The sequence below is a fragment of the Novosphingobium sp. NDB2Meth1 genome, from assembly GCF_900117425.1.
Lineage (GTDB): Bacteria > Pseudomonadota > Alphaproteobacteria > Sphingomonadales > Sphingomonadaceae > Novosphingobium.
Map to the genome: position 1 here is coordinate 169,133 of NZ_FPEH01000016.1, position 222,727 is coordinate 391,859.

Sequence of the window (222,727 nt, forward strand, 5' to 3'; positions counted from 1 at the left end):
CGCCCGCGTGGAGCTGGGTCATGATCACTTCGGCGGCGGAAACGCCTTCCTCGGCATGGATGCCGGTCGGGATGCCGCGCCCGTTGTCCTCGACCGAAACCGAGCCATCGGGGTTGAGTTCGATCAGCACCAGATCGCAGTGCCCGGCCAGCGCCTCGTCGATCGCGTTGTCCGAAACCTCGAACACCATGTGGTGCAGGCCCGAGCCGTCGTCGGTATCGCCGATGTACATGCCGGGGCGTTTGCGCACCGCGTCGAGCCCGCGCAGGACCTTGATGGAATCAGCGCCATATTCGTTGGCGTTCGGGGTGTTTTCGTTCGTGCTGGCCATCCTTGGGACATAGGCATTCGAGGGCCATTTCCCAAGCGAATCCGGTCTGTTTTGCACAAGGGAAAGCCCCATTTCATAGGCCGCACCGCGGGGGGCTGGCACCGGCGGCACAATCATGCTGAAACACGCGCCACAAGCCTCAGAACAAAGGACTAATCGCCCCATGCGCAAGCTGCTGACCGGCGCCCTTGCCGCCTCCATGCTGACCTCGCCACTTATGGTTTCCGGGGCGCTCGCCGCGCCAGCCGCGAAAGTCGATCCCTATGGCGGAGAAGCCGAGTTCCGTGAGCTCTACAAGGAGCTCGTCGAGACCAACACCACGCTCTCGTCCGGCAGCTGCACCCTTGCGGCAGAGCGCATGGCGGCGCGGCTCAAGACCGCAGGCTTTACCGATGACCAGCTGACCATCTTCGCGACGCCCGAGAAGCCCAGGGAAGGCGGCCTCGTCGCCGTCATGCCGGGAACGAACAGCGCCACATCGAAGACCGAGAAGCCGATCCTCCTCCTCGCCCACCTCGACGTCGTCGAGGCCAAGCGCGAGGACTGGGTGCGCGATCCCTTCACGCTGATCGAGGAGAACGGCTACCTCTATGCTCGCGGCACCAGCGACGACAAGGCGATGGCCGCGACCTGGGTCGATACGCTGATCCGCTTCAAGCAGGAGGGTTTCAAGCCCAAGCGCACGCTCAAGCTCGCACTCACCTGCGGCGAGGAGACGACCTACGCCTTCAACGGCGCCGAATGGCTGGCCAAGAACAAGCGCGATCTGATCGATGCGGCCTTCGCGCTCAACGAAGGCGGCGGCGGGCGCACCGATGGCAAGGGCGTGTCCGAAGGCGGCAAGCTGGTCGTCGAAACGATCCAGGTCGGCGAAAAGGGTGTGCAGAACTACCGCCTCGAAACGCGCAACCCCGGTGGCCACAGCTCGATCCCGGTGCGCGAGAACGCGATCTATGAACTCGCCGCCGCGCTGGTGAAACTGCAGAACTACGATTTCAAGCTCGAGCTTTCGGACACGACCCGCGCCTACTTTGCCAAGGCCGGGGCCGCGCGCAGCGACGAGATGGGCAAGGCGATGCAGGCCATCGCTGCGAACCCGGCGGACAGCACGGCCGAGGCCGTGCTCAACAAGGACCGCACGTTCCACTCGATGCTGCGCACCACTTGCGTCGCCACGCTGCTCGATGGCGGCCATGCCAACAACGCGCTGCCGCAGCGCGCCGGGGCCAACGTCAACTGCCGCATCTTCCCCGGCCACTCGGTGGAGGAAGTGCAGCAGGAACTGCAGGCCGTGGTTGCCGATGCCGGCGTGACGGTCACTCCGGTCCCGCCGCTGCGACCGCTTGCCAAGACGCCGCCGCTCGATCCTGCGATCATCGGCCCGATGGAAAAGCTCGCCGCCAAGTATTTCCCGGGCGTACCGCTGGTGCCGACGATGTCGACCGGCGCGACGGATGGCATCTTCCTCGCCGCTGTCGGCATCCCGACGTACGGGGTGCCCGGCGGCTGGGGCAATCCGGACGGCAACGGCGTCCACGGCCTGAACGAGCGGGTCGAGATCAAGGCGCTGATGACTGGCCGGGCCTATCTCTATGAACTCGTGAAGGCCTACACCAAGTAAGTCACACGTTTGTAATCATTCGCTTTAACGGAAATCATCCACATCCTGTCCACAGGTCCATACACCTGTGGACAGGATAACATTCCTCCCCTTGACGCATGAGTCGCGGCTGTGTTCTTTTCCGGCCATGCGTCACGAAGCGGTCATCCGCGTACCCCAAATCGCACCCGGCAGGCGCCACGCGCCCGTTCCGGGCGGGACCATCGGCGCATTCTTGCGAAAGGGCCGAACGGGAGCATGCTTCATAGGGCGCTGATCGAGCGGGCGGCGGATGCCAGGCCCCATAGCGGAAGTCCCCATGCGGAGGGGGCCGCCTTCCTCGGGCATGATCGCCATCTCTCGAATTGCCCGGCGCTTGTGCTCAACGCCGATTACACTCCGCTGAGCTATTATCCCTTGAGCCTCTGGCCGTGGCAGACCGCGATCAAGGCCGTCTTCCTCGAGCGGGTCGACATCATCGCGACCTACGACCGCGAGGTCCACAGCGCTTCGCTCGACATGAAGATCCCCTCGGTCATCGCGCTGCGCCAGTATGTGAAGCCGAGCGAGTTCCCTGCCTTCACGCGCTTCAACCTGTTCCTGCGCGACAAGTTCCAGTGCCAGTATTGCGGCTGCCCGGACCATCTGACCTTCGATCACGTCGTGCCGCGCCGCCTCGGCGGGCGCACCACGTGGGAAAACGTCGTCGCCGCCTGCGCGCCGTGCAACATGCGCAAAGGCGGCCGCACCCCGGCCCAGGCCGCGATGCGCCTGATCACCGAACCGATCCGGCCGACCTCGTGGCACCTGCAAGAGCGCGGCCGCCTGTTCCCGCCGGGCCACTTGCACGAAAGCTGGCGCGACTGGCTCTACTGGGACGTCGAACTCGAAGGCTGAGCTGCTTTCGCGAGCAGGCTGGCGCCCTTCATGAACAGCAGCATGGCAAGGCCGCCAATGCTCGCCGCCAGCAGCATCGGCATGCCCGGCAGGTTCACCACCGCGTTCGGCCCTGAAAAGCGCGCCAGGGTCTGGGTATAGAGCGGCGGCCCGATGATCGCCGCGATCGATCCGATGGCTTGCGTCGCGCCCTGCAGCTCCCCTTGGCTCCGCGCATCGACCGCGCGGCTGTTGAGCGCCGCGATCGAAGGCTGCACCAGCCCTTGCGCCGCGCCGATGGTGATGCCGAGGTAGACCTGCCAGGTCCGCGTCGCGAGGGTGTAGATCACCGCCGAAGCCGCCATACCCGCCACGCCCAGCATCACTGTCCGCCGCTCGCCCAGCCGCGCCAGCACCTGCTTCAGCGCGAAGCCCTGCACGACCGCGCTGGTTATCCCGACCATCGCCAACGCGAGGCCCACGTCCCACGCCGAATAGCCATAAGCCGCAATCGCGAAGTACGACCACACCGCCGGATAGACGATGTGCGCCAGCTGCCATGTGGCAAGCGCCGCCACGAACCACAGCACCGTCGCGCTCTGCCGCCGCAGCGCCTGCAGCGAGGCCAGCGCATTGGCGCGGCGCCAGTCGAACGGGCGGCGGTTCTCGGGCGCCAACGATTCCGTCAGGAACATCAGGCCGAACAGGAAGTTGCCCAGCGCCAGCGTGGCGGCGGCAGCAAAGGGCAGCCGCTGGTCGAACGAGCCGAGGATCCCGCCCAGCGCCGGCCCCACGACGAAGCCGATCCCGAACGCCATGCCCATGAACCCGAACCGCGCCGCACGCTGCTCCGGCGGCGTCACGTCGGCGATATAGGCATAGGCCGCCGAATAGCTCGCCCCCGCCGCACCCGCGACGAGCCGCCCGAGAATGAGCCACGAGAACGTCGGCGCCAGCGCCTGCAGCGCGTAATCGAGCGCCATCGCGAGAACGGACGCCAGCATCACTGGCCGCCGTCCGAACCGGTCCGAAAGATTGCCGATCACCGGCGCAAACACGAACTGCGTCACCGCATAGCCCGCACCCAGCCACCCGGCGTATTCCGCCGCGACCGTGATCGGCACATGCGCCAGATGCATGATCAGGCCCGGCAGCACCGGCATCGCGATGCCGAAGCTCAGCATGTCGATCAGCACGATGGCGAACACGAAACTGATCGAAGCCCGGTTCGCCACGTGGTTCTGCCCCTCTATGCCGCGCTCAGCCGCGCGTCAGCGCCGCCTCGCACTCGCTCATCAGCTCGCCCATGATCGTAGCGACGGGCTCCTCCTTCGTCACCATGCCGACCGATTGCCCGGCCATCAGCGAGCCGTGCTCGACATCGCCGTCGATCACCGCGCGGCGCAGCGCACCCGCCCAGAAGTGCTCGATCTCGAGCTGCGCGGCGGCCATGTCGACCGCGCCCTGATCAAGCAGGTTCGCCACTTCGCGCTGCTTGGCGATGAATTCGTCGCTGCCCTTGTTGCGCAGCGCCCGGACCGGGATCACCGGCAGGCGCGGATCGATCTGCACACTGGCCACCGCATCGCGCGCATTGGCGCGGAAAAACGCGGCCTTGAACGCCGGGTGCGCGATGGATTCGCTCGCGCAGGCAAAGCGCGTGCCCAGCTGCACCCCGCTCGCGCCCATCTCGAGGTAGCTCGCGATCATCTCGCCCCGGCCGATCCCGCCCGCCACGAACACGATGTGGTCTTCGGCGAGCGAAGGCAGGAACTCCTGCGCCAGCACCGAAGTCGAGACCGGCCCGATATGCCCGCCCGCTTCCGAACCCTCGATCACCAGCGCGTCGGCGCCAGAGCGGAACAGCTTCTTTGCCAGCGCCAGCGTCGGCGCGAAGACGATCACCTTGGCGCCGAAGGCCTTGATCGCCTCCACGCTGCCCTTGGGCGGAATGCCGCCTGCCAGCACGACATGGCCGACCTTGTGGTCCGCACAGACCTGGATCAGGTCGAACAGCCGCGGGTGCATCGTGATCAGGTTCACGCCGAAGGGCTTGCCCGTCAGCGCCGCCGTCGCGGTGATCTCGGCATCGAGCAGCTCGGGCGTCATTGCCCCGCAGGCAATCACGCCGAAGCCGCCGGCATTGCTGATCGCGGCAACCAGATTGCGCTCCGAAACCCAGCTCATGGCGCCGCACAGGATCGCATGGTCGGTGCCCAGAAACGCCGCGCCGCGGCGCATCAGGGCATCGGTCTTGGGAGTAGAGCTCATTCGCACACAATCCTGATCAAAATTCCGGCGGGCTTTAGTGACGCTTCGTGGCGGCAAAAAGGCGGGATCGGGAACTTGTGATCGCCAATTCCGATTTCTGAGCGCAAGTATCCTCGTTTCACCGATGACCATACAGCGCGTAGAAAGGTGGCGTCAGGTAGTGTCCCCTTCGCCTGAAGTGTCCGAGAGCCAAGGCTTCAAGCCCGGCCCCGGGTCGCAACCCGCCTATCGTGCCCCGCGAGGGTGCCGGTAGGCGGGTCTTTCAACACGCTCGGTTTGGCTTCAGGCCGCGTCCAGCCCGTAAGCCGTGTGCAGCACGCGCACCGCGAGCTCGACTTCGTCCGAATCGATCAGCACCGAAACCTTGATCTCGCTGGTCGAAATCGCCTGGATATTGATCCCCCGGTCGGCCAGCGCCTTGAACATCGTCGAGGCGACCCCCGCGTGGCTGCGCATGCCCACGCCGACCACCGAGACCTTGGCCACCTTGCTGTCGGCGATCATACGGTAGTAGCCGATCTTGTCCTTGCGCTCTTCGAGCAGCGCCTGCGTGCGGGCGAGGTCCGCCTGCGGGCAGGTGAAGGTCACGTCGGTCTCGCCCTTGTCCTTGGCGATGTTCTGGATGATCATGTCGACGTTGATGTTCGCCTCGGCGAGCGGGCCGAAGATCGCCGCCACCGCACCGGGACGGTCTGCGACGCGGGTCAGCGTCACCTTGGCCTCGTTCTTGTCGGCGGCAATGCCGGTGATCAGCTGGCGTTCCATGTCGGTTCCTTCAAGTTCTTCGTCGCTGACAATCATCGTACCGGGGATGCTGTCCGCCGGCGGGGCGCTTTCGTCGATGAACGAGGAGAGCACCTGCACGCGCACCCCTTCCTTCATCGCGAGGCTGACCGAGCGCGTCTGCAGCACCTTCGAGCCGACCGAGGCGAGCTCGAGCATTTCCTCGTAGGTCACGTATTTCAGCTTGCGAGCCTTCGCCACGATGCGCGGATCGGTGGTGTAGACCCCGTCGACATCGGTGTAGATGTCGCAGCGATCGGCCTGCACCGCTGCCGCCACCGCGACCGCCGAGGTATCCGAACCGCCGCGGCCCAGCGTCGTCACGCGGCCATCGTGGTCCATGCCCTGAAAGCCCGGGATCACCGCGATCTCGCCCGCCGCCATCGAGGCGAGCAGTGCGTCGGACTCGATATCCTCGATCCGCGCGGCGGCATGGGCATCGTCGGTGCGCACCGGCAGCTGCCAGCCGAGCCACGAGCGCGCCTTGCAGCCCAGCGCCTGCAGATGCAGCGCCAGCAGCCCCGAGGTCACCTGCTCGCCCGCTGCCACGACCACGTCGTACTCGGCGCGGTCATAGAGCGCGTTGGCCTCCCGGCAGAAGTTCACCAGCCGGTCGGTCTCGCCCGCCATGGCGGAGACGACGACGGCGACTTCATGCCCCGCTTCCTGCTGGCGCTTGACGATCCCGGCCACGCGGCGGATGCGCTCGGTCCCGGCCATCGAAGTGCCGCCGAATTTCATCACGATCCGGGCCACGTCATCTCCCCCAGCAGGATTGCAACACGTTCCCACACGGCCCCTCGACCCTGCGGACGCGGCGCTTTAAAGTCGCTCCATGAGCAATGCAACCGGCACAGCAACGATCAGGCCCGAAGAAGCCGCCCATTTCGGCAGGCTGGCGGCCGAATGGTGGGACCCCAAGGGCAGCTCGGCCATGCTGCACAAGCTCAACCCGGTGCGGCTCGCCTTCCTGCGCGAGGCCATCGATTCGCACTTCGGCAGCGATCCGAAGACGCTGCGCCCCCTCGCGGGAAAGGTCGCCCTCGATGTCGGCTGCGGCGCCGGGCTGTTGGCGGAACCCCTCGCTCGCATGGGCGCAGGCGTGACGGCGGTCGATGCGGCGGAAGAAAACATCACGGCGGCCAAGGCCCATGCCGCAGCGGGCGGGCTCGCCATCGACTACCGCCACGGCGAACTGGCCGCGCTCGGCCTCGGTCAATTCGATCTCGTCACCTCGATGGAAGTGATCGAGCACGTGGCGGACAAGGCCGCCTTCATCGCCGGGCTGGTGGCACGCGTGGCGGAGGACGGCCTCCTCGTCCTCTCCACCCCCAACCGCACCACCGCCTCGCGCCTGCTGCTCGTCGGCGCGGCGGAAGGCTTCGGCATGGTGCCCAAGGGCACGCACCACTGGGAGGATTTCATCACGCCGCTGGAACTGAGCGACCTTCTGGCAGACGCCGGTTTCGCGATGGGCAATCCCAAGGGCATCTCGTGGAGCCCGCTGAAAGGCCTCCACCTCTCGGACGATCTGGCGCTGAACTATATCGTTACCGCCAAGCGCGCCTGAGCCTCACTCCGCAGGCAGAAACCGCTCCACCAGCTCGCGCGCCAGCCGCGCCGGGCGCAGTGTGGCGGCATCGAGGCAGCACCAGCTGGATTTCACTTCCGCCAGCACGTCCTCGCCGCGCTTCAGGACCGTCTCGTAAAACGCCCGCGCGCCGTGGACCCGCTCGAGGATCACATGCGCGATCACCTGATCGTTGAGGAACGTCGGCCGCCGATAAGTGATGTTGTGATTGGTCGCGACCCAGACGAGGTCCGCCACCGCCTGCGCCGGCGCGAACGCCTTCCAGTGCCCGACCACCGCATCCTGCACCCACTTGAGGTAGGAGGCGTTGTTGACGTGCCCCATGAAGTCGATGTCCGCCGGATCGACGGTGATGGCGTAGGCGAAGGGCTGGGCTGTATTCACACCGATGTAGATAACACATCCCGCGCCATCCTGAACAGGCCGGTGATGTGTCTTTTCGTGTCAGTTCAACCCAGAATGGAACTCCATTCGGCCTCCTTGAACCCCACCAGCAAGCCGCCGGGATGCTCGACAATCGGCCGTTTGATCACCGAGGTATTGGCCGCCAGCACCGCCGGCGCCCCCTCTCCCGCCAGCGCCGCCTGATCCGCTTCGGAAAGCTTGCGGAAGGTGGTCCCGGCGCGGTTGACCACCTTGTCCCGCCCGGCGGCGGCGATCCACGCCGCGATCTTCACCGGGTCCGCGCCCTGCTTCTTGTAGTCATGGAAGGTGTAGGCGATCCCGCGCGCATCCAGCCAGAGCCGCGCCTTCTTCACCGTGTCGCAGTTTGCAATTCCAAACATGGTTAACGTCATTCAAAGCTCCTGCGAAGAATGCCCAATGATCAATGGTATTTCGCCGCCGCAGAAGGCCTAACGACATAACCTGAGGATGTGCGAACTAGATCTTCATCAAGCGGAATACCACCATCGGGCGTAATGGGTAGCGACGCCGTGTCAGGCCACGCCGCCTTGATGAGAGGCATCAGCCGTTCCCTGAAACGCGCTGCCTTACCTGCGTCTTGCCCTGCGGAAAATGTCAGCCAGACGCGCCCGATGTGAGTTTTGAAGTCCATCGCAGAAGCCACAACCTCCTGATCGTCCGGGCCGCGCCAGACTGCCGCGTTCATCGTGATTGGCGAGACCTCCGAAAGAGCGCGTAGTTCATCGTCCGTTGCGACATCGAGATGGAAGCCAGCCGCCTTCGCCTGATTGCTCAAAATCCCAAGAAACCGAGCTTTGTCAGAGTTGGTCGGCAGCGGAACCTCATAGGCTGCGACTGTCTTTGCCCATTGAGGCTGTTCGGCACTCCCGCACCCCGCACAAATCAGCGATAGCGCAATGAGCAGCTTGGTAGCCCTCATTCGGCGTGACTCCCGTCTGCAACCCTTCCAACCCGCTCGCAGTTCGGAATGCCGTAGAGCGTGATGGTCATGCCTTGGTCCTCGAAAAGCGGTGCACCCGGTTCGGCGTCCCCGCAAACAGCGTATAATCCTCGTAGTACGCCTCGCGGCCCCTGGCCTGCATCTCGGCATGTTCGGCCACGCGCCGCCACGCCAGCGCCGCTGCTTCGTCCACCCATTCGCTGATCGCCACGACTTCGCCATCCTCGGCGGTGTAGCTCTTGAACGAGAGGTAGCCGGGCTGCTCCTTGGCCAGCTGCCACATGGCATCAGCGTCGGCGTGATACGCCGCCGCATCGATATCGGCGCGCTTGCGGTTGCGGAACACGACGAGGAACATGGCGAAGCTCGCGTTTGGCCCTTCGACAAGCTCAGGGCGAGCGGGGTAGGGTTTGGCGCGAAATAACCGCTCGTGCTGAGCTTGTCGAAGCACCTTTCACGCGCAAACGTGACATTTGCGGAAAATTGCGCGAAGGCGCTGCCCCATGAGCTTCAACACCTTCGGCCACGCATTCCGCTTCACCACCTGGGGTGAAAGCCACGGACCCGCGCTCGGCGCGGTCGTCGATGGCTGCCCGCCGGGCCTCGCGCTCGATGAAAGCCTGATCCAACCCTTCCTCGATGCCCGCCGCCCTGGCCAGTCGCGCTTCACCACGCAGCGGCAGGAGCCCGATCAGGTGCGCATCCTCTCGGGCGTGTTCGAGGGCAAGACGACCGGCACGCCGATCAGCCTGATGATCGAGAACGTCGACCAGCGCTCGAAGGACTACGGCGACGTGGCCAAGGCCTATCGCCCCGGCCACGCCGACTATGCCTACGACGCCAAGTACGGCTTTCGCGACTATCGCGGCGGCGGGCGTTCCTCGGCCCGCGAAACCGCCGCGCGCGTGGCGGCAGGGGCCGTCGCACGGCTCGTCATCCCCGAAGTCACCGTCCTCGGCTGGGTCAGCGCGATCGGCGGCGATGCGATCGATCCTGCAAACTTCGACGCGGCCGAGATCAGCCGCAACCCGTTCTTCTGCCCGGACGCCAGGGCCGCCGCGCGCTGGGAAGCTTTGGTGGACAATGCCCGCAAGGCCGGCTCCTCGCTCGGCGCCGTCGTCGAATGCACCGCCACCGGCGTCCCCGCCGGCTGGGGGGCGCCGCTCTACGCCAAGCTCGATGCCGAACTCGCCCACGCGATGATGGGCATCAACGCGGTCAAGGGCGTCGAGATCGGCGACGGGTTCGCCGCCGCCGCCAACACCGGCGAAGGCAATGCCGATCCGATGCGGCCCGGTGAAGAAGCGCCGGAATTCCTCGCCAACCACGCCGGCGGCATCGCGGGCGGGATTTCCACCGGCCAGCCCGTCCACGTCCGCGTCGCCTTCAAGCCGACCTCGTCGATCCTTACGCCGGTGCCCACGATCACGCGCGAAGGCGAGGCGACCGAGCTTTTCACCAAGGGCCGCCACGATCCGTGTGTCGGCATTCGCGGCGTGCCGGTGGTCGAGGCGATGATGGCGCTCGTGCTGGCCGACCAGAAGCTGCTGCACCGCGCGCAGTGTGGGGGCTGACCCCTTGAACGCGTCATCCCCGCCTGCGCGGGAATGACGAGGGGTTTGGGCTGGCGCGCCGCTTGCCTAAACGACCAGCCCCGCTAGTCTCCCGCCCCAAACCAACCGGGGAGCCGAAAACTTGGGCAAGCGCCTGACCCTTTACATCGTGATCGCCATGCTGGCCGGTATCGGCGTGGGCTACGCGCTCAATGCCGCCTACCCCGCGGGCAGCAAGGTCCTCGCCGACACCGCCGACGTGCTCAAGCTGCTGCCCGAGGTGTTCCTCCACCTCATCAAGATGATCCTTGCCCCGCTCATCCTGGCCACGCTGGTCACCGGCATCGCCAGCATGGGCGACAGTTCGGCATTGGGCCGGATCGGCGGGCGGGCGCTCGCGTGGTTCATCACCGCCAGCCTGATCTCGATCAGCCTCGGGCTCGTGCTGGTCAATCTGTTCCAGCCCGGGGTCGGCCTCAACATCACTTCCGCCGCGCCGGTCAGCGATCTCGCCACGGCAGACTTCACGCTGCGCCACTTCGTGCTCGAAGTCTTCCCGACCAGCGCGCTCGATGCGATGGCCAAGAACAACGTCCTGCAGATCCTCGTCTTCTCGGTCTTCGCCGGGGTCGGGCTGTCCGCCATGGGCGAGGAAGGCGCGCCGCTGGTGCGCGGGGCAGAAGCGCTGGCCACGCTGATGCTCACCATCACGGACTACGTGATGCGCTTTGCCCCCTTCGCCGTGTTCGGCGCGCTCGCCTCGGTGATCGCGACGCGCGGGGTGGGCATCCTCGTCACCTACGGCGTGTTCGTCGGCGAGTTCTATCTCGCGCTGCTGCTGCTGTGGCTCATCCTGCTGGGCCTCGGCGGCCTGTTCCTCGGCAAGCGGGTGGTCCTGCTCGCGCGCTATATCCGCGAACCGCTGCTGCTCGCCTTCTCCACCGCGAGCAGCGAAAGCGCGCTGCCCAAGCTGTTCGAGCAGCTCGACCGGTTCGGCGTGCCGCGCCGGATCTCCGGCTTCGTGCTGCCGCTGGGCTACAGCTTCAACCTCGATGGCTCGATGATCTACACCAGCTTCGCCACGGTGTTCATCGCGCAGGCCTACAACATCCCGCTCTCCGCCGGGCAGCAGATTGCCATGCTGCTCGTGCTGATGATCACTTCGAAGGGTATCGCCGGAGTGCCGCGCGCCAGTCTTGTGGTGATCGCGGCGACCCTCACCCAGTTCGGCCTCCCGGTCGAAGGCGTGGCCTTGCTGCTGGGCGTCGACACCTTCCTCGACATGGGCCGCAGCGCGACCAACGTTGTCGGCAACGCGGTGGCGACTTCGGTCATCACCAAGTGGGAAGGCATGCTGCAAGTGCCGATGGACCCCGACGCGCCCGAGGCCATGCCCCCGCACGACACGCCCGAGCATGGCCGCAAGGGGCTGCACCTCGATCCGGAGGCTTGAGGCCTACTTCTTCCCTTCCTTCGCCAGCTTTACCGGCTGGAACATGCCCAGCCCGCACGATCCCAGCGGCCCGGTCGGCCCGCCGCCATTGCGGAACACGGTGATGATATCTACGTTGCACAGCTGCGCGAGCGAAGTCGCATAGGAGAACGACCGCTCGAAGCCGAGGTTGCTGCAACGGTTGGGCAGCGTATTGCGATACCAGGTATCGCCGCCCGTGCGGAAATCGATGGTCCAGTCGTCGCGCACCCGGCTTTCCCGGATCGAGGTGATCGGAATGCAGGTCACTGCCTTGCCGGTCGGCGTCGCGGCCGGGATATCGGCGGCATGACCGGCAGCGGCCCACTTCGCACCCGAGCCGGGCGCGCAGGCGCCGAGCGACAGGGCAGCAGCGGACATCGTCAGGACGGCGGCGATCCTCAGGGCCTTTGGCTTCAAAGCACTCACGGCTTTTTCTCCTTGCTCGCCCGCTTCTCTCTCCCCTGAGTCGCGGGTTTCGCCCCCTTCTCCAGAATCTTCCCCTTGTAGCCGCAAAGGTCAACCACCTCGCAGCGCCAGCACTCCGGCGCCCTAGCCTTGCACACATAGCGCCCGTGCAGGATCATCCAGTGGTGCGAGCCGACGCGGAAGGGCTGCGGCACTTTCTTCTCGAGGCCCTTCTCGACTGCCAGCGGCGTTTTGCCCTTGGCAATGCCGGTGCGGTTGCTCACGCGGAAGATATGCGTGTCGACCGCAAAGGTCTCCGCCCCGAACGCGCAGTTGAGCACGACATTGGCCGTCTTGCGCCCCACCCCCGGCAGCGCGGTGAGCAAGTCGCGGTCCGCGGGGACTTCCCCGCCATGCTCGCGCACGAGGATCTCGGCCATGGCCATCACGTTCTTGGCCTTGCTGTTGAACAGCCCGATCGTCTTGATGTGCTGCTTGAGGCCTTCCTCGCCGAGGTCGAGCATGTCCTGCGGCGTCTTCACCTTGGCGAACAGCGCCCGCGTCGCCTTGTTGACGCCGACGTCGGTCGCCTGCGCCGACAGCGTCACCGCCACCAGCAGCTGATAGACATTGCCGTATTCGAGCTCGGTCTCCGGCGAGGGATTGGCCTCCGCCAGCCGCCGGAAGAACTCGAAGATCGCTTGCCTGTTCACAGACCTAGAACCTCGGGCATGCTGTAGCGCCCCGGCTCCTTGCCCAGCAGCCACAGCGCCGCCCGCACCGCTCCCTTCGCAAAGATCGCGCGGTTCTCGGCAAGATGCGAAAGCGCAATCCGCTCGTTGTCGGCAAGGAAATGGACGGTGTGATCCCCTGCCACAGTGCCGCCGCGCAGGGCGGAAAAGCCGATGGTGCCCCGCTTCCGCGCCCCGGTCACCCCATCGCGCCCCGACACCCGTTCCTCCGCCAGCCGCACGCCCCGGCCCGCAGCCGCCGCCTCGCCCAGCAGCAGCGCGGTGCCCGAAGGCGCATCGACTTTCATGCGGTGGTGCGTCTCGACGATCTCGATGTCCCAGTCCTCGCCCAGCCGCGAGGCGGCCTCGCGCACCAGATGCGCGAGCAGCGTAACGCCGAGCGAGGTATTGCCCGTCTGCAGAACCGGAATGCTCACCGCCGCCGCATCGACCAACCAGTGGTGCCGCTCCTCAAGACCCGTCGTGCCGACCACCACGGGTATGCCCGCATGGATCGCCGCATCGAGATTATACTCCAGCGCCGCCGGGGCGGAAAAATCGACCAGCACGTCGGATGCCTTGGCCAGCGCCAGCGGATCACCGCCCTGATCGATCCCGCCCGAGACGTCGTGTCCCGCCGCCGTGATCGCCTCGCTTAGCGCCTGACCCATCCGCCCGGCGCTGCCGATAATGCCCACTCTAGTCATTGATCACCTCGTGTCCGGCGTGCTTCATGGCCGCGATGAGCACATACCGCAACATCGTCATCCTGACAGGCGCCGGCGTCTCCGCCGAAAGCGGGATCGATACCTTCCGCTCGGCTGGGGGCCTGTGGGAACAGCACCGCGTCGAGGACGTCGCCACCCCCGAAGGCTTCGCCCGCGATCCGAACCTCGTGCTGCGCTTCTACGACATGCGCCGCGCCGCGATCCAGACCAAGGAGCCCAATGCCGCACATGTGGCTCTCGGCAAGCTAGAGCGCGAATGGCCGAAGCGCGTGCCCGGCGGCAGCGTCACGCTCGTCACCCAGAACGTCGACGACCTTCACGAACGCGGCGGATCGCTCTCGGTCATCCACATGCATGGCGAACATCTCACCGTCTGGTGCACGAACTGCGACAGCCGCCACCGCTGGACCGGCCCGCTGATCGACCGCCCGCCCTGCCCCGCCTGCAGCGCACCCTATCTGCGGCCCGATGTCGTGTGGTTCGGCGAAGTCCCTTACCGGATGGACGAGATCTTCGCGGCGCTCTCCGAAGCAGACCTCTTCGTCTCGATCGGCACCTCCGGCGCGGTCTATCCCGCTGCCGGTTTCGTGCGCACCGCGCGCGAGATCGGCGCCGAAACGCTCGAGCTCAATCTCGAGCGCTCGCAAGGCTCGCAATGGTTCCACGAAACCCGCCTCGGCCCCGCCAGCGAGATCGTCCCGGCTTGGGTGGAGGAACTGCTAGGCCACTGACCCGCAGGCGCGGCACTCCGGGTCCTTGGCAATCCGCATCGTGCGCAGCGCCGGCTTCAGCCCATCGAGCACATGGACCTGCCCCCACTGCGGATCGCCCAAGGTCGAAACGCCCTCCAGCAGGACCCGCATCGCCGCCATCGCGCCAAACGCGCCCACCATGCCGACCATCGCGCCCAGCACGCCGGTATCGGCGCAGGTATCGCAATCCTCGGCATCGAAGGCGTCACCGACAAAGCAGCGGTAGCAGGCATGGCCCTCGCGGTGCCCGGCAAAGCTCGCCACCTGGCCCTGGAACCGCCCCAGCGCCGCACTCGTCAGCGGAATCCCCGCCGCGACGCAGGCATCCGAAACCGCCAGCCGCGTCGCGAAGTTGTCGCTGCCATCGAGCACGACATCCGCTCCCGCGATCAGGTCCGCCGCATTGCCGCGCGTCAGGCGCAGCACATGCGCCGTGCCCTGCAGCGCCGGGTCGAACGCACGCAGCCAATTCGCCGCAGCCTCCGCCTTGGGCCGACCGATGTCGTCCGTGCCGAAAATCGTCTGCCGCTGGAGGTTGGAAGCCTCGACCACATCGTCGTCGATCAGCGTCAGCCGCCCGATCCCGGCCCCCGCCAGATACTGCAAGGCGGGACTACCGATACCGCCCATGCCGATCAGCAGGACATGGCTCTGCACCAGTTTCGCCTGCCCCGCGCCGCCCACTTCGGGGAGGACGATATGGCGGGCGAAGCGGTCGAGACGATCGGGAGTCATGGGAGGGGAGTTAGGGAGGAAGGAAGAGAAATGCGAGGGCTATTGCCCTCGCGCTCCCGGGAATTGGTGCAGTATCCATAGATAGCGCACTATCCGCGAAGCGGCTTCATCCTCCGGCTTCGCCGGGGTGCGCTACGCAGCCGCCTGGCACCGATGACGGGGTGCGCGAGGGGTATGCCCCTCGCATCCACCCCTTCTTCCTCAGTCCTCCAGCTGCCGCAGCAGCGTCCGCACATCGCCGTCCATATCGGCATCGCGCGTGCGCAGTTCCTCGATCAGGCGCACAGCGTGGATCACGGTCGAGTGATCGCGCCCGCCGAACTTGCGGCCGATCTCGGGGTACGAACGGGGGGTCAGCACCTTGGCAAGGTACATCGCCACCTGCCGAGGCCGGACGACCGCGCGGGCGCGGCGTTTGCTTGCCATTTCGGTGCGGTCGACGCGGTAGAACTGGCAGACCATGCGCTGGATCTCGTCGATCGTGATCCGGCGGCGGTTGGCGGAGAGGATGTCGGTGAGCTGTTCCTCGGCCAGTTGCAGCGAGACCGGCTGACCGGTCAGCTGGGCATAGGCGATCAGCTTGTTGAGCCCGCCGACAAGCTCACGCACGTTGCGATTGATGGTACGCGCGAGGAACTCGATCACGTCCGCCGGGACTTGCGTGCTGGTGAAGCGCGCAAGGCGGTGTTCAAGGATCTTGCGGCGAAGGTCGATGTCCGCCGGCTGGATATCCGCGACAAGGCCCATCGAGAGGCGCGATAGCAGGCGCTGTTCCACACCGTCGAGCGCTTGCGGCGCGCGGTCGGCGGCGACGACGAGGCGCTTGCCCGCGCTCATCAGCGCGTCGATCGTGTGGAGGAATTCCTCCTGCGTCGAAGCCTTGCCGATGATGAACTGGATGTCGTCGACGAGCAGCAGGTCGAACCCGCGCAGCCGCGCCTTGAATTCCAGCATCTCGTTCGAGCGCATGGCCTGCACGAACTCGATCATGAAGCGCTCGGCCGAGCAGTAGAAGATACGCGCGCCCGGGCGGGCGGCGGCATAGGCATGGCCGATGGCATGGAGCAAGTGCGTCTTGCCCTGGCCCGTCGCGCCCTTGAGGTAGAGCGGCGAGAACTGCGGCGTCTCCAGCGCGGCCATGCGCTGCGCGGCATTGACCGCGAGCACGTTCGCCGAACCGGAAACGAATTCCGCGAAGGTCAGCGAGGGGTCGAGCCCGGTCACTGCCGCATCGGCGCTGAGCGGCACGGCCGGCTGGCGCGCCGCAGTGGGCAGAGGACCGGTATCGTTCGCAGGCATGCCGCCCATGCGCAGCTCGGGCATGGCGCGGCGGCGCGGATGCACGGTGATGCGCACCTGGCGCACTTCCGAACGCGCGATCTTCCACGCCAGCGAGAGCCGGTCGGCAAAGCGGTCGGCCACCCAGTTGGCGGAGAACTCGGTCGGCAGGAACAAGTCCAGCGTGCCGGTTTCCTTGCAGAACGTGCCGACCTGAATCGGCTTGATCCACTGGCTGTGCAGCTGCGGGCCAAGATCCTTCTTGAGGCCTTGGCTGATATCGGCCCAATCTGCGGCGAGATCGAGCGCTTCCTGGTCCTCGATCATCGCGCTGTCCCGTCCTCGTCTGCCCGGCGCGGCGTCAGCCGTCTGGGCCGCGGCGCCCCGTCCGCCGCTGCCATAGTCATCCATCTTCACGCTTCGCTGCCCTCACCCAGAAAGCCTGCTTCAGCACCCCCTGCCGCAGGCAAAAATCTACCCTCGCCGGGAAAGCACCCCTGCTCCCGGCCATGAAACTTGCGATTGTCGTGACCCCGGATAGGCTACAGACCTGCTGAGGCAGGGCCCGCGTCGCACCGGGAGAAACATGTCTATTGGCGATCACGAGGGATTCGCAAGCACCGAACCGCAAAAAAACTGAAATAAAGAATCTTGACTGCCTAAACGTGGCGGAAATCAATCAAGGTGCTGAATTTGTTGGATTTTGCTTCAGACTGCCCGCGAATCGGCAGAAAACTGCGACTCATGCGTGACAGAGCCGAGGTCAAAGATGACGGCGCGGCTTGTAACGGGGGTGAAACAAAACGCGGCCGGTGTCGGGGACACCAGCCGCGTTCCGTGTTTGTACGTAGTGCAGGCCCTTCAAGGCCTTACCCGAAGCGAATCAGAGCGAGGCGACTCGCTTCGACAGGCGCGACATCTTGCGCGCCACGGTGTTCTTGTGGAGCACACCGCGCGCCACGCCGCGCGCCAGCTCGGGCTGAGCGGCATGCAGCGCTTCGGCAGCCGCCGCCTTGTCACCACCGGCGATCGCCGCTTCGACCTTCTTCACGAAGGTACGGATGCGGGAGAGGCGGTTGCCGTTGATCTCGGCACGGTTGGCATTGCGACGGATGCGCTTACGGGCTTGCGGCGTATTGGCCATGACTGTCCTGTTTCAAGAGCCGGAACCGCATGATACGCGGGCGGCGAATAAACCTGAGGGCCCGGCAAAGTCCTGTCAGACTCTGTCGGAAAGCGCGCCCCTTAGCTAGGGCATGCCGAATCGTCAACCGATGAGTGGTGAGCGCACTCACCTCAGCCGCGTGAACTTCACCGGCAACCCGTCGCGCGGCTTGGGGATCGGCCAGGGCTGCCACGCTGGCGCGTAGCCCGGTTCGACTTCGACCCGATAGCGCGTGAGGATGTGGTGCACCAGCAACTTGGTCTGCATCGTCGCGAAATGAAGGCCGAGGCACATATGCGCCCCGCCGCCGTACGGGATCCACGCATACTTGTGCCGCGCTGCCACGGCCTCGGGCGTGAAGCGCATGGGATCGAACCGCTCGGGCTCGGGCCAGAGCGCCGGATCGGCGTGGACCGCCGAGGCGCTGACATCGACATCGGTGCCGGCGGGAATGCGAAAGCCCCGGAAGGTGAAGTCCTTCAGCGCGCGGCGCGGCGTGGAAGGCACCGGCGGCATGATCCGCAGGGCTTCCTTCATCGCCATCTCGGTCAGTTCCAGCTTGCCCAGCGCATCGAACGCCAGCGGCACGCCGTCGCCCCCCGCCGCCGCGCGGGCTTCGGCGCGCAGCTTGTCCTGCCAGTCCTGATTCTTCGCGAGGTGCCAGATCAGCGTGGTGAACGAACTCGTGATCGTGTCGTGCGCGGCCATCATCAGGAAGATCATGTGATCGACCACGACGTCCTCGGGCAGCAAGTCGCCGTCTCCGTCCTCCCGCCGCGCCAACGCGAATTGGCTGAACATGTCCTGCCCGGGATTGGCGCGCCGCTCGCGCAGGAGCCCGGTGAAGTACTCCACCATCAGCTTGCGCCCGGCATAGCCCCGGCCCATCGCGGTGAACGGCAGCGGCCGCCGGATCGGCGCGACGGCGGCCTGCACCATGTCGACAAAGGCCTTGTTGAGCGTATCCGCTTCCGGCCCGAACGGCAGACCGAGGAAACTGGTCGCCGCGGTCTGCAAGGTGAGCGCCTTGATCGCCGGATAGAACTTGCGCTCCCCTTCGCCCCAGGCTTCCACGCCCGCCGCGATATCGGCATTGAGCAGGTCGCAGTAATGCCGCATCGGCTCGGGCTTGAACGCGATAGACAGCGCCTTGCGGTCCGCCCGGTGCGCGGCGAAGTCCATCAGCATCAGCCCGCGCGGGAACAGCAGGTTGAGCACCGGGCCCCAGCCCTGCTCGGAACTGAAGATCTTGTCGCGGTCGAACAGCACGAGCTCGTTCGCATCGGGCCCGATCAGCACGACCTGCCGCCGCCCGAAGCCGCGCGTGCGATAGACGTCGCCATGCTTTGCGCGCATCCGTTTCCCAAAGCCGATGGGGTCGGCGAGGAGCATGAACGTGGTGCCGACCAGCGGCCAGCCGTCCTCGCCGGGGATCGAATCAAGCTCGCGCTCGTCCTTAAGGCGGATCCAGTGCGGATTGCCGCGTTCGGACTGCGCGTCATGCGGACGAATGGACCGCGATTGCGGTGCTGCGAGGCTTGCCACGGCTCTGCTCCTGCGAGTGCGATTAACCGGGCGGTTAATGACACACTTGTCAGTTAAGTCAAATCCAGCCGGCAAGTTCCCGGCGCACCAAAGCTTCGAGCATGTCCATGCCGGTCTCGGTGGCGTTGAGGCAGGTCAGCGCCGCGAAATGCGTGCCGCCCGCCGCCTCGAAGTCCTCGCGGCCCCGGATGCCCAGTTCCTCGATGGTTTCGAGGCAATCGGACGAGAATCCGGGTGCGGCGACGACCATGCGGCGAATGCCGTTGGTGGCCTGCACCTTGATCACGTCATCCGTCGCGGGCTCCAGCCACTTGGCGCGGCCGAAGCGCGACTGGAAGCTGGTGGCGAGCTTCAGCTCCGGGTGCGACGTGGCAAATGCCTCGCCCAGCAGGCGCGCGGTCTTCTGGCAGTGGCAGTGATAGGGATCGCCAAGGCGCAATGTCCGCTCGGGCATGCCGTGGAAGCTCAGCACCAGCAGTTCCGGCGCAAAATCGAGCGCTGCGATCTGGGCGGAGAGACTCTGGTGCAACGCGGTGATCATCAACGGATCGTCGAAATAGGGCGGCAGGGTGCGCAGTGCCGGAAGGCGGCGGCGATCCTTGATCCAGTCTGCCACGGCATCAAGCGCACTTGCGGTCGTCGCACCCGAGTACTGCGGATAAAGCGGCGCCACGAGAATGCGCTCACAGCCGTCGGCGAGGAGCTTGTCGAGCTCTGCCGCCATCGCCGGCTTCTGATAGCGCATCGCGTGGCGGACGATCGCGGCCTCGCCCAGCCGGGCCTGCAGCGCGCGCGCCTGCGCGGCGGTGTGGAAGGCAAGCGGCGATCCCTCGTCGGTCCAGACCTGGCTATAGGCGTGGGCGGATTTGCGGGGCCGGGTGCGCAGCACGAGCCCGCGCAGGATCGGCTGCCAGAAGATCTGCGGGATCTCCACGACGCGGCGGTCGGAGAGGAACTCGGCAAGATAGCGGCGCACCGCGCCTTCATCGGGCGCGTCGGGCGTGCCGAGGTTGACCAGCAGCACTCCGATCTTGCCGGTCAGAATCCGGGGATGGTCGGCAGGTTGGTCCATGGCGCTGATCAGAGGCCTTCAGAAAGCAGGGGGAGACGGCGAAAGCGCAGTCCTGTGGCAGAAAACAGCGCGTTGGCAATGGCAGGCGCGACAGCTGTGGTCGCCAGCTCGCCGGGATCGAACGGTTGCTCGTCCGACTCGGCAAACGCAATATCAACCTTGGGGCAATCGGCAAGCAGCGGCAGGCCCAATTGTGCAAGGCGGCCCGCCGTGGGCAGACCAGCAGCATAGGCCGTGCTGCCGCCGATGGCTTGCGCGAGCGCGAACAGCATCCCGCCTTCGACCTGCTGGCGCGCGATGTCGACATTCACGATGCGGCCGATGTCGAGCAGCGCGGTCAACTGGTCGACCCGGATCGCGCCTTCCTCCTGCCGCGCCGTCGCCACCACGGCAATGAAGCCGCTGCGGGGGCCCTCGGGCGCGGCGAGGTCCATGCGGTGGCAGGCGATGCCCTGCCCGGACGCATCCGCCCCGCCGCCCCACATCGCCATGCGCGCCGCCCCGACAAGGCAGGCAGCAAGGCGCGGCTGTCCGGTGAGCATGCCGATGCGGTAGGAAAGCGGCTCGGCCCCGCCGAAATGCGCGCACTCGTCTATGAAGCTCTCGGTGAAGAACGCGCTGTAGGCATGCGCATTGCCGCGATAGCGCGCCGTGGGCAGCGGCAGATAGACGGGCACGTGGTCCACCGCGCGTTCGGGGATCGCATAGAGCGGCATTGCCCCTTCGCAGGCGAGCGGATCGGCGCGATCCTTGGCGGCCGCCTGCGCGTCCATGGCGTCCGCACCATCCAGCAGCCGCGCGCCGGCCTCGATAGCCGTGGCAGGCAGCGCCATGCGCGTGCGCAAGCCGAGCAGCTGGCGCTTGTCCGGGCCGATCGAGGCGGAGAGCAGTGCGGAGACCGGCGTGCGAGGGTAGCCTGCCAGCGCCTCCTCCCAACGGCTCCACATCAGTTGCACCGGGCGGCCCAGCGCCTTGGCGATCTCCACCGCCTCGACCGCGATCCGCGCATCGAGCCGCGCATCGAAGCTGCCGCCAGCGTGCATCGGATAGACCACCACGTTGCGCCGCGAGACGCCCGCCGCCCTGGCCGCCTGCCGCCGCACCAGTTCGGGTGCCTGTGTCGCAAGCCACAACTCGAGCTTGCCCCCGCTGAGCCGCGCGGTCGCGGTCGCGGTTTCCAGCGGGGCATGGAGCGCGGGCTCGATATCATAACGCGCGGTGAGGCTGGGCTTGGCGAGCAGCGGGTCAGGATCGCCTTCCGCCATCAAGCGGGTTGCCGCGCCCTTGCGCAGCGCGGTGTCGATCCGCGCATCGAGCGCGGACGAATCCGCGATCCGCCCCGCCGCATGGAAGCGCGGCTCCATCGCCAGCACCGCCTTGTGTGCGGCATGCCAGGTCTTCGCAGCCGCCGCGACCCAGCGCTTCGACTGGACAACGCCGACCAAGCCGGGAACTGCCTCCGCCGCCTTGCGGTCGAAGCTGGAAAGCACGGTATCGCCCTGCGGTCCGTGGACAATCGCGGCGTGAACCATGCCCGGAACGCGCACATCGCCCGCATAGACGAAGCTGCCATCGGCCTTGGCGGGCAAGTCGAGCCGAGGGTAGCGCGGCCTTGCGCCCTCGGGAAACTGGCCGGGGCGCTCCCTCGGCGGTTCGGCGCGCAGGGCGGGTGGCTCCGGCGGATCGTACGTCACTGCCTCCGGGATGAGCGCGGCGAATGCGAGGCGCTGCTTGCCGTTCACCACGTAATGCCCGGCGGTATCGAGCGTTTCCCAGCCGACATTCCACTGCGCCGCCGCCGCCTGCATCAACATCGCCCGCAGGCCCGCCGCCGCCGCACGCAAGGGCGCCTCGAACGCGGCGAGCGCGGTCCCTTCGGCGGTGATCATCATCGGCTCGCGCTCGGCATGGGTGCGGGCGAGCCAGTCGTCGGGCGTATCGGCCAGCGCGGGCAGGAAGCGCGGCTGCCAGCGCGACTGCCACAGCGGCGCCCAGCGCGCGGCGAGCACCGGATCGCCGTAGATCGGGCTCGGCGGCGTCGGCTCCACCCCGACGCGCTTCCAGTCCGCGCCGAGTTCGACCGCGACGACCTGTGCCAGCAGCGTCGAGATGCCCTGCCCCATCTCGCACACCGGGACGGCGACACTGATCGCGCCATCCTTGGCGAGGCGGATGAAGCTGTCGAACACATGTTCGTCCGGTCCGGCGACGAGCGCGCTGGCATAGCGGCGCGGCGAGAGCGCGAAAGCGACGAGCAGCGCACCCGCGCCCCCCGCGCCGATCAGCAGCCCGCGCCGGGTCAGCCTCATCCCTTCTGCGCGTCCAGCCAGTCGAGCACGCGCTGGGCAATGCCGGCAAAGATCGCCGCTTCGGGGCCGTTCCCGGCGGCAGGCGGCTCACCCGCATCGCTCGACTGGCGGATTGCGAGATTGAGCGGCACGCGGCCGAGGAAGGGCAGACCCATCGTCTTGGCTGCGGCTTCCGCGCCGCCCTGGCCGAACGGATCGCTGCTTTCGCCGCAATGCGGGCAGACGTAGCCCGACATGTTCTCGACCATGCCGATCAGCGGCACGTCGCCCTGCTCGAACAGGCGGATCGCGCGCGCGGCATCCATCAGCGCAAGGTCCTGCGGGGTCGAGACGATCACCGCGCCCGCCGGCTTGTGCTTCTGGAGCATGGTCAGCTGCACGTCGCCCGTGCCCGGCGGCAAGTCGACGACGAGGATCTCGGCATCGCCCCAATGCGCATCGATCAGCTGGCCGAGCGCATTGCCCGCCATCGGCCCGCGCCACGCGATCGCCTGCCCGGGCTGCACGAGGTGGCCCATCGAGAGCATCGGCACGCCCCACGGGCTTTGCACCGGGTGGATCTTCTGGTTCTCCGCCTCGGGCTTGCGGCCTTCGGTCGCCAGCAGGCGCGGCTGCGAGGGGCCGTAGATATCGGCATCGACCAGCCCGACCTTGCGGCCCAGCTTCGCCATCGCGACGGCGAGGTTGGCGGACAGCGTCGACTTGCCGACGCCGCCCTTGCCCGATCCCACCGCGACAATCCGCCGCGTGACTTTCTCGGCCGTCATCCCCACGCGCACTTCGGCGGCGCCGGCAGCGCGCGCCGCTTCCTTCACCTTGGCCTCAAGCGCATCGCGGCCAGCGCGGTCCAGCCCGCTCACTTCGAGGATGATCGAGGCCGTCTCGCCATCCGCCTTCACCGTCTGCATGCGCGCGCCTGCGGCCATGCGGACGGCCTGTTCCAACGCTGTCTGATCGAGGCTCAATGCCGCTGTCCCGTTCTTGCCCTGTCGGTCGTCCCCTAGAGTCTTTTCCACTCTCGTGGAAGGCGGCACCTGCCCGCTGTGCTTCCGTGGAACGGACGCACATTTCAACCGGCGAATTTTCCCAGTGAGACACTGTTTTTAACCGCAGAGCGTACCTATAGTCCCCTCCATGATTTCTTTCGGTGGACGAATGTCGCGGATCGGTCTGGCCATGGCCGGCAAGAAGAGCCCCTGGGGCGCTGGTGATACGGGGAGCGGAGAGCCTTCAGGCGAACCGGCGGGCGACGGCGGCGATTCCGCGCCCGACAGCACCCCGCCGCCTCCACGCGGCAATGGCCCGCGCAATCCGTGGCTGCCGCCCTCCTCGGGCGACGGGCGCCGCGGGCAGACCCTCGAAGACCTGTTCAAGCGCCGCGCCGGTGGCGGGGGCGGCGGCAATGGCCCCGGCTTCCGCTTGCCCCAGCGCCCCGGTGGCGGCTCGTGGGTGCCGGTTGCGATCGGTCTTGTCGTGCTGCTCTGGCTTGGCGCGACGATGGTCCACCGCGTGTCACCGCAGGAAAAGGGCATCGTCAGCACATTCGGTGCCTATAGCCATACCATCGATTCGGGCGTCTCGCTGACATTGCCCTGGCCGATCCAGTCCGTGACGGTGGAAGACGTCACCTCGATCCGCCGCGATTCCATCCCCGAAGGCGATGGCGAGCGACTGATGCTCACGGGCGACCAGAACCTCGTCGACCTCACCTATCTTGTCCGCTGGAACATCAAGGACCTCAAGCTCTACACCTTCCAGCTCGCGCAGCCGGCGGAGACCGTGAAGGAAGTGGCAGAGGCCGCGATGCGCCAGTCGATTGCCGAAGTGACGCTGAACGACGCGATGGGTTCGGGCCGCGCCGCGATCGAGGCCAATGTGCGCGAGCGGATGCAGCGCGTGCTCGACGCCTATCGCTCGGGCGTGAAGATCCAGGGTGTCGAGATCAAGAAGACCGACCCGCCGGCCAAGGTCGTCGATGCCTTCAAGGAAGTGCTCGCCGCCCAGCAGGACGCGCAGAGCGATATCAACCGCGCCGAAGCCTATGCGCAGCAGATCACCCAGCGCGCGCAGGGTGAGGCGACCGCGTTCGACAAGGTCTACGAGCAGTACAAGCTCGCCCCCGAAGTGACTCGGCGGCGCATGTATTACGACACGATGGAGCGCGTGCTGAGCAAGACCGACAAGGTGATCGTCGAAACGCCGGGGGTCATGTCCTACCTGCCGCTGCCGGGGATCAGGCAGACACCCCCGCCGGCCGATACGACCGTGAACGGGGCCAATGGTGGGGAGCGCCGCTGAGATGGAACAGACCCTGATCCGCCTGTGGCAGGAACAGAAGGCCGCGCTGATTGCGGTCGTCGTCGCCCTCGTCGTGCTGGTGAGCTGCGTCACCGTGGTCGGCGAGCAGGAGCAGGCGGTGATCGTCCGGCTGGGCGAGCCCAACCGCGTCGTCAACCGCTTCCGCCCCAATGCCGATTTCGGCCAGACGGGCGCGGGCATCGTTCTGCGCATCCCCTTCATCGAGCAGGTTGTCCGCATCGACAAGCGCGTGCTCGATGTGCAGATGGACCGCCAGCAGGTGACTTCGGCAGACCAGCGCCGCCTCGAAGTCGATGCCTACGCGCGCTTCCGCGTGATCGATCCGGTCAAGATGTACGAGACCGCCGGGACCGTGGACAAGGTGGCCGAACAGCTCCAGCCGATCCTCAACTCGGTGCTGCGTCAGGAACTGGGCAAGCGCACCTTCGGCTCGCTGCTGACGGCGGACCGCGGGCAGGCGATGGTCAACATCCGCAAGGGGCTCGACAAGGAAGCGCGCGAATATGGCGCGCAAGTGATCGACGTGCGGATCAAGCGGGCGGACCTGCCCGACGGTGCACCGCTCGATTCCGCGTTTACCCGCATGGCCACCGCGCGCCAGCAGGAAGCCGCGACAATCCGCGCCGAGGGCCAGAAGAACGCGCAGATCATCCAGGCGACGGCGGAAGCAACTGCCGCCAAGGTCTATGCGGAGAGCTTCGGCAAGGACCCGGAGTTCTACGACTTCTACCGCGCGATGAAGAGCTACGACTATACCTTCTCGCAGAAGGACAACAGCACCTCGATCGTGCTGTCGCCCGACAACGCTTATCTGCGCCAGTTCAAGGGCGGGAAGTAACCGCACCGGACGCTGGCCGAATATGTTATTCAATCCCGGTTCAGGCGCCGCCATGTGAAAGCTGGGCACGCGGAATCGGGACGGGGACCTGATGCGCGGGCTCCCGCGCACCGCCGCTGAAATGAAGAGGAATTGCCACGTGCGATACGCTTATGGAGTGACTACGGCGCTGCTCCTCGCCGGTAGCGCGCTGACCCTGACGACGGGCTTCCCGGCGGGAGCCCAGGTGGCGCAGAACGAGCCTACCCAGATGCAATCGGTCGTCCCGCGCGGCGGCGCCCCGGCCAGCTTTGCCGACCTTACCCAGCAGCTCCAGCCGGCGGTGGTCAACATCTCGACCCGCCAGCGCGTGAAGGTGCAGAACAACAATCCCTTCGCCGGAACGCCTTTCGGCGACCTGTTCGGCGGCGGTCAGGGCGGCCAGCCGCAGACGCGCGAGGCGCAGTCGCTGGGTTCGGGCTTCCTCGTCTCGGCCGACGGCTATGTCGTGACCAACAATCACGTGATCACCGCCGAAGGGCAGGGCGAGATCGAATCGATCACCGTCACCATGACCGACGGTACCGACTATCCCGCCAAGCTCGTCGGCCGCGATGCCGCCTCGGACCTCGCGGTGCTCAAGATCACCGGACCCAAGCCCTTCCCGTTCGTGAAGTTCGGCGATTCGCGCCACGCCCGCGTGGGTGACTGGATCATCGCCATCGGCAATCCGTTCGGCCTCGGCGGCACGGTGACCAGCGGGATCATCTCGGCGGTCTATCGCAACACCGGCTCGGGCTCGGCCTATGACCGCTACCTGCAGACCGACGCGTCGATCAACCGGGGCAACTCGGGCGGCCCGATGTTCGACATGCAGGGCAACGTGATCGGCATAAACAACGCGATCTTCTCGCCCACCGGCGGCAGCGTCGGCATCGGCTTCGCTATCCCCGCCGAGATCGCCGCCCCCATCGTCGAGAAACTGCGCACCGGTCAGGCGATCGAGCGCGGCTACCTCGGCGTGCGCATCCAGCAGCTGTCCGACGATCTCGCCGCCAGCCTCGGGCTTGCCAAGAACCGCGGCGAGTTCATCCAGTCGGTCGAGCCCGGGCAGGGCGCCGCCAAGGCCGGGATGCAGCCGGGCGACGTGGTCGTGCGCGTCGACGGCAAGGACGTGACGCCGGACCAGACGCTGTCGTTCATCGTCGCCAACACCACGCCCGGCAAGCGCATCCCGATCGATCTTATCCGCAACGGCCAGCGCCTCACGGTGCAAGCCATCGTCGGCAAGCGGCCGAGCGAGGAAGAGCTTGCCCAGCAGACCTTCGATCCCGATGCCCAGCAGGGCGGCGACGACGACGGCTTCGGCGGCAAGGCCAAGCCGAGCAAGCCCGCCGGTCCGGTCGTCCAGCAGGCGCTCGGCATCGCGGCGATCCCGCTGACGCCGCAGATCGCCCGCCAGCTCGGCGCGAGCGAGGACACCAAGGGCGTGGTCATCACCGCTGTCGACGATTCGGCGGACGCGGCGGCCAAGGGCCTCCAGCGCGGCGACATCGTGCTGTCTGCCAACTACAAGCCGGTGGCCAGTGCCGCCGACCTCGAAGCGATCGTGCGGCAGGCCAAGGCCGAGAACCGCGAGGCGGTACTGCTGCGCATCCAGCGTCGCGGCCAGCCGGCGCTCTATCTGCCGATCCGCATCCGCTGATCGTTCTGCAAGATCAGGAAAGGGGCTGGCGGACGCGGGTTCGCCAGCCCTTTTCGTTTGTGCTCAGCCGGTCGGCCATTGCGACAGGATCGTCGCCGCATCGAAATAGTCGCGCCAGTAGGTGATCTTGCCGTCCTGCACTTCGAAGACGCCGGTCACCGGCAGCTCGACCCATTTTTCTGCCAGCCGGTGCCGGTCAAGCCGTTCGAGTATCACTGTAGAACCGGCAGCGAGTTCACGCAGGATAACGAACTGGTTCTCCAGCGTCGGCGCAAAGAACGGTTCCAACACCGCCCGGATCCCGGCGGGGCCGGAGACGGTGCCGATCGGCGGCGGGTTCGTGTACTCGCAGGTATCCGCCGCATATTGCAGCGCTGTGTCGTAATCGAGCGGCTCCATCGCCTTCATGAAGGCCTTGACGGTTTCGAGTGGGGTCATCGGTCCTCTCCCTGTGTCCTGCGCGCCGCAGGAGGGAGAATGGACCGGCTCCCGAATGCTGCCAATTACCTCAGGCGTTATTGCGGCAAGTAAATCGCCGGTTCCGCAGGCAGGGGAAGCGCCCGGAACAGCGCCTCGCTCTCGGCATCGGCGGGGAACAGCGTCTCGATCCGGAGCTCGTCTGTGGTGACGTCCTGCGCGGTGCCGAACGTGGCGATCACTGCGAAGAGCGCGATGCGCTGATCGCCCAGCGCCAGCTTGAAGGGAGCGACCGGCAGCAGGGCGCTGTCCAGCGCCGACCACAGGATCTCGGGCCCCTGGAACGGCGCGAGCTCGTCGAGCACCGCCTGCATGTCCGCCCCGCCCAGCTCATGCGCCTCGCGCGTCGCGCGTTGCCAGAGCAGCGGGCCGACTGCAGGCCAGTTCGTGATCAGCGGGCGAATGCCCTGCGGGTGAAAGAACAGGCGCATCATGTTGCGCTCGCCGCCGCTGTCGGGTCCGCTCACGCGCTCCCAGATATCGGCGCCGAGCATGGCGGTCAGCGCCTCGAACGGCCGGTTGGCGATCAGCACGTTCCACGCCCGGTCGAGCGCCAGCGCGGGATAGGGCTCGTGCGCCGAAAGCATCATCTGCACCGCGCCCATGACCTGCGCCATCTGCGGATCATCAAGCGTGCGCGTGCGGTAGAGCGGCGCGAACCCCGCCGCCGTCAGCCACAAGTTGCGCTCGCGCAGCGGGACTTCGAGCGCCTCGCTCAGCTGCAGGATCATCGCGCGGCTGGGATTGGCCCGCGCGGATTCAAGAAAGCTGATGTGGCGCTGCGAAACGCCCGAGGTCAGCGCAAGGTCCAGCTGAGACCAGCGTCGCTTCTGCCGCCATTCGCGCAGGAGGCGCGGGAATCCGTCGGTGTGCATGTCCATGGCTGGAATGTCGCAGGCAGAAGCCGGTGCATCAATAACCTGTGAGGTAATTGATCGGCCGCAGCCATCTCTGCCACCAAGCCAACCAACAACGAGGAGAGCACCTGCATGAGCCCCTTCTGGCAAGCCTGGTTTCAGTTCTGGCTGGTTTCGATGGTCCTGTTCGCACTGGTTGTCGCAGGCGGCGCTCTGCCCGCGACAGACGCACCGCTGCGCATCGGCATGGCGCTCACCAGCATGGGACCGCCCGCCGACCTCACGCCTGCCGGCCGGTTCATGATCGGCATCCTCGGCGGCGTGTTTCTCGGCTGGATGGTGATGTTCGGGCTGGTCATGCGTCAGGCGATCGCGATGGGGCGCGCAGGCCAACCGCTGTGGCGCGCCGCCACCATCGGCATGCTGGCGTGGTATGCGCTCGACAGCGCGCTGTCCGTCGCGACCGGCTTCGGGCTCAACCTCGTGCCCAACACACTGGCGCTGGGTATGTTCCTCGTCGGCATCGCGGGGAGCAAGGTGCTCGCCCGCGACGCCTGACGGGGATCAGTTCGGCTTTGGCGTGGCCGCAGGCTTCGGCCGGGGCCGCGCCGGATCAGACTGCCTGCCGGTGGCGCGATTGAGGAAATCGTCGCCCGCTGCCGGAGGACCGTCCGGCACGGCAACGCCCTGCTCGCCGCCCGGCACGACCGCATCCCCGGATGGCGCCCGGTTCTGCGCGCCCGGTTCGATGATATTGCCATCGGGATCGGCAAAGAAATAGCCATCCGGATTGGCCTGCATCACCTCGTCATCGGGTTCCAGCTGCCACAGCGGCAGCTTGAGATCGGTGTCGAACTTCTCGGGCGGGCGCTTGGCGGTGGCGATCTTCATATAGGCGGCGAAAGCGCGCGCCGGTGCGGTGCCGCCCTGCAGGCCGGGCACCGGATGCGCATCATCGCGGCCCATCCACACACCGGTGGTGATCCCGCTCGAGAAGCCGAGGAACCAGCCGTCCTTGTTCGAACTGGTCGTGCCGGTCTTGCCAGCGACCGGCCGTCCGATCTGGGCGGCGCGCCCGGTGCCGATGCTCACGGCGGATTGCAGGAGGTCGGTGATCCCGGCCGCGACGAAGTTCGGCACCAGCTGCTGGGCCGGATCGGGCCGGTGGCTGTAGAGCACTTCGCCTTCGGTGGAGGTGATCTTGCGGATACCATAGGGCGTCACCGCCGTGCCCTTGGCCTGCACCGCCGCAAACGCGCGCACCATGTCGATCACGCGCACGTCGGATGTTCCAAGCACCATCGAAGGCAGCGTATTGATCGGCGTGGTAATGCCGAAACGACGCGCCATCTGCGCGACCGCAGCGAATGTCACTTCGTTGCCGAGCTGCGCCGCCACGGTGTTCTTCGAATAGGCAAAGGCGCTGCGCACATCGATTTCGCCAGCGTAGGTCCCGCCCGAATTGCGCGGGCTCCAGCCGTCGATGGTGACGGGTTCGTCCTTGACCTTGGCGTCCGGCGTGTACCCCGCTTCAAGCGCGGCGAGATAGACGAACAGCTTCCACGCCGACCCCGGCTGGCGCACCGCATTGACCGCGCGGTTGTAGTTCGAGGTGACGTAGTCGGTGCCGCCGACCATTGCGAGCACGGCCCCGTCGCGGTCGAGGCTGACCAGCGCCCCTTGCGCGCCCTTGGGCACATTGGCCTGGATCGCGTCGGTCGCGGCGCGCTGCGCGTTGGGATCGAGCGTGGTCCACACCTCGATCGGCTGGTCGTTGTCGGGCAGCAGCAGATCGAGCTGCGGCAGCACCCAGTCGGTAAAATAGCGCGCCGAGTTCTGGCCCTGCTCGTCGGCCAGCTTGACCGTCTTGAAGTCGGTCGCGGCGGCTTCGGCGGGGGTGATTTTCCCGGCTTCCTGCATAGTCTGGACGACGACCTTGGCGCGGTCGACCGCTGCCGCGGCGTCGGCGGTTGGCGAATAGTGCGACGGCGCCTTGACGAGGCCAGCGATGATCGCGGCTTCGGCAAGGCTCAGCTGCTCTCCCGAATGCCCGAAGAACTTGCGCGCGGCGGAATCGACGCCGTAGGCGCCGCCGCCGAAATAGACCTTGTTGAGATAGAGCTCGAGCACCTGGTCCTTGGTGAACTTCTGCTCGATCGCCATCGCCAGCAGCGCCTCGCGGATCTTGCGATCGAAGGTGCGGCTGTTGTTGAGGAAGATGTTGCGCGCCAGCTGCTGCGTGATCGTCGAGCCGCCCTGCTTCCAGTGCCCGGTCTGGATGCGCACCATCACCGAGCGGACGATGCCGATGGGATCGACGCCCCAGTGATCGCGGAAGCGCCGGTCCTCGACCGAGATCATCGCGTCCTTGAGCGTCTGCGGAATGCGTTCGTAGGGCACCCAGCGGCCATAGCTCGGCCCCAGGGTGACGATCTCGGACCCGTCGCTGGCGCGGACCACGATGGTCTGCCCGGTCTGGGTTGATTTCATCCGCTCATAGCTCGGCAGCGAGCGCTCGGTCACGAACACCGCCACGGCCAGCGAGATGGCAGCGAGCAGGAACACTGCCCCGCCCCATACAGCAAGGCGGCGCAGCCAGCGGGCGATGAACGAAGGTTCCTGCGGATCGCGTTGCCGCCGCGAGGACGAACGCTCCGAACCGGAACGGTTGGGGAAATCCCGTCTGGCCATCAGCTTTGCATCAGCTCCCTCATGCGGCGCGCGCGGTTCCCCTGCCGGGCGCGCCTCTTCGCGGCGCCTGATGCATAGGCGATTCCGAACACAGGGTTAACCCGCGCGATACGAATGCATCGGGGACAAACCTCAGGCCGGCTTTGTCGTCAGTCTTCCGGCGTGAACTCGAGCGCGGCGCTGTTCATGCAATAGCGCAGGCCGGTCGGCCCGGGGCCATCGGGGAAGACGTGGCCGAGGTGCCCATCACAGCGCGCGCAGCGCACTTCGGTGCGGATCATGCCGTGGCTGGTATCACGGTGCTCGTCGACTGCGTCAGGCTCGACCGGCGCGGTGAAGCTAGGCCAGCCGGAGCCGCTGTCATACTTGGTCGCGCTTTCGAACAGCGGCGCGCCGCAGCCGGCGCAGTGGTACTGCCCGGTCAGCTTGTTCTTCTCGTACTTGCCGGTGAACGCCCGCTCGGTGCCGCCCTGGCGCAGGACCTGGTATTGCTCGGGCGAGAGCCGCGCGCGCCATTCGGCATCGGTCAGGTTCATCTTGTCGGGCATGGGGATATCCTCTGGATCGGGTTCGGCCGCAGCCGCGAATATGGGAAAGCCTCATGCGCCCTGCAAGCGGGCCTCAGTGCAGATGTTCGACGAGCAGCACCGTGCCATCGGCGCCCGTCACGCGCATCCGCGTGCCCGGCTGCGCATCGGGCCCGCGCGCGAGCCATTCGGTATCGCCGTGGCGCACTCGCCCGTTGCCGCCTTCGATCACATGAGTCACGACCACGCTCTGGCCGACGATCTGACCCCCGCGATCATTGAGCATCGGATCGGCGCTCTGCACCGGATGGCGCTGCACCCAGCGCCGCGCCGCCGCCAGCGCCAAGGCGCAGAGCACGACGAACAGCATGATCTCGGCCTCGAGCCCGATCGGCACGGTGGCGGCGACCAGCCCCGTCAGCAACGCGGCGGCGGCGAGCCAGATCAGGAAATAGCCCGGCGCGACGATCTCGGCGATGGCGAGCGCCACGCCCAGCGCCATCCAGCCCCAATGAAGCCCGAAAAGCTGCATCACTTCGGCCATGGCCTCAGCCCTGCACCGGCGGGGGCGGAGGCGGCGTCGGCACCACACGCGGGACGCGGGGGCCAGCGGGCGGCGGCGGCGGTCCGCCGGGCTTGCCCACGGCGTCGCTGATCAGATCGCCGATCCCTCCCAGCGCGCCGACCAGCTGCGTCGCCTCGATCGGGAAGAGGATGGTCTTGGCGTTGGGCGAGGTGGCGAACTCCTTCACTGCCTCGACGTATTTCTGCGCGACGAAGTAGTTGAGCGCCTGCGTGCCCGAAGCGGCGATGGCTTCCGAGACGACCGTCGTCGCCCGCGCTTCCGCCTCCGCCGCACGTTCGCGCGCCTCGGCATCGCGGAACGCGGCCTCGCGGCGGCCTTCGGCTTCGAGGATCTGCGCCTGCTTCTCGCCCTCGGCGCGCAGGATTTCCGAGGCGCGCGAGCCTTCGGCCTCAAGGATCTGCGCGCGCTTCTCGCGCTCGGCCTTCATCTGGCGGGCCATGGCGTTGGAGATATCGGCGGGCGGGCGGATATCCTTGATCTCGACGCGGGTGATCTTGACGCCCCACGGCGAGGTCGCGTGATCGACCACCGAAAGCAGCCGCGCGTTGATCTCGTCGCGCTTCGACAGCGTCTCGTCGAGGTCCATCGAGCCCATCACCGTGCGCAGGTTCGTCGTCGTCAGCTGCATGATCGCGACATAGAGATTGGAGACCTCGTAGGCCGCCTTGCCCGCGTCGAGCACCTGGAAGAACACCACCGCATCGACGCCGACCATCGCGTTGTCGCGCGTGATGATCTCCTGGCCCGGAATATCGAGCACCTGCTCCATCATGTTGACCTTGTGCCCGACGCGGTCGATGAACGGCACGATGAAATGCAGGCCCGGCTGTGCAGCAAGCGCATATCGCCCCAGCCGCTCGATCGTATAGACATGGCCCTGCCGGACGACGCGGATCCCCGTCGCCAGATAAATGACCGCGAGCCCCACGATCAGGATCAGCACCGCTTCCACGCCCAGCCCTCCCAAAGCCAATCCGCGCCGCGCAACCTACCGCAATCGCAGCGCTTTAGTAGTGCGATTTCGCGTCCGGCGCGGCGAGATCGTAGCAATGCGCGATGTCGTAGTTGTTAACGCCATCGGGGCGGCTTGCGGCTTCCGCGCGCATGGCATCGCGGGCGGCCTCGACCGCCGCATCGGCCTGATCCCCGGTCTTGCCCGCCGCAATCCGGGCATCGCGGGCGCGTGTGGTGAGCACTTGGGCGAGGGTCTGCAAATCGCGAGCGGCGGCGCTGTCCGGCCCCTTGGCGCGCTCCTCCTCCCACGCCAGCGTCAGGATCGCCGCGCATTGCGCAAGGTCCGGCGTCTGCAGCGGCGGCACGGCGGCGTCGAGTCGGGCAAGGCAGGGCTTCACTTCGGCAGCCAGCTCCTTGTCCGGGTCTGCCGCCGCGCGGCGCTGCATGCCCGCCACTTCGGCGACGAGGAGATCGCGCACCGCGGTCTGCGTCATCCCGCCCTGCTCGACCGCACGCGCGCCGACATCGGCAAAGAAACGCTTGCCGCGCACGGCCATCGGCGGGAGGGCCAACGCGGCGGCACTTCCGCGCGCCTGCTCGGAAGCGGCAATGGCGAAGGCGGCGGCGCAGTGCAAGTCTGCCTTCAGCGCGGCATCGGGCGCGGCAGGCGCCTGCGGTGCGGCCGCGAGCGGGGACGTGACCAGCGCAAGGATCAGCGCGGCGGCGGACAGGAAACGCAGCATCGGCAGCAGCATAGGCGCGGCCCGCAGGCGCGTCAGCCACAAAAAAACGGCTGCGGGCAGTCCAGGGGAACTGTTCCGCAGCCGTGTCAGGGGCGCGCTTTCAGGGTGTGGGTGGAAGGCGCGCGCTGAAGAGACGTGGGATCGGGTTGGCTCAGGCCTTGGGCGTGTTGCAGCGAGCCATGTCTTCGGCCGCGAGTTCGCCCTTCGGCGTGGCGAACTTGCTGATGGTGCCGACCTTGGCGGCGAGCTTGGTGCACACCACGACCGGACGGGCGGTGTCCTGGCCAGCCGAGCAGGTGTCGCCCGCGCAGTTCCACAGCACATCGCCCAGCATCAGCTTGGCGGGCTTGGCGACCGGCGCGGCGAGCGTCACCGAATAATAGGAATTGGCATCGGCCGCGCGGACCGGCGTGGCGGTGACCGCGAAGCTCGCGGCGGTGCCGACGAGCGCGAGCACGGCCGGAATGAGCTGGCGAACGGCGCTGTTGCGGATGGCGATCATGATACTTCCCCTTGCGTTCTTGTCTGACAACATGTGCCCGGAAACTGCGGGGTTGGCGGTCCGGTCAGCTGCCGTCTGGCACTGCCCCGGACCGCCGGGTGGAGAGGATGCGATTTCCGTTGCGAATCGATACCTACTTTATTAGGTTTCGAGTTGCAACTAGAAACTTACATTGCCCTGCAGATTGAGGTATGTCACAAAGCGTCATGGGAAAACTTCGCGAAGCCCTCGCCGATCTCGCCGCTTGCGGCCTACCCTGCGCTCTGGAAGCGATGGGGGAACGATGGTCGTTCATGATCCTGAGGGCCGCCTTCAACGGCGTGTGCCACTTCGAGGAGTTCCTCGACGCCCTTGGCATCGCGCGCAACATCCTGTCAAACCGCCTTTCGCGGTTGGTCGAGGCGGGAATCCTCAAGCGCGAACACTGCGCCGATGATCGCCGCCGCATCGAGTACCGACTGACACCCAAGGGCATGGACCTGCTCCCCGCGATGCTGGCGCTGCGCCAGTGGGGCGAGAAGTGGGAAATGAATGTCCCCGCGAACCCGGTGCTGTGCGATTGCCGCGACGGGATGCCGATCCTTCCGATCACCATCCGCGCGCACGATGATCGCGTGCTCGAGGGTGCGGACCTGATGTGGCGCGAGTGGTCGGATATCGAAGCTGAAAAGGGCAGCACCGCGGCCCATCTGCGCGCCGCCAAGTAAGGTCTTCCAGAAAAGGCGGGCCGCCGCCTGATCGGTCCCCGGGGGCAGAGAGTGTCGATCGGGCAGCGACCCTAGAGGTCGGCAGCGGCAGGGACTGGATGGCCGGCTGCGTCACACCTTTCGGTATTCCTTCGGCTCAGCGTGCGGCGACCTTGACGGCGCCGCTGGTCACGCCCCGAGCGGCCATGGCGCGCTGTGCGGACTGGACCGCGTTGCGATAGCAGCGGCGCGATTCCATCGCTTCGCTGAGCGGGTGCGGGCCGTAGCTGGCATCGCAGACCGCCGCAGCGGCGTGGCGCAGGCGAGCGTCGAGTTTCGACTGGCCATCGGCCGTCGAGAGATCGAGGTCCGCATACTGGACCATCCGCTGCTGCACGACGAGGTCGGGATTGGCCGCAGTCTGAGCCAAAGCAGGCTGGGCAGCAAACACCAGGCCGACGAGGCCAGTTGCGATCAGGGCGTTCTTGAACATGGCAGTTTCCTTCAGCTCGGGTTGCAGATTTTCGTGTCGAGCGGTGGCTGGCTGGCCGGTCCATCTGGGGAACCGCGCCACCGCCGCATGCCTATTCTGCTAAGTGATTCTGGTGAGGTCTGCGCGGCAGGCTCGACCGGGCCGCCCATCTTGCCGACAAACCGCCAGCCCGCCCGACCAACGACTGATGCGGCTCCACGAGCGACAGGCAAGCCGCCGGGCGGCGTGACAGCGGGCGCCCACAACCCTATCCTTGATGGTGCATGGCGATTCTGATCATCTTCCTGCTCGGCGTCGGAAACTTTGCGCTGCACCGGGCGATCATGGAGTCGGGCCATCCCCTGCTTGATCAGTTGCCGTGGTTCTATCACGCGCTGAGCAGCCGCTTGTCGCTCGTCGTGGAGTTCCTGATGCTCGTGGCTGGACTGCTGCTCGCTTCCGAAGGAATTGCGTGGGGGGCGCTGGGCTATCTCGCCTACAGCCTGCTCAACGCGATTTCGGCTTGGCTAATCCTCTCCGGACGGGTGTAAAGCGCGCCGCATGATCCGCCTGTTCCACATCAGCGATGTCCACTTCGGGCTTGAAGACAAGGCCGCGCTGGAGTGGGTGGCGGATTGCGTTGCGCGTGAGCGACCCGACGCGGTCGCCATCACCGGCGATCTCACCATGCGCGCGCGACACCGCGAGTTTGCCGCTGCGGCAGAGTGGATCCGGCGGCTCGGCGTGCCGGTGACGGTCGAGGTGGGCAATCACGACTTGCCTTATTTCAACCTCGCCGAACGCTTCCTCGATCCCTACCGCCGCTACCGCTGGCTACAGGGGGCGGTGAACCACGGCATCGCCTTGCCCGGCTTCGCGATCGTGCCGCTCAAGACCACGGCGCGCGCGCAGTTGCGGCTGAACTGGTCGAAGGGGCGGGTCGGACCGAGCAGCCTTGCCGCATGCCTCGCGGCCATTGATGCTCTTCCGCCCGGAATCCGCGCGCTCGTCGCCTGCCATCACCCGCTGGTGGAGACCGGCACGCGCGGCAAGGCGCTGACGCGTGGTGGCACCCGCGCGCTCGCGGCACTGGCCCAGCGCCGCGTGCTGGCGGTGCTGTCCGGCCATGTCCACGATGCCTTCGATATCCAGCACCCGACCGAGCATGGCCCGGTGCGCATGATCGGCGCCGGCACCCTCTCGCAGCGCCTGCGCGCGACTCCCGCTGGCTTCAACGAGCTGATCATCGACGATAGCGGTCTGCGTGTACGGCTGCGTCACAAGGCGGAAGACGATTTCGCGTCCTAGATTTATAATTAAAGTTATAGATTTTTTGATATCCAATTTGATTGGATTGCAACCGCGACTCTTCATCGCCAACCGCCGAAGATTTTACTTCCGCAGTCCGGTAGCACTGAAAAACAGAATTTTTTGCGGCCACAGACATATTTGGGCATTAACCTCTGATATGGCTGCAAGTCCAACCTTGTAATGTTTATCTTACGTCCAAGAGAGCCGCTGCCTGCAGCGGATTGGCTCCGCCAACCCCTACAGACCGGAAAGCGCCATGGAACAATCCATCCACTATGGACGTATATGAGTCCCTATAGTTCGAATGGGGAATGGCCCATGCATCAGACCGGGAATCCGGTTGCCGCGCTAATGCCGCTGGAGGCGCTCTTGTCCACTATCGCCTCCCCTTCCGATGATCGGCACCTCATGCACGCCATCCCCGGCCAAATCCGCTATCTTTCGATGAACGATCTGCACCGCGATGCGCGGGATGCGTGGCTGCTCGGCGCATTTCCCACGCTGGAGCAGCATACCTTCGTCGATCTTGAAACCCGGTTCCTCTCGATTGCCGAGCAGGACTACGAAACCCTGATCATCGGCGGCAACGACCCGGTGCGCGCGGCGCGCTTCCTGCGCATCAACCGACCCATTCTTGCCCGCAAGGTGAAGGTCGCGCTGATGCATGGCAGTCTCGCCAGCAAGCGCGCCAAGGCGCTGAACGCAGGCTTCGACGACGTGTTCGACAGCGCGCGGATGAGCCCCGAAGAAGCCGCCGCCCGTTGCGCCGCGATCCTTTCACGCTACCGCGCCGCAGCGAATCAGGCCCGGGCCGAGCAGGAACTGGCCAGTTCGCTCGAGCGCATTGCGCACCTGCATCTGCTCGGGAAGCGCGAGCGGCAATTGCTCACGCTGCTCGCCACCCGCCTGGGCGAGCCGGTGTCGCACTACAAGCTGCGCACCGAACTGAGCAACGGCAACGACGAGATGTCGTACAATTATCTCAAGGTGCTCGCCTCGAACCTTCGGGCCAAGCTCAAGTCGCCCTATGTCCTCGTGCCAGGCGGACAAGGTTCGTACAAGATCACGAGCCTGTAGAACGCCTTGGCAGGAATAATGCCGGGGAGTTATTGACTTCCCGGCACATTCCACCCATATCAATTGTGCTAACGTCGCCTGCGACGGATTTTCCCGCACCGGATCCGTGTTCCGGGCCGAATTTTCCCCTCTCACGCCACCAGCACCGGTTGCACTGTCTGCAGCCGCGTATCCTGCATTTGTGAAAGGGGTCCCGATGCCCGAATTCAGTATCCGTTCCGCCATCGCTCCCGCCCGCCGCAAGGCGGATTGAGCCATGGCCAAGGAAGACCTCATCACCCTCGACGGCCAGATCGACGAGATCCTGCCCGACGGCCGCTTTGGCGTGATGCTCGAAAACGAGCATCGCATCATCGCCTACACCGCGGGCAAGATGCGCAAGTTCCGCATCCGCTCGATCGTGGGGGACCGCGTGAAGGTGGAAATGACGCCTTACGACCTGTCCAAGGGCCGCATCGTCTTCCGCGAGAAAGTCGCCGGCGGCGGCGCTGGTGGAGCCATGCGCAAGCGGCGCTGACGCCGCGCGCTCCGGCGCCACCATTACGACATCAGACCGTCACAACCAGCGCGCAGACTGAGTCTGCCGCGTGAGGGTCGCTGTTCCCGAAATCGGCGCAATGACCGCGCCAAGGATTGCCATGACACCGAATGTGAACACCCCCTACTCTGCCTCGATCAGCCACATCCCGCTGTCTGGCCACCGCCTGTCTCCCGCGAATCGCAGTCAGGTGCCAGCCCGCCGGACTTCGCCGGTCCTGACCGCGCAGGAACTGCGGCAGCTCGTCCAGCAAATGGTCGACTGATCCAAACACACGCCAGACATGAAAAAGGCCCCTTCGGCCGCGCCAAACTGCGCGGCCGAAGGGGCCTTTTCTGATTCCGGCCCGAGCGCTTACTTGGCGGCTTCGCTCGCTTCCGCGCTGGCATCGGCAGCCGGTGCGCCGGCATCAGCCGCGGGTGCGGCAGCCGCAGCCTCGGCAGCGGGAAGCGGCAGGTTGCTGCCCTGGGCGTTGAGGTACAGGATCACATCGGCGCGCTGCATCGGATCGCTGATGCCCGCAAACGACATCTTGGTTCCGGTGGCGAACTTGGCGGGCGAGGTCAGCCATTCATCAAGGCTGGCGAAGTCCCAATTGCCGCCCTTGGCCTTGAGCGCATCGGAATAGGCAAAACCGGGATGCGCTGCCTTGGCTGCACCGACCACGCCCCACAGGTTCGGGCCAATGCCGTTTGCACCGCCTTGCGCGGCCACGTGGCAGGCCTTGCACTTGGCGAAGATCGCTTCGCCCTTGGCCACTTCGGCCTTGGCCATGCGCATGCCGATCGGTTCAGCCGCCGCGGCGCCTTCGCCGCCTTCAGCCTCGACGCCCTCGATCGTGTAGCCCATCTTTTCCGGACGGTTTTCCTTGTCGGCCAGGAAGTAGTGGCCCGAAAGGCTCGAAAGCCCCAGCGCAACGATGCCGCCGAACAAGGTCCAACCGGCAATGGTATTGAAACGATCGTCCATTCCGAGCCCCATATGGAGTGTGCGCGGACCCGCGTGCCCGCACGAAATTTCGCCGCCGCTCTAGTCACGCCCCCGCGCCCGCGCAAGAGTGATTGCAATAGGTTGACCGATTAGAAACGCTTAGACGCATTGGCTTTGCCACTGCGAAAGCGCCTTGCCCGTCTTGGTCCGGGGGCTTAAGCGCCTCGGTCCATGGCCAGTTACCCCGCCCCCGCCGCCCGCCTCGTTGCCGAAATGACCGAGGCCGCTGCCGCCGATCCGGCGCGCGCGGTCGCCTTTCAGGGCGCACCCGGCGCGAATTCGCACCGCGCCGCACTCGAAGCGCTGCCGCATTGCCTGCCGCTGCCGTGCTTCTCGTTCGAGGATGCGCTGGAAGCGGTGAAGGATGGCCGCGCGGGGCAGGCAATCATCCCCATCGAAAACTCGCAGCACGGCCGCGTGGCGGATATCCACTTCCTGCTGCCCGAAAGCGGCCTGTCGATCGTCGGCGAGCACTTCATGGCGATCCATGCCTGTCTGATGGGCCTCGGCACCGGACCCTTCACCAGCGCCTACAGCCACCCGCAGGCACTCGGCCAATCACGCCATTATCTGCGCGAGCGGGGCATCGTGCCGATGTCCTATGCCGACACCGCCGGCGCCGCCGCCTATGTCGCCGAACTGGGTGATCCCGCCGCCGCCGCCCTCGCGCCGCGCATCGCTGCCGAACTCTATGGCCTCACCCTCGTCGAGGAAAACGTCGAGGACGCGCACGACAACATGACGCGCTTCGTGACATTGGCGCGCGAGCCGCTTGAACTCAGGACGATCACCGGCCCCGCGATCACCACCTTCATCTTCGAAGTGCGCAACATTCCCGCCGCGCTCTACAAGGCGCTCGGCGGCTTTGCGACCAACGGGGTCAACATGACCAAGCTGGAGAGCTATCAGCGCGGCGCGAGCTTTGCCGCGACGGCCTTCTTTGCCGATATCGTCGGCGCTCCCGGGGAACCGGCGGTCGACCGCGCGCTGGAGGAGCTCACCTTCTTCGCCAAGGACCTGCGCATCCTCGGCACCTATCCGCTGGAACGCGCGCGGGGCTGACCTCTCGGGCACCAAACCGGCGCGATAATCGCTTGCTCCCGGCGGGCAGGGCATGCGACCACTTGCCACGTGGCAGGAGCACCGGGACCGGACAGCGCCAGTGCAGGCGAACAGGCCTGGGAAGCGGCGCGCGCGATGCGCGAGATCCAGTATACGCCGCTGCCGCCCTACAATCCCCCCAAGGCAGACCCACCCGAATGGCTGAAGGCCCTCTTCCGCTTTCTGGCGCGCCTGTTCGAACCGCTGGGCAAGTGGCTTGGCACAGGCTGGAGCGCGGTCGAGATTCTGCTGGCCCTGCTGGCCGTGGCGGGCGCGGCGTGGATCGCCTGGACACTGTTCCAGCGCTGGCGTCTCGCCCGCGCGATGGCAGCCCCTGCTCCATCGGCGCCGGTGATCGACCGGGCCGCGGCGCTTGCCCTGCTCGAAGATGCCGATGCGCTTGCCGCAGAGGGGCGGTTTGACGAGGCAGTCCACCTCCTGCTCCAGCGCAGTGTCCACCACATCGCGGCCGCGCAGCCCGATTGGCTTTCCCCTTCGAGCACCGCGCGCGAGATTGGCCTGATCCCCGACCTTCCGGCCACCGCAAGGCAGGCTTTCACGCTGATCGCGCGCGAGGTCGAGCGCAGCCTCTACGCGCTGCGCGCGCTGGCCGCGGACGACTGGCACCGCGCGCGCGAGGCCTATGCCGCCTTCGCGCTCCAGAATCTGGAGGGCAAGCGGTGAGCGACAGGACGTTCGGCAAGGGCACCACGCTCGGCATCGTACTGATCGGCGCGCTCGCCTTTATCGCCGTGCTCTACTGGATCGGCGCTGGCGGCGGGGCGACCAACAACGGCGGTGGCCACGCTGCGGGGCGCGGGCTCAACGGCTATGCCGGGCTTGCGGCGATGCTTGAGGCCGACGGGATCTCGGTACACCGCGCGCGCAGCAAGGACGCGCTCAAACAGCCAGGCCTGCTCGTGCTGACCCCACCGGCTGACGCGAAGGGCAGCGACATTGCCGAGATCGTCGCGGCACGGCGCATGATCGGCCCCACGCTGATCGTCGCTCCCAAGTGGGTGGCCTTCCCCGATTTCAGCAACCCGCTGACGAAGCGCGGCTGGACCCGGGTCAGCGGGACCAACCCGCCCGACTGGAAGGGCTATCACGACGACGTCAGCCTCGATTTCGTGTCTGGCGCGGCGCATGGCTGGACGGGTTCCAGTGCCTTTGCCGACCTGCGCGGTCCGCTGCCGGATGACAAGACGGTCCAGTACGGCACCGGCCCCGGCCTTCAAGCGCTGGTCGAAACGCAGGGCGGACGGACGCTTGCCGGTTATCTCAGCGGCGATGGCAGCAACCCGGCGCTGGAACACTGGATAGGGCTGGGGCGCCGTGCCGATGCCGATCCGGACGAGGAGGACGCCAACGACGACTTCGCCCGGAGGTATCCGGTCGTCCTCGTGTTCGAGCCGGACCTGCTCGACAACTGGGGGCTTGCCGACAAGCAGACCGGCCTGATGGCCCGCCGCCTCGTGTTTGCAGCGGCAGGCGGTCGCCCTGTGGCAGTCACTTTCGACCTCACGCTCAACGGTCTGGGCGCCAGCCGCAACTTGCTCACGCTCGCCTTCGAGCCGCCCTTCCTTGCTGCCACGCTGTGCTTCTTCATGGCGCTGTTTGCTGCCGGCTGGCGCAGTTTCAACCGCTTCGGCCCGCCACGGGTTGCGGGTCGCGAGATACCGCTCGGCAAGACTGTGCTGGTGCGCAACACCGCTGGCCTCATCCGCCGCGCCGGACGTGTGCGCCTGATTGCCGGGCCCTATGCCGATGCCGCGCGGGAACGGCTGGTTCATGCGCTGGGTCTGCCGCGCGGCCGTCCGCCGGAAGAGACCGACGCCGCGATCGATCGCGTGCAAGCCCGCCTCACCGCGACCGGTCCGCGCTGGTCCGAACTCGCCGCCCGCCTCCGCGCCGCGCGCCGCCCTGCCGATGTGGTGCAGCGCGCCGCCGCCCTGCAACGCCTTGAAAAGGACCTGACCGAATGACTCTTGAAGACGTGCGCGCCATGGCCGGTGCCATCCGCGCCGAAGTGGCCAAGGCCGTGGTGGGGCAGGACAGCGTGGTCGATCACCTGCTGATCGCGCTGCTCGCGGGCGGCCACGTGCTGCTCGAAGGTCCGCCGGGCACCGCCAAGACCTTTCTTGCGCAGAGCTTCGCCACCACGCTCGGCCTCGATTTCGGGCGGATTCAGTTCACGCCGGACCTGATGCCGGGCGATATCCTCGGTTCCAACCTGTTCAACTTCCAGACCAGCCAGTTCACCCTCACGCGCGGGCCGATCTTCCACGAACTGGTGCTGGGCGATGAAATCAACCGCACCCCGCCCAAGACGCAGGCCGCGCTGCTCGAAGCCATGCAGGAACGCCGCGTGACGCTCGATGGCGAACCCTATGCCCTCTCGGATCGCTTCATGGTCGTCGCCACGCAGAACCCGATCGAAAGCCAGGGCGTCTATCCGCTGCCCGAAGCGCAGCTTGATCGCTTCCTGTTCAAGCTGCTGGTCGATTACCCAAGCGCGGAAGAGGAAGCGCAGATCGTCGCGCGCTATGGATCAGGACGCGGTGCGCCCAGCCCGGCGGCGCTCGGCGTCAGCGCGGTGACCGGCGGGGATGCCATCGCCGAAGCGGTCGCCGCGGTTGCCACGGTGACGATGTCCGAAACCATCGTCGACTACATCGTTCGCCTTGTGCGGGCGACGCGCGAAAGCGCCGATCTTGCCGCCGGGGCCAGCCCGCGTGCCGCCGTTGTGCTGGCAGGAGCCGCCCGCGCCCGCGCCGCGCTCGATGGCCGCGACTATGTGATCCCGGATGATGTCAAGGCGCTCGCCATCGCCGTGCTGCGGCACCGCATGCTGCTCAGCCCCGCCGCCGAGATCGAAGGCCGCGCGGCGGAAAGCATCGTCGCCGACCTGATCCAGCGCACCGAGGCGCCGCGCTGAACGATGCGACTGCGCTGGCCCCTCCCAGTGTTCTACCCGTCGACGCGCACCGCGGTGCTGCTGGCGCTCGCTGCGCCGCTGGCGCTGGTGGTAGCCGCTGCCGCACCGCAGGCATGGGTCGCGGCTCCGGCGCTGGGCGGGGCCTTGCTGGTGATGGTCCTGCTCGATGCGCTGCTGGCCCCGGCGCTTGCGGACTTGCGCGTCATCGTGCCGCAAGACGCCGAAGTGGGTGAACCACTAAGCCTCACCGTCCTCGCCGATTTCCGCATCGAAGCGCCGCGAGCAGCCCCGGTTGCAGCGCTCGCGCTTGATCCGCGCCTCGCAACAGGTGGAAGGCTTGTCGCCCCGCTCACACGGGACAGCGGCGCATGGAGCGCCAAGGTCAGTACCACCCCCAACCGGCGCGGTACGGGCCCCATTGGCGCCGTCTGGCTGCGCTGGAACGGGCCGCTGGGTCTCGCCACGCGGCAAGTCCGGCGCGACCTTGATGCCGAAGTCCGAGTGCGCCCCAACATCGCCCCGGTGCGCAGCCCGGCGCTGCAAATCTTCCTGCGCGACGCCCAGTTCGGTATGGTTGCACGCCGCATCCGGGGCGAGGGGACCGATTTCGAGGCGCTCGCCGAGTACGAGCCCGGGATGGACCGCCGCCGCATCGACTGGAAATCGTCCGCGCGCCACGCCCGGCTTTTCGCCAAGGAGTACGAGACCGAGCGCAACAACCAGATCGTCTTCGCGTTCGATTGCGGGCAAACGATGTGCGAACCTATTGCGGGCTTGCCGCGCATCGACCGCGCCGTCACCGCCGCGCTCACCACGGCTTGGGTGGCACTCGGTGCGCAGGACCGTGTCGCGCTCTACGGTTTTGCCCAGCGCCCGCAGGTGATGAGTCCCTTCGTCACTGCCCCGCGCGAATTCGCCCGCTTGCAGGAAGCCGCTGCCGCGCTCGATTACAGTGCCGAGCAGCCCAACTTCACGCTCGCGCTCTCGACACTGGCGGCGCGGCTGCGGCGGCGCTCGCTGATCGTGGTGTTTTCCGAATTCACCGATCCCACCAGCGCCGAACTCATGATCGAATCGATGCGCCGCCTCGTCGAGCGGCACCGCGTGATCTTCGTCGTGATGGACGATGCGGAACTTGCCGATTTCGTGCATGCGCCGATCCGCAGCGCGCAGGATGCGGCGATGGCGGTCACCGCCACCACGCTCCAGCAGCAACGCACGCTCGTGCTCCAGCGCCTGCGCCGCGCCGGCATTCTCGTGGTCGAGGCACCGCACCAGCACATCGGCAATCGCCTGCTCGATGCTTATCTCGCCGTGAAGCGCGCGGGGAGCCTCGGATGAGCGAGGCCGCCCCCTCCCTGCTCGGCCGTCTCGGCGGCTGGTTCAGCCCCGCTGCCAGCGCCGAAATCGCCGCCGCCGAAGATGCCGCGCTGCGCTCGGACCGCTTCCGGCTGGAACGCGAGGGCGAGTGGAAGCGGCTCGAGGCCATCGTCACCCGGATCGAGAAAGGCCGCCTGCGCGGCATTTCGGACGAGGACCTGCTCGCCCTTCCCGCGCTCTATCGCACTGCCGTCTCCAGCCTCGCCGTCGCACGCGAGACCTCGCTCGATGCCGAAACGCTGGAGTGGCTCGAAGGCCTCACCCGCCGCGCCTGGTTTATCGTCTACGGCCCGCGCGCCGGGCTGGGCGACTGGCTCATGCGTTTCTTCGGCGGCGGCTGGGGCGAGAGCGTGCGCGCGCTGAAACAGGACATCCTGATCGCGTTCGCGCTGATGGTGGCGGGGACGATTGCGGGCTGGCTGCTCGTCGCCAGCGATCCCGACTGGTACTACGCTCTGATGCCCGGCGGCATGGGTGATGCCCGCGTTCCCGGTGCGAGCCGCGCGGTGCTGATGGGCACGCTGTTCGGCCAGCAGGACCAGCACGGTCTTGCGGTCTTCGCCGCCTATCTCTTCTCGAACAACGCGCAAGTCTCGATCCTGGCCTTCGCACTGGGTTTTGCCTTCGGCCTGCCTTCCGCGATGCTGCTGATCCAGAACACCGCGATCCTCGGCGCGCTGCTCTGGCTCTATCACGGGCAGGGCCTCACGCTCGAACTCGTCGGCTGGCTATCGATCCACGGCACAACCGAACTGTTCGCGATCATGCTGGCGGGAGCGGCTGGCCTCCATATCGGTCGCGCGATGGCCTTTCCGGGCGACGCCGCGGTGCTCGATGCGGCCGCGGCAGCCGGACGGCGCAGCGCGCAGGTCATGGTCGGCGTCGTGCTCATGCTGATCGTGGCAGGCCTCCTCGAAGGCTTCGGCAGGCAGCTGGTCGACAATACCGCCGGACGCCTGATCGTCGGCGGCTTCATGTTGGTATTCTGGACCGGCTACTTCTTTGTCTGGCGCGGGCGGGGGCAATCGTCCTGATGGCGCGCCGGGAGCCCCGCAGCCGCAACCGCATGGTGATCACGCCCGAAGGCGTGGCGCTGCCCCTGGTCCTCGCCACGCGCGGCGCGCGGGCGGCGGCGCTGCTGATCGATCTGGCGCTGATCGGCGCGGCGATGATCGCCACCACCTTCACCCTGATCTGGATCGCGGGCGGCATCGGGCTCAAACTGCAGGAGATCGAGGCCAATGGCCCCAAGGCACGGGCGCTGCAGGCGCTGGTGATCGTGTGGATCATCGCGATGTTCCTGTTCCGCAACGCATGGTTCCTGTTTTTCGAACTCGGCCCGCGCGGCGCGACACCCGGCAAGCGCGTGACCGGCATCCGCATTGCGGCGCGCGGCACCGAGCGGCTCACCACCGAAGCCGTGATTGCCCGCAACATCATCCGCGATATCGAGTTGTTCATGCCGATCGTGTTCATCGGCGGGGCAGTCGCTGCGGGGAGCGACACCGACTTTGCCGGCTGGGCAGGCGCGGTCTGGTGCGCCATTTTCATGTTGTTTCCGTTCTTCAACCGTGATGCCCTGCGCTGCGGCGACGTGATCGCGGGCACCTGGGTGGTCGAGGCGCAGCGCCGCAAGCTCGGGCAGGCGCTCTCGGTCAGCGCGCCGGTCGCCGCCAGCGATCAAGCCTTCACCTTTGCGCCGCAGGAGCTGGCGGTCTACGGCGAGTACGAGCTGCAGACGCTGGAGCGCGTGCTCCGCGATGGCCGGGGCACCGCGCTCGATGATGTCGCCGATGCGATCAGCCGCAAGATCGGGCGCCCCTATCCGACGGGCGCCGAACGGGTCTTCCTCGAATCCTACTATCTCCAGCTCCGCGCCCAGTTGGAGCAGGGCCTGCGCCTCGGCAAGCGCAAGGCCGACAAGTACGCGGCCTAGCCTTCGCCGAATATCCCGACTTCGCGCAGTCCACCGCTGTCCGCACGCCCCCGGAACATGCCCGGCGTGGTGAAAGCAAAACCCGTTTCACCGGCAGGTGTTGCGTAGATCACGCCGCCAACCCCGCCCATTTCGCCGACTTCGGCGAGCACGGCTTCGGTCGCACTTTGCGGACCCTCTCCGCCGAGCCGCATGCGCGCACAGATTTCGTGCGACACCGCGGCGCGGATGAACTGCTCGCCCGAGCCGGTGCAGCTCACCGCCGCCGCGCGGTCATCGGCATAAGTCCCCGCGCCGATCAGCGGCGAATCCCCGATGCGGCCCCAGCGCTTGCCGGTGAGGCCGCCGGTCGAGGTCGCCGCGGCGACATGCCCGTCCGCGTCCACCGCCACCGCGCCGACAGTGCCGTACTTCAGCCCTGCATCGAACCAGCCGAGCTTCTTCGCCTTCAGTTCCTGCAACTGCTGCCAGCGCGCCTCGGTGGCGAACCAGTCGGGATCGACCTGATCAACCCCCTGCTCGCGCGCAAACTCTTCCGCGCCCGCACCGCTCAGGAACACGTGCGGGCTCTTTTCCATCACCGCCCGCGCGAGCCTCACCGGATTGCGGGTGTGGGTCACCCCGCAGACCGCGCCGGCCCCGCGCGTCGTCCCATCCATCACTGCCGCATCGAGCTCGTTGGTGCCGTGATAGGTGAACACCGCCCCGCGCCCGGCGTTGAAGTGCGGATCGTCCTCCAGTTCAGCCACCGCCGCGCAGACCGCATCGAGCGCCGTACCGCCCGCCATCAGCACCGCCCGCCCCGCATCGAGCGCCACGCCCAGCGCCGCTTCATGCGCGGCGACGCCAGCGGCATCCATCGTTTCGGGCGTCATCGATCCGGCCCCGCCATGAATGGCAATGGCCCAGCGGCTTTTGCTTGTCTCCGTCATGGCGGACGCGATAGCAGATAGTCCCGGCAAGACCAGCGGGGGGCATATGATCGAAGGCCTGGCAATCACCGAAGACGACCTCTCGGGCGCAGACGTGCAGGCGCTCGTAGCCTACCACCTTGGCGGCATGCATGCCGAAAGCCCCGCCTGCAAAGTCCACGCCCTCCCGCTCGACAAGCTGCGCCAGCCCGGCGTCACCTTCTACACCGCCCGCATCCACGGCGCGCTCGCTGCGATGGGCGCAATCAAGCACCTCGACGAAACCCACGGCGAACTCAAATCCATGCGCGCCGCTCCGGAATGGCGCGGGAAGGGCGTGGGCGAAGCGATGCTGCAGCATCTGCTCGGCGTGGCACGTGGGCGCGGCTATGCCCGCGTGAGCCTCGAAACCGGCCGCACCGAAGCCTTCGCACCTGCCGTCGCGCTCTACCGCAAGTACGGCTTCGAGAACTGCGAGGCCTTCGCCGACTACGTGGTCGACGATTTCAGCCAGTGCCTGTCGTTGGCGCTGTGACTAGCGCAGCGAAAGCCAACGCATCGAATTGGTGTAGTAGCTTGCGATCGGCTTGCCTTCACTGTCCAGCGCAGGTGAGAACCGCGCACCCTTGATCAATATGTCGCAAGTCGTCTTCGCGATCTCGGCCGAGAGGGTCGCATTCTGGATGAAACACTGGGTGGGTTTGCCTTGAGGGTCCACCATCAGCCGGAAACGGATCACCGCACTCTGTCCGTTGACGACCGCACGCGGCATCGCCTTCATCTTGCGAACCCAGTCGGTGGGGGTGTTGAGAGGTGCCGCACGCTTCTTGAGCGCCGCCTGTTGCTCTGGATCGAATCCCCAGTCCCGGACCAGATCCTTCAGGCACTTCCGCATTGCCGCCATCGGCTGCGCCAGTGATTGCGTATGGAGCGTAAGGGTGCGGGTGCTGGTCCTGACCTGCAGCTCCGTAATGGCGGCTTCCTGCTCGGGTGTTGTCTGGAAGGCAGGCCTGGTCTCGAAGTCTGGACTCTTCATGTAAGGGCGGTTCAGCAGATCACGCGCGCCCATCATCAGGATCTGATCGCGATTTGCCCCGATCACTCCAATCAGCGCGTCGCTGAACTTGCCCGCGCCAAGGTCTGGCCCGAAGCTCGCTGCCACCGGGATCTTGACGATGCTGGAACTCGCGAAGCTCTTGCCGACGAGCGACAGGTCAACCCGGTCGGCAGGCTGGAACTGGTCGAGGATCAGGACGACCTTCTCGTCACCTTCGCCAAAGGTCCGCGCGAGCCGGCACGAATCCTTGGCGTAATTGAGGACCCATCCGTCCGCAGGCTCGAGGACAGCTTCCTCCGCATGGCCCGCAGTCGGCAGCAAGGCGACTGCCATCAGCAACAAAGCCCGAAGAAGCGTCATGGGTGGATCGTAACAGTAGCCACCTATTCGCCAAAACAGAAAAGGCCCCACCGTGGTGGAGCCTTTCCCGTATTGCAGTCCTGAACCGACAGCTCAGAGCTTGCCGATCAGTTCCGGCACCACGCTGAACAGGTCGCCGACGAGGCCGATGTCCGCGACCTGGAAGATCGGGGCGTCCTCGTCCTTGTTGATGGCGATGATGGTCTTGCTGTCCTTCATGCCCGCAAGGTGCTGGATCGCGCCGGAGATGCCGACCGCGATGTAGACTTCCGGCGCCACGATCTTGCCGGTCTGGCCGACCTGGTAGTCGTTGGGCACATAGCCCGCATCCACCGCCGCGCGGCTTGCACCGACGCCGGCGCCGAGCTTGTCGGCCAGCGGGATGATCACGCTCTGGAAGGTCTCTGCGTCCTTGAGCGCGCGGCCGCCCGAAACGATGATCTTGGCCGAGGTCAGCTCCGGACGTTCGCTCTTGGCGATTTCCGAACCGAGGAAGCTCGATGTACCGGCATCGCCTGCAGCCGCCACGGCTTCCACCGCCGCCGAACCGCCGGTCGCGTCAGCCTTCGCAAAGGCCGTGCCGCGCACGGTCACAACCAGCTTGGCATCGGTCGATTCGACCGTGGCAATCGCGTTGCCGGCATAGATCGGGCGGGTGAAGGTCTTGGGGCCTTCGACCGAGAGGATGTCCGAGACCTGCATCACGTCGAGCAGCGCGGCGACGCGCGGCGCGATGTTCTTGCCGGTCGTCGTGGCAGGCGCGACGAACACGTCGTAATCGGCCATCAGGCCGGCGACGAGCGGCGCGACGTTCTCGGCGAGCGCATTGGCATAAGCCGCGTCATCGGCCGTGAGCACCTTGCTCACGCCGGCGATCTGCGCAGCAGCCGCGGCAGCACCGTCACAGCCCGAGCCCGCAACCAGCGCGGTCACGTCGCCGATTTGCGCGGCGGCGGTCACAACGGCGAGGGTGGCGTCCTTGACGGAGGCGTTGTCGTGTTCGACCCAAACGAGTGTCTTGGACATCAGGCGACTCCCATTTCCTTGAGCTTGGCAACCAGCGCATCGACGTCAGGCACCTTGATGCCCGCGCTACGCACCGGCGGTTCGGTGACCTTGAGCGTCTTGAGGCGCGGCGCGATATCAACGCCGTAGTCAGCCGGCGTCTTGCTCGCGAGCGGCTTCGACTTCGCCTTCATGATGTTCGGCAGCGAGGCATAGCGCGGCTCGTTGAGGCGCAGGTCGGTGGTGACGATCGCGGGCAGTGCCAGCTTCACCGTCTCGAGACCGCCGTCGATTTCGCGCTTCACGACAATGCTGTCGCCTTCCACGGCCACCTCGTTGGCGAAGGTGCCCTGCGGACGGCCGAGCAGCGCGGCAACCATCTGGCCAACCTGGTTGGCGTCGTCGTCGATCGCCTGCTTGCCGGTGATGATGAGGCCCGGCTGCTCTTCGTCGGCAATCGCCTTGACGATCTTGGCGACGGCGAGCGGCTCGACCTCGTCTTCGCTGACAACGAGGATCGCGCGGTCCGCACCCATGGCGAGGGCGGTGCGCAGCGTTTCCTGCGCCTTGGCCGGCCCGACCGAAACCGCCACGATCTCGGTGACCACGCCCTTTTCCTTGAGGCGAATGGCTTCCTCGACCGCGATCTCGTCGAACGGGTTCATGCTCATTTTCACGTTGGCAAGGTCAACCCCCGTGCCATCCGCCTTCACGCGCGGCTTCACGTTGTAGTCGATCACCCGCTTCACGCAGACCAGGGCTTTCATCGTGTCAGGCCTTTCTCAAATCGATGGCGCGCGCATAATTGGCGCTTACGTAAACGTCAACCTCGCCCGGTGCCCATGCACGAATGTGAGCACGGGCATCAGCGGCGCTTCTACTCCATTTCAAGGATGATGGCATCCACCGCAAGGCTCTCCCCTTGCGCCGCGTTCACCGCCTTCACCTTGCCCGATTTCTCGGCGCGCAGGATGTTCTCCATCTTCATCGCTTCGACCACCGCAAGCGGCTGTCCGGCCTCGACGGTATCGCCCACGCCCACATGCAGCGCCACGAGCAGCCCGGGCATCGGGCAGACGAGGTACTTCGACATGTCGGGCGCGACCTTGGCGATCATGTGCTTGGTCAGCGGGGCGATTCGAGCCGGCAGCACGCGCACGTCGTGGCTCGCCCCGCGCGTCGTCAGCGTGAAGCCGGTGGCGCGCGCCTTGACCTTGACTGTCAGCGGCTTGCCGCCGACTTCGGCCATGACCACGCGGTCGCCCGGCGTGTACTCGAGCTCCAGATCGATCTCGTCGCCATCGACGGTGATCGCTTCCTCGTCGACCGTCACGGCATAGTCCGTCTCGCCGATCCGCACCGCCCATTCGGACGGCGGATCGAGCGTCTCGCCGAGCTGTCCGTCCACCTGCCGCGCGCGGTCCGACCGCGCCGTGGCGAGGAAGCCCGCCAGCGCCGCCAGCGAACGCTTGGTCTCGTCAGAGGTCGCCGCACCGTGGAACCCGTCCGGATACTCCTCGGCGATGAACCCGGTGGTGAGCTCGCCCGAGCGGAAGCGCGGGTGCTGCATGATCGCCGAAACGAAATCGATGTTGTGGCCCAGCCCCTCGATCTCGAACGCGTCGAGCGCCTCGATCTGCCGGTCCGCCGCCTCGTGGCGGGTCTCGCCCCATGTCACCAGCTTGGCGATCATCGGGTCGTAGAACATCGAGACTTCGCCGCCTTCATAGACGCCGTCGTCGACGCGCACGCCGCCCACGCCGCGCCGCCCGTTGGCTTCGCCGTCGTCGGTCCAGCCTTCCACCGGCGGATCATAGCGCACAAGCCGCCCGGTCGAGGGCAGGAACCCGCGATAGGGATCTTCGGCATAGACGCGGTTCTCGATCGCCCAGCCATCGATGCCGATATCGTCCTGCGTGAAGGCCAGCTTCTCGCCCGCCGCAACGCGGATCATCTGCTCGACCAGATCGATGCCGGTGATCGCTTCGGTAACCGGGTGTTCCACCTGCAGGCGGGTGTTCATTTCGAGGAAGTAGAAGCTTTCGCCGCTCGGGTCCGCGCCCGAAACGATCAGTTCCACCGTGCCCGCCGAATAGTAGCCCACCGCGCGCGAAAGGGCGACGCACTGCTCGCCCATCGCCTTGCGCATCTTCGGCGTCACAAAGGGCGAGGGCGCTTCCTCCACGACCTTCTGGTGCCGCCGCTGGATCGAGCATTCGCGCTCGTTGAGGTAAAGGATGTTGCCGTGCTGATCGCCGAGGATCTGGATCTCGATGTGGCGCGGGTTCAAGATGAACTTCTCGATGAACACGCGGTCGTCGCCGAACGAGTTCAGCCCCTCGCGCTTCACCGCCTCGAAGCCCTCGCGCACGTCCTTTTCGGAATAGGCGAGACGCATGCCCTTGCCGCCACCGCCGGCCGAGGCCTTCATCATCACCGGATAGCCGATCTCGTCCGAGATACGCACCGCGTGCTCGGTATCCTCGATCTCGCCCACGAAGCCGGGGACGACATTCACGCCCGCCGCCTTCGCCAGCTTCTTCGATTCGATCTTGTCGCCCATTGCCGCGATGGCGCCGACGGGCGGCCCGATGAACGCGATGCCTTCCGCTGCCAGTGCCTCAGCAAACGAGGTGCGCTCCGAAAGGAAGCCATAGCCCGGATGCACCGCCTCGGCCCCGGTCTGCTTGCAAGCCGCGATGATCTTGTCCGCGATCAGGTAGGACTGCGCAGCAGGCGAAGGCCCGATATGCACCGCCTCGTCCGCCATCTTCACAAACGGCGCGCGCGCATCGGCATCCGAATAGACCGCCACGGTCTGGATACCCATCCGCCGCGCGGTCTTGATGACTCGGCATGCAATCTCGCCCCGGTTGGCGATGAGGATTTTCTTGAACATCAGAGGTCTACACCTTCAACAACGAAGAGGCGCGAAGTGCTGGTCCGGTGGCGGATCGCCGCCACCGGGGCATATTCGGGGGAATTCACAAAGGCTTCAGCCTGCGCCTTGCTCGGAAACTCGACAATCACGACCCGGCCCGTCGGAGCTTCACCCTCGACACCCGTGATCGCGCCGCCGCGTGTAATGTAGCGGCCGCCGAGCTGCGCGATGACCGCAGGCACCGCCGCGCGATAGGCCGCGAAGCCTTCCGGATCGTGGACGTCGACTTCGGCGACGACATAGCCTTTGGGCGTGTCAGTCATGCCACCACTCTCGCCAGCCCAGCATGCGCAAAATCATCGCCCTTGTAGAGCAGCGGCTCGCCGCGCTCCACCGCGAGGGCATAAGCGAAGCAATCGCCGTAGTTGAGCTGGGCGGGATGGCCGCTGCCTTTGCCGAAATCGCGGTAGGCTTGGCGGGCCAAGCGGGCCTGTGTGGCTGTAACCGGGGCAATATCGATTTCCAGTTCAGCGAGCAGGTTGTCCAACCCTGCGCTGATGGCGGGATCACGCTGCTTGTCGATTACAATCGATGCCTCGAGATAGTTGCCGGCCGAGATCGATCCCCCGCCGGCAGCGATGATCGCCGAGAGGAACGGGGCCGCCTCCGGCTCTTTCCAGAGCATTGCGACCATGGCGGAACTATCAACGATCACTTTGGCAGTCCGTATTCGTCATAGAGAAAGTCGTCGATGTCGAGCGCCCGCATTTCCGGCGACAGGCGGGCTGCCGTCTCGGTGCAGATCGCCATCGCCCGCGCGAACCGGTCCTCGGCCGTCAGTTCCCGTTCCCGCGCGCGCAGGGCATCCAGCACAACTTGCGTTACGCTCTTCCCCTCCATGGCAGCGAGCTTGCTTGCCAGCTCGGCCGCTTCGGCATTCTTGATGTTCATCTGCGCGCCCATAATTCTACCTTTCTACCATATGCATGGTAGAATAGCAGAAAGCGGCGAGGCAGACAAACATCCCCCTCACTCCGCAGCCGCCAGTTCTTCGCCCGCGGGCGGCATATTGTGCCCAAGCAGGCGCAGCATGTCCGCCGCCGCTTCGACCACATTGGTGCCCGGACCATAGATGCCCTGCACCCCGGCCTCGCGCAGGAAGTCGTAGTCCTGCGGCGGGATCACCCCGCCCGCGACGACCTTGATGTCGCTGCGGCCCGCCTCGCGCAGGTGGCGGATCAGTTCGGGGATCAGCGTCTTGTGGCCCGCCGCAAGGCTCGATGCGCCGACCGCATCGACATCGGCTTCCAGCGCCAGCTTCGCCGCTTCCTCGGGCGTCTGGAACAGCGGGCTGCTCGTCACGTCGAAGCCCATGTCGCCGAAAGCGGAGGCGATCACGTTCGCGCCGCGGTCATGCCCGTCCTGGCCCATCTTGGCGACCAGCATACGCGGCGCGCGGCCCAGACGGCGCGTCACGGCTTCCACGCCGTCGAGCACTTGGCTGTAGCGCGCGTCGCCCGCGTAATAGGCGCTGTAGACGCCGCGCACCGGGGTCGGGTGCGTGCCGTGGCGGCCGAACACGATTTCCATCGCATCCGAAATCTCGCCCAGCGTCGCGCGGTGCCGCGCGGCTTCCACCGCCAGCTCCAGCAGATTGCCGCCGGTCTTCGCGCCTTCGGTGAGAGCGTTCAAGGCCGCACGGCACTTCGTCTCGTCGCGGTTCTCGCGCACCCACTTCAGCCGCGCGATCTGGCCTTCGCGCACCGCCATGTTGTCGACTTCCAGCGTATCGAGCTGGTCCTCGCTCGCGAGGCGGTACTTGTTGACGCCGACGATCACATCATCGCCCTTGTCCACCCGCGCCTGACGGCCGGCAGCGGCTTCCTCGATCATCGCCTTGGGCCAACCGGCCGCCACGGCCTTGGCCATGCCGCCTTCGGCTTCGACGCGCTCGATGATCTCCCACGCCTTGTCGACCAGTTCCTGCGTCAGCGCCTCGACATAGTATGAGCCGCCGAGCGGATCGACGACCTTGGTCATCCCCGTCTCTTCCTGGATCACGATCTGCGTGTTGCGGGCGATGCGCGCGGAAAAGTCGGTCGGCAGCGCGATGGCTTCGTCGAGCGCATTGGTATGGAGCGACTGGGTGCCGCCCAGCATCGCGGCCATCGCCTCGATCGTGGTGCGGATCACGTTGTTGTAGGGGTCCTGCTCCTGCAGGCTCACGCCCGAAGTCTGGCAATGCGTGCGCAGCATCTTGGAGCGTTCGTCCTTCGCGCCCAGCTGCGTCATCACCCGGTGCCACAGCACGCGCGCGGCGCGCAGCTTGGCCACTTCCATGAAGAAGTTCATGCCGATGGCGAAGAAGAACGAGAGGCGGCCCGCAAAGGCATCGATATCGAGGCCCGAGGCCACGCCGTACTTCACGTATTCCATGCCGTCGGCGATGGTGAAGGCAAGCTCCTGTACCTGCGTCGCGCCGGCTTCCTGCATGTGATAGCCGGAAATCGAGATCGAGTTGAACTTCGGCATCTCGCGGCTGGTGTAGCCGAAGATGTCGGAGATGATCCGCATGCTCGGCTCGGGCGGGTAGATATAGGTGTTGCGGACCATGAACTCCTTGAGGATGTCGTTCTGGATGGTCCCGTCGAGCTGCGCGCGAGCGACGCCCTGCTCCTCGCCCGCCACGATGAAGAACGCGAGGATGGGGATCACCGCGCCGTTCATGGTCATCGAAACCGACATCTGATCGAGCGGAATCCCGTCGAACAGGATCTTCATGTCCTCGACCGAATCGATGGCCACGCCCGCCTTGCCGACATCGCCGACCACGCGCGGGTGGTCAGAGTCATAGCCGCGGTGCGTCGCCAGATCGAAGGCGACCGACAGGCCCTTCTGCCCCGCCGCCAGATTGCGGCGATAGAATGCGTTCGATTCCTCGGCAGTTGAGAAGCCCGCATATTGCCGGATCGTCCAGGGCCGCCCCGCATACATCGAGGCGCGCACCCCGCGCGTGAACGGCGCAAAGCCCGGCAGGCCGGGATCGGCGGTCACGTCTTCCGCCGTGTAGAGCGGCTTCACGGCAATGCCTTCGGGCGTCTGCCAGGTGAGGTCCTTGCCCTTCACTTCCTTCGAGGCGGCCTTCTGCCAGTCTTCGATATTCGCCATGATCTTGTCCCTAGGCCCGTTCGGTTCGAGCGAAGTCGAGAACCCTGCGCGCCCGTGTCTCGACTTCGCTCGACACGAACGGTGTGTGGTTAATGCGCCTCTTTCGGCGTCTCCATGATCTCGGTCAGCACACCGCCCATGTCGCGCGGGTGGACGAAGAAAATCAGCGTGCCGTGCGCGCCAATGCGCGGCTCGCCCAGCACGCGCTTGCCCAGTGCCTCGAACGCCGCCTTGGCCGCGTGGATATCGGGCACTTCGTAGCACATATGATGCTGCCCGCCCGCCGGGTTCTTCTCGAGGAAGCCCGCAATGCTGGTGTTGCCCGGCAGCGGCTCGATCAGCTCGATCTGCGTGCCGTTGAGCGCACCATCCGCGCCCGGCGTATCGACGAAGCACACCTTCACGCCCTGCTCGGGCAGGTCGAACGGCTCGTGGATCTTCGTCGCGCCCATCACGTCGCGCCAGAACACGATGCTGTCCGCAATCGAAGGCGTCGCGACGCCGATGTGGTTGAGCCGTCCGAGCTTCATCTTCAAACCCTCTCGATCACCATGGCGATGCCCTGCCCGCCACCGATGCACATCGTGATGAGGCCGTACTGGCCCCCGGTGCGCTGCAGCTCGTAAGCCGCCTTGATCGTCAGGATCGCGCCCGTCGCGCCGATGGGGTGGCCGAGCGAGATGCCCGAACCGTTGGGATTGGTCTTGGCGGGATCGAAGCCCAGCTCCTTGGCCACGCCGCAAGCCTGCGCCGCGAACGCTTCGTTGCTCTCGATCACATCGATCTGATCCAGCGTCAGGCCCGCGCGCTTCAGCGCCACCGGCACCGCCTTCACCGGGCCAAGGCCCATGACGTTCGGCTCCACGCCCGCATGGCCCCAAGCGAGGATCTTCGCGATCGGCTTCAGCCCATGTTCGGCCACCGCTTCACCGCTCGCCAGCACGACCGCACCCGCGCCGTCGTTGATGCCGCTCGCGTTGCCCGCGGTCACGGTGCCGTCCTTCTTGAACACCGGGCGCAGCGCAGCCATCGCCTCGACACTCGCGTCAGCGCGGAAATGCTCGTCGGTGTCGAACACGGTCACGCCCTTGCGGGTCTTGATCTCGACCGGAACGATCTGCTCCTTGAAGTAGCCCGCCGCCGTCGCCGCCGCTGCGCGCTTGTGGCTCTCGACCGCCAGCGCATCCTGCGTCTCGCGCGTGATCTGGTGGCGTTCGGCCACGTTCTCCGCCGTCACGCCCATGTGGATGTTCTCGAAGGGATCGTGGAGCGCGCCGAGCATGGCGTCCATCATCACCTGATCGCCCATCTTCTGCCCATTGCGCGCGGTGAGCACCATATGCGGCGCGTTCGACATGACTTCCGCACCGCCGCCAATCGCGATCTGCTGCTCGCCCAGCGCAATCCCCTGCGCCGCCGAGACAATCGCCTGCAGGCCCGAACCGCAGAGCCGGTTCACGTTCATCGCCGGGCTTTCGATGGGAATGCCCGCGTTCACCGCCGCGACGCGGCTGACATAGGCGTCCTTCGGCTGCGTCGGCACGACGGTGCCGATCACCACGTTTTCGATGGCGTCCGGCGTCAGGCCCGCGCGGGCAATCGCCTCCTTGATCACGATGGTGCCCAGATCCGCCGGACGGAACGAGGCAAGGCTGCCACCAAACGTGCCAATGGCCGTCCGCGCGCCGGAAACGATGAAGATGTCAGTCATGGGTGTGTCCTTCAGGCCGCCGCTCACAGCGGAATATTGTCATGCTTCTTCCAGGGGTTCTCGAGGCTCTTGTTCCGCAGTTTGCGCAGCCCCAGCGCGATGCGCTTGCGGGTGGAATGCGGATAGATCACCTCGTCGATGAAGCCCTTGCTCGCCGCCACGAACGGGTTGGCGAAGCGGTCCTCGTATTCCCTGGTCTTCTGCGCCTGCTCCTCGGTCGAAAGCCCGCGGAAGATGATCTCCACCGCGCCCTTCGCGCCCATCACCGCGATTTCAGCGGTCGGCCAGGCGTAGTTGAGATCGCCGCGCAAGTGCTTGGAGGCCATCACGTCATAGGCCCCGCCATAAGCCTTGCGCGTGATCACGGTGATCTTGGGCACGGTCGCCTCGGCATAGGCGAACAGCAGCTTGGCGCCGTGCTTGATGATCCCGCCCAGTTCCTGCGCGGTGCCCGGCAGGAAGCCCGGCACGTCGACAAACGTGATGATCGGAATCTCGAACGCGTCGCAGAAGCGCACGAACCGCGCGGCCTTCTTGGAGGAATTGATATCGAGCACGCCCGCCAGCACCATCGGCTGGTTCGCCACCACGCCCACCGTCTTGCCCTCGATCCGCCCGAAGCCGCAGATGATGTTCGCGGCGTGCTTGGGCTGGATTTCGAAGAACTCGCCCTCGTCGAGTGTCTTGGTGATCACCTCGTGCATGTCATAAGGCTGGTTGGCCGAGGCCGGGATCAGCGTGTCCAAGCTGTACTCGAGCCGGTCCCACGCATCCGCCGTCGGCCGCTCGGGCACGCCGGAGCGGTTGGTCAGCGGCAGATAGTCGAAGAACTCGCGCGCCATCAGCAGCGCCTCGATATCGTTCTCGCAGGCGAGGTCCGCCACCGAAGTCTTGGTCGAATGCGTCACCGCGCCGCCCAGTTCTTCCTGCGTGACGATCTCGTTGGTCACCGTCTTGACCACGTCCGGCCCGGTGACGAACATGTAGGAGCTGTCCTTCACCATGAAGATGAAGTCGGTCATCGCCGGCGAATAGACCGCGCCGCCCGCGCAGGGTCCCATGATGAGGCTGAGCTGCGGGACCACGCCCGAGGCGAGCACGTTGCGCTGGAAGATCTCGGCATAGCCGCCAAGGCTGGCAACGCCTTCCTGAATGCGCGCGCCGCCGCTGTCGTTAAGCCCGATCACCGGCGCGCCGACCTTCAGCGCGGTGTCCATGATCTTGCAGATCTTCATCGCATGCCGCTCGGAAACCGCACCGCCGAACACAGTGAAGTCCTGGCTGAACACGTAGACCAGCCGGCCATTGATGGTGCCCGAACCCGTCACCACGCCGTCGCCCGGCACGGTCTGCTCGGGCATCCCGAAATCGACGCAGTTGTGTTCGACGTAGGCGTCGATCTCTTCGAAGCTGCCCTCGTCGAGCAGGATATCCAGCCGCTCGCGCGCGGTCAGCTTGCCCTTGGCGTGCTGGGCATCGATGCGGCGCTGGCCGCCGCCCATGCGGGCCGCCTCGCGGCGCTTTTCCATTTCGGCAATATTGGCAGACATGCGGGCGCATTCCTCGACTGCAAGCGTTCAAGGCGCTGGCGGATGCCGCATTGCAGCGCGCCTGTCCAATGCAATTCAGCAAAGTTGCAAAGTCAGACTTTGCAAACTACACATCCTCATTCCTGTCCCCTCCCCACCCCGCTCATGCTGAGCTTGTCGAAGCATCACAGCGCGACCGTCGCGCCAGCACCCTTCGACAAGCTCAGGGTGAGCGGGCTTGGGGCATCTCAGAGATGGTAAAGATGTCCAACCGCCGGATCTTTGCAGGGCAAGCCTTGCGCACCCTGCGCCAGCGCCGTGGCTTGCGTCAGGCCGAGATGGCCACAGCACTCGGCATCAGCGCGCCCTATCTCTCGCAGCTCGAAACCGACGAGCGCCATCTCACCCCGGCGCTGGCCGATGCCTTGCGCGCCGCCTTTCCCATCGACTGGGCCGATCTCGCGCCGCCCGAAGCCGACACCCTCGCGGAATCGCTGCGCGAGGCGCTCGCCGATCCGCAGCTGCCCGGCGGCATTCCCGCCGATCAGGTCGAACGCCTCGCCCGCCAGTTCCCCCAGTTCGCGGAAAGCTTCATCACGCTCCACGGCCTCTTCGCCAAGGGCCGCCAGCGGCTCGAGATGCTCGACGAAGCCATCGGCGCGGACCTTGGCGGCTCCGAAATCGCGGGTGGCCGCCTCCCGTGGGAGGAAGTGCGCGACTGGTTCCACCTCGCCAACAACTATGTCGACCGCATCGATCGCGACGCCGAAACCCTGGCGCACTGGATTGCCGGAGACGATGCGTCCCCTCGCATCCGCACGATGCAGCAATGGCTGCGCCGCGAGGGTGTGACCATCGAATGGGCCAGCGGCGGCGCCTTGCGCCGGTTCGATGCCAAGCGCCGCCACCTCCAACTCGATTCCGCCCAGCCCAACGAATCGAGCCGCTTCCAGCTCGCCTACCAGGTCGCCGCCATGGCGCTGTCCGGCCAGATCGCCGAAATCGTCGCCTCCGCCCCGCTGCAGACCGAAGCCGCGCGCCACCTTCTCACCGTCGGCCTCGGCAACTACGCCGCGGGCGCACTCCTCATGCCCTATGAACGCTTCCGCAGCGCCGCGCGCACGCTGCGCCACGATATCGACCGCCTGCGCCAGCTCTTCCACGTCAGCTTCGAGCAGTGCTGCCACCGCCTCTCCACGCTCCAGCGCCCGCAGGCGCGCGGCATTCCGGTGTTCTTCGCGCGGGTCGACATGGCAGGCAACATCACCAAGCGCCACTCCGCCACGCGGCTCCAGTTCGGGCGCTTCGGCGGCGCCTGCCCCTTGTGGATCGTCCATGAGGCGGTCGCCATCCCGGACCGCATCCACGTCCAGCTCGCCGAAATGCCCGATGGCATCCGCTACGTCTCGATCGCCAAGGGCCTCGTGAAACCCAGCGGCAGCTACTACCGCCAGCCCCGCCGCTACGCCGTCGTCCTCGGCTGCGAAGCTGCGCTGGCCGACGAGTTCGTCTATGCCGACGGCCTCAACCTGACGAACGAGGACGCCGTCACCCGCATCGGCATCTCCTGCCGCATCTGCCCGCGCGACAGCTGCGACCAGCGCGCCTTCCCGCCGAGCGACAAGGCCATCGCCGTCGATCCCAGCCAGCGCGATCTGGTCCCCTACCGGATCGTGGAGGGGTAGCTCAGACCTGTTTGCGGACGCGGACCACGATCTCGATCACAGCCCAGACCAGCGCGATGATGCCCACGTAAAACAGGAAGAAAGGGATCAGGTTCGTCACCGGTGCCGCAAATCTGAGGCCCCGACTGTCCTTGAACAGCGCGTCGAACAGCGAGGCGATGGGAAAGCACCACGCCGTCAGCACCAGCATCCGCGCGATGCGGCGCGCGGTCGCCACGGGCAGCGCCATCGCCGGTTGCAGCGCCGCCACCAGCCACAGCATCAGCCCGTTGAGCACGCCTTCCATGTGGCTCATCCGCCAAGCCTTGTCGCTGCCGGGCAGTTGCACGGCGATCTTTCCGGGAATGGGCCAGAGCTCGATGCTGCCGATGAGGTAGAACACGAAGCCGAAGCCCGCGACGAACCCCAGTAGCATAACATAGCCGCCCTGGACGATCAGCATGCGCTGAACGCTGCGCAGTTCTCCATGGTCCATCCCCACCCCCTCAGAACGGCACCGGCATCGCGGCGCTTTGTGTATCGATCAGCGGCATCGGCGCGCCGCGCGTCTCCTGCCGCGCGTGCCCGGCGATCCACTCGCGCACCCACGGATGATCTTTCATGTCACGCGGATCATGCCCCGGCACCAATGCGCGCAGCACAGCCGGCCCGGCCCCCAGCAGGAACCGCGCAGCCCACCACCAGACCTTGAGCCGCGACACCGGGCGCCGCCACCGTCCGTCTGCCAACAGCAGCGCGCGGTAGCACCGCCGGCTCCAGCGGATCACATCGAGCGAGCCGTGCAACACGCCCACCGCGCGCCGCCAATAGCCCGGCGAGACCGCTTCGTAGACGTCGTGCGCCACCAGCTTGTGCTCGGTCTCCTCGACCATATGCCACAGAATGAACGAGGTGACGCGCGGGTCCGCGCCGCGGAACAGCTCGACCCGGTTGCCCACCAGCCAGTCGGTCAGCCCCAAGGTCATCGCCTCGAACCCCGCCGCATAGGCCAGCCGCACCGCCAGCGGGCGCTCCAGCAGCCGCGCATAGGCAGCCGCCATCTCGGCCTCGACCGCGGCCAGACTTTCGTAGCCCTGCCCCAGCAGCACATCGTTGAACCGGCGGTGCGTGCGGTAATGCTGTGTTTCCTGCATGCAGAAGTCGCGCGCTTCGCGCCGCACCGCCGGGTCCGCGATCAGCTTCGCCGCCTCCCCCAGCGTCGCGACAAGGAACGGCTCCAGATGCGGCATCACAAACGACGCGCCATTGACCATCTGCGCGAATTCGGGCGCATGCTGGATCCAGTGCGCCGGCGTATCCTCGGCAAAAGCAAAGCCGCCCTGCCGAACGGTAATCGGGGTGATCGGCCCTGCGCCATGGCGCCCGCTGCTGCTACCTTCACTTTCGATGCCGCCCATTACCCGTTCCCCGCACTGGATCGACTCAATAACGTTGTTATATGAGGTTTATACCACTGGAATTTCACGCTGCAAGCGGGCACTTACTAAAGTATGCCGAATCAGAGGACCCTCACCGCCGAACCCCCGCGTGAAGACCTCGCCGCGCGTCTGCTTGAGGAAGCGGAAGCGCTGGTGCGACGCGACGGGCCGGACGGCGTCGCCTTGCGCGAACTGGCGCGGGCCTGCGGTTCCTCCACGATGGCGATCTACACGCTCTATGGCGGCAAACCCGGCCTGATGCAGGCGCTCTACGCCATCGGCTTCGCGCGGCTTCACGCTTATGCGCTCGAAGTCGAGGAACGCGAAGCACCGCTGCGCTGGATGGTCCGCCAGATGCTCGCCTACCGCCGCTTCGCGCTCGACCACACCGGCATGTACCGGTTGATGTTCGGCGGCGAAAAGCGCTTCTCCCCGACCGGTCGCCACAGCCAGTTCGTCTCGCTCTCCGTGCCGGTCGAAGACGCCTATCCGGCCTTTGCTGCGCTGGTCGATGCCGTCGGCACGTGCCTTGCCCACCACAGCAACACGGCGCCCGCCCCCGCCGAGGTACAGGACCTCGCCTTCCTCGTCTGGGGCCAGATGCACGGCCTCGTCGGGCTTGAGATCGCGGGTTACGCCGATCCCGACGACGCACTGCCGCGCTACCAGTCCGCCGTCCGCTTCATCTGCGCCAGCATGGGCGCGGATGCCGCCGCTATAGACGCCGAAATCGCCGCAGCCGGCTGAGCCCAACGACAAAGGCCGGAGGTTTCCCCCCGGCCCCGTTCTTCGTCGTCTGCGCGAGAGCCTCAGCCCTTGAGCACTTCCGCCAGCGTCTCGCCCAGCAGGCTCGGGCTGGGGGAAACGCGGATGCCCGCCGCTTCCATCGCCGCGATCTTGCTTTCCGCATCGCCCTTGCCGCCCGAAACGATTGCGCCGGCGTGGCCCATGCGGCGGCCCGGAGGCGCCGAACGGCCCGCGATGAAGCCGGCCATCGGCTTCTTGCGCCCGCGCTTGGCTTCGTCGATCAGAAACTGCGCCGCGTTCTCTTCCGCGTCGCCGCCGATCTCGCCGATCATGATGATCGACTTGGTGTCCTCGTCGGCCAGGAACAGCTCGAGCACGTCGATGAAGTTGGTGCCGTTGACCGGGTCACCGCCGATGCCGACCGCGGTCGTCTGGCCAAGGCCGATGTTCGAGGTCTGGAACACCGCCTCATAGGTCAGCGTGCCCGAACGCGAGACGACGCCCACCGAACCCTTTTTGAAGATCGAGCCCGGCATGATGCCGATCTTGCATTCGTCCGGCGTCAGCACGCCGGGGCAGTTCGGCCCGATCAGGCGCGACTTCGAACCCTGCAGCGCCCGCTTCACGCGCACCATGTCGAGCACCGGAATGCCCTCGGTGATGCACACGATAAGCTCCATCTGCGCGTCGATCGCCTCGAGGATCGCATCCGCCGCGCCCGGAGGCGGCACGTAGATGCAGCTCGCGGTGGCGCCGGTCGCGGCCTTGGCTTCGGCGACGGTGTCATACTGCGGCAGGCCGATGTGGCTGGTGCCACCCTTTCCGGGGGTCACGCCCGCGACCATCTGCGTGCCGTAGTCGAGCGCAGCCTGTGTGTGGAACGCGCCGGTCTTGCCGGTCATGCCCTGGGTGATGACCTTGGTGTGCTTGTTGACAAGAATGCTCATGGATCAGGAAACCTTCCGGACTTCGGCCACGATCTTCTGCGCGGCATCGCCAAGGTCGTTGGCGGGGACGATGGGGAGACCCGAATTGGCAAGGATATCCTTGCCCTGCTGGACGTTGGTGCCTTCAAGGCGCACGACGAGCGGAACCTGCAGGTTCACTTCCTTCGCGGCGGCAACGATGCCGTCGGCGATGATGTCGCACTTCATGATCCCGCCGAAGATGTTGACGAGAATGCCCTTCACCGCCGGATCGCGCAGGATGATCTTGAACGCCGCGGTCACCTTCTCGGTGGTGGCGCCGCCGCCCACGTCGAGGAAGTTGGCGGGGAATTCGCCGTTCAGCTTGATGATGTCCATCGTCGCCATGGCAAGGCCGGCGCCGTTCACCATGCAGCCGATGTTGCCGTCGAGCTTGATGTAGGCGAGGTCGTACTTGCTGGCCTCGATCTCTGCCGGATCTTCCTCGGTCTCGTCGCGCAGCGCCATAACGTCGGGGTGGCGATAGAGCGCGTTCGAATCGAAGCTCATCTTGGTGTCGAGCACCAGCAGATTGCCGTCCTTCGTCTCCACCAGCGGGTTGATTTCGAGCATGTCGCAATCGAGCGCCATGAACGCGGTGTAGAGCTGCTTGGCGATCGTCGCAGCCTGCTTGTTGAGCTCGCCCGTCAGCTTCAGCGCATAGCCTACGGCGCGGCCGTGGTGCGGCATGAAGCCCTGCGCCGGATCGATCGTGATCGTAGCGATCTTCTCTGGCGTCGAGTGCGCCACCTCTTCGATATCCATGCCGCCTTCGGTCGAGACGATCATCGCGACGCGGCCGGTTGCGCGGTCCACCACCATCGAGAGGTAGTATTCCTTCGCGATATCAACGCCGTCGGTCACGTAGAGGCGGTTGACCTGCTTGCCCGCCGCGCCGGTCTGCACCGTCACCAGCGTGTTGCCCAGCATTTCCTTGGCAAACGCCTCGACTTCCTCGACCGACTTGGCCAGCCGCACGCCGCCCTTGGCATCCGCCGGCAGCTCCTTGAACTTGCCCTTGCCGCGCCCGCCCGCGTGGATCTGCGCCTTCACCACATAGAGCGGCCCCGGCAGCTGCTTCGCGGCGGCAACCGCTTCTTCCACGGTCAGGGCAGCAATGCCCGCCGGAATGCCGACGCCAAACTTGGCGAGCAATTCCTTGGCCTGATATTCATGAACGTTCATGCGTGATCCCCGCATCAAGAGAATGAGAGCAAGCGGATTGAACCGGCAGGTCGCGCTGCCTTAAGCACACGGCTAAGGGCTTGAAAAGGGTTCGCGGCACCCAATTGTGCCTGCGCGGATGCATTCCCGACATGCAGGACGTCGGCATGGCCGAATACGAATGCATTCGCCCGCCACCACGCGCACGAGGCCCTTGCGCTCCGGCTGCCAAACCCGCATCGCAATCGCCAATGATCGACTTCGACCGCTTCCGCGCCATCATGGCCGAAGCCGGACGCCTGGCGCTCGCCAGCTGGCCCGGCCACGGCCACGCGCTCGATGTGTGGGACAAGTCGCCCGGCAACCCCGTCTCCGCCGCCGATCTCGCGGTCGATACATACCTCAAGCGGGAACTCGGGCTCTTGCTGCCCTCCGCCGGATGGCTCTCGGAGGAAACCGTCGATGATCCCACCCGCCTCGCCAAGGGCCTGTGCTGGCTGGTCGATCCGATCGACGGCACGCGCGATTTCGTCCGCGGCCGCCCCGGCTGGGCCGTCTCGGTCGCACTCATCTCCGAAGGCCGCCCCCTCATCGGCGCGCTCGATGCCCCCGCACGCGGCGAATACTGGCAGGCCATCGCCGGACAAGGCGCCACCCGCAACGAATTGCCCCTCACCGCCAGCAACCGCCAGTCCCTCACCGGCGCGCGCGTCCCCGCCGACGCCCTCCCCCGCGTCGACCACGATCTCGTCCTCGTCGACAAGCCCAACTCCATCGCGCTCCGCATCGCCATGGTCGCCGCCGACGAAGCCGACCTCCTCGCCACGCTGCGCTGGGGCTACGAATGGGATATCGGCGCCGCCGCCCTCATCGCCCGCGAAGCCGGCGCCGCCGTCAGCGACGCCTTCGGCGCGCCTTTGGCGTACAACAAGCGTGATCCGCGTGCGTTCGGGTTGCTCGCCGCAGCGCCGGCGATCCACGCTGCGGCAGTGGACCGGCTGGCCGAGCGGGCGAGCCGGATGGCTTAGGAAAGGGCCTCCGGCGGGCAAGGGCCATCGCCCTTGCATCCCTGAGTTTTGGGGCGGTTTTGGTGGAAGGCGGAAAACAACCGGTCTCCAAATCAGCAGCCAGCAGGCGGTGACTCCCACCTGCGGCTCGACTACTATAAGCTAGGGATCCGGGAGGAAGCCGAACATGCTGCAACCAAGAAAGAAGTTAGCGATATCCGCCGCGCTCTTCGCATTAATCTCCGCATGTACTTCGTCCCCATCACAGGACCAGCAGCGTTCAAATGATGCGGTCGATGCCGCATATCGCGTTTGCAATGCTATGATGACTACAAATCTCGTCAGCAGATGTGATGTAAGCGGCTGGAATTCATCTGTCGATGTTCGCATTGATACTAATGCGAGGGAGGCAATAAAAATGTGTAGCTCCTCGGTCGCACTCGTATCGCAGTACACGCCGTCGCTTTCTGGACGATGGAAGCTGCGGATACTTTCGCCGTTTAGCGGCGAAAACGTGCTTGCTGAGTGCCCGTTTTAAGCCAAGGATAGGCCGTGGCCCACTTCCGCGGGGGAGCGAACGCAGTCGCTCGAATCTATTCATACTGACTGGGCTACCCGCCACCACACAAAATCGTCGGCCCGGACTTGATCCGGGCCTTGGCTTTTCTTTTCGGGCGCAGCGCCAGAAGGACAGCCCAACCCCGTGTCAAGCACGGGGTGACGGGGATGGGAGGGGAATGCCTTTTATCCCCACACTTCGTCATTGCGACCCCGGCCGTGAGCCGGGGGAAGCAATCCAGGGCGGTGTTGCGCGGCTCTGGATTGCTTCGCTACGCTCGCTGGTGACGAGATGGAAAAGTGATCGGGATGCAAGGGCGATGGCCCTTGCCCGCCGGAGGCACAAAAAACCCGCCAGACGCCTCAAGCCGCCTCAAACTCTTCCGTATCGATCGTCGCCTGCATCACCGGCCCATAGCGGTGCCCCGCCACGGTCTGGTGGTTGATCAGCGCATCCACCTCGGCCACCAGCGCCGCCGAAGGCTCCCAGTCCCACCGCGCGATGTTTTCGGCGAGGTGGTCCTGCCGCGAGGTGCCCGGGATCGCCACCACGTGCGGCCCGCGCGCCAGCACCCAGCCGAGCGCTAGCTGCGCCGCCGTCACGCCCTCGCGCGCCGCCAAGGCTGCGAACTGTTCGGCAAGGCCAAGGTTGTGCGCCCAGTTCTCGCCCTGAAAGCGCGGCATGTTCGGGCGGATGTCGCCCTTGGGCATGGCAGCGGGATCAGGCCGCTCGTCCACCAGCAGGCCCCGGCAGACGGGCGAGAACGCCACGAAGGTGATGCCGAGCTCGCGGCAGGTCTCCAGCACCGCGATTTCCGGATTGCGCGTCATCGGCGAATATTCGGTCTGCAGCGCGGCAATCGGATGCTCGGCGTGGGCGCGGCGCACCGTCTCGGCCGACATTTCGGACAGGCCGATCCCGCCGATCTTGCCCTCGCGCACGAGGTCTCCAAGCGCGCCGACCGATTCCTCGATCGGCACGGTGAAATCGCGGCGGTGGAGGTAGTAGAGGTCGATGTGGTCGGTCTTGAGCAGCCGCAGCGAGGTTTCGAGCGCGCCCCGGATCGTCTCGGGCTTGCAGTCGATCCGCCGCGCCTTGCCATCAACGATGATGCCGGTCTTGCTGGCGAGGAAGAACTTGTTGCGCTGCCCCGAAAGCGCCTCGCCGATCAGCGTTTCGTTGTGGCCATCGCCATAGATCCGCGCGGTATCGAGGTGGTCGTAGCCAAGATCGAGCGCGCGGGCGAGCAGGCGCTTGCCGTCCTCGTCCGAAGGCGGGGTGCCATAGGCCCAGCTCAGCGACATGCAGCCAAGGCCGATGGGATTGGTCTCGCGACCGGCGATCGTGCGGCGGGTAAAGGTCATGGAAATGCTCCTCTTCGCAAGGAGCGATGCCAGCCGGGCCGACTTGGCGTCAACCCGGCTGGAACGGTCTATTTCACCAGTTACTGCCCCTGGCGCGCGCGGGCGACGTCTTCCTGCGAAACCGGCACGATCTTGATTTCCACGCGGCGGTTGGCCGAGCGGCCTTCCTCGGTCGCGTTCGAGGCGATCGGCTGGCTCTCGCCAAGGCCCTGGCTGCGGATGCGCGCCGCCGAAACCCCGCGCGAGGAAAGGTAATCGGCCACCGCGCGGGCGCGGTTCTCCGAAAGCGTCTGGTTGTACGCGTCCGAACCGGTCGAATCGGTGTGGCCGTAAATGTCGATCAGCGAATCCGGATACTGCACCAGGCTCTGCGCCACCTTGTCGAGCGTGTCGCGGAAGCCGGGCTTGATCACCGTGCTGTCGGTATCGAAGGTCACGCCGTTGGGCAGGTTGACGAGGATCGCCTTGCCGCCGTCCACCGGGCTCACATCGACGCCAGTACCAGCGGTCTGCTCGCGCAGCTGCTTGATCTGCTTGTCATAGGAATAGCCGATGGCTGCCCCGGCGACGCCGCCGATGCCCGCGCCGATGATGCGGCCCGTGCCGCCGCCGATCAGGCCGCCGAGCAGCAGACCCGCCAGCGCGCCGCCGCCGGCACCGATCGCCGTGCGCGAAACCTTCTGCTGGCCGGTGTTCGGATCGGTGACGCAGGCCGAGAGGCTGACGAGCGAGACAGCGCAGAGGCTGGAAACAAGAACGCGCCTGATCTTCATGATACTTCCCCTGTGAACGGTCCCTCGTCCGAGGGTTCGTTGCATTGTACTGTCACCGCCAAAAACGGTTACGGTACGCATCTTCGTCCTAACATCCTGAACGCCACCCGAATAGCAGCACTTCGCGCGCGCGTTCAAATCTGCTAGCGACCTTGGGGTGACCCCGTATCCTTGGCCCGACGCCCTCATCATCCTTGGGCTGGTCGTCCTCAACGCCCTGTTTTCCATGACAGAACTGGCGATTGTCTCGGCACGTCCCGCCCGCCTCAAGGTTGCGGCCGAAGGTGGCAGCGCGGGCGCGAAACTGGCGCTCGAACTGGCCGCAGACCCCGGCAAGCTGCTTTCGACCGCGCAGATCGGCATCACCCTCATCGGCATCATCGCCGGTGCGTACTCCGGTGCCAGCCTCGGCGGGCCGACCGGAGAACGCCTCGCCGCGCTCGGTGTTCCGGCCGAATGGGCCGAGACAGCGGGCTTCATGCTGGTGATCGCGGCGACGACTTACCTCAGCCTCGTGATCGGCGAACTCGTGCCCAAGCAGCTCGGTCTGCGCTTGGCCGAACCCATCGCGATCATTGCCGCGCGCCCCATGCAGCTCATGGCTCAGGCCACCGCGCCGCTCGTCTGGCTGCTGAACAGCTCCTCCGTGCTGATCCTGCGCCTGTTTGGCATGCACCGTCAGCAAGAGCAGGACGTGACGGCGGAGGAACTCCACATGATCTTCGCCGAGGCCACCCGCTCAGGCGTGATCGAGGAAGACGAGCGCGCGCTGATGACCGGCATCATGCGCCTCGCGGAGCGCCCGGTGCGCGAAGTGATGACCCCGCGCACCGAACTTCACTGGATCGAGCGCCGTGCGCCCGAGGCGGACCTGCGCGCCGCGATTGCCGACAGCCCGCATTCGCTGCTGCTCGTGGCGGACGGCTCGGTCGACAACGTCGTCGGCGTGGTCAAGGTCCGCGATGTGCTCTCGGTGCTCCTGCGCGGCCGCAAGGTCATGCTCAGCCGGCTGATGAAGAAGCCCGCCATCGTGCCCGACCAGCTCGATACGATGGATGCGCTGCGCGTGATCCAGCAGGCCGAAGTCGCCATCGCGCTGGTGCATGACGAGTATGGCCACCTCGAAGGGATCGTCACCCCGGCGGACCTGCTCGATGCCATCGTCGGCAATTTCGTCGCGCATGGCGATGAGGGCGATGCACCGATGATCGTCGAGCGCGAGGACGGCTCGCTGCTGCTCTCGGGCGCGCTCCCCGCCGACGCACTGGCCGACCGCCTGTCGATCGAGCTGCCCGAAGACCGCGACTTCGCCACTGCGGCCGGCTTTGCACTATCCGTGCTGAAGCGCCTGCCGAGCGAGGGCGAGCACTTCCACGATCAGGGCTGGCGCTTCGAAGTCGTCGACATGGACGGCCGCAAGATCGACAAGCTCCTCGCGAGCAAGGTCAAGCCGACGCCCGCTGTAGCGATGCTCGACGGCTGAAGTTCCTCTCCATTTTTGCGAAGCACAAATGGAGAGGTGGCAGCCCGAAGGGCTGACGGAGGGGTTCTTCAGCCCGCCGTGCTGGCCTGCGCCTCGCGCCCGTCGCCTTCCGGCGCGGCGAGGATATCGCGCAGCGTCGCGCCCTTGGCCACGGTCTTGGTCTTGGGATCGCCGACGACGCTGCGGATGCCGACGGCCGACGCGCCCGCCTTGCCCAGCGCATCGGTTTCCACCGCGCTGCGCGGGGCCGGGCCGCCGAACAGGGCATCGAGCGCCTGCTTCGAGCTGTCGAGATCCTGCGGACGCGGCGCGCCGGGGTTGGGCGGCATCAGCGAGAAATCGGGTGGCACCACCAGCGGCGCCTGACGGCTGACGGCGAACTCATCAGGCCGGATGCGGTTGAACAGCGAGCCCCCCTGCGAGCACGCGCCGAGCAGCATGGCGCCACCGGCAAGCATCAGGATCGAGGTCGACTTACGCATCAAACAGTCTCCGTGGCGGTATCATGGTCAGCATCCGCCGGCTGGGCGGGCTTTTCGCGCGAAAGCAGCGACCGGGCAAGCAGTATCAGCACGCCGAAGGTGATCGCCGCATCGGCGAGATTGAAGATCAGGAACGGGCGCCATTCGCCGATATGCAGATCGGCATAATCGATCACATAGCCGCGCACCGCCCGGTCGTAGATATTGCCCAGCGCCCCGCCAAGCACGAGCGCCAGCGCGAGGATCTCGCCCAGCACCTTCTCGCGCAGCATCCACACGGCGACGCCGAGCGCGATCGCGCCGGTCATCCCCAGCAGCGCGAACTTCATCTCGCTCGAATCCGCGGTGAACATGCCGTAGGAAACGCCGTAGTTCTCGGTCCAGCGCAGATCGAAGAACGGCAGCAGCTTGATCACGCCGATCGCCTGCAGCTGCAGCGGCCCCGCCATCAGCGCCTTGATCGCGCGGTCGATCCCGAACACGCCGAGCGCCAGCGCAAATCCGGCGAAGCGGTTCCTCACGCGTCGACCCCCGCCACGACTTCGTCACAACGCGCGCACAGCGCACCGTCCTCGGTCACTTCCGGCAGGTGCCGCCAGCAGCGGCCGCACTTGTGGTGGGCGGTGGGCACGATTTCCACCGCATCGCCCTGCCCGCGCGTGACTTGCGCGGTGATGAACAGTTCGGCGAGATCGCCTTCAGCCGCGCCCGCCGGAACTACTACTTCCGCCTGCAGGCTCGATCCGATGACCTTGTCGCGCCGCAGCGGCTCGATCGCTTCGGTCACCGTGTTGCGCAGCGCGCGCAGGCCCTCGAACCGTTCGGCGAGCGCGGCATCGCGCCATTCCGCCGGCAGTTCCCGCAGCGCTTCCAGATGGACGCTGCCCCCATCCGGGAAGCGCGAGGTCCACACTTCCTCGCTGGTGAACACCAGCACCGGCGCCGCATAGCGTACCAGCGCGTGGAACAGCACGTCGAGCACCGTGCGATAGGCGCGCCGCTTGGGGTCCGTCGGCGCGTCGCAATAGAGGCAGTCCTTGCGGATATCGAAGAAGAACGCCGAGAGGTCCTCGTTGCAGAAATCGATCAGCACGCGGGTGTAGGTGTTGAAATCGAAGTCGTTGATCGCCTGCCGCAGCGCACCATCCAGTTCGACAAGCCGGTGCAGCATATAGCGCTCCAGCTCCGGCATATCCGCCGCCTCGACGCCTTCCGCCCCATGGTCGAACCCGTCCAGCGCGCCCAGCAGATAGCGGAAGGTGTTGCGCAGCTTGCGGTACTGGTCCGCCACGCCCGCGAGGATTTCCTTCCCGATCCGGTGGTCCTCGGTGAAATCGACCGAAAGCGCCCAGAGCCGCAGGATATCCGCGCCATATTCCTTCATCAGGTCGATGGGCGAGATCGTGTTCCCCAGCGACTTGGACATTTTCATGCCCTTGGCGTCCATCGTGAAGCCGTGCGTCAGCACCGCATTGTAAGGCGCCCGCCCGCGCGTGGAGCAGCTTTCCAGCAGCGAGGACTGGAACCAGCCGCGATGCTGGTCCGAGCCTTCGAGATAGAGATCCGCCGGCCACTGGAGGTCCGGCCAGCGCCCGCTTTCGAGCACGAAGGCATGGGTCGAACCCGAATCGAACCACACGTCGAGAATGTCGGTGACCTGCTCGTAGTCCTCGACGCGGTAGTCCGGCCCGAGGTACTCCTGCGCGCGTTCCGCATCCCAAGCATCGACGCCCTCGGCGCGCACCGCCGCGACGATCCGCGCGTTGACGGCGGGATCGTTGAGGTACTGGCCGGTCTTGCGGTCCACAAACAGCGTGATCGGCACGCCCCACGCGCGCTGGCGCGAGAGCACCCAGTCCGGCCGCCCCTCGACCATCGCGCCGATGCGGTTGCGGCCCTTCTCCGGCACGAAGCGCGTCGCGGCGATGGCGGCCACGGCCTTCTCGCGCAGCGTCTCGCCTGCCTCGCCCCGGTCCATCGGCACAAACCACTGCGGCGTGCAGCGATAGATCACCTTGGCCTTCGAACGCCACGAATGCGGGTAGGAATGCTTGTAGTCGGCAGACGCCGCCAGCAACCCGCCCGCCGCGCGCAAGTCCTCGCAGATCGGCCCGTCCGGCGCGTTGAACTTGGGATTGATCACCGAGCCCTGCCCGCCGAGCCAGCCCCAGTCCTCGCGGTACTTGCCATCGCCCTGCACCGCGAACACCGGCTCGATCCCGTGCGCCTTGCACAGCGCAAAGTCGTCCTCGCCGTGGTCCGGGGCCATATGGACAAGGCCCGTGCCGCTGTCGGTCGTGACGAAATCGCCGGGCAGCATGGGGCGCGGCTTGGCAAAGAACCCGCCGAGCGCGTGCATCGGGTGGCGGCAGATGGTTCCGGCGAGGTCGGAGCCTTTGTATCTTGCTCCAGCAGTCTCAAAGATTGGATAACCAGTCAAATCGACAGCTTGCCCGTGCACCTCCTGCAAACGTTGCCGCACCAGACTGCTAACACGATTGAAGAATTGACCTTGAAGGTCAGATGCAATCAAAAACTTTCTGTCTCGCAGCGAAGAAAGAAAACCATCGTCGCCAATCCCAAGAGGATCAGGTCTACCAATCTCAAATCCCTTGCCGCGGATGTCGACAAGCACATACTCAACTTCCGGCCCATAAGCCAAAGCCTGATTCACCGGGATCGTCCACGGCGTCGTCGTCCAGATCACCGCATGCGCGCCAACCAGTTCGGCAATCGGCGATTCCACAATCTCGAACGCCACGTCGATCTGGGTCGAGACGATATCCTCGTACTCGATCTCCGCCTCGGCCAGCGCGGTCTTCTCGACCGGGCTCCACATCACCGGCTTCGCGCCGCGATAGAGCTGGCCGCTTTCCGCAAACTTCAGCAGTTCGGCAACGATGGTGCCTTCGGCCTGCGGGTCCATCGTCAGGTACGGGTTGTCCCAATCGCCCTGGATGCCGAGCCGCTTCAGCTGCTCGCGCTGCACGTCCACCCACTTCTGGGCATAGGCGCGGCATTCGGCGCGGAATTCCTTCGGCGGAACCTCGTCCTTGTTCTTCTTCTTCTTGCGGTACTCTTCCTCGATCTTCCACTCGATGGGGAGGCCATGGCAATCCCAGCCGGGCACATAGGGCGCGTCCTTGCCGAGCAAGGTCTGCGTGCGGCACACCATGTCCTTGAGGATATGGTTCAGCGCATGGCCGATATGCATGTCGCCATTGGCATAGGGCGGGCCGTCATGAAGAATGAACTTCTCCGCGCCCGCACGCGCCTTGCGCAGTTGGCTGTAGAGCCCTTCGTCCTGCCAGCGCGCCAGAATGCCCGGCTCCTTCTGGGGGAGGCCGGCCTTCATCGGGAAATCGGTCTTCGGCAGGAAGACGGTCGAGCGGTAGTCTGGAGCTTCGGTCATGATCGGCGGGCCTTAGCCTTAGCGCCCGCCTAGCGCAATTTGGTTCGCACGGACCCGGAACCTCCCCCTCCGTTCGTGTCGAGCGAAGTCGAGACACTGGGCGCAGCGCTTGGTGTCTCGACTTCGCTCGACACGAACGGGGAGTTTTGGGTTCAGGGCGCTACAGAACGCCCCACCCCGTAAGCCCGCACAAACGCCGCGCCGTGGTCCCGCGCCAGCGCCGCCAGATCGAGGCAGCGCACATCCGCCCCGCCCAGCTCCTGCTGGTGCAGCGCCGCAACCAGCAGCGGAGAGACAAGCGCGATCGCGGCGTGGCGCGGGTCCGCCGCCACCATCTCGCCGCGCGCGATATGCAAGGCTAGTCGCGCCTCAGCTGCCGCCAAGGTCGGCTCGAGGATCGCCTCGACATAGGCCGGGCCGATCCGTCCCTGCCGCGCGCAAGATGCCGATGGTCCCGCCGGACTATATGGTCGGCTTGATCTGGACGGTGCTGCTTGGCCTGATGGGTGCGGCGCGCTGGGTCTATGTGCGGCAGAGCGGCGATAGCGGCTGGCGCTCGTGGGCGCCCTACGCGCTCGGCGCGGTGTGCATCGCCTATCCGTTCTACACCAGTGGGCTGAAGCTAAACGCCGCCGCCTACTGGGGCACCTGGCTGACGATTGCTTGCACGGTCGCGGCGATCTTCGTGCTGCGCACCCGCGATGCCCGCTCGCCGTGGTACCTGCTACCCACAGCGATCTGGGGCGGCTATGTCGTCTCGGTGATGACGGCCTACCCGCCGATGTGAGCCAGCAGCCGCTTCGCCTCGTCGCAATCGCGCCCCATCTGCGCCACCAGCGCATCGAGGCTGTCGAACTTCGCCTCGCCGCGCAGGAAGTGGTGGAACGCCACTTCGATCTCCTGCCCGTAGAGATCGCCTGAAAAATCAAAGAAATGCGGCTCGAGCAGTTCCTTGGGCGGATCGAATGTCGGCCGAATGCCGATATTGGCCGCGCCTTTCAGCACGCGACCGTCAGGCAGATGCCCCGTCACCGCATAGATGCCGTAGCGCGGCCTGAGGTAGGTGCCGATATCTAGGTTGGCGGTCGGGAAGTTGATCGTCCGCCCCACCTTGTCGCCGTGCTGCACCGGGCCTTTGATCGCGAACGGCCGGGTCAGCAGCCGCGCGGCTTCCTGCGGATCGCCCGCGATCAGCGCCTCGCGGATGCGGCTGGAGGAAACGACCTCGCCGTCCAGCAGCACCGGCCCCACCGCGCGCGTCTGCAGCCCCGCTTCGGCGCCGACATCGCGCAGCACCTGAATGTTTCCGCCGCGCGCCTTGCCGAAGGTGAAGTCCTCGCCCGTCACCACCGCCGCCGCGCCGAGCCGTCCGACAAGCAGATCGCGCACGAATGAATCCGCCGTCGTGCCCGCCAGCGTGCCATCGAAGGCAAACACCAGCATCGCATCCGCCCCCGCCGCCTTGAACAGCGCCTCGCGCTGATCGAGCGTGGTAAGGCGAAACGGCGCCGCATCGGGCTTGAAGTGGCGCACCGGATGCGGATCGAACGTGGCGATGATCGCGGGTCGTCCCTCTGCGCGCGCCCAGCGCACCGCCTCGCCCGCCACGGCCTGATGGCCCAGATGGAACCCGTCGAAATTGCCCAGCGCGATCACGCCGCCGCGCAGCGCCTCGGGCATCGGCTCGCTGGCGTGGAGGCGCATCAGGCCGCGCCTCGCGCGAAGGTCACGAAGTCATACGCCGGGTATGTGCCCTCGGCGGGAAAGCTCTGCCGCGCCGTCTCGCGCCACGGCGCCGCCGGATAGGCCAGCACGGTATCCCCGGCGTAGTCCCCATGCACTTCGGTCAGCTCAAAGCGCTGCGCCAGCCCCTCGAACTGCGCCAGCACATCGGCCCCGCCGATCACCGCGACTTCACCCTCACCGGCCAGCGCAAGCGCGCCCGCGACATCATGCGCCACTTCTACCCCCGGCGCAGACCAAGCCGCGTCGCGCGTCAGCACGATATGGCGCCGCCCCGGCAGCAGCCCCGGCAGCGAGGCGAAAGTCTTGCGGCCCATGATCATCGGCTTGCCCATCGTCAGCGCCTTGAAGCGCTTGAGGTCTGCGGGCAAGCGCCACGGAAGGGCACCCTCGTTGCCGATCGTGCCGTCCGATGCGCGCGCCACGATCAGAAAGATCGCCTGCGCCATCTACAGCACCAGCCTTGTGACATGGCCCATCTTGCGCCCGGGCCGCACCGCCGCCTTGCCATAGAGGTGCAGGTGGTTGGCCGGATCGGAAAGGATCGCCGGCCAGTCATGCGCCTCGTCGCCGATGAGGTTGTCCATCACCACGCCCGCCGCGCACAAGTCGGTTGACCCCAGCGGCAGGCCGCAGATCGCGCGCACATGGTTCTCGAACTGCGAGGTCAGCGCGCCTTCAATGGTCCAGTGCCCCGAGTTATGGACGCGCGGGGCCATCTCGTTGAACACCGGCCCATCGGCGGTGGCGAAAAACTCCAGGGTCAGCACGCCGACGTGCCCCAGCGCGTCCGCAACCAGCTTCGCCAGCGCCCGCGCCACACCCACTTGTGCACGCACCGCATCGCCCGCCGGGACGACCGACTGGCTGAGAATGCCCGCCTTGTGCGCGTTCTGCGCCGAATCCCAGAAGCGCACGTCGCCGTCCGCCCCGCGCACGAGGATCACCGAGAACTCGGCATCGAACTGCACGAAGCCTTCGTAGACGAGCGGCACCTGCGGCAGCTCAAGCCCCTCGGCATCACCGGGCGTCATGATCCGCCACTGGCCCTTGCCATCATAGCCGTCACGCCGGGTCTTGAGGATGCCGGGGGTGCCGATCCTGGCAATCGCCGCCGCGAGATCCTCGGCGCTGTCAACCTTGGCCCAGGGCGCGGGCCGACCGCCCAGCTCCTCGACAAAGCTCTTCTCAGCCGCGCGGTCCTGCGCCACTTCGAGCGAGCGGGTGCCGGGATGTAGCGCGACATCGCCCAGCGCGGCAAGCGGCGCGACCGGCACGTTCTCGAACTCGTAGGTAACCACCGCGCAGGTCTTGGCGAAGGCCGTAAGTGCCTCGCTGTCGTACCATCCGGCGCAAGTGAACCCGGCGCAGACATCAGCCGCTATCGAATCCGCCTCGGGCGCATAGACATGGCAGCGATAGCCGAGGTTTGCCGCAGCCAGCGCGATCATCCGGCCAAGCTGGCCGCCGCCGAGAATGCCGATGGTCTCACCCGGGGCAATCATCAGCTCAAACCGGCCGTTCCGCGACCGAATCGGTCTGCGCCGTGCGCCATGCCACCAGCCGCTCGGACAGCGCCGGATCATTCAGCGCGAGGATCGAAGCCGCCAGCAGCGCCGCATTGGTTGCCCCCGCCGCGCCGATCGCCAGCGTGCCCACTGGAATGCCACCCGGCATCTGCACGATGGAGAGCAGGCTATCCATGCCCTTGAGCGCCTTCGATTGCACGGGCACACCCAGCACCGGCAGATGCGTCATCGCGGCGATCATGCCCGGCAGATGCGCCGCGCCGCCCGCGCCCGCGATGATCACCTGAATGCCGTCCGCCGCCGCGCCCTTCGCAAAGGCAACCAGCCGGTCCGGCGTGCGATGCGCGGAGACGATCCGGCACTCATGCGCCACGCCGAGCTTTTCGAGCACGGCCGCGCCGTTCTGCATGGTCTCCCAGTCCGACTGGCTTCCCATGACGATTGCGACTTTGGCCGCGCCTTCACTCATCCCCTTGCATCCCCTCTCGTCCGAAGCGGCTCAACGCTCCGAAAGGTAGTACCGCTCGATCTCGGCGAGATTGTCACCCAGTTCATAGACAATCGGCTGCCCGGTCGGAATTTCGAGGCCGGTAATGTCGGCGTCCGAAATGCCCGAGAGGTGCTTCACCAGTGCGCGCAGCGAATTGCCGTGCGCGGAGACGAGCACCGTCTCGCCGGCGCGCAGTGCGGGGGCGATCTTCTCGTCCCAGCACGGCAGCACACGCGCGATGGTGTCCTTGAGGCTTTCGGTCGCAGGCACCGCGATACCGGCATAGCGCGGGTCGCTGGCGAGATCGAACTCGCTGCCCGCTTCCAGCGGCGGCGGCGGGATATCAAAGCTGCGGCGCCAGATCTTGACTTGGCTCTCCCCGTGCTTGGCCGCCGTCTCGGCCTTGTCGAGCCCGGTCAGCCCGCCATAGTGCCGCTCGTTGAGCCGCCAGTCCTTGTCTTCGGGGATCCAGATGCGGCCTGCCGCTTCCAGCGCCAGATGCAGCGTCTTGATCGCGCGCTTCTGCAGCGAGGTGAACGCCGTGGTCGGCAGGATGCCCTTGGCCTTGAGCAGTTCGCCCGCCGCAAAGGCTTCCGCCGCGCCCTTCTCGGTCACGTCGACATCCCACCAGCCGGTGAAGCGGTTTTCCAGATTCCATTGCGACTGGCCGTGGCGGATCAGGATCAGGCGGGGCATCGTGGTCCTTCGCGAATTGGGGCGAAACAAGGCGGCGGACCTAGCGTCCCCCCGGGCTTTTGGGAAGGGGCGCTTTGGACAGACCGTTGCGCGCTTAGTCTTTACCCACCCCAGCCCCTCCCGCAGGCGGGAGGGGGGTACTCGCGCCTTGTTGCCCCCTCCCGCCTGCGGGAGGGGTCGGGGGTGGGCCGGACCGCGCGCTACGTCTGCGGCGGCTCTTCGCCCGAAGCATCCATCGCCCGCGCCTGCGCCTTCCTGCGCCGCAGGTTCTCGCGCAGACGCAGCGCGAGGCGCTCCTCGCGGGTCAGCGGCTTCTCGGGCGCAGCTGGGTTCTTGTCCGTCATCGCCCGCGTCTCTGCCGCGCCGAAACAAAGGCTGCAACCCCGTCCTTGACAAACGCCAGCCTCGCCGCCAAAGCGCGCGCCTGCCCGCCCCGGCTTTGCCGCGCTGACGGGTCAGCGGAAATGGTGTGCTGCTGTAGCTCAGTGGTAGAGCGCATCCTTGGTAAGGCTGAGGTCGGGAGTTCAATCCTCCCCAGCAGCACCATTTCCCGCCCCTCACACTTTGCGATAGCATGGCCATACCGCCCAGGAGGCCCGATGCCCGCTGCCTTGCCCACCCTCGCGCTTTCAGTCCTCCTGATGGTGGCAGGCGCGCCGCCGACACCTGTGCTGCACGGCACCTATCAGGCCGATTGCGCGCCCTATGACGGCGCCGCTTTTCGCGTGACCTTGCCCACGACCCGCGGACGGCTGTTTGAGCTGCGCGCCAATGCTCCACTTGAAGCAATGATCGGCACCTGGAATCATGATGGAGGCAACGCACGCCCGGGCTCGGCCATGATCCTCTCGTGCAGCACAGCGCCCAACCGCGGGTGCAACTATCCCGATCGCGGATGGTTCACGATCATGGGCAAGCCCGGCGGCCAGATCAGCGGCAGCTTTTTCGTACTCTATCCGAACGCGCGACGCCTTGAGATGCACAGCTTCACCGCCCGCCCGGTGCGGGGAGGAGGCAGGATGCTTTGCGGATGACCGCAATCGCCGGCCATGTTGGTGAATTCCGGATCAATGCCGTTTCCTAATTTTTCGTAAGTCCCCCCCTCGTACGACCGGCCTCGCGGCGCGGTGCAACAAGACAAGGGGATCCTTACCAGTGGCAAATCTTTCCACCACGCTCACCTTCGATTCGTTCGATCTTGCGGAAGGCGGCGAATCCCGTCTCGCCAACGGCTATGGCGGCTTCAACTGGCAACAGGCCGGGATCTACAATCCCAACGGCGCGATCGCCGGCTATGTCGCGAGCTCCGGCCAGAACATTCTCTTCATCGCCGAAGCGGCCAACAACGAAGTCGCCGGTTACGAGGACGCCGCCGCCGGCAGCGCGCTCGTTATGAGCCGCGAGACGCCGTTCACGCTCGACACGATCCAGCTCTCCTCCGCCTTCCGCGATGGCCTCACGGTGACGATCCGCGCCTATGCCGATCAGGCGGGCACGATCCTCATCGGCGAAAAGACAGTCACGGTCGACACCGCCGCGCAAAGCCTCGTCAGCTTTGCCGACGACGGCCTCGATTACGGCACCTTCTCGGGCGCGACGCGCATCGAGTTCAACGCCAACGACAACAATGCTGGCACGAACGACTACTTCGGCATCGACAACCTGACCTACCACGACACCCCGCCGACGTTCACGCTCGATTTCGACGACATCGCGCTTGCCCCCGGCGCAGAGACGGCGCTTGGCACGTATCAGGGCTTCACATTTGCCGAAGCCGGTGCCTACCACGTCGATGGCTCGCTTCCAGGCTATACTGCCGCCTCGGGCACCAACATCGGCTTCATTGCCGAAGCCAACAACAACGAAGTGGTTGGCTACGAAGGCCAGGCAGCCGGTTCGCCGGTGGTGATCACCAACCCCGATGCGTTCGATTTCCTCGGCGGCGCGTTCTCGGCTGCCTTCCGCGACGGCGTGGCCGTCACCATTCGCGGATATTCCGACGCCGACGGATTCAACCTCGTCGCCGAGGAGACGATCGTCGTCCGGGCCGGCTCGGCCCAGCCGTTCAGCTTCGAGACCTTCGACGGCCTCCACCGCCTCGAATTCTCGACCAATGACGGCAATCCGGGCACCAACGACTATGTCGGCTTCGACAACCTGCTCTTCCGCGCCGCCGATGTCGCCGCGCCGGGCGAGGGCATCCTGATCTGATCAACCTGGGTCGCGCCGGCCCGGAATGGTCCGGGTCGGCGCCATCTCACGCCAGCAGATCCCCCCACTCGGGATGCCGCCGGAACGCAGCGGCGACGTAGCTGCATTCGGGCACGATCTTCCAGCCCTGCTCCCGCGCATCGGCGATCAGCGCTTCGACCAGCTTGGCGGCGATCCCGCGTCCGCCGATCTCGGGCGGCACGAGCGCGTGCTCGGCGGTCAGCACATCGCCGCGGCGGACCCAGGTCAGGCGGCCAACTGCTGTGCTGTCTGCCACGCGGGCCTGATATTCGCCCTCGGCGCCGTGATCGATCAGGGTGATGGCGGGGTCATCCATAGCTATCGGCCTCCCAAGGCAAGCTCCCTTCCCCCAACGTTCCATGGCGGTTAAGGGGTGCGGCCATGAAGTTCTTTTCCGATAACGCCGCCCCTGTCCACCCCCGCGTCTGGGCGGCGATGCAGGCCGCCGACGCGCCAGACACCGCCTATGACGGGGATGCCCTGTCCGCCCGGCTCGACGCGGCGTTCACCGATCTGTTCGGCGTGCCCTGCGCGGCGCTCTGGGTGGCGACCGGCACGGCGGGCAATTGCCTCGCGCTTTCGGCGATGGTGCCCCCGCATGGCGGCGTCGTCTGCCACCGCGAGGCGCATATCGAGATGGACGAGGGCGGCGCGCCGGGGTTTTTCCTCCATGGCGCCAAGCTGCTGCTGGCTGACGGAGATGGCGCCAAGCTGACGCCCGAGACGATCCGCACGGTGCTTGATGGCATCCGCCCGGGCGTCCATCAGGTCCAGCCGCATGCGATCTCGATCACGCAGGCAACGGAGTGCGGCCGGGTCTATACCCCCGCCGAAGTCTCCGGGATCGGTGCTCTGGCCGAGGCGCGCGGACTTGGCCTGCACATGGACGGCGCGCGCTTTGCCAATGCCGTCGCGCACCTTGGCTGCTTCCCGGCGGATGTCACGGTGAAGGCCGGGGTCGACGCGCTGACGTTCGGCTGCGTGAAGAACGGCGGGATGAGCGCGGAGGCCATCGTGTTCTTCGCGCCCGATCTGGTCGACGTCGTCCGCTTTTCCCGCAAGCGCGCCGGACACCTGCAATCGAAGGGCCGCTACCTTGCCGCGCAGATCCTCGCAATGATCGAGGACGGGCTCTGGCTGGAGAACGCGCGCGCCGCCAACGCAGCCGCGCAGGAAATCGCCGCCGCCTGCGGGGAGCGTCTGATCCACCCGGTCGAGGCCAACGAGGTTTTCGTCGTCCTCTCGCCTGCCGAGCAGTCTGCCCTTCGCGCGCAAGGCTTCGACTTCTACGATTGGGCCGCCCCCGCCGGCGCGCCCGGCGCCGCCCGCCTCGTCACTGCATGGAGCAGCCCCGCGCACGAAGTGGTGGCGCTCGCCCGCGCCATCTCCGCGCTGTGAGCGTCGACCGGCAGACCAGCAGCGAGGCGAGCTTCCTCGAACCGCGCATCCTTGTGCCGTTCCTGCTGACCGCGCTGATCTGGGGCTCGACCTGGATCGCCATCAAGTACCAGCTGGGCGATGTACCGCCGAGCTGGTCGGTCACCTGGCGCTTCACCGGCGCGGCCATCGGCATGTTCGTGTTCGCCGCGTTCAAGCGCCTGCCGCTGGTGCCGGACCGCAAGGGGCTGCTGGTGGCAACGGTGATGGGCTGCAGCGTGTTCAGCCTCAACTTCCAGTTCGTCTATCGTTCGGAGCAATACATCACCTCGGGCCTCGTCGCGGTGCTCTTCGCGCTGCTGCTGGTGCCCAACACGATCCTCGCGCGGATCTTCCTCGGCCAGCGGATCACGCGCGGCTTCCTTGTCGGCACGGCCATCGCGCTGGCCGGGATCGCGCTGCTGATGCTCCATGAATACCATATCGCACTCGCCCAGAACGCGGCGATGGGCTCGAAGGTCATTGTCGGCGGGCTGATGGTGCTCGTCGCGCTCCTGTTCGCCTCGGTCGGCAACGTGGTGCAGGCCAGCCCCATAGCGCGCGGCCAACCGGTGCCGACCCTGCTTGCATGGGCCATGGCAATCGGCGCGACTGTCGACGGCACGATCGCATGGATCCTCTCAGGCCCGCCGCAGTTCGACTTCACCCTGGCCTATGCGGGCGGGGCGGCTTATCTCGCCATCGTCGGCACGGTCGTCACCTTCCCGATGTACAATGGCCTGCTGCGTGCGCTGGGTCCGGGCCGCGCCGCCTACAACGGCGTGCTGGTGCCGGTCGTCGCGATGCTGATCTCGACCGCGGTCGAAGGCTACCGCTGGTCGCTGCTGGCAGGCTCGGGCGCCGCGCTGGCGATGATCGGACTGGTCGTGGCATTGAGGTCCCGCAACCCCTCGCGGTAGGTCGGATAGCGCGGTTGCCAGCCGAGCACGCGCTTGGCCTTGCCGTTCGCCACCCGCCGGTTCTCGGCATAGAACGCCAGCGCCATCGGCGAGAGCGCGGCTTCTTCGAGCGACTGCAGCGGCGGCGGCGCCACGCCCAGCAGCCGCGCGGCTTCCTCGATCACCGCGTTCTGGTTCGAAGGCTCATCATCGCCGAGGTTGTAGACGCCGGCCGGCCCCTCGATCCCGGCGATCACACCCGCCGCGATATCCTCGACGTGGACGCGGCTGAACACCTGCCCTTCCAGCGCGATCCGCTTGGCATGGCCCTCGCGCACCCGGTCAAGCGCGCTGCGACCGGGACCGTAAATGCCCGGCAGGCGGAACACGCGCACCCGTTCGCCCAGCGCCTGCCACGCGAGATCCGCCGCCGTTCGCGCCGAGCGCCTTCCGGTGCCGACTTCTGCGGTTTCATCGACCCAGGCGCCGCCGACATCGCCATAGACACCTGTCGAGGAGAGGTAGCCGATCCACTGCGCCGATGCTGCCGCGAGCGCCTCGCCATAGGCCTCGAGCACCGGATCGCCGCCCTCGCGCGCGGGCGGCACGGACGAGAGCACATGGCTCGCCTCCGCCAGCGCGGCGAGCACCGCATCGCGGTCGTAGAACCGCAAATCCCCCTCGCGCCCCGTCCCGACCACCTCCCAGCCCGCCGCGCGCAGCTGCGCCGCGATCACCTGCGAGGTATAGCCCATGCCGAAGATGAGCAGCTTCACGGCTGGGGGGCCGGCGTCTTCGGTTCGGGGAGCGGGGGCGGCACGACTTCGACCGCGTTCGGCACGTGGTCCTTCTTCCACTGCATCGCCATCGTCACCCGCGTCTTGCCCGAGGGGTGATCGAAAAACAGCAGTTCCTCCAGCGGGCCGGGTTCGATCTTGCGATAGGTCGATAGTTTCATCGCCGCCGCGGCAAAGCCATCCGGCTCACGCGCGGCATCAAGCCCGAAAGCATCGGCTTCGCTCTCGTCCACACGGATCAGCGTGTTGGTCACCGGCGTCGCCAGCAATGAAAGCACGCTCAGCACGCCCGCCAGCACCGGCAGTGAAGCGGGATCGGACAGCGCGCGAACGCTCCAGCCTTCCCCGCCATAGCGGATCAGCGCCGGCGCAATCCGCGATGCCAGCCACAGCAGCAAGCCCATCAGCAGCGTGAGCACAATGATCGTCCGCCACACATGCCCCAGCACATAGTGGCCCAGTTCATGCCCCATCACCGCCGCGGTCTCGGCGACGCTCGTCTTGTTCAGCAGGTTGTCGTTGAGCGAGATGCGGATCGTCGGGCCGATGCCAGAGACGTTGGCAGAAATCCGGTCCGACTGGCGGGACGAATCGATCAGGTAGATGTGCTCTGCCGGGACGCCATTGGCCTTGGCCATCGCAACCACCCGCTCGCGCACCGGTCCGTTCGGCAGTTCGGTCGCGGTGTTGAACAGCGGCACGATGAACACCGGCGTGATCAGGACGCCGAACGTGATCGCTGCCCCCATCACGCCTGTACCGATCAGCCACCAGCGCTTGGGAAACCTGCGGATCACGGCATAGATCACCAGCAGGAGCAAGCTGCCTAACACCACGTTCAGCGCAAGGGCTATCGCCTGATCGCCAAGCCATGCACCCAGCGACTGATTCATCAGTCCGTACTGTTTCTCGCGCCAGTACCCCTCATAAATCGACCACGGCAGGCTGAGCACAGTATCGGCGATGATGAAGACGACAGCGCAAGCCAGCATCCCCAGCCAGGGCCGCCAGCCGCGCCGATGCATGATGTCGCGGATCGCAGGCAGCAGGCGGATGCGCAGCAGGAACCAGCAGAGCGCTACCGAAATCAGCGCGCCCCACAGCCCCAGCCACTCACCCCCTTCGAAGTAGGCATCGGAGCGGGCTTTGGCCGGGCCGCTCAGGGTTCTGAGCCAAAGCTGCGTCGCATGATCGACGTTGAAAGCGGCCGCTTGAGCGAGGCCGGGCAAGGCCAGCGAAAAGCCAAAAGCAACACCTGTAATCGGTCTCGATAATGGCATGGTTTGCAACCTCGACCCCTTGCCTGTTCTGTCGGCGCCATGGGTGCTGCGCGCCCGCGCCCTCGTCAAGCTCTTGCCGACGAAGTTTTGCGCATGGCCGTTTTTGCGCTTCCCCGCGCGCGCAGGCTCCCTACATTGGCGGCCATGAACGACCTCTCTGGCACGCCCGCCCTGCCCGCCACTGTCATCCAGCGCCTCGATTACCGCCCGCCCGAGTGGCAGGTGCCGGAAATCGCGCTCGATTTCGCGCTCTCGCTCACCGCGACGCGGGTGCGCGCCGATCTGGTGGTGGAGCGCGCCGGGCCGGCGTCCGGCCCGCTGCGGCTCGACGGCGATGGCATCACGGCCAAGTCCGTGCTGGTCGACGGCGCAGCGCACAACGATTGGCGCATGGACGGCAGCCGGCTCGTGATCGACCTGCCGGGTGATCGCCACACGGTCACCATCGAGACCGAAATCGACCCGACTGCCAATACCCAGCTCTCCGGCCTCTATGCCTCGAACGGCATGCTCTGCACCCAGTGCGAGGCGGAAGGGTTCCGCCGCATCACGTTCTTCCCGGATCGGCCCGACGTGCTCAGCGTCTATTCGGTGCGGATGGCTGGCGACAAGGCGGCTTTCCCGGTCCTCCTTTCCAACGGCAATCCGGTCGCGAGCGGAGAGAACGCGGACGGCACGCACTGGGCCGAATGGCACGATCCCTGGCCCAAGCCCTCGTACCTCTTCGCGCTCGTCGCGGGCGATCTCGTCGCCTCGCGTGACAGCTTCACCACCCGCTCGGGCCGCCGTGTCGATCTCGCCATCTATGTCCGCGCCGGGGACGAGACGCGCACCGGGCACGCCATGAAGGCGCTGATCGATTCGATGCGCTGGGACGAGCAAGTCTATGGCCGCGAGTACGACCTCGACTTGTTCAACATCGTCGCCGTTTCCGATTTCAACGCGGGCGCGATGGAGAACAAGGGCCTCAACGTCTTCAACACGCGCTATATCCTCGCCGATCCGGAAACCGCGACCGACGGCGACTACGACGCGATCGAAGGGGTCGTCGCGCATGAATACTTCCACAACTGGTCGGGCAACCGCGTCACCTGCCGGGACTGGTTCCAGCTGAGCCTCAAGGAAGGCTTCACCGTGCTGCGCGACCAGCAGTTCAGCGCGGACATGGGCTCGGCCCCGGTCAAGCGGATCGAGGACGTGCGTATCCTGCGCGCCGCGCAGTTCCCGGAGGATTCAGGACCGCTCGCGCACCCGATCCGCCCGGATTCCTATCAGGAGATCAGCAACTTCTACACCGCGACCGTCTACAACAAGGGCGCCGAGGTGATCCGCATGATGACGGTGCTGGCAGGCCCCGAGCGCTTCCGGGCGGGGACCGACCTCTATTTCGAACGGCACGACGGCGAGGCGGCGACTTGCGAGGATTTCGTCAAGGCGATCGAGGACGGCGCAGGACTCGACCTCAAGCAGTTCCGCCGCTGGTACGAGCAGGCCGGCACTCCGCGCGTCACTGCCAAGCTGACGCATGAAGGCGATACCGCCACGCTGACGCTGAGCCAGACCGTGCCCGCCACGCCAGGCCAGCCGAACAAGCAGCCGATGGTCATCCCGCTGCGCACCGCGCTGTTTGACCGCGCCACCGGAAAACACGCGGGCGAGCAATTGCTTGTCCTGACTGAAGCTGAGCAGAGCTTTACGTTCGACGGGTTCGACGCGCCGCCCGTGCTCTCGATCAATCGCGGCTTCTCCGCCCCCGTCGCGATCGACATGCCGCTCCAGGCCGCGGACCTCGTCTTCCTTGCCGCGCACGACGATGATCCCTTCGCGCGCTACGAAGCGATGCAGCAGCTGATGGTCCGCCACCTCGTCGCCGCCGTTTCGGGCGACCTGACCGACGCGGCCCGCGCCGAAGGCCTGGACGCCATCCGCGATGTCTATGCCGCAGTGCTGGCCGATACCGCGCTTGACGATCTGATGCGCGGCGAGCTGATCATCCTCCCCGGCGAAGGCTATATCGCCGAGCAGATCGCGCAGGCCGATCCTTCGCGTATCCATGCCGAGCGCGAGGCATTGAAGCGCTGGCTGGGCAGCGAGCTCGCCGCCCAATGGCACGCGCTGCACGACCGCTGCACCGCCGTGCCCTACAGCCTCGAGGCCGCCGCAAGGGGCGCGCGCAAGCTCAAGACGCAGGCGCTGGTCTACCTCGCTGCCAGCGATCCGGTCGAAGCCGCCCGCCGCGCCAAGGCGCAATACGATGCGGCGGACAACATGACCGACCGGCAGGGCGCGCTGATGGTCCTCGCCGGCATCAGCACCGCCGCGTGCGATGAAGCCCGCCGCGCCGCGCTCGCCGATTTCCATGCGCGCTTTGCCGGGAATGCCTTGGTGATCGACAAGTGGTTCTCGATCCAGGCGGGCGCGCTTCACCCCGAGACGCTGAAGCACGTCACCGCGCTGGCCGAGCATCCCGATTTCACGATGACCAACCCCAACCGCGTCCGCGCGCTCTACATGGCCTTCGCCGCCAATCCGCAGGCGTTCCATGCGGCGGACGGCGCGGGCTACCGGATGATCGCGGACCTCATCCTCAAGCTCGATCCGATCAACGGCAATGTCGCCGCGCGCTTCGTCCCGCCGCTCGGCCGCTGGCGCCGGATTGAACCCGCGCGCGCGGCGCTGATGCGTGCCGAGCTCGAACGCATCGCCGCCGCCCCCGGCCTGTCGCGCGATGTCAGCGAGCAGGTGAGCAAGAGCCTGAACGGATGAGCGAGCGGCCCGAAGTCCTCACCCAACCGGCGCTGTCAGGCGCTGCGCACGGTTTCCTCGGCCGGCGCGGCGGGGTGAGCCAAGGCCTCCATGCCGGGCTCAACGTCAGCTACAGCGAGGACGAACCCGCGCACACCGCCGAAAACCGGCGCCGCGCTGGCGAGGCCGTGCTGCCGGGCGCGCGGCTGCTGACCTGCTACCAGATCCATTCGCCCGATGTGGTGACCGTCACCGCGCCGTGGGCGGATGCCGACCGGCCCAAGGCCGATGCGCTCGTCACAGACCGGCCCGGCCTGCTCCTCGGTGTGCTCACCGCCGATTGCGCGCCGGTGCTGTTCCACGATGCCGAGGCCGGGGTGATCGGCGCGGCCCACGCCGGATGGAAAGGCGCCATCGGCGGGGTGACCGACCGCACTGTGGAAGCGATGGAAGCCCTCGGCGCTGACCGTTCCCGCATCGCTGCCGTGGTCGGCCCCTGCATCGCGCAGAAGAGCTATGAAGTGGACGCGGGCTTCGAAGCGCGTTTCACCGGCGAAGCTGCCGAGAACGTCCGCTTCTTCCGCGCGGGCCGCGCCGGGCACAGCTGGTTCGATCTGGAGGGCTATGTCGCCGCGCGCCTCGCCGCGTTCGGTGTCGGCACTGTCGGGATGCTGGGCGAGGACACCTATTCGCAGGCCGAGCGCTTCTACTCGTTCCGCCGCTCCACCCATGCCGGGGAAGCGGGCTACGGCCGCCAGATTTCGCTGATCGGGCTGCGATAGAAAATCCCCCCAACTCACGAACCGCTCATGCTGAGCTTGTCGAAGCATCGCGCCAGCATCCTTCGACAAGCTCAGCATGAGCGGGGTGGGGGTTTGTCAGAGCAGCCCCAACCCCCGCAGATCGGCTTCCAGCGCCTCTGCCCCGCGCGTGAAGTGATGCACCTGCCAGCCGAGCGCCGCCGCGCTGGCGATGTTCGCCGCATTGTCGTCGATGAACAGCATCCGCTCCGGCGAATGGCCGAAGCGCTGCGCCGCCAGCTGGAAGATTGCCGGATCGGGCTTCACCAGCCGCTCGGCACCGCTCACCACGATATCGCCCATGTGGTCCAGCACCGGGAACGTCGGGCGGAACATGGCGAAGGTGTCCGCACCGAAATTGGTGATCGAGAATTGCGGTACGCCGCGCGCGGCCAGCGCTTCGACCAGCGCAGGGGTACCTTCGATCGGCCCCGGAATCGTATCCAGCCAGCGCGGCGCATAGGCTTCGATCAGCGCGCGATGCTCGGGGTATTCGGCCACCTTCTCGGCGATCAGGTCCGCCAACGGCTCGCCCGCATCGTGGCGGAAATGCCATGGCACGGTGACGACATGCGCGAGGAACCAGTCCAGCTGAGCCGGATCATCGATCAGCTTTTCATAGAGATAGCGGATCGACCACTGCACCAGCACGTGGCCGATATCCCAGACGACAGCATCGACCTTGTCGCTCATGCCGATCCCTCCTTCCACACATGCAAAAAGCCCCCGCAGTTCGCGGAGGCCTCTGCCGGTTCAAGACCGTTCGACTGCAAACCACTCCGCCGAAGCGGAGCGCGCGCAATCAGCAGGGATTGATTACCCTTGGCGCGCCTTGAAGCGCTTCTGGGTCTTGTTGATGACGTAAGTGCGGCCGCGGCGGCGGATCACGCGGTTGTCCCGGTGACGATCCTTGAGCGACTTCAGGCTGTTGCGAATCTTCATGACGAATCCTTTTGCCCGAGCCGACCGGGCCGAAATTGGAACGCGGCGGTTATGCGCGCCCCGCACGAAAGTCAACCAAGGACTCAGGCGTCCCCGCGGATCTCGGTCAGTTTCCTTTCCCACGCCAGTGCATGGCTCACGATCACGTCGAGATCGGCATACTTCGGCACCCAGGGCAGCGTCGCCTTGATGCGGCGGTTGTCCGAAATCAGCGAATCGGGATCGCCCGCGCGGCGGCCTTCCAGCTTGCGCTCGATCTTGCGGTTGGTCACGCGGTCCACCGCATCGAGCACCTCGAGCACCGAGAACCCCTGACCATAGCCGCAGTTCATTGTCAGCGAACGCTGCGGCTCCGCAATCAACGCCTCCAGCGCCAGAACATGCGCTGCGGCGAGGTCCGACACATGGATATAGTCGCGCACCCCGGTCCCGTCGGGCGTGTCGAAATCGGTGCCGAACACGCCGACATGGCTGCGCTTGCCGAGCGCGGCTTCGACCGCGACCTTGATCAGGTGCGTCGCCCCCGCCGTCGATTGTCCGGTGCGCGCTTCCGGGTCCGCCCCCGCCACATTGAAATAGCGCAGTGCGCAGTAATTCAGCGGATGCGCCCGCGCGGTATCGGCCAGCATCGTCTCGGTCATCAGCTTCGACATGCCGTAGGGATTGATCGGCGACTTGGGGCTGTCTTCGGTGACAGGCGAGACTTCCGGAATGCCGTAGGTCGCGGCAGTCGAAGAGAAGATGAAATGCTTCACCCCCGCCTCGACCGCGGCGGCGATCAGCGCGCGGCTCTTGGCGGTATTGTTGTGATAGTACTTGAGCGGGTTCTCGACCGATTCGGGCACGATGATCGACCCGGCGAAATGCATCACCGCGCCGATCTTCTGCTCGGCAAAGATGCGCGCCAGCAGCGCGCCGTCCTCGATATCGCCTTCATAGAGCGGCACGCCATCGGGAATCGCGAAGCGGAAGCCCGTGGTCAGGTTGTCGATCACCGCAACGGGCCAGCCCGCATCCTGCAGCGCCAGCACCGCGTGGCTGCCGATGTACCCGGCGCCGCCGGTAACGAGAACGGGAACCTGGCCCATGCGAATCACTCCCCTCAGCAAATGCTGCAATGCAGTAGCAGGCTCGCCATGCGTTGGAATCGACAAACAATCCGTTCAGGTGGCTGACATGCGCCCGGACCTAGGATTTACCGTCGGTCGTTTACCTGAAAGTCCTGTGATGAAGGCTACCACTGCTCTCGCTGCCTTGCTGCTCGCCTGCGCCGCCACGCCCGCACTGGCGCAAGGCATGCCCGGCGAAGAGCGATGGGGCGGCGGGGGCGGCTGGCAGGATAGGGGTCCCGATCCGCGCTATCCTGCTGCGCGCCAGACCGCGCAGCCCTCGAAGAAGATCGACGTGACGGCCTATCGTGCCGCCGATGCCGAAGCCCTGCTCGGCAAGGGCCGCATCGTGGTGAGCCGCATGGCGAGCGATGCCGGCGACAACGAGGACGGCAAGCTCCCCGTCTATGAAGCCGCCATTATCGACGAACTCGCCCGGCGCGGCTATGACACGGCGACAGCACTCGATCCCGACCAGATCGCCGAGATCGGGGTCAGCCACAGCGTGGCCGTCCCCGAGGAGGCCCCGCACAGGAAGGTCAGCGGCGCCATGAGCACCACCGTCAGCAATCGCGGCAGCGGCTTCGGCCTCGCGCTCGCGGTCGATCTCACCAAGCCGGCCAAGGCGATCATTTCCACCCGGCTCGATCTGCGCATCCGCGACAAGGCCACGGGCCGCGTCCTGTGGGAAGGCCACGCCGAGGGCGAGGCACGCGAGGAAGACGGCGGGATCAACAACAGCCAGATGGCCGCCCGCCTCGCCACCGCTCTCCTCAAGCAGTTCCCGGACGGCCAGGTCGTCCAGCCGCTCGCGGCGGTGACACCGTGAGGGCCCGCCTGTTCCTCGCGGCGCTGGTGCTGGCCGCCTCACCCGCCTTGGCCGCTCCGGTGGAGGTCACGCGCTTCCACACGCCGGACAGCATCACGACGCTCGGCCGCAACACCGTGGCCGTTGTCGCCGCGCCCGGCACCGATCCGAACAGCCTCGAAATCCGCGCCTGGCTTCAGGCCGTGGAGGCTGAGCTTGCCGCGCTCAAGTTCGGCACTGCGACGCCCGGCGCCGCCGATGCCGTCGCCGAAGTGCGCGTCGAGCGCGAAGTGCAGCGCACCGAACGCCAGCGCGGACCGGTCTCGGTTGGCGTCGGCGGCGCGACCGGCGGGTGGAACAGCGGCGTCGGGCTCGGCCTCGGCTTCAATCTTGGCGGCGGCCCCAAGGCGCGCGTCCATACCCGGCTCGTCGTCACCATCCGCAGCCGCACGACAGGCCTTTCGCTGTGGGAAGGCCGCGCCGACAACATCGAGAACGAGAAAGCAAAGGCCGCTTCGGTCGATCAGGCCGCACCGCGCTTGGCCCATGCCTTGTTCTCGGGCTTTCCCGGAACCTCGGGGGCGACTATCACGGTCAAATGACCAATGATCCGATCAGCATCGACGCCGGCTTTGACAGCGGCAATATTGAAGTCCTGAGCATCGACGGCGCCACCGCCCGGCTCGCCATCCGGCGCGACAATGCCTCCGAATTCTTCCAGTGGTTCCACTTCCGCGTCGGCGGCTGCGCGGGCCGGACGCTGGAACTGAAGATCACCGGCCTTGCCGCCGCCGCCTATCCCGATGGCTGGACCCACTACCGCGCCTGCGTCTCCGAAGACCGCGACATCTGGTACCGCGCCGAGACCCGCTATGACGCGGCAGTCGACGGCGGCACGATGACGATCCGCTACACCCCGCAGTCCGCCACCTGCTCGTTCGCCTATTTCGCGCCCTATTCGATGGAGCGGCACCACGATCTCGTCGCCGAAGTGGCCGCCAGCGAAGGCGTCACCCACCGCGTGCTGGGCCGCAGTCTCGATGGCCAGCCGATCGATTGCCTCTCGCTGGGAGAAGGCGAGAAGCAGGTCTGGCTCATCGCGCGCCAGCACCCCGGCGAATCGATGGCCGAATGGTGGATGGAAGGCGCGCTCGACATGCTGACCGATCCCGCTGATCCGCATGCCCGCAAGCTGCGCCAGCTTTGCCGCTTCCACATCGTGCCCAATTGCAATCCCGATGGTTCGCGCCGCGGGCATCTGCGGACCAATGCCGCGGGTGTGAACCTCAACCGCGAATGGCACGAACCGAGCGCCGAGCGTTCGCCCGAAGTGCTCGCAATCCGCGGTGCCATGGACGAGACCGGCGTCCACTTCGCGATGGACGTCCATGGCGACGAGGCGATCCCCGCCGTGTTCTTTGCGGGCTTCGAAGGCATCCCCGGCTGGACCGAAGCGCAGGGCGAGGCCTATCGCCGCTACCGCGCGATCCTCGAGCGCCGCACGCCCGATTTTCAGACGAAGCGCGGCTATCCGGTCGCGCGGCCCGGCAAGGCCAATCTGTCGATGGCGACCAACCAGATCGCGCAGCGTTTCGGCGCCGTCTCGATGACGCTGGAAATGCCCTTCAAGGACAACGACGACCTGCCTGATCCGGCGCAGGGCTGGAGCCCCGAACGCAGCAAGCTGCTGGCGCGCGAATGCCTCGCTTCGCTGCTTGAATGGCTGGCCTGAGCGCCTTAACGACTTGTTAGGCACTGCGGGCGCATGCTTGATACATGTCCCGCGCTATCGCCCTCGTTGCTGCACCTGCCGCCCCTGTGGCGGAAATGCTGCGTTCGGCCGTGGTGCTCGGCTGCGCGCTTGCGCTGATCCTCGCCGGCCGCGCCTTCCCGCTGCTTTGAGCGCAGCAAGCCCCCAAACCTTCTGAAACGTCTGAACTACTGAACGAACAGGCCTGTCATCGGGCCTGCGCCTTGTCGCGTCCGCCGAACGCAATTTTCGCGAAGGATTCTCAATATCATCCTTGCATGTGCGAATGACTCGCAATAGAGCGATTCTTGAGAATGCCTCTCAAGAAGGAAATGCCCGTGAAAGCGCTCCCCGCCCTGCTCCTCGCCACCAGCGCCCTTTTCCCGGTGGCGGCTCAGGCGGAAGAGGTGCCGATGGCGGCGGATGCCGGAGACGCGGGCGATGGCGCGGACCGCCGCACGATCGTGGTGACGGGGCACGCCGACAGCTACCGCAGCGACAGCGCCAACGGCCTGAAAGCGCCGACCCCGCTGCTCGATGTGCCGCAGTCGGTTACCGTGCTCAGCCGCGAGCAGCTTGACGATCAGGGCGTCACCCAGCTCGGCGACGCGCTGCGCTATGTCCCCGGCGTGGTCCTCGCGCAGGGCGAAGGCAACCGCGACCAGATCGTGCTGCGCGGGCAGAACACCACTGCGGACTTCTTCCTCAACGGCCTGCGCGACGACACGCAGTATTACCGTTCGCTCTACAACATCGACCATATCGAAGTGCTGCGCGGCTCCAATGCGCTGCTGTTCGGGCGCGGCGGTGGCGGCGGCGTCATCAACCGCGTACGCAAGGCGCCCTCGCTCGCCGGCCAGAGCCTCGGCGCCAGCGCGGCCGTCGGCACCTTTGGCGATTTCGCGCTTGCCGCCGATCTCAATGCGCCGCTCTCGCAGACCCTGGGCGCGCGCCTCAACGGCACGTATGAGGAATTCGACAACCACCGGCAGGACTTCCACGGCCGCTTCATCGGCGTGAACCCCACGCTGACCTTCGCGCCTTCTGCGGACACCCGTATCGACCTCTCATACAATTACGACGACGACCGCCGCACCGTCGATCGCGGCGTCCCCTCGCTCGCCGGCAAACCGCTGGAGGGGTATCGCGACACGTTCTTCGGCCGCAAGGACACCAACATCTCGGAAGTGAAGGCGCATATCGTCGAAGCACGCCTGACGCAGAAGCTGGCTGACAGCCTGACACTGACCGTGGCCGGGCAGTACAGCCACACCGACAAGTACTACGGCAACATCTTCGCGAGTGCGGCGGTCAATCCGGCCACCAACACGGTCTCGCTCAGCGCCTACAACAGCACTTCGGTGCGCGAGAGCTGGATCGGGCAGGCCAACCTGACCTGGCAAGGGAAGACCGGCCCGATCGGCCATACCGTGATCGCCGGGATCGAAGGCGCCGATCAGGCCACCGATGCCGCTCGCTCCGAAGGCATCTTCCCCGGCAACAAGGCCTCGGCCACGGTCGCGCTGGCAGACCGGCTCGCCATTCCTGCGATCACCTTCGGCACACCCAGCCGCTCGACGCATACCAAGGTCACCACCTTCTCGGCCTATTTTCAGGACCAGATCGAGCTTGCCCCGTTCCTCCAGATCGTGGGCGGCGTGCGCTATGACAGCTTCAAGATCAACGCGGACAACCTGCTGAGCAGCACCAGCGCCGGGCGCACCGACCACAAGTGGAGCCCCCGCGCCGGTGTTATCGTGAAGCCGCGCGCGAACATCTCGCTCTACGGCAGTTACACCAAGACCTTCCTGCCGCAGTCGGGCGACCAGTTCAGCGCGCTCGATGCGACGCAGGCGACGCTGGCGCCGGAGGAGTTCAAGAACCTCGAAGTCGGTGCCAAGTGGGACGTGACCCCGACGCTTGCGCTGACCGCCGCTGCCTACCGGCTCGACCGCGAGAACTCGCGCTTCAACGATCCGGTTACCGGCCTGCCCCAGCTTTCAGGCAAGACCCGCACGCGCGGGATCGAGCTTTCGGCGACGGGGAAGATCCTTCCGCAGTGGCAGGTGAGCCTCGGCTACGCGCTGCAGGACGGCAAGGTCCGCTCCAGCACGACCGCCGCCCCGGCCGGACGCGGGCTGGCGCTGCTGCCGGAAAGCCAGATCTCGCTGTGGACGCGCTATGATGTGACCGGCAAGCTCGGCCTTGGCCTCGGCGTGACGCACCAGTCCTCGGCCTATACCACGGTGAGCAACACGGTGACGCTGCCGGCCTGGACGCGGGTCGATACGGCGGTGTTCTACAATGTCTCGAAGAACCTCTCGGTCCAGCTCAATGTGAACAACCTGCTGAACGAGCAGTATTTCCCGACTGCCCACACCGACAACAACATCTCGACTGCCGCGCCCCGCAGTGCGCGGTTGACGGTGCGGATGGGCTTCTAAAGCCCCGGCGTCGTCGCGGTCAGCGGCACCGGCAGCGGCACGCCCGGTTCGATCCCGCGCGCGATGCGGCCCGCGCGCTGGATCGTGCGGACGAGGCGTGGGTAGACGCCGCAGCGGCAGATATTGGTGATTGCGGCCTTGATGTCCGCCTCGGTCGGATCGGTGTTGTGCGTGAGCAGCGCGGCGGCCGCCATCACGAGGCCGGGGGTGCAGAAGCCGCACTGGATCGCCTGCTCGGCGACGAACGCCTGCTGCACCGGGTGGTTGCGATCGGCGGAGAGGCCCTCGATCGTGGTGACCGTGCGCCCTTCGGCCTCACCCAGCGACAGGGTGCAGCTCGGCATCGCTTGCCCGTCGACGATGACCATGCAGGCCCCGCATTCACCGGTGCCGCAGCCGTACTTGGTGCCGGTCAGGTTGGCGGCATCGCGCAGCGCCCAGAGCAGCGGCGTGTCGGCCTCCAGCTTGATCTCGATCGGCTGGTTGTTGACGGTGAGGATGGCCATCGGCGGTCGGCTCTAGCAGGAAATCGATCCCGACCCTTACCCCGCTCACCCTGAGCTTGTCGAAGGGTGCTAGCGCGGCGGTGGTGCGAGATGCTTCGACAAGCTCAGCATGAGCGGTTGGTTCGAGGGGCTGGAACGCCGACAACCTCAATCCCGCCAGGAGCGGTCGATCTGGTCGATCCGCCGGGTCCAGGCGTTGAAATCGCCGACGCCGGGGCCGCCGCCGGGCGGGGTGCCCTGCGCCAGATCGCGCTGATGCACATTGATCACGTCCTGCGAGACCATGATCGGGGGGCGGCCCATCGAAAGCGTCGCCATCTGGATCTCGCACGCGCGCTGCAGCGACCACATCTGGACGAACATCGCCTGCAGGCTCTTGGCCATGACCACCGGGCCGTGGTTGCGCAGCATGAGGATGTTCTTGTCGCCGAGGTTCGCCAGCAGCCGTTCGCCTTCCTCGGCACGGACGGTGATGCCTTCGAAATCGTGGTAGGCGAGCCGGCCGATGAAATTGCAGGCGTAGAAGTTGATCGGCAGCAGCCCTTCTTCAAGGCTGCACACCGCCATCGAGGCCGTCGTGTGGACATGACAGATGGCATGCGCCCAATCGAGGTGGCGGTGGAAATAGCCGTGCTGGGTGAAGCCGGCGAGGTTCACGGCATGCGGATTGTCATCGAGCTTGTTGCCGTCGATGTCGATCTTGACGAGGTTGCTGGCGCAGACTTCGGAATAGAGCAGGCCGAACGGATTGATCAGGAAAGCGCCGTCCTCACCCGGCACGCGCAGCGAGATGTGGTTGTAGACCGATTCGGACCAACCCATCAGATCGAAGATGCGGTAGCAGGCCGCCAGTTCCTGCCGCGCCTGCCATTCGGCATCGCTGCAATTGATGTTGGGGCGGATCTGGGTGGCCATCGCGTTCTCTCCCGCTATCATGCCTGAGTTATGTGCAATCTCTATCGCATGACGGCGGGCGCGCAAGCCATCGCGCAGCTTTTCCGGGCGGAGACGGGCGGGCGCAACCTGCCCGCGTTGCCGGAAATCTATCCGGATGCCGAGGCGCCGGTGGTGGTGCGCGAGGGTGCCGGGCGGCGGCTCGACCTGATGCGCTGGGGCTGGCCCCCGTTCGGCGACGTGAAGCGGCCGATCACCAATGTGCGCAACCTCGCCTCGCCGATCTGGCACAGCGCGCTGGCCGATCCGGCGCGGCGGTGTCTCGTGCCGGTCACCGCCTTTTCCGAATGGTCCGCTGCACCCGATCCGCAGACGGGGCGCAAGCGTAAGCACTGGTTCGATCTGCCGGACGATCCGCTGTTCGCCTTCGCCGGGCTGTGGCGCCCGACCGAGCAGGGCCCGCGCTTTGCCTTCCTGACCTGCGAGGCGAATGCCGTGGTGGGCCGGGTGCACCCCAAGGCGATGCCGGTGCTGCTGCGGCCGGGCGAGGCGTTCGACCGCTGGCTGAGCGCAGACGGCGCAGGCGCGACGGCGATGCAGGTGCCGCTGGCCGATGCGCTGATGCGCGAAGTGGCGGAAGATCCGCCCTCCCCGGCGCAAGCGTCGCTGTTCTGACCATGGCAGCCGCCTGTTGGATTTGGTAGCGCGGCGCTGCGTTTGACGGGCAGGGAGGGTGATCGCGCGACCGGTGCGGCACCTGCACTGGTGCTGCGGGGAGGGCGTCGTGTTCCGCGCAGGTGCGAGTGGCCGGATGGGCAGAAGAGGTCCGGCGCAGCCATTTGTGTCGATCATGGCCCGGGACCGGGGTAGCGGCTCGCATGCGTGCCGGTCTTTGCTCGCACCGGGACGAAGCCGATGGGAGCCATGATCTGCGTGCTGGCGCGGTAGATTGCCTGGCCAAGGACTTGGGGGAGACCGCCCCACCTTGAACCCGCAGCCCGCACCGGTCGCGTTGGCGTTTGCCCGGTGGACAAGAAGCCAAAGGAGCGAGGGCGAGGCCGGCCTAGCCTGCTCCCGATCTGACGGGGCGTATAACCTATATGGTTCGTTTTGTCAAGAGTGGTGTTTGGACCATCTCCTCGTCATTCCCGCGCAGGCGGGAATCCAGGGGTGCTGGCGCTGCGTTTGCCGCTCTGGATTCCCGCCTACGCGGGAATCACGAAGGTGTTGGCATAAGGAGATCGTCACACCGAGCTTTATCCGGAATGGCGGGGTTATGATGAGATCAGGTGCCTGTACCCTCGGGGTCGGGGGTGGGTTTTTCGTTCTAGTTCAAACAGTAACGGCGATATTGTCAATCAACCGCGCCTTGCCCATATGCGCCGCGACCAGCAGGCGGGCGGGGCGGCCGTCCCAGGGGTCGAGCGCTTCGAGCGTGGCGGCGTCGCGCAGTTCGGCGTAGTCGATGCGGGCGAAACCGGCGGCGAGGATGGCGGCGTGCAGCGCGGCCAGGGCGGGGGCGACCGGCTCGCCGGCCGCGATCTTCGCCGCGGCTTCGCGCATCGCGCGGTTCATTGCGGGGGCGGCGGCGCGTTCTTCGGGGGTGAGGTACTTGTTGCGGCTGCTCATGGCGAGGCCGTCCGGCTCGCGCACGGTGGGTACGCCGAGGATGCGCATCGCGTGGGGGTGTGTGAGGTCGAGATCGCGGGCCATGCGGCGGATGATCGCGAGCTGCTGCCAGTCCTTCTCGCCGAACAGCGCAATGTTGGGCTGGACCTGGTTGAACAGCTTGGTGACCACCGTCGCCACGCCGTCGAAATGGCCGGGCCGGGCCGCGCCGCAAAGCACGGCATCGAGGCCGCTGACCTGGATCGTGGTGGCGTAGCCCGGCGGATAGACCGCCTCGACGGTGGGCGCCCAGAGCACGTCCACGCCTTCGGCCTCGAGCAGCGCGGCATCGGCTTCGAGCTGGCGGGGGTAGGTCGCAAGGTCCTCATTGGGGCCGAACTGGCGCGGATTGACGAAGATCGAGACGACGACGATATCCGCGCGGGCCCTGGCTTCGCGCACCAGCGTGAGGTGGCCTTCGTGCAGCGCGCCCATGGTGGGAACGAGGGCTACCGAATTGTCCCCCGATTTCAGCGCGGAAAGCGCCGCGCGAAGCGGTTCGACGGCGGTCAGGATTTGCACGCGGCTCGGCTCTCCAGTAATCCCCGATCTGGGGAACGCGCCCTCTAGACCCGTGCCGTGCCCGGCGGCAAGGGGGCCCGCCACTCACAGAAAGGATCATCTCGTGTCTGCCGCTCCCTATCGCATCGTTTTCGCCAACGAGAAGGGCGGAACCGGCAAGTCGACCACGGCGGTCCATGTCGCCATCGCGCTGGCCTATCAGGGCGCGCGGGTGGCGGCGATCGACCTCGATGCGCGGCAGCGGACGATGCACCGCTATTTCGAGAACCGCGCCGAGACCATGCGTCGGCGCGACATCACGCTGCCGACGGCGACGTTCGCGGTCTATGACGGGACGAGCAGCGAAGAGCTGGACGCGCTGGCGGAGCGGCTGGGCGAGAGCCACGACTTCCTGCTGTTCGACACGCCCGGCCGCGACGATCCGCTGGCGCGCCATGTCGCGACGCAAGCCGATACGCTGGTGACGCCGCTCAACGACAGCTTCGTCGATTTCGACCTGATCGGGCAAGTCGATGCCGAGACGTTCAAGGTGCGCCGCCTTTCGTTCTATGCCGAGCTGATCTGGGAAGCGCGCAAGAAGCGGGCGATGGCGACGATCCGCGAGGCGCGCAAGGAGATGGATTGGGTCGTGGTGCGCAACCGCACCGGCTATACCGAGGCGCGCAACCAGAAGCGCATCGACCAGGCGCTGACCGAGCTTTCCAAGCGCGTCGGCTTCCGCATCGCCAGCGGCCTTTCGGAGCGCGTGATCTATCGCGAGCTGTTCCCGAGCGGGCTGACCCTGCTCGACAAGGGGCATCTGGGTGAACTGGGCACCAGCCATCTGGTCGCGCGGCAGGAGCTGCGGACGCTGGTGGCGGGGCTGGCGCTGAAGATCCCCGAGCGCGGGCAGCTGGCGATGGAAGCGGTGCTTTGAAGTTCCTGTTCCTCGCGGCGCTGGCCTGCCTTGCGGTCAGGCTGCTGGCCGGGCGCTGGCCGTGGGAGCTGTGGGGGCCGAACGCCAAGGAAGCCGCGGAAAAGCGCGCGCTGAACCTGCTCGGGCTGCGGGCGGATGCGGGGTATGACGAGGTGATCGAGGCGCATCGGCGGCTGATGCTGAAGGTCCACCCGGATCGCGGCGGGACCAACGATGCGGTGCACGAGGCCAATGCGGCGCGCGACCTGCTGCTGGCGCGGATTTCCAATCGCGGGCCTGATGGGCGGGGGTGAGGTTGACCTTCGCGTTTCTCCCCGAGACGCAGAGGGAATAGAGACCGCCAAGAGGCCGGGATGGCGGCACGGCTCCACTGAGACAGGCCGCGCTGAAGGAAGAATGGGCCTCGCGGCCCGGCGCGTGCTCTTTGCGCGCTTCTTTCCCTTCGCGTCTCTGCGAGAAACCCTTCCCGGCAGGGCGACATGAGCCACCGGTTCCATCCCAGCGTGCTGCGCGAATATGACATTCGCGGCACGATCGGCAAGACGCTGGGGCCGGACGATGCCTATGCGCTGGGGCGCAGTTTCGCGACGCGGGTGCTGCGCGATGGGCGCAAGACGGTGGCGGTGGGCTATGATGGTCGGCTCAGTTCGCCGATGCTGGAGGAAGCGCTGGTCAGTGGGCTGTGCGCGAGCGGGGCCGATGCTGTCCGGATCGGGCTCGGCCCGACGCCGATGCTCTACTTCGCCTGCGCCGCGATGCCTGAAGTGAGGACCGGGTCAGAGGTGCAGGCCGGGCCACAAGTGCAGGATGGCATTCAGATAACTGGCAGCCACAATCCCGCCGATCAGAATGGCTTCAAAGTGGTATTTCGCGGCGGTCCGTTCTTCGGTCCAGATATACTCGATCTCGACCGCCTCGCCGCCCGGGGGGATTGGGCGCTGGGCGACGGGACGGCCGAGCGGGTCAATATCATGGATGCCTACGTCGAGCGGTTGCTCGCCGGGCTGAAGGGTATCGCGCCAGATGCCCTCGAGTGCCTTGGCATCGGATGGGACGCCGGGAACGGCGCCGCGGGCGAGGTGATCGAGCGGCTGGTCGCCCGGATGGCGGGGCGCCACATCTGCTTGCACACGCATGTCGATGGCACGTTTCCTGGACATCATCCCGATCCTTCCGTCGACGCCAATCTTGCCGATTTGCGCGGCGCCGTCGCGCAGGGACGACTCGACTTCGGATTAGCCTTCGACGGGGACGGGGACCGGCTGGGCGTGGTGGACAGCAAGGGCCGCGCGCTGGCGGGGGACCAGCTGCTGATGCTGTTTGCCGAAGACGTGCTGAAAAGGCAGGCGGGCGGGACAGTTATCGCCGATATCAAGACGAGCGCGGCGCTGTTTGACCGCGTCCGCGCGCTGGGCGGGGTGCCGCTCATGTGGAAGGCCGGACACAGCCACATCAAATCCAAAATGAAGCAGACTGGTGCGGTCCTCGGTGGCGAAGTGACCGGACATGTGTTTCTTGCGGATGATTACTACGGGTTCGACGATGCGCTCTATGCTGCCGTGCGGCTCATTGCGGCGGTGGCGCGGCAGGGCAAGTCGGTGGCGGAATTGCTCGATGCGATGCCGGTGATGGTCAATACGCCCGAGTTGCGCTTTTCGGTGGAGGAGGCGCGCAAGTTCGCGGTGATCGACGAAGTCCGCGCGCGGCTCATGGCGGAAGGGGCGGACGTGGTCGCGATCGACGGGGTGCGGGTGACCATGCCGCAGGGCTGGTGGCTGCTGCGCGCATCGAACACCGAGGCGATGCTGACGGCGCGGGCGGAAAGCGGGAGCGAGGAGGGGCTCGCGGCGATGCTGGCTGCCCTTGACGCGCAATTGGCGGCTTCGGGGATCAGGCGCTAAGGTCCGCCGGGTGAGCGACCTGCCGATCCCGCCCGAAATCGAAGCCTGGTTCGCGGGGCGCGGCTGGCGGGTGCGGCGGCATCAGGCCGAGATGCTGGCGGCCGACGACGCGGGCAAGCATGCGCTGCTGGTGGCCGATACGGGCGCGGGCAAGACGCTGGCCGGGTTCCTCCCGACCTTGGCCGCCTTCACGCGCTCGCGGCTGGGCCTTGGGCCGGTGCCGGAGGGGCTGCACACGCTCTATGTGTCCCCGCTGAAGGCGCTGGCGCATGATGTGCAGCGCAATCTGCTCACGCCGATCACCGAGATGGGCCTCCCCATCACGGTCGAGACGCGCAGCGGGGATACCTCGTCCGACAAGAAGGCGCGGCAACGGACGAAGCCGCCGCATGTGCTGCTGACAACGCCGGAATCGCTGTCGCTCCTGCTGAGCTATCCCGAAAGCGCGCAGCTGTTCGGCAGCTTGCAGCGGGTGGTGATCGACGAAGTGCATGCCTTTGCAACCTCGAAGCGGGGTGATCTGCTGGCACTGGCGTTGACGCGGCTGCAGGCACTGGCGCCGGGGCTGCGGCGGGCGGCGCTATCGGCGACATTGGCCGATCCGGAAAGCTTCCGCGCCTGGCTGGCCCCGTGGGGCGACCTCGACAGCACGGCGCTGGTGGAGGGGGAGGCGGGCGCTCCGGCGGAGGTGGAGATCCTGCTGCCCGATGATGGCCAGCGGGTGCCTTGGGGCGGGCACGCGGCGGCTTGGGCTTTGCCGCAGCTCTACGAGGCGATCCGGCGCAACCGGACGACCTTGGTTTTCACCAACACGCGCTTTCTGGCGGAGTACATCTTCCAGCTGCTGTGGGATGCCAACGAGGACAAGCTCCCCATCGGCATCCACCACGGTTCGCTTTCCAAGGAAGCGCGGCGCAAGGTGGAAGGGGCGATGGCGCAGGGCGAGCTGCGCGCGCTGGTCTGCACCGCGAGCCTCGATCTCGGCGTCGACTGGGGCGATATCGACATGGTGGTGCAGATGGGCGCGCCCAAGGGCTCCTCGCGCCTGCTGCAGCGGATCGGGCGCGCCAACCATCGGCTCGACCTGCCGAGTCGCGCGTTGCTGGTGCCGGGGAACCGCTTCGAGTTTCTGGAGGCGATGGCGGCGCGCGATGCGGTCGATGAGGGGCAGCGCGACGGGGAGGACTTCCGCCCCGGGGGGCTCGACGTGCTGGCGCAGCACGTGATGGCGGTGGCCTGCGCGGGGCCGTTCCATGAGGCGGCGCTGCTGGCGGAGGTGCGCTCGTCATTGGCCTATGCGTGGATCGACGAGGCGGGCTGGGAGCGGGTGCTGCAGTTCGTGGCGACGGGGGGCTATGCGCTGCGGGCCTACGACCGGTTTCAGCGGATCGTGCGGCTGAAGGACGGCACCTGGCGGCTGACGCATCCGCAGCAGGCCGCGCGCCATCGGCTCAATGCGGGGATCATCGTCGATTCCGAAATGCTGGAAGTGCGGTTCCGCAACGGGCGCTCGCTCGGCAAGGTGGAGGAGAGCTTCGGAGCGGGACTGAAGCCGGGGGATACCTTCCGCTTTGCCGGAATGGACCTTGAGGTTGAAGGCGTGCGCGATCTGGAGCTGATCGTGCGCGGGGCCAAGTCGGCGGGGCAGATCCCGAGCTACAACGGGGCGCGCATGCCGCTGACGACGCATCTTTCGGGGCGGGTACAGGCAATGCTGGCGGACCGGGCGGGCTGGGGACGCTTTCCGGACGATGTGCGCGAATGGCTCGAAGTGCAGGACTGGCGCAGCCGGTTGCCGGCGCCCGGGGAGCTGCTGGTCGAGAGCTTTCCGCATGGGGGGCGGGCCTATACGGTCTACTATACGTTCGAAGGATGGAACGCGAACCAGTCGCTGGGGATGCTGATTACCCGGCGGATGGAGGAGGCCGGACTGGGGCCGATGGGCTTCGTGGCCAACGACTACGCGCTGGGAGTGTGGGGACTGCGGCCGGTGAAGGACCCAGCGCCGCTGCTGTCGCCGGACATTCTGACCCATGAGTTTGTCGAGTGGGTGCAGAATTCCTATCTGCTGCGCCGGGCATTCCGCGAGGTGGCAGTGATTTCAGGCCTCGTCGAGCGGCAGCAGCCGGGCGCGCGCAAGAGCGGGCGGCAGGTGACCTTTTCGACCGACCTCATCTACGACGTGCTGCGCAAGCATGAGCCGGATCACTTGCTGATCGAGGCGGCGTGGGCGGATGCGCGGGCGCGGATGACCGATGTGGGTCGGCTGGGCGCCTTGCTGGACCGGGCGGCGGCGGAACTTGTCCATGTCGAACTGGAGCGGGTGACGCCGCTGGCCGTGCCGCTGATGGTGATGATCGGGCGGGAGTCGGTGCCGGCGGGCGCGGCGGATGACGAGCTGTTGCTGGAGGCTGAGAGCCTCGCTTCGGCAGCGATGCGGCCTGAGTAGGGAAAGTTGGTTCGCGCAGAGGCGCGGAGAGATTGAGGCGTACAGCAGGCGTTGGACTTTTCGGGCGGATGGTCGAAGAGCGCCTTCGCTTGCTGGCCCGAAGTCTCTGCGCTCTCTGCGTGCTCTAAGCGAGATTCGTTTGCTTTTCCGTGCGCTGCTCAGCGGTGTGAGAGGATGGTTGCTGCAGGACGGGGCCCCCCCCGGCCCCTCCCGCAAGCGGGAGGGGAGTTGAGAGGTTTGGCCTGAGGGTCCCAATGAAAAAGGGGCGGATTGCTCCGCCCCTTGATCGTTTGTGGCCGAGAGCCCGCAGCGTTACTTGCTGAACGTTGCGAAGTTCTCGTTGCCAACGAAGCCGAACTTGCTGACCTTCACCTGGGTGATGATCTTCAGCATACGGTTCGCGATTTCGTACGAGGCATATTCCTCGGGCTGGAACTGGAGTTCCGGCTCGGGGTTCATCGCCTTCGTCGCCTGAAGCAGCGAGACGAGATTGCCTTCGGTGATCGGCGAACCGTTCCAGAGGATCGTGTTCTGCGTGGTGAGCACCAGCTTGTTCTTGACCGGATCGATCTTCGGCTTGTCCGTCGGCGGGGTCGCCTGCGGCAGGTCGATGTTGACCGAGTGGGTGGCCACGGGGATGGTGATGATGAACATGATGAGGAGCACGAGCATGACGTCGATCAGCGGCGTCGTGTTCATCTCCATCATCGGCGAGCCATCGTCTTTGCCGCCGCTCATTGCCATGGGGGTTACTCCTGTTTGGTCTCGTTGACCCGGATGACCGGACGGTGATCAGCCGTTGGGATCAACCGGGGTGGAGATGAAGCCGACCTTGGGATAGCCCGCAATCTGCACGTTGTAGATCGCACCGGCGATGCACTTCCAGGGGACGTTCACGTCGCCGCGGATGTGCACTTCGGGGATCTTGTCCGGCTCCATGTTCTGCGCGCCGCCGGCCCGCTTCACGATCGCATCAAGCCGGTCGAACGCCATCTTGTAGAGTTCGTTGTTATCAACCGGGGTGATGTTGTTGATGTAGACGCGGCACTGGCCGGTCCGCGTTGAGCCTTCATAGCCGCCCTGGCCCGGGCTGCGCCCGCCGGCATCGGTCGAGACGACCGTCACGAGCAGGTTCTCGACCTTGTCCTGCGTCTCTTCGGACGGCAGCACAGGGACCTTGAGCTTCTCGACGGTCTGGATCGCGACCGGAACCGCGATGAGGAAGATGATCAGCAGCACGAGCATCACGTCCACGAGCGGCGTGGTGTTGATGTCCGACATTGGGCGTTCTTCGCCCCCGCCGCCTACAGACATTGCCATTGGTTAGTTCCTATCCGATCTGTCCACGGTAAACCGGGTCATCCGGGTCCCTTCTGGAGCCCTTCGCGGCCCGGTTGGAACCCGCGTTGTTCCCGAAGGGGGAGGGTGGAAAGGCCCACCGATCCCCGCTTCGTTTCCGCGTATTCGGGCCTTACTTCTTGGCCGGAGCCGCAGCCGGCGCAGCGGGCTTGGCAGCCGGAGCAGCCGGCAGCGCAGGCTTCACCACGCCCTTCGAGGCGAGGTTGGCGAGCACGTCGGTGCTGAAGCCGGTCAGCAGTTCGGCGATGCGCTTGTTGCGGGCCTGCAGGTAGTTGTAGGCGAGCACCGCGGGAACCGCGACGAGCAGACCGAGCGCGGTCATGATCAGCGCTTCACCGACCGGACCCGCGACCTTGTCGATCGAAGCCGAACCGGCGATGCCGATGTTGATGAGCGCGCCGTAGATGCCGACCACGGTACCGAACAGACCGATGAACGGCGCGGTCGCACCGACGGTCGCGAGGAACGGCAGCCCGCCGGCGAGCTTCGAGTTGATGGTCGCTTCCGAACGGGCGAGCGAACCGTGCATCCAGTCGTGACCTTCAGACTCGTCCATCTTGCCGGCAGCGTCTTCGGCCGAGAGACCGTCGTCGACGATCTGGCGCCAGGCCGAGTTCTTCTCGAGCTTGCCCGCGCCTTCACGCAGGCTGGCTGCGCGCCAGAAACCGGAAAGGGTCTTGTGCTGGTTGAGGATCTTGGCCTGCTCCGCCCACTTCGTGAAGAGGATGAAGAACGAACCGACCGACATGACCACGAGGATCGTGAAGGTGGTCAGCGGGATCCAGGCAGGCTTGCCGCCGGGGAACAGAACTTCCGCGATACCGAACTTGTTCTGGGGAGCGGCGGATGCGGCAGCCGCAGCGAGGGTTTCGATGAGCATTCGGGTCTTCCTCTTCAATATTTCGTAGAATGGATCAAAAAAGATAAGCTCGGGCGTTGCGGCCTTTCCCCTCAAGGAGAAGCCGCGCCGGTCAGGTCAGTCCTTCGGGATCACCCAACGGATCGAGTTTGCGTACGAACCGGTGGTCGGATTGCCTTCGCCATCGGTGGCAGGGGCAAACCGGGCGCGCCGGCGGACGTTGTCGCATGTCGCCTGGTCGAGATCGGGGCTGCCGCTCGACCTGGTGATTTCGCACGACACGACCTTGCCGTCGGTTCCGACTGTCACGCGGAAGCCGGTGACACCCTCGCGCTCTTCACGCAGCGCACGCGAAGGATAGTCGTTCGACGTGGCCCAGTTGCCGGGGCTGCCCTTCGGCGCCGGGCCCTTCGGCTGGAACTTGGGCGGCGGCGGAGGGGGCGGCGGGGGCGGCGCAGCGGTCGTGAACACCGGAGCCGGAGGCGGCGGCGTGGTCACGGTCTCAATCTGCGGCGCGGGCGCGTTGAACGTGATCGGCGGCGGCGGCGCCACGATGGGCGGCGGCGGCTGATCCTTCGGGGGCGGCGGGGGCGGGGGTGTTTCCGGCGGCTTCTCTTCTTCGATGTTGACCGCCGAGGTCACCTCTTTGACCTTCTTGTACGCTTCGTAAGCCAGCCCTGTTACCAGCGCATAGCCCAAGCCGACATGAAGGATCGCAACGATGATGAGCGCGGTGATCTTGTTACCGCTCATCTGTTGGTCAGCGTATGCCATTCAGCTCCAAAACTCCTGATTCTCCGCTATCGGCACACATCCTGCGGATGCTGACGATCACGGAATCGCGCATGGAATCACCCATCCAGCGCGATTGGCCAATCCAGCGATTTCATTCCACCCTGCCGGCAAACCGGACCGCCGACATCGGGTGCAAGGAACCCGGCGGCGGCTTTTGCGGGCTTTCATTGTTGAAATCCCCGACAACCGCGAGCTTTAACGCCGAAGCCAAAGCCGCGCAAATGCTTTATCGGTTAACCATCGATTCACAGTTTCGCTGCCTGAAACAGGACTTGGCACAGCCACTTGCGCTATCCAGCGACAGCGAATCCAAGGACCCACGCATGCTCCGCACCTCACGTCCCGCCCGCAGCCTCGCTTTCCGTCCGAGCTTGGCGCGCCTTGTCGCCGCAGCCGCACTCAGCCTTGGCGGCGCAGTCGCAAGCCATGGACAGGAAACGACTTTGTCGGTTCCGATGGCACCCGGTCTCGAAACCGACCCGGACCTTGCCTATGCCGATCTGGTCGATCTCGCGCTGCCAGCACAGGCAGTTGTGCGCGCGCAGGTGCGCAAGGCCGTACGCCTGAAACCCGAGGAAGCGCCGGGGCTCCCGGCCGGCCGCGCGCGCCTCTACATAGAGGCCCGGACGCAGGGGGTACTGATCGGCGAGAACATCGGCGAATCGATCCGTTTCCTTGCCGATGTGCCGCTCGATGCGCGCGGCAAGCCGCCCAAGCTGGGCAAGACGCAGGTGCTGGTGCTCGCCCGGATGGTGCCCGAGCGGCCGGGCGAGCTGCAGCTTGTGGCGCCCGATGCGATGCTGGCGCTCACTCCGGCGCGCGAGGCGACGCTGCGGTCGATCCTCACCGAAACCACCCGCCCCGATGCCCCGCCGCCGATCACCGCGGTGCGCGAGGCGCTGCATGTGACCGGGAACCTTGCAGGCGAGGGCGAAACCCAGCTGTTTCTGGGCACCGCGACGGGGGCGCCGGTCTCGATCTCGGTGCTGCGGCGCCCCGGCCAGCCGACGACCTGGGGCGTGAGCTTCACGGAAATCGTCGATTCCGCCGCGCGCCCGCCGCTCCCTGCAACAATCGCGTGGTACCGGCTCGCCTGCGGGCTGCCGGCGCGCCTACCCGAGCGCGCGAACATCTCCGACACGCTGAACGACCGGCGAATCGCGGCGGAGGATTACGCGCAAGTGCTGGCCGATCTGGGACCGTGCACCCGCAAGCGCGCCAAGACCTGACACGGGCGCTGAATCACACGCACAGGCGCGGTTGCGGGGGCGGATCAGCTACCCTAAGGCGCGCCATAAGATTTTACGGGGATCATCATGAGCGAACCTTTGCGCATCGCGCTGGCCGGGCTTGGCACCGTCGGCGGCGGCGTCATCCGTCTGCTGGAGGCCAATGCCGGCCTCATCGCGCGGCGTGCGGGCCGCCCGATCACGATCAGCGCGATCAGCGCGCGCAACCGCCATAAGGACCGCGGCGTCGATCTTTCCGGCTATGCCTGGGAAGACGACATGGTGATCCTGGGCGAGCGGCCCGATGTCGATGTGGTGGTCGAGCTCGTCGGCGGCGCGGACGGCCCGGCGCTGGCATTGGCGCGCACGACGTTCGAGGCGGGCAAGGCGCTGGTGACGGCGAACAAGGCGATGGTCGCGCACCACGGGCTTGAGCTCGCCGCCAAGGCCGAGGCGGCCAAAGTGGCGTTCAAGTTCGAAGCGGCGGTGGCGGGCGGCATCCCGGTGATCAAGGCGCTGAAGGAAGGCGCGGCGGCCAACCACATCGACCGGATCTACGGCATCCTCAACGGCACCTGCAATTACATCCTCTCGACGATGGAGGACACCGGGCGCGACTTCGCCGACGTGCTGGGCGAGGCGCAGGCCAAAGGCTATGCCGAGAGCGACCCGACGTTCGACATCGATGGCATCGACGCGGCGCACAAGCTGGCGATTCTCTCGAGCATCGCTTTCGGCACCGCGATCGATTTCGGCCCGGTTGCCGCGACCGGCATCCGCCGCGTGCTCGCCGCCGATATCGCGCAGGCCGATGCGCTGGGCTATTACATCCGCCTGATCGGCATGGCGGAGACCGAAGTGGACGAAGCCGGGCAGCGCCGCCTGTTCCAGCGGGTGCATCCGATGCTGGTCCACCGCGATCACCCGCTGGCGCATGTCGACGGCGCGACCAATGCGGTGGTGGCGGAAGGCAACTTCGTCGGCCGGTTGCTGTTCCAGGGCGCGGGCGCGGGCGATGGCCCGACCGCGAGCGCCGTGGTGGCGGATCTGATCGACATCGCGCGCGGAGATATCGGCGCACCGTTCTCGATCCCCGCTGCCGAGCTGGAGAAGGCCGCGCCCGCGAGCAGCGGCCACCGCACCGGCAAGGCCTATCTGCGCTTCACCGTGGCCGACCGCCCCGGCGTGCTGGCCGAGATCACGGCAGCGATGCGCGATGCGGGCGTTTCGATCGAAAGCCTGATCCAGAAAGGGCGCGCCGCGATCGGTTCGACCGAAGCGGTGCTGGTGGCAATGGTCACGCACGAAGGCCCGGAAAGCGCGATCGCCGAAGCGCTGCGGCTGCTCGACGGCTCCCCCAGCCTCGCGGCGCCGCCGCTGGTGATGCACCTGCTCGAGGATTGATCCATGCATATGGGGTCCTGCCTCTGCGGTGCTGTGCGGTTTACCGTCGCAGGCGATCTGCCCCCGCCAGATGCCTGCCACTGCTCGCAATGCCGCAAGCAGACCGGGCATTTTCTCGCCTCGACGGACGTGCTCAAGACAGTACTGACAATCGATCAGACAGAGGCATTGGCCTGGTTCATGTCGTCAGAAAACGTCAGGCGGGGCTTTTGCCGGACGTGTGGCTCGACCCTGTTCTGGGAACCGCTGAACCGCGAGCGCATCGCCGTGGCGATGGGCGCCTTCGACACACCCACGGGCACCAGTCTCGGCCATCACATTTTCGTGGCCGACAAGGGCGATTACTACGCAATCACCGATGGATTGCCGCAGAGCCCCTAAGGCGCGCGGATTTCCCCGCGCGCGATCTTGTCGGCGTCCGAATCAGGCGGGGCTTCGGGCAGCTTGGTGATGTCGAAGAAGTACATCGGTGCAGGGGCCGAGCCGAAGCCGATGCAGCCCCGGCTGCAATCGGGCAGGCCGCTGACGTTGGGCGCGCGCGGCAGGCCATCGCGGGTGGATTTCGCCGATTCGAGCTGATCGCGCAGCGGCAACCGCTCCTTCTCGCTTTCAGCGCGCCCGCCGCAGACGATGATCGCGCCGTCCGGCCCGGCTTTCTCGCACTTCTTGGGCTGACCGGCGGTGAGCAGGCGCTGCGCGATCTCGGCGTTGACATCGGTCTGGGCCGAATCCGCCGGCGTATCGGCAGGCGCTTGTGCCGCTGGCGCAGCCGGAGTGGACTGCGCCTGCGCCGTTCCCGTTGCCAGGAATGACAGGTTCACGCATAGGAATGCACGAAACGCGTGCCCGTATACAATTCCGCGCCTCGACAACCCAGCATCCTCCCGTCTAGGGCATGCCCAGCTTTCCGCCAACGAGCCTCAGGAGTCAACGTGACCCAGACCCGCCCCGCCCCCGACGCATCCCAGGTTCTCGACCGCGTTCTCGTCCTCGAAATGGTCCGCGTGACCGAAGCGGCCGCCATCGGGGCCTCCAAGCTGATCGGCCGGGGTGATGAAAAGGCCGCCGACGCCGCCGCGGTAGAAGCCATGCGCGCCGCATTCAACGAGCTCTACATGGACGGCACCGTGGTGATCGGCGAGGGCGAGCGCGACGAGGCGCCGATGCTCTATATCGGCGAGAAAGTCGGCGCGGCGCCGGGCAAGGGGCCGAAGATCGACATCGCGCTCGATCCGCTGGAAGGCACCACGATCACTGCCAAGGCCGGGCCGAACGCGCTCGCCGTGCTGGCCGTCGCCGAAGAGGGCGGCCTGCTCAACGCGCCCGACGTCTACATGGAAAAGCTGGCGGTCGGCCCGGGCTATCCCGAGGGCATCATCGACCTCAACAAGACGCCGGGCGAGAACGTCTGTGCCGTCGCGAAGGCCAAGGGTGTCGATCCCAGCGACATCATCGTCTGCGTGCTCGACCGCCCGCGCCATGCCGAGCTGATCGCCGAACTGCGCGCGCTCGGCTGTGGCATCAGCCTCATTCCGGACGGCGACGTGGCGGGCGTGATCGCGGTGACCAACGAGGACACCGGCATCGACCTCTACATGGGCACCGGTGGTGCGCCGGAAGGCGTGCTCGCCGCGGCGGCGCTGCGCTGCGTCGGCGGGCAGTTCAAGGGCCGCCTGCTGTTCCGCAACGATGACGAGAAGGCCCGCGCGCGCAAGTGGGGCATCACCGATCTGAACTATGTCTACGACCTCAAGGAACTGGCGAAGGGCGACTGCATCTTCGCGGCGACGGGCGTGACCGACGGTTCGCTGCTGGCGGGCGTCAAGACCAACAAGAACGGCGTGATGACGACCGAGAGCGTGGTGATGCGCGCCAGCTCGGGCACCGTGCGCTGGGTCAAGGGGGAACACCGCAAGCAGCGTTGATGACCGCAGAGCCCCGAAGAGGGCCGGCGGGAATGGAGAGGGACGGGATATGAAAGGCATCGCGGAATTCGAGGCCGTTGTCGCGGCGGCCAACCTGCCGGGCGCGGTGGCGCTGATCACCGACAGCAAGGACACGCGCTATGTGCACGTGTCGGGCATGGCCGATGCCGTGAACGGCGTGCCGATGCGCGAGGATACGCTGTTCCAGATCGCCTCGATGACCAAGGCGCTGACCAGCGTGGCGGTGCTGCAGCTGGTAGAGCGCGGCAAGCTCGATCTCGATGCGCCGGTCGGGGCGATCCTGCCCGAACTGGCCGAGCCGCAAGTGCTCGACGGGTTCGGCGAGGACGGCGGGGCGATCCTGCGCCCGGCGAGCGGACCGGTGACGCTGCGCCACCTGCTGCTGCACACTTCGGGCTGCGGCTATACCTTCATGAATGCCGATCTGCTGCGCCACGCGATGGCGAGCGGCAAGATGGCGGCGGGCAAGCGCGCCAGCCTTGATCTGCCGTTGCTGTTCGATCCGGGAACGCAGTGGCAATACGGCGTCGGGATCGACTGGGCGGGCCTCGCGGTGGAGGCCGTGACCGGCATGACGCTGGGCGAATGGTTCGAGAAGGAAATCACCGGGCCGCTCGGCATGACCCAGACCCGCTTCCGCGCCGAGTGGGATGCGGATGCGGCGCAAGTCCATGTGCGCGAAGGCGATGGTTTCAAGACGCAGGGCATGGTGCTCGGCGGCGGCGAGTACCACAACGGCGGCGGCGGCCTGTCCTCGACGGCAGGTGACTACGCCCGGTTCCTGCGGATGATCCTGCGCGGCGGCGAGCTCGACGGCGTTCGCGTGCTGTCGCCGGAAATGGCGCAGATCGCGCGCGTGGACGCGCTGCCGGAGCACCTCTCGGCGGGCGAGATGACCACCGCGATGCCAAGCTTTGCCAGCGCCTTCAATCCTCTGCCCGATCAGCGCGGCGGGTGGACGCTGGGCGGCTTCCTCGTCAACACCGAGACGGGTCCGGCCGGGCGTTCACCGGGCAGCTTGCACTGGGCGGGGATTTTCAACTGCTACTACTGGATCGACACCGAGCGCGATTTCGCCGGGGTTGTCCTTGCGCAGATCGCACCGTTCGCCGATCCGGGCGTGCTGGACAGCTTCGCCGCGCTCGAGCGGATGGCCTGCGCGAACGCCTGAGACGGGGCCGAAGCGCGTCAGCTCGCCAGCGCGAGCGGCAGGGGCTCGGATGGGACATCGACCGCGGACTTGCGCCGCACCGTATCGGGCGCGGCAATCGCGGGGGGACGGTGCGCCACGTTGCGGGTGCGGAAGGTCTTGACCAGGTCGTTGAGACGCAAGGCTTCGGCAGCGAGGCTGCGCGTGGCGGCGGAGGACTCCTCGACCATCGCGGCGTTCTGCTGGGTCATGCGGTCCATCTCGCCCATCGCCGCATTGATCTGGGTGAGGTTGGCGGCCTGACGCGACGCAGAGCCGGCGATGCTCCCGGTGAGCGCACTGATCTCGCCGATCCGCCGCACGATCGCCTCGAGCCGGGTGCCGCTTTCGCGGACGAGTTCGACGCCGGTGGCGACCTGCTCGCCGCTCGTGGTGATGAGCGCCTTGATGCTCTGCGCGGCATCGGCGCTGCGCTGGGCGAGCGCGCGCACTTCGGTGGCGACGACGGCAAAGCCCTTGCCGGCCTCGCCCGCACGCGCCGCCTCGACCCCGGCGTTGAGCGCCAGCAGGTTGGTCTGGAAGGCGATTCCGTCGATGACGCTGATGATCTGGCCGATTTCCTGCGCGGAATGCTCGATCGCGGCCATCGCCTCGATCGCGCGGCGCACGACTTCGCCGCCTTCGCCCGCCTCACGGTCGGCCTGCGTGATCGTCGAGCTGACAGCCTGCGCGCCGGTGGCGGTTTCATGGACAATGCCGGTAACCGCATCCATCGCCCGCGCGGTTTCGGCGATGCGCGCGGCCTGGGCTTCGTTGCGCAGCGCAAGATCGTGGGCGGCGGCGCCGATCTCGGCAATGCTGCCCTGCACGCTGGCGGTGCCGATGCGGACAATGCGCAGCGCTTCGGCGAGCGACGACACCGCCGCATTGTAGTTTTCACGCAGCGTTTCGTAGGCAGGCGGGAAGGGTGTGGTGAGTTGGTGCTCGAGATCCTTGGCTGCGAGCCGGGCGAGTCCGGCGGAAAGCGCCTCGACCACCGCCGACTGCGCGACAGCGGCCTGCTGCCGCCATTCCTCGGCCTCGCGAAAGACCTGCATGGCGCGTGCTACCTGGCCGATCTCGTCGGTCCGCTCGGTGCCTTCGATGACTACGCCGGTATCGCCATCGGCCATGCGCTGCATGGTGGATGCGGTTTCGACGAGCGGAGAGACAACCAGCTTCTGGGCTGCACGCGCAGTCCATAGGATCAGTCCGAGCATTCCCAGCGCCAGCACCGCCAGCCCTGTCAGCGCCAAGGCGGTGAGCTGGGTGTTGCTGCGGGCAGTATCGGCGCTGTAGCTGCGGCTGAGCGCGACGATGCTGCGCACCTGCTCGCGCTGGACGCCGTAGATCGGCGCGATGTCCATCGTGAAGGCTGCGTTCATGGCCTCACGGTTGCCGCTGGTCACGGCGGGCAGGAACTTGCTGTCCATCACCTGCCAGAACTTGTCGGCTGCCGCGATGGTATCGTTCAGCGGCTGGCGGAGCTGCTCAGGGACCGGCGCGGTCTTCCAGTAGACCTTGCGCGCCTCGAACTCGGCGCGTTCGTCCTTGAGCTCGCTGAGATAGGGGCCGGCGCGGTCAGGATTGTGGACGATCAGCGATGCGTTGAGATAGGGCTCGACGACGAAAGCCGGGGGCGGGAGCACGTCGGCGAGGATCTCCGCCTGCAGGGCGCTGCCTTGAGTCATCGGGCCATCGGCGCGGATCGCGTAGACCACCGCCGAAGCGAGTGCGATCATCGCCATCAGCAGACCGATGAGAAGCCGCGCGCCGCCGCGCGCCTTGTCGCTGAGCATTACACCGCCGAGCATGCCGAAAGACTCCGAAACGGGACCTACCGGAAGGAGAAGTCCGCGTTCGGTTCCTAGCAGCCAAGCCCTTGCCAGCGGGCACCCGGCAGCCCTGACGGAACTACGTAGCGTGCTCGTGAGAAACCAAAAACCCCGCCGGCCGAGGCCGACGGGGTTTCAGGTGTCTCCGCAGAGTGAACTCAGCCGATCAGGCCTCGTCACCCTCGATCAGGTAATCACCGGCATCGGCGTCGAGACCATGGGTCTCGCCCTCGACCGCCGCGAGCGGATCGTCGCCGATCGCGGCTTCGGGGCCCTGTGCCAGCTCAGCGGCATGCTCTTCGGCCGCGGAGCTGGGCGCGATGAGCGATTCCTGGAGCTTGCGATAGGAGGCCCGCAGCGCTGCATCACGGCTGGTCGCCGCGACGCGCAGGCGGTTCATACCCGCGCCGGTACCGGCGGGGATGAGGCGGCCGACGATCACGTTCTCCTTGAGGCCGATCAGCGAGTCCTTCTTGCCCTCGACCGCCGCCTGCGTGAGCACGCGGGTGGTCTCCTGGAACGAGGCCGCCGAGATGAACGAACGCGTCTGCAGCGAGGCCTTGGTGATGCCGAGCAGCACCGGCTTGCCTTCGGCGGGGACCATGCCCGGCGCCAGCTTGGCGTTGTATTCGTTCATTTCCTCGAGGTCGATCTGCTCGCCGGGCAGCAGCGTGGTATCGCCGCCATTGGTGATCTCGACCTTCTGCAGCATCTGGCGAACGATCACCTCGATGTGCTTGTCGTTGATCTTCACGCCCTGCAAGCGATAGACTTCCTGGATTTCCGCGACGAGGTATTCGGCCAGAGCCTCGACCCCGAGCACTTCCAGAATGTCGTGCGGGTTGGGCGAGCCCGAGATCAGGTTGTCGCCCTTCTTGACCCAGTCACCTTCCTGGACGTCGATCACCTTCGACTTGGGGATCAGGTACTCGACCGGTTCGCCTTCCTCGGGGATGATCGCGATCTTGCGCTTGGCCTTGTAGTCGCGGACGAATTCGATGCGGCCCGAAATCTTCGCGATGATCGCGTTGTCCTTCGGGATGCGCGCTTCGAACAGTTCGGCGACGCGCGGCAGACCGCCGGTGATGTCGCGGGTCTTGGCGGCTTCGCGGCTGGCGCGCGCCAGCACGTCACCGGCCTGGACCGTCTGGCCATCCTCGACCGACAGCGTGGTGCCCGGCGCCATCAGATAGCGCGCGGTTTCACCCGAGTTCTCGTCGAGCAGGGTCAGGCGCGGACGCAGGTCTTCCTTCTTGCCGCGCCCGCCGGCCCGGTTCTCGGTCACGACGCGCTGGGCAATGCCGGTCGCATCGTCGACCAGTTCGGTCAGCGTGCGGCCGTCGATGAGGTCCTGATAGCGCACCACGCCCGGCTTGTCGGTGATCACCGGCAGCGTGAACGGGTCCCACTCGGCAAGGCGTTCGCCCTGCTTCACGGTGGCGCCGTTCTCGTGCAGCAGGTGCGTACCATAGGGGACGCGGTGCATCGCGCGCTCGCGACCTTCGGTGTCCATCACCACGATCTCGCCGTTGCGGGCAAGGCTGAGGCGGCGGCCACGCGAGTCCGTGATCGTCGGGATGTCGCGATACACGACCGTACCGTCGCACAGCGATTCGAGGTTCGACTGCTCGTTCACCTGCGCCGCACCGCCGATGTGGAACGTGCGCATGGTGAGCTGCGTGCCCGGCTCGCCGATCGACTGCGCCGCGATGACGCCGACCGCCTCACCGATGTTGACCGGCGTACCGCGCGCGAGATCACGCCCGTAGCAGGTGCCGCAGACGCCGACTTGCGCCGCGCAGACCAGCGGCGAGCGGATGCGCGCCGACTGGACGCCCGCCGCCTCGATGCGCGCCACGGCGGCTTCATCGAGCAGGGTGCCCTTGGGGTAGATCACGATGCCGGTCTTGGCTTCGATCAGGTCCTCGGCGAGGGTACGGCCGAGGATGCGCTCGCCGAGCGAGGCGATCGTCGAACCGCCCTGCACGATCGCGCGCATTTCGAGCGCGCGCTCGGTGCCGCAATCGTCGACGGTGACGACGCAGTCTTGCGACACGTCGACCAGACGGCGGGTGAGGTAACCCGAGTTCGCGGTCTTCAGCGCGGTGTCCGCGAGACCCTTGCGGGCGCCGTGGGTCGAGTTGAAGTATTCAAGGACGGTCAGACCTTCCTTGAAGTTCGAGATGATCGGGGTTTCGATGATCTCGCCCGACGGCTTGGCCATAAGGCCGCGCATGCCGGCAAGCTGCTTCATCTGCGTCGGCGAACCACGCGCGCCCGAGTGGCTCATCATGTAGATCGAGTTGACCGGCTTCTCGCGGCCATGCTCGTCCATCGGGGTGGCGCGGATCTCGTCCATCATGGCAGCCGCGACCTGATCGCCGCAGCGGCTCCAGGCGTCGATCACCTTGTTGTACTTTTCCTGCTGGGTGATCAGGCCGTCCTGGTACTGCTGCTCGTAGTCGGCGACCAGTTCCTTGGTCTCCGCCACCAGCGCGTCCTTGCTGTCGGGGATGATCATGTCGTCCTTGCCGAACGAGATGCCCGCCTTGAACGCGTTGCGGAAGCCCAGCGCCATGATCGCGTCGGCGAACAGCACCGTGTCCTTCTGGCCGGTGTGGCGATAGACCTGGTCGATGACGTCGGCGATTTCCTTCTTGGTGAGCAGGCGGTTGACCAGCTCGAAGGGCACCGTGTGGCTCTTGGGGAGGCACTCGCCGATGAGCATGCGGCCCGGCGTCGTTTCATAACGCTTGAGGTACTGCTTGCCGTTCTCGTCGGTCTGGGGCACGCGCGCGATGATCTTCGAGTGCATCGTCACGGCCCCGGCATAGAGCGCCTGATGCACTTCGGCCATGTCGGCCAGCATCATGCCCTCGCCCGGCTCGCCCTTGCGGTCCATCGAGAGGTAGTAGAGGCCCAGCACCATGTCCTGCGAGGGCACGATGATCGGCTTGCCGTTCGCGGGCGAGAGGATGTTGTTGGTCGACATCATCAGCACGCGCGCTTCGAGCTGGGCTTCCAGCGAAAGCGGCACGTGGACGGCCATCTGGTCCCCGTCGAAGTCGGCGTTGAACGCCGAGCAGACGAGCGGGTGCAGCTGGATCGCCTTGCCTTCGATCAGCACCGGCTCGAACGCCTGAATGCCGAGGCGGTGGAGCGTCGGCGCGCGGTTCAGCATCACCGGGTGCTCGCGGATCACCTCGTCGAGGATGTCCCAGACTTCCTTGCGCTCCTTCTCGACCCACTTCTTGGCCTGCTTGAGGGTCATCGAGAGACCCTTGGCATCGAGGCGGGCGTAGATGAACGGCTTGAACAGCTCGAGCGCCATCTTCTTGGGCAGGCCGCACTGGTGCAGCTTGAGTTCGGGACCGGTCACGATGACCGAACGGCCCGAATAGTCGACGCGCTTGCCAAGCAGGTTCTGGCGGAAGCGGCCCTGCTTGCCCTTGAGCATGTCGGACAGCGACTTCAGCGGACGCTTGTTGGCGCCGGTGATGATGCGGCCGCGGCGGCCGTTGTCGAACAGCGCGTCGACCGCTTCCTGCAGCATGCGCTTTTCGTTGCGCACGATGATGTCGGGCGCGCGCAGTTCGATCAGGCGCTTCAGGCGGTTGTTGCGGTTGATGACGCGACGGTAGAGGTCGTTGAGGTCCGAGGTCGCGAAGCGGCCACCATCGAGCGGCACCAGCGGGCGCAGTTCGGGCGGGATGACCGGGATCACGTCGAGGATCATCCATTCGGGGCGGTTGCCCGAATCGATGAACGATTCCACGACCTTGAGGCGCTTGATGATCTTCTTGGGCTTGAGCTCGCTCTTGGTGGTGGCGAGCTCCTCCATCAGGTCCTTGCGTTCCTGCTCGAGGTCGAGGTCCATCAGCATCTGCTTGACCGCCTCGGCACCGATCCCGGCCGAGAACGCGTCTTCACCGTACTCGTCCTGCGCGTCGAGCAGTTCGTCTTCGGTGAGGAGCTGGTAGCGCTCGAGCGGGGTGATGCCCGGCTCGATCACGACGTAGCTTTCGAAGTAGAGGATGCGCTCAAGCTGCTTGAGCTGCATGTCGAGCAGCAGGCCGATGCGGCTGGGCAGCGACTTCAGGAACCAGATGTGCGCGACCGGGGCGGCCAGTTCGATGTGGCCCATGCGCTCGCGGCGCACCTTGGTGACGGTGACTTCGACGCCGCACTTTTCGCAGACGACGCCCTTGTACTTCATGCGCTTGTACTTGCCGCAGAGGCACTCGTAGTCCTTCACCGGGCCGAAGATGCGCGCGCAGAACAGGCCGTCACGCTCGGGCTTGAACGTGCGGTAGTTGATCGTTTCCGGCTTCTTGATCTCGCCGAAGGACCAGCTGCGGATGCGCTCGGGGCTCGCCAGACCGATCTGGATCTGGTCGAAGGTCTCGGGCTTGGCGATCTGGTTGGTGAACTTGGTCAGGTCGTTCATGAGTTCTTCCCTCTAGGGGTGGGAATTAGTTGGACTGATCGCTGGCGGGAAATCTTCGACTGCCCCAGATCAGTTGGCCCATGCCTATCGATGCGAAGACAAGGCCATCTCCGAGATCACTGCTAAACATCAAGCCATGATCGTGGATGGCCATTGCAACCCTCAACATGCCCCATGCCGACAAGAAAACCATTGCCACCTTGGAGGCAGTCAGACGTCTTGACATCGGGCTTGTTGGGGTCGCCATTGCTTACTCCGCCGCCATCGGCATGCCGTCCTCGTCGTCGTTATCATCGAGCGAGGAGAGTTCGACGTTGAGGCCGAGGCTGCGCATTTCCTTGACGAGCACGTTGAAGCTTTCGGGAATGCCGGCCTCGAAGGTGTCGTCGCCCTTGACGATCGCTTCGTAGACCTTGGTGCGGCCGACCACGTCGTCGGACTTCACCGTGAGCATTTCCTGCAGCGTATAAGCCGCGCCATAGGCCTGCAGCGCCCAGACCTCCATTTCGCCGAAGCGCTGGCCGCCGAACTGCGCCTTGCCGCCCAGCGGCTGCTGGGTGACGAGGCTGTAGGGCCCGATCGAACGCGCGTGGATCTTGTCGTCGACAAGGTGGTGGAGCTTGAGCACGTACTTCATGCCAACCGTGACCTTGCGGTCGAACGCCTCACCGGTGCGGCCGTCGAACAGCGTGACCTGACCCGATTCATCGAGCCCGGCCAGACGCAGCATGTCGGTCACGTCCTTTTCCACCGCGCCGTCGAACACCGGCGAGCCCATCGGCACGCCTGCGCGGACCGACTGGGCGAAGTCGATGATCTGCTCGTCGGTGCGCGCCGCGATCTCGGCGGAGTAGTTGTCGCCGTAGATCTCGGTCAGCAGTTCGCGCACCGCTTCGGGCGGCGAGCCGGCTTCGGGGTTCGGGTTGGCCTCGCGCCACGCATCGAGCGCCGCACCGATCCGCTTGCCGAGGCCGCGCGCGGCCCAGCCGAGGTGGGTTTCGAAGATCTGCCCGACGTTCATGCGCGAAGGCACGCCCAGCGGGTTGAGCACGAAGTCGACCGGCGTGCCGTCCTCGAGGAACGGCATGTCTTCCTGCGGCAGGATGCGGCTGATGATGCCCTTGTTGCCGTGACGGCCGGCCATCTTGTCGCCCGGCTGCAGCTTGCGCTTCACCGCGACGAAGACCTTGACCATCTTGAGCACGCCGGGCGCCAGTTCATCACCGCGCTCGAGCTTTTCCTTGCGGTCCTCGAACTTCTCCTGGATCGCCTTCACCGCGGTGTCGTACTGCGCCTTGACTGCTTCCAGCTGCTGCTGGCGCGCATCGTCGGCAAGCGCGAACTTCCACCACTCGTGGCGCTCGACATCGGCGAGCACCTGCTCGGTGATTTCCTCGCCCTTCTTGACGCCCTTCGGAGCGGCAGCCGAGACCTGACCCAGCAGCATTTCGCGCAGGCGGTTGAAGGTGGCGCGGTTGAGGATCGCACGCTCGTCCTCGCGGTCCTTGGCCAGGCGTTCGATTTCCTCGTTCTGGATCGCGCGGGTACGGTCGTCGATCTCGATGCCGTGGCGGTTGAACACGCGGACGTCGACGATCGTGCCCGAAACGCCCGGGGGCAGACGCAGCGAGGTGTCGCGCACGTCGCTCGCCTTTTCGCCGAAGATCGCGCGGAGGAGCTTTTCTTCCGGCGTCATCGGGCTTTCGCCCTTCGGCGTGATCTTGCCGACGAGGATGTCACCCGGGTGCACTTCGGCGCCGATGTAGACGATGCCCGCCTCGTCGAGGTTGCGCAGGGCTTCCTCGCCGACGTTCGGGATGTCGCGGGTGATGTCTTCCGGCCCGAGCTTGGTATCGCGGGCCATGACTTCGAACTCCTCGATGTGGATCGAGGTGAAGACGTCTTCCTTGACGATGCGTTCGCTGATCAGGATCGAGTCTTCGTAGTTGTAGCCATTCCACGGCATGAACGCGACGAGCACGTTGCGGCCGAGCGCGAGCTCGCCGAACTCGGTCGAGGGACCGTCGGCAATGATCGTGCCCTTTTCGATCAGATCGCCCACCTTCACCAGCGGACGCTGGTTGATGCAGGTCGACTGGTTCGAACGCTCGAACTTCTGCAGGCGGTAGATATCGACGCCCGACTGGCCGGGTTCGATATCGCCCGAGGCGCGGATCACGATACGGGTCGCGTCGACCTGATCGACCACGCCCGAACGCAGCGCCGAGATCGCCGCGCCGGAATCGCGCGCCACGGTCTCTTCCATGCCGGTGCCCACGAACGGCGCGTCGGCCTTGACCAGCGGCACCGCCTGGCGCTGCATGTTCGAGCCCATCAGCGCGCGGTTGGCGTCGTCGTTTTCGAGGAACGGAATGAGCGAGGCGGCGACCGAGACGAGCTGCTTGGGCGAAACGTCCATCAGCGTGATCTGCTCGCGCGGGGCCATGACGAATTCACCGTTCTGCCGCGCCGAGACAAGCTCTTCGGCGAACGAACCGTCCGCGTTGAGCTCGGCCGAGGCCTGCGCCACGGTGTGCTTCTGCTCTTCCATCGCCGAGAGGTAGATCACCTCGCCGGTGACCTTGCCGTCGATGATCTTGCGGTACGGCGTTTCGATGAAGCCGTACTTGTTGACGCGCGCGAAGGTCGAGAGCGAGTTGATCAGACCGATGTTCGGGCCTTCCGGCGTTTCGATCGGGCAGATGCGGCCATAGTGCGTCGGGTGCACGTCGCGGACTTCGAAGCCGGCGCGCTCGCGGGTGAGGCCGCCCGGCCCGAGCGCCGAAACGCGGCGCTTGTGGGTGACTTCCGAGAGCGGGTTGGTCTGGTCCATGAACTGCGAGAGCTGCGAGGAACCGAAGAACTCGCGCACCGCGGCCACGGCGGGCTTCGCGTTGATCAGGTCGTTCGGCATCACGGTCGAGACATCGACCGAGCTCATGCGCTCCTTCACCGCGCGTTCCATGCGCAGCAGGCCGACGCGGTACTGGTTCTCGAGCAGTTCGCCCACCGAACGCACGCGGCGGTTGCCGAGGTTGTCGATGTCGTCAACCTCGCCCTTGCCGTCCTTGAGGTTCACCAGCTCCTTGACCACGGCGAGGATATCCTCGGTGCGCAGCGTGGTGATGGTGTCCGGGCAATCGAGGCCGAGGCGCATGTTGAGCTTGACGCGGCCCACCGCCGAAAGGTCGTAGCGGTCCGGATCGAAGAACAGGCCGTCGAACAGCGCTTCCGCGGTCTCGCGCGTCGGCGGTTCGCCGGGGCGCATGACGCGGTAGATGTCCGAGAGCGCCTGGTCGCGGTCCTCGGCCTTGTCGGCCTTCATCGTGTTGCGGATCCACGGACCGGTGTTCACGTGGTCGATGTCGAGCAGTTCGAGCACGTCGACGCCGGCGCGGTCGAGCACTTCGAGGTTCTCAGGCGAAACTTCGTCGCCCGCTTCGATCCAGATGCGGCCGGTGCTCTCGTCGATGAGGTCCTTGGCGGCATAGCGGCCGAAGATTTCCTCGGTCGGGATCAGCAGGTTGGCAAGGCCGTCCTTGGCCGCCTTGTTGGCAGCGCGAGGGGAAATCTTGGTGCCGGCGGGGAACACGACTTCGCCCGAAGCGGCATCGACGATGTCGAACGCCGGCTTCGCGCCGCGCCACTGGTCGAGTACGAAGGGCACCTTCCAGCCGCCCTCGGCGCGCGCCCAGCTCACCTTGTCGTAGAAGAAGTCGAGGATCTGCTCGCCGTTGAGGCCCAGCGCATAGAGCAGCGCCGTGACCGGCAGCTTGCGCTTGCGGTCGATACGGACGTTGACGATGTCCTTGGCGTCGAACTCGAAATCGAGCCACGAACCGCGGTAGGGAATGACGCGCGCGGCGAACAGATACTTGCCCGAGGAATGCGTCTTGCCGCGGTCATGGTCGAACAGGACGCCCGGCGAGCGGTGCATCTGGCTGACGATGACGCGCTCGGTCCCGTTGATGATGAAGGTGCCATTGTCGGTCATGAGCGGGATGTCGCCCATGTAGACGTCCTGCTCCTTGATATCGATGAGGCTCTTGGTCTCGGTCTCGCTGTCGACCTCGAAGGTCGCCAGCTTGAGCGTGACCTTCATCGGCGCGGCATACGTGATCCCGCGCTGGCGGCACTCGTTGACGTCGTACTTCGGCGCCTCGAGCACATAGCCGTCGCGCTCCTTGATATCGAGACTGGCGGTGCCGGCGAAATCCTGGATCGGGAAGACCGAGCGCAGCGTCTTTTCGAGGCCCGAGACGTAGCCGGTCGTCGGATCGGAGCGCAGGAACTGCTCGTAGCTTTCGCGCTGGACCTCGATCAGGTTCGGCATCTGCACCACTTCGTGGATGTCGCCGAAGATCTTGCGGATGCGCTTCTTCAGACCGGCGCGGGCCGGCTTGGCCGAAGGAGTTGCCTTGGTTGCCATGAAAGGATCAGCCTCTTGTCATTGCGTGCCGGGCAGGACACCCGGCGGAAACCACACGCGGCGTGTGGCGGCTGAACACGAAACGCCAAGCGCCACCCATGGATTCCAAGCGGATTCCCGGTGGCAACTGGCATCATCGCGTCAGACGAAACCCGAACCGCTTCCTTCCTGAGCCTTCCCCCGCGTATGGGACGGCCTTGCTCGAAGTGGCGGGTGAGACGCGGCAGATAGGTGCATAGGGGCGCTCTGTCAATCGAAACGGCCCCGCCTTGCGTCGGTTTCGCCGCCCTTGCTTGACTCTTCGCCCCACTTCCGCCAATGCGCCGCCCGACCCGCTGGGCTTGCCCGGCGGATCATCCGTCCGAGACAGCTGGTGCGGGCTTCCCGCTTAATTGCCAGCCTAGACGGGGAAAAGAGATTTCGGGTGCTTTACGCGCCCCACAGGCCTGATGGTCCGCTCCCGGAGTGGAACACCATGGCCCGACGCGCCAATCGGCGCGTTCTCCTTCCCCACTCTTACGGACTCGCCCGCGGTGCCGCTGGTGCCATGGACAAACGTAGCCGGTCGTCCGGGGTTCGCCTCGTTCGACCATTTGTGAAGGAGTATGGCATGGATCGTTCGCAGAAAGCCGAATCGGTCGCCTTCCTGACCGAGGTGTTCAACGAGGCAGGCGCGGTGGTTGTCACCCGCAACCTCGGCTTGACGGTGGCCCAGTCCACCGCCCTGCGCATCAAGGTCCGCGAGGCGGGCGCTTCGTTCAAGGTTGCGAAGAACAGTCTGGCCAAGATTGCCGCCAAGGGCACCGCGTACGAGGGCATGACTGACCTCTTCACCGGTCCCACCGGCATTGCCGCCTCGGCGGATCCGGTTGCGGCCGCCAAGGTCGTCGTCGAATTCGCCAAGACCAACGACAAGCTCGAAATCGTTGGCGGTGCAATGGGCAGCGTCGTTCTCAACGCCGATGGTATCAAGGCGCTCGCCACGATGCCCTCGCTCGACGAGATGCGCGCCAAGCTCATCGGCCTCATTCAGGCTCCGGCGACCAAGATCGCCCAGCTCTCGACCGCTCCGGCGGCCAAGCTGGCCCGCGTCTTCGCTGCCTATGCCGAGAAGGACGCCGCGTAAGCGCATTCAATCTTCGGACTGCTTTTCCAATCATTCGCCCGTTTTGGGCACATCATTTCAGGAGTGAAACATCATGGCTGATATCGCCAACCTCGTTGCCGAACTTTCGAAGCTCACCGTTCTCGAAGCCGCTGACCTCGCCAAGGCCCTCGAAGAAGCATGGGGCGTCAGCGCCGCTGCTGCCGTTGCCGTTGCTGCCCCCGCTGGCGGCGGCGAAGCTGCTGCTCCGGTCGAAGAGAAGACCGAATTCGACGTCATCCTGACCGGCGACGGCGGCAAGAAGATCCAGGTCATCAAGGAAGTCCGCGCGATCACCAACCTGGGCCTCACCGAAGCCAAGGCGCTGGTGGAAGCCGCTCCGAAGGCGATCAAGGAAGGTGTCAACAAGGCCGAAGCCGAAGACATCAAGGCCAAGATCGAAGCCGCTGGCGGCACCGTCGAGATCAAGTAATCTCGATTGCCATCAGGCAACGAAGGGGGCGGGCCGCAAGGTCCGCCCTTTTTCGTTCGGGTCGCAAGAGTTTAAGCTATTTTTGAACGTCTTGGCCGTATCACGCGCCGCGAGATCGGCTGAGAGGCGGACGTTCATGGCAAAGCGACAATCGGGCGGCGGATTTTCGCTGAGCTGGATCGGGATGCTGATCCCGGTCGGTTACTGCTTCGGCATGGTCTACTACTTCGACTCGGTCGACGCGCGGTATGACTTTCTGAGCCTGAGCCAGAACCGCGATTTCGTCTCGACCAAGTTCGGCCTGACCGTAGTCGGGCTGCTGTTCTGCGTGCCGTTGCTGTTCAAGCTGGTCCGCTTCATGGCCGGGCAGGCGAGCGCAGCCGCTCCGCGCAAGCCGGGCGCGTCGCGCTGGGATGACGAAGAGGCCGCATCCGATCCCGATTTCGATCCCGATGCGATGATTGCCCGCTACATGGCCAATCGCAGCCAGCAACCTGAGCCCGCCGAAGCCAAAACGGCGGAGCCGGAAGCACCGGCACAGCCGGCGAGACCGGCGTTCGGGCGGCGCAAGGTCTGACCGACGCCAGGGCCTGACGGGCAGGCCCGCAGGTCTGCCCTTCCCGTTTCGGCGTTCCCCGCCTATGGCGCGGGCATGTTCGAGAACCCACCCACCCGCTGGCGCGATGAATGGCGCGCGACGCTGCACCTCGCTGCGCCGCTGGTGGGCGCGAACCTGCTGCAGATGGCGGTTTGGGCGGTCGATGTGATCTTCGTCGCGCGGCTCGGCCCGGTGGCGCTCGCGGCCTCGGCGCTCTCGGTCTCGCTGTTCGGTCTCCTCATCTGGAGCCTGACCGGCCTGGTCGGCGCGGCCTCGCCGCTGATCGCTGCCGAAATCGGTGCACGCAAACATGCCGTGCGCGAAGTGCGCCGCACCGTGCGCATGGCCGGTTGGGCAGGTGTCATCGCCGGTGCAGGAGCGATGGGCATCTGCATCCTGGGCGGCCCGATCATGCGCCTCACCGGGCAGAGCGAAGATGTCATCGCGCTCGCCGTGCCGTTCCTCGGCGTGCTGATGTGGGCGATGATCCCTGCCGTGCTTTCGGCGCTCTTGCGCACCGTCGTCTCGACCCTCGGCCGCCCGATGATCGGCACCGTGATCAACGGACTGGCGGTGGGCGTCAACGCGCTGGGCAACTACACGTTCGTGTTCGGCCACTTCGGCATGCCTGCGCTTGGCCTCACCGGCTCGGCCATCTCGAGCATCGTCACCGGGCTGTTCATGCTCGCGGCCTATATCGTGGTGATCCGCAGCGACCGGCGACTGCGGCGCTATCGTTTCGGCGGGCGCTGGTGGCGGCCCGACTGGGTGCGCTTTGTCGACGTGCTGCGCATCGGCATCCCCATCACCGCGACGATCATTGCCGAAGCAGGCATGTTCAACGGTGCGGCGTTCCTGATGGGCCGCATCGGCGAAGTGGAGCTTGCCGCGCACACCGTCGCGCTGCAGTTCGCCGCGTTCACGTTCCAGGTGCCATTCGGCATCGCGCAGGCGGCGACGATCCGCGTCGGCCTTGCCTATGGCGCGCGCGACAGAACCGCGATCACCCGTGCGGGGCAGGTCGCGCTTGTCCTCGGCATCGGTTTCATGGCGGCGATGGCGACGCTGATGCTGGTGTTCCCCAACCTGATCCTTGCCGCCTACATCGACCCGGCAGCCCCCGCCAACGCCCGGCTTGTCCAGCTGGCGACGCAGTACATGGTGGTCGCTGCGGCGTTCCAGATATTCGACGGCGCGCAGGCTGTCGGTGCAGCGCTGCTACGGGGCCTGCAGGACACGCGCGTGCCGATGGGTATCGCCCTGTTCGGCTACTGGATCCCGGGCATCGGCACCGCGCTGTGGCTGGGCCTGATGACGCCGCTGCAGGGCCTGGGTGTGTGGATCGGGCTCGCAGTCGGACTCGTCGTGGTCGCCGCGCTGCTCCTCTTGCGCTGGTACCGCCGTGCCCGGCTGGGACTCCTCCCCTCCTAAAGAATCTTGCGTGGGGAGGTTGACGCCCCTTCGCCCCCCACCCATATCCGCGGCGCTGGCACTCTCTACCCGAGAGTGCCAAGTGCCATTTCAGTATCATGGAACAAGGGAGATACCCATGACCTTCCGTCCGCTGCACGACCGCGTGCTCGTGCGCCGTGTCGAAGCCGAGGAAAAGACCGCCGGCGGCATCATCATCCCCGACAGCGCCAAGGAAAAGCCCGCCGAGGGCGAGATCGTGGCGATCGGTTCGGGCGCCCGTTCGGAGAACGGCACCGTCACCCCGCTCGACGTCAAGGTCGGTGACCGCGTCCTGTTCGGCAAGTGGTCGGGCACCGAAGTCAAGGTCGGCGGCGAAGACCTGCTGATCATGAAGGAAGCCGACATCCTCGGCGTGATCGGCTGATTTCAGCCAGCCTTCTTCCCCACCTTCTTCTTATTCAAAGGAAACCATCATGGCTGCCAAGGACGTAAAGTTCGGCCGCGACGCCCGCGAACGCATTCTGCGCGGCGTCGACATCCTCGCTGACGCCGTCAAGGTCACGCTGGGCCCCAAGGGCCGCAACGTCGTGATCGACAAGAGCTTCGGCGCGCCCCGCATCACCAAGGACGGTGTTTCGGTCGCCAAGGAAATCGAGCTCAAGGACAAGTTCGAGAACATGGGCGCGCAGATGCTGCGCGAGGTGGCCTCGAAGACCAACGACCTCGCCGGTGACGGCACCACCACCGCGACCGTGCTCGCCCAGGCGATCGTGCGCGAAGGCATGACCGCGGTTGCCGCGGGCATGAACCCGATGGACCTCAAGCGCGGCATCGACCTCGCGGTCAGCAAGGTCGTCGAAGACCTCAAGGGCCGTTCGACCCCGGTCGCAGGGTCTGCTGAAATTGCCCAGGTCGGCATCATCTCGGCCAACGGCGACGTCGAAGTCGGCCAGAAGATTGCCGAAGCGATGGACAAGGTCGGCAAGGAAGGCGTGATCACCGTCGAGGAAGCCAAGGGCCTCGAGTTCGAACTCGATGTCGTCGAAGGCATGCAGTTCGACCGCGGCTACCTCTCGCCGTACTTCATCACCAACCCGGACAAGATGACCGTCGAGCTCGACAGCCCCTACATCCTCATCCACGAGAAGAAGCTCTCGTCGCTCCAGGCGATGCTGCCGGTGCTCGAGGCCGTGGTGCAGACGGGCCGTCCGCTCCTCATCATCGCCGAGGACATCGAGGGTGAGGCGCTCGCCACGCTCGTCGTCAACAAGCTGCGCGGCGGCCTCAAGGTTGCGGCCGTCAAGGCTCCGGGCTTCGGTGATCGCCGCAAGGCCATGCTGGGCGACATCGCCACGCTGACCGCCGGCGAAATGATCTCCGAAGACCTCGGCATCAAGCTCGAGAGCGTCACGCTCCCGATGCTCGGCCAGGCCAAGAAGGTCACCATCGACAAGGACAACACCACGATCGTCGACGGCGCCGGTTCGGCCGACGAGATCAAGGCCCGCGTCGAGCAGATCCGCGCCCAGATCGAAGTCACCACCAGCGACTACGACCGCGAGAAGCTGCAGGAGCGTCTTGCCAAGCTTGCTGGCGGCGTGGCCGTGATCAAGGTTGGCGGCGCTTCGGAAGTCGAAGTCAAGGAGCGCAAGGACCGCGTTGACGACGCGCTTCACGCCACCCGCGCTGCGGTCGAGGAAGGCATCGTCCCCGGCGGCGGTACCGCTCTGCTCTACGCGACCAAGGTCCTCACCGGCCTCAAGGGCGCCAACGACGACCAGACCAAGGGCATCGACATCGTCCGGAAGGCGATCATGGCCCCGGTTCGCCAGATCGCCGCAAACGCCGGCCACGACGGCGCGGTCGTTTCGGGCAACCTGCTGCGCGAAGGCGACGAGACCCAGGGCTTCAACGCCGCGACCGACACCTATGAAAACCTGAAGGCCGCCGGCGTGATCGACCCGACCAAGGTCGTGCGCACCGCGCTGCAGGATGCCGCTTCGGTCGCCGGCCTGCTGATCACGACGGAAGCCGCGATCATCGAGAAGCCGGAAGACAAGCCCGCGATGCCTCCGATGGGTGGCGGCATGGGCGGCATGGGCGGCATGGACTTCTAAGTCCGCGCCCTCAGGCAGTTACGGAAGAAAACGGGGCCGGAGGGGAAACCTTCCGGCCCCTTTTTCTATGCCGATGGTTCATGTTCAAGTATCTAACGGTAGAAATAGATCCAGATTACGCCTAATATCAGTTTAACAAGGCTCAGCAGACCTGTCTTAAGCACGCAGTAATAGCTTGATCCATGACAACGTCTGATCGTCCCGGCGCGGGTACGGGGACCTGTCGATGGAGAAAATTCATGCGATATGCGGGCTTTGGGCTCATGGCGGCGGCGGCCGCCCTGTGCGCTTCCGGGTATGCGGCACCTGCCGCTGCCCAGACGGTGCAGACATCTCCGGCGAATGCGGTGTGGAAGCCGCTGGCAATCGGCGGCGGCGGCTACATCGTCGGGATCAACCTTCACCCCAACGGCATCGACCGCATCGTCCGCACCGACACCTACGGTGCCTATATCTGGCGCGGCAATGCCTGGGCGCAGCTTGTCACGACGGCATCGATGCCGGTGGAGGACCGCCATGTCACCGGGGTCGGCGCGGTCGATGCGGTGTTCGCACCGAGCGACGCCAACCGCGTCTACCTGTTCTTCAACGACCGGCTCTACCGCAGCGATGACAAGGGCGTGAGCTTCACGCGGCTGGCCGGGTTCGGCACGGCTGCCAGCAACGCCAACGACAGCTACCGGGACATCAGCTACAAGGTCGCGGTCGACCCGGTGAACCCGGACGTTCTCTATGTCGGCACGCGCGACGACGGCCTGCGCCGCTCGGTCGATGGCGGCGCGACATGGACCACCATCGCCGCTGTTCCTGTCGGCTTCCACGCCAGAAACGCCGACGGCAAGGTGACCGATGCAGGCGCGGGCATTTCCATCCTGTTCGATGGGAGGAGCGGGGCGAGCGCCGGCCTTACGCGGATCATCTACGCCGGCTCCTGGAAGAACGGCATCTGGCAATCGCGAGATGGCGGCGCCAGCTGGCAGCAGATCGCAAACGGCAACGCCTCGCCCAGCTACCTCGCGCGCGGCGATGTCGACCTTGGGGGACGGCTGCTCGTGACCGACGAGGAAAGCGGCAAAGTCTGGCGCCGTGAAGGCTCGGGCTGGCGCGATCTCGGTGCGACGGTCAATGCCCGGGCCGTGACGGTGGACCCCACCTCGGCGAACCGCATCTATGCTTTCAGCGGCGGGGGCGAGGCAGCCCGCAGCCTTGATGGCGGCGCCAGCTGGACCAAGCTCACCTATCCCAATGCCCTGGCGGCACCGCGCGACGTGCCGTGGATCGCCTGGACGGACAATGCGTTCTTCACCACGTCAGATGTGCGTTTCGACCCCCTCAGGAAAGGTCGGCTATGGGTCGGGCAGGGTTTCGGGGTGTGGAAAGCGGACGTTGCGGACACCGACACCGGAATCAGATGGCTCGCGGAAAGCCGCGGCATCGAACAGCTGGTGGTGAATGATATCGTCGCCCCGCCCGGAGGCGCACCGGTGGTCGCGGCGTGGGATCAAGGCCTGTTCTACAAGGACAAACCCGACGTGTTCGCAGCACGGCGCGGGCCAACCCGTCGCTTCAATTCGGCGTGGGACGTCGATGCCAGTGCATATCGCACCGGATTTCTCGCCGCAGCGGTCTCGGACCACCGGTTCTGTTGCGGCGGGGACGGGCTCAACATCCAGTCAGGCTATTCGCTCAACGGTGGCCGTTCGTGGGTGCGCTTTCCCACCCAGCCGACGCCGCCGGGGTCGAACCCCGCTGACGATTATCGCTTCGCCTTCGGCAGCATAGCGGTTTCAGCAAACACGAGCCGAATTGTATGGATGCCGGCGGGCGATGGCGTTCCCGCCACAACCGGAGACTTCGGCAAGACCTGGACTTTTGCCAGTTTCCCGCCACCCGATCCGGGCGAATCGGCAGGTTGGAATGGGGGCTTCTATCTCAACCGCAAGATCCTTGCGGCCGACCGGGTCGTGAGCAACCGCTTCTATGTCGTCAACACCTCCTTCAACACCACGACCTACGCCCCGGGCAAAAACGCCGGCGTGTGGCGGTCCAACGATGGTGGCCGAACGTGGGAGCAGGTCTTCAAGGGCAAGCTTACAGACTGGGCTATCTGGAACGCGAAACTGGTCGCCATGCCGGGCCGGACCGGCAATCTGTTCTTCACGCCCGGCAAGCTGGACGGCGATCCGGATATTCCGCTGATGCGCTCCGAGGACAGCGGGCGGACCTGGCTGCCGGTCGCATCCGTCAGCAAGGTCCATGCGATCGGGTTCGGCGCGCCGCGCAACGCCGACGGGCCTGCGGCGATCTACGTCGCGGGGAGCGTCAACGATCAGTACGGCATCTGGCGCTCGGCCGACAATGGCGCGACATGGCAGGGTATGGGCTATCCGAACCAGAGCCTTGACACCGTCTCGACCATCGATGGCGACAAGCGGACCTTCGGCGTTGTCTATGTCGGCTTCACCGGTTCGGGTGCCGCCTATGGGACGATGCCCTGACGCCGCAGCCTAAGCGCCAAGCCCATGGACAGATGCCTCCGGATCGGTAGTTTCCCCCTGAAACCAAAGCACACGAGGGGGAAGGGATGCGGAAGTGGACATGGGCTCTCGGCGCGGTGGCACTCGCCGGGCTTGGCGGCCTTGGCTGGTACGCCAGCCTCGATGCGGAGACGAGGGGACTGCTCGCGGCCATGCCGACCAACCGCGATGTGCTGATGTGGACGATCCCGCAGCGCGATGCGGCGTTCCGGGCGATGGACCGGCTGCCGGTGCTGGCGGAGGCGCGCGAGATCGCGCCTTCGGATCATCCGCTGCCGCTGTCGCCCGGCAAGCCGCTGAATGTGCCCGGGATCGACGCCTATATGGCGAGCCAGCGCGCGGCGGGGTTGGTGATCGTGCAGGACGGCAAGGTCCGGCTGGAGCGCTACGGGCTCGGCTTCGATGCCAAGGGGCGGTGGACGAGCTTCTCGGTGGCGAAGTCGTTCACTTCCACGCTGGTCGGTGCAGCGATCAAGGATGGCTACATCAAGAGCCTTGATGACAAGGTCAGCCAGTACATCCCGGACCTCAAGGGCTCGGCCTATGACGACGTCAGCGTGGCGCAGCTGCTCACGATGAGTTCGGGCGTGCGCTGGAACGAGGATTACGAGGATCCCAAGGCCGACGTCGCGATGTTTAACAATGCAGAACCCGAAAAGGGAATGGACGCGACGGTGAGCTATATGCGCAAGCTCCCCCGCGCGCATCCGCCGGGCACGGTGTGGCACTACAACACGGGCGAGACCAACCTGATCGGCGTGCTGGTCTCGTCGGCCACGAAGAAGCCGCTGGCGCAGTACCTCGAGGAGAAGATCTGGAAGCCGGCGGGCATGGAAGCCAAGGCGACATGGCTGCTCGGCAAGACCGGGCACGAGATCGCCGGGTGTTGCCTGCAGGCCGCGACGCGCGACTTTGCGCGGATGGGACTGTTCGTACTCGCCAACGGGAATGCGGGCGGGCAGCAGATCGTGCCGACGGACTGGTTTGCGGCCGCGATCCACAAGCAGAAGGACATCGGCGAGCCGGGCAAGGGCTATGGCTACCAGTGGTGGACCTATGACGACGGCTCGGTCGCGGCCCAGGGCATCTTCGGGCAGGGCATTTTCATCGATCCCAAGCGGCGGCTGGTGATCGCCAGCAATGCCGACTGGACCCGCGCCACCAAAGGCCCCGAAGGTGATGCGCGCGAGGCGTTCTACCAGAAGGTGCAGGCGCTGATCGACGCGGGGAACTGACTCCCACGCTGTCCTGTGTCCATTGTGCAAGCCTGCGGGGGATTCAGCGCGAGTCCCCCAAGGGCCAATGGACAATGCCGCATTGCGGAACTTAAGCCCCCGGCCTTGCTTGGGGGAGGATGGCGATGCGCAAGGCGGTCTGGGGTGTGGCCCTTGGAATGGTGGCGTTGTCTGCCGCGGCCCATGCCGAGGGCGTGAAGCCAACGCCCGTTCCGACCTTGCAGAAGCCCGGCTTCGATCAGATCCGCGAAGCAGACCTGCGCGCCGACCTGACCTTCCTCGCCTCCGACGCCTTGCTTGGCCGCATGTCGCTCCAGCCGGGTGATGACGCCGCCGTGCAGTGGATCGCCGCCGAGTTCGCCAAGGCCGGTCTCCAGCCCGGCGCCACCGACGCGAAAGGCGCGCCGAGCTGGTACCAGATCGTGCCGCTGGTCGAGTATCGCCCGAACCCGGCCGCGAACGGCCTGACGCTGCGGATCGGCGCCGCCGAGCAGAGCTGGAAGGCGCCCGACGTGCTCGGCGGCTATCGCGACGACGTGGACCTGACGGCCCCGCTCGTCTTCGCGGGGTACGGCATTACCGCGCCCGGCGTCGGTTATGACGACTACAAGGGCCTCGATGTGCGCGGGAAAGTCGTTCTCGTGTTCGAGCACGAGCCGCAGGAGAACGACCCCGCCTCGCGCTTCAACGGGACCGGCAACACGCGCCATGCCACCAACCGCGTGAAGGCGCTCAACGCACAGGCGCACGGGGCGCTGGCGGTGCTGGTGGTGGCCGAGCCGAACCGCAAGCATCCCTCCAACCTCGAGCGCGTCAACCGCATCGGCGGCAGCGCCAGGCGCGTCCCCCCGCTGCCGGGCCAGGCGCTGCCCGATGATGAACTCCGCATTCCGGTGCTGACCGTTTCCGATGCCGTCGGCGCCGCGCTGCTCGCAAAGGCGGGCATGACCCCGCAGGCGCTGCAGAGCGCGATCGACACCGGCCTCGCGCCGCAATCGCGCGCGCTGGCCGAAACCTCCGTGGCGCTCCACCTCGAGAATACCTCACGCACGCGCGGCGTGTCGGCCAATGTCGTCGGCCTGCTGCCGGGTTCGGACCCGGCGCTGGCGCCCGAAACGGTGATCATCAGCGCGCACCACGATCACGATGGAAGCACCACAGGCAATGGGGGACCGGAGATCTGGCACGGCGCGGACGACAACGGTTCGGGCACGGTGGGCGTCGTGGCGCTGGCGCGGGCATTCATGGCCAATCCGGTGAAACCGAAGCGCTCGATCCTGTTCACGGTGTTCGCGGCGGAAGAGCGCGGGCTGCTTGGCAGCTACTACATGGCGATGCACCCGCTGCGCCCGCTCGCGACGACTCGTGCGATGATCAATTTCGACATGATCGGACGCAACGAGGAGGCAAGCGACCAGACCACGGGCCTGATCGAGATCCCGAAGGACACGACCAACCGGCTCAACCTTATCGGCGCGACCTACAGCCCGGACTTCAACCGTACTGTGCAGGCCGCCAATCGCAGTGTCGGGCTCGATCTCGACGACCGCTTCGACCACGAGAACGCGCTGAACGTGTTCTTCCGCAGCGACCAGTTTCCCTTCGTTCTGAAGGACGTGCCGGCGATGTGGTTCAACACCGGCTTCCATCCCGATTACCACCACACCACCGACACCGCAGACCGGATCAACTACCCCAAGATGACGAAGATCGTGAAGCTGGCCTATCTCTCCGCCTGGCGCTTCGCCAGCGAGGCCGCGCCTCCGGCTTTCGTGCCCGATCCGGCGGGCCACTGACACCCGCGCCGCCTCGCACCTGCCCCTTCGGGTCATGTGTGAAATCGATTTGACACTCTTTCTGTAAAGACGGATTGTCACCCATCCGGCAGCGCCGCTGCCCACCACGGAGGGCCGCCGCATGCCCGACCAGTTTCCCATGGAACCCACTGCCAGCCTTTCGGTCGAGACGGTCGTCTCGGTGCGCCACTGGAACGAGTTCCTGTTCTCGTTCACGATCACCCGCCCGCCGAGCTTCCGCTTCCGCTCGGGCGAGTTCGTGATGATCGGCCTCATGGGGGACAACGGTCGCCCGCTGCTGCGCGCCTATTCGATGGCTTCGCCCGCCTATGACGAAGTGCTGGAGTTCCTCTCGATCAAGGTGCCGGACGGCCCGCTGACGTCACGGCTGCAGAAGATCAAGGAAGGCGACCAGATCTTCCTTGGCCGCAAACCGACCGGCACGCTGGTGGCCGATGCGCTGCTGCCGGGACGCCGCTTGTTTCTGCTCGGCACCGGTACGGGCCTCGCGCCGTGGATGTCGCTGATCCGCGATCCCGATATCTACGACCGGTTCGAACAGATCGCGGTGGTCCATTCGGTGCGCGGCGTATCGGATCTTGCCTACCGCGACATGCTGGAAGCGCGGCTGGCGGATGATCCGCTGGTGGGCGAATACGCGGCGGAACGGCTGACCTATATCCCGACCGTGACGCGCGAACCCTTCCACACCAACAAGCGCATCGAGGGGCTGATGCTGGATGGTACGCTGTTCCAGGGTTCGCTCGGCGATCCGAAGAACTTCGATCCCGAACACGACCGCGTGATGCTCTGCGGATCGATGACCATGATCAAGGAAGTCGCCGCGATGCTCGAGGGTTTCGGGTTTACCGAGGGCGCGAACTCGCACCCCGGTGAGTATGTGATCGAGCGCGCCTTCGTCGGTTAGGGCAAGCGTTCCAGCAAGATGAGTTGCGCGCCGTGGTCCGCTTCTGCGCCATAGCGCACGAAGCCGAGCTTGTCCGCGACGGCAAGCGACGGCAGGTTGGTATCGTTGATCATGCAGGCGACGCGCCGTCCCGGGAAGGCGGCGTCGAACCACCCCAGCGCGGCGCGGGCGGCTTCGGTCGCGATGCCTTGGCCCCAAGTCTTGCGCGCGAAGATCCAGCCGATCTCCGGTGTGTCATCAAGACCCTGACCGATGCCGCGCCATGAGTGGAATACGCCGCAAATGCCCAGCACGTCATCGGTGCCCCGTGCCCGGCAGACGAATGTGCCGTACCCGTAAAGCGCCCATGACCCGGCGTTGCGGCAGAGCCGATTGAACTCCTCGACAGGATCGGTCGGCCGGTTGCCGAGGTGGCGGCGAACCTCGTCATCCGCCAGCAGATCGACCAGCGCGGCATGATCGCGCGCCGCCGGACGCCAGAGGTCGAGGCGCTGCGTCGAGAGTTCGGGTCCGTTCATAGCGCGACGTCTACCGCGTGGATCGCCACGCCGACAAGTCCGCCGACCAAGGTGCCGTTGATGCGGATGAACTGGAGGTCGCGCCCGACCGCGCCTTCGATCCGGTCCGTCACCGTGCGGGCATCCCAACGACGCACCGTTTCGGAGACGAGCCGGACGATCTCACCGCCATGGCGCGTGGCAACGCCGACCAGCGTGCGGCGGGCGAAGCGGTTCACCAGCAGTTGCAGCCGAGCATCGTGCTGGAGCGCACGGCCGAGCTCCGCCAGCGATGCGCCGATCCGGTCACTGCCGCCCCCGCTGCCGCCGGAGCGCACGGCTCCCAGCAACTGGGCCCGGCCCCGTTCCCACAGGCCATCGAGCCACGCAGCAAACGCGGGGTTGGCCATGACGTCGCGCTTCATCGCCTCCACCCGCGCGTGCATCGCCGGATCGTTGACGAGCGCCTCGGCAAGCGATTCGAGGCTTTCCTCGATCTTGAGGCGAAGAGGATGGTCCGCGATCACCACCGTCTCGGCGAGCAGCTTGTAGAGCCCGTCGAGGATGCCGTTGGCGAGCCGCCCGTCGAGGCCCGTCCAGCGCACGATGGTGTTCGCCTTGTCGTGGATGATACGCCGCACGAGGTCCTCGTTGGCCTCGAGTGCCTCGGCCGAGCGGCGGATCAGCGCCTCGATCAGCGGCATGTGGCGGCCTTCGGCGATCATCGCCCTGAGCAGGTTGCCGAGGAGGGGCGCAAGTGCCAGCCGTTCGATCCGGCTGCGCAGGGCTGCCTTGGCCATGCCGCCGAGCTTTTCCTGATCGAGCGATTCGAGCACATCGGCAATGAGGCTGGCGGCCCCTGCGCCGAGGCGGCTCTCGCCGGGGCGCGGATTGGCGAGGTACTGGCCTGCAGCATTCGCTGCGTTCAGGCCGCGCAGGCGGCGGGCGACGACCGGTGGCGTAAGGAAATTCGCCTTGAGAAAAGCCGCCATCGAATCGGCAATGCGGTCCTTGTTATCGGGAATGATCGCGGTGTGGGGGATCGGCAGACCGAGCGGGTGGCGGAACAGCGCGGTCACCGCGAACCAATCGGCCAGTCCACCGACCATCGCCGCTTCCGCGAAAGCCCGCAGGAAACCCCAGCCGGCGTGCTGCGTCTCAAGCTGACGGGCCGCAAGAAACAAGGCGGCCATGAGCAGCAACAGGGCCGTGGCAAACAGCCGCATGCGGCGCGCCGGGTCAGCCATCGGTCGCTCCTGATGGCATCGGCAGGTCTGCCACTCGGCGGGCGGAGGATCCCCTTGGCGTCGCGATCACTCCGCCGGGAAGGCTTCACCCGCCGCATGGGCATGCTGCTCGCGCGCCGCCTCGCGCGGATCGTAGGACAGCACGCGCCGCCCGATCCACGGACCGACCCGCTTTTCCAGGCCGTCTGCGAGGCTGAAGCCCGCAGGAACCAGCAGCAGCGTGAGCAACGTCGAAAGCGCGAGACCGCCGATCACGACAATACCCATCGGCGCGCGCCAGCCGGCATCGCCGCCGAGCGAGACAGCCGTCGGCACCATGCCCGCGATCATCGCGACGGTGGTCATCACGATCGGCTGCGCACGCTTGTGCCCGGCTTCGATAATCGCGTCGAGCTTGGGCGTGCCCTTGGCCATTTCCTCGATCGCGAAGTCGATCAGCAGGATCGAGTTCTTGGCGACGATGCCGAACAGCATCAGGACACCGATGAACACGGGAAGCGACAGTGCCTGGCCTGTAGCAAGCAGCAGCAGCAGACCGCCGAGCGGCGCGAGGAACAGCGAGCCCATGTTGACGAGCGGCGAGATAAAGCGGCGGTAGAGCAGCACGAGCACCGAGAAAACGAGCAACACACCCGCTGCCAGCGCGACCATGAAATTGAACAGCATTTCCTGCTGCCAGCGGTCTTCGCCGGCAGGCGCGTTGGAGACGCCCTGCGGCAGGTTCTTCATGATCGGCAGCGCCTTGATCGCTGCATCGGCGGTGCCCTTGACCACACCCGGCGGCAGGTCGGCACCGATGAACACGCGGCGGTTCTGGTTGTAACGCTGGATGCTCGTCGGACCCGAGCCGAAGCCGATGGTGGCCACGCGCGAAAGCGGAACCGAGCCGCCCGAGACAGTCGGCACCGGCAGGTTCTCGAGCGTCGTCAGATCGCGGCGCGACGCGACCGGCAGCTTCACCCGGATCGGCACCTGACGGTCCGACAAGGAGAACTTGGCGCTGTTCTGGTCGATCTCGCCCTGCGTCGCGATGCGGATGACCTGGCTCAGCTGCTGGGTCGTCACGCCCAGTGATGCCGCGAGATCGAGATGCGGGGTGATCACGATTTCCGGGCGGCGCAAGTCGGCGCTGATGCGCGGCGCGACGACTTCCTTGAGGCCGCTCATCTGCTCGACCAGCGTCTGTGCGGTCTTCTGCAGGAGATCGGGATCGGAGCCGGACAGCATGACGCTGATCGCGCGGCCCGAACCGCCGCCGGGGCCGCCGCCGTTCTGGTTCATGAAGCTCACGCGTGCGTCGGCCACCTTCTGCAGGCGCGGCGTCAGTGCGCGTTCGAATTCGATGCTGGAACGCGCACGGTCGCGCTTCAGTTCGAGGAAGACACGGCCATTGCCCTCGTTGATGCGCTCCAGTGCGACGTCGATCTCGGGCTCGTCCTTCACCAGCGCGAGCACTTCATCGACCTTCTTCTCGGTCTGCTCGATCGTGGTGCCGGGGACCATCTCGATGGTTATGCGGCTGAAATCGCCATCGGTTTCCGGGAAGAACTGCGACGGGATGACCATGAACAGCACCACCGTGAAGGCAAGCGCGCCGACAGCGACGCCCATCATCCACAAGCGGTGGTCGCGCAGCCGCGCGCGGAACCAGCGGCGCGGGAAACGCTCGCGGTACGCAGCCACCGGGCGGGTATCGAGCGACCATTCGAGCACGCGCATGTAGCGCTGCATCCACGGCCCGTTGCCGTGTTCGGCCTGCCCGTGCGCTTTGAGAAAATAGGCCGCGATCATCGGCGTGATCATGCGCGCGACGAGCAGCGAGAACAGCACCGCGATGACGACGGTGAGGCCGAAGTTCTTGAAGAACTGGCCGGAAACGCCGGGCATCAATGCCACGGGCAGGAACACCGCGACAATCGAGAAAGTCGTGGCGACAACCGCGAGGCCGATCTCGTCCGCGGCGTCAATGGCCGCCTGATAGGCCGACTTGCCCATGCGCATGTGCCGGACGATGTTCTCGATCTCCACGATCGCATCGTCCACCAGAACGCCGGCCACGAGGCCGAGCGCGAGCAGCGACATCGTGTTGAGCGTGAAACCGATCAGGCTCATCAGCCAGAAGGTCGGGATCGACGAGAGCGGAATGGCGATCGCCGAGACGATCGTCGCCCGCCAGTCGCGCAGGAAGAAGAACACCACGATCACGGCAAGAACCGCGCCTTCGACCATCGCGGACATCGAGGACTTGTACTGTTCCTTGGTGTAGCCGACGCTGGAGAAGAGCTGGATGAAGTGGACGCGGCCGCCCTGCTCCTTCTCGATCTTGGCGAGTTCCTTGACGGTATCGTCGTAGACGCTGACGTCGGATTGACCGCGCGCACGGGCGATGCTGAAGGTGACAACCGGCTTGCCGTCGTGCTTGGCGATCGACGTGATTTCGCTGAAGCTGTCACGCACATCGGCGACGTCGGACAGGCGGACGGTGCGGCCATTCGTAATGCCGATTTGCGTGCGCGAAAGTTCGAACGCGCTCGACGCATTGCCGAGCACGCGCACGGCCTGGCGCGAACCGGCGACTTCAGCGCGGCCGCCTGCTGCGTTGAGATTGACCTGGCGCAACGCGGCGTTGATCTGCGTCGCCGTGACGCCTTGCGCCTTCATCCGCATCGGATCGAGCGTGACGGCGATCTCTCGGTTCACGCCGCCATTGCGCTCGACTTCCGCCATGCCGGGGACCGAGAGAAGACGCTTGCGCACCGAGTCGTCGATGAACCACGAGAGCTGCTCGATGGTCATGTCGTCGGCGGAGACGGCAAAGTAGGCAATGGCGTCGGACGAGGTCTGCGCCTTGACCACCTGCGGTTCGAGGATGCCTTCGGGCAGATCCCCGCGCACCTGATCGACCGCGTTCTTGACCTCGTTCACCGCTGCATTGATGTCCGTCCCGATGGCGAACTGGACCATCGTCTGGCTGGACCCTTCGGTCGCCGTCGAACTCAGGGTATCGACGCCCGCGATTGTCCGGACTGCGGATTCGATGCGCTGGGTGATCTGGTTTTCGATTTCCGTCGGCGCCGCGCCCGGCTGGGAGATGGTGACAATGACCAGCGGGAATTCGATGTCCGGCTGGTCCTGCACCTTCATGCCCATGAACGCCACAATCCCGGCCAGCGTGAGGCCAAGGAACATGACGATGGGTACGACCGGGTTGCGGATCGACCAGGCGGAGATGTTGCGGAAGTTCATGTGTGCGGCCCTCGGTTCACGAGCCGGCGGGCGTGGCGGCGCTGGCAGCAACCGGGCGCACGACATCACCCGGGTTGAGGAAACCACCGGCGCGCAGGACAACACGTTCGTTGCCAGCAAGGCCTTCCGATACGACGATGCCCTGTGCGGTGACGTCCCCGGTCTTCACCGCGCGGCGGGAGACCTTGTTGTTCTGGTCGACGACGTAGACGAACGCACCCTGCTGATCTGACAGGATCGCCGATTCCGGCAACATCGGCGCAATGACCGAGCCGCTGCGGATCTGCGCACTGGCAAAGCCGCCCGGACGCAGCGCGCGATCATACCCGAGAGCGATGCGCGCGATGCCTTCACGCGTCTGCGTGTCGATCGTCGGGGAAAGCTGCCAGATCTGGCCGGTAAACGCCTTGGCGGTGCCGACCGGCGTCACATCGGCAGACTGGCCGACCGCCAGCCGCGCGAGATCGTTCTCGGCGAGGCGCGCCTGCATTTCGAGCTGGCCGTCCTTCGCAATCCGGAACAGCACGCCGCTGCCTGGGCTGACGATCTGACCTGGCTCCACGCCGCGAGTGAGCACGAGGCCGGCCGCCGGGGCGACGATATTGAGCCGCGCGGTACTGGCACGGAGCTGTTCTAGCGAGGCAGCGGCAACGCGGACCTGCGCAACCGCCGCATCGCGCGTGGCGGTGAGGCGGTCGACGTCGGCCTTCGAGATGAAGCCGCGCTCGACAAGCTTGAGGGCGCGGTCCAGATTCGACTGCGCGATCCGGGCGTTGGCGCGCTGCACTTCGATGTTGGCGGCTTGCCCTGCGATCTGCTGCGCCTGCACGGCGCGGTCGACCACGGCCAGAACCTGTCCGGCCTGCACCCAGTCACCGGCATCGACGAGCACGCTGACGACGCGACCGCCTTCGCCTGCAGCACCGACCGGCATCTCGCGCCGCGCCGCGATTGTGCCGCTCGCGGTGATCGATCCCGTCACGCTGGAACGGCCCGGGGTGATGACGCTGACCGACTGGGCCTGCGCACTGCGGGCAGCCGCACTATCCGTCGCTGCCGGCGACTTGTGCATGAAGTACCAGCCGAGACCGAGTGCGAGCGCGATCACCGCCGCGACAATCATCAGGCGGCGCTGTCCGCCGTCGCGCGAGCCGAGATCGCCATCGCCGATGGCCGGTTCGATGGCGGGCCGCAGCTCCGATCTGATCGTCGTTTCGTAATTCATGTCGTTCACGTGCCTTAGTCCCGGTCGGGCGCCGAACAGCCGAGAATGGGGGCCGATCCCCACCCTCGTTGAGGTGTGTTATATATCTATATCACTTCCCGCAAGCGCGGGGAGCCTCGCTGTGCCGCACGTTACCCTTGCCTTAGCGGAGCATCCGACGAGTGACAATTGCGGCTCGACGAAGCGCATGAACAAATGATTCCAACGTGGCGCGGTTGCAACCCGAAACAGCAGACTGCTCCGGCCTCTTCGTGCAAGCAAAAGCAAATGGCCGCCCCGATTGCCGGGACGGCCATTGCAGATATCTGTACGGCGCCGTGCAGGCGCGCGTCGTTCAAAACTTGAGCTGGCGCTCGTAGAGATCGCGGTAATGCTGAATGCGCGTGACACGCAGGCCCTGCATGCCCGAACGATCGACCGCGCGCTGCCAGGAGGCGAACTCCTCGAGCGTGAGGCCATAACGCTCGCAGACCTCATCGATCGTGAGCAACCCGCCGTTAACGGCCGCGACAACCTCTGCCTTGCGGCGAACGACCCAGCGCGTGGTCGAGGGCGGCGGCAGGCTGTCCAGCGTCAGCGGCTCCCCGAGAGGGCCAATGACTTGCGCGGGCTTGATTTTCTGGTTCTCAATCATGTCAATTCTCGTCTGGTCGACGTTGGGGGGCGACTTCAGGAACGGGCCCCTTAGTGCCTGTCACGTCATTTCCATTCGCTGAAGAGGCTGGGTTAACGAGCCCTTCAGCCTCCATTTCAACGCTCCGCAGCAACACCGCAGCCGATTCATGGAAGCTGGAGCCTTTCCCGCCGTGAGGTCCGGTCGCGCCGCCACCCGAACCTGAGCTGCTGGCCATGACCAATCCTGCCGCCGTGCCCGGAAGCACCCCCCGGGTATCATGCGCCGCCACGAGCCGGGCGCAGAGTTCGCTCCAGCCGAGCGGACGCAACCCGCGGGGCGAATCGCCCGGGACCTGCGGCCATGAATCGGAAAATCTCATCTCCATGGACGCTGCTCTAACCCACGGTCCAATAAAGGAGGGTAAACCCCCCCTTCACCAAGAGTTAGGTTTTGACAGGGCTCGGATCGCCGGACAACGACCTGCTTTTTGACCTGCCGCTTGCCCGCGAATGCGCCTATGGGGCCAAAATGCAAAGCAACTCGGGCACAAATGGAATGGCTGGGACGGGCGCAGGCGAGTCGGGCATGACCGCTGCGCTTGCCCTGAGCGCGCGTGAGGCGGCGGAGCTTTTTTCGCTCCCGCAAGGAATGGGACCACGGCGAATCGTGGTGGCGATGTCGGGCGGAGTCGACAGCTCGGTGGTCGCCGGGCTGGCCGCCGCAAGCGGTGCGGAAGTGATCGGCGTGACTCTGCAGCTCTACGACTATGGCGCAGCGACTGGCCGCAAGGGGGCCTGCTGCGCGGGGGACGACATCCGCGACGCACGCGCCGTGGCCGATCGGCTGGGTATCGCGCACTATGTGTTCGATCACGAATCGCGCTTTCGCGAAGAAGTCGTCGAGCGGTTTGCGGACGACTATCTGGCCGGGCGGACGCCGATCCCCTGCATCCGCTGCAACATGGGCCCGAAGTTCACCGATCTTCTGACCATGGCACGCGATCTCGGTGCGGATTGCCTCGCCACCGGCCATTACGTGCGGCGGATCGCAACGGCAGATGGCCCCCTGCTCCACCGCGCCGTCGATCCTGCGCGCGATCAATCCTACTTTCTTTATGGGACGACCGAGGCGCAGCTGGACTTCCTGCGCTTTCCGCTGGGCGGTCTGCCCAAGCCTGCCGTGCGCGCGATGGCGGCTGCGCTGGGCCTCGGCGTTGCCGCCAAGCCTGACAGCCAAGACATCTGCTTCGTGCCCGACGGCGATTATGCGAGGATCGTGACCAAGGTCCGGCCGGAAGGCGCCGCTCCAGGCGAGATCGTGCATGCCGCGACCGGGGCCGTGCTCGGCACACACCGCGGTGTCATCCACTATACCGTCGGCCAGCGGCGCGGGCTCGAGATCGGCGGACAGGCCGAACCGCTCTACGTCACCGCGCTGGATGCGCCAGGACGCCGGGTGCTTGTCGGGCCCAAGGCGATGCTTGCGGTCGGATCGGCGCGGCTTGCGGAAACCAATCGCATCGGCCCGCTGCCGCAGACCGGGACGCTGACCGCCAAGGTGCGTTCGCTGGCAAAGCCCGTGCCGGTGGCAATCGAAGGCGCCATCGGTGCAGGTGCCGCTTGCACGATCCGCTTCCTGCAGCCGGAATTCGGCGTCGCGCCGGGTCAGGCGGCAGTCATCTATGACGGCGACCGGGTGATCGGCGGCGGCTGGATCGAGGAAACTGCGCCCTGGGCTTGAGACGTCAGTTGCCCCAAGGCTCCAGCACGCAGCCCCAGCCCTCACGATACGTTGCTGTCTGCCGCGCGATGAGCGGGAAGCGGGCTGTCACGCTGCGCGCTGCGGTATCTTCGGAGAGGGTGATGAGGTCCATCCCCGGCTCGAAATCCTTGCGGCAATCGCCAAGCTGGCGGCCGCCGACAAAGCGGCACGAGCAGGCGACGCGTGCGCCATAGGCAGTCCCGGTGAGCGCATAGCCATGCAGCTGCGGCCAGATGAACGCACCCGCCCCAAAGAGCAAGGCGATCAGGACAAGCCCCCAGCGCAGGACGCGTGGGCGCGGCTGCGTGGAGGAAGTGACCGGTTCGGGGGATGCTGCTGGTTTGGCCATTGCCATGCGGGGTCGATCTGGAGAAAAGCTGGCCGCGAGATGGCCCGCCCTGTCCTAGCCCTTATCGCCCCGCTCACGCTTGTGCCAGCCCTGTTCGGCTGCAGCCCCGCGGCGCCCCCAGCCCCGCCGCCGGTTTCGGCCGAGGCGCTGAAAGCAGTTGTGGCCAATCCCGGCGTGCCGCGCGAAGAACTGGCGCGCAAGGTCGATGCCTTGTTCAGCGAGCAGGACGCGGCGGAAACCCGTTCGGTGATCGTCATGCACGGCGGCCGGGTGATCGCCGAACGCTATGCGCCGGGCTATCACGAGAACACTCGCTTCGTGAGCTGGTCGATGGCCAAGTCGATCACCGGCGTGATGATCGGCATGCTGATTTCGGATGGCCGGCTGCGGCTGGACGAGCCGGCGCCGATCCCAACATGGCAGCGCCCGGGCGATCCGCGCGGAGAGATCACGCTGCGGCAGTTGCTCCAGATGCGCTCCGGCCTGCGCCATGCCGAGGCGATTTCACCGCCGTGGAAATCCGATGAAGTGCGCATGCTGTTCCTCGACGGGCGCGACGCAATGGCGCGCTATGCCGAGGACCAGCCACTGCAGTATGAGCCGGGGCGCAAGTGGGTCTACTCCTCGGCCACGAGTGTCATCTTGGCAGACCTTGCAGCGCGCGTCCTCTCCCCTGCTCCGGACCCTGAAAGCCGCCGCCGCGCCGTGGCGGGGTATCTGCGGACCCGTCTGTTCGGCCCGGTCGGCATGCGATCGATGATGCCGGAGTTCGATGCTTCGGGCACCCTGATCGGGGGCAGCCTTATTCACGGCACGGCGCGCGATTGGGCGCGCTTCGGGGAGTTCCTGCGCAATCGCGGCGCTGTGGCCGGCGCGCAGCTGGTGCCGCGCCAGTGGATTGACTTCATGGTTACGCCCTCGCCGCGCGAGGCGCAGTACGGCGCGCAGATCTGGCTCAACCGGACCCCGACGACCGGCCATCCCGCGCTGTTCCCGGACCGCGGCCCGCGCGACTTGTTCGCCTGCCTTGGCCACCTTGGCCAGTATGTGCTGGTCTCGCCCTCGCGGCAGCTTGTCGTGGTCCGGCTGGGCAAGACGCAGGAAGATCAGCTCGATCCGGTAACCCGGCGGCTGGGAGACCTTGTCGCGCTGTTCCCGAAGGCCAGATGAGCGCAGTCAACGCCGGATGGGCGCGCCCTGAGCCAGCAAAGCGGGACTGGTGCCGTCGGGGGCAGGAGCGAGCAAGTCCTCCGGTCCAAGCGCGGCTTCATCGACGTGGCCATCTGGATCAGGATGGATCAGGATCTCGACGCCCGGAAATGCCTCAAGCAGCTTGTCCTCGATCTCGTCCATCACGCGGTGGGCTTCGGTCACTGTCATGCGGCCATCGACCCAGACGTGGAACTGCACGAAATCGCGGTTGCCGCTGGTCCGGGTGCGCAGATCGTGCAGGCCCTTGAGTTCGGGATGCTGGGCGACGACCGCCAGAAAGCGCTCGCGCTTTTCGAGCGGCCACTCGTGATCCATCAGCTGCTCGATGGCAGCCTGCGATGCGCCCCAAGCGCCCCAGCCGAGCCAGAGCGCGATGCCGAAAGCGAACAGCGCGTCCGCACCGGCAAGGCCGAGCCAGTGATCGAGCGCCAGCGCGGCGATGACGGCAAGATTGAGCACGAGGTCAGATGAATAGTGCAGGTGGTCAGTAGCTATGGCGAGACTGCCGGTCGCCCGGATGACCCGGCGTTGATAGCCTAGCAGGAGAAACGTTGCGGCGATGGCGACGAGCGAGACGACCATGCCGGCTTCCGCATCGGCCGGGCGCCCACCGCCGAGAAACTCCTCGATCGCGCGCCAAGCGAGACCGAGCGCAGAAATGGATATCAGGACGACCTGAAACATGGCCGCCAGCGCTTCGGCCTTGCCATGGCCGAAGCGGTGGTTGGCATCCGCTGGCTGCGCGCCGATCCATACGCCAAGGAGGGTGGCAAGGCTGGCGACCAGATCGAGTCCGGTGTCGGCGAGGCTGCCCAGCATGGCCGTGGAGCCGGTGGTGACCACGGCATAGCCCTTCATCCCCAGCAGCAACGCCGCGACGGTTATGCTGGCATAGGCTGCGCGGCGATTGAGATCGCCGTGATCGGGGCTGCGGGTCATGTCCATCGCGGAGCCTCGCGTGCGCTCATGGGTAGAGCAGCGAACTGGTCCATTCGCTGCCGGCGCTGCGCGTAAAGCGGCGCCGTTCATGCAGGCGATACTCGCGATCCTGCCAGAACTCGATGGCATGCGGCGTCACGCGATATCCGGACCAATGCGCCGGACGCGGAATTGATCCATCAGGATACTGGGCGCGGAGGGCTTCGACACGCTCCATATACACATCGCGCGAGGGCAACGGGCGGGACTGGTCCGACGCTGCCGAACCGAGCCGCGATTCGGGATGGCGGCTGGCGAAATAGGCATCGGCTTCCGCCGCCGTAACTTCGGTTATCGTACCTTCGATGCGTACCTGCCGGCGCAGGCTCTTCCAGTGGAAAAGCAATGCAACCTGGGGATTGGCCGCAAGTTCCCCGCCCTTCCGGCTCTCGAAATTGGTGTAGAACACGAAGCCATCAGGGCCATGGCCCTTGAGCAGGACCATGCGCACCGAAGGCGCCGCGTCCGGCGTGGCGGTGGCCAGTGCCATGGCATTCGGATCGTTGGGCTCGCTCGCCTTCGCCTCGGCAAACCACGCCTCGAAAATGGCGAAGGGATCCGACGCAGGGATGGCGTGTTCGTTCGTATCGGTAGCCACGGCGGGTTTCTGCCTGTTCCAGAATGCGCGGGGAATGTCGCAAATGCCCTAGCCCAGTGCACCCGCCTTGCAAAGCGAGCCTTGCGGGTAGGCGGGCGCGACCTTAGCTAAAGGGTATGGCCGATCCGTATTCCATCCTCGGAGTCCCGCGCACGGCGAGCGAGAAGGACATCAAGTCCGCCTATCGCACGCTGGCCAAGGAACTGCATCCCGATCGCAACGCCGACAAGCCCAATGCGGCGGAACGCTTCGCGCAGGTCACGCAGGCCTATGACCTGCTTTCGGACAAGGACAAGCGCGCCCGGTTCGATCGCGGGGAGATCGATGCGGACGGCAATCCGACCGGCCCGTTCGGCTTCGGTGGCGGGTCCGGCGGCGGCTTTGCCGGTGCCCAGCGCGGCTATCGGCATGACGGTTTCGAAGGCTTCGGCGGCGGCTCGGGCAGCGAGGGTCTCGACCTCGGCGACATCTTCGAGGGCCTGTTCGGCGGGCGCGGCGGCATGGGTGGTGGCGCGGGTGGCGGCGCGCGCAGGCGGCCGGCTCCGCGTGGCGCGAACGTTACCTACACGCTCAAAGTTCCCTTCAGCGAAGCGGCCTGCCGCACGCCGCAGCGCGTGACCCTGGCCGATGGGAAGACGATCGATCTCAAGCTCCCGCCCGGCCTTGTCGATGGCCAGCAGGTCCGCCTTGGCGGGAAGGGCGAGCAGGGACCGGGCGGGTTCGGCGACGCCATCGTCACCATTGAAATCCTCCCGAGCCCCTATTTCGAGCGGGACGGCGACAATATCCTGCTCGAAGTGCCGATCAGCCTGAACGAAGCGATCGAGGGTGCGAAAGTGCGCATTCCGACCGTCGAAGGCCCGGTTATGATGACGGTCGGGCCCGGCAGCAGCAGCGGGAAGGTGCTCCGCCTCAAGGGCCGCGGCTTCACGCGCAAGAATGGCGAGCGCGGCGATCAGCTGGTGACTTTGCTGGTGGACGTGCCGACCGACGATGCCGACCTCAAGGCTCGCCTTGAAGGTTGGCAGGACAGCCGCGACTTGCGCGCCAGGTTTGCAGTATAGCGCCATGGTCGGCGATGCGGCCTCCGTATCGGCGCAGCCTGAGCCGATCCTCCCGGTCACCGACCTTTCCCCGGAGGCACGGCGCCGCGCCGCGCTGACACAGCGGCCCGGGTTTGGCGGTGCGGGTGCACGTGATGCCCTGCGCCTGCGCTCGCGCGAAGTGCTGCGCCGGGTGTGGACGGGGGTGATCTATGACGGCACGATCCATGCTGGCAACTTCGCCTACATGGTGCTGATCGCCCTGTTTCCGTTCTTTATCACGGGTGCCGCGCTGTTTTCGCTGGTAGGTGAGGCGAACGACCGGACCGCGGCGGTCAACACGGTGCTGATGGCGATGCCCCCGGTGGTTGCGAACGTCCTCTCGCCCGTGGCCCACGCCGTGATCGAGGCGCGCACCGGCGGGCTGCTGTGGATCGGCGGGCTGGTTGGCCTTTGGACCGTTGGCAGCCTTGTCGAGACGATCCGCGACATCTTGCGCCGCGCCTATGGCACCAAGCTGATCTACGCTTTCTGGCGTTACCGGTTGATGTCGACCGGGCTCATCATCGCCTCGGTCGTGCTGATCCTGCTGTCGATTGCCGCGCAAGTGGTGATCGGGACGGCGATGGAAACCGTAACCGCGCTGTTCCCGCAAGCGACGGGCCTGATCGACACACTGGCGCTTTCGCGCGTGGTTCCGGCGCTGGTCCTGTTCGGCTCGCTCTGGCTCCTCTTCATCTCGCTGACCCCCGGCGCCTACAGCGCGCGGATCTACCCCAAGTGGCCTGGTGCGCTCTTTGTCACGCTGTGGTGGCTGGTTGTCACCACGGTGCTGCCGAAGCTGCTGCGCCACCTGTTCGTCTATGACCTGACCTACGGCAGCCTGGCCGGCGTGATGATCACGCTTTTCTTTTTTTGGCTGATTGGCCTAGGGATGGTGATCGGAGCCGAACTGAACGCTGCTTTGGCGGAAACGCCGGAAGAGCACGACCTCGTTGGGCAGGCCGACAACCGGGCTCGCGCCGCGAAAGCCCGCATGCAACAGGATGAGTGAAGCAAGAGGTCGCATGACAGGACTTATGGAAGGAAAGCGTGGCCTGATCATGGGCCTCGCCAATGACAAGTCGCTCGCATGGGGGATTGCTCGCAAGCTGCACGAGCAGGGTGCCGAGCTGGCTTTTTCGTATCAGGGTGAAGCGCTGGAAAAGCGCGTGCGTCCGCTGGCCGCCAGCCTCGGCAGCGACTTTCTGATCGAATGCGACGTTTCAGACATGACCGCGCTCGACACCGCGTTCGAGACACTGGCCGCGCGCTGGCCGACGATCGATTTCCTCGTCCACGCCATCGGCTTTTCGGACAAGACCGAACTGCGCGGCAAGTTCATGGATACCTCGCTCGACAACTTCCTGATGACCATGAACATCTCGGTCTACAGCATGGTCGCGGTCACGCAGCGCGCGGCGGCGATGATGCCGCAGGTGGAAGACGACAACGGCGTGAAGACCGGCGGCGGTTCGATCGTGACGCTTACCTACTACGGTGCCGAAAAGGTCGTGCCGCACTACAATGTGATGGGCGTCGCCAAGGCCGCGCTCGAAGCGAGCGTGCGCTATCTTGCCAATGACTGCGGCCCGCAGGGGATCCGCGTCAACGCACTCTCCGCCGGACCGATCAAGACTCTGGCCGCCAGCGGGATCGGGGACTTCCGCTACATCCTGAAGTGGAACGAGCTCAATGCGCCGCTGCGCCGCAATGTGACGATCGACGACGTCGGCGGGGCGGGGCTCTACCTACTGTCGGACCTCTCGTCAGGCGTCACAGGCGAAGTGCACCACGTCGACTCGGGCTATCACACCGTCGGCATGAAGCAGGAAGACGCGCCGGATATCGCGCTGGGTTGAAGACTGGCCGCCCCGCCTCAGGGCTGGGGCGGCGTTGCCAGCGGCGGGTTGGTTGAGGGCGCAGCGGCTGGAGCCTGTGGCTTCGTTTCTCCTTCGCGTTCGCGCTTGAGCTTGGCCTCGTACTCCCTTTCGAGCACCTCGACGCGGGCCTGCTCGGCTGCGGTGTCCGCATCGATCGTCTGCAGCCGCTTGGCGCGCTCTTCCTCGATCAGCTTGCCGAACTGGACGTCGCTGCCCTGCTTCTTTTCGGCATAGGCATTCTTGATCAACTGCGACATGCAGCCGGTGGCGCCGCCCGACCCGACCGGCGAGCACGAGTTGGTGCCGAAAGCGCTGACAGTCTCATAGGCTTTCACGCGCTGCGTCCAGCCCTGATTGGCTGAGTCGTTCGGGTTGTCGCGCAGCGGCTTGGGAATGCGGAAGCGCTCGGATTCGTCCTTGCGCGCGCAGACCGTGATCGAACCGTCGGTCGAGGCAGGGCAGGGATCATCGCCGTAGACGATCAGCTGGTTGATCTTCTCGGACGGGTTTTCCTGCGCCACAGCCGGTAAAGGCGTTCCGAGGAGCGCGGCGAAAGCCAATGCGGGGGCAAGGGCGGCGGCAGAACGGCGCATCATCGCAGGTAAGCTCCAGCTGGGGGTCACGCCCTACGATATAGGACCTCTGCCGCGTGAACGATAGCTGAAGTCAGCACCTCGCGGTGGATCATGCCCGGCTGGTCAAATTCGCTTCGAGACCGCGATTGCCATTCTGCAACCCATGCGGATCGCGTTGAACAGCAACGGATAGGCCGGGGCCTTCTCTGCGCCGGAGGCCAGCGCGGTATCGCGGTGCTCGCGCTCATCATCGCGGAACTCGCGGATCATGTCGGCAAGCTCGGGATCCTCATCACCGAGCTGCTCCAGCTGCTCGGTATAATGACGGTCGATCTCGGTCTCGATGGCGGCGGTGCAAGCCATGGCTGCTTCGGGGCCGATCAGCGCTGTGGCGGCGCCCAGTGCGAAACCTGCGGCGGACCAGACCGGTTGCAGCACTGTGGGGCGCACACCGCGCTTCACCAACAAGGCATCGAAGCGTTCGCGGTGAGCGGCTTCCTGCTGCGCCATCGTCGCGATCTCTCCCGAGATCGGCGTGCGGTCGCCCATGACGGCCAGCTGCCCGGCATAGATGCGAATTGCGCCGAACTCGCCGGCCTGGTTCACCCGCAGCATTGCTTCACGCGTTTCAGTCATCTTCCAAGTTCCTTGCCGCGGCGGCCGAGAAGCACAAGAACAAGCACCGCACTGGATACCGAAATGAGGAAATTGAAGCCCGCAAGGCTTACGCCGAACAGCGTCCACGCCGGTGTATCGCAGCGGATCAGCGGGGCATTCATGATCGATGCCAGCGGATCATCGCCGAGGCTGGTCGAGGAGCATGCGGTCGGGCCCTGCCACCAGCCGTATTCGACCCCGGCGTGGAAGGCGCCGATCGCCCCGCTGACGCCGATGGCCAAGGCAGCCAACGCTACGAGCGCGGCACCAAGCCGGGTTCCAGGCGTGGCGAGACCGCCGAGCGCGAGGGCAATCGCGGCAAAATGCGGGTAGCGCTGCCACCAGCACATCTCGCACGGCGCCAATCCGAAGCCATATTGCGCGATATAGACCGCTGCGATCAAAGCACTCGGCACCACGAATGCGAGCAGATAGGCGGCCTGCGCGGGGCTCTTTGCCGACGTCGCCATCGGCTTACCGCTTGCGCGCAGCCAGCGCCTGCGGGGCCGTCCGCCCAAGCGTCTGCAGCGCATAGTAGAGCTGGAAGTCGTCGATCCCCTTGGCCTTGAGCTCCTCGGGCGTCATCTTGAAGCGCGGATCCTGCACCTTGTCGCGCTCGAGATCCTTGTCGTCCTTGATCTCGTTGATCAGGTGTCCGCGCAGATCGCTCTCGCGATAGAAGCGCTGGGCGCGCTTGCGCAGATCGGGGTCAGAAATCTGCGGGACCGCGATATCGGGATCGATGCCACCTTCCTGCACCGAGCGGCCCGACGGCGTGTAATAGCGCGCCGTGGTTAGCTTGAGCGCGGTGTCGCGGGTGAGCGGCATCAGCGTCTGCACGCTGCCCTTGCCGAAGCTGCGCTGGCCCATGAGCACGGCGCGGTGCTGGTCCTGCAGCGCCCCTGCAACGATCTCTGATGCAGAGGCCGAGCCTTCATTGATCAGCACAACCATCGGGATGCCCTTGGCGATATCGCCGGGCGTCATCGATTCGGCGCTGTAGGTCTCGTTGTCCCGCGAGTAGCGACCGCGTTGGGAGACGATCACACCATGATCGAGGAACAGATCGGACAGCGCGACGGCCTGATCGAGCAGCCCACCGGGATTGCCGCGCAAGTCGAGGATCAGCCCGGTGAGCCGGCCGCCGGTCCGGGCCTTGATCTGCTTGAACGCATCGAGCGCCTCGCTGCCGACATTGGCGCTGAAGCTCGAGACCGAGATGACCCCGACATTGCCTTCGACCTTCCAGTCGACGGGCTTCAGCTCGATGATCTGGCGGGTGATCTTCACCTCAATCGGCTCGTCCCTGCCCGAGCGGAACAAGGTGAGGCTGATCGTAGTGCCCGGCGGGCCACGCATCTGGTCGACCGCTTCATCAAGCGTGCCGCCGTAGATCAATTTGCCGTTGATGTGCGTGATGAAGTCGCCGGCCTTGACCCCGGCGGCATCGGCGGGACTACCCTTGGTGGGCGCAATAACCTTGACCGCACCGTCATCCATCGTGACTGACAGGCCGAGTCCGCCGTAGGAACCGTCGGTCTGCGTCCGCAGGTTCTCGAAATCACGTGCGTCGAGGTAGGAACTGTGCGGATCGAGCGCGGCCAGCATTCCGTTGATCGCGCCCTTGATCAGTTTGTCGTCGTCAACCGGTTCGACATAGCTCGTCTTGATACGCTCGTAGACGGCGAGAAGCTTGCTGAATTCCGGCCCGGTACGCGCATCGACAGCGGCAAGACCGGCGGTGGATGCCGGAATGAGCGCAACCGCACTGACCAGCGCAGCGGCACGCAGCAAGGAAACAAACTTGAACGCCATGATCGTCTTTCGGCAGAGAGGACATCGCCTTGAACTTGCTTCTATAGAGGCGCGGCGATTAACGCCAGATGGGCCGGCGCCATGCAGAAAGGGCAATCACGGGCCGATCAGGGCGAGCGGATTGACCGGATTGCCATCCTTGCGCAGTTCGATCGTCACCGTGGGCCGCCCGGGTTCGGCGAGGCCCAGCGGCGAACCCTGCACAACCTTGGCCGACACGCCGACGTCAAGGCGCCCGAGATTGGTGATCAGCGACGTCCAGCCGCCATCATGATCGATGATGACGATGCGCCCGAAACCGCGATAGTCGCCGGCAAAGGCCACCCTGCCGGCCGCCGGAGCGACGATCTGCGCGCCGGCGGCCGGCGCGAGCGTAACGCCGATCGAACGTGTTGCCCCCGTCGCATCGCCGAATCCGCTGACGATGCGGCCGCTGACCGGCATGATCCACGCGAGGCCCCCAGCGGCTGGACGAATTGGTACGTTCTCGTCCACCACCAGCATCGAGCCGGGTCGATCAGGACGCGGAACGGGTCCGGGCAAGGCGGCAAGCTGGCTCCGCAATGTACCGTCAGCCTGCAGGCGTTCCATCAGCGCCGCGATGTCACGCGTGTCTTCCGCGAGGGCCAGAGCGCGATCAGCTTCCCGGCTGGCAACCCCTTGCGCGCTGCGAGAGGCGATGCGCTGGCGGCTTTCGACGGCCACGAGCTGCTGGCGCCTGAGGGTAAGCCCCTCTTCGCTGGCCTTGAGCGTGGCCGCAGCACGCCGCGCCTTGTCCTGCAACTGGCGCCCGCGCACGATTTCCGAGCGTAGTCCTGCCGTCCGGCGCTGAACTTCGGGCAGCATGTTTTCGAGTACGGCACGCAGGTAGACAGTCTCGCGCAGGGTATCCGCCCGCATCAGGCTGAACATGAGCGGGCGGCGCGACATCAATTGCAGCGCAGCGGTGAGGCGCACTACCGGTTCTTGGCGCTGCGCGATGCGCAGCCGCAAAGCCGCGCGCTGGCGGTCGATCTCGCGCACGCTGGCTTGTGCAATCGCGATTTCGGCTTCGGACTGCTGGATGCGTGCCGCAATGGCTGCTGCTTCGCTGGCCGTGCGATCGGCTGCAGCCGTTGCGCGGCGGGCTGCCGCTTCCAGCGCATCGCCGCGCTTGCGGGCCTCCGCCAAGGCCTGCGTGGCTCTCCGCAGCGCATCACCCGCCTGATCGGCGCTCTCGAACGGCGCGTCCTGGGCCAAGCTCTGCCAGCCGACGAGGCAAGCGAGCGCCAAGAGCATGGCAATAAAGGGCGCGCGTGACGTCATGGCATCAGCCATCGCGATGATAGGGGTGGCCGGAGAGGATACTGGTCGCCCGCCAGAGCTGCTCGGCGAGCATGGCGCGCGCCAACATATGCGGCCAGGTCGCGGCGCCGAAAGCGAGGAGGATATCCGCGCTATCCCTGAGGTCTGCCTGATGCCCATCCGCCGCGCCGATCAGGAAGCGCGCTTCACGTACGCCGTCGTCGCGCCATCGGCCCAGAATTTCGGCAAAAGCAGTAGATGCTAGGTGCTTGCCGCGTTCGTCCAAGGCGACGGTGCGGAACGGCGTTGCGGTCGGGGCCGGTATGGTTCCGCCGCGATCAGGTAACTCCGTCACCTTGAAGCCCCAGCTGATCCGACGCGCGTAGCGGTCTACCAGTTCGGCTTCGGGCGAACGACCGATCCTACCGCGGGCAATTACATGGAGCAGCATGACCAAGCCCTAGCCCAGAACGGCGACGCAATGAATCCCCGCCTTTCCGGACCTGTGGAGGGCACAGCTTTGCTTCAGGCCGCGCCCTGATCTCCGAACGCCCACATCCGCTCGAGATTGTAGAAGCTGCGCACCTCGGGGCGGAACAGGTGGACGACGATGTCGCCTGCATCGATCAGAACCCAGTCCGCCGCAGGCAGACCTTCGATCCGGACATGACCGAAGCCGCCCTGCTTGATCCGCTCGGCCAGCTTTTGCGCCATGGAGGCGACCTGACGTGTCGAGCGGCCCGAGGCGATGACCATGTGATCGGCGACCGAGCTTTTGCCCTCGAGCGGGATCGTGACGATCTCCTGCGCCTGATCGTCGTCCAGCGAGCGCAAGACGAGGTCGAGCACGGTTCCGGGCGCTGCAACCGGCGATCCGGAGGCGATGCCGGCATCTACCGGCAGAGGCTGTGGGCTTGTCATGGGTGTGTAGATGGTCTCCATGGTTTACGGTTCAATGATCCTGAGTGGTGTGAAAAAAGCCGAAACGGTGCGGCCCTGCGCGGAACGGGTTGAGCTTGTCGCTCAATGCGTCCTCGCCTTGGCCGATGCCGTAACGGGTCGATGGGTCAGCATGTCCCGCTGATTTGCAAGCGTGGCGCGGCGAAACCAGTCTGGATCAGCGGCACGGATGGCCGTCGCTGATCGGGCATCGGGGTCAAATCGCAAGATGACCAGCGCCGGGGCGCTCCGCTTTGCGCCGATGAAATCCTGACTGTGCTGCCGGCGCCAGCGGCGCAGCCATGTCATGGCGGGGCTCGCCAAGGCAATGGCATCATACCCCGGACGGGCGATAACAGCAATCGGCATCTCGCGCGCGATCTGCCGCCAGCCCCGCCAGCGGTGGAACTGCGCCAGATTATCGGTCCCCATGAGCCAGATAAAGCGGCGCTTGGGGTAGCGGCGCCTGAGTTTGCGCAGCGTGTTGATGGTGTAGCGCGTCGCGAATTCGGTCTCGATGGCCGTCACCCGAATCGGTGCGCCCCTCGCGGCCTTTCGCGCCGACGCATAACGCGCTTCGAAGGGCGCCATGCCCGCGACCGGTTTGAGCACGTTGCCCGGCGACACCAGCCACCACACTTCGTCCAGCCCCAGCGCCTGCAATGCGAAAAGACTGATCCGGCGGTGCGCGCCATGTGCGGGATTGAAACTGCCGCCAAGCAGGCCGGTAAGCACGGGTTTCAGGGTCGGATCTGCCCGGAGCCGAGAACCAGCCACTTGTAGGTGGTCAAGCCTTCCAGCGCGACAGGACCGCGAGCATGAAGCCGTCCGGTCGCGATGCCGATCTCGGCGCCCAGACCGAACTCGCCGCCATCGGCAAACTGGCTGGAGGCGTTGTGAATGACGATGGCGCTATCGACTTCGGAAAGGAACCGCGCTGCGGCCGCGTCGTCGTCCGTCACGATGGCATCGGTATGGCCGGATGCGTGGCGCGCAATGTGCCCTAGTGCACCATCGAGCCCGTCAACGACGGCGACCGAGAGCACGGCGTCGAGATACTCGGTATCCCAGTCCTCTCGATCGGCAGGCTTGATCCGGGGATCGATCGCACAGGCCCGCGCATCGCCGCGCAACTCGCAACCCGCCTCAAGCAGGGGCGCGACGAGGCCGTGCGGATCGGAAAACTGCGCATCGACCAGCAGCGTTTCCATGGCGCCGCAGATGCCGGTCCGCCGCATCTTGGCATTCAGCGCAATCTCGCGTGCCATCGCCGGATCAGCCTGGCGGTCGATATAGGTGTGGTTGATCCCGTCGAGATGCGCGAGCACCGGAACGCGCGCATCGGCCTGAACGCGCGCAACGAGGCTCTTGCCGCCGCGGGGCACGATCATGTCGATCAAGCCGCCAGCCGCCAGCATGGCGCCGACGGCCGCGCGGTCCTGCGTGGGGATCAGTTGCACGACTTCGGCGGGGATGCCTCCCGCAGTCAGGCCTTCGACAAATGCCGCGTGGATTGCGCGGTTGGAGCGCGCTGCCTCACTGCCGCCCCGCAGCAGCGCGGCATTTCCTGAAGCGACGCAAAGCGCTGCGGCATCGGCAGTAACGTTTGGTCGGCTTTCGTAGATAATGCCGATCAAGCCGATGGGCACACGCACGCGGCGAAGGACCATTCCGTTGGGTCGCCGCGTCTCATCAATGACGCGCCCGACAGGATCATCCAGCCCGGCCACTTGCTCCACGGCAGCGGCCATGGCGTCGATCCGTGCAGCATCAAGCCGCAACCGGTCAACCATCGCGGCCGACAGTCCGGCCGCCTTGCCATCGGCGACATCGCGTTCATTGGCGTCCAGGATGGCTGGTGCCGCACGTCGCAGCGCAGCGGCGCTCATCAGAAGCGCCTCGGCGCGCCGGGCAGATGGCATGGTGGCGAGCGCCCGCTGCGCTGCACGGCCTGCGCGGGCAAGGCCTTGCACGAGGGCCGGCGCATCGATCAAAGCTGCTTCGGATGCGGCAACATTGACGGCGGAATGGGGCGAAACGAGCGCGTTCATTCATCGCCCTTAACACCATGTACCAATGCTGTCAGCCGGATTGGCGGAGGAGCCGAGTACCAGTCGAGTCGCTTGCAATTCGTCTTAGCCAAGCGGTCTGACGACCGGGCGGCAGGTAGTCCGGTGGCAAGAGATTCGAATGTGGCACAATTCGTCGACGGAAGAGAACGACTCGTCCTGCGCGGTGGCGACTCGATTCGACCGCGATGATCGGCGCGACTAAGCGGCTCGCTCCCACAAGACGGCATCACAGCCCATAGGGACGGGGGTCGCTATCTTACCAGTAACAACTCGGTCCAAGGCGGGCCCGCCGGAGAATGGCGGTCGTACGTCATCCCGGTGGCGAGCGCTTGTCGAACGGGTGCGCAGCTGGTTCCCGGACCGCGAATTCTTCATGCGCTCGAACGGCCATGTCCGCTTCATCCGCGTTTCCGCACAGCTGCAGATGCGGGTTGCGGGCGCCGTCGCGGGCGCCGTGCTGGTGTGGATCCTGATGATGGGCTGGATGATCATCAGCCAGGCCCTCGCCGTCTACAATCAAGCCTCGCTTCTGGAGCGCGAAGCCGCCGTCGCAACTGCGGAGAGCCGGGTCGCGAAGTACCGTTCCGGGCTCGGTTCGGTCGCCAGCGATCTCGCCAAGCGGCAAGACTTCATCGAGAAGAGCGTTCAAGGGGCGATCGGACCGTTGCCGAAGACACTGCCGTCCGGCACGGTTTCAGACAGCACCGAGGAAGCGGGGAAGACGGTCCGCAAGATTTCGATGATCTTGCCCGAGGCCACCGGACTGGCGCAGGTTGAAGCCCGCCAACTCGCGTTCATCGAGGCGCTGACACGGTATGCCGATACGCGCTCGGCGCGTGCGGAGAACGCGATGCGGCGCCTTGGCCTCAATCCGCGCGCTGTGGCGGCTGCGGACCGCAGCGCGATGGGTGGGCCACTTATTCCCTTGTTCACCGGGTCAGGCAACAAGCTCGATCCCCGCTTCGCCCGCTTTGGTGCCAGCCTTGCCCGGATGAGTGCGATGGAACAGGCGCTGGTACGCATTCCGAACACCTTGCCGGCGAGCCTGGATTACATCTCGAGCGGGTTCGGCTACCGCGTCGATCCCTTCACCGGTGGAGGTGCGTTCCACGCTGGCCTGGATTTCCGCGGCCCTATCGGCGCCCCCATTCTCGCTGCAGCGGCTGGTACGGTGAGCTTCACCGGCGTGAAGCAGGGCTATGGCAACTGCGTGGAGATCAGCCACGGCGATGGCTTGCTGACCCGCTACGCCCATATGTCGCGGATCATGGCACGGGTCGGACAAGTCGTCGGGCCGGGCCGCATGATCGGCGCGATTGGCAGCACGGGCCGCTCTACGGGGCCCCATTTGCATTTCGAAGTGCGGATCGCCGATCGTGCGGTCGATCCGCGACCGTTTCTGGAGGCGATGCCGCATGTTTTCCAAGAAGCCAGTGCCGGGTCCGGACGCGGTCAGCCGAACGGTCGGGCAAAGTAGCGTTATGGCAACGCCGACCTTTTCCGTTCTGGGTGCGGACCTCGCCGTGAAGGGCGACATCACGGCGAGCGCCGAACTGCACATCGACGGCCATGTCGAAGGCGACATCACCTGCTCCGGTCTTGTCCAAGGTGAATCGAGCGCCATTCACGGTGCCATCCGCGCGCAGAGCGCCCGGCTCGCCGGCACGGTCCGCGGTGCGATCGAAGTCAGCCAGCTTGTCGTGCTGAAAACGGCCCGCATCCACGGCGACGTGACTTATGACGTCCTGACAATCGAACAGGGCGCGCATATCGACGGGCGTCTGAGCCACGGGCTCGAGCCTGCTGGCAGCGAAACAACGCTCGATCTCGCCAGCTGAAAAACAAAACCCCTCCGATGAGGGAGGGGTTCGGTTACGCCAAGCCCTCAGCTTGGCGTGATCAGCTGTCCGACAGACCTTCTGCGCGGCGTGCTTCAAGCCAAGCGGCGGCTTCGGCTTCTTGCGCGGCCTGCGAGGCAGCCTTGGCCTGCGCTTCGCGCTCGGCACGCAGCTCTTCGATCAGCGCTTCGCGGTCGCTGCCGAGGCGCAGGTTGCTCGCCGTATCATCTTCCTCGATCCCGGCGCGCTTGGCGGCCTTGGCGACCAGCGCGTCCAGCTCACGCTGCGAACACAGACCCAGCGTGACCGGGTCTTTCGGATTGATGTTGGAGATGTTCCAGTGGCTGCGATCGCGGATTGCGGCAATCGTGTTGCGCGTAGTGCCGATCAGCTTGCCGATCTGCGCATCCGAGATTTCCGGATGATGGCGCAGTATCCACGCAATGCCATCGGGCTTGTCCTGGCGCTTGGAGACCGGCGTGTAGCGCGGCCCCTTGGTGCGACTGACCGAGATTGGCGCCTTCTGCATGCGCAGGCGATAATCGGGGTTGGCCTGCCCGCGTTCGATTTCGACCTGCGTCAGTTCGCCCGAGTGAACAGGGTCGCGCCCGGTATACTTGGCACCGGCCAGATCGTCGGCCATCGCCTGCACTTCGAGAATGTGCAGTCCGCAGAACTCGGCGATCTGTTCGAACGTCAGCGCGGTGTTGTCGACAAGCCACGACGCCGTAGCATGGGGCATCAGTGGAAAGGTGGACTGGTTGCTCAAGGGGAGCCCCTCCGGACAGCGGAAACAATAAGGGCCGCCCCTTGCGGAGCGGCCGTCGTGCCCGCGATGTAAGCGAGAGGACCGCTTACGGCAAGCCCATTCCCGTCGATTCGGCCGCTAAGGCCGCCCCGCCGCTGATTGATCTGCGGCGAGGACTATCTTGCCGATATGTGCTCCGGCTTCCATCCGGGTGTGCGCCGCAGCAGCATCCGCGAGCGGGAAAGCCATGTCCATAACCGGCCGCAGCTGCCCATCCGCGACCAGCGGCCAGACCGTCTTGTGGATCTCGTCGGCAAGTAGGCTTTTGAATTCATTGGATCTAGGCCGAAGCGTTGAACCGGTGAGCGTAATCCTTCGGCGCATGACTTCCGCCATGTTCAATTCGGCCCGAACTCCGCCCTGGACCGCAATGGTGACATGCCGACCATCTTCGGCAAGGCACTTCAGGTTCCGTGCGACATAGTCTCCGGCGACCATGTCGAGGACAAGATGGACACCGGCACCATCGGTGATTCGGGCGACTTCCTCGACGAAATCACTGGCCTTGTAGTCGATGGCATGTGCAGCACCGAGCGCGAGCGCTGCAGCGCACTTGTCCGATCCGCCGCAAGTCACGATCACTTCGAGCCCGAAGAGCTTGCCGAGCAGGATCGCCATGGTCCCGATCCCGCTGGTGCCGCCATGGACCAGTACGCGCTCGCCCTCGCTGGCCCAGCCACGTTCGAAAACATTGTGCCAGACGGTAAACAGCGTTTCCGGAAGGGCCGCTGCCTGATCGAGCGGAAGACCTTCGGGCACAGGCAGGCACAAGGCTGCCTCGGCGACGCAGTACTCGGCATAACCGCCACCGGCGACCAGCGCACAGACCATCTGGCCGACAAACGGCGTCGTGACGCCGGTGCCCATCGCCACCACTTGCCCGGAAATCTCCAGACCCGGGATTGGCGAAGCACCCGGAGGAGGCGGGTAAAACCCTTGCCTCTGGATCACGTCGGGTCGATTCACACCGGCATAGGCAACGCGGACCAGAACCTGGCCGGGACCCGGCACCGGCACGGCAACAGTTTCTGGTCGCAGGACCTCAGGCGCACCGGGCGAATCAAATCCCACAGCGGTCATCGTCGCTGGTACCGGCTTCATGCCATGCCCCCTGATGCGTTGTGGCAGCGTGGTATCAGAACGCGCCGCGAATTGGTAAACAGTTTGCTGCGCCAAGTACCTACGGAGCCGGTTGACAGCAAGGCTCTAGCAGCCACAAAGTGCATGTCGATGGAACTTGATGAGCGCCCGCGCCCGAAAGGCGATCTGGCCAGCCAGCTGGCGCTGGAGTCGCTCGACAGTTATTCGCACCACGAACTCGATGCGCGCGTCGCCTTGCTTGAAGCCGAGATCGCCCGGGTCATTGCGCATCGCGACAGGGCAGCAGCCCATCGACGCGCGGCGGAAGCGTTGTTTGGCAAGCCGTTATCACTGGACAGTGGATCATGATGCCCGCCGCCCTTCACCTCGGCGGGCGGCATACCCATATTGTCAATGTGGCTGGCATCATGCCTCGCCGGATGTCCCTTTTGCGCAGCTTCGGTTTAGCCCCGGTTAAGCGCAAGCATGTTCATCTCCCGCAAGGGAATCAGCAGAGATCGGCCGCCCTGCGGTCGACGAGAAAGAAGTGCCATGCCCAGTTTCGCGCAAAGCCTTGAAAAGACGCTGCATTCTGCGCTCAGCAATGCATCGGAGCGCAGCCATGAATATGCGACTCTGGAGCATCTCCTGCTCGCATTGATCGATGATCCCGACGCGGCACAGGTGATGCAGGCCTGCGGTGTAGATCTGGGAGACCTCGGCGAAGTGGTGCGCCAGTATCTCGATCAGGAATATCAATCGCTGAAGACGCAGGACAAGGCTGATCCGCAGCCGACCGCCGGCTTCCAGCGTGTGATCCAGCGCGCGATCCTGCATGTCCAGTCTTCGGGCAAGGATACCGTGACGGGTGCCAACGTGCTGGTGGCGCTGTTCTCCGAACGCGACTCCTACGCGGTCTATTTCCTGCAACAGCAGGACATGAGCCGCCTTGATGCCGTCAGCTTCATCAGCCACGGCATCGGCAAGGGCGGCCGTCAGGTTGAGAGCCGCAGCCCAAAGGGCAGCGAGGAAGCCCAGCCGCAGCAGGAAGAGAAGGCCGACGCGAAGAGCAGCGCAAAGAAGGATTCGGCGCTCGACCAGTTCACCGTGAACCTCAACGAGAAGGCGCTGAACGGCAAGGTCGATCCGCTGATCGGTCGCGGCCCCGAAGTCGATCGCACGATCCAGATCCTCTGTCGCCGTTCGAAGAACAATCCGCTTTATGTGGGTGATCCGGGCGTGGGTAAAACCGCGATTGCAGAAGGTCTGGCGCGCAAGATCGTCGAGGGCGAAGTGCCCGAGGTGCTGAGCGAGGCGGTGATCTATTCGCTCGACATGGGCGCGCTGCTGGCCGGCACGCGCTATCGCGGCGATTTCGAGGAGCGCCTCAAGCAGGTCGTTTCGGAACTTGAGAAGATGCCGCACGCGATCCTGTTCATCGACGAGATCCACACGGTGATTGGCGCCGGTGCGACCAGCGGGGGCGCCATGGACGCGTCCAACCTGCTCAAGCCCGCGCTGTCCGGCGGAACGATCCGTTGCATCGGTTCGACGACCTACAAGGAATTCCGCAACCACTTCGAAAAGGACCGCGCGCTGCTGCGCCGGTTCCAGAAGATCGACGTGAACGAGCCGACCATCGAGGACACCATCAAGATCCTCAAGGGCCTGCGTACGGCGTTCGAAGAACACCATAAGGTGCGCTACACGCCCGACGCGATCAAGACTGCGGTCGAGCTTTCGGCGCGCTACATCAACGATCGCAAACTGCCGGACAAGGCGATCGACGTGATCGACGAAGTCGGCGCGATGCAGATGCTGGTGCCGCCCTCGAAGCGCAAGAAGGTGATCACCGCACGCGAGATCGAGCAGGTGATCGCGACGATGGCGCGCATCCCGCCCAAGTCGGTGTCGAGCGACGACAAGAAGGTGCTCGAGCATCTCGACCGCGACCTCAAGCGGCTGGTGTTCGGGCAGGACAAGGCCATCGAAGTCCTGTCTTCGGCGATGAAGCTCAGCCGCGCCGGCCTGCGCGATCCGGACAAGCCGATCGGCTCGTTCCTGTTCTCGGGCCCGACCGGTGTCGGCAAGACCGAAGTGGCGCGCAGCCTCGCCCAGATCATGGGCATCCCGCTGCAGCGCTTCGACATGTCGGAATACATGGAGCGCCACTCGGTGAGCCGCCTGATCGGTGCCCCTCCGGGATATGTCGGGTTCGACCAGGGTGGTCTGCTCACCGATGCGATCGACCAGCAGCCGCACTGCGTCCTGCTGCTCGACGAAATCGAGAAGGCGCACCCGGACCTGTTCAATATCCTGCTGCAGGTCATGGATAACGGCCGGCTTACCGATCATCACGGCAAGACGGTCGACTTCCGCAATGTCGTGCTGATCATGACGACCAATGCCGGTGCCAGCGACATGGCGCGGCAGGGTATCGGCTTCGGCGACGTCTCGAAGGCAGACGCGGGTGACGAGGCGGTGAAGAAGATGTTCACCCCCGAATTCCGCAACCGTCTCGATGCGATCGTGCCGTTCTCGTACCTGCCGCCGGAAGTCGTCAGCCGCGTGGTCGACAAGTTCATCCTTCAGCTCGAACTGCAGCTGGCGGAGCAGAACGTGCACATCCAGTTCGACAGCGAGGCCCGTGCCTGGCTGGCGAAGCAGGGCTATGACCGGCTCTATGGCGCGCGTCCGATGGGCCGCGTGATCCAGGAGAAGGTCAAGAAGCCGCTCGCTGAAGAGCTGCTATTCGGCAAGCTGGCCAATGGCGGCGAAGTCCATGTCAGCCTCAAGGAAGAGGACGGCAAGCCGGCCGCGCTGTCCTTCGAACTGACTCCGGCAGCGCCGAAGCTGGTCAAGAAGAAGGCGCGCAAGGGCAAGGGTGGCTCGGCCACAGCCGAGGAACCGAACGCCGACGAGGCCTGATTCACAGGCGTTCGGAGCGGTGATTGCAACAAGGGGCGGAGACTTCGGGTCTCCGCCCTTTTTGTCTCTGGCAACCGGAAAGCAATCACGGCATTCGTCAGGACATGGCGGGGTGTTTCACGTGGATCAAAGCGGACCCGATGGGTATCCGGATCGTGCCAGCAGACGCTTGGGTCGATCCGTCGCGCCCGGTTGAGCGGGCCCTCGTTACCCATGGGCACGCGGACCATGCCCGCGGCGGCCATGGACGAACCGTGGCAACCTCCCAGACTCTCGCCATCATGTCTGTCCGCTATGGCGTGACCGAGGGCGCACAAATCGCCGAGTACCATGAGCCGGTCGCGATCGGGGGAGGCGTGACCGCGACCTTCCTTCCGGCAGGCCATGTACTTGGTTCGGCGCAGATCCTGCTCCAGCACGCTGGCGAGCGCGTCATCATCACTGGCGACTACAAGCGCAGCCCTGATCCCACCTGCGCCCCATTCACGGTTACGCCGTGCGATCTTTTCATCACCGAGGCGACTTTCGGGCTGCCGGTGTTTCGCCACCCGTCGATCCGCGACGAAATTGCCAAGCTTCTGGCCGCCCGCGAGGCTCACCCGGCGCGCTGCGTACTGGTCGGCGCCTACGCCCTCGGGAAGGCGCAGCGCGTGATTGCCGAGCTGCGGGCAGCAGGGTGGGATCAGCCCGTCTACCTCCATGGCGCAATGGAGACGATGTGCCATCTCTATCAGGATCTCGGCGTGGAACTGGGCGACTTGAGACCAGTGGCAGGGGTACCCAAGGCATCGTTGGCCGGGGCAATCGTGATGTGCCCGCCATCCGCGCTGAACGACCGCTGGAGCCGGCGACTGCCCGATCCTTTGACGGCGATGGCCAGCGGATGGATGCGCGTCCGCCAGCGTGTACGGCAGCGCGGGGTAGAACTGCCGCTGGTCATCTCAGACCATGCCGACTGGGACGAACTCACGACGACCATAACTGATGTGAACCCCGCCGAGACGTGGATCACGCACGGCCGCGAAGAAGCCTTGCTCCGCTGGTGCGAACTTCATCAGCGGAAAGCGCGCGCGCTCGCCCTCACCGGCTATGAGGATGAGGATGACTAGCCCGGCAACCATTTCCCAGCGGCGACGATGATGAAACGGTTTGCCACCCTCCTCGACAATCTCCTGTTGACGCCTTCCCGCAACGGCAAGCTGGAGCTCATCTCGACGTACTTGCGCGAGACGGCCGATCCCGATCGCGGCTGGACCTTGGCGGCCCTCACCAGCGCAGTCGATTTTCCCGCCGTCAAGGCTGGCACCGTCCGCGGGCTGATGGCGGACCGCATCGATCCTGTTTTGTGGACGCTGTCGCGTGACTTCGTCGGCGATACGGCCGAAACCGCAAGCCTCCTGTGGCCAGAACCGGAGCATGGAGGACAGGAGCCGCAGCCGACACTCGGCGAAGTGGTCACCGCGCTTTCGCGGGCAACGCGTGCCAGCGCGCCGATGGTCCTGGCGGGAATGCTGGACAGGCTGGATACGCCCGGACGCTACGCGCTGATCAAGTTTGCTACCGGGGCGCTAAGGATCGGCATTTCGGCACGGTTGGCAAAAGTCGCTTTTGCGCAGGCGTTCGGGGTGCCTGTCGATGAAGTCGAGGAATACTGGCACGGCCAGCAGCCGCCTTATGCCGATCTCTTCGCTTGGGCGACGGGGACAGCGCCGCCCCCGCGGACTGACCTTTTGCCGCTGTTCCGCCCCTTCATGCTGGCCCATCCGCTCGAGACCGAAGCGATCGATCTCGCGGACTATGTGGCCGAGTGGAAATGGGACGGCATCCGTGTGCAAATCGTCAACGTGGGCGGGGAGACTCGGGTCTATTCGCGCGGAGGCGACGAGATTTCCACAAGCTTTCCGGAGATTGCCGACGCGCTGGACGTTGCTGCGGTTCTCGACGGCGAACTATTGGTGCGGGGCACTGCGCAAGGCGGCGAAGCAGGCGGAGCCGCAAGCTTCAATGCGTTGCAACAACGACTTGGGCGCAAGTCGGTGTCAAAGACGATGCTGGCTGACGTCCCCGCTTTCGTTCGCCTCTACGATCTTCTGATCCTGGAAGGAGAGGATCTGCGCGATCGGCCATGGTCTGAACGGCGGGGCCGGTTGGAAGCACTCATGCCGTGCCTCAATCCCGAACGGTTCGATCTTTCGCAGACGATTGCCGCCAAAGATATGGCAGAACTCGCTGAAATTCGGGCTTCTGCGCGGGATGCGGCGATCGAAGGCATCATGCTGAAGCACCGTCAGTCACCTTATGTCGCAGGGCGAAGGGCGGGGCTGTGGTACAAGTGGAAGCGCGAGCCGCTCCTGATCGATTGTGTCCTCATGTATGCACAGCGCGGCTCGGGCAAGCGCTCGTCCTTCTATTCCGATTTCACCTTCGGATGCTGGAACGGCGATCCTGATGCCGGTGCGGAATTGCTCCCAGTTGGCAAAGCCTACTTTGGATTTACGGACGAGGAGCTGCGATTCCTCGACCGGCATGTCAGGCAACATACGGTGGCCAAGTATGGCCCTGTGCGCGAAACCGACCGCAGCCTTGTGTTCGAAGTGGCGTTCGATTCGGTCCATCTCAGCAAGCGACACAAGTCCGGCGTCGCCATGCGCTTTCCCCGCATCAACCGCATTCGGCAGGACAAGCCGGCACACGAAGCCGACCGCCTTGAGACCTTGCGCGCCTTGGTGACTTGATCTCCGTCAAAGCGCTTCCCCCGGCCATCTGGCAGGTACCGCTCTGCCGCATTGCGCCTCAGGAGTGACCATTCTTGGCGACCATGACCGAAACCGCAGCGTTAAGCCCCTACGACCGCATCGGCGGTCTGGACGTGCTGCGCCGGATTACCGACCGGTTCTATGACCTGATGGAAAGCCAGCCGGCCTTCATAGCGCTTAGAGCCATGCACGCGCCCGATCTTGCGCCCATGCGCGAAGCTTTGCCGCTATTTCTCGCCGGCTGGAGCGGCGGGCCAAGGACCTGGTGGGACGCCAACCCCGGCAAGTGCATGGTCAGCATGCACACCAGGTTCGGCATCGACAAGACAACGGCAGGACAATGGGCTGATGCCATGCGTCAGGCCATTGCCGATGTGGCGCCGCCCGACACGGCAATTGCCGACGCCTTGGCCGATGTGCTTGACCGCATGGCATTGGGGATGGCGAAGGCCTGATTTGCCATGATCAGGCAAACCGCTAGACTAGGCGCATGCTGCGTTATGATCCGGGCCGGCGCAAACTGGCAGTTGCTCTCGCCGGGCTTGCCGGGTTTGTCGATGCGGTCGGCTTTCTTTCAGCCAACGGCTATTTCGTTTCCTTCATGTCCGGCAATTCTACCCGGCTGGGCGTTGCGCTCAGCACGGCGACCGGCGCCTCAGTGCTTCCCGCATCGCTCATCGCGATGTTCGTGTGCGGGGTAACGCTTGGCGCACTCATCGCGCTGCGCGCCGGCGGTCGCCGCAAACCGGTGATCCTGGGCATGGTAGCAATGCTTCTGCTGATAGGAGCGGCAGCGCGCTCGTTCGGTTCCGAGACCATCATGCTGGGCGCACTCGTCCTCGCGATGGGTGCGATCAACAACACCTTCCAACGCGGCGGCGAAGTGACGGTCGGGCTGACCTACATGACCGGGGCGCTCGTCCGGCTCGGGCAAAGCCTTGCCCTGTGGATGGCCGGAAAGGCTGAGCCGGGCTGGATCCAATGGGGATTGCTGTGGACCGGCTTGCTGACGGGTGCGGTACTTGGTGCATTCCTGCAGAGCCGACTGCCACTGGGCTGCTTGTGGATCGCGGCGGCATGGGCGGCCGCGATGGCACTCGTCGCAATCACGTTGCCGGCGGAATCCTGAAAAGCTTTTCTCGCGAAGTTGCGCCGCGCAACAAGGTGATCTGCGAAGGCGCAATGGCCAAGGCCTGGGCAAGAAGATCGGCCACGGCCGCAGTTGCCTTGCCGTCTTCCGGTTTGGCGCGGACCTTTACCGTGACCCGGCCCGCCTGAATTTCCACACCCTCGCTTCGCGCCCCGGGCGTGACCCGCACCGATAGTCGGCCATCGGGATCGGCAAAGGACCGCAGCGCAACGGCGGACGGAAAATCAGTCTTCGGCCGCGCCATGGCTTGTCAGTGCAGCATGGTGCGCCTTGGCGTTACCGACATAGTGCGCGACGCCCAGCTGCATCTCGTGAAGAGCTGCGTCGGTCAGATCGCGCATAAAGGCGGCGGGGCGGCCACCCCACAGCTGGCGCGACGCGATGCGCTTGCCGGGCGTGAGCAGCGCACCAGCGGCCAGCATGCCATCACCTTCGATCACGGCACCGTTCATGACCACAGCGCCCAGCCCTACAAAGGCGCGGTCCTCAAGCGTGCAGCCATGCAGCATGACCATATGCCCGACGAGAACGTCGTCGCCGATCAATGTGGGAAAGCCCTGCGGGTGGCGCGGATCAGGGCTATCGCAGTGGATCACGGTTCCGTCCTGGATGTTGGTGCGGGCACCGATCACGATCCGGTTCACGTCGCCGCGGATCACGCAGTTGTACCACACCGAGGCATCGGGGCCGATCTCGACATCGCCGATGATCCTGCAGCCGGGCGCGATGAAGGCGCTCGAGTGGATGCGCGGTGCCTTGCCGTGGATGGCGGCGATGGTGACATCCTGATGCATGACGCTCCCCTTCAGGCGGCCTTGGGTTCGGGCCGGTGGACGCGGTAAAGGATATGCGGCCGGAGCGGATCGCCTTCTGCCAGATCAGGGTGATCGAAGTCCTCGTCGGGATAACGGGTCATCCCAAGCCGCTCCATTAGACCCCAGCTACGCGTGTTTGAAAGATTGGTGATCGCCATGACCGCCGGAACCGGAAGTTTGGCCCAAACCCATGCCAGCGAGGCTTCCGCTGCTTCGCGGGCAAGGCCCTGTCCCCAAGCATGGTGAGCCAGGCGCCAGCCGATCTCGTGCTCGAAGATCGGCGAACGCGGCGGAAGAATTCCGCAAAAACCGATGAAGTCGCCCTCGGCCTTGCGCTCAAGCGCCCAGAATACATGTCCGTGCTCACGCTCGGTTGCAATCATTCGGTCAACGGCGGCGTCACTCTGGACCCGCGTCAGCGGCGGCAGGTACTCCATGACGCGCGGATCGCATGCCATCGCCCAGAATGGCTCGCGATCAGCATCCCGCCAGGGACGCAGGATAAGCCGCGCGGTCTCGATCATTGCTGCGTCAGGCGCCCATCAGCTGCGCGGCATGGAGCGCGTGGTACGTCAGCACGCCCGAACAACCCGCGCGCTTGAAGGCCAACAAGGTCTCCAGCACCAGCGCGTCGCGATCGCCTGCACCGACTGCCGCTGCCGCCTCGATCATCGCGTATTCGCCGCTGACCTGATAGGCGAAGACCGGCACCTGAAACGCCTCCTTCACGCGCAGCGCGATGTCGAGATAGGGCAGGCCCGGCTTGACCATCACGCTGTCCGCGCCTTCGGCAATGTCGAGTTCGACTTCGCGCAGAGCTTCCTCGGCATTGCCGGGGTCCATCTGATAGGTCTTCTTGTTGCCTTTGAGCAGGCCGCGCGATCCGACGGCATCGCGGAAAGGGCCGTAGAAGGCAGACGCGTACTTGGCCGCGTATGCCATGATCTGCACGTTGATGTGGCCGCCCTCTTCGAGCGCTTCGCGGATCGCACCGATGCGGCCATCCATCATGTCGGACGGGGCGATAATGTCCGCGCCTGCTGCAGCCTGATTGAGGCTCTGCCCGACCAGCACATCGACCGTCGCGTCGTTGAGGACATAGCCCTCGCCATCGATCAGACCATCCTGCCCATGGCTGGTATAGGGATCCAGCGCGACGTCGGTCAGAACGCCGATCGAGTCGCCACACGCATCCTTGATCGCCTTGATCGCGCGGCACATGAGGTTGTCAGGATTGAGCGCCTCCGCGCCGTCTTCGCTCCGGCGATCCGGCTGCGTGTTGGGGAACAGCGCGAGGCAAGGAATGCCGGCAGCAACCGCCTCACGGGCACGCTCGGCGACCAGATCGACCGACCAGCGCGACACGCCCGGCAGCGATCCGATGGGATCCTCGACGCCACTGCCCTCTGTCACGAACAGCGGCCAGATCAGATCGGCCGGAGTGACCAGCACTTCACGGTGGAGGGCGCGGCTCCACGCCGTAGCGCGGGTGCGGCGGAGGCGGATATTGGGATAACCAGCAGACATAGCCGCCGTTCTAGGCGCTGCAGCACCTTTGGGCAACTGTGCCGGAACCAGGCCTCAGCGCTGCGATCCCACAACGGCACCTGGCCGCACCGAAAGCAGCGCCTGCAGCCGTGCCTTGAACGCTGCAACCTGCCTGGGATCAACGGCCTGGCGGCGCTGCACCATGCGCACGGACATGGGATCCACCGTCTGGCCGCCGCGGTACACCTCGTAATGGAGGTGCGCGCCGGTCGACAGGCCGGTGGAACCGACATAGCCGATAATCTGGCCACGCCGAACCGCCATGCCCAGCGCAACTGCTATGCGGCTCATGTGACCATAGCCCGTCGCGATGCCGCCCCCATGGTCGAGACGCACGTAATTGCCATGCCCTCCATGCCAGCCGGCGTATGCGACACGGCCATCGGTCACGGCATAGATCGGCGAACCCCACGATGCAGCGAAGTCCATGCCGGCGTGCATACGAACATAGCCAAGGATGGGATGTCGCCGCATGCCATAGCCCGAGGTGACGTGCCCGCTGACGGGCGCACCGAAGAATCCTTGATCGGTCTGTCCGCTGCCGGTGAGGTCGGCCAGTGAGGTAAAGCTGCCATCGGGGCCCCAGCGCAGCAACTGCGCACGCGGCTGCCCGGAGCGGACCACGCCGGCATAAAGCAGATTGCCAGCTTCGCCCTCGCCATCCGCAGCGTGCTTGTAGTCGACAACGAGGTCGAACGTATCGGTCGGTGCAATCTCGTCGAACGATAGCGCTTGATCGATTGCACGGAGATAGTCTTGCACCGCGGACAGCGGCGCACCGGCAGCGCGTGCCGAGCGATAAAGGCTTGAGCCCACGAGCCCTTGGACGCGCAGCGGTGTCACATCGACCGCAATGGGCTTGCGAGCAAGAGCTAGCGCGCCACCCTGGCGATTGATCGCAAGAGCCAGATCGAAGCGAGGGCGGAACCCGATTGCGGTAAGCGGTCGGGGATCAGACGCGTTGCTGCGCGCACCGAGCGTGATGGAGAATCGCGTGCCCGGCGCGATGTCGGACAAAGGAACAGCGCTCGCGACCATTGCAGCGACCTGCCCGGCATCTCCCGAGCCGACACCAGCGCGTTGCAGCATGCGCGGCAGACTGTCGTTTTCGCCGATGGTCGCGGTCAGTTGGATCTCTGGCCGCTCCGGCGCAGCTGCCAGACGCGTGACTGCATCAGTCGCCGCAAAATGCCTGCCCTGCGTCGAGCCGTGTGAAAATGTCTGCAGCGATTGCGCGCGAAACTCGACTTGCGATGCCTCGTCGAGGGCAACGAGCGGTGCTGCTTCGAGCGGCGCGAAGCGGGGCCAGAACATGATGGAGAGGAGGATCAGCCCGACGAGCAGACCAAGTCCGCGAAACCATGTGCCGCTGCCGACCTTCTCGGCAAGATCCTGTGCCAGCGGGTACCGTGCGGACCACCGCTCCACCCTCAGGCAAACGCCCGTCCAGTTCTTGGCAAGCGGATGATTGCTGTGACGGAAAGTCGGAGCGGGAGGTGACGGTGCTTCCGGTCGCGGCAATAAGGGGGTACGGCGAGCGGGTGCCATGCCCGGGCGCGCGCGACCGAAGGTCACGTTGCCGGCCAGCCCCAATTCCTCGCGTGGGCCCAACACTCCGGTTGCTTCCTCCAGTACCGCGGGACCTGTTCCCTTGGTTGCGTGTCGTTCCTTGGAGACACTGAAGAAGCCCTGCACCCGCAAGGTTAATTCGGCGTAAACCGCCGGGTGACGACGGCATCTCCGCGACCGTTGATTTCCGGTCCATTGCGGGTAGACCCGCCTCCAGCCATGGTCACTGGCAACAGAATTGGCTATCGATGCGCTTTGCTTGATCGACTGAGGCGGGACTGCGGGGCATGAGCGAGGCACAAGTACTGGGAGATGCCATCGGCGCAGGCCTCACGGCGCGCGCGTTTGAGCCGACTGCCGGCGAAGGCGACAGCGGTCATACGCACGAAAGCGCCTGCCTCAATTGTGGCACGCCGCTGATTGGCAGCCACTGCCACAATTGCGGGCAAACGGCGCACGTGCATCGCACGCTGGGTGCCTTCTTCCATGATCTGCTGCACGGCGTGTTCCACTTCGAAGGCAAGATCTGGAACACATTGCCGCTGCTGATCTTCCGGCCAGGCAAGCTCACACGCGAGTACATCGATGGGCGCCGCGCCAGCTACGTTTCACCGCTCGCCCTGTTCCTCTTCAGCGTTTTCGTGATGTTCGCCGTTATCCAGCAGACCGCGGGCGAACTTGAACTTGGCAAGGACGGTCAGGCTACTATCAATGTGGGCTTGTCAAAGGGCTCGGCCGAGGTCGAAAAGTCGCTCAACGCGGCACGCGCCAAACGGGCGGTGGTAGAGGCCAAGGGTGGCGACACCGACGATCTCGATACCGAGATCGAACAACAGGAACGCGCACTGGCCGCGATGCACCGACTCGGCGGAGAGAAGCTGTCATCGACCGGCTTTTCGATTCTCGACGAGGTGATCGACGAGACCCAGAGCAACCCGAAGCTGGTGCTCTACAAGATGCAGAGCCATGCTTACAAATACAGCTGGGCGCTCGTGCCTATCTCGGTCCCGTTCCTCTGGCTGCTGTTTCCGTTCAGCCGCCGCTTCCACCTTTACGACCACACGGTGTTCGTGACGTACTCGCTGAGCTTCATGACGCTGTTGTTCGCTTGCGGCATGATAGCCGGCGCGCTGGGGGCAGAGCCGCTGGCGGGCGTGCTGACACTCGTTCCCCCGATCCACATGTACAAGCAGCTACGCGGCACTTACGGCTTATCCCGGTTTGGAGCGCTCGCCCGGACGTCGGCATTGGTGATCTTCGCATCGATGGCGCTCGCCATCTATCTGGTCGCGATTGCAGCTGAGGCTGGAGCGGGCTGAACCCGCACGTGGGTCAGCAATCAAGGACGAAGGGACCGGCAGCGCGCGCTTCCAGTGCGGCGTGGGCTTTGGCAGCATCGCCAAGCGCGAAGCGGCCGCCGAGTGTTACTGGCAATGATCCTGCCGCCATGGCCGCGAAGAGCTTTGCGGAGGCCGCCAGCAAGGTTTCGCGGGTGGAAATGTAAGGCCAAAGGAAAGGCCGCGAGACCTTTGCCGACTTCGCGCCAAGGCGCGACAGATCGAAGGGCGGGATGGGGCCGGATGCCTGCCCGTAATGCACGAGATGCCCCTTGATTGCGAGTGAGGCCAGCGAACCCTCAAACGTGTCAGCACCCACGGCATCATAGGCCGCACCGACACCAGCGCCGTCCGTGAAGGCCATGACGCGGGCCGCAACATCTTCATCGCGGTAGAGAATGACTTCGTCGCAACCGGCGGCGCGCGCAATGGCCGCCTTCTCCGGCGATCCCGCAGTCCCGATCACCCGGCCACCCTTGAGACGGGCCATGCGGGCGACAAGCTGGCCTACGCCGCCGCCTGCCGCCTGGACAAGCACAGGCATCCCCGGCTGTACCGGCTCGACTTCCTCGACCAGCGCTTGTGCGGTGAGCCCCTTGAGGAACCATGCAGCTGCAAGGCCATCATCGATCTCCGCTGGCACAGGCACAGCGAGCGCAGCATTGATGATACGGGCGCGTGCATACCCGCCGTAGTTGCGGGCGATGTAGGCCATCCGGTCGCCCACGACAAACTCGGTGACGCCTTTGCCGACAGCCTCGACGGTACCTACCGCCTCGAGGCCAGGAACACCGGGGAGCTCAAGAGTCCGGTAGGAGCCCGAGCGAACGTAGATATCGTGGAAATTCACCGACGCGGCGTGCTGGCGGACGAGAAGTTCCCCGGTACCTGGCGCAGGCACCTCGATTCCTTCGAGCTTCATCACATCCGGGCCACCATATGCCCGGATGACGATGGCTTCACTGATGACCGTCATTGTGTTTGCGGCTCTCTGCTCACGCCCCGGCGGGCTGCGGATCGCCCGATCCCGAAAAGCGCCGGCCGGCCCGCGGCACAGTGGCTCCGGCCGAGCTTACCGGTCGGGCCGGGCCGCTGGGGGCTTCCGGCCGGTCAAGCTTGCCGTTGTCCATCAGCGCGCGAATTTCGTCGCCGCTCAGCGTTTCGTACTCGAGCAGCGCTTGCGCGAGCAGATGGAGCTTGTCCTCGTTGGACTTGAGGATCTCGGTCGCGCGGGCATGGGCGCCGTCGACCAGCGTTCGGATCTCGCTATCGATGAGCTTGTTGGTCTCGTCAGACATCATGGTGCGCTGCGAACCACCCATGCCGAGGTAGCCTTCCTGCGCTTCCTCGTACTGGAGCGGGCCGAGCTTGTCGGACATACCCCACTTGGTGACCATGTTACGGGCGAGGCTGGTGGCATACTGGATATCGGACGATGCGCCGGACGAGACCTTGTCGTATCCGAAGATCAGTTCCTCCGCCACGCGGCCGCCCATGCTGACCGAGAGATTGGCGTGCATCTTGTCGCGGTGATAGGAATAGCTGTCCCGTTCCGGCAGGCGCATGACCATGCCGAGTGCACGGCCGCGCGGAATGATCGTGGCCTTGTGGATCGGGTCCGAAGCATCTTCGTTGATCGAGACGATCGCGTGACCTGCCTCATGATAGGCGGTCATCTTCTTCTCGTCGTCGGTCATGACCATCGAGCGGCGTTCGGCGCCCATCATGACCTTGTCCTTGGCGTCCTCGAACTCCTGCATCGCCACCAGCCGCTTGTTGCGGCGGGCAGCCAGCAGCGCTGCCTCGTTGACGAGGTTGGCGAGATCGGCGCCAGAAAACCCGGGCGTACCACGGGCAATGACGCGCGGAAGCACGTCGGGCGCGAGCGGCACTTTCTTCATGTGCACGCTGAGGATCTTCTCGCGGCCGTCGATATCCGGGATAGGAACAACGACCTGACGGTCGAAGCGGCCGGGACGCAGCAGCGCGGGGTCAAGCACATCTGGCCGGTTGGTCGCGGCGATGATGATGATGCCTTCATTCGCTTCGAAACCGTCCATCTCGACAAGCAGCTGATTCAGCGTCTGCTCGCGCTCGTCGTTCGAATTGCCAAGGCCATGGCCGCGGTGGCGACCGACGGCGTCAATTTCGTCGATGAAGACGATGCACGGAGCGTTCTTCTTGGCCTGATCGAACATATCGCGCACGCGGCTGGCGCCCACGCCGACGAACATTTCGACGAAATCAGAGCCCGAGATGGTGAAGAAGGGCACGCCCGCTTCACCCGCGATGGCGCGGGCCAGCAAGGTCTTGCCGGTACCGGGCGAACCGACCAGCAGCGCGCCCTTGGGAATCTGCCCACCAAGCTTGGAAAAGCGGCTGGGGTCGCGAAGGAACTCGACGATCTCCTGAAGCTCCTCACGCGCTTCGTCGATGCCCGCCACGTCATCGAAGGTGACCTTGCCGGAGCGCTCGGTCAGAAGCTTGGCCTTGGACTTGCCGAAGCCCATAGCACCCGAGCCACCGCCTTTCTGGACTTGGCGCAATGCAAAGAAGGCGACTCCGAGAATCAGCAGGAAGGGGAGCGACTGCGCAAGGATGTAGAGCAGCAGGTTCGGTTCTTCCTGCGCCTTGCCCGCATAGCGCACACCATGTTCCTGAAGGAGCTTGGTCAGCTCGACGTCGCCCGGAACCGGGACCGTGGTGAACTGCTGGTCGTTCTTGAGCGTGCCGGTGATCCGGTCAGGCCCGACCTGCACATCCCGAACGTTGTCCTGCGCGACATTGGCGCGGAAATCGGAATATGGGATCATCGTCCCCGCCGGATCGGTGCGCGTATTGAACATGGACACGACGAGGAGCAGCGCCAGGAAGATGCCGCCCCAGATCAGGAGGCTCTTGATCCAGGGGTTACCCTGCGGCTGGTCGTCATTCATGGCGCGGCTTTCGATCCGGGTAGTTTCAACTCCTCCAATGTAGGACGACCTCGGGGAATGGCAATATAACCTTGAGCCCGATTTTCTTGCCCCTAGGGACGTTCCATCCAGGGATCAGCTGCACTCCGAGGTTTTGGAGCGAGGGCAAAGCGCCATTCCGCCTTACGCCCATCGCCGCGCACGCCGGCCAGCGTTGCCACCTCGCCACGGGCAAGCCTATCATGCCAGCGGGCAAGAGCATTCCCGCGCGAGTGCACGCCGACCTTTTCGTAGAGCAGCCGCTCAAGCACACGCAGGGCAATGACCCGCGGGACATTGCCGGGGTTCCAGTAGGAAATGCCGTCCTCGGTCCGCACCGCTTCCATGCAGTGTGCAACGGCCCACTCGATAGCCACGTCGGCTTCGGCCAGATGCCGCGCGCTCAGCGCCAGGCCCATCGGGTCGAGGTCGCTCAGGTGCCTCATCTGCATACGCACCCGCACCCGCTCGAAACGAAGATCGGCGTTGGATGGATCTTGGACAGGCTCAACTCCGGCCGCAGCAACAATCTCGGCCAGTTCGCTGCGGCGCCAGCCAAGCAGAGGACGCAGCAACGGGCAATCACTGCTGCCCGGCACCACCCCTCGCGGACGCATGGCCGCCAGACCACGAAGTCCGGCCCCGCGCGAAAGCCTCATCAGCAGCGTCTCAGCCTGGTCGTGAGCATGATGGGCCGTGGCGATTGCCCGGAGACCACTGCGCCTCGCCCAATCACCCAGCGCAGCATAGCGCGCATCACGCGCCCGTTCCTGCAAGGCCGGGCCGGTTGGCAGCGCCAGACTGATGGTCTCGTGCCGAATGCCAAGTTTGCCGCACAGTTCAGCAACGTAGCGGGCTTCGGCGGCGCTCTCTGGTCTCAGGCCGTGATCTACTGTTGCAACATGCAAGGGAGCAGGGAGCGCAGCCCGCGCCAGCAAGAGCAGACCCAGACTGTCAGGCCCGCCCGAAACCGCCAGACCAACCGGCGCGTTCTCCGGCCAGATTGCCAGCCAATCCGCAGCGAAGCGGGCTACCAGCGCCCTATCAATTGCAGACTACCGGCTTTGTCGCCGCCTCGTACTGCGATTTCAGGCGCCCGGTCAGTTCGGACGGATAGGTCTGGCGAAACTCGGCAAACGCCACGCAGGCGCGCTTTTCTTCCTTCAGCCGGCTCATCGCGACGCCGAGATAGAGCAGACTGTCAGCCGCCCGATCACCCTTGCGGTCGGCCTGATAGTTCTGGAGGAAATACTGCGCCGCAGTGCCAGGCTTGCCATCGTCGAGATAGGCCCGGCCAAGCAGGTTGCGCGCATAGCTGATCCGGGCGTGGCGCGGATACTGCTGGACCACACGCAGCAATTGCTGCTGCGCCTCGGGGAAGAACTTGGCTTCCCACAGCCGGTAGCCATAGGTGTACTCGTCCTCGCCCTTGTCGGTGGTCGAAGGCTTCTCGATCGCCATCACGGCAGCGACGCGATCAGGCGAAGCCTCTGCCTTTGCGGCATCTGGTTTGCCAGCGGCAGGTTTCGCCGTCGGCTTGACCGCGGCAGGCTGCTCCGCCGCCGGCAATGCTGCAATCGCTGGTGGGCTTGCAGAAGGCGCTGCAGTGCTTACCGGCGCAGCACCGGCTGCTTCCAACGTAGCCAGGCGGGCTTCGAGCTTGGCGATGTGGTTCTGGTTCTCCTCACTCGCCGCAGTAAGCCGCTGCAACTGGGATTCGACCGCATCCATGCGCGTAAGGATGTCCGTCACTGCAGTCGGCGTCGGCGCAGGCGGGGTCGGGCCGGTAGTGGGGGGTGTAATCTCCGGCCCGAACGTCTTACCGGCGCCATCGGGAAACACCTTGCGCTGAACCGCGCGCAGCTCTGCCTCGATCCGCCGCAGACGCACGTCCGTGCTTTCCGGCGCTGCTTGCGCATGGGCTGCCGGGACCGGACCTGCCGGAATCAAACTAGCGGAAAGCGCGGCGAGGGTGAGGGCCATTGCCGAACCACTACGGCCAGAGCCAAGCATCATGTTCATTGTCACTCCCGTCGGATCACCGCTGCTTCCATGCGCTGGCTTTAGGTCAGGGCGCAAGCATCTGGGGACGATTTGCACGACTCAACACCGGGTTTCACACAGAACGCAGCCATTCGAGGCGCGTCACTGGGCAATCGGTGCAGGGCTTGCGATAGACGGCTGAATCGGAGGCCGGGCACGCAGACTCGCCGCGTCGACCGGAATATCCTTCATCACCTTTTCGACCTCGGCAAGGCGGGGAATGGGTTGACCGCCGATCGTGATCGCAAGCGCATCCGGCCGCCCGGTCCAGAGCTTGGGACTGACAGCATCGGCCGGTACGGTGTAGCTTTCACCCTTGGCGAGTTGCTTCTGCATCAGCTGCTTGCCCTGACCATCGTAGAACTTGACCCAGATGCCCTCCTCAAGCGCGGAGAACATCACTGGGCCATTGGCCAGCGGCTGGGCAGTTGCGGGCTGCGCCGGGCGGACCGCGTTGGGCTTGGCAGCGGGAGCGGGTTGATCCGCCTCCTGCACCAGTGACGGCAGCGAAACGGCTGGCGCATAGTAGCTCCGCCAGAAGATGCCGCCCATCGCGAGCAGCGCTCCGACAAGCAGCAGCGCGAGCCAGCCGACCAACCTGGATGGGGTCTTTGCAGGATCGCCAACCTCGAACTGGTTAAGCACGCGGGGCTCGGGGCGCGGAGCGCGACCTTGCAGTTCCAGCCGGACGGCATCCGCGATTTCGGTATCGCCCAGTCCGACTGCCCGTGCATAGGCCTTGGCAAAGCCGATTGCATATGGCCGTCCAGGCAGAGCACTGTAGTCGCCAGCTTCAAGCGCGTCGATATGCCGGATCGTGACCCGTGTCCGCCGCGCGATTTCGGCAGCGCTCAGGCCCAGGGCCTCACGGGCGACGACAAGACGCCTGGATACGCTTGCGTGTGCATCAACGACTGGTGGGCGCGGCGACTCTGCGCCGCTGCCGGACCCGCCGGTATCAGTCCGGTCAGGGCTGACCGTATTGCGTTCGCCGTCCTCGGCCACGGCGTAGCTCCCGTCGTTCATCGTTGTCCCGGGCATTCTCTGTTTGGTTGCGACCCCCGGTGGAGGCATCATGTCCCAACCCGAAAAGTCAATGTTTTTGAGTCCGTAATGGCATGATGTGACACGCCGATGCGACGAACTCAGTCGTAATCAATTCCGTGCGCCGTGGCCCAGGCAGCGATTTCGGCCCGCAGATCGGCAGGCGGCTGGGCGAGCCAACCCTCCATTGCGGCCTGAATTGCCGGCAACTCGACTTTGCGCACCAATTCCTTGATCGGGCCGACAGCGGCCGGAGTGATCGAAAGGCGGGTGATCCCGATCCCGAGCAGCGCAAGTGCTTCCAGCCGGCGACCACCCATTTCGCCGCACACTGTCACATCCGTGCCCGATGGCGCCACAGCAAGGACGACGCGGCGCAGGAAGCGCAAGATAGCGGGCGAGAGCCAGTCATACCGTTCGGCAAGCTTCGGATTGGCGCGATCGGCGGCAAAGAGAAACTGCGTCAGGTCGTTGGTCCCGATCGACAGGAACGACAGGCGCGGTGCAAGCACATCGAGGCATTCGGCGAGCGCTGGAACTTCAAGCATCGCACCATAGCGAATTGCATCGGGCAGCAGCTTCTTCTGCTGCTTCAGAAACGCGAGCTGGCTTTCGAACACGGCGCGTGCGGCATCGAACTCCCATGGCTCGGTCACCATCGGGAACATCACATTGAGAGTGCGTCCACCGGCCGCCTCCAGCAGCGCTCGCGCCTGCACCTTGAGCAGGCCATCACGCTCAAGCGCGACGCGCAGTGCGCGCCAGCCCATCGCAGGGTTCTCTTCGGTTTCACCATCGTTGTGACGAAGATAAGGAAGGACCTTGTCTCCTCCGATATCGACAGTGCGGAACACGACGGGCCGATCACCAGCTGCATCGAGAACATCGCGATAGAGGCGCGTCTGGCGTTCGCGCGCAGGCAGGGTCGCCGAAACGAGAAACTGGAACTCGGTACGAAACAGACCGATCCCGTCCGCTCCGGTCAGGTTGAGCATCGGCATGTCATCGCGCAGACCCGCGTTGATCATGACCCGGACGCGCTGACCATCGGCCGAAACTGGTTCGACATCGCGCATCGCCGCGTAAAGCGCCTGCCGCTCACGATTACGCGCGAACCGCGCTTCGAAGGCCTCGACAAGCGTTAGTGCCGGCCGGACATCGACAACACCCTGATCGCCATCGAGAAGCAGCTGGTCTCCTTCGCGCACCTTGGCACGAAGGCCGCGGATACGACCGACCACCGGGATACCCATCGCGCGTGCCACGATGACAACGTGCGCAGTGAGCGAGCCTTCTTCGAGGATCACGCCCTTGAGCCGCCGCCGGTCATACTCCAACAGTTCGGCCGGACCTAGATTGCGCGCGATTAGAATGGCGTCGCCCTTGAGACCAAGGCTGGCTGCGGTACCCAACTGGCCGGAAACGATTCGCAGAAGGCGGTTTGAAAGGTCCTCCAGATCATGCATCCGATCAGCCAGAAGCGGATCGTCGATCTTGCGCATGCGCATGCGGGTGCGCTGCTGTACCCGCTCGATCGCAGCCTCGGCAGTCAGGCCCGAGTCGATCGCTTCATTGATGCGCCGGCTCCACCCTTCATCGTAGGCAAACATGCGGTACGTCTCGAGGACTTCCTCATGTTCACCGCCCATTCCGAACTCGGCCTGGCTGGCCATGCGGTCGATCTGCTCGCGCATCTTGTCAAAGGCGAGATAGACCCGCTGCCGTTCGGCCTCGGTGTCTTCCGCGACGACATGCTCGATCGTGACGCGGGGCTGGTGAAATACGGCAACGCCGTTCGCGAGGCCCTTTACCAGCGTGAGGCCTGCAATCCGTTCGTGTCCGGTCAGGTGCGCATCGGCTCCGAACGCGTCTTCCTCGTCGATGAGATCGGCGTTGGCGATCAGTTCCGATAGCACCATGGCCACGGTCTGGAGCGCCTCGATTTCCACTTCCTCGTAGCGACGCGGCTCGACATGCTGGACGCCGAGCACACCTACGGCCCGCGCGCGGCGGACGATTGGCACGCCGGCGAAGGAATGAAAGCGCTCTTCTCCGGTTTCCGGGAAAAACGCGAAGTCGGGATGGGCAGCCGCTTCTGCAAGGTTCAGCGTCTCGATGTTGGCTGCGATCGTGCCGACAAGGCCCTCGCCTACCGCCATCCGCGTTACATGGACCGCCGCCTGATTCAGGCCGCGCGTCGCAAAAAGCTCCAGCATGCCTTCGCGCAACAGGTAGATCGAGCAGACCTCGCTGTTGAGCTTGTCGCCAATGACATCGACGATCTGGTTGAGCTTGGCCTGCGCACCGGCGCGGGATGCCATGACCTCGTGAAGCGACGTCAGGATCGCACGGGCAGCGGCGGCGGCAGTGATCATGTTCGAAGGCCTAGCGCAGACAGTGCCGTTTGCAAACTGCAGCGCCCATGGCGTTCATGAATTCGTATCCGTTAGAAAGTGGGTCCCCGCTGTCATGAGGTTCGCGGTCTACGGTCGGGCGATTTTCCAGGCGCGGCGGGCCAGATGGGAACCAGCGGGCCTGCCGCAACCCGGAAACCTCAGAGCATCAATGGACTTGCTGGACGTGCGCAAGCTCTTCCTTGATTCGCAGCTTTCGGCGCTTCAGCTCCTTGATCAACGCCTCGTTGGGCAACGGACGGTTCCGTTCTTCGGCGATGCGCCGTTCAAGACCGGCATGTTTGGATTCAAGAGCGCTGATATGCGACAGTTCCATGCGGCAACCTCCTCAAGGACACCAGCTTCGTCCCACTCCGGCAGCAGGATCGCTGCAAGAACGCATGGGCCGAAGGTTTGCGCCGGCATGGACGTGTCGGCCTCGACTCGTTCGAGCGGGCGCGTTGTCATGCTCCCACAATCGCCGTATCTTGCAAGCCCGTCTGCGTCGGTATGTCCAAAGCGCGCGATTGTGCGTATTCCGGTTGCAGCGAAGCGTTAACGCGTGATGGCCTGCAAACGCAGCACAGGCCGATGCGCGATCTCGTCGGTGCAGGGCATTATCTGGGAGTGGCGCGGTTGACCGAAGACGAAATGCGCAAGCGGCTCGAAATGCTGCGGATCGAGCATCGCGATCTCGACGCCGCGATCGATGCCCTGTCCGGGACCGGCGCGCATGACCAACTGCAAGTCGCGCGGCTCAAGAAGCGGAAGTTGCGCCTGAAGGACCAGATCGCACTGCTCGAGGACTATCTGATTCCAGACATTATTGCGTGATTACAGAATCTTGACTCACCATGAACGGATGTATGGTATTGCCGGTATCCGTATCGTTCCGGCACAGTTTTCAAAACGTGGTGAACGCCCCATCAGCGATGTGTTGAGTGGGGACCGGGGATGGGCCTATGCGCTGATCATGGCCCTCATGCCCAACCTCAACCCGCGCATCATCGAGGCGCTTTATGCAGAGGCACTCGTCCTCTCGGAGGAAGCGCGTGGGGTGTTCGACCGGCTGCGGCAGGGGCACGACCGGCGCGCGCTGGTGGGCGCCAATGACGATCCGGATGCGGATCTGGCGCACGTTCAAGTGAGCTGCGAGGCGCTCCGCACGACAACGCGGATCATGCATTGCCTGGCTTGGCTGCTCAATCACCGTGCCTACTTCGCCGGCGAGCTCAGCGAATTGCAACTACGCCGGCATGGCCGCCTGATCGCCAACTTTCCGCTGAGCGATCCCGTCCAGGCACTTGCCCTGCCCGCCGAGGCGCAACGGTGTGTGCAGGAGAGCGAACGGCTCTACGCCCGCATCCAGCGCCTTGAGCGAGCGTGGCGGGGCGATGTCGAAATGGCAGGCAGCGCGGTGGAACGTCTCCGGCAAAGGCTGTCAGCGGCGATTCCGGCCGCACTCTGAACGCAAGATGCCCGGCTGAACCGACGCGGCGTTGCGCCGCCACGCGAAACTCCCCATATCACGCCCATGGCAACCCCCAATCCAACGCCGGGCATTTCCATCCCCGATCGGTCTGAATGGAACACTGGCCTTGCGGTCGAGCTGGAACCGCAGGTGCGCCGGGTTCTTGCCCCCAACCCTTCGCCATTCACGTTCACGGGCACGCAGACCTATCTTGTGGGCAGTGGCCGCGACGTCGCCGTGATCGATCCGGGCCCGATCGGTACCGGCGAGGTTGGCCATGCCGACACGAACGGCGACGGCCATGTCGACGCCATCCTCAAGGCCATCGCCGGCCAGCGGCTGGTGGCGATCCTATGCACGCACACGCACCGCGACCACAGCCCCGCCGCCGTACCACTGCAGGCTGCGACCGGCGCCCCGATCATCGGCTGCGCGCCGCTGGTGATCGACGACCGCGGCGCCAGAGCGGACGCAGCGTTCGACCCGACATACCAGCCGGACCGGGTTCTCGGTGATGGCGAGCTGGTCGCCGGTGACGGCTGGACCTTGGAGGCCGTGGCGACTCCCGGCCACACCAGCAATCACTTGTGCTTTGCTCTCCGGGAAAGCGGGGCGCTGTTTACTGGCGACCACGTCATGGGCTGGTCGACCACCGTCGTCTCTCCGCCAGATGGTGACATGAGCGCCTATATGCTCTCGCTGCAGAAGCTGCAGGGCCGTGTGGATTCGGTGTACTACCCGGCGCACGGCCCGGCGGTGACCAAGCCACAGCAGCTTGTGCGGGGAATGATCGGCCATCGGCGTCAGCGCGAGGCGCAGATCCTGCGTGTGATCAGCGAAGCGCCGGCCACGATCCCCGAGATGGTCGCCCAGATGTACAAGGGCCTCGATCCTCGCCTCAACGGGGCGGCGGGGCGCTCGGTACTCGCGCATCTCATCGATCTCGAGACGCAAGGCCGCGTTGCACGCGGGCCGCAGGTGCCGGAGCCGAAATGGACCTTGACCGCCTGAACCCGCAGTCCGGATCGGCAAGAGCCAGCATACCGGTCCGGGCGCGCGGGGCAGCTCTGCCATGGCTGCTTTTCGTTGCCGCAGCGGCAGCGGCTGCTTTCCTCGCTTGGCAGCTGTGGAAGCCAGTCCCTATCGGAGATCCTCTGGCGACCAGCCTGATCGCCTTCGACAAGCAGGATCGCCTGACGGTGTTCAGTGCAGAACTTGCCCCGGTCGTGGCCAGCAATGACAGCCGCCTGTTCGGCCTCGTCACCTCCCGGCAGGTCGCGGTCATTCCGGCGCGGGTCGACTATGCCATTGAACTCGGGAAAGTCGGCCGCGACCGCATGCGCTGGGACCAGGCGAGCAAGACACTTTCGGTGCGTCTGCCAGCGCTTGAAGTCACCCGCCCAAACCTTGACGAAGGGCGGGCGCAGTACCTGCGCGAAGGGGTGTGGATCACGCGAGCCGCGCAGGACAAGCTGACGCGTGACAACACGAAGCTGGCAGAACAGTTGGCAGTGCAGCAGGCCGCCAATCCGGTACTCCTTGGTCTGGCGCGCTCTGCTGCAAAGGATGCCATTCGCCAGAACTTGGCTATCCCGTTGCAAGTAGCGGGATTTGGCGACGTCAAAGTGTCGGTTTCGATTGATGGAGAGCCTGCAAAGCCATAACCTGCCGTTACGGGACGACCTTGCGCTGACTGGCAAAAGCCACGGGCTGATCGCGGGAGTGGGAATATGGACTTTGCAGCAGCGCGAGCGGACGCTTCGTATCTATCCGACCAACGCTTCTTCACGCGGCTGGCGCAGGTTCTGGCCGGCGTGATCGTATTCGGCTTCCTGCAATGGGCGTTGCGCGGGTTTGTCGATCCGCTCCGGACGCCGATCTGGATCCACGCCCATGGCATCGCCATGCTTGGCTGGCTTGGCACTATCATCGTCCAGAACAGTCTGGCGGGGAGCGGCAATCTTTCTCTACACCGCAAACTGGGCTGGGCCAGCCTCGGGCTCGTCCTCGCAATCGTGCTGCTCGGTACCTACGCCGGTCGCATGGCGCTGGCGATGCATCGGGTGCCGCCCTTCTTCACTGACGGATACTTTCTTGCGCTCACGCATATCGAGGTGGTCATCTTCGCGCTGACCGTCGTGACGGCGATCGCGCTGCGCCGCCAGACACAGTGGCATCGGCGGCTGATGCTCGCGGCGACCGTAATCCTCATGGAACCGGCATTGGGGCGGCTGCTGCCCATGCCACTGCTGGGCCAGATAGGCGGTGGCTGGCTTGAAGCGGTATTGCAGGTTGGCTTCCTTGGAATTGTCGCACGTCATGACGCCAAGGTTCAGGGCCGCGTGCACCCGGCCACGATTGCCGGAATGACGCTGGTCGTGATCGTACACGGCCTTATCCAGGTGGTGGCCGGGATGCCGGCTGTGGCTGCGTACGCAGAGGCTATTGCCCGTAGCAGCAGCGGTGCCTAAGTGCCGGGTAACACGGAGAGGGCATCGGCTTTCTCCCGACCCAGGGGATTTCAAGCCATGACAGCCCAGCCCGCCAATCTTTCCGGCCTTGATCTGCGTGCCGAGATCGACCGGCTGCGCAAGGACCGCAAGGCGGTGATCCTGGCGCATTACTACCAGAAGCCCGAGATACAGGATCTGGCCGATTTCGTCGGCGACTCTCTTGAACTGTCTCGCAAGGCTGCGGCGACCGACGCCGAAGTCATCGCCTTTTGCGGCGTGAAGTTCATGGCGGAAACGGCGAAGATCCTGAGCCCAGAGAAGATCGTGGTGCTGCCGGACATGGATGCCGGATGCAGCCTTGAGGATTCCTGCCCGCCCGAGAAGTTTCGCGCCTTCCGCGAAGCACATCCCGATCACATCGCGCTCACCTACATCAACTGCTCGACCGAAGTGAAAGCGCTCAGCGACGTGATCGTTACGTCGTCGAGTGCGGAAACGATCCTCGCACAGATCCCGCCGGAGCAGAAGATCATCTTCGGCCCCGACCGCCATCTTGGTGGCTATCTCAACCGCAAGTTCGGGCGCGAAATGCTACTGTGGCCCGGCGTATGCATCGTGCACGAGGCCTTTTCGGAAACCGAGCTGCTGAAGCTGATGGCCCAACACCCCGGTGCACCGGTTGCAGCGCATCCGGAATGCCCGCCGCATATCGTGGATCATGCCGAGTACGTCGGTTCGACCAGCGGCATCCTGCAGTTTGCTCGCACCTTCCCCGGCGACACGCTGATCGTCGCGACCGAGCCGCATATCATTCACCAGATGCAGCTGGCGCTCCCGGAAAAGACTTTCATCGGTGCTCCCGGTGCGGACGGCAACTGCAACTGCAACATTTGCCCCTACATGGCACTCAACACGCTCGAGAAGCTCTACCTCGCCCTGCGAGATCTGGAGCCGAGGATCGAGATCGAAGAGACTCTGCGGCTCGGCGCCAAGAAGAGCCTTGATGCCATGCTGACGATGGCGAGCGGGACGGTCGGCCAAGGCGATCTCGGCGCGCGCAAATAAAGCGAGGCAGGCGGCATGAGCACATCCCCGACCACAATCCGGCCCGCTGCGGTGAAACGTCCCGCGCGAGCGCGGGAATTGCAGGATGCGCTCAATCACTACCTCTACCATCCGCTGGCATGGCAGCTCGCACGATTGCTGGCGCCCACGCCGATCACCCCGAACATGGTCTCGGTGTTCGGCGGGTTGTTGGTTGTCGCAGCGGGTGTCGTCTACTGGGACACGACGGGCCCGCTCTGGGCCATGCTCGGCATGTTGCTCCACATGTCCTGGCACATCGTTGACGGCGCAGATGGCGATCTTGCGCGCATTACGGGCCGGTCCAGCCCGCTGGGCGAACTGGTCGACGGCATCTGCGACTATGCGAGTCACATCGTTCTCTATGTCTTTTTGGCAATCGTGCTGACCCGCACGATGGGCACCGGTTGGGCGTGGTTCTGGACGCTGTCCGCTGGTGCCAGTCATATAGTCCAAGCCAATCATGTCGAAGTGCAGCGGCGGTTCTACCAGCACTGGACCTATGGTACGCCGTGGTTGCACAATTCGAGCGGCAACAACCGCGAGCTGTTCCGCGACAAGGGCGGCGTTGGCTGGCTGCTGCGGGCGTTCGTGGCGGGTTACTTGCGCCTGGCCGCCGGTATGAGCCCGAATGCGCTGCGGATCGATGCGGCGGTGACGCAGGCGATGGCCAATGAACCGGTGCGACTTGCCCAGATCAGAGCGGAAGTTCAGCGCGAACAGCGACCCCTGCTCGTCATGCTGCGCTATCTTGGCCCCAATCCGCGCGCGATCCTGCTTGGCTTTGCGATGATCGCCGGAAGTCCGCTGTGGTACTTCCTTTATCTTTCAATCGGCCTGAACCTGTTGCTGATGCTCTCGGTACGGCTGCACGATGCTGCAGCCGGGCGCGTCGTGTCCCGGCTGGAACTGCCCTGATCCGCGTCAGGCAGCCGCCTCACGGCGCATGCCGAAGACGCAGATCAGAATGACCGACACGGCAAGCACCTCGACAACGCCCCAGGCCAGCCAGTTCGAGTGGTTGTAAAGCCACACACCGATGGCTGGCGAGATGATATAGGCCGAGCCGTTTACCGCCGCGACAATGCCCGCCGATTGTCCCTGTTCAGCGGGTGTGACCGCAAGGCTCGCGCCAGACGTGAAGCCAGGGCGAAACAGACCGAAGCCCAGCGAGCAAATCGCAAATCCGGTTGCGATGGCATGCAGATCGCGACCAGCCGCCATGCCGAGCGTCCCGATCGCGACAAGGCCCATCCCCCACAGGGTGGATGTCCGGGGGCCAAGCTTCATCATCGGAATGAGCCCCCACTGCGCAAGCAGTGTGGCGACTGCGCCGCACATCAGCACGAGGCCGATCGGCCCGGCCGCCGCATCAGGCTGATGGCGCAGGCCGAGCCGGTCGAGCAGGAGAAAGCCGACGACTCCGAGCAGGATCGATTGTGCCTGTCCGCCCAGCGTCCCGGCGGCGAGCCACGCCCTGAGCCGGGGATCGAGCCAGCGCAGCCTCCCGGCCTTCGAGTCCACGGAATGGTGGTCCAGCTCCACAGCACCGTGGAGATGATCGTCCGCTGCTTGAGTCGCGCCGCCCATGCGAGGGTTCGAAGAAGCGCTCATCGGCTCGCCCAGAATCTCGCCGCGGCCGGAGAAACGCGGGTCATCATCAGGCAGGCGCAGCCGTAGCAGGACGAGGACAACGACCGCGGCCAGAGTGAACGCAGCAAAGGGCCCGATCAGACCGAGACCCGGAAGAATCAGCAGTGGCGCGAGCGCGGGGCCAAGCACAGTTCCCAGTCCGAAACTGGAGGAGACCATCGAAAGCGCCTGCGTTCTCTCGGCCCGGCTGGTCCGGCTGGCGACATAAGCCTGCACCGCCGGCGGGGCGGCTGAACCGAACGTTCCGTAGAGGGAGCGCGCGGCGGCAAAGAGCAGAATGGCGGTAAGGCCATCAATGGTGCCGTTCAGGCCAAAATGGAGCGCTGCCCCACACAGGCCGAACGAGACAGCGAACCCGACAAGCCCCAGCGCCATCATCGCCTTGCGCCCGCGCCTGTCGGACCGGCGCGCCCAGAACGGCGCCAGCAGCATCCAAAGCAGCGCCGACCAACTATAGGCGAGGCTTACCCAGACATCGGCGATATGCAGATGCGTGCCGATCGACGGCATGACCGACTGCATGGCCGTGTTGCCTGCCGCCGTGACCAGCATGACCATGAACAGCAGCGCCATGCGGCTCCGCGGCAGCTGCACATTCGCTTCGTCCATCGCGGTTACCGTTCGGCAGGGCCAGCCGCATCGCCCGCAAGCTGACGGTAGATCGCGGCGAGCATCGCGACGAAGTAGGTATAGCCGACGGCAAGCAGCACGCCGGCAACGCCCTCACCCAGCAGGCGCTGCGGCTCGCCCTTGAACGTGAGGACCAGCACCACACCAACGAACATCATGACGAGGCCGTAGACGACCAGAAACACGAAGGCGGCCATGCCGATGAATAGCAGGATCCGCCCTGCATTGTGCCGGGTGCGCTCGAAACTTTCGCGGATGGCGGTGACCGGATTGCGAACACCCTCTCCCGCTACCACTGGTCCGACCAGCATGGTCCGCATGATCGGATAGAGCAGCAGGCCTAGAGCGATCGGAACCGCCAGTTTATCTCCCAAGAGCAAGGCCAACACGCTGGCCAGTGCGATCGATACGGGAAGTATGCCGAGTGCGATCAGCAACTGGGCAGCGAAGTAGGTCGGCAGCGCGCGGACACTGTGCCGGATCGCCTGTCCTACGGTCGGCCTCGCCGTATCAAGCATGGCAACCAGCATCGTCAGCATTCCGGCCATTGGGAGCAGGGACAGGATAAGCAGAACCGGCAGCGAGTTGGCGTAATAGTCCTGCATCACCGCCAGCATCTGCGCCTCGGACATCTCGGGCGTCATCGCCGGTGAAGGCACGAAAACGGCACCTGCCAGACCCGGCAGCACATAGAAGACACCGGCAATCGCCACGAGAAGGTCACGGTTGGCGGCGACCATGCGGGTGGCGCTGGCCCAGGCCGCACTGCTGTCCAAGGTTGTCACGGCACTCATGTCCCTTTCCGCCGCAGCCCTAGCAGGACCGGAACAGATGCGCACCCCCCGTGCGGTGCAATCAACCCTGACCGGTCTTGCCAGCGCGGCCGGGGAGGTTCATGCGCTGCCGGCATGAACGTTCCCGGTGAAATCGAGATCCTTCAGGGGCAGGATCTTGTGCCCTATCGCGAGGCGCTGGATACCATGACAGCGCGCAACGCCGCTGTGCAGGAAGGCAAGGCGCGCGAACTGATCTGGCTGCTCGAACATCCGCCAGTCTACACGGCGGGAACGAGCGCCGCCACAGACGAATTGCTCGATCCGCGCTTCGATGTGGTCGAGGCAGGACGGGGCGGGCGCTATACCTATCACGGGCCGGGCCAGCGCGTCGGCTATCTGGTCCTCGATCTCGGCAAACGCGCGCGGGATGTGCGCGGGTTTGTCCACGCGGTCGAAGGCTGGGTCATCGATACTTTGGGCGATTTCGGCGTCGACGCTTGGCGTGCCGAAGGACGAGTCGGGATCTGGACCCGCGGTGCCGATGCCGGGGAAGCCAAGATCGGCGCCATCGGTATCCGCATCCGGCGCTGGGTGACAATGCACGGGTTTTCGGTCAACCTCGCGCCGGACCTGACGCACTTCGGCGGGATCGTGCCCTGCGGGATCGAAGAGTTCGGCGTTACCAGCTTGGCTGCACTGGGCATTTCGGTTGCGCCGGAAGAGTGGGATAGGGCATTGCTCGCGCGGTGCGAAAGCTTTCTGGGCCTGCTTGAACCCCGTGATACGGCAAATCCTGCCATCAAGGATCCCGCATGAGTCGTCTGTTGCCATCTCGATTGCTGGTTGTCTCGCTGGCCCCGGTACTGCTGCTTGGTGGCTGCGGACAATCTTCAGCGCCGCAGGCGGCGTCGACAGCGAGCGGTGAGATCCTGCCCGGTTCGGTCAGCGATGCGATGCTGGAGACGGATCGGACGCAGGCACAAGCCCCGCTAGCACCCGCTGCGCGCAGCGCCGTAGCCAAAGGTGATGCGAGCATGGCTGTCGAAGCTTCGGACACGGCTGGCGATGCAGCAGCCAATGCCGATGCCGGACCCGATGATGCAGCCCCCGCTTCACCAAAGGTCACCGCCAGCGCAAAGCCTGCGAACCCCTGAGCCCAGACCGCGGCTAGTCGATCCCGAGCAGCGCCTTGGCTTGCCGCAGATGCGGCTGATCAAGCATCCGGCCCTGCAACTGCAGTGCTCCGACGCCCGGATTGGCCGCAAACGCGTCGACAATCGCGCGGGCATTGGCAAGCTCTTCCTCGCCGGGCGTGAAGGCTGCGTTGATCAGCGGTACCTGCGAGGGATGGATCGCCAGCATGCCGGAAAACCCGTCCGCCCGAGCCGCTTCTGCCGCGCGTCTGGTACCCTCGACATCGCGAAAATCAGCATAGAGCGTATCGATCGCCCAGACGCCGCGTGCATGAGCAACCAGCAAGGTCTGCGCGCGAACGAAACGGAATGCATCGGTCCACTGCCCATCGGCATCGCGCTTGCGCGCTGCGCCCAACTCTGCGGAGAGGTCCTCCGCCCCCCAGGTCAGGCCTGCCAGCCGCGGCATCGATGCGTCCATGTAGGCCGTGATGGTCAGGGCAGCGCGCGGGGTTTCGCTGACCAGCGGCAGCAGGCGAGTCTGGCCGTTGGGAATGCCGTGCCGCTGTTCAAGTTCGTAGATTTCGGCGGCGACCTGCCTGATCTGCTCAGGGCCTTCGGCCTTGGGCAGCATGATGCCTTCAGGCGCGCCGACCATGACGGCTGCCAGATCCTCGCGCCACAGGCCGGTCTCGACGGCATTGATCCGTACCCACCGTGCCTGTTTGCGCATCGTGATCTGGCGCCGGTGCGCTTCCAGCCAGTCGCGCGTCATTCGCCGCGCATCGGGCTTGGCCGAGAGGGCAACCGCATCCTCAAGATCGACAATCAGCGCATGAGCGCCGGTTTCCGGCGTCTTGAGCAGCTTCTTTTCGCTGTCTCCGGGAACGAACAGCCAGGACCGCGGGATCGTACGCATCTTTTGCTCCTAAGGACCGGCTGCTGGACTACCTCCGCTCAGGCCTTAGCGCGCGCCCGCTCCTCGGCAAGCGTCGGGTAGTCGATATACCCTGCTTCACCTGGGAAATACCACGTCTGCGGCACGCCTACATTCGGCGCGAGTTCGGCCCCGAGGCGAATGCGCTCCACCAGATCCGGGTTCGAGATGTAGGGCCGACCAAAGCTGATCGCATCGGCACGGCCGGACGCCACGTCGGCGGCGGCAGCCTCGGGCGTGTAGTCGCTGTTGAGCACCAGCGGCCCCGAATAGTGCCCGCGGATCACGTGATCCTGCGGCGGCACGGTGGTCGCGCCGAACGTGCCTTCCGGCCCGGGCTGACGCAGCTCGACGAACGAGACCTTGAGCGCTTCGAGCACCCGCGCCGCTTCGGCGAAGAGCGTAGCGGGATCGCTGTCGTCAACGCCCTGGCTGTCTCCATTGGGCGAAAGGCGGATCGAAACGCGGTCGGCGCCCCAGATCAAAACAAGGCGCTCCATCACCTCACGCATCAGCCGCACGCGATTTTCCGGGCTGCCGCCGTAGTCATCATCGCGGAGGTTAGAGGAATTGCGCAGGAACTGGTCGATCAGGTAGCCGTTCGCACCGTGAAGCTGGACACCGTCGAACCCGGCGCGCTTCGCGTTCTCAGCGGCATGGCCATAGTCGTCAACGATGCGCGGCATCTCGTCGAGCCGAAGCGGGCGCGCTTCGACATTCTCCATCCGGCCTTCCGGCGTATGCGCGTGGCCCGGCGCGCGGGTCGCGGATGCGGACACCGGCAGTTCGCCGCCGAGGAAATAGGGATGAACGACGCGGCCCATATGCCAGAGCTGCAGGATGATACGGCCCCCCGCCTGGTGCACCGCTTCGGTGACCGGCTTCCATGCTTCGACCTGCGCATCGCTCCAGATGCCCGGCGCACTGGGCCATCCGGAGCCTTCGCGGCTGATCCCGGTCGCTTCGCTGATGATCAGGCCCGCGTCTGCGCGCTGGCGATAGTAGGTCTGCATGATCTCGGTCGGGACGGCATCCGGTCCTGCCCGGCCGCGCGTCAGCGGTGCCATGAGGATGCGGTTTGGCGCGGCGATGGCACCAAGCTGGATCGGCCGGAAAAGCGATTCATGCATCGACGGAAGTCCTTCTCGGGGTAACACTGCTGGGGCTGGCACGCGGGGAACCTGCAGAAGTGGGGCTTGGGAAATCAGGGCGGGCGCTTTATGGACCGGCTCACAGTGAAGCTTCGCCCGATCGGCGTCAGCCCCCTAACCTGATAGCCAGACCCTGCTGCGCCCGGCAGAGTTTCCATTTAAAACCCAGCTAGGATGCCGGTGTCTGCATGACAAGCTCGAGTTGACCAGCGGACCATGAAAGGCATTGACGACCGGCGCGGCTTGCCGCGCCCCAATCCCTGGCATTTCGTCGCCCTGCTTGGCGGGAACTTCGCCCTCGCGCTGGGGCCTTGGTTCGTCCGGATGGCGGACTCAGGCCCGGTTTCCGCCGGGTTCTGGCGCTTGTTCCTGCCACTGCCGGTGCTCGCGATCCTTGCCGTGCGCCAACGCGGTCCAGTCCGGGCGGTCGCGCCGCTGAGCGCTTGGCTGCTGATTGCGATCGCGGGCGTGGCCTTCGCGCTCGATCTGGCAAGCTGGCATATTGGCATAGCCTATACTCGGCTCGGCAACGCCTCTTTGTTCGGAAATTCCGGCAGCCTGATCCTGATGGTCTGGGGCCTGATCGCGGCGCGGCGCTTACCGCGCCCCATCGAGCTGGCGGCGATCGTAGCGGCCATCAGCGGTGCGGCAATCCTGCTCGGCCGTTCGCTGGAGATCGACCATGTCACCCTTATCGGCGACCTGTTCTGCATTCTCGCCGGTGTGTTCTACTTCTTCTATATCATGCTGCTGCAGGGTGCGCGCGACCGGTTCGAGAGCTGGGAGTTGCTGTTCACCTCGACGCTGGCGAGCGCACCGGTCATGCTGGCCATCGCGCTATGGCTGGGCGAACCGGTTTGGCCGCACGTATGGTGGCCACTGGTGGCGCTCGCATTCTGCAGTCAGGTTGTCGGGCAAGGCCTGATCGTCTTCGCCCTGCGGCACTTCTCGGCGCTCATCATCGGCGTGGTCCTGCTGACCCAGCCGGCAGTCTCGATCCTTATCGGGTGGCTGGTTTTCGGAGAGACGATGGGTCCGCTTGACGCGATCGGAATGGCTCTGATCGCGGCAGCGCTGCTGCTGGGCAGGCTCGGCGAGACCAAATCCCGTTGATTCGTGACCAACGCGCAGCTTGTTTCGGACGTTTGGCCCCCGCCGAATCGGCCCAATCGTGCATTTCGCAGCCACCAATTGCTGCATTGCGATAGGCGCATGGCGGTCAATCGATTCGACCAGATAACTGGGCCTTTCTGATGACTTGGTCAGATCGGGATCACACCAGAATGGCTGCGCGAGCTTCAACTTTCGCAAGTGCAAAAGAAGGACCGGGTGGCAAGGTGGCCACCACCTCGCGGCCGCTTGCATGACGCTGCGGAAATCTCCTTGCAATCTGGAGCTTTTGTGTGGAGTGAGGCAGTTTAGTTACAACGGCATTCCGATTGCCCAAGGGGATCTGGTTAAAATGAAGCCAATCAAGGTCGCAGTGATCGGCGTAGGCAACTGCGCAAGCTCGCTGGTGCAGGGTGTAGAGTTCTACCGCAACACCAATTCGGCTGCGGGCCTGATTCATGAGCGGATTGGCGGCTATGGCGCCGGCGACGTCGAGTTCGTGATGGGCGTGGACGTCGATGCCCGCAAGGTCGGCAAGGACATTGCCGAAGCCATCTTCGCCGCCCCCAACTGCACCGCCGTTTTCCAGCCGCAGGTCCCCGCGACCGGCGCCAAGGTGATGATGGGCAAGATCCTCGACGGTGTTGCCGATCATATGACCGGCATGGGCGAGCGCGGCTTCATCCTCGCGGATGCTCCGGAAGCCACGCACGAATCGATCGTCGCTGCGCTGCGCGATTCCGGCGCGGAAGTCCTCCTGAACTTCCTGCCAGTCGGTTCGGAAACGGCAACCGAATTCTACATGGAATGCGCGCTCGAAGCGGGCGTTGCAGTCGTCAACTGCATGCCGGTGTTCATTGCCAGCCGTCCCGAGTGGGAGGCGAAGTTCCGCGCCAAGCGCATCCCGATCGTGGGTGACGACATCAAGGCCCAGGTCGGCGCGACGATCGTCCACCGCGTCCTGTCGAGCCTGTTCGGCGCCCGCGGCGTTACGGTCGAGAAGACCTACCAGCTCAACACCGGTGGCAATACCGACTTCATGAACATGCTCGATCGTCAGCGCCTCGGTTCGAAGAAGGAATCGAAGACCGAAGCGGTGCAGGCCATGCTCGCTCAGCGCCTCGCCGACGAGAACATTCACGTCGGCCCGTCGGACTATGTTCCGTGGCAGAACGACAACAAGCTGTGCTTCCTTCGCCTTGAAGGTACGCAGTGGGGCAACGTCCCGATGAATCTTGAGCTGCGCCTCTCGGTCGAGGACAGCCCGAATTCGGCCGCCTGCGTCATGGACGCGATTCGTTGCTGCAAGGTCGCGCTGGAGCGCGGCGAAGGCGGCGCGCTGATCGGCCCTTCGGCCTATTTCTGCAAGCACCCGCCGCAGCAATTCAACGATGATGTCGCCGCCCAGCTGGTCGACGAATACATCTCGGAAACTGCACTGGCTGCCGAGTAAGCTTCCAGCTCGCACAACACTAGCGGCGCCGGTCCTGATGCAGGATCGGCGCCGTCTGCGTTATTGGCCCCGGCGCGGAAGAGAGGACCGACCTGATGGACGCCGTGATCATTGCCGCCGGCTATGGCAGCCGGCTCGCTTCCCTGTCGCCATCAAAGCCGCTGACACCTGTCTGTGGTGTCCCGCTGATCGAGATCGGTATCCGGCAGGCGGCCGCGGCGGGGATCACTCGCGTTGTGGTCGTTACGGGCCACAAGGCGGACGATGTCGAGGCATTCCTGGCCGACCTGTCCCGGCGTGTAGCTGTTGCGATCGAGCCTGTGCGAGTGGCCGACTGGAGCAAGCCAAACGGCTATTCCGTCATGGCAGGCGCTTCGCGATGCGCAGGCGATTACCTGCTGATGATGGCGGACCATATGTTCGACAGTGCCATTCTCGGTGCCCTGAGCAAAGTGGGCAGCGAAACGCGCGACGTCACGCTCGGGATCGACCGGCAGACTGAAAGCCCGCTGATCGATCCGGACGATGCGACTTGGGTCAAGACCGATGCAAACGGCTTCATCAGCGCCATCGGCAAGACTATCCCCGAGTGGGATGCGGTTGACTGCGGCGCATTCCTCGCCACGCCTCGCCTGGCCGAGGCGATTGCAGCGGCGATTGATGTTGGAAAGTCCGGCAGCCTGTCCGATGGTATGCAGTGGCTGGCAGACCGCGGGCGGGCTGCGACCTGCGACATCGGCAACGCCTGGTGGATGGACGTCGATGATCCGCGCGCACTCTCTCTGGCCGAGGAGCTCGCGCCGCGCTACCTTACGGCGGCTTTCGCGGCGGGTTGATCGGGCCGATCAGAATTTTTTCACGTTGATGGTGATCGACTGATTTGGATGTTCGATCGTTACCAGCGTCGAGCGCAGCGATGGCGGCCCGAGAAAGATCGTCGGGTTGTTGGAGAAGCCCACTGCTTCGCTGGGGATGCCAAACAAACCGCCGCGATTGATCGTCCCGGACGAATCCTCGTCATGATAGATCGCGATAGCGTAAGTCCCCGGATGCGGCACAAACAGGCAGAACCGGGTCTGGCCAACCGTGGCCGGCGTGCTCGCGACGTAAAGCGATCCGTTCTTGACGAGGAAGCGCTTGGGTTCATTCGTGTAGAGCGTCGCCGTGATCAGGCCCTTGCTGTTGCGCACGCGGTCAACTGTGATGTTGATCCACGTCTCACTCGCCGGACCAATGCATGCAGGGGCCGCCTTTGCCGTGTCCACATGCAGCCCCAGGGGCGCAGTGATCAATCCCAGCACGGTTGCCATGGCAGTACGCCACTTCGGCAGAGTCATGACATCATCCCAAAACCAGCGCTTCTGAACGAGGGAGCGCGGACCCGGCGGCGCCATAGGCAGGCTTTGCACGGTTCGGCAAGGTGAACATTGTCGCAAACATTTGCCTTGGGCCGAACCGGTCCTGGCAGACGCCAGTCGTGTTTGCGCCGAATCGGCGGCAAATAGGGATAATCCGTGTGGAAAAGGGAGGTATCCACGCTTGTTCCGCCGATTCGCCACCGGTAATCGCTTTTGGTGATGGCCGCCGGGCGCAGAAGTGCCGCGTATAGCCAGTTCCTGTTTGCGAGTTTTCGTGATGGCCGCGCCGCTGATTTCCCCATCGATCCTCTCAGCCGATTTCGCACGGCTGGGGGAGGAAGTGCGGGCGATCGACTCCGCTGGTGCAGACTGGATCCATGTCGATGTGATGGACGGCCATTTCGTGCCCAATATCACTATCGGGCCCGGCGTGGTGAAGGCTCTGCGCCCCCACAGTGCAAAGCCGTTCGACGTCCATCTGATGATCGCGCCGATCGATCTCTACCTTGAAGCCTTTGCCACCGCAGGTGCGGATATCATCACCGTCCATCCTGAGGCGGGCCCGCATATCCACCGTACCGTTCAGGCCATTCGCGGGCTGGGCAAGAAAGCCGGCATTGCGCTCAATCCGGGCACACCGGCCAAGATGCTGGACTACCTGATTGACGAGATCGATCTGGTCCTCGTCATGAGCGTCAATCCCGGCTTTGGCGGCCAGAGCTTCATCGCCAGCCAGCTTCGCAAGATCGAAGCCGTGCGCACGATGATCGACAAGACCGGAAAGCCGATCCACCTTGAAGTCGACGGCGGGATCGATGTTATGACAGCACGGCAGTGCATGGACGCCGGCGCTGATGTGCTGGTAGCAGGGACAGCCACGTTCAAGGGCGGTCCCACCTGCTATTCCGCCAACATCGCCGCGCTAAAGGGCGCTGACTGACGCCATGGCGCGCCTATTCTCCGGAACCCGTGAAGCCTCTGACCAGGGCATTGCGCGCGAACCGGAGCCAGATACCGCGCTCGACAGCGATACCCGGCGCCCCGCACTGCCGCTTGGTCCCGACCCGGAGCCGCTGGTCATTGCGCCGACAAAGTCGCGGCCGATCGCAGCAGAGAGCAATCCTCCTGTCGCCATCGATGTTGGCAAGATTGCGCCTCTCGAATCGGGCCGGGCTCTTACCGTAGCCGATTTCTCACCGCCGCAGGTCAGCGCGGGCGAGCGGCTGATCCGGCTGGCCTATGGGCTGGGCCTGCCGCCCTCAGCGCTCAATCCCTTCCGCAAGCGCGCACGGCCGCGACTTACGGCCACCGTTGCCAGCATGCTGCCCGGTGACCCGGCATCCGGAACGGCGCTGCGTGCAGGGCATTTCCTGCTCCATGGCGTCAAACTCCCTATCGCCGATACCGAATTCAGCGGTCCTCGGCTCTCCCCGCCGTTCGAGCGTGTGGTCCACGGCTTCAGCTGGCTCGGCGATCTGGCAAGCTGCGCCACGCGGCCACAGTGCGCACCAGTGGCCGAACGGATTTTTGCGGCATGGCTCGCGGCCAATCCGCGCCCGGGAGCCGGTCCTGCCTGGGCCGTCGGAAACGCCGGGCACCGGCTCCTGTCGTGGCTGATCCATGCTCCGCTGCTGCTCTCGAGCCAGGATCGCAAGCTGCGTGCCCGGGTGCTGACTACCTTTGACGAGACCGCGCGCTGGCTGGACCGCCACGTTGGACGGGCCGAGGATACGCTCGCCGAAGTCGCCGGTTGGACCGCCATCACCGCCGCCGGCTTGCTGCTCGACGATGGCCGTGCGCGCAAGCTCTACGGCGAAGGCGGGCTGGTCAGGGCACTGGGCAATCTCGTGTGCGATGATGGCGGGGTGCTTTCACGCAGCCCGCTCGGCCAGATCGAGGTGATCGAACTGCTGATCGAACTGCGCGCCTGCTATGCGGCCGTTCGCAGCACCCCGCCGCCTCAGCTCGACGCGATCCTCGAGATGCTGGTTCCGCCGCTGCTCACCTTGCTTCATGGCGACGGTGGGCTTGGCTCGTGGCAAGGCGCCGGTGCGGTATCGCCGGAACGTATTGCCGCGCTGATCAAGGCAAGCGGCGTGCGTACACGTCCGCTGCGCGATGCGCGCCATTGGGGTTATCAGCGCGTCGCAGCGGGCAAGTCTGTTCTGCAGTTCGATGCTGCACCACCCCCCGTGGCGCGCCATGCGCGTGACGGCTGTGCATCGACGCTGGCGTTCGAATTCAGCCACGGCAAGGAACGCCTGATCGTTAACTGCGGCGGTGCGGCCTTTGCTGGAGGCCAGATCCCGCTGCGGCTGGCGCAGGGCCTGCGCGCTACGGCCGCACATTCGACGCTGGCGATCGACGATTTCAATTCCACCGCGGTGCTTATCAACGGCAAGCTTGGGCCCGGCGTTTCGGAGGTCGAAGTAGATCGCCGCATCCTCACCGGCGAAGGTGCTGGCGCCACGCGGATCGAAGCGAGCCATAACGGCTATGTCAGCCGCTATGGCCTCACGCATCGCCGCATTCTGATCATGCGCGACGATGGTAGCGAACTGCGCGGTGAGGACTTGCTGGTGCCGACCGGCCGCCGCGGCAAGCGCGGAATGATCGGTGTGGCCTTGCGCTTCCACCTCGGCCCTCATATCGAGCTGGCGCAAGGGCGTGACGGTCTTGGCGTCACGTTGGCCTTGCCCGACGGCAGCCTATGGCAGTTCCGTTCCGGCCGCGATCCGGTCACGCTTGAAGAAAGCATCTGGTCTGATGGCATGGGACGGCCGCTTGCCACACGGCAGCTGGTGATCTCGGCCAAGATTCCGCGCAGCGGCGAGTCGTTCTCGTGGCTGCTCAAGAAGATGCGCTAGACAGGACATTCCATTGTGACCGACGTGACGATCAAGCGGGCGCTGCTTTCAGTGTCCGACAAATCCGGCCTTGCCGACCTCGGCCGCGCCCTTGCGGCCCATGGAGTCGAGCTGGTGTCGACTGGCGGGACCGCTGCAGCGCTGCGTGATGCAGGCCTGACCGTGCGCGACATCTCGGACCTCACCGGTTTTCCTGAAATGATGGACGGCCGCGTCAAGACACTGCACCCGAAGGTTCACGGCGGGCTGCTGGCAGTTCGCGACGATCCGGCCCATGCCGCCTCGATGGCCGAACATGAAATCGGGGCGATCGACCTTGTTGTGGTCAACCTCTATCCCTTCGCCGCCACCGTCGCCAAGGGCGCAGGCCGCGAGGAAGTGATCGAGAACATCGACATCGGCGGGCCGTCGATGGTGCGATCGGCGGCCAAGAACCACCACTACGTGACCATCGTGACCGATCCCGCGGACTATGCCGTGCTGATCGCAGCGCTGGAAGCGACCGGCGGTGCCACCAGCCTCGAATTCCGCAAGGCGATGGCCGCCAAGGCCTTCGCCGCGACCGCATCCTACGACGCGGCGATTGCCCAGTGGTTTGCCGTCACCGACCAGCAGCAGCACTTCCCGCAAACCTTGCTCTCGGCAAACAAGCTGGTCTCCACGCTGCGCTACGGCGAGAACCCGCACCAGAGCGCCGCGCTCTATGTGCCGGCGCAGGGCAGCCCGGTGAAAGGCCTTCCGCAGGCGCAGCAATTGCAGGGCAAGGAACTGTCCTACAACAATTACAATGACGCCAATGCGGCACTCGAGCTGATAGCGGAGTTCGGAGCGGACAAGCCCGCCGTGGTCATCGTCAAGCACGCCAATCCCTGCGGCGTGGCCGTCGCGGCGACCCCGCTCGAGGCGTGGAAGGCCGCGCTGGCCTGCGATTCGGTCTCTGCATTCGGGGGTATCGTCGCGCTCAACACCCCGCTTGATGGTGCCACCGCCGAAGCGATCTGCGAGATTTTCACGGAAGTCGTGGTTGCACCCGGCGCCGACGAAGCTGCGCTGGCTGCGTTCGCCCGCAAGAAGAACCTTCGCCTGTTGCTCCTTGATGAAATGCCCTCTGCAAGCCGCGCCGGGCTGGTCACCGTGCCCATCGCTGGCGGTCTGCTTGTACAGGATCGCGACAATGGCGAGCTGACCGACGACGTGCTGCAGGTGGTGACCAAGCGCCAGCCGACCGCGCAGGAGCTTGCCGATTGCCGCTTCGCCTGGACTGTCGCCAAGCACGTCAAATCCAATGCCATCGTCTATGCGCGGGATGGGGTGACGGCGGGCATCGGCGCAGGCCAGATGAATCGTCGCGACAGCGCGCGGATCGCCGCCGCGAAGGCGCAGGAAGCCGCGGAGACCTATGGCTGGGACGCACCGCGCACCGTCGGCTCTGCGGTCGCGTCGGACGCCTTCTTTCCGTTCGCCGACGGTCTGCTGGCTGCCGTGGAAGCGGGCGCTACGGCTGTCATCCAACCTGGCGGCTCGATCAGGGACGACGAAGTGATCGCAGCGGCCGATGCTGCCGGTCTCGCGATGGTCTTCACGGGAATGCGTCACTTCCGGCATTGACGGCTGTATGGAGATTGCCGTGAGAACTATCTATTTTCACGGCAATCCCGGCGCTCCAGCCGAACTGGCACTTTTGGGTGGTGAAGCCGTCCGATCATGGATTGCGCTGGATCGGGCTGCGCTGCCGCTTGAACCGGAATCCCGCATCGGGCAATTGGTTGCGAGCATCTCTGAGCTTGGCGCCGTAGGGCCTGTGCGCCTCGTCGGCTTCTCGGCGGGGGCGCATGTCGCGCTTCAAGTCGCAGCGCGAATACCCGCCGCCGATCTGACTCTGCAGCTGGTCTCCCCGGCGGGACCGCTCGAAATTGGCAACTTTCTTGGCAAAATGGCTGGCGCGCCGATCTTCCGGGCAGCGATGCAGCGACCGCGGTTGTTCGCTGCCTTGGCGGGGGCGCAGTCATTTTGCGCAGCGCGACTGCCGCACCTGCTTACCCACTTTCTGTTTGCGACCGCGCAAGGCGATGATCGTGAACTGAAAGCTGATGCGCAGTTTGTCGGTCCCTACCGCCAGGTGCTGCAATCATGCCTGATTGGAGGACTTCCAAGCTACAAGGCGGAAATCGAGGCCTATGTCCGGCCGTGGGCGGGACTGCTGTCAGACGTGATACATCCTGTCACAATCTGGCAGGGCAGCGCCGACAATTGGACTCCGCCTGAAATGGCGCAGTCCATGGCTCAGCGCCTTCCCAACGTTCACGCGCTCCACTTGCTTGCGCGCCAATCGCACTTCTCGACGTTGCGGACGGCGCTTGCAGCCATGGCCTGAGGCCAGGGCTGCAAGAATCCGATCAGACGCGATCAGCGATAGAAGACGTGGTTATCCACCCGCGCCATGCGGGTCTTGCCCCAGGACGGCGCGATATGCGCCGCGTGGAAGAACATCGCGCCTTCCACCGGGCTTTTCCAGGCGCCGCTGTCGGCAATTACGGCGATCTTCACGGCCTGCTGCCACTTGGCACTATCGTGATCAACCCACGGCATCGCATTGGCGCGGACGAACGAGAACTGCGAGGGCTGGTAGACGACCCCGCAATAGGAGCTCGGGAAACGGCCTGAGGCTGCGCGGGTGACGATCACACGCCCAACCGCCAGCTGGCCGGCAAGGGTTTCGCTGCGCGCCTCGAAGTAGACAGCGCCGGCAAGGCATTCCATCTCGCGCGAAAGCGATGCGGGGAGCGGCGTACGCTCAACCAGATCGGCCAGAGTAGAGGCAGACGGCAAGGCGTCCGCGCTATCAGGCTCAGTCCGTTCGGGCTGGGGAAGGGGCTGTTCGACCGGCCGGAACACACTCGTGCGGGGTTCAACGGTTATGGCCGAGGATCCGGGTGCTTCAGCGACCGGGATCTGGATGTCCTGTGCTTTCGCACCGGAACCGCCGGTGCTGAACAGGATAGTGGCAAGACTTGCAGCAATGCACACGGCACTGGCGACACGGAACTGGCGGCTCATGCAACTTCGTCATTGGGCGGTGAACGTCGGCACAAAGCGCGATCGGTTCAGTCAAAGCAGGACTTGGCTGCAAGACTGATGCCGCTCGAAGGCTCTGGCGTCTGCCCCCCGTCTGCGTGCTGGCGTGGAGGCTTTCTTGCCGTCTCATCGCTGCCTACGCGTGGTCGAGAGCGGGCGCCCTAAGGAATGTACTCAGTGAGTCAACCCATGAATCCGTGTTTGTTCTCAATTTCCTCAAGATTCCGGATGAACTGTTCGCCGTCCGCGATGGCCAGTTCGACAATCCACAAGTCGCGGTCCTGCGCAGCTCGGCGGCTCAGATATTGATCGAACTCCGCTTTATCTTGAGGATCTTGGGCTTTCGAAAGGGTCCAGCCTAGAGTGCCATCCGGCTTTGGCAAGCGCTCATAGACCTGCGCACTTGACTGACCAAACCCTTGATTGATGACAATAACAATCAAGATCGTGCCGCTGTCCAGCTCGCCGCGATGCACGACAACGCCGAAGCCGCCTTTGGCTTCGACAAGGCGAATCAGGGCTGTCACTTCAAGAGCGGCCGGAAGGCGGCTTCCGCTCATTTCACGCGCGGGACCAAGTGGTCAGGCGGCGTCGCGGTCGATGACATTGACGAGCAATGCGTAGATCGCATCGGCATCGGGCGCGGCGATCAGGCGCTCGTGCATGCGTTCATCGCGCATCAGCCGGGAGATCGCCGCGAGGGCCTGCAGGTGCGTTGCACCGGCCTGTTCGGGCGAAAGCAAGCCGAATACGCAATCGACCGGCATTCCATCCGACGAAGCGAAGTCGACCGGATTCTCCAAGCGGAAAAAGGCCGCGACCGGCCGCGCCAATGATTCCAGCCGAGCATGAGGGATAGCGACACCCCGGCCAAAGCCGGTGCTGCCAAGTGTTTCGCGTTCCTCGATCCGTTCAAGGACCGTCGCACGGTCAAGCGAGTAGACCTCGCCGAAGCAATCCGCGAGCGCGCCGAGGATCTGCGTCTTTGTTTCGGCGCGCACGATGCGCACAGCCTGAAGATCGATCGAGAAAAGAGCGGTCATGGAAACAGTGATGCCGGAAAATGCGCTCGCGCGCCTGGTGTGGTGCGGCCCATGCGCCCGAACGCGACGCGGTGCAAGCACCGAATCGCGTTCCCGAGCCCACTGACAGCCTTGCCGGACATCAGATATGCAGCCGCACTTACTTGGCCGGTTCGACCCAGCCGATCGAACCGTCACCACGGCGATAGACCATGTTGTGCACGCCGGTTCCGGCGTTCTTGAACAGCAGCGCGTTGGTATTGCGCAGATCGAGCATCATCACCGCGTCCGACACGCTGGCGGTCGGCACGTCAACGCGGGTTTCCGCAATGACGAGCGGCGCATCGGCCGGCTCTTCGGTCTCGGTCTCCTCGACAACGAAGACGGTGTAAGCGGCTTCTTCTTCGCGGCGGGCGTGATCGGCCTGGTCCTGCCTGGCATTGATCCGGCGCTTGTAACGGCGCAGCTGCTTGTCGATCTTCTCGGCCGACTGATCGAGCGCGATGTGGGCATCCTGCGCGACCGCGCTGCCCTTGAGGATGAGGCCCTGCGCCACGTGGGTGACGATATCGCAGCGGAAGCCGCCATGTGGCGCCTTGCCAAGAGTGACGTGCGAAGTCAGCGCACGCGAGAAGTACTTGTCGACAATCGCGGAAAGGCGCTCTTCGGCATGAGCTTCGAAGGCGGCGCCGGTATCGACCTGATGGCCCGAAACGCGAATATCCATAAGTCCACTCTCCTTCGCTCAAATCCCTGCCCGGACCGAACCGGGAAGGGCAAACCTACTGCAGCCAGATGGCGCCCTTGATTCCTTCGACAAACGCCGCGTGCCGGGCGAGTTCCTCCGCGCTGGCGGTATGCGGTCTGGCCGGCCGATGCATACGTGGCGCCTCCACACGGACCGCAGTTGTAACCGTTACTGTCGTCACTTCGACTTCTGCGGCGAGTTCGAGGCCGATCTGCCGGCCGCCCATGAGTTCGACATAGAGCTGTGCCAGAAGCTCGGCGTCGAGCAACGCGCCGTGGCGGACACGGTGGCTGCGATCGATGCCATAGCGCGAGCAAAGCGCATCAAGGCTCAGCTTGGCGCCGGGATGCTTGCGCCGGGCAATCGCCACGGTATCGACCATCCGCCCGCGATCTACAGCGGGGAGCTGGCACATGGCGAGCTCGGCATTGAGGAAGCCGAAGTCGAACCCGGCATTGTGCGCAACGAGCGGGGCATCGCCCAGGAAGGCGAGGAGCTCCTCCGCCAGTTCGGCAAACCGCGGCTTGTCAGCCAGGAACGCGCTGGACAGACCGTGCACAGCCTCTGCCTCGGCGGGCATCGAACGATCCGGGTTGAAATAAGCATGGAAAACCGCGCCGGTGGGCACACGGTTCACCATCTCGATGCAGCCAATTTCTACCAGCCGATCGCCGCTCTGCGGGTCGAGGCCGGTCGTCTCTGTATCGAAAACGATCTCACGCATTTGCGATAGTCTGGACCCGAGCAAGGGGGCTTGCAAGGCTTCAGCGCGGGTTTTTTTGCCGTAGGGCCGAGACCAGTGCAGCGACCTGCTCGCGCGTTTCGGCGAGCGTCATGCCGGTGTCGATGACGTGGTCGGCGCGCGCGCGCTTTTCGGCATCGGGAACCTGCAGGGCGAGGATGTGGGCGAATTTTTCCGGCGTCATGCCTGGGCGGGCCAGAACACGGGTGCGCTGCATCTCGGCCGGCGCTGACACAACAACAACCGCGTCGAGACCGGCGGCGTGGCCTTTTTCAAAGAGCAGCGGGATATCGAACACGACAATCGCCTCACCGGCATGCTCGAGCATGAAGGTCGCGCGTTCGTCGGCAACCGCCGGATGGACGATCGCTTCAAGCCGCGCCAGCGCTTCGGGATTGCCGAAAACCTGGGCACCGAGCGCCGGACGATCGACGCCATGAGGGCCAGTGGTGCCGGGAAAGGCAGCTTCGATCGCGGGTAGCAGCGTACCGTTCGGCCCTTGCAGGCGGTGAACCGCGGCATCGGCATCGAACACCGGCACGCCAAGTTCGCGCAGCATCAGCGCGACGGCGGACTTGCCCATCCCGATCGAGCCGGTGAGGCCGAGGATAAAGGGGCGGCTCATGCAGCCAGCACCCTGCGCAGTTCGGCGTCCTTGTCACGCGGCGGCAGGGCACCAAAGAAGCGGCGGAACGCGTGATCTGCCTGACCGATCAGCATCGAAAGGCCATCGATGGTGCGGAAACCCGCAGCACGGGCGGCCTTGAGGAATGGGGTTTCAAGCGGGCTGGTCACGATATCGTAGAACACCGAACCCGGCGGCGCGTGGCTCAAGTCGAACACAAGCAGCGGTTGGCCGGTCATGCCGAGCGATGAGGCGTTGACGACGAGATCGAAACAGCCTTCGCGATCATCGAAGGCGAAGTCGGTTGCCTCGGCGAAATGCGCTAGGTCGATGGCGTGGTGTTCACCAGCGGGATCGAGTTCATCGAGCAAGGCTCGCGCCTTGTCCGGGTTGCGGCCGGCGAGGACAATGACCAGCTTCTCGTCCGCCAATCCCTTGATAATGGCGCGGGCAGCGCCGCCGGTGCCGATGACGCGGGCCATGCGGAAGTAGTGCGTCTTGGCGAGTTCGGAGCGCAGGGGCTCAAGGAAGCCCGGGACATCGGTGTTGTAGCCGACCAGCTGTCCGTCCTCGGGAATGATCGTGTTGACTGCACCGACGGCAGCAGCGAGCGGATCGAGCCGGTCGAGGAAGGGCATGACCGCTTGCTTGTGCGGCATGGTGACGTTGCAGCCGCGCCAGGCATGGTCAGTCCGGCGGGTGGTCAGAAATTCATCAAGGTCACTGGTGAGAACCCTGGTAGATTGATATTTTGCCTTTATATCAAGTTCTTGCAACCAAAATCCATGGATCGCCGGCGACTTGGACTGGGCGATGGGATCACCGATGACCTCGGCATAGGGCAAGCTCATGCGGGCAGCTCGCCGTGCGTGCGCAACGCGCCGAGCAGCGCCAAGAGCGGCATGCCGAGCACGGTGAAATGGCTGCCTTCGATGTGGTCGAACAACTGGACGCCGAGCGCTTCGATCCGGAACACGCCGACGCAGGCGCCAACGGCAGGCCATTCCTGCGCCAGATAGCCTTCGATGAAGTCGCTCGAGAGCGTCCGCACGCGCAGCTTTGCGGTTTCACAGTGACGCCATACCGGCACACCGTCGCGCACCAGAATGGCGGCTGAGTGCAAATGCATCGTCTGACCGGAAAAGAAGGCAAGGTGCCTTGCCGCATCGGCACGGCTGGCCGGCTTGTCGAAAGTCCGCCCGCAGACCTCGACCAGTGAATCTCCGCCGAGGACCAGACGGCCCGGTGCGCCGACCGAGACCGAAAGCGCCTTTGCTTCGGCAAGGATCTTCGCGATCTCGCAGCCGGGAACCCCGATCAGCTCGCGCTTGATTTCCGCTTCATCGACATCGGAACTGCGCGCTTCGAACGGCACACCGGCCGCCGTGAGCATGGCTTTGCGGCTTGCGCTTTGGGAGGCCAGAATCAGCATTCTCTCACCTTCGTCACTTCACAAGGCGTGGCCAGAGCCGTCCACGCCGCCATCGGGCCGCCGCTCATTGTAGAGATTGATGATCGCGGCGGCGGTTTCCTCGATGGATCGCCGCGATACGTCAATCACCGGCCAGCCATTATCCGCGAACATGCGGCGGGCGTACTGAACCTCGCGCGCGACATGCTCGCTATCGACATAGGCGGTCTCCGGCGCCTGATTGAGCGACAGCAGCCGGTTTCGCCGCACCTGGATCAGCCGCTCCGGACTGGTCGTAAGCCCGACAACCAGTGGACGGCGCAAGCTGAACAGCGCGGGCGGCGGCGGACTTTCCACAACGATGGGAATATTGGCGACACGATAGCCGCGATTGGCGAGATAGATCGCCGTCGGAGTCTTGGAAGACCGCGAGACACCGGCCAGCACGATGTCCGCTATCTCCCAGTCTTCCCATGCAATGCCGTCATCATGCGCAATCGTGAACTGGATCGCTTCGACGCGCTGGAAATAGGCGTCGTCCATCGCATGCTGGCGTCCGGGTCGACCCTTTGCTGCCTGCCCAAGCTGCGCTTCAAGTGCCAAAGTCACTGCATCAAGCGCAGGGACGCTGGGCAGACCGAGCGCGGCACAGCGGCTTTCCAGCAAAGCGCGCGTTTCAGCATTGACCATCGTAAACAGCACGAGGCCGGGATTGGCGGTGATCTCGCCCATGATCCGGTCGAGATGCTGCTGCGAGCGGACCATTGGCCAGAAGTGGCGCACCACATCAGCGTCATCAAATTGCGCGAGCGCCGCTTTGGCGATCATCTCGAGCGTTTCGCCGGTCGAGTCCGACAGGAGGTGCAAGTGCAGGCGCGGCATGGTTGCCCTTGGAGTCCGCCCCGGGAAAGGGCTGTGGATAGCCGCAGGATAAACCACGGGAGGAAACCGCGGACAAGTTTGGACTGCGATTGTGCCCCCGGAAGCAGCCTGCCGGCCCGCCGCTTGCGCACATCGGGACAAGGTTACCCACAGGCCGGGGACAACAGGGAGAACTTTCGCTTGCTCCCGAGACTGTTGAGAGTCGCTGACACACTTTCTTGTGGAGACGGCGGGACAATTCGGGCACACGCATGTCGTCCCCGCTATCCACAGGGTCAACAAACAACCTCAATCTGATTCAAAAGAATCTATAGATTTGAATTGGACCGACTGCCTGATGTCTGACCCTGTCACGAAGCCGCTTCTCGCCACCCTCAAGGGCGCCAATCTTTCCCGCCGTCCGATCTGGCTTATGCGTCAGGCTGGCCGCTATCTCCCGGAATATCGCGAACTGCGTGCCGAGAAGGGCGGTTTCCTTGCGCTGGTCTATGATTCTGCAGCTGCTGCGGAAATCACCCTCCAGCCCCTGCGGCGGTTTGGTTTCGATGGGGCAATCCTGTTCTCTGACATCCTGATCGTGCCCTATGCAATGGGGCAGGATCTCCAGTTCCTTGCCGGCGAAGGTCCGGCGCTCTCTCCCCGCCTGCTCGATGCGGGTCTGGAGACGCTCAGGAGCGTCCCTGAGCGCCTTTCGCCGATCTATGAGACCGTGGCACAGGTCAGCGCCGCTTTGCCTCCTGAGGCGACCATGCTGGGCTTTGCGGGCAGTCCCTGGACCATCGCGACCTATATGGTGGCAGGCGAAGGCAGCCGTGACCAGCACGATACCCGCGCCCTGGCCTACAAGGACCCCGGCGCATTCCAGGCGATCATCGATGCCATTGTCGATGTGACCGTGGAATACCTCAGCGGTCAGGTGAAGGCCGGAGCCGAAGGCTTGCAACTGTTCGACAGCTGGGCTGGCAGCCTCGCCCCCGCTGAATTCGGGCGCTGGGTCATCGCCCCCAATGCGCGCATCACCGCGGAAATGCACAAGCTGCATCCCGATGTGCCGATTATCGGTTTTCCCAAGGGTGCGGGCGAAAAGCTGGCTGCCTATGCCGAAGGAACCGGCGTGGATGCGGTTGGCGTCGACGAGACGATCGATCCGGTCTGGGCGGCCAAGGCGCTGCCCGCTGGGCTGCCCGTGCAGGGCAATCTCGATCCGCTGCTGCTGCTTGCTGGCGGTCAGGCGCTGGAGGACGGCGCGCAGCGCGTGCTCGATGTGTTTGCCGACCGGCCGCACGTGTTCAACCTCGGCCACGGCATCGGGCAGTTCACACCGATCCCGCATGTCGAGCGGCTGCTCGAGGTGGTGCGGGGCTGGTCGCACTGAGACGGATGAGGCGGTTCGCGATGAACCGCCCCAATTCCCAAGTTCCGATCCGGCGGCAAAGACGCTAATATCGGCAATATGTTGCAGGTGCTCGCGATGCTCTATCTCTGGCTCAAGGCCGGCCATGTCATCTTCGTGATCTTCTGGATGGCGGGCCTGTTCATGCTGCCGCGCTTTTTCGTCTACCATCAGGAAGCGCCGCAAGGCTCGCCGGAAAATGCGATCTGGATCGACCGCGAACGCAAACTGATGAAGATCATCATGTGGCCTTCGCTGTTCATCGTCTGGGGATTTGGCCTGGCGCTGGCGGTGAGCGGCGAGTGGTTCACGCAAGGCTGGTTCCACGCCAAGCTCGCGATGGTGCTTGTGCTCACCGGCTACCATCTTTGGCTGGCAACCTATGCGCAAAAGCTGGCGCGCGGGGAGCGGCAGCTGACCGGGCGGCAGCTGCGCTTGCTGAACGAGATTCCCGGCGTAACGGCAGCCGTGATCGTGGTGCTGGTGATCGTGAAGCCGTTCTGATTGATGCCTTAGATTGACGCGCGCGTTCGCCGGGCCTAAGCGAATCAGGCATTCCGGTTTGGCAGCGCCTCTTGTGCCTGCCCCCAAAGGTCCGCTTTCTCCAAGCCCACCGACCCACCGGCCCGCGCAATTGCCCTTATTCGGATACGACAGATGCATCTCAAGGAACTGAAGAAGAAGACGCCCGCCGAGCTGGTCCAGATGGCCGAAGAGCTCGATGTCGAGGGCGCAAGCACGCTGCGGCGCCAGGATCTCATGTTCGCCATCCTCAAGGAAGTGGCGGAAGATGGTGAGGAAATCCTCGGCATCGGCACCATCGAAGTGCTGCCGGACGGCTTCGGCTTCCTGCGCAGTCCCGAGGCGAACTATCTCGCCGGTCCAGACGATATCTACGTCTCGCCCAACCAGGTCCGCAAATGGGGCCTGCGCACCGGCGATACTGTGGAAGGCGAGATCCGCGCGCCCAAGGACGGCGAGCGCTATTTCGCGATCACGCGGCTGATCAAGGTCAACTTCGACGACCCGGAAGCCGTGCGCCACCGGGTGAACTTCGACAACCTGACCCCGCTTTATCCCAACGAGCGCCTGCGGCTCGATACGCTCGACCCCACGGTCAAGGACAAGTCGGCCCGCGTGATCGATCTCGTCAGCCCGCAGGGCAAGGGCCAGCGCGCGCTGATCGTCGCGCCGCCGCGCACCGGCAAGACGGTGCTGCTGCAGAACATGGCCAAGGCGATCACCGACAACCATCCGGAAGTGTTCCTGCTGGTGCTGCTGGTCGACGAACGCCCGGAAGAAGTGACCGACATGCAGCGCAGCGTGAAGGGCGAGGTGATTTCCTCGACCTTCGACGAGCCGGCCAGCCGCCACGTGCAGGTTGCCGAAATGGTGATCGAGAAGGCCAAGCGTCTCGTCGAACACAAGCGCGACGTTGTCATCCTGCTCGATTCGATCACGCGCCTTGGCCGCGCCTACAACACCGTGGTGCCGTCGTCGGGCAAGGTGCTGACGGGCGGTGTCGACGCCAATGCGCTGCAGCGGCCCAAGCGCTTCTTCGGCGCGGCGCGCAATATCGAGGAAGGCGGTTCGCTTTCGATCATCGCCACCGCGCTGATCGATACCGGCAGCCGCATGGATGAAGTGATCTTCGAAGAGTTCAAGGGCACCGGCAACTCGGAAATCGTGCTCGACCGCAAGGTGGCCGACAAGCGCATCTTCCCGGCGCTGGACGTGGGCAAGAGCGGCACCCGCAAGGAAGAGCTGCTCGTGCCGCAGGATCAGCTCAGCAAGATGTGGGTGCTGCGCCGCATCCTCATGCAGATGGGCACCATCGACGCGATGGAATTCCTGCTCGACAAGATGAAGAACTCGAAGACCAACGAGGACTTCTTCGCGACGATGAATCAGTGACGGAGGAAACCGCGGCACCGGATGCGATGGTTCGCCTCGCAGTGTTGGTGTCGCGGTCAGAGGCGCTTGTCGTCGCGTCGATGCTGGAAGACCATGGTATTCCGGTTTGCATCGGCGGATCGGCGCACGCTTCAGTTTCAGTCAATTCGCTGGCGCTCTGCGGGCATGGCTTGTGGGTACCGCGGGTAGCACACCTACTCGCCTCCGAACTGCTGATCGAGGTGCTGAACGACGAGGAGTGGGCTTTCTCCTATGGCCTGCGCCGCGCAGTTCTGAGATTTTTGGGACTTTGGGCGGGCCTCAACGTTGCAGTCATCTTGCCGTTCGTGCTCGGCGCAGAAGTGCCGGCCATCGCTCTGAGCGAGATCCCTTTGGCATTGCTCGGCGTACCAGCCAATCCACAAGGTCGGGGTGATTACAACCTGCACCCTGATGCCTTACCAAGCTGAATTGAATGGCGCTCAGGTGTTCTGCAGCGCCGCCGCCATCATCTCCCACAGCTTGTTCATCGCCTTGAGCGGCCGCACCATCACCTTGAAATCTATGATCTTTCCGTCGAGATCGAAGCGGATGAGATCGATGCCGTTGACGTGGATGCCGTCCACCGTTGCGGTAAACTCGAGCAGGGCCTCCGGTCCGTCAACGAGTTCGCGAACATAGGTGAAGCCGGTGTTTCCGAAGACCTGTCCCGCGGCTGTCAGGTACATCATGACTTTGGCGTGGCCTTCCTGCGGGGTGTGCACGACCGGCGAGTGGAACACCGCGTCGGGTGCTATGAGCTCGGACAGCAGGGCGGTATCGCCGGTCTGCATGTAGCGATGCCAGGCGGCGAGGCCGGTGTGCATGAGGTCTCTCTCCTTGTTCTCTTGCGGCCTTGTGGCATGCCGGAAGCGCGCCTGCCATTGATCCAGCGCAGGTTTGCGCTAGTCGTGAAGCCATGACAACCGCTTCGCCGGAAAACCTGATCAGCGAGGGGCTGGCGGCGCTGCGTGCCCGCAATCCCGCGCGGGCTGCCGATCTGCTGCGAGCGGCCAGCGGCGCCATGACGCCGGAACGCATGCCGTGGCCGGCATTGGCGCAAGCGGAACTGGCACTGGGAAATCACGCAGCTGCCGAAGTGGCGCTCGATCGGCAGCTTGCGCTCGCGCCGCGCGATGTCGGGGCACTGCTGGCAAAGGGTCAACTGCGCCAGCGCGTGCGGGATGATCGCGCGGCGGTGAGCTTCTACACAACTGCACTGGCACAGGCGGGCGTGAGCGGCATTCCGCGTGGCATGGAAGGGATGGCAGCGGCGGCACAGGCCTTCATCGGCCAGATGCAGGGCGCCTTTCAGCAGCATCTGGATGCGGTGCTGGAGGTCGGCCTTTCGCCGGCGATGGAGGAAGCGCTCGGGCTTCTCAACGGCACGCGCGAGATCGATCTGCAGCGGCCATCGCTGTTCTATTATCCGGGCCTGCCGCAGCGGCGGTTCTATGATCCTTCGGAGTTCGACTGGATTGACGCCGTGCTCGATCTGGTGCCGGAGATGCAGGCCGAGTTTACCGCCATCACGGCCGACGAGGCGCCCGATACCTTCGCGCCCTATGTGACCTCCACCCCCGACCGGCCTGCACCGAACAATCCGCTGCTGGGTGATCCATCGTGGGGTGCGTTCTACTTCTGGCGGGACGGCGCTCCGGTTGCAGCAAACGCCGCGCGCTGCCCGGCCACGATGGCCGCTTTGGCCCATGCGCCGATGCCGATGATTCCCGGCCGCGCGCCGAATGCACTGTGGTCGCGGCTCAAGCCCGGCACCCACATCGCGCCGCACACCGGCATGCTCAACACGCGCCTGATCTGCCACGTGCCGATCCGTACTGCACCCAGCTGCACCTTGCGGGTTGGCAGCGAGACGCGGACGTGGGAACCGGGCGTGCCGCTTATCTTTGACGACTCAATGGAGCACGAAGCGCGCAATGCGGGTCCGGAGACGCGCACAGTGCTGCTGTTCGAGATCTGGCGGCCTGAAGTACCGGAGGAAGACCGCACCGCCATAACCCGGCTGCTCGAAGGCATTGCGGGCTACGACGGGGCGGCCTGAGCTCCGCTCAGAGCAAATGCGCCTTGAAGAAGTCGCGCGTGCGCTCGTCCGCCAGCTGCGCGCCGGCTTCGTCGCGGCGCGAGCCCATCTCGGCGGCGAAGCCGTGATCGAGCCCGACGTAGTCGTGCAGCACGACCTTGGGATGCGAATCGAGCGCGGCATGAATCGCCGCCTGCGCTTCCGGGCCGACGAAGTGGTCGGCGGTCGGGATATGCAGCATCAGCGGATTGGCGATGGCGTGAGCCTCGTTCAGCATCTGGTCGATCATCACCCCGTAGTAGCCGACCGATGCGTCGATATCCGTGCGCGCGGCGGCCATGTAGGCCATGCGTCCGCCGAGGCAGAAGCCGACGAGACCGACTTTGTCGACACCCTGTTCTTGCCGGAGCCACTGGATCGCGGCCTCGATATCCTGCACGCCGAGGTTCGGATCATACTGCCCGAAGTACCCGAGCGCCTCCTGGAACTGCTCCGGCACATCGGGATCGAGCTCGACGCCGGGAGCGAAGCGCCAGAAGATATCCGGGGCCAGCGCGACGTAACCCAGCGCCGCCCAGTCCTCGCACTTCTTGCGGATGCCGGCGTTTACCCCGAAGATTTCCGGAATGACGATGATCGCCGCGTCGGTCTGCTCGGCGGGGGTGGCAACATAGACGGGGATCTCGCTCTCGCCGCCTAGGGTGCCGATGGTCGTCTTCTCGCCCATGGTGCTGGTCCTTTTATGGAATGTGTTCGTCGAGCGTTTGATTGGCGCTGTCCATGGACTTTGCCAAGAGCACATGACAGTGTCGCTGCGGCAAAGTGAGAGGTGTGCCCATGAAGGTCAACGTCGAGGTGGAATGCACGCCGGAGGAGGCGCGCCGCTTTCTGGGCTTGCCCGATGTGACGCGCGCCAATGACGTCTATGTCGATGCGATCGCCAAGGCGATGCAGGGCATGAACAGCGTCGACCAGCTGCAAGGCTTTGCCAAGCAGATCGCGCCGATGGGCGAGATGGGCCTCAAGCTGTTCCAGCAGTTCGTGGAGCAGGGCGCGGGTGCCGCGATGGCCGGGTTCAAGGCGGGCGCATCCGGAAGCGACAAACCCAAGACCTGAGCAGTCCCGCGCTGTGACGGATACGATTTTCGCGCTGTCATCCGGCGCGCCCCCGGCTGCGATTGGAGTGATCCGCATCAGCGGTCCTGCCGCAGGTTCCGCGCTCGAGAGGCTTGCCGGCAAGCTCCCTGTCCCCCGCCGCGCAGTTCTTGCGGTGCTGCGCGATGCTGAAGGTGTGGTGCTTGATCGTGCCGTGGCGCTGTGGCTGCCTGGCCCCGGTACGGCGACAGGTGAGGACAGCGCCGAACTGCATCTTCATGGCGGGCGCGCGGTGGTCGCGGCTGTCGAGGCCGCGCTTGGGGTGCTGCCGGGACTGCGCCGGGCCGAGCCTGGCGAGTTCACCCGCCGTGCCTTCGCCAATGGCCGCATCGACCTTGCCGAGGCCGAGGGGCTGGCAGACCTGCTCTCGGCCGAGACCGAACTGCAACGGCGCGGCGCGTTGGCGATGGCAGGCGGAGCACTGTCGCGGCTCGTGGCGGACTGGCGCACGCGCGTCCTGACGCTCTCTGCCGCAATCGAGGCAGTGCTCGACTTCGCTGGGGATGATGACATCGATGATGACGGAGCAGTGGTGCCGCCGGCGATAACGCAGGGCTGCATGGTGCTGGCGGAGGACCTGTCAGTCTGGCTGGCACGTCCGCGGGCTGAACCGCTACGGGAAGGTTTCCGGGTGGTGCTGGCCGGACCTCCCAACGCCGGAAAATCGACCCTGTTCAATGCTTTGGTTGAAGACGAGGCCGCTATAACCGCGGCCGAACCCGGTACGACGCGCGATGTGCTTGTCCGTGCGGTGGCGATTGGCGGTGTGCCCTTTGCCTTTGTCGATACCGCCGGGCTCCGCGAGGAAGGTGCTGGAGCGATCGAGCAGATCGGCATTGCCCGCGCGCGGGCAGAGGCCGAGCGCGCCGATCTCGTCCTGTGGCTGGGGCCAGAAGGGGAGGGCCCGAAGGACCGAACCCTGTGGGAGATTGCGGCGCAGTGCGATCGAATGGACGTGGCAGAGAAGCGGCAGGCGCAGTTCCGCCTTTCCGCGGTGACGGGCGAGGGGCTGAGTGCACTGCGGCAAGCGCTTGTCGAACATGCCCGCAGTGCGCTGCCTCAGCCCGGTGCAGTCGCGCTCAATGCGCGGCAGCATGGTTTGGTAGCGGACGTGGCCGCAGCCGTTGCCGAGGCAGGGCAGTGCGATGATCCGCTGCTGGCAGCCGAGAATTTGCGACTGGCGCGGGTTGCGCTGGACCGTCTTGTCGGCCGCGCGGGAACCGAAGACATGCTCGACGCACTCTTCTGCCGGTTCTGCATCGGCAAGTGATGTTTCACGTGAAACAGTGACGATGACGGCTCCGCTTTGACGCGGCAGCCCGAATCGCATATCGCGACGCTCATGCACGAGTTCGACATCATTGTGGTCGGCGGCGGACACGCCGGCGTCGAAGCGGCCGCGGTCGCTGCGCGCATGGGCGCACGCACGGCACTGGTGAGCTTCGATCCTGCAATGATCGGCGCGATGTCGTGCAACCCGGCCATCGGTGGACTGGGCAAAGGTCATCTCGTGCGCGAGGTCGATGCCTTCGACGGGCTGATTGCGCGGGCGGCCGATGAGGCGGCCATCCACTACCGCATGCTCAATCGCAGCAAGGGCAGCGCCGTGCAGGGCCCGCGCGTGCAGGCGGATCGGCGGCTGTTTCGGGCAGCGATTCAGCGCATGGTGGCAGCGCAACAGGGACTGACGGTTGTCGCCGGCGAGGCGGCAGCGCTGCGTTTCGAGGGCGGTGCTGTGAGCGGTGTCGACCTTGCTGATGGAACCGCACTCGCTGCGCGTGCTGTGGTGCTGTGTACCGGGACCTTTCTGGGTGGGCGCCTGTTCCGTGGCGAAGAGCGGATGGAAGGCGGTCGTATCGGCGAGTCCGCAGCACACCGGCTGGCGGCGCAATTGCGCGGGGCAGGGCTGCCGATGTCGCGGCTCAAGACGGGGACGCCGCCACGCCTTGATGGACGGACCATCGATTGGTCACGCCTTCCGGTGCAGCCGAGCGATCCCGAGCCTTGGACGATGTCGCCACTCACCAAGACGCGTCCGCAGGCGCAGGTCTTCTGTGCCATCGCGCGGACCAACCAGCGAACCCATGACGCCATTCGCGCCGGGCTCGACCGTTCGCCCCTGTTCAGTGGCGCCATTGATGCGCAAGGTCCGCGATACTGCCCGTCGATCGAGGACAAGATCCACCGCTTCGGCGACCGGGATGGACATCAAGTGTTCCTCGAACCCGAAGGGCTCGACGATCATGTGATCTATCCCAATGGCGTTTCGACGTCATTGCCGACCGATGTGCAGGTCGCGATGATGCGGTCGATGGAAGGGCTCGAGGCGGTCGAAATCCTCGTTCCGGGCTATGCCGTCGAGTATGACCACATCGACCCCCGCGCACTTCGGCGGAGCCTTGAGCTGCGGGACATTCCGGGGCTCTACTGCGCGGGGCAGATCAATGGCACGACAGGCTATGAGGAAGCGGCTGCGCAGGGTCTCATAGCCGGACTGCATGCAGCAGCAGCGGTGCTTGAGCGGGAGGTACCGGCGCTGGATCGGGCCTCGAGCTATATGGCGGTCATGGTTGACGACCTGACGTTGCATGGCGTCTCCGAGCCTTATCGGATGTTGACCGCGCGTGCAGAGTATCGACTGAGGCTGAGGGCGAACAATGCGATGACGCGGTTGACCCCGCTGGGGCTCGCCGCTGGCTGTATCGGGCCGGAGCGGGCGGAATGGTTTGCAGCTCGGGAAGAAGCGCGGGCGCAGATTCTGTCTCAGCTTGAGCAGCCGGTTTTGCCGAGTGAGCTCAAGGCGCACCGCATCGTTGTACGGGGCGACGGCGTGCGCCGTCCGTTGCTCGAGTGGTTGCGCTTTCCGGAAGTGACGTTTGCCGCAATCGCGCCCTGGCTGGGTGGCAATGAGATCGACCCCGACCTTGCCGAGGAAATGGTAGAGGACGCTGCCTACGCACCCTACCTTGCGCGGCAAGAGGCCGAGTTGAAGCAGCTCAGAGCCAGTGACGGTGTGCCGCTCGGCGATCGCTTCCCCTATGCCGAAGTACCTGGCCTTTCGCGCGAGATGGTCGAGCGGCTCGAACGCGCGCAGCCGGACACGCTGGCGGCGGCAGGGCGGGTGCCGGGGATTACGCCTGCAGCGCTGGCGAGTCTGCTGGTTGCCGCGCGGCGGCGGGTAGCCGCATGACGGTTGGGACGGAGGACGCCGCCCGCACTTGGCTGGCGGAGCGGCATGGCGATGCGATGGCGCGTCTTGAAGTCCTTGTCGGAGCGCTGCGTGAGGAAAACGAGAGGCAGAACCTCGTTTCGCGGCCATCGCTCGATGCGGTCTGGCAGCGGCACATCGTGGACAGCGCGCAGCTTCTGCATGTTTCACGTGAAACAGTGCCAGATGGCGCCTGGCTCGATCTCGGCAGTGGAGCCGGGTTTCCCGGGCTGGTTATCGCGGCCCTGCAATCCGAACGGCCTGTTACACTTGTCGATTCGCGGCGGTTGCGGACGGAATGGCTGGCGCGTGCTGCGGCGCTGATGGGGCTTACCAATGTCGAAGTCGTGCTCTCCCGGGTCGAGGATCTGGCTGAGCGGCGTTGGGCGGTGATTTCGGCTCGGGCCTTCGCGCCGTTGGACCGCTTGCTGGATGTGGCTTGGCGCTTTTCCACACCGGATACGCTGTGGCTGTTGCCGAAGGGGGCCAAGGCGCAGCATGAACGGGATGCGCTCGGCGCGGAATGGAATCGCCTGTTTCACGTGGAACAATCGTTGACCGATCCCGCCGCCGGCATCATCGTCGGAAATCTGCAAGGGCGCGCTGATACCGTCCACACCGGAAAGACCACGAAGCACAAGCGAGGTTCAGGCCGATGATCACGATAGCCGTCGCAAATCAAAAAGGCGGGGTGGGCAAGACCACCACGGCGATCAACATTGCCACGGCGCTCGCGGCGACCGGGTGGAAGGTGCTGCTGATCGACCTCGACCCGCAGGGCAATGCTTCAACCGGCATCGGCGTTTCTGCGGGTGAGCGCGAGCGATCGTCCTATGACTTGCTGATCGAGCAGGCGAGCGTGGCTTCGTGCATGATCCCGACGCGAATCCCGGGGCTGGATCTCATTCCGGCGACGGTCGATCTGTCGGGTGCGGAGGTGGAGCTCGTCAGCGAGCAGGACCGCACCAACAAGCTGCGCGCGGCGCTGGCGGAAGATGCGGGGCACGAAATCTGCCTGATCGACTGCCCGCCCTCGCTCGGCCTGCTGACGCTCAACGCGATGACTGCGGCCAATTCGCTGCTGGTGCCGTTGCAGTGCGAGTTCTTCGCGCTCGAAGGACTGAGCCAGCTGCTCCAGACGGTGGAGCGCGTCCAAGAGCGGTTCAATCCCGATCTCGGCATTCTGGGCATCGTGCTGACGATGTATGACCGGCGCAACCGCCTGACCGATCAAGTTGCGGACGACGTGCGCTCGTGCTTGCATGGTCTCGTGTTCGAATCGGTCATTCCGCGCAATGTGCGGCTTTCCGAAGCGCCGAGCCATGGGCTGCCGGCCTTGATCTACGACCATGCCTGCGCTGGATCGCAGGCCTACATGAAGCTGGCGCGCGAGTTGATCGGTCGCCTGCCCGAGCGGAGAATTGCAGCATGAGCGAAGCTGAGGGCGCGGCAGTCAAGGCGGCAAAGCGGCCCGCGCTCGGTCGAGGCCTTGGCGCGCTGCTGGGTGAGACGCGGCGGGAAGAAGCGGTATCGCGTATTTCGGTCTCAGCGCCGGGAGAGGCCGTGGCGAGCGGTCTGGCCTCGCTCTCGGTCGCATCGATCGAGCCGCACCCGGAACAGCCACGGCGGCATTTCGATGAGGATGCGTTGGAAGAACTCGCGCGCTCGATTGCCACACGCGGGGTGATCCAGCCTGTCGTGGTACGGCCGATGGGCGGTGGGCGCTATCAGCTGGTTGCAGGCGAACGCCGCTGGCGCGCGGCGCAGCGGGCGCGGCTGCACGAGATTCCGGCGATTGTCCGCCCGCTTGATGATCGTGAAGTCACTGCGCTGGCGCTGATCGAAAATCTCCAGCGCGAAGATCTCAATCCGATCGAGGAAGCACGGGCCTATCAGCGGCTGTCCGAACAGGATGGACTGACCCAGCAGGAAATCGCCACCTTTGTCGACAAGTCACGCAGCCATGTCGCCAACCTGATGCGGCTGCTCGTACTGCCAAACGAGGTGCTAGACATGGTCGAGCGCGCCGAGTTGTCGATGGGCCACGCCCGCGCGCTGGCCGTCTTGCCCGATCCCGTGCCGTTGGCGCGCGAGACGGTCGCCAAGGGCCATTCGGTGCGCGATATCGAGCGGCTGGCAAAGCGGGCGATGCGGCCAGAATCGGCGCCCCGGCGTGCCCGGGCGGAGCGCGATCCCGCCAGTTCGGCCGACATCGCTGCCGTGCAGACGCATCTCGAGGAGTTTCTCGGCCTCAAGGTCACGATCCAGGCCGATGCCGACCCGCGTACGGGTTCGGTGACCATCCGCTACAAGACGCTCGATCAGCTCGATCTCATTTGCCAGCGGTTGACGGGCGGGGCGATCTAGGTCCGGTTGCCCGGAAGGACAGGAGCCTTAACCGGTCGATTAATTTCGATTGACCGGTCCGGATTGGTTTGCCTATCTTTCAGGGCGATAAGAGATCTGAAACCGGAGAGCCTGCCATGTCGCTCGATCTGATTCCCCGCTCTGCCTACACGCCCGATCACGAGGCGTTCCGTCAGACGGTGCGCCGTTATCTCGAAACCGAAATCGCGCCCCACGCCAACGAATGGGCCGAGGCGGGGATCGTGCCCAAGTCGATCTGGCCCAAGGCGGGCGAGCTCGGGATGCTCTGCCCGACCGTGCCCGAGGAATACGGCGGCCTCGGCCTTGATTTCGGCTACAACGCCATCGTCGATGAAGAAAGCGCCTACTACGGCCGCGTCGCGACCGGGTTCTCGCTCCAGTCCGATATCGTGGTGAACTACCTCGTTTCGTACGGGTCCGAAGAGCAGAAGCGCAAGTGGCTGCCGAAGATGGTGGCGGGCGAAGTCGTCACCGCCATCGCGATGACCGAGCCGGGCACGGGTTCCGACCTGCAGGGCATGCGCACGACGGCCAAAAAGGACGGCAACCACTACGTGATCAACGGGTCGAAGACCTACATCACCAATGGCCAGAACGCCGACCTCATCCTCGTGTGCTGCAAGACCGACACCGAAGTCCAGCCGGCCTG

Annotated in this window: 222 protein-coding genes and 1 tRNA gene (2 of these 223 cut by a window edge); 103 read left to right on the plus strand and 120 right to left on the minus strand. The window is 65.5% G+C overall.

Features of this window, described 5'->3' with window-relative positions; all coding sequences use genetic code 11:
- Positions 1-331, minus strand: partial view of a DNA topoisomerase (ATP-hydrolyzing) subunit B gene (gyrB, locus tag NDB2M1_RS12910; RefSeq protein WP_072382877.1) — the 5' portion only. Its footprint begins 2,210 nt before the window's first position; only the first 331 of its 2,541 coding nucleotides appear in the window; its start codon is at positions 329-331; its stop codon lies beyond the left edge, outside the window.
- A 163-nt stretch (positions 332-494) separates the two neighbouring features.
- Here gyrB and NDB2M1_RS12915 point away from each other — a divergent pair, with 163 nt between their 5' ends.
- Together NDB2M1_RS12915 and NDB2M1_RS12920 are read left to right on the plus strand one after the other, a co-directional pair.
- Positions 495-1,952, plus strand: coding sequence for a M20/M25/M40 family metallo-hydrolase (locus NDB2M1_RS12915; protein ID WP_072382879.1), 1,458 nt, complete (start codon positions 495-497; stop codon positions 1,950-1,952).
- Positions 1,953-2,189: 237 nt separating this feature from the next.
- Positions 2,190-2,828 carry an HNH endonuclease gene (locus NDB2M1_RS12920; protein ID WP_072382881.1) on the plus strand — a complete coding sequence of 213 codons (639 nt, stop codon included), beginning with the start codon at positions 2,190-2,192 and terminating at the stop codon, positions 2,826-2,828.
- Here the strand turns inward: NDB2M1_RS12920 and NDB2M1_RS12925 are convergent.
- From NDB2M1_RS12925 to NDB2M1_RS12935, 3 genes are all read right to left on the minus strand, one after another.
- Entirely contained in the window at positions 2,801-4,042 is a 1,242-nt protein-coding gene (locus NDB2M1_RS12925) for an MFS transporter (RefSeq protein ID WP_072382883.1), read from the minus strand. The two genes, NDB2M1_RS12920 and NDB2M1_RS12925, sit on opposite strands and share 28 nt — an antisense overlap.
- A 25-nt stretch (positions 4,043-4,067) precedes the next feature.
- Entirely contained in the window at positions 4,068-5,078 is a 1,011-nt protein-coding gene (locus NDB2M1_RS12930) for an NAD(P)H-dependent flavin oxidoreductase (RefSeq protein WP_072382885.1), read from the minus strand.
- A gap of 282 nt (positions 5,079-5,360) precedes the next feature.
- Positions 5,361-6,602 carry an aspartate kinase gene (locus NDB2M1_RS12935; protein ID WP_171955397.1) on the minus strand — a complete coding sequence of 414 codons (1,242 nt, stop codon included), beginning with the start codon at positions 6,600-6,602 and terminating at the stop codon, positions 5,361-5,363.
- A gap of 94 nt (positions 6,603-6,696) precedes the next feature.
- Here NDB2M1_RS12935 and ubiG point away from each other — a divergent pair, with 94 nt between their 5' ends.
- A complete protein-coding gene (gene ubiG, locus NDB2M1_RS12940) occupies positions 6,697-7,431 on the plus strand; it encodes a bifunctional 2-polyprenyl-6-hydroxyphenol methylase/3-demethylubiquinol 3-O-methyltransferase UbiG (protein WP_072382889.1) in 735 nt (244 codons plus the stop codon).
- Between the two features lie 3 nt (positions 7,432-7,434).
- Here the strand turns inward: ubiG and NDB2M1_RS12945 are convergent, their stop codons facing one another.
- From NDB2M1_RS12945 to NDB2M1_RS12960, 4 genes are all read right to left on the minus strand, one after another.
- Positions 7,435-7,836: an acyl-CoA thioesterase gene (locus NDB2M1_RS12945; RefSeq protein WP_083554844.1), complete on the minus strand. Its 402-nt coding sequence runs from the start codon at positions 7,834-7,836 to the stop codon at positions 7,435-7,437.
- 65 nt (positions 7,837-7,901) lie between these two features.
- Entirely contained in the window at positions 7,902-8,249 is a 348-nt protein-coding gene (locus tag NDB2M1_RS12950; protein WP_072382893.1) for an arsenate reductase, read from the minus strand.
- A 29-nt stretch (positions 8,250-8,278) separates the two neighbouring features.
- Entirely contained in the window at positions 8,279-8,797 is a 519-nt protein-coding gene (locus NDB2M1_RS12955; protein ID WP_072382895.1) for a hypothetical protein, read from the minus strand.
- Between the two features lie 67 nt (positions 8,798-8,864).
- The gene (locus NDB2M1_RS12960; protein WP_072382897.1) at positions 8,865-9,176 is read right to left on the minus strand and encodes an antibiotic biosynthesis monooxygenase family protein; all 312 of its coding nucleotides are present in this window, start codon (positions 9,174-9,176) and stop codon (positions 8,865-8,867) included.
- Between the two features lie 145 nt (positions 9,177-9,321).
- Here NDB2M1_RS12960 and aroC point away from each other — a divergent pair, with 145 nt between their 5' ends.
- Together aroC and NDB2M1_RS12970 are read left to right on the plus strand one after the other, a co-directional pair.
- Positions 9,322-10,392 (plus strand): chorismate synthase, encoded by a 1,071-nt coding sequence (gene aroC, locus NDB2M1_RS12965; RefSeq protein WP_072382899.1) that lies wholly within the window; start codon positions 9,322-9,324, stop codon positions 10,390-10,392.
- Between the two features lie 121 nt (positions 10,393-10,513).
- Positions 10,514-11,824 (plus strand): dicarboxylate/amino acid:cation symporter, encoded by a 1,311-nt coding sequence (locus NDB2M1_RS12970; protein WP_072382900.1) that lies wholly within the window; start codon positions 10,514-10,516, stop codon positions 11,822-11,824.
- A 3-nt stretch (positions 11,825-11,827) separates the two neighbouring features.
- Here NDB2M1_RS12970 and NDB2M1_RS12975 read toward each other — a convergent pair whose 3' ends face one another.
- The 3 genes from NDB2M1_RS12975 to dapB are packed head-to-tail and all read right to left on the minus strand — an operon-like array spanning position 11,828 to position 13,688.
- Positions 11,828-12,271, minus strand: coding sequence for a hypothetical protein (locus NDB2M1_RS12975; protein WP_253185875.1), 444 nt, complete (start codon positions 12,269-12,271; stop codon positions 11,828-11,830).
- Positions 12,268-12,963: an endonuclease III gene (nth, locus tag NDB2M1_RS12980; RefSeq protein ID WP_072382904.1), complete on the minus strand. Its 696-nt coding sequence runs from the start codon at positions 12,961-12,963 to the stop codon at positions 12,268-12,270. Before nth ends, NDB2M1_RS12975 begins: the two co-directional genes overlap by 4 nt.
- Complete coding sequence (gene dapB, locus NDB2M1_RS12985; protein WP_072382906.1) at positions 12,960-13,688, minus strand: 4-hydroxy-tetrahydrodipicolinate reductase; 729 nt, start codon at positions 13,686-13,688, stop codon at positions 12,960-12,962. Before dapB ends, nth begins: the two co-directional genes overlap by 4 nt.
- Before the next feature lie 35 nt (positions 13,689-13,723).
- On the opposite strand from dapB, the gene NDB2M1_RS12990 reads away from it, so the two are divergent.
- Complete coding sequence (locus tag NDB2M1_RS12990) at positions 13,724-14,440, plus strand: NAD-dependent deacylase (RefSeq protein ID WP_072383228.1); 717 nt, start codon at positions 13,724-13,726, stop codon at positions 14,438-14,440.
- On the opposite strand, the gene NDB2M1_RS12995 is transcribed toward NDB2M1_RS12990, so the two are convergent.
- From NDB2M1_RS12995 to NDB2M1_RS13025, 7 genes are all read right to left on the minus strand, one after another.
- Positions 14,429-15,196 (minus strand): HesA/MoeB/ThiF family protein, encoded by a 768-nt coding sequence (locus NDB2M1_RS12995; protein ID WP_072382908.1) that lies wholly within the window; start codon positions 15,194-15,196, stop codon positions 14,429-14,431. The genes NDB2M1_RS12990 and NDB2M1_RS12995 overlap by 12 nt on opposite strands.
- Before the next feature lie 201 nt (positions 15,197-15,397).
- The gene (dnaA, locus tag NDB2M1_RS13000) at positions 15,398-16,801 is read right to left on the minus strand and encodes a chromosomal replication initiator protein DnaA (protein WP_171955398.1); all 1,404 of its coding nucleotides are present in this window, start codon (positions 16,799-16,801) and stop codon (positions 15,398-15,400) included.
- A 556-nt stretch (positions 16,802-17,357) separates the two neighbouring features.
- Positions 17,358-17,618: a 30S ribosomal protein S20 gene (gene rpsT, locus NDB2M1_RS13005; protein ID WP_054123826.1), complete on the minus strand. Its 261-nt coding sequence runs from the start codon at positions 17,616-17,618 to the stop codon at positions 17,358-17,360.
- A gap of 147 nt (positions 17,619-17,765) precedes the next feature.
- The gene (locus tag NDB2M1_RS13010) at positions 17,766-19,184 is read right to left on the minus strand and encodes a cytochrome P450 (RefSeq protein ID WP_072382913.1); all 1,419 of its coding nucleotides are present in this window, start codon (positions 19,182-19,184) and stop codon (positions 17,766-17,768) included.
- A 58-nt stretch (positions 19,185-19,242) separates the two neighbouring features.
- Positions 19,243-20,256: a ferrochelatase gene (hemH, locus tag NDB2M1_RS13015; RefSeq protein WP_072382915.1), complete on the minus strand. Its 1,014-nt coding sequence runs from the start codon at positions 20,254-20,256 to the stop codon at positions 19,243-19,245.
- An 8-nt stretch (positions 20,257-20,264) separates the two neighbouring features.
- Positions 20,265-22,565 carry a xanthine dehydrogenase family protein molybdopterin-binding subunit gene (locus NDB2M1_RS13020; RefSeq protein WP_072382917.1) on the minus strand — a complete coding sequence of 767 codons (2,301 nt, stop codon included), beginning with the start codon at positions 22,563-22,565 and terminating at the stop codon, positions 20,265-20,267.
- Positions 22,562-23,332, minus strand: a complete 771-nt coding sequence (locus NDB2M1_RS13025; protein ID WP_231625051.1) for an Mrp/NBP35 family ATP-binding protein — start codon at positions 23,330-23,332, stop codon at positions 22,562-22,564. Before NDB2M1_RS13025 ends, NDB2M1_RS13020 begins: the two co-directional genes overlap by 4 nt.
- A 388-nt stretch (positions 23,333-23,720) precedes the next feature.
- Here NDB2M1_RS13025 and hflK point away from each other — a divergent pair, with 388 nt between their 5' ends.
- The 3 genes from hflK to NDB2M1_RS13040 all read left to right on the plus strand — a co-directional run bounded on the left by hflK (position 23,721) and on the right by NDB2M1_RS13040 (position 27,406).
- Positions 23,721-24,863 carry an FtsH protease activity modulator HflK gene (gene hflK / locus NDB2M1_RS13030; RefSeq protein WP_253185876.1) on the plus strand — a complete coding sequence of 381 codons (1,143 nt, stop codon included), beginning with the start codon at positions 23,721-23,723 and terminating at the stop codon, positions 24,861-24,863.
- A gap of 1 nt (position 24,864) precedes the next feature.
- Positions 24,865-25,722 carry a protease modulator HflC gene (hflC, locus tag NDB2M1_RS13035; RefSeq protein WP_054122740.1) on the plus strand — a complete coding sequence of 286 codons (858 nt, stop codon included), beginning with the start codon at positions 24,865-24,867 and terminating at the stop codon, positions 25,720-25,722.
- A gap of 121 nt (positions 25,723-25,843) precedes the next feature.
- On the plus strand, positions 25,844-27,406 hold the full coding sequence (locus NDB2M1_RS13040; RefSeq protein WP_171955399.1) for a Do family serine endopeptidase: 1,563 nt from the start codon (positions 25,844-25,846) through the stop codon (positions 27,404-27,406).
- Between the two features lie 63 nt (positions 27,407-27,469).
- Here NDB2M1_RS13040 and NDB2M1_RS13045 read toward each other — a convergent pair whose 3' ends face one another.
- Positions 27,470-27,844 (minus strand): limonene-1,2-epoxide hydrolase family protein, encoded by a 375-nt coding sequence (locus tag NDB2M1_RS13045; protein ID WP_054122741.1) that lies wholly within the window; start codon positions 27,842-27,844, stop codon positions 27,470-27,472.
- A 77-nt stretch (positions 27,845-27,921) separates the two neighbouring features.
- Positions 27,922-28,764 carry a helix-turn-helix domain-containing protein gene (locus NDB2M1_RS13050; protein ID WP_054122742.1) on the minus strand — a complete coding sequence of 281 codons (843 nt, stop codon included), beginning with the start codon at positions 28,762-28,764 and terminating at the stop codon, positions 27,922-27,924.
- Between the two features lie 108 nt (positions 28,765-28,872).
- On the opposite strand from NDB2M1_RS13050, the gene NDB2M1_RS13055 reads away from it, so the two are divergent.
- The gene (locus NDB2M1_RS13055) at positions 28,873-29,298 is read left to right on the plus strand and encodes a hypothetical protein (protein ID WP_072382919.1); all 426 of its coding nucleotides are present in this window, start codon (positions 28,873-28,875) and stop codon (positions 29,296-29,298) included.
- Positions 29,299-29,304: 6 nt separating this feature from the next.
- Here the strand turns inward: NDB2M1_RS13055 and NDB2M1_RS13060 are convergent, their stop codons facing one another.
- From NDB2M1_RS13060 to NDB2M1_RS13085, 6 genes are all read right to left on the minus strand, one after another.
- Positions 29,305-31,431, minus strand: coding sequence for a transglycosylase domain-containing protein (locus NDB2M1_RS13060; RefSeq protein WP_072382920.1), 2,127 nt, complete (start codon positions 31,429-31,431; stop codon positions 29,305-29,307).
- A gap of 149 nt (positions 31,432-31,580) precedes the next feature.
- Positions 31,581-31,979 (minus strand): peptide-methionine (R)-S-oxide reductase MsrB, encoded by a 399-nt coding sequence (gene msrB, locus NDB2M1_RS13065; RefSeq protein ID WP_072382922.1) that lies wholly within the window; start codon positions 31,977-31,979, stop codon positions 31,581-31,583.
- Positions 31,980-32,052: 73 nt separating this feature from the next.
- Positions 32,053-32,502, minus strand: coding sequence for an NfeD family protein (locus NDB2M1_RS13070; RefSeq protein ID WP_072382924.1), 450 nt, complete (start codon positions 32,500-32,502; stop codon positions 32,053-32,055).
- Positions 32,503-32,506: 4 nt separating this feature from the next.
- Positions 32,507-33,496, minus strand: a complete 990-nt coding sequence (locus NDB2M1_RS13075; protein WP_072382925.1) for an SPFH domain-containing protein — start codon at positions 33,494-33,496, stop codon at positions 32,507-32,509.
- A 55-nt stretch (positions 33,497-33,551) separates the two neighbouring features.
- Complete coding sequence (locus NDB2M1_RS13080; protein WP_072382927.1) at positions 33,552-34,253, minus strand: hypothetical protein; 702 nt, start codon at positions 34,251-34,253, stop codon at positions 33,552-33,554.
- A gap of 139 nt (positions 34,254-34,392) precedes the next feature.
- On the minus strand, positions 34,393-34,743 hold the full coding sequence (locus NDB2M1_RS13085; RefSeq protein WP_072382929.1) for a CC_3452 family protein: 351 nt from the start codon (positions 34,741-34,743) through the stop codon (positions 34,393-34,395).
- A 206-nt stretch (positions 34,744-34,949) separates the two neighbouring features.
- Here NDB2M1_RS13085 and NDB2M1_RS13090 point away from each other — a divergent pair, with 206 nt between their 5' ends.
- Positions 34,950-35,450, plus strand: coding sequence for a winged helix-turn-helix transcriptional regulator (locus tag NDB2M1_RS13090; RefSeq protein WP_054122750.1), 501 nt, complete (start codon positions 34,950-34,952; stop codon positions 35,448-35,450).
- A 136-nt stretch (positions 35,451-35,586) separates the two neighbouring features.
- On the opposite strand, the gene NDB2M1_RS13095 is transcribed toward NDB2M1_RS13090, so the two are convergent.
- Positions 35,587-35,922: a UrcA family protein gene (locus tag NDB2M1_RS13095; protein WP_054122751.1), complete on the minus strand. Its 336-nt coding sequence runs from the start codon at positions 35,920-35,922 to the stop codon at positions 35,587-35,589.
- A gap of 263 nt (positions 35,923-36,185) precedes the next feature.
- On the opposite strand from NDB2M1_RS13095, the gene NDB2M1_RS13100 reads away from it, so the two are divergent.
- From NDB2M1_RS13100 to NDB2M1_RS22660, 5 genes are all read left to right on the plus strand, one after another.
- Positions 36,186-36,452: a hypothetical protein gene (locus tag NDB2M1_RS13100; RefSeq protein ID WP_054122752.1), complete on the plus strand. Its 267-nt coding sequence runs from the start codon at positions 36,186-36,188 to the stop codon at positions 36,450-36,452.
- A 10-nt stretch (positions 36,453-36,462) separates the two neighbouring features.
- Entirely contained in the window at positions 36,463-37,209 is a 747-nt protein-coding gene (locus NDB2M1_RS13105; RefSeq protein ID WP_083554845.1) for a metallophosphoesterase family protein, read from the plus strand.
- Between the two features lie 321 nt (positions 37,210-37,530).
- Positions 37,531-38,289: a winged helix-turn-helix domain-containing protein gene (locus tag NDB2M1_RS13110; protein ID WP_072382931.1), complete on the plus strand. Its 759-nt coding sequence runs from the start codon at positions 37,531-37,533 to the stop codon at positions 38,287-38,289.
- Between the two features lie 256 nt (positions 38,290-38,545).
- A complete protein-coding gene (gene infA, locus NDB2M1_RS13115) occupies positions 38,546-38,806 on the plus strand; it encodes a translation initiation factor IF-1 (protein ID WP_054122754.1) in 261 nt (86 codons plus the stop codon).
- Positions 38,807-38,939: 133 nt separating this feature from the next.
- Positions 38,940-39,092: a hypothetical protein gene (locus NDB2M1_RS22660; protein WP_171955390.1), complete on the plus strand. Its 153-nt coding sequence runs from the start codon at positions 38,940-38,942 to the stop codon at positions 39,090-39,092.
- Between the two features lie 89 nt (positions 39,093-39,181).
- Here NDB2M1_RS22660 and NDB2M1_RS13120 read toward each other — a convergent pair whose 3' ends face one another.
- Positions 39,182-39,796 (minus strand): c-type cytochrome, encoded by a 615-nt coding sequence (locus NDB2M1_RS13120; RefSeq protein ID WP_072383234.1) that lies wholly within the window; start codon positions 39,794-39,796, stop codon positions 39,182-39,184.
- Between the two features lie 192 nt (positions 39,797-39,988).
- Here NDB2M1_RS13120 and NDB2M1_RS13125 point away from each other — a divergent pair, with 192 nt between their 5' ends.
- From NDB2M1_RS13125 to NDB2M1_RS13155, 7 genes are all read left to right on the plus strand, one after another.
- Complete coding sequence (locus tag NDB2M1_RS13125; RefSeq protein WP_072382934.1) at positions 39,989-40,879, plus strand: prephenate dehydratase; 891 nt, start codon at positions 39,989-39,991, stop codon at positions 40,877-40,879.
- 69 nt (positions 40,880-40,948) lie between these two features.
- A complete protein-coding gene (locus NDB2M1_RS13130) occupies positions 40,949-41,602 on the plus strand; it encodes a hypothetical protein (protein WP_253185877.1) in 654 nt (217 codons plus the stop codon).
- Positions 41,599-42,903 carry a hypothetical protein gene (locus tag NDB2M1_RS13135; protein ID WP_072382937.1) on the plus strand — a complete coding sequence of 435 codons (1,305 nt, stop codon included), beginning with the start codon at positions 41,599-41,601 and terminating at the stop codon, positions 42,901-42,903. Before NDB2M1_RS13130 ends, NDB2M1_RS13135 begins: the two co-directional genes overlap by 4 nt.
- Positions 42,900-43,856 carry an AAA family ATPase gene (locus NDB2M1_RS13140; protein ID WP_072382940.1) on the plus strand — a complete coding sequence of 319 codons (957 nt, stop codon included), beginning with the start codon at positions 42,900-42,902 and terminating at the stop codon, positions 43,854-43,856. The genes NDB2M1_RS13135 and NDB2M1_RS13140 overlap by 4 nt, the downstream gene beginning before the upstream one ends.
- Positions 43,857-43,859: 3 nt before the next feature.
- Positions 43,860-45,197: a DUF58 domain-containing protein gene (locus tag NDB2M1_RS13145; protein ID WP_072382942.1), complete on the plus strand. Its 1,338-nt coding sequence runs from the start codon at positions 43,860-43,862 to the stop codon at positions 45,195-45,197.
- The gene (locus NDB2M1_RS13150; protein ID WP_072382944.1) at positions 45,194-46,270 is read left to right on the plus strand and encodes a stage II sporulation protein M; all 1,077 of its coding nucleotides are present in this window, start codon (positions 45,194-45,196) and stop codon (positions 46,268-46,270) included. Before NDB2M1_RS13145 ends, NDB2M1_RS13150 begins: the two co-directional genes overlap by 4 nt.
- On the plus strand, positions 46,270-47,172 hold the full coding sequence (locus tag NDB2M1_RS13155) for an RDD family protein (RefSeq protein ID WP_072382946.1): 903 nt from the start codon (positions 46,270-46,272) through the stop codon (positions 47,170-47,172). The genes NDB2M1_RS13150 and NDB2M1_RS13155 overlap by 1 nt, the downstream gene beginning before the upstream one ends.
- Here the strand turns inward: NDB2M1_RS13155 and NDB2M1_RS13160 are convergent.
- Entirely contained in the window at positions 47,169-48,104 is a 936-nt protein-coding gene (locus NDB2M1_RS13160; protein WP_072382948.1) for an isoaspartyl peptidase/L-asparaginase family protein, read from the minus strand. The two genes, NDB2M1_RS13155 and NDB2M1_RS13160, sit on opposite strands and share 4 nt — an antisense overlap.
- Between NDB2M1_RS13160 and NDB2M1_RS13165 the strand changes: the two genes are divergently transcribed.
- The gene (locus NDB2M1_RS13165; RefSeq protein ID WP_371328202.1) at positions 48,103-48,618 is read left to right on the plus strand and encodes a GNAT family N-acetyltransferase; all 516 of its coding nucleotides are present in this window, start codon (positions 48,103-48,105) and stop codon (positions 48,616-48,618) included. The genes NDB2M1_RS13160 and NDB2M1_RS13165 overlap by 2 nt on opposite strands.
- On the opposite strand, the gene NDB2M1_RS13170 is transcribed toward NDB2M1_RS13165, so the two are convergent.
- The 11 genes from NDB2M1_RS13170 to NDB2M1_RS13220 all read right to left on the minus strand — a co-directional run bounded on the left by NDB2M1_RS13170 (position 48,619) and on the right by NDB2M1_RS13220 (position 59,815).
- Complete coding sequence (locus NDB2M1_RS13170) at positions 48,619-49,500, minus strand: energy transducer TonB (protein ID WP_143146755.1); 882 nt, start codon at positions 49,498-49,500, stop codon at positions 48,619-48,621. It abuts the gene before it with no gap.
- A 93-nt stretch (positions 49,501-49,593) separates the two neighbouring features.
- On the minus strand, positions 49,594-50,526 hold the full coding sequence (locus tag NDB2M1_RS13175) for an electron transfer flavoprotein subunit alpha/FixB family protein (protein ID WP_072382952.1): 933 nt from the start codon (positions 50,524-50,526) through the stop codon (positions 49,594-49,596).
- Positions 50,526-51,272, minus strand: a complete 747-nt coding sequence (locus NDB2M1_RS13180) for an electron transfer flavoprotein subunit beta/FixA family protein (RefSeq protein ID WP_072382953.1) — start codon at positions 51,270-51,272, stop codon at positions 50,526-50,528. Before NDB2M1_RS13180 ends, NDB2M1_RS13175 begins: the two co-directional genes overlap by 1 nt.
- 110 nt (positions 51,273-51,382) lie before the next feature.
- Positions 51,383-53,404, minus strand: a complete 2,022-nt coding sequence (locus NDB2M1_RS13185) for an acetyl-CoA carboxylase biotin carboxylase subunit (RefSeq protein WP_072382954.1) — start codon at positions 53,402-53,404, stop codon at positions 51,383-51,385.
- Positions 53,404-53,709 (minus strand): DUF1330 domain-containing protein, encoded by a 306-nt coding sequence (locus NDB2M1_RS13190; protein ID WP_072382955.1) that lies wholly within the window; start codon positions 53,707-53,709, stop codon positions 53,404-53,406. The genes NDB2M1_RS13185 and NDB2M1_RS13190 overlap by 1 nt, the downstream gene beginning before the upstream one ends.
- Positions 53,706-54,101: a type II toxin-antitoxin system VapC family toxin gene (locus NDB2M1_RS13195; RefSeq protein WP_072382956.1), complete on the minus strand. Its 396-nt coding sequence runs from the start codon at positions 54,099-54,101 to the stop codon at positions 53,706-53,708. Before NDB2M1_RS13195 ends, NDB2M1_RS13190 begins: the two co-directional genes overlap by 4 nt.
- On the minus strand, positions 54,098-54,349 hold the full coding sequence (locus tag NDB2M1_RS13200) for a type II toxin-antitoxin system VapB family antitoxin (protein WP_072382957.1): 252 nt from the start codon (positions 54,347-54,349) through the stop codon (positions 54,098-54,100). Before NDB2M1_RS13200 ends, NDB2M1_RS13195 begins: the two co-directional genes overlap by 4 nt.
- A gap of 66 nt (positions 54,350-54,415) precedes the next feature.
- The gene (gene scpA / locus NDB2M1_RS13205) at positions 54,416-56,554 is read right to left on the minus strand and encodes a methylmalonyl-CoA mutase (protein WP_072382959.1); all 2,139 of its coding nucleotides are present in this window, start codon (positions 56,552-56,554) and stop codon (positions 54,416-54,418) included.
- A gap of 89 nt (positions 56,555-56,643) precedes the next feature.
- Positions 56,644-57,084 carry a methylmalonyl-CoA epimerase gene (gene mce / locus NDB2M1_RS13210; protein ID WP_072382961.1) on the minus strand — a complete coding sequence of 147 codons (441 nt, stop codon included), beginning with the start codon at positions 57,082-57,084 and terminating at the stop codon, positions 56,644-56,646.
- A gap of 2 nt (positions 57,085-57,086) precedes the next feature.
- Positions 57,087-58,265 (minus strand): acetyl-CoA C-acyltransferase family protein, encoded by a 1,179-nt coding sequence (locus NDB2M1_RS13215; protein ID WP_072383240.1) that lies wholly within the window; start codon positions 58,263-58,265, stop codon positions 57,087-57,089.
- A gap of 23 nt (positions 58,266-58,288) precedes the next feature.
- The gene (locus tag NDB2M1_RS13220; RefSeq protein ID WP_072382963.1) at positions 58,289-59,815 is read right to left on the minus strand and encodes an acyl-CoA carboxylase subunit beta; all 1,527 of its coding nucleotides are present in this window, start codon (positions 59,813-59,815) and stop codon (positions 58,289-58,291) included.
- 242 nt (positions 59,816-60,057) lie between these two features.
- Between NDB2M1_RS13220 and NDB2M1_RS13225 the strand changes: the two genes are divergently transcribed.
- Positions 60,058-61,479 carry a helix-turn-helix domain-containing protein gene (locus NDB2M1_RS13225; RefSeq protein ID WP_072383243.1) on the plus strand — a complete coding sequence of 474 codons (1,422 nt, stop codon included), beginning with the start codon at positions 60,058-60,060 and terminating at the stop codon, positions 61,477-61,479.
- 1 nt (position 61,480) lies between these two features.
- Here NDB2M1_RS13225 and NDB2M1_RS13230 read toward each other — a convergent pair whose 3' ends face one another.
- Positions 61,481-61,954 (minus strand): hypothetical protein, encoded by a 474-nt coding sequence (locus NDB2M1_RS13230; protein ID WP_072382965.1) that lies wholly within the window; start codon positions 61,952-61,954, stop codon positions 61,481-61,483.
- A gap of 10 nt (positions 61,955-61,964) precedes the next feature.
- The gene (locus NDB2M1_RS13235) at positions 61,965-62,876 is read right to left on the minus strand and encodes a metal-dependent hydrolase (protein ID WP_083554847.1); all 912 of its coding nucleotides are present in this window, start codon (positions 62,874-62,876) and stop codon (positions 61,965-61,967) included.
- Positions 62,877-62,969: 93 nt separating this feature from the next.
- Here NDB2M1_RS13235 and NDB2M1_RS13240 point away from each other — a divergent pair, with 93 nt between their 5' ends.
- On the plus strand, positions 62,970-63,644 hold the full coding sequence (locus NDB2M1_RS13240; RefSeq protein ID WP_072382967.1) for a TetR/AcrR family transcriptional regulator: 675 nt from the start codon (positions 62,970-62,972) through the stop codon (positions 63,642-63,644).
- A 62-nt stretch (positions 63,645-63,706) separates the two neighbouring features.
- Here the strand turns inward: NDB2M1_RS13240 and sucD are convergent, their stop codons facing one another.
- Both sucD and sucC read right to left on the minus strand, forming a co-directional pair.
- The gene (sucD, locus tag NDB2M1_RS13245; RefSeq protein ID WP_072382969.1) at positions 63,707-64,591 is read right to left on the minus strand and encodes a succinate--CoA ligase subunit alpha; all 885 of its coding nucleotides are present in this window, start codon (positions 64,589-64,591) and stop codon (positions 63,707-63,709) included.
- 3 nt (positions 64,592-64,594) lie between these two features.
- Positions 64,595-65,794: an ADP-forming succinate--CoA ligase subunit beta gene (sucC, locus tag NDB2M1_RS13250; RefSeq protein WP_072382971.1), complete on the minus strand. Its 1,200-nt coding sequence runs from the start codon at positions 65,792-65,794 to the stop codon at positions 64,595-64,597.
- Positions 65,795-66,024: 230 nt separating this feature from the next.
- On the opposite strand from sucC, the gene NDB2M1_RS13255 reads away from it, so the two are divergent.
- A complete protein-coding gene (locus NDB2M1_RS13255; RefSeq protein ID WP_072382973.1) occupies positions 66,025-66,801 on the plus strand; it encodes a 3'(2'),5'-bisphosphate nucleotidase CysQ in 777 nt (258 codons plus the stop codon).
- A 900-nt stretch (positions 66,802-67,701) separates the two neighbouring features.
- Here the strand turns inward: NDB2M1_RS13255 and NDB2M1_RS13265 are convergent.
- The gene (locus tag NDB2M1_RS13265) at positions 67,702-68,703 is read right to left on the minus strand and encodes an aldo/keto reductase (RefSeq protein WP_072382977.1); all 1,002 of its coding nucleotides are present in this window, start codon (positions 68,701-68,703) and stop codon (positions 67,702-67,704) included.
- Between the two features lie 80 nt (positions 68,704-68,783).
- Positions 68,784-69,476 carry a YiaD family glycine zipper/OmpA-like lipoprotein gene (locus tag NDB2M1_RS13270; RefSeq protein WP_072382978.1) on the minus strand — a complete coding sequence of 231 codons (693 nt, stop codon included), beginning with the start codon at positions 69,474-69,476 and terminating at the stop codon, positions 68,784-68,786.
- Positions 69,477-69,633: 157 nt separating this feature from the next.
- Here NDB2M1_RS13270 and NDB2M1_RS13275 point away from each other — a divergent pair, with 157 nt between their 5' ends.
- Positions 69,634-70,959, plus strand: coding sequence for a hemolysin family protein (locus NDB2M1_RS13275; protein WP_054122783.1), 1,326 nt, complete (start codon positions 69,634-69,636; stop codon positions 70,957-70,959).
- A 68-nt stretch (positions 70,960-71,027) separates the two neighbouring features.
- Here the strand turns inward: NDB2M1_RS13275 and NDB2M1_RS13280 are convergent, their stop codons facing one another.
- The 4 genes from NDB2M1_RS13280 to NDB2M1_RS13295 all read right to left on the minus strand — a co-directional run bounded on the left by NDB2M1_RS13280 (position 71,028) and on the right by NDB2M1_RS13295 (position 75,209).
- Positions 71,028-71,441 (minus strand): DUF3035 domain-containing protein, encoded by a 414-nt coding sequence (locus tag NDB2M1_RS13280; protein ID WP_054122784.1) that lies wholly within the window; start codon positions 71,439-71,441, stop codon positions 71,028-71,030.
- Complete coding sequence (lspA, locus tag NDB2M1_RS13285) at positions 71,441-71,962, minus strand: signal peptidase II (protein ID WP_072382980.1); 522 nt, start codon at positions 71,960-71,962, stop codon at positions 71,441-71,443. The genes NDB2M1_RS13280 and lspA overlap by 1 nt, the downstream gene beginning before the upstream one ends.
- Entirely contained in the window at positions 71,959-74,853 is a 2,895-nt protein-coding gene (gene ileS / locus NDB2M1_RS13290; RefSeq protein ID WP_072382981.1) for an isoleucine--tRNA ligase, read from the minus strand. Before ileS ends, lspA begins: the two co-directional genes overlap by 4 nt.
- Positions 74,854-75,005: 152 nt before the next feature.
- Positions 75,006-75,209: a hypothetical protein gene (locus NDB2M1_RS13295; RefSeq protein ID WP_072382983.1), complete on the minus strand. Its 204-nt coding sequence runs from the start codon at positions 75,207-75,209 to the stop codon at positions 75,006-75,008.
- A gap of 17 nt (positions 75,210-75,226) precedes the next feature.
- Here NDB2M1_RS13295 and NDB2M1_RS13300 point away from each other — a divergent pair, with 17 nt between their 5' ends.
- On the plus strand, positions 75,227-75,640 hold the full coding sequence (locus tag NDB2M1_RS13300; protein ID WP_256374895.1) for a tryptophan-rich sensory protein: 414 nt from the start codon (positions 75,227-75,229) through the stop codon (positions 75,638-75,640).
- Here the strand turns inward: NDB2M1_RS13300 and NDB2M1_RS13305 are convergent.
- The 6 genes from NDB2M1_RS13305 to NDB2M1_RS22665 form a co-directional block, all read right to left on the minus strand.
- Positions 75,625-76,557 carry a bifunctional riboflavin kinase/FAD synthetase gene (locus NDB2M1_RS13305; RefSeq protein ID WP_072382987.1) on the minus strand — a complete coding sequence of 311 codons (933 nt, stop codon included), beginning with the start codon at positions 76,555-76,557 and terminating at the stop codon, positions 75,625-75,627. The two genes, NDB2M1_RS13300 and NDB2M1_RS13305, sit on opposite strands and share 16 nt — an antisense overlap.
- Positions 76,557-77,045, minus strand: coding sequence for a dihydrofolate reductase (locus NDB2M1_RS13310; protein WP_072382989.1), 489 nt, complete (start codon positions 77,043-77,045; stop codon positions 76,557-76,559). Before NDB2M1_RS13310 ends, NDB2M1_RS13305 begins: the two co-directional genes overlap by 1 nt.
- Positions 77,046-78,101: a 5-(carboxyamino)imidazole ribonucleotide synthase gene (locus NDB2M1_RS13315; protein ID WP_072382991.1), complete on the minus strand. Its 1,056-nt coding sequence runs from the start codon at positions 78,099-78,101 to the stop codon at positions 77,046-77,048. It abuts the gene before it with no gap.
- Between the two features lie 4 nt (positions 78,102-78,105).
- On the minus strand, positions 78,106-78,594 hold the full coding sequence (gene purE, locus NDB2M1_RS13320; RefSeq protein ID WP_054122367.1) for a 5-(carboxyamino)imidazole ribonucleotide mutase: 489 nt from the start codon (positions 78,592-78,594) through the stop codon (positions 78,106-78,108).
- Positions 78,595-78,624: 30 nt separating this feature from the next.
- Complete coding sequence (gene gpmA / locus NDB2M1_RS13325) at positions 78,625-79,311, minus strand: 2,3-diphosphoglycerate-dependent phosphoglycerate mutase (protein WP_072382993.1); 687 nt, start codon at positions 79,309-79,311, stop codon at positions 78,625-78,627.
- Positions 79,312-79,511: 200 nt separating this feature from the next.
- Complete coding sequence (locus NDB2M1_RS22665; RefSeq protein ID WP_171955391.1) at positions 79,512-79,655, minus strand: hypothetical protein; 144 nt, start codon at positions 79,653-79,655, stop codon at positions 79,512-79,514.
- A 127-nt stretch (positions 79,656-79,782) separates the two neighbouring features.
- Between NDB2M1_RS22665 and NDB2M1_RS13330 the strand changes: the two genes are divergently transcribed.
- The 3 genes from NDB2M1_RS13330 to NDB2M1_RS13340 all read left to right on the plus strand — a co-directional run bounded on the left by NDB2M1_RS13330 (position 79,783) and on the right by NDB2M1_RS13340 (position 81,522).
- Positions 79,783-79,857, plus strand: a tRNA-Thr gene (locus tag NDB2M1_RS13330).
- Between the two features lie 53 nt (positions 79,858-79,910).
- Positions 79,911-80,345 (plus strand): hypothetical protein, encoded by a 435-nt coding sequence (locus tag NDB2M1_RS13335; RefSeq protein WP_072382995.1) that lies wholly within the window; start codon positions 79,911-79,913, stop codon positions 80,343-80,345.
- 121 nt (positions 80,346-80,466) lie between these two features.
- On the plus strand, positions 80,467-81,522 hold the full coding sequence (locus tag NDB2M1_RS13340) for a hypothetical protein (protein ID WP_072382998.1): 1,056 nt from the start codon (positions 80,467-80,469) through the stop codon (positions 81,520-81,522).
- 46 nt (positions 81,523-81,568) lie between these two features.
- On the opposite strand, the gene NDB2M1_RS13345 is transcribed toward NDB2M1_RS13340, so the two are convergent.
- The gene (locus NDB2M1_RS13345; RefSeq protein ID WP_072383000.1) at positions 81,569-81,859 is read right to left on the minus strand and encodes a GNAT family N-acetyltransferase; all 291 of its coding nucleotides are present in this window, start codon (positions 81,857-81,859) and stop codon (positions 81,569-81,571) included.
- Positions 81,860-81,924: 65 nt separating this feature from the next.
- Between NDB2M1_RS13345 and NDB2M1_RS13350 the strand changes: the two genes are divergently transcribed.
- Together NDB2M1_RS13350 and NDB2M1_RS13355 are read left to right on the plus strand one after the other, a co-directional pair.
- The gene (locus NDB2M1_RS13350; RefSeq protein WP_072383001.1) at positions 81,925-82,941 is read left to right on the plus strand and encodes a threonine aldolase family protein; all 1,017 of its coding nucleotides are present in this window, start codon (positions 81,925-81,927) and stop codon (positions 82,939-82,941) included.
- Positions 82,938-83,879 (plus strand): DMT family transporter, encoded by a 942-nt coding sequence (locus tag NDB2M1_RS13355; RefSeq protein ID WP_072383003.1) that lies wholly within the window; start codon positions 82,938-82,940, stop codon positions 83,877-83,879. The genes NDB2M1_RS13350 and NDB2M1_RS13355 overlap by 4 nt, the downstream gene beginning before the upstream one ends.
- Here NDB2M1_RS13355 and NDB2M1_RS13360 read toward each other — a convergent pair.
- Positions 83,789-84,613 carry a Rossmann-fold NAD(P)-binding domain-containing protein gene (locus NDB2M1_RS13360; RefSeq protein ID WP_171955401.1) on the minus strand — a complete coding sequence of 275 codons (825 nt, stop codon included), beginning with the start codon at positions 84,611-84,613 and terminating at the stop codon, positions 83,789-83,791. The two genes, NDB2M1_RS13355 and NDB2M1_RS13360, sit on opposite strands and share 91 nt — an antisense overlap.
- Positions 84,614-84,630: 17 nt before the next feature.
- Complete coding sequence (locus NDB2M1_RS13365; protein WP_072383007.1) at positions 84,631-85,884, minus strand: M48 family metallopeptidase; 1,254 nt, start codon at positions 85,882-85,884, stop codon at positions 84,631-84,633.
- A 195-nt stretch (positions 85,885-86,079) separates the two neighbouring features.
- On the opposite strand from NDB2M1_RS13365, the gene pepN reads away from it, so the two are divergent.
- Positions 86,080-88,701 (plus strand): aminopeptidase N, encoded by a 2,622-nt coding sequence (gene pepN, locus NDB2M1_RS13370; RefSeq protein WP_072383010.1) that lies wholly within the window; start codon positions 86,080-86,082, stop codon positions 88,699-88,701.
- Complete coding sequence (gene pgeF / locus NDB2M1_RS13375; protein WP_072383012.1) at positions 88,698-89,462, plus strand: peptidoglycan editing factor PgeF; 765 nt, start codon at positions 88,698-88,700, stop codon at positions 89,460-89,462. The genes pepN and pgeF overlap by 4 nt, the downstream gene beginning before the upstream one ends.
- A 96-nt stretch (positions 89,463-89,558) precedes the next feature.
- Here pgeF and NDB2M1_RS13380 read toward each other — a convergent pair whose 3' ends face one another.
- The 3 genes from NDB2M1_RS13380 to galE form a co-directional block, all read right to left on the minus strand.
- Entirely contained in the window at positions 89,559-90,173 is a 615-nt protein-coding gene (locus tag NDB2M1_RS13380; RefSeq protein WP_072383014.1) for an HAD-IA family hydrolase, read from the minus strand.
- 123 nt (positions 90,174-90,296) lie between these two features.
- A complete protein-coding gene (gene ykgO / locus NDB2M1_RS13385; RefSeq protein ID WP_054122357.1) occupies positions 90,297-90,422 on the minus strand; it encodes a type B 50S ribosomal protein L36 in 126 nt (41 codons plus the stop codon).
- A gap of 83 nt (positions 90,423-90,505) precedes the next feature.
- A complete protein-coding gene (gene galE / locus NDB2M1_RS13390; RefSeq protein WP_072383016.1) occupies positions 90,506-91,510 on the minus strand; it encodes a UDP-glucose 4-epimerase GalE in 1,005 nt (334 codons plus the stop codon).
- Between the two features lie 139 nt (positions 91,511-91,649).
- On the opposite strand from galE, the gene NDB2M1_RS13395 reads away from it, so the two are divergent.
- From NDB2M1_RS13395 to NDB2M1_RS13410, 5 genes are all read left to right on the plus strand, one after another.
- A complete protein-coding gene (locus NDB2M1_RS13395) occupies positions 91,650-92,360 on the plus strand; it encodes a DUF4136 domain-containing protein (RefSeq protein ID WP_072383018.1) in 711 nt (236 codons plus the stop codon).
- A complete protein-coding gene (locus NDB2M1_RS13400; protein ID WP_072383020.1) occupies positions 92,357-92,941 on the plus strand; it encodes a DUF4136 domain-containing protein in 585 nt (194 codons plus the stop codon). The genes NDB2M1_RS13395 and NDB2M1_RS13400 overlap by 4 nt, the downstream gene beginning before the upstream one ends.
- Positions 92,938-94,071 carry a M14 family metallopeptidase gene (locus NDB2M1_RS13405; RefSeq protein ID WP_072383022.1) on the plus strand — a complete coding sequence of 378 codons (1,134 nt, stop codon included), beginning with the start codon at positions 92,938-92,940 and terminating at the stop codon, positions 94,069-94,071. The genes NDB2M1_RS13400 and NDB2M1_RS13405 overlap by 4 nt, the downstream gene beginning before the upstream one ends.
- A gap of 44 nt (positions 94,072-94,115) precedes the next feature.
- Positions 94,116-94,241: a hypothetical protein gene (locus NDB2M1_RS23325; protein ID WP_256374894.1), complete on the plus strand. Its 126-nt coding sequence runs from the start codon at positions 94,116-94,118 to the stop codon at positions 94,239-94,241.
- Between the two features lie 180 nt (positions 94,242-94,421).
- Positions 94,422-96,533 carry a TonB-dependent receptor gene (locus NDB2M1_RS13410; protein ID WP_371328209.1) on the plus strand — a complete coding sequence of 704 codons (2,112 nt, stop codon included), beginning with the start codon at positions 94,422-94,424 and terminating at the stop codon, positions 96,531-96,533.
- Here NDB2M1_RS13410 and NDB2M1_RS13415 read toward each other — a convergent pair.
- Both NDB2M1_RS13415 and NDB2M1_RS13420 read right to left on the minus strand, forming a co-directional pair.
- The gene (locus NDB2M1_RS13415; protein WP_054122352.1) at positions 96,530-97,039 is read right to left on the minus strand and encodes a (2Fe-2S)-binding protein; all 510 of its coding nucleotides are present in this window, start codon (positions 97,037-97,039) and stop codon (positions 96,530-96,532) included. The two genes, NDB2M1_RS13410 and NDB2M1_RS13415, sit on opposite strands and share 4 nt — an antisense overlap.
- 147 nt (positions 97,040-97,186) lie before the next feature.
- A complete protein-coding gene (locus tag NDB2M1_RS13420) occupies positions 97,187-97,954 on the minus strand; it encodes a class II aldolase/adducin family protein (protein ID WP_054122351.1) in 768 nt (255 codons plus the stop codon).
- 30 nt (positions 97,955-97,984) lie between these two features.
- On the opposite strand from NDB2M1_RS13420, the gene NDB2M1_RS13425 reads away from it, so the two are divergent.
- A complete protein-coding gene (locus NDB2M1_RS13425; RefSeq protein WP_072383026.1) occupies positions 97,985-98,608 on the plus strand; it encodes an SOS response-associated peptidase in 624 nt (207 codons plus the stop codon).
- A gap of 657 nt (positions 98,609-99,265) precedes the next feature.
- Here the strand turns inward: NDB2M1_RS13425 and panC are convergent.
- Complete coding sequence (gene panC / locus NDB2M1_RS13430) at positions 99,266-100,123, minus strand: pantoate--beta-alanine ligase (RefSeq protein WP_072383028.1); 858 nt, start codon at positions 100,121-100,123, stop codon at positions 99,266-99,268.
- A 103-nt stretch (positions 100,124-100,226) separates the two neighbouring features.
- On the opposite strand from panC, the gene NDB2M1_RS13435 reads away from it, so the two are divergent.
- The 4 genes from NDB2M1_RS13435 (at position 100,227) to NDB2M1_RS13450 (ending at position 105,389) form a co-directional block, all read left to right on the plus strand.
- Positions 100,227-101,039 carry a division plane positioning ATPase MipZ gene (locus tag NDB2M1_RS13435; protein WP_054122091.1) on the plus strand — a complete coding sequence of 271 codons (813 nt, stop codon included), beginning with the start codon at positions 100,227-100,229 and terminating at the stop codon, positions 101,037-101,039.
- Positions 101,036-101,332 (plus strand): J domain-containing protein, encoded by a 297-nt coding sequence (locus NDB2M1_RS13440; protein WP_072383030.1) that lies wholly within the window; start codon positions 101,036-101,038, stop codon positions 101,330-101,332. The genes NDB2M1_RS13435 and NDB2M1_RS13440 overlap by 4 nt, the downstream gene beginning before the upstream one ends.
- A 186-nt stretch (positions 101,333-101,518) precedes the next feature.
- A complete protein-coding gene (gene pgmG / locus NDB2M1_RS13445; protein ID WP_072383033.1) occupies positions 101,519-102,940 on the plus strand; it encodes a phosphoglucomutase/phosphomannomutase PgmG in 1,422 nt (473 codons plus the stop codon).
- Between the two features lie 10 nt (positions 102,941-102,950).
- A complete protein-coding gene (locus tag NDB2M1_RS13450) occupies positions 102,951-105,389 on the plus strand; it encodes a ligase-associated DNA damage response DEXH box helicase (RefSeq protein ID WP_072383035.1) in 2,439 nt (812 codons plus the stop codon).
- A gap of 312 nt (positions 105,390-105,701) precedes the next feature.
- On the opposite strand, the gene NDB2M1_RS13455 is transcribed toward NDB2M1_RS13450, so the two are convergent.
- From NDB2M1_RS13455 to NDB2M1_RS13470, 4 genes are all read right to left on the minus strand, one after another.
- Entirely contained in the window at positions 105,702-106,133 is a 432-nt protein-coding gene (locus NDB2M1_RS13455) for an ExbD/TolR family protein (protein ID WP_054122086.1), read from the minus strand.
- Between the two features lie 48 nt (positions 106,134-106,181).
- Complete coding sequence (locus NDB2M1_RS13460) at positions 106,182-106,709, minus strand: ExbD/TolR family protein (RefSeq protein WP_072383037.1); 528 nt, start codon at positions 106,707-106,709, stop codon at positions 106,182-106,184.
- 151 nt (positions 106,710-106,860) lie between these two features.
- A complete protein-coding gene (locus tag NDB2M1_RS13465) occupies positions 106,861-107,628 on the minus strand; it encodes a MotA/TolQ/ExbB proton channel family protein (protein WP_054122084.1) in 768 nt (255 codons plus the stop codon).
- Between the two features lie 96 nt (positions 107,629-107,724).
- Positions 107,725-108,381, minus strand: coding sequence for an energy transducer TonB (locus NDB2M1_RS13470; RefSeq protein WP_072383039.1), 657 nt, complete (start codon positions 108,379-108,381; stop codon positions 107,725-107,727).
- Positions 108,382-108,725: 344 nt separating this feature from the next.
- Between NDB2M1_RS13470 and NDB2M1_RS13475 the strand changes: the two genes are divergently transcribed.
- The 3 genes from NDB2M1_RS13475 to NDB2M1_RS13485 all read left to right on the plus strand — a co-directional run bounded on the left by NDB2M1_RS13475 (position 108,726) and on the right by NDB2M1_RS13485 (position 111,416).
- Positions 108,726-109,631: a hypothetical protein gene (locus tag NDB2M1_RS13475; protein WP_072383247.1), complete on the plus strand. Its 906-nt coding sequence runs from the start codon at positions 108,726-108,728 to the stop codon at positions 109,629-109,631.
- Positions 109,632-109,718: 87 nt separating this feature from the next.
- A complete protein-coding gene (locus NDB2M1_RS13480; RefSeq protein ID WP_072383041.1) occupies positions 109,719-111,035 on the plus strand; it encodes a homoserine dehydrogenase in 1,317 nt (438 codons plus the stop codon).
- A gap of 3 nt (positions 111,036-111,038) precedes the next feature.
- Complete coding sequence (locus tag NDB2M1_RS13485) at positions 111,039-111,416, plus strand: GFA family protein (protein ID WP_072383043.1); 378 nt, start codon at positions 111,039-111,041, stop codon at positions 111,414-111,416.
- Here NDB2M1_RS13485 and NDB2M1_RS13490 read toward each other — a convergent pair.
- Entirely contained in the window at positions 111,413-111,856 is a 444-nt protein-coding gene (locus tag NDB2M1_RS13490) for a hypothetical protein (protein WP_083554850.1), read from the minus strand. The two genes, NDB2M1_RS13485 and NDB2M1_RS13490, sit on opposite strands and share 4 nt — an antisense overlap.
- Positions 111,857-111,967: 111 nt before the next feature.
- Between NDB2M1_RS13490 and glpX the strand changes: the two genes are divergently transcribed.
- Together glpX and NDB2M1_RS13500 are read left to right on the plus strand one after the other, a co-directional pair.
- Positions 111,968-112,960, plus strand: coding sequence for a class II fructose-bisphosphatase (gene glpX, locus NDB2M1_RS13495; protein WP_072383044.1), 993 nt, complete (start codon positions 111,968-111,970; stop codon positions 112,958-112,960).
- Between the two features lie 49 nt (positions 112,961-113,009).
- Positions 113,010-114,152 (plus strand): serine hydrolase domain-containing protein, encoded by a 1,143-nt coding sequence (locus NDB2M1_RS13500; protein ID WP_072383047.1) that lies wholly within the window; start codon positions 113,010-113,012, stop codon positions 114,150-114,152.
- 17 nt (positions 114,153-114,169) lie between these two features.
- Here the strand turns inward: NDB2M1_RS13500 and NDB2M1_RS13505 are convergent, their stop codons facing one another.
- The 3 genes from NDB2M1_RS13505 to rpoB all read right to left on the minus strand — a co-directional run bounded on the left by NDB2M1_RS13505 (position 114,170) and on the right by rpoB (position 124,881).
- The gene (locus NDB2M1_RS13505; protein ID WP_253185879.1) at positions 114,170-115,984 is read right to left on the minus strand and encodes a methyl-accepting chemotaxis protein; all 1,815 of its coding nucleotides are present in this window, start codon (positions 115,982-115,984) and stop codon (positions 114,170-114,172) included.
- Between the two features lie 187 nt (positions 115,985-116,171).
- Positions 116,172-120,452 carry a DNA-directed RNA polymerase subunit beta' gene (gene rpoC, locus NDB2M1_RS13510; RefSeq protein WP_072383050.1) on the minus strand — a complete coding sequence of 1,427 codons (4,281 nt, stop codon included), beginning with the start codon at positions 120,450-120,452 and terminating at the stop codon, positions 116,172-116,174.
- 250 nt (positions 120,453-120,702) lie between these two features.
- On the minus strand, positions 120,703-124,881 hold the full coding sequence (gene rpoB, locus NDB2M1_RS13515) for a DNA-directed RNA polymerase subunit beta (protein ID WP_072383052.1): 4,179 nt from the start codon (positions 124,879-124,881) through the stop codon (positions 120,703-120,705).
- A gap of 610 nt (positions 124,882-125,491) precedes the next feature.
- On the opposite strand from rpoB, the gene rplJ reads away from it, so the two are divergent.
- The 10 genes from rplJ (at position 125,492) to NDB2M1_RS13565 (ending at position 137,082) form a co-directional block, all read left to right on the plus strand.
- The gene (gene rplJ, locus NDB2M1_RS13520; RefSeq protein ID WP_072383055.1) at positions 125,492-126,007 is read left to right on the plus strand and encodes a 50S ribosomal protein L10; all 516 of its coding nucleotides are present in this window, start codon (positions 125,492-125,494) and stop codon (positions 126,005-126,007) included.
- 73 nt (positions 126,008-126,080) lie between these two features.
- Positions 126,081-126,458 carry a 50S ribosomal protein L7/L12 gene (gene rplL, locus NDB2M1_RS13525; RefSeq protein ID WP_072383057.1) on the plus strand — a complete coding sequence of 126 codons (378 nt, stop codon included), beginning with the start codon at positions 126,081-126,083 and terminating at the stop codon, positions 126,456-126,458.
- 136 nt (positions 126,459-126,594) lie between these two features.
- Entirely contained in the window at positions 126,595-127,035 is a 441-nt protein-coding gene (locus NDB2M1_RS13530; RefSeq protein ID WP_072383059.1) for a hypothetical protein, read from the plus strand.
- A 75-nt stretch (positions 127,036-127,110) separates the two neighbouring features.
- On the plus strand, positions 127,111-128,487 hold the full coding sequence (locus tag NDB2M1_RS13535) for an MATE family efflux transporter (protein WP_072383061.1): 1,377 nt from the start codon (positions 127,111-127,113) through the stop codon (positions 128,485-128,487).
- 118 nt (positions 128,488-128,605) lie between these two features.
- Positions 128,606-128,893, plus strand: coding sequence for a co-chaperone GroES (gene groES / locus NDB2M1_RS13540; protein WP_072383063.1), 288 nt, complete (start codon positions 128,606-128,608; stop codon positions 128,891-128,893).
- Positions 128,894-128,942: 49 nt separating this feature from the next.
- On the plus strand, positions 128,943-130,586 hold the full coding sequence (gene groL, locus NDB2M1_RS13545) for a chaperonin GroEL (protein WP_054122585.1): 1,644 nt from the start codon (positions 128,943-128,945) through the stop codon (positions 130,584-130,586).
- Between the two features lie 239 nt (positions 130,587-130,825).
- Positions 130,826-133,084, plus strand: coding sequence for a beta propeller repeat protein (locus NDB2M1_RS13550; RefSeq protein ID WP_143146756.1), 2,259 nt, complete (start codon positions 130,826-130,828; stop codon positions 133,082-133,084).
- 86 nt (positions 133,085-133,170) lie between these two features.
- Positions 133,171-134,358: a serine hydrolase domain-containing protein gene (locus tag NDB2M1_RS13555; RefSeq protein WP_072383068.1), complete on the plus strand. Its 1,188-nt coding sequence runs from the start codon at positions 133,171-133,173 to the stop codon at positions 134,356-134,358.
- 119 nt (positions 134,359-134,477) lie between these two features.
- Positions 134,478-136,154, plus strand: coding sequence for a M28 family peptidase (locus tag NDB2M1_RS13560; protein WP_253185880.1), 1,677 nt, complete (start codon positions 134,478-134,480; stop codon positions 136,152-136,154).
- A 121-nt stretch (positions 136,155-136,275) separates the two neighbouring features.
- Entirely contained in the window at positions 136,276-137,082 is an 807-nt protein-coding gene (locus NDB2M1_RS13565; RefSeq protein ID WP_072383071.1) for a ferredoxin--NADP reductase, read from the plus strand.
- On the opposite strand, the gene NDB2M1_RS13570 is transcribed toward NDB2M1_RS13565, so the two are convergent.
- The 5 genes from NDB2M1_RS13570 to NDB2M1_RS13590 all read right to left on the minus strand — a co-directional run bounded on the left by NDB2M1_RS13570 (position 137,079) and on the right by NDB2M1_RS13590 (position 143,931).
- Positions 137,079-137,600 (minus strand): GNAT family N-acetyltransferase, encoded by a 522-nt coding sequence (locus tag NDB2M1_RS13570; RefSeq protein WP_072383073.1) that lies wholly within the window; start codon positions 137,598-137,600, stop codon positions 137,079-137,081. The genes NDB2M1_RS13565 and NDB2M1_RS13570 overlap by 4 nt on opposite strands.
- Positions 137,597-138,826: a DUF445 domain-containing protein gene (locus tag NDB2M1_RS13575; RefSeq protein ID WP_371328203.1), complete on the minus strand. Its 1,230-nt coding sequence runs from the start codon at positions 138,824-138,826 to the stop codon at positions 137,597-137,599. The genes NDB2M1_RS13570 and NDB2M1_RS13575 overlap by 4 nt, the downstream gene beginning before the upstream one ends.
- A 66-nt stretch (positions 138,827-138,892) precedes the next feature.
- Positions 138,893-142,072, minus strand: a complete 3,180-nt coding sequence (locus NDB2M1_RS13580) for an efflux RND transporter permease subunit (RefSeq protein WP_072383076.1) — start codon at positions 142,070-142,072, stop codon at positions 138,893-138,895.
- A gap of 16 nt (positions 142,073-142,088) precedes the next feature.
- Entirely contained in the window at positions 142,089-143,297 is a 1,209-nt protein-coding gene (locus NDB2M1_RS13585; RefSeq protein WP_072383256.1) for an efflux RND transporter periplasmic adaptor subunit, read from the minus strand.
- A gap of 334 nt (positions 143,298-143,631) precedes the next feature.
- Complete coding sequence (locus tag NDB2M1_RS13590) at positions 143,632-143,931, minus strand: CtrA inhibitor SciP (protein ID WP_054122591.1); 300 nt, start codon at positions 143,929-143,931, stop codon at positions 143,632-143,634.
- A gap of 567 nt (positions 143,932-144,498) precedes the next feature.
- Between NDB2M1_RS13590 and mnmA the strand changes: the two genes are divergently transcribed.
- Positions 144,499-145,653 carry a tRNA 2-thiouridine(34) synthase MnmA gene (gene mnmA / locus NDB2M1_RS13595; protein ID WP_072383258.1) on the plus strand — a complete coding sequence of 385 codons (1,155 nt, stop codon included), beginning with the start codon at positions 144,499-144,501 and terminating at the stop codon, positions 145,651-145,653.
- Positions 145,654-145,657: 4 nt separating this feature from the next.
- Here mnmA and NDB2M1_RS13600 read toward each other — a convergent pair whose 3' ends face one another.
- Positions 145,658-146,029, minus strand: coding sequence for a hypothetical protein (locus NDB2M1_RS13600; protein ID WP_369817025.1), 372 nt, complete (start codon positions 146,027-146,029; stop codon positions 145,658-145,660).
- A 33-nt stretch (positions 146,030-146,062) separates the two neighbouring features.
- Here NDB2M1_RS13600 and NDB2M1_RS13605 point away from each other — a divergent pair, with 33 nt between their 5' ends.
- Positions 146,063-147,193 carry a serine hydrolase domain-containing protein gene (locus NDB2M1_RS13605; protein ID WP_054122592.1) on the plus strand — a complete coding sequence of 377 codons (1,131 nt, stop codon included), beginning with the start codon at positions 146,063-146,065 and terminating at the stop codon, positions 147,191-147,193.
- A 6-nt stretch (positions 147,194-147,199) separates the two neighbouring features.
- On the opposite strand, the gene NDB2M1_RS13610 is transcribed toward NDB2M1_RS13605, so the two are convergent.
- The gene (locus NDB2M1_RS13610; RefSeq protein WP_072383077.1) at positions 147,200-148,180 is read right to left on the minus strand and encodes a cation diffusion facilitator family transporter; all 981 of its coding nucleotides are present in this window, start codon (positions 148,178-148,180) and stop codon (positions 147,200-147,202) included.
- A 19-nt stretch (positions 148,181-148,199) separates the two neighbouring features.
- Positions 148,200-148,811: a pyridoxamine 5'-phosphate oxidase gene (gene pdxH, locus NDB2M1_RS13615; protein ID WP_054122593.1), complete on the minus strand. Its 612-nt coding sequence runs from the start codon at positions 148,809-148,811 to the stop codon at positions 148,200-148,202.
- A 116-nt stretch (positions 148,812-148,927) separates the two neighbouring features.
- Here pdxH and NDB2M1_RS13620 point away from each other — a divergent pair, with 116 nt between their 5' ends.
- From NDB2M1_RS13620 to fabI, 3 genes are read left to right on the plus strand one after another with little or no spacing between them, the layout of a single operon-like run.
- Positions 148,928-149,875: a DnaJ C-terminal domain-containing protein gene (locus NDB2M1_RS13620; protein WP_072383078.1), complete on the plus strand. Its 948-nt coding sequence runs from the start codon at positions 148,928-148,930 to the stop codon at positions 149,873-149,875.
- A 4-nt stretch (positions 149,876-149,879) separates the two neighbouring features.
- Entirely contained in the window at positions 149,880-150,908 is a 1,029-nt protein-coding gene (locus tag NDB2M1_RS13625) for a YihY/virulence factor BrkB family protein (RefSeq protein WP_072383079.1), read from the plus strand.
- Positions 150,909-150,921: 13 nt separating this feature from the next.
- Positions 150,922-151,755, plus strand: coding sequence for an enoyl-ACP reductase FabI (gene fabI, locus NDB2M1_RS13630; RefSeq protein ID WP_072383080.1), 834 nt, complete (start codon positions 150,922-150,924; stop codon positions 151,753-151,755).
- 17 nt (positions 151,756-151,772) lie between these two features.
- Here fabI and NDB2M1_RS13635 read toward each other — a convergent pair whose 3' ends face one another.
- From NDB2M1_RS13635 to NDB2M1_RS13675, 9 genes are all read right to left on the minus strand, one after another.
- On the minus strand, positions 151,773-152,372 hold the full coding sequence (locus NDB2M1_RS13635; protein WP_072383082.1) for a hypothetical protein: 600 nt from the start codon (positions 152,370-152,372) through the stop codon (positions 151,773-151,775).
- Between the two features lie 102 nt (positions 152,373-152,474).
- A complete protein-coding gene (locus tag NDB2M1_RS13640) occupies positions 152,475-152,987 on the minus strand; it encodes a demethoxyubiquinone hydroxylase family protein (protein WP_072383084.1) in 513 nt (170 codons plus the stop codon).
- Positions 152,984-153,478 (minus strand): disulfide bond formation protein B, encoded by a 495-nt coding sequence (locus tag NDB2M1_RS13645; RefSeq protein WP_072383086.1) that lies wholly within the window; start codon positions 153,476-153,478, stop codon positions 152,984-152,986. The genes NDB2M1_RS13640 and NDB2M1_RS13645 overlap by 4 nt, the downstream gene beginning before the upstream one ends.
- A gap of 4 nt (positions 153,479-153,482) precedes the next feature.
- A complete protein-coding gene (locus NDB2M1_RS13650; RefSeq protein WP_054122599.1) occupies positions 153,483-154,823 on the minus strand; it encodes a S41 family peptidase in 1,341 nt (446 codons plus the stop codon).
- A gap of 96 nt (positions 154,824-154,919) precedes the next feature.
- A complete protein-coding gene (locus NDB2M1_RS13655) occupies positions 154,920-156,101 on the minus strand; it encodes a murein hydrolase activator EnvC family protein (protein ID WP_231625036.1) in 1,182 nt (393 codons plus the stop codon).
- A 31-nt stretch (positions 156,102-156,132) separates the two neighbouring features.
- Positions 156,133-156,558, minus strand: a complete 426-nt coding sequence (locus NDB2M1_RS13660; RefSeq protein WP_054122601.1) for a 23S rRNA (pseudouridine(1915)-N(3))-methyltransferase RlmH — start codon at positions 156,556-156,558, stop codon at positions 156,133-156,135.
- Positions 156,559-156,632: 74 nt separating this feature from the next.
- A complete protein-coding gene (gene rsfS / locus NDB2M1_RS13665) occupies positions 156,633-157,028 on the minus strand; it encodes a ribosome silencing factor (RefSeq protein ID WP_072383260.1) in 396 nt (131 codons plus the stop codon).
- Between the two features lie 102 nt (positions 157,029-157,130).
- Entirely contained in the window at positions 157,131-157,823 is a 693-nt protein-coding gene (locus tag NDB2M1_RS13670) for a nicotinate-nucleotide adenylyltransferase (protein ID WP_083554851.1), read from the minus strand.
- On the minus strand, positions 157,787-159,097 hold the full coding sequence (locus NDB2M1_RS13675) for a glutamate-5-semialdehyde dehydrogenase (RefSeq protein ID WP_083554852.1): 1,311 nt from the start codon (positions 159,095-159,097) through the stop codon (positions 157,787-157,789). Before NDB2M1_RS13675 ends, NDB2M1_RS13670 begins: the two co-directional genes overlap by 37 nt.
- A gap of 361 nt (positions 159,098-159,458) precedes the next feature.
- On the opposite strand from NDB2M1_RS13675, the gene NDB2M1_RS13680 reads away from it, so the two are divergent.
- Positions 159,459-160,595, plus strand: coding sequence for a M23 family metallopeptidase (locus NDB2M1_RS13680; RefSeq protein ID WP_253185882.1), 1,137 nt, complete (start codon positions 159,459-159,461; stop codon positions 160,593-160,595).
- Positions 160,596-160,599: 4 nt separating this feature from the next.
- Positions 160,600-160,956: a bactofilin family protein gene (locus NDB2M1_RS13685; RefSeq protein WP_082364681.1), complete on the plus strand. Its 357-nt coding sequence runs from the start codon at positions 160,600-160,602 to the stop codon at positions 160,954-160,956.
- A gap of 61 nt (positions 160,957-161,017) precedes the next feature.
- Here NDB2M1_RS13685 and NDB2M1_RS13690 read toward each other — a convergent pair whose 3' ends face one another.
- A complete protein-coding gene (locus NDB2M1_RS13690; RefSeq protein ID WP_171955392.1) occupies positions 161,018-161,698 on the minus strand; it encodes a DUF1013 domain-containing protein in 681 nt (226 codons plus the stop codon).
- Between the two features lie 144 nt (positions 161,699-161,842).
- Positions 161,843-162,802 carry an NAD(P)H-quinone oxidoreductase gene (locus NDB2M1_RS13695; protein WP_371328210.1) on the minus strand — a complete coding sequence of 320 codons (960 nt, stop codon included), beginning with the start codon at positions 162,800-162,802 and terminating at the stop codon, positions 161,843-161,845.
- On the opposite strand from NDB2M1_RS13695, the gene NDB2M1_RS23415 reads away from it, so the two are divergent.
- The 6 genes from NDB2M1_RS23415 to NDB2M1_RS13725 all read left to right on the plus strand — a co-directional run bounded on the left by NDB2M1_RS23415 (position 162,701) and on the right by NDB2M1_RS13725 (position 169,657).
- Positions 162,701-163,213 (plus strand): DUF1192 family protein, encoded by a 513-nt coding sequence (locus tag NDB2M1_RS23415; protein WP_371328204.1) that lies wholly within the window; start codon positions 162,701-162,703, stop codon positions 163,211-163,213. The genes NDB2M1_RS13695 and NDB2M1_RS23415 overlap by 102 nt on opposite strands.
- A 183-nt stretch (positions 163,214-163,396) precedes the next feature.
- Complete coding sequence (gene clpA / locus NDB2M1_RS13705) at positions 163,397-165,772, plus strand: ATP-dependent Clp protease ATP-binding subunit ClpA (protein WP_054122607.1); 2,376 nt, start codon at positions 163,397-163,399, stop codon at positions 165,770-165,772.
- A gap of 104 nt (positions 165,773-165,876) precedes the next feature.
- Entirely contained in the window at positions 165,877-166,881 is a 1,005-nt protein-coding gene (locus NDB2M1_RS13710; RefSeq protein WP_054122608.1) for a ligase-associated DNA damage response exonuclease, read from the plus strand.
- 30 nt (positions 166,882-166,911) lie between these two features.
- Complete coding sequence (locus NDB2M1_RS13715) at positions 166,912-168,507, plus strand: cisplatin damage response ATP-dependent DNA ligase (protein WP_072383264.1); 1,596 nt, start codon at positions 166,912-166,914, stop codon at positions 168,505-168,507.
- An 83-nt stretch (positions 168,508-168,590) separates the two neighbouring features.
- Positions 168,591-168,983, plus strand: a complete 393-nt coding sequence (locus NDB2M1_RS13720) for a group II truncated hemoglobin (protein WP_072383095.1) — start codon at positions 168,591-168,593, stop codon at positions 168,981-168,983.
- A 35-nt stretch (positions 168,984-169,018) separates the two neighbouring features.
- A complete protein-coding gene (locus NDB2M1_RS13725) occupies positions 169,019-169,657 on the plus strand; it encodes a YoaK family protein (protein WP_072383097.1) in 639 nt (212 codons plus the stop codon).
- Here NDB2M1_RS13725 and NDB2M1_RS13730 read toward each other — a convergent pair.
- From NDB2M1_RS13730 to NDB2M1_RS13750, 5 genes are read right to left on the minus strand one after another with little or no spacing between them, the layout of a single operon-like run.
- Entirely contained in the window at positions 169,635-169,922 is a 288-nt protein-coding gene (locus tag NDB2M1_RS13730) for a DUF167 domain-containing protein (protein WP_072383099.1), read from the minus strand. The two genes, NDB2M1_RS13725 and NDB2M1_RS13730, sit on opposite strands and share 23 nt — an antisense overlap.
- Positions 169,903-170,472, minus strand: a complete 570-nt coding sequence (locus tag NDB2M1_RS13735; RefSeq protein ID WP_072383101.1) for a gamma carbonic anhydrase family protein — start codon at positions 170,470-170,472, stop codon at positions 169,903-169,905. Before NDB2M1_RS13735 ends, NDB2M1_RS13730 begins: the two co-directional genes overlap by 20 nt.
- 11 nt (positions 170,473-170,483) lie before the next feature.
- A complete protein-coding gene (locus NDB2M1_RS13740; RefSeq protein WP_072383103.1) occupies positions 170,484-171,017 on the minus strand; it encodes a GNAT family N-acetyltransferase in 534 nt (177 codons plus the stop codon).
- A gap of 7 nt (positions 171,018-171,024) precedes the next feature.
- Entirely contained in the window at positions 171,025-172,020 is a 996-nt protein-coding gene (gene hemB / locus NDB2M1_RS13745; protein ID WP_054122613.1) for a porphobilinogen synthase, read from the minus strand.
- 54 nt (positions 172,021-172,074) lie between these two features.
- A complete protein-coding gene (locus tag NDB2M1_RS13750) occupies positions 172,075-173,736 on the minus strand; it encodes a M23 family metallopeptidase (protein ID WP_231625043.1) in 1,662 nt (553 codons plus the stop codon).
- A 161-nt stretch (positions 173,737-173,897) separates the two neighbouring features.
- Here NDB2M1_RS13750 and NDB2M1_RS13755 point away from each other — a divergent pair, with 161 nt between their 5' ends.
- Positions 173,898-174,929, plus strand: a complete 1,032-nt coding sequence (locus NDB2M1_RS13755; RefSeq protein ID WP_054122614.1) for a DUF3667 domain-containing protein — start codon at positions 173,898-173,900, stop codon at positions 174,927-174,929.
- A 13-nt stretch (positions 174,930-174,942) separates the two neighbouring features.
- On the opposite strand, the gene NDB2M1_RS13760 is transcribed toward NDB2M1_RS13755, so the two are convergent.
- From NDB2M1_RS13760 to NDB2M1_RS13790, 7 genes are all read right to left on the minus strand, one after another.
- The gene (locus tag NDB2M1_RS13760) at positions 174,943-175,923 is read right to left on the minus strand and encodes a quinone oxidoreductase family protein (RefSeq protein ID WP_072383106.1); all 981 of its coding nucleotides are present in this window, start codon (positions 175,921-175,923) and stop codon (positions 174,943-174,945) included.
- Positions 175,924-175,942: 19 nt separating this feature from the next.
- Positions 175,943-177,883 (minus strand): ATP-dependent zinc metalloprotease FtsH, encoded by a 1,941-nt coding sequence (ftsH, locus tag NDB2M1_RS13765; protein ID WP_072383108.1) that lies wholly within the window; start codon positions 177,881-177,883, stop codon positions 175,943-175,945.
- Between the two features lie 92 nt (positions 177,884-177,975).
- Positions 177,976-178,950, minus strand: a complete 975-nt coding sequence (gene tilS, locus NDB2M1_RS13770) for a tRNA lysidine(34) synthetase TilS (protein ID WP_072383110.1) — start codon at positions 178,948-178,950, stop codon at positions 177,976-177,978.
- Complete coding sequence (locus NDB2M1_RS13775; protein WP_371328205.1) at positions 178,946-179,923, minus strand: tetratricopeptide repeat protein; 978 nt, start codon at positions 179,921-179,923, stop codon at positions 178,946-178,948. Before NDB2M1_RS13775 ends, tilS begins: the two co-directional genes overlap by 5 nt.
- A gap of 123 nt (positions 179,924-180,046) precedes the next feature.
- Positions 180,047-180,985 carry a helix-turn-helix domain-containing protein gene (locus tag NDB2M1_RS13780; RefSeq protein ID WP_171955393.1) on the minus strand — a complete coding sequence of 313 codons (939 nt, stop codon included), beginning with the start codon at positions 180,983-180,985 and terminating at the stop codon, positions 180,047-180,049.
- 104 nt (positions 180,986-181,089) lie between these two features.
- Complete coding sequence (ptsP, locus tag NDB2M1_RS13785; RefSeq protein ID WP_072383112.1) at positions 181,090-183,363, minus strand: phosphoenolpyruvate--protein phosphotransferase; 2,274 nt, start codon at positions 183,361-183,363, stop codon at positions 181,090-181,092.
- A gap of 187 nt (positions 183,364-183,550) precedes the next feature.
- Positions 183,551-183,718, minus strand: a complete 168-nt coding sequence (locus tag NDB2M1_RS13790) for a YdcH family protein (protein ID WP_072383114.1) — start codon at positions 183,716-183,718, stop codon at positions 183,551-183,553.
- Positions 183,719-184,017: 299 nt separating this feature from the next.
- Between NDB2M1_RS13790 and NDB2M1_RS13795 the strand changes: the two genes are divergently transcribed.
- The 7 genes from NDB2M1_RS13795 (at position 184,018) to NDB2M1_RS13825 (ending at position 189,306) form a co-directional block, all read left to right on the plus strand.
- Positions 184,018-184,215: a YdcH family protein gene (locus NDB2M1_RS13795; RefSeq protein WP_054122704.1), complete on the plus strand. Its 198-nt coding sequence runs from the start codon at positions 184,018-184,020 to the stop codon at positions 184,213-184,215.
- 28 nt (positions 184,216-184,243) lie between these two features.
- Positions 184,244-184,849 (plus strand): DUF1465 family protein, encoded by a 606-nt coding sequence (locus NDB2M1_RS13800; RefSeq protein WP_253185883.1) that lies wholly within the window; start codon positions 184,244-184,246, stop codon positions 184,847-184,849.
- Positions 184,850-184,915: 66 nt separating this feature from the next.
- The gene (locus NDB2M1_RS13805; RefSeq protein WP_072383116.1) at positions 184,916-185,863 is read left to right on the plus strand and encodes an MBL fold metallo-hydrolase; all 948 of its coding nucleotides are present in this window, start codon (positions 184,916-184,918) and stop codon (positions 185,861-185,863) included.
- Complete coding sequence (locus NDB2M1_RS13810; protein WP_072383118.1) at positions 185,845-186,516, plus strand: DUF4230 domain-containing protein; 672 nt, start codon at positions 185,845-185,847, stop codon at positions 186,514-186,516. Before NDB2M1_RS13805 ends, NDB2M1_RS13810 begins: the two co-directional genes overlap by 19 nt.
- Before the next feature lie 66 nt (positions 186,517-186,582).
- Positions 186,583-187,323: an adenylate cyclase gene (locus tag NDB2M1_RS13815; RefSeq protein ID WP_072383120.1), complete on the plus strand. Its 741-nt coding sequence runs from the start codon at positions 186,583-186,585 to the stop codon at positions 187,321-187,323.
- A gap of 57 nt (positions 187,324-187,380) precedes the next feature.
- Positions 187,381-188,370, plus strand: a complete 990-nt coding sequence (nadA, locus tag NDB2M1_RS13820; RefSeq protein WP_072383122.1) for a quinolinate synthase NadA — start codon at positions 187,381-187,383, stop codon at positions 188,368-188,370.
- A 15-nt stretch (positions 188,371-188,385) separates the two neighbouring features.
- Positions 188,386-189,306 carry a CDP-alcohol phosphatidyltransferase family protein gene (locus NDB2M1_RS13825; RefSeq protein ID WP_072383124.1) on the plus strand — a complete coding sequence of 307 codons (921 nt, stop codon included), beginning with the start codon at positions 188,386-188,388 and terminating at the stop codon, positions 189,304-189,306.
- Positions 189,307-189,312: 6 nt separating this feature from the next.
- Here the strand turns inward: NDB2M1_RS13825 and NDB2M1_RS13830 are convergent, their stop codons facing one another.
- Together NDB2M1_RS13830 and NDB2M1_RS13835 are read right to left on the minus strand one after the other, a co-directional pair.
- Positions 189,313-190,650, minus strand: coding sequence for an MFS transporter (locus NDB2M1_RS13830; protein ID WP_253185884.1), 1,338 nt, complete (start codon positions 190,648-190,650; stop codon positions 189,313-189,315).
- A 5-nt stretch (positions 190,651-190,655) separates the two neighbouring features.
- Positions 190,656-191,465: a hypothetical protein gene (locus NDB2M1_RS13835; RefSeq protein WP_143146758.1), complete on the minus strand. Its 810-nt coding sequence runs from the start codon at positions 191,463-191,465 to the stop codon at positions 190,656-190,658.
- Between the two features lie 114 nt (positions 191,466-191,579).
- Here NDB2M1_RS13835 and lipB point away from each other — a divergent pair, with 114 nt between their 5' ends.
- Together lipB and NDB2M1_RS13845 are read left to right on the plus strand one after the other, a co-directional pair.
- Positions 191,580-192,263 carry a lipoyl(octanoyl) transferase LipB gene (lipB, locus tag NDB2M1_RS13840; protein ID WP_072383126.1) on the plus strand — a complete coding sequence of 228 codons (684 nt, stop codon included), beginning with the start codon at positions 191,580-191,582 and terminating at the stop codon, positions 192,261-192,263.
- Positions 192,260-192,601 carry a hypothetical protein gene (locus NDB2M1_RS13845; protein WP_143146759.1) on the plus strand — a complete coding sequence of 114 codons (342 nt, stop codon included), beginning with the start codon at positions 192,260-192,262 and terminating at the stop codon, positions 192,599-192,601. The genes lipB and NDB2M1_RS13845 overlap by 4 nt, the downstream gene beginning before the upstream one ends.
- A 13-nt stretch (positions 192,602-192,614) precedes the next feature.
- On the opposite strand, the gene NDB2M1_RS13850 is transcribed toward NDB2M1_RS13845, so the two are convergent.
- Positions 192,615-193,499 (minus strand): HpcH/HpaI aldolase/citrate lyase family protein, encoded by an 885-nt coding sequence (locus NDB2M1_RS13850; RefSeq protein WP_054122628.1) that lies wholly within the window; start codon positions 193,497-193,499, stop codon positions 192,615-192,617.
- 38 nt (positions 193,500-193,537) lie between these two features.
- Positions 193,538-194,647: an alkene reductase gene (locus NDB2M1_RS13855; RefSeq protein ID WP_054122629.1), complete on the minus strand. Its 1,110-nt coding sequence runs from the start codon at positions 194,645-194,647 to the stop codon at positions 193,538-193,540.
- Positions 194,648-194,884: 237 nt separating this feature from the next.
- Between NDB2M1_RS13855 and NDB2M1_RS13860 the strand changes: the two genes are divergently transcribed.
- The 3 genes from NDB2M1_RS13860 to NDB2M1_RS13870 all read left to right on the plus strand — a co-directional run bounded on the left by NDB2M1_RS13860 (position 194,885) and on the right by NDB2M1_RS13870 (position 198,067).
- On the plus strand, positions 194,885-195,781 hold the full coding sequence (locus NDB2M1_RS13860; protein WP_054122630.1) for a DMT family transporter: 897 nt from the start codon (positions 194,885-194,887) through the stop codon (positions 195,779-195,781).
- A 349-nt stretch (positions 195,782-196,130) separates the two neighbouring features.
- Entirely contained in the window at positions 196,131-197,231 is a 1,101-nt protein-coding gene (locus NDB2M1_RS13865; RefSeq protein ID WP_054122631.1) for an inositol-3-phosphate synthase, read from the plus strand.
- Positions 197,232-197,326: 95 nt separating this feature from the next.
- Entirely contained in the window at positions 197,327-198,067 is a 741-nt protein-coding gene (locus tag NDB2M1_RS13870) for a phosphocholine cytidylyltransferase family protein (RefSeq protein WP_054122632.1), read from the plus strand.
- 9 nt (positions 198,068-198,076) lie between these two features.
- Here NDB2M1_RS13870 and NDB2M1_RS13875 read toward each other — a convergent pair whose 3' ends face one another.
- Positions 198,077-198,541, minus strand: a complete 465-nt coding sequence (locus tag NDB2M1_RS13875) for a DUF2141 domain-containing protein (protein WP_143146760.1) — start codon at positions 198,539-198,541, stop codon at positions 198,077-198,079.
- Positions 198,542-198,866: 325 nt separating this feature from the next.
- Between NDB2M1_RS13875 and rpe the strand changes: the two genes are divergently transcribed.
- From rpe to NDB2M1_RS13895, 4 genes are read left to right on the plus strand one after another with little or no spacing between them, the layout of a single operon-like run.
- Positions 198,867-199,529: a ribulose-phosphate 3-epimerase gene (gene rpe / locus NDB2M1_RS13880; protein WP_072383128.1), complete on the plus strand. Its 663-nt coding sequence runs from the start codon at positions 198,867-198,869 to the stop codon at positions 199,527-199,529.
- A 4-nt stretch (positions 199,530-199,533) separates the two neighbouring features.
- Complete coding sequence (locus NDB2M1_RS13885) at positions 199,534-201,456, plus strand: heparinase II/III family protein (RefSeq protein ID WP_083554854.1); 1,923 nt, start codon at positions 199,534-199,536, stop codon at positions 201,454-201,456.
- 15 nt (positions 201,457-201,471) lie between these two features.
- Positions 201,472-203,064, plus strand: coding sequence for a bifunctional phosphoribosylaminoimidazolecarboxamide formyltransferase/IMP cyclohydrolase (gene purH, locus NDB2M1_RS13890; protein WP_072383129.1), 1,593 nt, complete (start codon positions 201,472-201,474; stop codon positions 203,062-203,064).
- A gap of 7 nt (positions 203,065-203,071) precedes the next feature.
- Positions 203,072-203,830, plus strand: a complete 759-nt coding sequence (locus tag NDB2M1_RS13895) for an alpha/beta fold hydrolase (protein WP_072383130.1) — start codon at positions 203,072-203,074, stop codon at positions 203,828-203,830.
- Positions 203,831-203,862: 32 nt separating this feature from the next.
- On the opposite strand, the gene NDB2M1_RS13900 is transcribed toward NDB2M1_RS13895, so the two are convergent.
- The 9 genes from NDB2M1_RS13900 to NDB2M1_RS13940 all read right to left on the minus strand — a co-directional run bounded on the left by NDB2M1_RS13900 (position 203,863) and on the right by NDB2M1_RS13940 (position 209,961).
- Positions 203,863-204,513: a cell wall hydrolase gene (locus tag NDB2M1_RS13900; protein ID WP_054122637.1), complete on the minus strand. Its 651-nt coding sequence runs from the start codon at positions 204,511-204,513 to the stop codon at positions 203,863-203,865.
- A 200-nt stretch (positions 204,514-204,713) separates the two neighbouring features.
- Positions 204,714-205,091, minus strand: a complete 378-nt coding sequence (locus tag NDB2M1_RS13905) for a DUF1491 family protein (protein ID WP_054122638.1) — start codon at positions 205,089-205,091, stop codon at positions 204,714-204,716.
- A gap of 21 nt (positions 205,092-205,112) precedes the next feature.
- A complete protein-coding gene (locus tag NDB2M1_RS13910; protein WP_072383132.1) occupies positions 205,113-205,574 on the minus strand; it encodes a PTS sugar transporter subunit IIA in 462 nt (153 codons plus the stop codon).
- A 139-nt stretch (positions 205,575-205,713) separates the two neighbouring features.
- A complete protein-coding gene (gene hpf, locus NDB2M1_RS13915; RefSeq protein WP_072383134.1) occupies positions 205,714-206,280 on the minus strand; it encodes a ribosome hibernation-promoting factor, HPF/YfiA family in 567 nt (188 codons plus the stop codon).
- Between the two features lie 55 nt (positions 206,281-206,335).
- On the minus strand, positions 206,336-207,025 hold the full coding sequence (gene dnaQ / locus NDB2M1_RS13920; RefSeq protein WP_054122641.1) for a DNA polymerase III subunit epsilon: 690 nt from the start codon (positions 207,023-207,025) through the stop codon (positions 206,336-206,338).
- Positions 207,026-207,065: 40 nt separating this feature from the next.
- Positions 207,066-207,668: a dephospho-CoA kinase gene (gene coaE / locus NDB2M1_RS13925; RefSeq protein ID WP_072383136.1), complete on the minus strand. Its 603-nt coding sequence runs from the start codon at positions 207,666-207,668 to the stop codon at positions 207,066-207,068.
- Positions 207,665-208,519, minus strand: a complete 855-nt coding sequence (gene aroE, locus NDB2M1_RS13930; RefSeq protein ID WP_072383138.1) for a shikimate dehydrogenase — start codon at positions 208,517-208,519, stop codon at positions 207,665-207,667. Before aroE ends, coaE begins: the two co-directional genes overlap by 4 nt.
- Positions 208,516-209,100 carry a Maf family protein gene (locus NDB2M1_RS13935; RefSeq protein ID WP_054122644.1) on the minus strand — a complete coding sequence of 195 codons (585 nt, stop codon included), beginning with the start codon at positions 209,098-209,100 and terminating at the stop codon, positions 208,516-208,518. Before NDB2M1_RS13935 ends, aroE begins: the two co-directional genes overlap by 4 nt.
- Before the next feature lie 18 nt (positions 209,101-209,118).
- Complete coding sequence (locus NDB2M1_RS13940; RefSeq protein WP_054122645.1) at positions 209,119-209,961, minus strand: pyruvate, water dikinase regulatory protein; 843 nt, start codon at positions 209,959-209,961, stop codon at positions 209,119-209,121.
- Positions 209,962-210,298: 337 nt separating this feature from the next.
- On the opposite strand from NDB2M1_RS13940, the gene hemE reads away from it, so the two are divergent.
- From hemE to NDB2M1_RS22080, 4 genes are all read left to right on the plus strand, one after another.
- The gene (gene hemE / locus NDB2M1_RS13945) at positions 210,299-211,336 is read left to right on the plus strand and encodes a uroporphyrinogen decarboxylase (RefSeq protein WP_072383140.1); all 1,038 of its coding nucleotides are present in this window, start codon (positions 210,299-210,301) and stop codon (positions 211,334-211,336) included.
- 78 nt (positions 211,337-211,414) lie between these two features.
- The gene (locus NDB2M1_RS13950) at positions 211,415-211,858 is read left to right on the plus strand and encodes a CopD family protein (RefSeq protein WP_072383143.1); all 444 of its coding nucleotides are present in this window, start codon (positions 211,415-211,417) and stop codon (positions 211,856-211,858) included.
- Positions 211,859-212,011: 153 nt separating this feature from the next.
- Positions 212,012-213,268, plus strand: a complete 1,257-nt coding sequence (gene rho / locus NDB2M1_RS13955) for a transcription termination factor Rho (RefSeq protein ID WP_054122648.1) — start codon at positions 212,012-212,014, stop codon at positions 213,266-213,268.
- Positions 213,265-213,717, plus strand: coding sequence for a hypothetical protein (locus NDB2M1_RS22080; RefSeq protein ID WP_143146761.1), 453 nt, complete (start codon positions 213,265-213,267; stop codon positions 213,715-213,717). The genes rho and NDB2M1_RS22080 overlap by 4 nt, the downstream gene beginning before the upstream one ends.
- A gap of 12 nt (positions 213,718-213,729) precedes the next feature.
- Here NDB2M1_RS22080 and NDB2M1_RS13965 read toward each other — a convergent pair whose 3' ends face one another.
- The gene (locus NDB2M1_RS13965; RefSeq protein WP_072383145.1) at positions 213,730-214,113 is read right to left on the minus strand and encodes a nuclear transport factor 2 family protein; all 384 of its coding nucleotides are present in this window, start codon (positions 214,111-214,113) and stop codon (positions 213,730-213,732) included.
- A 92-nt stretch (positions 214,114-214,205) separates the two neighbouring features.
- Here NDB2M1_RS13965 and NDB2M1_RS13970 point away from each other — a divergent pair, with 92 nt between their 5' ends.
- Positions 214,206-215,348: an aspartyl/asparaginyl beta-hydroxylase domain-containing protein gene (locus NDB2M1_RS13970; RefSeq protein ID WP_072383147.1), complete on the plus strand. Its 1,143-nt coding sequence runs from the start codon at positions 214,206-214,208 to the stop codon at positions 215,346-215,348.
- 7 nt (positions 215,349-215,355) lie between these two features.
- Here NDB2M1_RS13970 and NDB2M1_RS13975 read toward each other — a convergent pair whose 3' ends face one another.
- Positions 215,356-216,054 carry a dienelactone hydrolase family protein gene (locus tag NDB2M1_RS13975; RefSeq protein WP_054122651.1) on the minus strand — a complete coding sequence of 233 codons (699 nt, stop codon included), beginning with the start codon at positions 216,052-216,054 and terminating at the stop codon, positions 215,356-215,358.
- A 110-nt stretch (positions 216,055-216,164) separates the two neighbouring features.
- On the opposite strand from NDB2M1_RS13975, the gene NDB2M1_RS13980 reads away from it, so the two are divergent.
- The 7 genes from NDB2M1_RS13980 to NDB2M1_RS14010 all read left to right on the plus strand — a co-directional run.
- Complete coding sequence (locus NDB2M1_RS13980; RefSeq protein ID WP_054122652.1) at positions 216,165-216,443, plus strand: DUF6489 family protein; 279 nt, start codon at positions 216,165-216,167, stop codon at positions 216,441-216,443.
- Positions 216,444-216,456: 13 nt separating this feature from the next.
- Positions 216,457-217,752: a tRNA uridine-5-carboxymethylaminomethyl(34) synthesis GTPase MnmE gene (gene mnmE, locus NDB2M1_RS13985; protein ID WP_072383149.1), complete on the plus strand. Its 1,296-nt coding sequence runs from the start codon at positions 216,457-216,459 to the stop codon at positions 217,750-217,752.
- A gap of 72 nt (positions 217,753-217,824) precedes the next feature.
- Positions 217,825-219,672, plus strand: coding sequence for a tRNA uridine-5-carboxymethylaminomethyl(34) synthesis enzyme MnmG (gene mnmG, locus NDB2M1_RS13990; protein WP_072383274.1), 1,848 nt, complete (start codon positions 217,825-217,827; stop codon positions 219,670-219,672).
- Between the two features lie 56 nt (positions 219,673-219,728).
- Positions 219,729-220,349 (plus strand): 16S rRNA (guanine(527)-N(7))-methyltransferase RsmG, encoded by a 621-nt coding sequence (rsmG, locus tag NDB2M1_RS13995; protein ID WP_371328206.1) that lies wholly within the window; start codon positions 219,729-219,731, stop codon positions 220,347-220,349.
- Complete coding sequence (locus tag NDB2M1_RS14000; protein WP_072383153.1) at positions 220,346-221,122, plus strand: ParA family protein; 777 nt, start codon at positions 220,346-220,348, stop codon at positions 221,120-221,122. The genes rsmG and NDB2M1_RS14000 overlap by 4 nt, the downstream gene beginning before the upstream one ends.
- Positions 221,119-222,057 (plus strand): ParB/RepB/Spo0J family partition protein, encoded by a 939-nt coding sequence (locus NDB2M1_RS14005; protein WP_072383155.1) that lies wholly within the window; start codon positions 221,119-221,121, stop codon positions 222,055-222,057. Before NDB2M1_RS14000 ends, NDB2M1_RS14005 begins: the two co-directional genes overlap by 4 nt.
- A gap of 116 nt (positions 222,058-222,173) precedes the next feature.
- Positions 222,174-222,727 carry the 5' end (the start) of an acyl-CoA dehydrogenase family protein gene (locus NDB2M1_RS14010; RefSeq protein ID WP_054122657.1) on the plus strand. It continues 601 nt past the right edge of the window, so the window shows 554 of its 1,155 coding nt (coding positions 1-554); the start codon lies at positions 222,174-222,176; its stop codon lies beyond the right edge, outside the window.

Excerpts from the sequence above, each read along its gene's own strand:
- dnaA (WP_171955398.1), bottom strand. The coding sequence starts at position 16,801 with ATGATCGAGGACCAGGAAGCGCTCGATCTCGCCGCAGATTGGGCCGAT.
- NDB2M1_RS13150 (WP_072382944.1), top strand. The coding sequence starts at position 45,194 with ATGAGCGAGGCCGCCCCCTCCCTGCTCGGCCGTCTCGGCGGCTGGTTC.
- gpmA (WP_072382993.1), bottom strand. The coding sequence starts at position 79,311 with ATGCCCCGCCTGATCCTGATCCGCCACGGCCAGTCGCAATGGAATCTG.
- NDB2M1_RS13380 (WP_072383014.1), bottom strand. The coding sequence starts at position 90,173 with ATGAGCGACAAGGTCGATGCTGTCGTCTGGGATATCGGCCACGTGCTG.
- rsmG (WP_371328206.1), top strand. The coding sequence starts at position 219,729 with ATGGCGCGTCTTGAAGTCCTTGTCGGAGCGCTGCGTGAGGAAAACGAG.
- NDB2M1_RS13345 (WP_072383000.1), bottom strand. The coding sequence starts at position 81,859 with ATGGATGACCCCGCCATCACCCTGATCGATCACGGCGCCGAGGGCGAA.
- hemH (WP_072382915.1), bottom strand. The coding sequence starts at position 20,256 with ATGGACCAACCTGCCGACCATCCCCGGATTCTGACCGGCAAGATCGGA.
- ftsH (WP_072383108.1), bottom strand. The coding sequence starts at position 177,883 with ATGAATGACGACCAGCCGCAGGGTAACCCCTGGATCAAGAGCCTCCTG.
- NDB2M1_RS13155 (WP_072382946.1), top strand. The coding sequence starts at position 46,270 with ATGGCGCGCCGGGAGCCCCGCAGCCGCAACCGCATGGTGATCACGCCC.
- NDB2M1_RS13070 (WP_072382924.1), bottom strand. The coding sequence starts at position 32,502 with ATGGCCGAAGTGATGCAGCTTTTCGGGCTTCATTGGGGCTGGATGGCG.
- mnmA (WP_072383258.1), top strand. The coding sequence starts at position 144,499 with ATGACCGCTGCGCTTGCCCTGAGCGCGCGTGAGGCGGCGGAGCTTTTT.
- NDB2M1_RS13420 (WP_054122351.1), bottom strand. The coding sequence starts at position 97,954 with ATGGCCACCCAGATCCGCCCCAACATCAATTGCAGCGATGCCGAATGG.
- NDB2M1_RS13185 (WP_072382954.1), bottom strand. The coding sequence starts at position 53,404 with ATGTTCAAGAAAATCCTCATCGCCAACCGGGGCGAGATTGCATGCCGA.
- NDB2M1_RS13875 (WP_143146760.1), bottom strand. The coding sequence starts at position 198,541 with ATGGCAACCGTGCTGGGATTGATCACTGCGCCCCTGGGGCTGCATGTG.
- NDB2M1_RS13650 (WP_054122599.1), bottom strand. The coding sequence starts at position 154,823 with ATGGCGTTCAAGTTTGTTTCCTTGCTGCGTGCCGCTGCGCTGGTCAGT.
- mnmG (WP_072383274.1), top strand. The coding sequence starts at position 217,825 with ATGCACGAGTTCGACATCATTGTGGTCGGCGGCGGACACGCCGGCGTC.
- NDB2M1_RS13565 (WP_072383071.1), top strand. The coding sequence starts at position 136,276 with ATGCCCGACCAGTTTCCCATGGAACCCACTGCCAGCCTTTCGGTCGAG.
- hpf (WP_072383134.1), bottom strand. The coding sequence starts at position 206,280 with ATGGATATTCGCGTTTCGGGCCATCAGGTCGATACCGGCGCCGCCTTC.
- NDB2M1_RS13230 (WP_072382965.1), bottom strand. The coding sequence starts at position 61,954 with ATGGACCATGGAGAACTGCGCAGCGTTCAGCGCATGCTGATCGTCCAG.
- NDB2M1_RS13570 (WP_072383073.1), bottom strand. The coding sequence starts at position 137,600 with ATGAACGGACCCGAACTCTCGACGCAGCGCCTCGACCTCTGGCGTCCG.
- pgeF (WP_072383012.1), top strand. The coding sequence starts at position 88,698 with ATGAGCGAGCGGCCCGAAGTCCTCACCCAACCGGCGCTGTCAGGCGCT.
- NDB2M1_RS13175 (WP_072382952.1), bottom strand. The coding sequence starts at position 50,526 with ATGTCCAAGACACTCGTTTGGGTCGAACACGACAACGCCTCCGTCAAG.
- NDB2M1_RS13095 (WP_054122751.1), bottom strand. The coding sequence starts at position 35,922 with ATGTTCAAGAACGCCCTGATCGCAACTGGCCTCGTCGGCCTGGTGTTT.
- NDB2M1_RS13625 (WP_072383079.1), top strand. The coding sequence starts at position 149,880 with ATGGTCGGCGATGCGGCCTCCGTATCGGCGCAGCCTGAGCCGATCCTC.
- NDB2M1_RS13740 (WP_072383103.1), bottom strand. The coding sequence starts at position 171,017 with ATGATCGAGACCGCGCGGCTTATCCTGCGTCCCTGGCGGGATGCTGAT.
- fabI (WP_072383080.1), top strand. The coding sequence starts at position 150,922 with ATGACAGGACTTATGGAAGGAAAGCGTGGCCTGATCATGGGCCTCGCC.
- NDB2M1_RS13240 (WP_072382967.1), top strand. The coding sequence starts at position 62,970 with ATGCCGAATCAGAGGACCCTCACCGCCGAACCCCCGCGTGAAGACCTC.
- NDB2M1_RS13660 (WP_054122601.1), bottom strand. The coding sequence starts at position 156,558 with ATGCTGCTCCATGTAATTGCCCGCGGTAGGATCGGTCGTTCGCCCGAA.
- NDB2M1_RS14005 (WP_072383155.1), top strand. The coding sequence starts at position 221,119 with ATGAGCGAAGCTGAGGGCGCGGCAGTCAAGGCGGCAAAGCGGCCCGCG.
- NDB2M1_RS13460 (WP_072383037.1), bottom strand. The coding sequence starts at position 106,709 with ATGGCAATGTCTGTAGGCGGCGGGGGCGAAGAACGCCCAATGTCGGAC.
- NDB2M1_RS13530 (WP_072383059.1), top strand. The coding sequence starts at position 126,595 with ATGGCAAAGCGACAATCGGGCGGCGGATTTTCGCTGAGCTGGATCGGG.
- rho (WP_054122648.1), top strand. The coding sequence starts at position 212,012 with ATGCATCTCAAGGAACTGAAGAAGAAGACGCCCGCCGAGCTGGTCCAG.
- NDB2M1_RS13895 (WP_072383130.1), top strand. The coding sequence starts at position 203,072 with ATGGAGATTGCCGTGAGAACTATCTATTTTCACGGCAATCCCGGCGCT.
- NDB2M1_RS13865 (WP_054122631.1), top strand. The coding sequence starts at position 196,131 with ATGAAGCCAATCAAGGTCGCAGTGATCGGCGTAGGCAACTGCGCAAGC.
- NDB2M1_RS13905 (WP_054122638.1), bottom strand. The coding sequence starts at position 205,091 with ATGAGCGGAAGCCGCCTTCCGGCCGCTCTTGAAGTGACAGCCCTGATT.
- rpsT (WP_054123826.1), bottom strand. The coding sequence starts at position 17,618 with ATGGCCAATACGCCGCAAGCCCGTAAGCGCATCCGTCGCAATGCCAAC.
- ileS (WP_072382981.1), bottom strand. The coding sequence starts at position 74,853 with ATGACCGAAGCTCCAGACTACCGCTCGACCGTCTTCCTGCCGAAGACC.
- groES (WP_072383063.1), top strand. The coding sequence starts at position 128,606 with ATGACCTTCCGTCCGCTGCACGACCGCGTGCTCGTGCGCCGTGTCGAA.
- NDB2M1_RS13160 (WP_072382948.1), bottom strand. The coding sequence starts at position 48,104 with ATGACGGAGACAAGCAAAAGCCGCTGGGCCATTGCCATTCATGGCGGG.
- NDB2M1_RS13845 (WP_143146759.1), top strand. The coding sequence starts at position 192,260 with ATGAGTCGTCTGTTGCCATCTCGATTGCTGGTTGTCTCGCTGGCCCCG.
- NDB2M1_RS13815 (WP_072383120.1), top strand. The coding sequence starts at position 186,583 with ATGGACTTTGCAGCAGCGCGAGCGGACGCTTCGTATCTATCCGACCAA.
- NDB2M1_RS13900 (WP_054122637.1), bottom strand. The coding sequence starts at position 204,513 with ATGAGCCGCCAGTTCCGTGTCGCCAGTGCCGTGTGCATTGCTGCAAGT.
- rpe (WP_072383128.1), top strand. The coding sequence starts at position 198,867 with ATGGCCGCGCCGCTGATTTCCCCATCGATCCTCTCAGCCGATTTCGCA.
- NDB2M1_RS13720 (WP_072383095.1), top strand. The coding sequence starts at position 168,591 with ATGACCGAAACCGCAGCGTTAAGCCCCTACGACCGCATCGGCGGTCTG.
- NDB2M1_RS13940 (WP_054122645.1), bottom strand. The coding sequence starts at position 209,961 with ATGCCGCGCCTGCACTTGCACCTCCTGTCGGACTCGACCGGCGAAACG.
- NDB2M1_RS13270 (WP_072382978.1), bottom strand. The coding sequence starts at position 69,476 with ATGAAGATCAGGCGCGTTCTTGTTTCCAGCCTCTGCGCTGTCTCGCTC.
- NDB2M1_RS13100 (WP_054122752.1), top strand. The coding sequence starts at position 36,186 with ATGGCGATTCTGATCATCTTCCTGCTCGGCGTCGGAAACTTTGCGCTG.
- NDB2M1_RS12960 (WP_072382897.1), bottom strand. The coding sequence starts at position 9,176 with ATGTTCCTCGTCGTGTTCCGCAACCGCAAGCGCGCCGATATCGATGCG.
- NDB2M1_RS12955 (WP_072382895.1), bottom strand. The coding sequence starts at position 8,797 with ATGAGGGCTACCAAGCTGCTCATTGCGCTATCGCTGATTTGTGCGGGG.
- NDB2M1_RS13025 (WP_231625051.1), bottom strand. The coding sequence starts at position 23,332 with ATGACGGCCGAGAAAGTCACGCGGCGGATTGTCGCGGTGGGATCGGGC.
- NDB2M1_RS13835 (WP_143146758.1), bottom strand. The coding sequence starts at position 191,465 with ATGAGTGCCGTGACAACCTTGGACAGCAGTGCGGCCTGGGCCAGCGCC.
- NDB2M1_RS13105 (WP_083554845.1), top strand. The coding sequence starts at position 36,463 with ATGATCCGCCTGTTCCACATCAGCGATGTCCACTTCGGGCTTGAAGAC.
- NDB2M1_RS12915 (WP_072382879.1), top strand. The coding sequence starts at position 495 with ATGCGCAAGCTGCTGACCGGCGCCCTTGCCGCCTCCATGCTGACCTCG.
- NDB2M1_RS13850 (WP_054122628.1), bottom strand. The coding sequence starts at position 193,499 with ATGCGTACGATCCCGCGGTCCTGGCTGTTCGTTCCCGGAGACAGCGAA.
- NDB2M1_RS13315 (WP_072382991.1), bottom strand. The coding sequence starts at position 78,101 with ATGATTGCCCCGGGTGAGACCATCGGCATTCTCGGCGGCGGCCAGCTT.
- NDB2M1_RS13265 (WP_072382977.1), bottom strand. The coding sequence starts at position 68,703 with ATGACCTTTACCCGCCGCACGATCGCCGGTCGCGAGACCAATCCCATC.
- NDB2M1_RS13550 (WP_143146756.1), top strand. The coding sequence starts at position 130,826 with ATGCGATATGCGGGCTTTGGGCTCATGGCGGCGGCGGCCGCCCTGTGC.
- NDB2M1_RS13610 (WP_072383077.1), bottom strand. The coding sequence starts at position 148,180 with ATGGACATGACCCGCAGCCCCGATCACGGCGATCTCAATCGCCGCGCA.
- nadA (WP_072383122.1), top strand. The coding sequence starts at position 187,381 with ATGACAGCCCAGCCCGCCAATCTTTCCGGCCTTGATCTGCGTGCCGAG.
- NDB2M1_RS13675 (WP_083554852.1), bottom strand. The coding sequence starts at position 159,097 with ATGAACGCGCTCGTTTCGCCCCATTCCGCCGTCAATGTTGCCGCATCC.
- NDB2M1_RS12935 (WP_171955397.1), bottom strand. The coding sequence starts at position 6,602 with ATGAAATTCGGCGGCACTTCGATGGCCGGGACCGAGCGCATCCGCCGC.
- NDB2M1_RS13470 (WP_072383039.1), bottom strand. The coding sequence starts at position 108,381 with ATGGCATACGCTGACCAACAGATGAGCGGTAACAAGATCACCGCGCTC.
- NDB2M1_RS13480 (WP_072383041.1), top strand. The coding sequence starts at position 109,719 with ATGAGCGAACCTTTGCGCATCGCGCTGGCCGGGCTTGGCACCGTCGGC.
- NDB2M1_RS13020 (WP_072382917.1), bottom strand. The coding sequence starts at position 22,565 with ATGAGGCTGACCCGGCGCGGGCTGCTGATCGGCGCGGGGGGCGCGGGT.
- NDB2M1_RS13725 (WP_072383097.1), top strand. The coding sequence starts at position 169,019 with ATGCTGCGTTATGATCCGGGCCGGCGCAAACTGGCAGTTGCTCTCGCC.
- hemB (WP_054122613.1), bottom strand. The coding sequence starts at position 172,020 with ATGTCTGCTGGTTATCCCAATATCCGCCTCCGCCGCACCCGCGCTACG.
- NDB2M1_RS13120 (WP_072383234.1), bottom strand. The coding sequence starts at position 39,796 with ATGGACGATCGTTTCAATACCATTGCCGGTTGGACCTTGTTCGGCGGC.
- NDB2M1_RS13830 (WP_253185884.1), bottom strand. The coding sequence starts at position 190,650 with ATGGACGAAGCGAATGTGCAGCTGCCGCGGAGCCGCATGGCGCTGCTG.
- NDB2M1_RS13810 (WP_072383118.1), top strand. The coding sequence starts at position 185,845 with ATGGACCTTGACCGCCTGAACCCGCAGTCCGGATCGGCAAGAGCCAGC.
- NDB2M1_RS13045 (WP_054122741.1), bottom strand. The coding sequence starts at position 27,844 with ATGACCCCACTCGAAACCGTCAAGGCCTTCATGAAGGCGATGGAGCCG.
- rpoB (WP_072383052.1), bottom strand. The coding sequence starts at position 124,881 with ATGGCAACCAAGGCAACTCCTTCGGCCAAGCCGGCCCGCGCCGGTCTG.
- NDB2M1_RS13360 (WP_171955401.1), bottom strand. The coding sequence starts at position 84,613 with ATGGGCTATACCTCGCAGGTGATCGCGGCGCAGCTGCGCGCGGCGGGC.
- NDB2M1_RS13235 (WP_083554847.1), bottom strand. The coding sequence starts at position 62,876 with ATGGGCGGCATCGAAAGTGAAGGTAGCAGCAGCGGGCGCCATGGCGCA.
- NDB2M1_RS13170 (WP_143146755.1), bottom strand. The coding sequence starts at position 49,500 with ATGACGCTTCTTCGGGCTTTGTTGCTGATGGCAGTCGCCTTGCTGCCG.
- NDB2M1_RS13350 (WP_072383001.1), top strand. The coding sequence starts at position 81,925 with ATGAAGTTCTTTTCCGATAACGCCGCCCCTGTCCACCCCCGCGTCTGG.
- NDB2M1_RS13935 (WP_054122644.1), bottom strand. The coding sequence starts at position 209,100 with ATGCTGATTCTGGCCTCCCAAAGCGCAAGCCGCAAAGCCATGCTCACG.
- NDB2M1_RS13425 (WP_072383026.1), top strand. The coding sequence starts at position 97,985 with ATGTGCAATCTCTATCGCATGACGGCGGGCGCGCAAGCCATCGCGCAG.
- dapB (WP_072382906.1), bottom strand. The coding sequence starts at position 13,688 with ATGACTAGAGTGGGCATTATCGGCAGCGCCGGGCGGATGGGTCAGGCG.
- NDB2M1_RS13200 (WP_072382957.1), bottom strand. The coding sequence starts at position 54,349 with ATGGGCGCGCAGATGAACATCAAGAATGCCGAAGCGGCCGAGCTGGCA.
- NDB2M1_RS13620 (WP_072383078.1), top strand. The coding sequence starts at position 148,928 with ATGGCCGATCCGTATTCCATCCTCGGAGTCCCGCGCACGGCGAGCGAG.
- NDB2M1_RS12920 (WP_072382881.1), top strand. The coding sequence starts at position 2,190 with ATGCTTCATAGGGCGCTGATCGAGCGGGCGGCGGATGCCAGGCCCCAT.
- NDB2M1_RS13125 (WP_072382934.1), top strand. The coding sequence starts at position 39,989 with ATGGCCAGTTACCCCGCCCCCGCCGCCCGCCTCGTTGCCGAAATGACC.
- NDB2M1_RS22665 (WP_171955391.1), bottom strand. The coding sequence starts at position 79,655 with ATGACGGACAAGAACCCAGCTGCGCCCGAGAAGCCGCTGACCCGCGAG.
- NDB2M1_RS13255 (WP_072382973.1), top strand. The coding sequence starts at position 66,025 with ATGATCGACTTCGACCGCTTCCGCGCCATCATGGCCGAAGCCGGACGC.
- NDB2M1_RS13970 (WP_072383147.1), top strand. The coding sequence starts at position 214,206 with ATGACAACCGCTTCGCCGGAAAACCTGATCAGCGAGGGGCTGGCGGCG.
- NDB2M1_RS13885 (WP_083554854.1), top strand. The coding sequence starts at position 199,534 with ATGGCGCGCCTATTCTCCGGAACCCGTGAAGCCTCTGACCAGGGCATT.
- NDB2M1_RS13485 (WP_072383043.1), top strand. The coding sequence starts at position 111,039 with ATGCATATGGGGTCCTGCCTCTGCGGTGCTGTGCGGTTTACCGTCGCA.
- rpoC (WP_072383050.1), bottom strand. The coding sequence starts at position 120,452 with ATGAACGACCTGACCAAGTTCACCAACCAGATCGCCAAGCCCGAGACC.
- NDB2M1_RS13600 (WP_369817025.1), bottom strand. The coding sequence starts at position 146,029 with ATGGCAATGGCCAAACCAGCAGCATCCCCCGAACCGGTCACTTCCTCC.
- NDB2M1_RS13950 (WP_072383143.1), top strand. The coding sequence starts at position 211,415 with ATGTTGCAGGTGCTCGCGATGCTCTATCTCTGGCTCAAGGCCGGCCAT.
- NDB2M1_RS13860 (WP_054122630.1), top strand. The coding sequence starts at position 194,885 with ATGAAAGGCATTGACGACCGGCGCGGCTTGCCGCGCCCCAATCCCTGG.
- NDB2M1_RS13555 (WP_072383068.1), top strand. The coding sequence starts at position 133,171 with ATGCGGAAGTGGACATGGGCTCTCGGCGCGGTGGCACTCGCCGGGCTT.
- NDB2M1_RS12930 (WP_072382885.1), bottom strand. The coding sequence starts at position 5,078 with ATGAGCTCTACTCCCAAGACCGATGCCCTGATGCGCCGCGGCGCGGCG.
- NDB2M1_RS13305 (WP_072382987.1), bottom strand. The coding sequence starts at position 76,557 with ATGCGCCTCCACGCCAGCGAGCCGATGCCCGAGGCGCTGCGCGGCGGC.
- NDB2M1_RS13310 (WP_072382989.1), bottom strand. The coding sequence starts at position 77,045 with ATGGCGCAGGCGATCTTTCTGATCGTGGCGCGCGCATCGGACGGCACG.
- groL (WP_054122585.1), top strand. The coding sequence starts at position 128,943 with ATGGCTGCCAAGGACGTAAAGTTCGGCCGCGACGCCCGCGAACGCATT.
- NDB2M1_RS13050 (WP_054122742.1), bottom strand. The coding sequence starts at position 28,764 with ATGGACATGCACACCGACGGATTCCCGCGCCTCCTGCGCGAATGGCGG.
- NDB2M1_RS23325 (WP_256374894.1), top strand. The coding sequence starts at position 94,116 with ATGTCCCGCGCTATCGCCCTCGTTGCTGCACCTGCCGCCCCTGTGGCG.
- aroC (WP_072382899.1), top strand. The coding sequence starts at position 9,322 with ATGAGCTTCAACACCTTCGGCCACGCATTCCGCTTCACCACCTGGGGT.
- NDB2M1_RS13110 (WP_072382931.1), top strand. The coding sequence starts at position 37,531 with ATGCATCAGACCGGGAATCCGGTTGCCGCGCTAATGCCGCTGGAGGCG.
- NDB2M1_RS13655 (WP_231625036.1), bottom strand. The coding sequence starts at position 156,101 with ATGCTCTTGGCGCTCGCTTGCCTCGTCGGCTGGCAGAGCTTGGCCCAG.
- NDB2M1_RS14000 (WP_072383153.1), top strand. The coding sequence starts at position 220,346 with ATGATCACGATAGCCGTCGCAAATCAAAAAGGCGGGGTGGGCAAGACC.
- NDB2M1_RS13715 (WP_072383264.1), top strand. The coding sequence starts at position 166,912 with ATGAAACGGTTTGCCACCCTCCTCGACAATCTCCTGTTGACGCCTTCC.
- pgmG (WP_072383033.1), top strand. The coding sequence starts at position 101,519 with ATGAGCCACCGGTTCCATCCCAGCGTGCTGCGCGAATATGACATTCGC.
- rplL (WP_072383057.1), top strand. The coding sequence starts at position 126,081 with ATGGCTGATATCGCCAACCTCGTTGCCGAACTTTCGAAGCTCACCGTT.
- NDB2M1_RS12995 (WP_072382908.1), bottom strand. The coding sequence starts at position 15,196 with ATGACTCCCGATCGTCTCGACCGCTTCGCCCGCCATATCGTCCTCCCC.
- NDB2M1_RS13215 (WP_072383240.1), bottom strand. The coding sequence starts at position 58,265 with ATGACTGACATCTTCATCGTTTCCGGCGCGCGGACGGCCATTGGCACG.
- NDB2M1_RS13605 (WP_054122592.1), top strand. The coding sequence starts at position 146,063 with ATGGCCCGCCCTGTCCTAGCCCTTATCGCCCCGCTCACGCTTGTGCCA.
- NDB2M1_RS13405 (WP_072383022.1), top strand. The coding sequence starts at position 92,938 with ATGACCAATGATCCGATCAGCATCGACGCCGGCTTTGACAGCGGCAAT.
- NDB2M1_RS13825 (WP_072383124.1), top strand. The coding sequence starts at position 188,386 with ATGAGCACATCCCCGACCACAATCCGGCCCGCTGCGGTGAAACGTCCC.
- NDB2M1_RS13635 (WP_072383082.1), bottom strand. The coding sequence starts at position 152,372 with ATGATGCGCCGTTCTGCCGCCGCCCTTGCCCCCGCATTGGCTTTCGCC.
- NDB2M1_RS13580 (WP_072383076.1), bottom strand. The coding sequence starts at position 142,072 with ATGAACTTCCGCAACATCTCCGCCTGGTCGATCCGCAACCCGGTCGTA.
- NDB2M1_RS13090 (WP_054122750.1), top strand. The coding sequence starts at position 34,950 with ATGGGAAAACTTCGCGAAGCCCTCGCCGATCTCGCCGCTTGCGGCCTA.
- lipB (WP_072383126.1), top strand. The coding sequence starts at position 191,580 with ATGAACGTTCCCGGTGAAATCGAGATCCTTCAGGGGCAGGATCTTGTG.
- NDB2M1_RS13775 (WP_371328205.1), bottom strand. The coding sequence starts at position 179,923 with ATGAACATGATGCTTGGCTCTGGCCGTAGTGGTTCGGCAATGGCCCTC.
- NDB2M1_RS13410 (WP_371328209.1), top strand. The coding sequence starts at position 94,422 with ATGCCCGTGAAAGCGCTCCCCGCCCTGCTCCTCGCCACCAGCGCCCTT.
- NDB2M1_RS13575 (WP_371328203.1), bottom strand. The coding sequence starts at position 138,826 with ATGGCTGACCCGGCGCGCCGCATGCGGCTGTTTGCCACGGCCCTGTTG.
- NDB2M1_RS13165 (WP_371328202.1), top strand. The coding sequence starts at position 48,103 with ATGGCGGACGCGATAGCAGATAGTCCCGGCAAGACCAGCGGGGGGCAT.
- NDB2M1_RS13465 (WP_054122084.1), bottom strand. The coding sequence starts at position 107,628 with ATGCTCATCGAAACCCTCGCTGCGGCTGCCGCATCCGCCGCTCCCCAG.
- hflC (WP_054122740.1), top strand. The coding sequence starts at position 24,865 with ATGGAACAGACCCTGATCCGCCTGTGGCAGGAACAGAAGGCCGCGCTG.
- NDB2M1_RS13735 (WP_072383101.1), bottom strand. The coding sequence starts at position 170,472 with ATGCATCAGGATGTCACCATCGCCGCCATCCACGGCAAGGCACCGCGC.
- NDB2M1_RS13475 (WP_072383247.1), top strand. The coding sequence starts at position 108,726 with ATGCTCCGCACCTCACGTCCCGCCCGCAGCCTCGCTTTCCGTCCGAGC.
- hemE (WP_072383140.1), top strand. The coding sequence starts at position 210,299 with ATGTCTGACCCTGTCACGAAGCCGCTTCTCGCCACCCTCAAGGGCGCC.
- clpA (WP_054122607.1), top strand. The coding sequence starts at position 163,397 with ATGCCCAGTTTCGCGCAAAGCCTTGAAAAGACGCTGCATTCTGCGCTC.
- galE (WP_072383016.1), bottom strand. The coding sequence starts at position 91,510 with ATGGGCCAGGTTCCCGTTCTCGTTACCGGCGGCGCCGGGTACATCGGC.
- NDB2M1_RS13645 (WP_072383086.1), bottom strand. The coding sequence starts at position 153,478 with ATGGCGACGTCGGCAAAGAGCCCCGCGCAGGCCGCCTATCTGCTCGCA.
- NDB2M1_RS13220 (WP_072382963.1), bottom strand. The coding sequence starts at position 59,815 with ATGTCTGCCAATATTGCCGAAATGGAAAAGCGCCGCGAGGCGGCCCGC.
- NDB2M1_RS13965 (WP_072383145.1), bottom strand. The coding sequence starts at position 214,113 with ATGCACACCGGCCTCGCCGCCTGGCATCGCTACATGCAGACCGGCGAT.
- aroE (WP_072383138.1), bottom strand. The coding sequence starts at position 208,519 with ATGAGCTTGCCCTATGCCGAGGTCATCGGTGATCCCATCGCCCAGTCC.
- NDB2M1_RS12990 (WP_072383228.1), top strand. The coding sequence starts at position 13,724 with ATGAGCACATACCGCAACATCGTCATCCTGACAGGCGCCGGCGTCTCC.
- NDB2M1_RS13730 (WP_072383099.1), bottom strand. The coding sequence starts at position 169,922 with ATGGCGCGGCCGAAGACTGATTTTCCGTCCGCCGTTGCGCTGCGGTCC.
- NDB2M1_RS13335 (WP_072382995.1), top strand. The coding sequence starts at position 79,911 with ATGCCCGCTGCCTTGCCCACCCTCGCGCTTTCAGTCCTCCTGATGGTG.
- NDB2M1_RS13455 (WP_054122086.1), bottom strand. The coding sequence starts at position 106,133 with ATGGCAATGAGCGGCGGCAAAGACGATGGCTCGCCGATGATGGAGATG.
- NDB2M1_RS13190 (WP_072382955.1), bottom strand. The coding sequence starts at position 53,709 with ATGACTGACACGCCCAAAGGCTATGTCGTCGCCGAAGTCGACGTCCAC.
- NDB2M1_RS13535 (WP_072383061.1), top strand. The coding sequence starts at position 127,111 with ATGTTCGAGAACCCACCCACCCGCTGGCGCGATGAATGGCGCGCGACG.
- NDB2M1_RS13055 (WP_072382919.1), top strand. The coding sequence starts at position 28,873 with ATGAGCCCCTTCTGGCAAGCCTGGTTTCAGTTCTGGCTGGTTTCGATG.
- NDB2M1_RS13685 (WP_082364681.1), top strand. The coding sequence starts at position 160,600 with ATGGCAACGCCGACCTTTTCCGTTCTGGGTGCGGACCTCGCCGTGAAG.
- NDB2M1_RS13140 (WP_072382940.1), top strand. The coding sequence starts at position 42,900 with ATGACTCTTGAAGACGTGCGCGCCATGGCCGGTGCCATCCGCGCCGAA.
- NDB2M1_RS13225 (WP_072383243.1), top strand. The coding sequence starts at position 60,058 with ATGTCCAACCGCCGGATCTTTGCAGGGCAAGCCTTGCGCACCCTGCGC.
- mce (WP_072382961.1), bottom strand. The coding sequence starts at position 57,084 with ATGAAGCTCGGACGGCTCAACCACATCGGCGTCGCGACGCCTTCGATT.
- NDB2M1_RS13790 (WP_072383114.1), bottom strand. The coding sequence starts at position 183,718 with ATGGAACTGTCGCATATCAGCGCTCTTGAATCCAAACATGCCGGTCTT.
- NDB2M1_RS13180 (WP_072382953.1), bottom strand. The coding sequence starts at position 51,272 with ATGAAAGCCCTGGTCTGCGTGAAGCGGGTGATCGACTACAACGTGAAG.
- hflK (WP_253185876.1), top strand. The coding sequence starts at position 23,721 with ATGTCGCGGATCGGTCTGGCCATGGCCGGCAAGAAGAGCCCCTGGGGC.
- msrB (WP_072382922.1), bottom strand. The coding sequence starts at position 31,979 with ATGCCCGACAAGATGAACCTGACCGATGCCGAATGGCGCGCGCGGCTC.
- NDB2M1_RS13760 (WP_072383106.1), bottom strand. The coding sequence starts at position 175,923 with ATGACGGTCATCAGTGAAGCCATCGTCATCCGGGCATATGGTGGCCCG.
- NDB2M1_RS13910 (WP_072383132.1), bottom strand. The coding sequence starts at position 205,574 with ATGACCGCTCTTTTCTCGATCGATCTTCAGGCTGTGCGCATCGTGCGC.
- coaE (WP_072383136.1), bottom strand. The coding sequence starts at position 207,668 with ATGAGCCGCCCCTTTATCCTCGGCCTCACCGGCTCGATCGGGATGGGC.
- sucD (WP_072382969.1), bottom strand. The coding sequence starts at position 64,591 with ATGAGCATTCTTGTCAACAAGCACACCAAGGTCATCACCCAGGGCATG.
- NDB2M1_RS13415 (WP_054122352.1), bottom strand. The coding sequence starts at position 97,039 with ATGGCCATCCTCACCGTCAACAACCAGCCGATCGAGATCAAGCTGGAG.
- NDB2M1_RS13280 (WP_054122784.1), bottom strand. The coding sequence starts at position 71,441 with ATGCGTAAGTCGACCTCGATCCTGATGCTTGCCGGTGGCGCCATGCTG.
- NDB2M1_RS13975 (WP_054122651.1), bottom strand. The coding sequence starts at position 216,054 with ATGGGCGAGAAGACGACCATCGGCACCCTAGGCGGCGAGAGCGAGATC.
- NDB2M1_RS13780 (WP_171955393.1), bottom strand. The coding sequence starts at position 180,985 with ATGCCCGGGACAACGATGAACGACGGGAGCTACGCCGTGGCCGAGGAC.
- NDB2M1_RS13505 (WP_253185879.1), bottom strand. The coding sequence starts at position 115,984 with ATGCTCGGCGGTGTAATGCTCAGCGACAAGGCGCGCGGCGGCGCGCGG.
- NDB2M1_RS13590 (WP_054122591.1), bottom strand. The coding sequence starts at position 143,931 with ATGATTGAGAACCAGAAAATCAAGCCCGCGCAAGTCATTGGCCCTCTC.
- NDB2M1_RS13980 (WP_054122652.1), top strand. The coding sequence starts at position 216,165 with ATGAAGGTCAACGTCGAGGTGGAATGCACGCCGGAGGAGGCGCGCCGC.
- sucC (WP_072382971.1), bottom strand. The coding sequence starts at position 65,794 with ATGAACGTTCATGAATATCAGGCCAAGGAATTGCTCGCCAAGTTTGGC.
- NDB2M1_RS13145 (WP_072382942.1), top strand. The coding sequence starts at position 43,860 with ATGCGACTGCGCTGGCCCCTCCCAGTGTTCTACCCGTCGACGCGCACC.
- NDB2M1_RS13855 (WP_054122629.1), bottom strand. The coding sequence starts at position 194,647 with ATGCATGAATCGCTTTTCCGGCCGATCCAGCTTGGTGCCATCGCCGCG.
- dnaQ (WP_054122641.1), bottom strand. The coding sequence starts at position 207,025 with ATGCGTGAGATCGTTTTCGATACAGAGACGACCGGCCTCGACCCGCAG.
- rsfS (WP_072383260.1), bottom strand. The coding sequence starts at position 157,028 with ATGACAAGCCCACAGCCTCTGCCGGTAGATGCCGGCATCGCCTCCGGA.
- NDB2M1_RS13395 (WP_072383018.1), top strand. The coding sequence starts at position 91,650 with ATGAAGGCTACCACTGCTCTCGCTGCCTTGCTGCTCGCCTGCGCCGCC.
- NDB2M1_RS13040 (WP_171955399.1), top strand. The coding sequence starts at position 25,844 with ATGAAGAGGAATTGCCACGTGCGATACGCTTATGGAGTGACTACGGCG.
- NDB2M1_RS13870 (WP_054122632.1), top strand. The coding sequence starts at position 197,327 with ATGGACGCCGTGATCATTGCCGCCGGCTATGGCAGCCGGCTCGCTTCC.
- infA (WP_054122754.1), top strand. The coding sequence starts at position 38,546 with ATGGCCAAGGAAGACCTCATCACCCTCGACGGCCAGATCGACGAGATC.
- pepN (WP_072383010.1), top strand. The coding sequence starts at position 86,080 with ATGAACGACCTCTCTGGCACGCCCGCCCTGCCCGCCACTGTCATCCAG.
- NDB2M1_RS13560 (WP_253185880.1), top strand. The coding sequence starts at position 134,478 with ATGGCGATGCGCAAGGCGGTCTGGGGTGTGGCCCTTGGAATGGTGGCG.
- NDB2M1_RS13710 (WP_054122608.1), top strand. The coding sequence starts at position 165,877 with ATGGCGGGGTGTTTCACGTGGATCAAAGCGGACCCGATGGGTATCCGG.
- ykgO (WP_054122357.1), bottom strand. The coding sequence starts at position 90,422 with ATGAAGATTCGCAACAGCCTGAAGTCGCTCAAGGATCGTCACCGGGAC.
- NDB2M1_RS13805 (WP_072383116.1), top strand. The coding sequence starts at position 184,916 with ATGGCAACCCCCAATCCAACGCCGGGCATTTCCATCCCCGATCGGTCT.
- scpA (WP_072382959.1), bottom strand. The coding sequence starts at position 56,554 with ATGGCGAATATCGAAGACTGGCAGAAGGCCGCCTCGAAGGAAGTGAAG.
- NDB2M1_RS13800 (WP_253185883.1), top strand. The coding sequence starts at position 184,244 with ATGTATGGTATTGCCGGTATCCGTATCGTTCCGGCACAGTTTTCAAAA.
- rplJ (WP_072383055.1), top strand. The coding sequence starts at position 125,492 with ATGGATCGTTCGCAGAAAGCCGAATCGGTCGCCTTCCTGACCGAGGTG.
- NDB2M1_RS13690 (WP_171955392.1), bottom strand. The coding sequence starts at position 161,698 with ATGCCCCATGCTACGGCGTCGTGGCTTGTCGACAACACCGCGCTGACG.
- ptsP (WP_072383112.1), bottom strand. The coding sequence starts at position 183,363 with ATGATCACTGCCGCCGCCGCTGCCCGTGCGATCCTGACGTCGCTTCAC.
- NDB2M1_RS13500 (WP_072383047.1), top strand. The coding sequence starts at position 113,010 with ATGAAAGGCATCGCGGAATTCGAGGCCGTTGTCGCGGCGGCCAACCTG.
- NDB2M1_RS13060 (WP_072382920.1), bottom strand. The coding sequence starts at position 31,431 with ATGGCCAGACGGGATTTCCCCAACCGTTCCGGTTCGGAGCGTTCGTCC.
- NDB2M1_RS13755 (WP_054122614.1), top strand. The coding sequence starts at position 173,898 with ATGAGCGAGGCACAAGTACTGGGAGATGCCATCGGCGCAGGCCTCACG.
- NDB2M1_RS12950 (WP_072382893.1), bottom strand. The coding sequence starts at position 8,249 with ATGACGTTAACCATGTTTGGAATTGCAAACTGCGACACGGTGAAGAAG.
- NDB2M1_RS13085 (WP_072382929.1), bottom strand. The coding sequence starts at position 34,743 with ATGATCGCCATCCGCAACAGCGCCGTTCGCCAGCTCATTCCGGCCGTG.
- NDB2M1_RS13640 (WP_072383084.1), bottom strand. The coding sequence starts at position 152,987 with ATGACTGAAACGCGTGAAGCAATGCTGCGGGTGAACCAGGCCGGCGAG.
- NDB2M1_RS13585 (WP_072383256.1), bottom strand. The coding sequence starts at position 143,297 with ATGAATTACGAAACGACGATCAGATCGGAGCTGCGGCCCGCCATCGAA.
- NDB2M1_RS13080 (WP_072382927.1), bottom strand. The coding sequence starts at position 34,253 with ATGCTGCTGCCGATGCTGCGTTTCCTGTCCGCCGCCGCGCTGATCCTT.
- purE (WP_054122367.1), bottom strand. The coding sequence starts at position 78,594 with ATGAGTGAAGGCGCGGCCAAAGTCGCAATCGTCATGGGAAGCCAGTCG.
- ubiG (WP_072382889.1), top strand. The coding sequence starts at position 6,697 with ATGAGCAATGCAACCGGCACAGCAACGATCAGGCCCGAAGAAGCCGCC.